At 65.5% G+C, this 230686-nt stretch carries 208 protein-coding genes, 4 tRNA genes and 2 pseudogenes (2 of these 214 only partly in view); 139 read left to right on the top strand and 75 right to left on the bottom strand.

The window, feature by feature from the left end; genetic code table 11:
• The 14 genes from ACN0TP_RS10585 to ACN0TP_RS10520 all read left to right on the top strand — a co-directional run.
• A protein-coding gene (locus ACN0TP_RS10585; RefSeq protein WP_417218802.1) for an L-threonylcarbamoyladenylate synthase crosses the window boundary here: on the top strand, positions 1-73 show its 3' portion. It extends 710 nt beyond the left edge of the window; only the last 73 of its 783 coding nucleotides appear in the window; its start codon lies off the left edge, out of view; the stop codon is at positions 71-73.
• A 115-nt stretch (positions 74-188) separates the two neighbouring features.
• A complete protein-coding gene (locus tag ACN0TP_RS10580; protein ID WP_417218801.1) occupies positions 189-2006 on the top strand; it encodes a polysaccharide biosynthesis protein in 1818 nt (605 codons plus the stop codon).
• The gene (locus ACN0TP_RS10575) at positions 2003-3028 is read left to right on the top strand and encodes an MraY family glycosyltransferase (RefSeq protein WP_417218800.1); all 1026 of its coding nucleotides are present in this window, start codon (positions 2003-2005) and stop codon (positions 3026-3028) included. The genes ACN0TP_RS10580 and ACN0TP_RS10575 overlap by 4 nt, the downstream gene beginning before the upstream one ends.
• A gap of 114 nt (positions 3029-3142) precedes the next feature.
• Positions 3143-3628, top strand: coding sequence for a hypothetical protein (locus ACN0TP_RS10570; protein ID WP_417218799.1), 486 nt, complete (start codon positions 3143-3145; stop codon positions 3626-3628).
• Positions 3625-3867 (top strand): hypothetical protein, encoded by a 243-nt coding sequence (locus ACN0TP_RS10565; protein ID WP_417218798.1) that lies wholly within the window; start codon positions 3625-3627, stop codon positions 3865-3867. Before ACN0TP_RS10570 ends, ACN0TP_RS10565 begins: the two co-directional genes overlap by 4 nt.
• 83 nt (positions 3868-3950) lie before the next feature.
• Positions 3951-4757: a F0F1 ATP synthase subunit A gene (gene atpB, locus ACN0TP_RS10560; RefSeq protein ID WP_417218797.1), complete on the top strand. Its 807-nt coding sequence runs from the start codon at positions 3951-3953 to the stop codon at positions 4755-4757.
• A 69-nt stretch (positions 4758-4826) separates the two neighbouring features.
• Positions 4827-5045: an ATP synthase F0 subunit C gene (gene atpE / locus ACN0TP_RS10555; RefSeq protein WP_343901976.1), complete on the top strand. Its 219-nt coding sequence runs from the start codon at positions 4827-4829 to the stop codon at positions 5043-5045.
• Between the two features lie 55 nt (positions 5046-5100).
• The gene (locus ACN0TP_RS10550) at positions 5101-5652 is read left to right on the top strand and encodes a F0F1 ATP synthase subunit B (RefSeq protein WP_417218796.1); all 552 of its coding nucleotides are present in this window, start codon (positions 5101-5103) and stop codon (positions 5650-5652) included.
• Complete coding sequence (locus ACN0TP_RS10545; RefSeq protein ID WP_417218795.1) at positions 5652-6467, top strand: F0F1 ATP synthase subunit delta; 816 nt, start codon at positions 5652-5654, stop codon at positions 6465-6467. The genes ACN0TP_RS10550 and ACN0TP_RS10545 overlap by 1 nt, the downstream gene beginning before the upstream one ends.
• A gap of 111 nt (positions 6468-6578) precedes the next feature.
• Positions 6579-8216 (top strand): F0F1 ATP synthase subunit alpha, encoded by a 1638-nt coding sequence (atpA, locus tag ACN0TP_RS10540; RefSeq protein WP_417218794.1) that lies wholly within the window; start codon positions 6579-6581, stop codon positions 8214-8216.
• Positions 8217-8286: 70 nt separating this feature from the next.
• Positions 8287-9177, top strand: coding sequence for a F0F1 ATP synthase subunit gamma (locus ACN0TP_RS10535; RefSeq protein ID WP_417218793.1), 891 nt, complete (start codon positions 8287-8289; stop codon positions 9175-9177).
• 57 nt (positions 9178-9234) lie between these two features.
• Positions 9235-10689 (top strand): F0F1 ATP synthase subunit beta, encoded by a 1455-nt coding sequence (gene atpD, locus ACN0TP_RS10530; RefSeq protein ID WP_417218792.1) that lies wholly within the window; start codon positions 9235-9237, stop codon positions 10687-10689.
• Positions 10690-10691: 2 nt separating this feature from the next.
• The gene (locus ACN0TP_RS10525; protein ID WP_417218791.1) at positions 10692-10976 is read left to right on the top strand and encodes a F0F1 ATP synthase subunit epsilon; all 285 of its coding nucleotides are present in this window, start codon (positions 10692-10694) and stop codon (positions 10974-10976) included.
• A gap of 7 nt (positions 10977-10983) precedes the next feature.
• A complete protein-coding gene (locus ACN0TP_RS10520; protein ID WP_417218790.1) occupies positions 10984-11415 on the top strand; it encodes a DUF2550 domain-containing protein in 432 nt (143 codons plus the stop codon).
• Positions 11416-11507: 92 nt separating this feature from the next.
• Here ACN0TP_RS10520 and ACN0TP_RS10515 read toward each other — a convergent pair whose 3' ends face one another.
• From ACN0TP_RS10515 to nucS, 3 genes are all read right to left on the bottom strand, one after another.
• A complete protein-coding gene (locus tag ACN0TP_RS10515; RefSeq protein ID WP_086998333.1) occupies positions 11508-11711 on the bottom strand; it encodes a cold-shock protein in 204 nt (67 codons plus the stop codon).
• A gap of 208 nt (positions 11712-11919) precedes the next feature.
• Entirely contained in the window at positions 11920-13155 is a 1236-nt protein-coding gene (locus ACN0TP_RS10510) for an N-acetylglucosamine-6-phosphate deacetylase (RefSeq protein WP_417218789.1), read from the bottom strand.
• A gap of 64 nt (positions 13156-13219) precedes the next feature.
• A complete protein-coding gene (gene nucS, locus ACN0TP_RS10505) occupies positions 13220-13915 on the bottom strand; it encodes an endonuclease NucS (RefSeq protein WP_417218788.1) in 696 nt (231 codons plus the stop codon).
• 73 nt (positions 13916-13988) lie between these two features.
• Between nucS and ACN0TP_RS10500 the strand changes: the two genes are divergently transcribed.
• Entirely contained in the window at positions 13989-14333 is a 345-nt protein-coding gene (locus ACN0TP_RS10500; RefSeq protein WP_417218787.1) for an ATP/GTP-binding protein, read from the top strand.
• On the opposite strand, the gene ACN0TP_RS10495 is transcribed toward ACN0TP_RS10500, so the two are convergent.
• Positions 14330-15703 carry an AI-2E family transporter gene (locus ACN0TP_RS10495; protein ID WP_417218786.1) on the bottom strand — a complete coding sequence of 458 codons (1374 nt, stop codon included), beginning with the start codon at positions 15701-15703 and terminating at the stop codon, positions 14330-14332. The genes ACN0TP_RS10500 and ACN0TP_RS10495 overlap by 4 nt on opposite strands.
• A 194-nt stretch (positions 15704-15897) precedes the next feature.
• Here ACN0TP_RS10495 and ACN0TP_RS10490 point away from each other — a divergent pair, with 194 nt between their 5' ends.
• The 7 genes from ACN0TP_RS10490 (at position 15898) to ACN0TP_RS10460 (ending at position 25122) form a co-directional block, all read left to right on the top strand.
• Positions 15898-17583 carry a hypothetical protein gene (locus tag ACN0TP_RS10490; protein ID WP_417218785.1) on the top strand — a complete coding sequence of 562 codons (1686 nt, stop codon included), beginning with the start codon at positions 15898-15900 and terminating at the stop codon, positions 17581-17583.
• 60 nt (positions 17584-17643) lie between these two features.
• On the top strand, positions 17644-18561 hold the full coding sequence (locus ACN0TP_RS10485; protein WP_417218784.1) for a co-chaperone YbbN: 918 nt from the start codon (positions 17644-17646) through the stop codon (positions 18559-18561).
• Between the two features lie 81 nt (positions 18562-18642).
• Positions 18643-19428 carry an ABC transporter ATP-binding protein gene (locus tag ACN0TP_RS10480; RefSeq protein WP_417218783.1) on the top strand — a complete coding sequence of 262 codons (786 nt, stop codon included), beginning with the start codon at positions 18643-18645 and terminating at the stop codon, positions 19426-19428.
• Positions 19410-20981, top strand: a complete 1572-nt coding sequence (locus ACN0TP_RS10475; RefSeq protein ID WP_417218782.1) for a transporter — start codon at positions 19410-19412, stop codon at positions 20979-20981. The genes ACN0TP_RS10480 and ACN0TP_RS10475 overlap by 19 nt, the downstream gene beginning before the upstream one ends.
• Before the next feature lie 29 nt (positions 20982-21010).
• Positions 21011-21316, top strand: a complete 306-nt coding sequence (locus ACN0TP_RS10470) for a DUF3039 domain-containing protein (protein WP_417218781.1) — start codon at positions 21011-21013, stop codon at positions 21314-21316.
• 213 nt (positions 21317-21529) lie between these two features.
• Positions 21530-23278: a DEAD/DEAH box helicase gene (locus ACN0TP_RS10465; RefSeq protein ID WP_417218865.1), complete on the top strand. Its 1749-nt coding sequence runs from the start codon at positions 21530-21532 to the stop codon at positions 23276-23278.
• A gap of 176 nt (positions 23279-23454) precedes the next feature.
• Positions 23455-25122, top strand: coding sequence for an APC family permease (locus ACN0TP_RS10460; RefSeq protein WP_417218780.1), 1668 nt, complete (start codon positions 23455-23457; stop codon positions 25120-25122).
• Between the two features lie 153 nt (positions 25123-25275).
• On the opposite strand, the gene ACN0TP_RS10455 is transcribed toward ACN0TP_RS10460, so the two are convergent.
• From ACN0TP_RS10455 to ACN0TP_RS10440, 4 genes are all read right to left on the bottom strand, one after another.
• Positions 25276-25854 (bottom strand): TIGR03086 family metal-binding protein, encoded by a 579-nt coding sequence (locus ACN0TP_RS10455; RefSeq protein WP_417218779.1) that lies wholly within the window; start codon positions 25852-25854, stop codon positions 25276-25278.
• A gap of 113 nt (positions 25855-25967) precedes the next feature.
• On the bottom strand, positions 25968-26420 hold the full coding sequence (locus ACN0TP_RS10450; RefSeq protein ID WP_417218778.1) for an SRPBCC family protein: 453 nt from the start codon (positions 26418-26420) through the stop codon (positions 25968-25970).
• 8 nt (positions 26421-26428) lie between these two features.
• Complete coding sequence (locus tag ACN0TP_RS10445; protein WP_417218777.1) at positions 26429-27067, bottom strand: isochorismatase family protein; 639 nt, start codon at positions 27065-27067, stop codon at positions 26429-26431.
• Positions 27068-27081: 14 nt separating this feature from the next.
• Positions 27082-28395, bottom strand: coding sequence for a nicotinate phosphoribosyltransferase (locus tag ACN0TP_RS10440; RefSeq protein ID WP_417218776.1), 1314 nt, complete (start codon positions 28393-28395; stop codon positions 27082-27084).
• Between the two features lie 110 nt (positions 28396-28505).
• Between ACN0TP_RS10440 and clpS the strand changes: the two genes are divergently transcribed.
• From clpS to ACN0TP_RS10420, 4 genes are all read left to right on the top strand, one after another.
• Positions 28506-28802 (top strand): ATP-dependent Clp protease adapter ClpS, encoded by a 297-nt coding sequence (clpS, locus tag ACN0TP_RS10435; protein ID WP_417218775.1) that lies wholly within the window; start codon positions 28506-28508, stop codon positions 28800-28802.
• Between the two features lie 5 nt (positions 28803-28807).
• Positions 28808-29392 carry a DUF2017 domain-containing protein gene (locus tag ACN0TP_RS10430; RefSeq protein WP_417218774.1) on the top strand — a complete coding sequence of 195 codons (585 nt, stop codon included), beginning with the start codon at positions 28808-28810 and terminating at the stop codon, positions 29390-29392.
• A 64-nt stretch (positions 29393-29456) separates the two neighbouring features.
• A complete protein-coding gene (murI, locus tag ACN0TP_RS10425; RefSeq protein ID WP_417218773.1) occupies positions 29457-30434 on the top strand; it encodes a glutamate racemase in 978 nt (325 codons plus the stop codon).
• A complete protein-coding gene (locus tag ACN0TP_RS10420; protein WP_417218772.1) occupies positions 30431-31291 on the top strand; it encodes an MBL fold metallo-hydrolase in 861 nt (286 codons plus the stop codon). The genes murI and ACN0TP_RS10420 overlap by 4 nt, the downstream gene beginning before the upstream one ends.
• A 30-nt stretch (positions 31292-31321) precedes the next feature.
• Here the strand turns inward: ACN0TP_RS10420 and ACN0TP_RS10415 are convergent, their stop codons facing one another.
• Positions 31322-31783: a group II truncated hemoglobin gene (locus ACN0TP_RS10415; RefSeq protein WP_417218771.1), complete on the bottom strand. Its 462-nt coding sequence runs from the start codon at positions 31781-31783 to the stop codon at positions 31322-31324.
• Positions 31784-31793: 10 nt separating this feature from the next.
• Complete coding sequence (locus tag ACN0TP_RS10410; protein WP_417218770.1) at positions 31794-32234, bottom strand: VOC family protein; 441 nt, start codon at positions 32232-32234, stop codon at positions 31794-31796.
• A 146-nt stretch (positions 32235-32380) separates the two neighbouring features.
• Between ACN0TP_RS10410 and rph the strand changes: the two genes are divergently transcribed.
• Together rph and rdgB are read left to right on the top strand one after the other, a co-directional pair.
• Positions 32381-33133, top strand: coding sequence for a ribonuclease PH (gene rph / locus ACN0TP_RS10405; protein WP_417218769.1), 753 nt, complete (start codon positions 32381-32383; stop codon positions 33131-33133).
• Positions 33130-33759: an RdgB/HAM1 family non-canonical purine NTP pyrophosphatase gene (rdgB, locus tag ACN0TP_RS10400; RefSeq protein WP_417218768.1), complete on the top strand. Its 630-nt coding sequence runs from the start codon at positions 33130-33132 to the stop codon at positions 33757-33759. The genes rph and rdgB overlap by 4 nt, the downstream gene beginning before the upstream one ends.
• A gap of 65 nt (positions 33760-33824) precedes the next feature.
• On the opposite strand, the gene ACN0TP_RS10395 is transcribed toward rdgB, so the two are convergent.
• The gene (locus tag ACN0TP_RS10395; RefSeq protein WP_417218864.1) at positions 33825-34520 is read right to left on the bottom strand and encodes a DedA family protein; all 696 of its coding nucleotides are present in this window, start codon (positions 34518-34520) and stop codon (positions 33825-33827) included.
• Positions 34521-34664: 144 nt separating this feature from the next.
• Between ACN0TP_RS10395 and ACN0TP_RS10390 the strand changes: the two genes are divergently transcribed.
• Entirely contained in the window at positions 34665-35672 is a 1008-nt protein-coding gene (locus tag ACN0TP_RS10390; RefSeq protein WP_417218767.1) for an exonuclease domain-containing protein, read from the top strand.
• A 58-nt stretch (positions 35673-35730) separates the two neighbouring features.
• On the opposite strand, the gene ACN0TP_RS10385 is transcribed toward ACN0TP_RS10390, so the two are convergent.
• Positions 35731-36654, bottom strand: a complete 924-nt coding sequence (locus ACN0TP_RS10385; RefSeq protein ID WP_417218766.1) for an ADP-ribosylglycohydrolase family protein — start codon at positions 36652-36654, stop codon at positions 35731-35733.
• Between the two features lie 230 nt (positions 36655-36884).
• Between ACN0TP_RS10385 and ACN0TP_RS10380 the strand changes: the two genes are divergently transcribed.
• The 5 genes from ACN0TP_RS10380 (at position 36885) to ACN0TP_RS10360 (ending at position 45775) form a co-directional block, all read left to right on the top strand.
• Positions 36885-38627, top strand: a complete 1743-nt coding sequence (locus ACN0TP_RS10380) for an amidohydrolase (protein ID WP_417218765.1) — start codon at positions 36885-36887, stop codon at positions 38625-38627.
• A gap of 12 nt (positions 38628-38639) precedes the next feature.
• A complete protein-coding gene (locus ACN0TP_RS10375) occupies positions 38640-39842 on the top strand; it encodes an MFS transporter (RefSeq protein ID WP_417218764.1) in 1203 nt (400 codons plus the stop codon).
• 323 nt (positions 39843-40165) lie between these two features.
• Positions 40166-41332 carry an exonuclease SbcCD subunit D gene (locus ACN0TP_RS10370; protein WP_417218763.1) on the top strand — a complete coding sequence of 389 codons (1167 nt, stop codon included), beginning with the start codon at positions 40166-40168 and terminating at the stop codon, positions 41330-41332.
• Complete coding sequence (locus tag ACN0TP_RS10365) at positions 41329-44415, top strand: AAA family ATPase (RefSeq protein WP_417218762.1); 3087 nt, start codon at positions 41329-41331, stop codon at positions 44413-44415. The genes ACN0TP_RS10370 and ACN0TP_RS10365 overlap by 4 nt, the downstream gene beginning before the upstream one ends.
• Before the next feature lie 64 nt (positions 44416-44479).
• Positions 44480-45775: an MFS transporter gene (locus ACN0TP_RS10360; protein ID WP_417218761.1), complete on the top strand. Its 1296-nt coding sequence runs from the start codon at positions 44480-44482 to the stop codon at positions 45773-45775.
• 16 nt (positions 45776-45791) lie between these two features.
• Here the strand turns inward: ACN0TP_RS10360 and ACN0TP_RS10355 are convergent, their stop codons facing one another.
• Entirely contained in the window at positions 45792-46511 is a 720-nt protein-coding gene (locus ACN0TP_RS10355) for an IclR family transcriptional regulator (protein WP_417218760.1), read from the bottom strand.
• A 296-nt stretch (positions 46512-46807) separates the two neighbouring features.
• On the opposite strand from ACN0TP_RS10355, the gene ACN0TP_RS10350 reads away from it, so the two are divergent.
• The gene (locus ACN0TP_RS10350; RefSeq protein ID WP_417218759.1) at positions 46808-48139 is read left to right on the top strand and encodes an MFS transporter; all 1332 of its coding nucleotides are present in this window, start codon (positions 46808-46810) and stop codon (positions 48137-48139) included.
• Positions 48140-48241: 102 nt separating this feature from the next.
• Positions 48242-48511, top strand: a complete 270-nt coding sequence (locus tag ACN0TP_RS10345; RefSeq protein ID WP_417218758.1) for a hypothetical protein — start codon at positions 48242-48244, stop codon at positions 48509-48511.
• Between the two features lie 45 nt (positions 48512-48556).
• Here the strand turns inward: ACN0TP_RS10345 and ACN0TP_RS10340 are convergent, their stop codons facing one another.
• Positions 48557-49225, bottom strand: coding sequence for a phosphoribosyltransferase (locus ACN0TP_RS10340; protein WP_417218757.1), 669 nt, complete (start codon positions 49223-49225; stop codon positions 48557-48559).
• Positions 49226-49283: 58 nt separating this feature from the next.
• Positions 49284-50111 (bottom strand): hypothetical protein, encoded by an 828-nt coding sequence (locus ACN0TP_RS10335; protein ID WP_417218756.1) that lies wholly within the window; start codon positions 50109-50111, stop codon positions 49284-49286.
• A gap of 212 nt (positions 50112-50323) precedes the next feature.
• Between ACN0TP_RS10335 and ACN0TP_RS10330 the strand changes: the two genes are divergently transcribed.
• The gene (locus ACN0TP_RS10330) at positions 50324-51784 is read left to right on the top strand and encodes an MFS transporter (RefSeq protein ID WP_417218863.1); all 1461 of its coding nucleotides are present in this window, start codon (positions 50324-50326) and stop codon (positions 51782-51784) included.
• A gap of 52 nt (positions 51785-51836) precedes the next feature.
• Here ACN0TP_RS10330 and hpaD read toward each other — a convergent pair whose 3' ends face one another.
• Genes hpaD through ACN0TP_RS10310 form a run of 4 tightly spaced genes read right to left on the bottom strand, consistent with a single transcriptional unit; the run spans position 51837 to position 56723 of the window.
• Positions 51837-52934, bottom strand: coding sequence for a 3,4-dihydroxyphenylacetate 2,3-dioxygenase (gene hpaD, locus ACN0TP_RS10325; RefSeq protein WP_417218755.1), 1098 nt, complete (start codon positions 52932-52934; stop codon positions 51837-51839).
• Positions 52935-52972: 38 nt separating this feature from the next.
• Entirely contained in the window at positions 52973-54475 is a 1503-nt protein-coding gene (hpaE, locus tag ACN0TP_RS10320; RefSeq protein WP_417218754.1) for a 5-carboxymethyl-2-hydroxymuconate semialdehyde dehydrogenase, read from the bottom strand.
• Positions 54476-54510: 35 nt separating this feature from the next.
• Positions 54511-55173 carry a GntR family transcriptional regulator gene (locus ACN0TP_RS10315; protein WP_417218753.1) on the bottom strand — a complete coding sequence of 221 codons (663 nt, stop codon included), beginning with the start codon at positions 55171-55173 and terminating at the stop codon, positions 54511-54513.
• Positions 55174-55181: 8 nt separating this feature from the next.
• Positions 55182-56723 (bottom strand): fumarylacetoacetate hydrolase family protein, encoded by a 1542-nt coding sequence (locus ACN0TP_RS10310; protein WP_417218752.1) that lies wholly within the window; start codon positions 56721-56723, stop codon positions 55182-55184.
• 475 nt (positions 56724-57198) lie between these two features.
• Between ACN0TP_RS10310 and ACN0TP_RS10305 the strand changes: the two genes are divergently transcribed.
• Positions 57199-57390, top strand: coding sequence for a hypothetical protein (locus ACN0TP_RS10305; RefSeq protein WP_417218751.1), 192 nt, complete (start codon positions 57199-57201; stop codon positions 57388-57390).
• Between the two features lie 152 nt (positions 57391-57542).
• On the opposite strand, the gene ACN0TP_RS10300 is transcribed toward ACN0TP_RS10305, so the two are convergent.
• The gene (locus ACN0TP_RS10300; protein ID WP_417218750.1) at positions 57543-59459 is read right to left on the bottom strand and encodes a M64 family metallopeptidase; all 1917 of its coding nucleotides are present in this window, start codon (positions 59457-59459) and stop codon (positions 57543-57545) included.
• Positions 59456-59923: a hypothetical protein gene (locus tag ACN0TP_RS10295; RefSeq protein WP_417218749.1), complete on the bottom strand. Its 468-nt coding sequence runs from the start codon at positions 59921-59923 to the stop codon at positions 59456-59458. Before ACN0TP_RS10295 ends, ACN0TP_RS10300 begins: the two co-directional genes overlap by 4 nt.
• Positions 59924-60141: 218 nt before the next feature.
• On the opposite strand from ACN0TP_RS10295, the gene ACN0TP_RS10290 reads away from it, so the two are divergent.
• The 3 genes from ACN0TP_RS10290 (at position 60142) to ACN0TP_RS10280 (ending at position 62700) form a co-directional block, all read left to right on the top strand.
• Entirely contained in the window at positions 60142-61407 is a 1266-nt protein-coding gene (locus tag ACN0TP_RS10290; protein ID WP_417218748.1) for an amidase family protein, read from the top strand.
• Positions 61408-61468: 61 nt separating this feature from the next.
• Positions 61469-62080, top strand: coding sequence for a hypothetical protein (locus ACN0TP_RS10285; protein WP_417218747.1), 612 nt, complete (start codon positions 61469-61471; stop codon positions 62078-62080).
• 44 nt (positions 62081-62124) lie between these two features.
• Complete coding sequence (locus ACN0TP_RS10280) at positions 62125-62700, top strand: RES family NAD+ phosphorylase (protein WP_417218746.1); 576 nt, start codon at positions 62125-62127, stop codon at positions 62698-62700.
• An 87-nt stretch (positions 62701-62787) separates the two neighbouring features.
• Here ACN0TP_RS10280 and ACN0TP_RS10275 read toward each other — a convergent pair whose 3' ends face one another.
• From ACN0TP_RS10275 to ACN0TP_RS10260, 4 genes are read right to left on the bottom strand one after another with little or no spacing between them, the layout of a single operon-like run.
• Positions 62788-63618, bottom strand: coding sequence for an alpha/beta fold hydrolase (locus ACN0TP_RS10275; protein WP_417218745.1), 831 nt, complete (start codon positions 63616-63618; stop codon positions 62788-62790).
• Between the two features lie 2 nt (positions 63619-63620).
• Entirely contained in the window at positions 63621-63950 is a 330-nt protein-coding gene (locus tag ACN0TP_RS10270) for a biotin/lipoyl-containing protein (protein ID WP_417218744.1), read from the bottom strand.
• Entirely contained in the window at positions 63943-64947 is a 1005-nt protein-coding gene (locus ACN0TP_RS10265) for an alpha-ketoacid dehydrogenase subunit beta (protein ID WP_417218862.1), read from the bottom strand. Before ACN0TP_RS10265 ends, ACN0TP_RS10270 begins: the two co-directional genes overlap by 8 nt.
• 55 nt (positions 64948-65002) lie before the next feature.
• Positions 65003-66058: a thiamine pyrophosphate-dependent enzyme gene (locus tag ACN0TP_RS10260; protein ID WP_417218743.1), complete on the bottom strand. Its 1056-nt coding sequence runs from the start codon at positions 66056-66058 to the stop codon at positions 65003-65005.
• A 155-nt stretch (positions 66059-66213) separates the two neighbouring features.
• Between ACN0TP_RS10260 and ACN0TP_RS10255 the strand changes: the two genes are divergently transcribed.
• A complete protein-coding gene (locus ACN0TP_RS10255) occupies positions 66214-66687 on the top strand; it encodes an Lrp/AsnC family transcriptional regulator (RefSeq protein WP_417218742.1) in 474 nt (157 codons plus the stop codon).
• Positions 66688-66850: 163 nt separating this feature from the next.
• On the opposite strand, the gene ACN0TP_RS10250 is transcribed toward ACN0TP_RS10255, so the two are convergent.
• The 4 genes from ACN0TP_RS10250 to ACN0TP_RS10235 all read right to left on the bottom strand — a co-directional run bounded on the left by ACN0TP_RS10250 (position 66851) and on the right by ACN0TP_RS10235 (position 71024).
• Complete coding sequence (locus ACN0TP_RS10250) at positions 66851-68803, bottom strand: DUF3732 domain-containing protein (RefSeq protein ID WP_417218741.1); 1953 nt, start codon at positions 68801-68803, stop codon at positions 66851-66853.
• Positions 68800-69288: a three component ABC system middle component gene (locus ACN0TP_RS10245; RefSeq protein WP_417218740.1), complete on the bottom strand. Its 489-nt coding sequence runs from the start codon at positions 69286-69288 to the stop codon at positions 68800-68802. The genes ACN0TP_RS10250 and ACN0TP_RS10245 overlap by 4 nt, the downstream gene beginning before the upstream one ends.
• On the bottom strand, positions 69285-70454 hold the full coding sequence (locus ACN0TP_RS10240) for an ABC-three component system protein (protein WP_417218739.1): 1170 nt from the start codon (positions 70452-70454) through the stop codon (positions 69285-69287). Before ACN0TP_RS10240 ends, ACN0TP_RS10245 begins: the two co-directional genes overlap by 4 nt.
• A gap of 165 nt (positions 70455-70619) precedes the next feature.
• Positions 70620-71024 carry a hypothetical protein gene (locus ACN0TP_RS10235; RefSeq protein ID WP_417218738.1) on the bottom strand — a complete coding sequence of 135 codons (405 nt, stop codon included), beginning with the start codon at positions 71022-71024 and terminating at the stop codon, positions 70620-70622.
• A gap of 586 nt (positions 71025-71610) precedes the next feature.
• Between ACN0TP_RS10235 and ACN0TP_RS10230 the strand changes: the two genes are divergently transcribed.
• Positions 71611-72108 carry a hypothetical protein gene (locus tag ACN0TP_RS10230; RefSeq protein ID WP_417218737.1) on the top strand — a complete coding sequence of 166 codons (498 nt, stop codon included), beginning with the start codon at positions 71611-71613 and terminating at the stop codon, positions 72106-72108.
• Positions 72109-72201: 93 nt separating this feature from the next.
• On the opposite strand, the gene ACN0TP_RS10225 is transcribed toward ACN0TP_RS10230, so the two are convergent.
• Positions 72202-72603: a VOC family protein gene (locus tag ACN0TP_RS10225; RefSeq protein WP_417218736.1), complete on the bottom strand. Its 402-nt coding sequence runs from the start codon at positions 72601-72603 to the stop codon at positions 72202-72204.
• Between the two features lie 113 nt (positions 72604-72716).
• Between ACN0TP_RS10225 and ACN0TP_RS10220 the strand changes: the two genes are divergently transcribed.
• On the top strand, positions 72717-74018 hold the full coding sequence (locus ACN0TP_RS10220) for an MFS transporter (protein ID WP_417218735.1): 1302 nt from the start codon (positions 72717-72719) through the stop codon (positions 74016-74018).
• A 54-nt stretch (positions 74019-74072) separates the two neighbouring features.
• Here the strand turns inward: ACN0TP_RS10220 and ACN0TP_RS10215 are convergent, their stop codons facing one another.
• Positions 74073-74228: a hypothetical protein gene (locus tag ACN0TP_RS10215; RefSeq protein WP_417218734.1), complete on the bottom strand. Its 156-nt coding sequence runs from the start codon at positions 74226-74228 to the stop codon at positions 74073-74075.
• A gap of 188 nt (positions 74229-74416) precedes the next feature.
• On the opposite strand from ACN0TP_RS10215, the gene ACN0TP_RS10210 reads away from it, so the two are divergent.
• The 5 genes from ACN0TP_RS10210 to ACN0TP_RS10190 all read left to right on the top strand — a co-directional run bounded on the left by ACN0TP_RS10210 (position 74417) and on the right by ACN0TP_RS10190 (position 80491).
• A complete protein-coding gene (locus ACN0TP_RS10210; protein ID WP_417218733.1) occupies positions 74417-75193 on the top strand; it encodes an NUDIX hydrolase in 777 nt (258 codons plus the stop codon).
• 63 nt (positions 75194-75256) lie between these two features.
• Entirely contained in the window at positions 75257-76552 is a 1296-nt protein-coding gene (gene nadA, locus ACN0TP_RS10205; RefSeq protein WP_417218732.1) for a quinolinate synthase NadA, read from the top strand.
• Entirely contained in the window at positions 76549-78303 is a 1755-nt protein-coding gene (locus ACN0TP_RS10200) for an L-aspartate oxidase (protein WP_417218731.1), read from the top strand. Before nadA ends, ACN0TP_RS10200 begins: the two co-directional genes overlap by 4 nt.
• A gap of 23 nt (positions 78304-78326) precedes the next feature.
• Entirely contained in the window at positions 78327-79280 is a 954-nt protein-coding gene (gene nadC, locus ACN0TP_RS10195; protein WP_417218861.1) for a carboxylating nicotinate-nucleotide diphosphorylase, read from the top strand.
• Positions 79277-80491 (top strand): cysteine desulfurase family protein, encoded by a 1215-nt coding sequence (locus ACN0TP_RS10190; RefSeq protein ID WP_417218730.1) that lies wholly within the window; start codon positions 79277-79279, stop codon positions 80489-80491. Before nadC ends, ACN0TP_RS10190 begins: the two co-directional genes overlap by 4 nt.
• Before the next feature lie 144 nt (positions 80492-80635).
• Here ACN0TP_RS10190 and ACN0TP_RS10185 read toward each other — a convergent pair whose 3' ends face one another.
• Positions 80636-81637 carry a helix-turn-helix domain-containing protein gene (locus ACN0TP_RS10185; protein WP_417218729.1) on the bottom strand — a complete coding sequence of 334 codons (1002 nt, stop codon included), beginning with the start codon at positions 81635-81637 and terminating at the stop codon, positions 80636-80638.
• 289 nt (positions 81638-81926) lie between these two features.
• Between ACN0TP_RS10185 and ACN0TP_RS10180 the strand changes: the two genes are divergently transcribed.
• The 9 genes from ACN0TP_RS10180 (at position 81927) to ACN0TP_RS10140 (ending at position 90301) form a co-directional block, all read left to right on the top strand.
• On the top strand, positions 81927-82358 hold the full coding sequence (locus ACN0TP_RS10180; RefSeq protein WP_417218728.1) for a carboxymuconolactone decarboxylase family protein: 432 nt from the start codon (positions 81927-81929) through the stop codon (positions 82356-82358).
• Positions 82359-82378: 20 nt separating this feature from the next.
• Positions 82379-83305 carry an NAD(P)-dependent oxidoreductase gene (locus ACN0TP_RS10175; protein ID WP_417218727.1) on the top strand — a complete coding sequence of 309 codons (927 nt, stop codon included), beginning with the start codon at positions 82379-82381 and terminating at the stop codon, positions 83303-83305.
• Positions 83306-83346: 41 nt separating this feature from the next.
• A complete protein-coding gene (locus tag ACN0TP_RS10170; RefSeq protein ID WP_417218726.1) occupies positions 83347-83892 on the top strand; it encodes a TRAP transporter small permease in 546 nt (181 codons plus the stop codon).
• Between the two features lie 19 nt (positions 83893-83911).
• Positions 83912-85327, top strand: a complete 1416-nt coding sequence (locus ACN0TP_RS10165) for a TRAP transporter large permease (protein WP_417218725.1) — start codon at positions 83912-83914, stop codon at positions 85325-85327.
• 60 nt (positions 85328-85387) lie between these two features.
• Positions 85388-86527, top strand: coding sequence for a TRAP transporter substrate-binding protein DctP (gene dctP / locus ACN0TP_RS10160; protein ID WP_417218724.1), 1140 nt, complete (start codon positions 85388-85390; stop codon positions 86525-86527).
• Between the two features lie 77 nt (positions 86528-86604).
• The gene (locus ACN0TP_RS10155) at positions 86605-86934 is read left to right on the top strand and encodes an EthD family reductase (protein WP_417218723.1); all 330 of its coding nucleotides are present in this window, start codon (positions 86605-86607) and stop codon (positions 86932-86934) included.
• A 174-nt stretch (positions 86935-87108) separates the two neighbouring features.
• Positions 87109-88530, top strand: coding sequence for an aldehyde dehydrogenase family protein (locus tag ACN0TP_RS10150; RefSeq protein ID WP_417218722.1), 1422 nt, complete (start codon positions 87109-87111; stop codon positions 88528-88530).
• 338 nt (positions 88531-88868) lie between these two features.
• Complete coding sequence (locus ACN0TP_RS10145; RefSeq protein WP_417218721.1) at positions 88869-89114, top strand: hypothetical protein; 246 nt, start codon at positions 88869-88871, stop codon at positions 89112-89114.
• 32 nt (positions 89115-89146) lie between these two features.
• Complete coding sequence (locus ACN0TP_RS10140) at positions 89147-90301, top strand: sensor histidine kinase (RefSeq protein WP_417218720.1); 1155 nt, start codon at positions 89147-89149, stop codon at positions 90299-90301.
• 80 nt (positions 90302-90381) lie between these two features.
• Here the strand turns inward: ACN0TP_RS10140 and ACN0TP_RS10135 are convergent, their stop codons facing one another.
• The gene (locus ACN0TP_RS10135) at positions 90382-91101 is read right to left on the bottom strand and encodes a response regulator (protein ID WP_417218719.1); all 720 of its coding nucleotides are present in this window, start codon (positions 91099-91101) and stop codon (positions 90382-90384) included.
• A 245-nt stretch (positions 91102-91346) separates the two neighbouring features.
• On the opposite strand from ACN0TP_RS10135, the gene ACN0TP_RS10130 reads away from it, so the two are divergent.
• The gene (locus tag ACN0TP_RS10130; RefSeq protein WP_417218718.1) at positions 91347-91703 is read left to right on the top strand and encodes an SPW repeat domain-containing protein; all 357 of its coding nucleotides are present in this window, start codon (positions 91347-91349) and stop codon (positions 91701-91703) included.
• 153 nt (positions 91704-91856) lie between these two features.
• Positions 91857-93131: a hypothetical protein gene (locus ACN0TP_RS10125; RefSeq protein ID WP_417218717.1), complete on the top strand. Its 1275-nt coding sequence runs from the start codon at positions 91857-91859 to the stop codon at positions 93129-93131.
• Positions 93132-93182: 51 nt separating this feature from the next.
• Here the strand turns inward: ACN0TP_RS10125 and abc-f are convergent, their stop codons facing one another.
• From abc-f to ACN0TP_RS10100, 5 genes are all read right to left on the bottom strand, one after another.
• Entirely contained in the window at positions 93183-94829 is a 1647-nt protein-coding gene (gene abc-f, locus ACN0TP_RS10120) for a ribosomal protection-like ABC-F family protein (RefSeq protein WP_417218716.1), read from the bottom strand.
• Between the two features lie 77 nt (positions 94830-94906).
• A complete protein-coding gene (locus ACN0TP_RS10115; RefSeq protein WP_417218715.1) occupies positions 94907-95362 on the bottom strand; it encodes a MarR family winged helix-turn-helix transcriptional regulator in 456 nt (151 codons plus the stop codon).
• On the bottom strand, positions 95355-96500 hold the full coding sequence (locus ACN0TP_RS10110) for an LLM class flavin-dependent oxidoreductase (protein ID WP_417218714.1): 1146 nt from the start codon (positions 96498-96500) through the stop codon (positions 95355-95357). The genes ACN0TP_RS10115 and ACN0TP_RS10110 overlap by 8 nt, the downstream gene beginning before the upstream one ends.
• Positions 96501-96636: 136 nt before the next feature.
• Positions 96637-97332 carry a response regulator gene (locus ACN0TP_RS10105; protein WP_417218713.1) on the bottom strand — a complete coding sequence of 232 codons (696 nt, stop codon included), beginning with the start codon at positions 97330-97332 and terminating at the stop codon, positions 96637-96639.
• Positions 97329-98789 carry a sensor histidine kinase gene (locus ACN0TP_RS10100; RefSeq protein ID WP_417218712.1) on the bottom strand — a complete coding sequence of 487 codons (1461 nt, stop codon included), beginning with the start codon at positions 98787-98789 and terminating at the stop codon, positions 97329-97331. Before ACN0TP_RS10100 ends, ACN0TP_RS10105 begins: the two co-directional genes overlap by 4 nt.
• 145 nt (positions 98790-98934) lie before the next feature.
• Between ACN0TP_RS10100 and ACN0TP_RS10095 the strand changes: the two genes are divergently transcribed.
• Both ACN0TP_RS10095 and ACN0TP_RS10090 read left to right on the top strand, forming a co-directional pair.
• Positions 98935-99894 (top strand): ABC transporter ATP-binding protein, encoded by a 960-nt coding sequence (locus ACN0TP_RS10095; protein ID WP_417218711.1) that lies wholly within the window; start codon positions 98935-98937, stop codon positions 99892-99894.
• Positions 99891-100685: an ABC transporter permease gene (locus ACN0TP_RS10090; RefSeq protein WP_417218710.1), complete on the top strand. Its 795-nt coding sequence runs from the start codon at positions 99891-99893 to the stop codon at positions 100683-100685. The genes ACN0TP_RS10095 and ACN0TP_RS10090 overlap by 4 nt, the downstream gene beginning before the upstream one ends.
• A gap of 92 nt (positions 100686-100777) precedes the next feature.
• On the opposite strand, the gene ACN0TP_RS10085 is transcribed toward ACN0TP_RS10090, so the two are convergent.
• The 5 genes from ACN0TP_RS10085 to ACN0TP_RS10065 all read right to left on the bottom strand — a co-directional run bounded on the left by ACN0TP_RS10085 (position 100778) and on the right by ACN0TP_RS10065 (position 105117).
• Positions 100778-102271 (bottom strand): malate:quinone oxidoreductase, encoded by a 1494-nt coding sequence (locus ACN0TP_RS10085; RefSeq protein ID WP_417218709.1) that lies wholly within the window; start codon positions 102269-102271, stop codon positions 100778-100780.
• A 78-nt stretch (positions 102272-102349) separates the two neighbouring features.
• Positions 102350-104221 (bottom strand): ABC transporter substrate-binding protein, encoded by a 1872-nt coding sequence (locus tag ACN0TP_RS10080; RefSeq protein WP_417218708.1) that lies wholly within the window; start codon positions 104219-104221, stop codon positions 102350-102352.
• Positions 104222-104327: 106 nt separating this feature from the next.
• Positions 104328-104412 (bottom strand) — tRNA-Leu (locus ACN0TP_RS10075).
• Positions 104413-104491: 79 nt separating this feature from the next.
• Positions 104492-104977, bottom strand: coding sequence for a thioredoxin-dependent thiol peroxidase (gene bcp / locus ACN0TP_RS10070; RefSeq protein WP_417218707.1), 486 nt, complete (start codon positions 104975-104977; stop codon positions 104492-104494).
• A 67-nt stretch (positions 104978-105044) separates the two neighbouring features.
• A tRNA-Lys gene (locus ACN0TP_RS10065) sits at positions 105045-105117 on the bottom strand.
• Positions 105118-105291: 174 nt separating this feature from the next.
• Here ACN0TP_RS10065 and ACN0TP_RS10060 point away from each other — a divergent pair.
• A complete protein-coding gene (locus tag ACN0TP_RS10060) occupies positions 105292-106242 on the top strand; it encodes a 2-hydroxyacid dehydrogenase (protein ID WP_417218706.1) in 951 nt (316 codons plus the stop codon).
• Positions 106243-106294: 52 nt separating this feature from the next.
• Here ACN0TP_RS10060 and ACN0TP_RS10055 read toward each other — a convergent pair whose 3' ends face one another.
• The 3 genes from ACN0TP_RS10055 to ACN0TP_RS10045 form a co-directional block, all read right to left on the bottom strand.
• Entirely contained in the window at positions 106295-107212 is a 918-nt protein-coding gene (locus ACN0TP_RS10055) for a PKD domain-containing protein (RefSeq protein WP_417218705.1), read from the bottom strand.
• Positions 107213-107281: 69 nt separating this feature from the next.
• Positions 107282-107950 (bottom strand): DUF6318 family protein, encoded by a 669-nt coding sequence (locus ACN0TP_RS10050; RefSeq protein WP_417218704.1) that lies wholly within the window; start codon positions 107948-107950, stop codon positions 107282-107284.
• Between the two features lie 115 nt (positions 107951-108065).
• Entirely contained in the window at positions 108066-108560 is a 495-nt protein-coding gene (locus tag ACN0TP_RS10045) for a hypothetical protein (RefSeq protein WP_417218703.1), read from the bottom strand.
• A gap of 101 nt (positions 108561-108661) precedes the next feature.
• On the opposite strand from ACN0TP_RS10045, the gene ilvD reads away from it, so the two are divergent.
• From ilvD to serA, 6 genes are all read left to right on the top strand, one after another.
• Complete coding sequence (gene ilvD / locus ACN0TP_RS10040; RefSeq protein ID WP_417218702.1) at positions 108662-110365, top strand: dihydroxy-acid dehydratase; 1704 nt, start codon at positions 108662-108664, stop codon at positions 110363-110365.
• Between the two features lie 271 nt (positions 110366-110636).
• Positions 110637-112520 carry an acetolactate synthase large subunit gene (locus ACN0TP_RS10035; protein ID WP_417218701.1) on the top strand — a complete coding sequence of 628 codons (1884 nt, stop codon included), beginning with the start codon at positions 110637-110639 and terminating at the stop codon, positions 112518-112520.
• A 4-nt stretch (positions 112521-112524) separates the two neighbouring features.
• Positions 112525-113043 carry an acetolactate synthase small subunit gene (ilvN, locus tag ACN0TP_RS10030; protein ID WP_417218700.1) on the top strand — a complete coding sequence of 173 codons (519 nt, stop codon included), beginning with the start codon at positions 112525-112527 and terminating at the stop codon, positions 113041-113043.
• Between the two features lie 51 nt (positions 113044-113094).
• Positions 113095-114120 (top strand): ketol-acid reductoisomerase, encoded by a 1026-nt coding sequence (gene ilvC / locus ACN0TP_RS10025; RefSeq protein ID WP_417218699.1) that lies wholly within the window; start codon positions 113095-113097, stop codon positions 114118-114120.
• A 195-nt stretch (positions 114121-114315) separates the two neighbouring features.
• A complete protein-coding gene (locus ACN0TP_RS10020; protein WP_417218698.1) occupies positions 114316-115695 on the top strand; it encodes a hypothetical protein in 1380 nt (459 codons plus the stop codon).
• Between the two features lie 184 nt (positions 115696-115879).
• The gene (gene serA / locus ACN0TP_RS10015) at positions 115880-117475 is read left to right on the top strand and encodes a phosphoglycerate dehydrogenase (protein ID WP_417218697.1); all 1596 of its coding nucleotides are present in this window, start codon (positions 115880-115882) and stop codon (positions 117473-117475) included.
• Between the two features lie 89 nt (positions 117476-117564).
• On the opposite strand, the gene ACN0TP_RS10010 is transcribed toward serA, so the two are convergent.
• Positions 117565-118290 carry a GNAT family N-acetyltransferase gene (locus ACN0TP_RS10010; protein ID WP_417218696.1) on the bottom strand — a complete coding sequence of 242 codons (726 nt, stop codon included), beginning with the start codon at positions 118288-118290 and terminating at the stop codon, positions 117565-117567.
• Positions 118291-118404: 114 nt separating this feature from the next.
• Between ACN0TP_RS10010 and metG the strand changes: the two genes are divergently transcribed.
• Both metG and ACN0TP_RS10000 read left to right on the top strand, forming a co-directional pair.
• On the top strand, positions 118405-119967 hold the full coding sequence (gene metG, locus ACN0TP_RS10005) for a methionine--tRNA ligase (protein WP_417218695.1): 1563 nt from the start codon (positions 118405-118407) through the stop codon (positions 119965-119967).
• Between the two features lie 341 nt (positions 119968-120308).
• On the top strand, positions 120309-122081 hold the full coding sequence (locus ACN0TP_RS10000) for a BCCT family transporter (protein ID WP_417218694.1): 1773 nt from the start codon (positions 120309-120311) through the stop codon (positions 122079-122081).
• Positions 122082-122151: 70 nt separating this feature from the next.
• Here ACN0TP_RS10000 and ACN0TP_RS09995 read toward each other — a convergent pair whose 3' ends face one another.
• Positions 122152-124767 carry an ABC transporter permease gene (locus ACN0TP_RS09995; RefSeq protein ID WP_417218693.1) on the bottom strand — a complete coding sequence of 872 codons (2616 nt, stop codon included), beginning with the start codon at positions 124765-124767 and terminating at the stop codon, positions 122152-122154.
• A gap of 1 nt (position 124768) precedes the next feature.
• Positions 124769-125518 carry an ABC transporter ATP-binding protein gene (locus ACN0TP_RS09990; protein WP_417218692.1) on the bottom strand — a complete coding sequence of 250 codons (750 nt, stop codon included), beginning with the start codon at positions 125516-125518 and terminating at the stop codon, positions 124769-124771.
• A gap of 159 nt (positions 125519-125677) precedes the next feature.
• Here ACN0TP_RS09990 and ACN0TP_RS09985 point away from each other — a divergent pair, with 159 nt between their 5' ends.
• Positions 125678-126835, top strand: a complete 1158-nt coding sequence (locus ACN0TP_RS09985; protein ID WP_417218691.1) for an LCP family protein — start codon at positions 125678-125680, stop codon at positions 126833-126835.
• A gap of 91 nt (positions 126836-126926) precedes the next feature.
• Positions 126927-128018: a hypothetical protein gene (locus tag ACN0TP_RS09980; RefSeq protein ID WP_417218690.1), complete on the top strand. Its 1092-nt coding sequence runs from the start codon at positions 126927-126929 to the stop codon at positions 128016-128018.
• 16 nt (positions 128019-128034) lie between these two features.
• Here the strand turns inward: ACN0TP_RS09980 and ACN0TP_RS09975 are convergent, their stop codons facing one another.
• Positions 128035-128724, bottom strand: coding sequence for a response regulator (locus ACN0TP_RS09975; protein WP_417218689.1), 690 nt, complete (start codon positions 128722-128724; stop codon positions 128035-128037).
• Positions 128725-129918 carry a sensor histidine kinase gene (locus ACN0TP_RS09970; RefSeq protein WP_417218688.1) on the bottom strand — a complete coding sequence of 398 codons (1194 nt, stop codon included), beginning with the start codon at positions 129916-129918 and terminating at the stop codon, positions 128725-128727.
• A 157-nt stretch (positions 129919-130075) separates the two neighbouring features.
• Here ACN0TP_RS09970 and ACN0TP_RS09965 point away from each other — a divergent pair, with 157 nt between their 5' ends.
• The 14 genes from ACN0TP_RS09965 to ACN0TP_RS09900 all read left to right on the top strand — a co-directional run bounded on the left by ACN0TP_RS09965 (position 130076) and on the right by ACN0TP_RS09900 (position 146039).
• Entirely contained in the window at positions 130076-132709 is a 2634-nt protein-coding gene (locus tag ACN0TP_RS09965; RefSeq protein WP_417218687.1) for a CDP-glycerol glycerophosphotransferase family protein, read from the top strand.
• A 137-nt stretch (positions 132710-132846) separates the two neighbouring features.
• Positions 132847-133905, top strand: coding sequence for a 3-isopropylmalate dehydrogenase (locus ACN0TP_RS09960; protein ID WP_417218686.1), 1059 nt, complete (start codon positions 132847-132849; stop codon positions 133903-133905).
• Between the two features lie 69 nt (positions 133906-133974).
• Positions 133975-135066, top strand: coding sequence for a branched-chain amino acid aminotransferase (locus ACN0TP_RS09955; RefSeq protein WP_417218685.1), 1092 nt, complete (start codon positions 133975-133977; stop codon positions 135064-135066).
• 109 nt (positions 135067-135175) lie between these two features.
• Complete coding sequence (galE, locus tag ACN0TP_RS09950; RefSeq protein ID WP_417218860.1) at positions 135176-136288, top strand: UDP-glucose 4-epimerase GalE; 1113 nt, start codon at positions 135176-135178, stop codon at positions 136286-136288.
• A 3-nt stretch (positions 136289-136291) separates the two neighbouring features.
• A complete protein-coding gene (locus ACN0TP_RS09945) occupies positions 136292-137053 on the top strand; it encodes a fumarylacetoacetate hydrolase family protein (RefSeq protein ID WP_417218684.1) in 762 nt (253 codons plus the stop codon).
• A 49-nt stretch (positions 137054-137102) separates the two neighbouring features.
• Positions 137103-137336: a hypothetical protein gene (locus ACN0TP_RS09940; RefSeq protein ID WP_417218683.1), complete on the top strand. Its 234-nt coding sequence runs from the start codon at positions 137103-137105 to the stop codon at positions 137334-137336.
• 40 nt (positions 137337-137376) lie between these two features.
• Positions 137377-138885: a glutamate--tRNA ligase gene (gene gltX, locus ACN0TP_RS09935; RefSeq protein WP_417218682.1), complete on the top strand. Its 1509-nt coding sequence runs from the start codon at positions 137377-137379 to the stop codon at positions 138883-138885.
• 122 nt (positions 138886-139007) lie between these two features.
• Positions 139008-139079: transfer RNA gene (locus ACN0TP_RS09930), tRNA-Gln, on the top strand.
• Between the two features lie 64 nt (positions 139080-139143).
• Positions 139144-139216: transfer RNA gene (locus ACN0TP_RS09925), tRNA-Glu, on the top strand.
• A 117-nt stretch (positions 139217-139333) separates the two neighbouring features.
• Positions 139334-141118, top strand: a complete 1785-nt coding sequence (locus ACN0TP_RS09920) for a dynamin family protein (protein ID WP_417218681.1) — start codon at positions 139334-139336, stop codon at positions 141116-141118.
• Positions 141115-142788, top strand: coding sequence for a GTPase (locus ACN0TP_RS09915; protein ID WP_417218680.1), 1674 nt, complete (start codon positions 141115-141117; stop codon positions 142786-142788). The genes ACN0TP_RS09920 and ACN0TP_RS09915 overlap by 4 nt, the downstream gene beginning before the upstream one ends.
• Positions 142789-142804: 16 nt before the next feature.
• Positions 142805-143863: a thiamine-phosphate kinase gene (gene thiL, locus ACN0TP_RS09910; RefSeq protein WP_417218859.1), complete on the top strand. Its 1059-nt coding sequence runs from the start codon at positions 142805-142807 to the stop codon at positions 143861-143863.
• 81 nt (positions 143864-143944) lie between these two features.
• Positions 143945-145405 (top strand): SH3 domain-containing protein, encoded by a 1461-nt coding sequence (locus tag ACN0TP_RS09905; protein ID WP_417218679.1) that lies wholly within the window; start codon positions 143945-143947, stop codon positions 145403-145405.
• A gap of 4 nt (positions 145406-145409) precedes the next feature.
• Positions 145410-146039 carry a hypothetical protein gene (locus tag ACN0TP_RS09900; protein ID WP_417218678.1) on the top strand — a complete coding sequence of 210 codons (630 nt, stop codon included), beginning with the start codon at positions 145410-145412 and terminating at the stop codon, positions 146037-146039.
• 21 nt (positions 146040-146060) lie between these two features.
• On the opposite strand, the gene ACN0TP_RS09895 is transcribed toward ACN0TP_RS09900, so the two are convergent.
• Entirely contained in the window at positions 146061-146780 is a 720-nt protein-coding gene (locus ACN0TP_RS09895) for an IclR family transcriptional regulator (RefSeq protein ID WP_417218677.1), read from the bottom strand.
• Between the two features lie 109 nt (positions 146781-146889).
• Between ACN0TP_RS09895 and leuC the strand changes: the two genes are divergently transcribed.
• From leuC to ACN0TP_RS09865, 6 genes are all read left to right on the top strand, one after another.
• Positions 146890-148365 (top strand): 3-isopropylmalate dehydratase large subunit, encoded by a 1476-nt coding sequence (gene leuC, locus ACN0TP_RS09890; protein ID WP_417218676.1) that lies wholly within the window; start codon positions 146890-146892, stop codon positions 148363-148365.
• Positions 148366-148377: 12 nt separating this feature from the next.
• A complete protein-coding gene (gene leuD, locus ACN0TP_RS09885) occupies positions 148378-148980 on the top strand; it encodes a 3-isopropylmalate dehydratase small subunit (protein ID WP_417218675.1) in 603 nt (200 codons plus the stop codon).
• 145 nt (positions 148981-149125) lie between these two features.
• Positions 149126-150460: a UDP-N-acetylglucosamine 1-carboxyvinyltransferase gene (gene murA / locus ACN0TP_RS09880; RefSeq protein WP_417218674.1), complete on the top strand. Its 1335-nt coding sequence runs from the start codon at positions 149126-149128 to the stop codon at positions 150458-150460.
• A gap of 6 nt (positions 150461-150466) precedes the next feature.
• Entirely contained in the window at positions 150467-151240 is a 774-nt protein-coding gene (locus ACN0TP_RS09875) for a lysophospholipid acyltransferase family protein (protein ID WP_417218673.1), read from the top strand.
• Positions 151237-152271, top strand: a complete 1035-nt coding sequence (locus ACN0TP_RS09870; RefSeq protein ID WP_417218672.1) for an NAD(P)H-dependent glycerol-3-phosphate dehydrogenase — start codon at positions 151237-151239, stop codon at positions 152269-152271. The genes ACN0TP_RS09875 and ACN0TP_RS09870 overlap by 4 nt, the downstream gene beginning before the upstream one ends.
• On the top strand, positions 152250-153392 hold the full coding sequence (locus ACN0TP_RS09865) for a D-alanine--D-alanine ligase family protein (protein ID WP_417218858.1): 1143 nt from the start codon (positions 152250-152252) through the stop codon (positions 153390-153392). The genes ACN0TP_RS09870 and ACN0TP_RS09865 overlap by 22 nt, the downstream gene beginning before the upstream one ends.
• Before the next feature lie 54 nt (positions 153393-153446).
• Here ACN0TP_RS09865 and ACN0TP_RS09860 read toward each other — a convergent pair whose 3' ends face one another.
• Entirely contained in the window at positions 153447-153839 is a 393-nt protein-coding gene (locus tag ACN0TP_RS09860; RefSeq protein ID WP_417218671.1) for a DUF3515 domain-containing protein, read from the bottom strand.
• A 168-nt stretch (positions 153840-154007) separates the two neighbouring features.
• Between ACN0TP_RS09860 and ACN0TP_RS09855 the strand changes: the two genes are divergently transcribed.
• The 4 genes from ACN0TP_RS09855 to rsmD are packed head-to-tail and all read left to right on the top strand — an operon-like array spanning position 154008 to position 158803.
• On the top strand, positions 154008-155039 hold the full coding sequence (locus ACN0TP_RS09855; protein WP_417218670.1) for an LCP family protein: 1032 nt from the start codon (positions 154008-154010) through the stop codon (positions 155037-155039).
• Positions 155040-155061: 22 nt separating this feature from the next.
• Complete coding sequence (locus ACN0TP_RS09850) at positions 155062-156024, top strand: DAK2 domain-containing protein (RefSeq protein ID WP_417218669.1); 963 nt, start codon at positions 155062-155064, stop codon at positions 156022-156024.
• On the top strand, positions 156017-158227 hold the full coding sequence (gene recG / locus ACN0TP_RS09845; RefSeq protein ID WP_417218668.1) for an ATP-dependent DNA helicase RecG: 2211 nt from the start codon (positions 156017-156019) through the stop codon (positions 158225-158227). Before ACN0TP_RS09850 ends, recG begins: the two co-directional genes overlap by 8 nt.
• A gap of 6 nt (positions 158228-158233) precedes the next feature.
• Positions 158234-158803 carry a 16S rRNA (guanine(966)-N(2))-methyltransferase RsmD gene (gene rsmD, locus ACN0TP_RS09840; RefSeq protein WP_417218667.1) on the top strand — a complete coding sequence of 190 codons (570 nt, stop codon included), beginning with the start codon at positions 158234-158236 and terminating at the stop codon, positions 158801-158803.
• On the opposite strand, the gene ACN0TP_RS09835 is transcribed toward rsmD, so the two are convergent.
• A complete protein-coding gene (locus tag ACN0TP_RS09835; RefSeq protein WP_417218666.1) occupies positions 158780-159526 on the bottom strand; it encodes a spermidine synthase in 747 nt (248 codons plus the stop codon). The genes rsmD and ACN0TP_RS09835 overlap by 24 nt on opposite strands.
• A 41-nt stretch (positions 159527-159567) precedes the next feature.
• Positions 159568-160776 (bottom strand): aminotransferase class I/II-fold pyridoxal phosphate-dependent enzyme, encoded by a 1209-nt coding sequence (locus tag ACN0TP_RS09830; RefSeq protein WP_417218665.1) that lies wholly within the window; start codon positions 160774-160776, stop codon positions 159568-159570.
• A 78-nt stretch (positions 160777-160854) separates the two neighbouring features.
• Between ACN0TP_RS09830 and coaD the strand changes: the two genes are divergently transcribed.
• The 10 genes from coaD (at position 160855) to ACN0TP_RS09780 (ending at position 170179) form a co-directional block, all read left to right on the top strand.
• Positions 160855-161328, top strand: coding sequence for a pantetheine-phosphate adenylyltransferase (coaD, locus tag ACN0TP_RS09825; protein ID WP_417218664.1), 474 nt, complete (start codon positions 160855-160857; stop codon positions 161326-161328).
• A gap of 44 nt (positions 161329-161372) precedes the next feature.
• Entirely contained in the window at positions 161373-162275 is a 903-nt protein-coding gene (galU, locus tag ACN0TP_RS09820; RefSeq protein ID WP_417218663.1) for a UTP--glucose-1-phosphate uridylyltransferase GalU, read from the top strand.
• Between the two features lie 175 nt (positions 162276-162450).
• Positions 162451-163461 carry an LCP family protein gene (locus tag ACN0TP_RS09815; RefSeq protein ID WP_417218662.1) on the top strand — a complete coding sequence of 337 codons (1011 nt, stop codon included), beginning with the start codon at positions 162451-162453 and terminating at the stop codon, positions 163459-163461.
• A gap of 13 nt (positions 163462-163474) precedes the next feature.
• Complete coding sequence (locus ACN0TP_RS09810) at positions 163475-164320, top strand: ABC transporter permease (protein WP_417218661.1); 846 nt, start codon at positions 163475-163477, stop codon at positions 164318-164320.
• Positions 164321-164549: 229 nt separating this feature from the next.
• A complete protein-coding gene (locus ACN0TP_RS09805; RefSeq protein WP_417218857.1) occupies positions 164550-165308 on the top strand; it encodes an ABC transporter ATP-binding protein in 759 nt (252 codons plus the stop codon).
• On the top strand, positions 165308-166375 hold the full coding sequence (locus ACN0TP_RS09800) for a glycosyltransferase family 2 protein (protein ID WP_417218660.1): 1068 nt from the start codon (positions 165308-165310) through the stop codon (positions 166373-166375). Before ACN0TP_RS09805 ends, ACN0TP_RS09800 begins: the two co-directional genes overlap by 1 nt.
• Positions 166372-167193, top strand: coding sequence for a CDP-alcohol phosphatidyltransferase family protein (locus ACN0TP_RS09795; RefSeq protein ID WP_417218659.1), 822 nt, complete (start codon positions 166372-166374; stop codon positions 167191-167193). Before ACN0TP_RS09800 ends, ACN0TP_RS09795 begins: the two co-directional genes overlap by 4 nt.
• Before the next feature lie 66 nt (positions 167194-167259).
• Positions 167260-168114: a glycosyltransferase family 2 protein gene (locus ACN0TP_RS09790; RefSeq protein WP_417218856.1), complete on the top strand. Its 855-nt coding sequence runs from the start codon at positions 167260-167262 to the stop codon at positions 168112-168114.
• Between the two features lie 98 nt (positions 168115-168212).
• Positions 168213-168674: a glycerol-3-phosphate cytidylyltransferase gene (gene tagD, locus ACN0TP_RS09785; protein WP_417218658.1), complete on the top strand. Its 462-nt coding sequence runs from the start codon at positions 168213-168215 to the stop codon at positions 168672-168674.
• Positions 168675-168751: 77 nt separating this feature from the next.
• Positions 168752-170179, top strand: coding sequence for an SDR family NAD(P)-dependent oxidoreductase (locus ACN0TP_RS09780; protein WP_417218657.1), 1428 nt, complete (start codon positions 168752-168754; stop codon positions 170177-170179).
• Positions 170180-170320: 141 nt separating this feature from the next.
• Here ACN0TP_RS09780 and ACN0TP_RS09775 read toward each other — a convergent pair whose 3' ends face one another.
• The 3 genes from ACN0TP_RS09775 to ACN0TP_RS09765 form a co-directional block, all read right to left on the bottom strand.
• Positions 170321-171853 (bottom strand): CDP-glycerol glycerophosphotransferase family protein, encoded by a 1533-nt coding sequence (locus tag ACN0TP_RS09775; RefSeq protein WP_417218656.1) that lies wholly within the window; start codon positions 171851-171853, stop codon positions 170321-170323.
• The gene (locus ACN0TP_RS09770; protein WP_417218655.1) at positions 171850-175440 is read right to left on the bottom strand and encodes a CDP-glycerol glycerophosphotransferase family protein; all 3591 of its coding nucleotides are present in this window, start codon (positions 175438-175440) and stop codon (positions 171850-171852) included. The genes ACN0TP_RS09775 and ACN0TP_RS09770 overlap by 4 nt, the downstream gene beginning before the upstream one ends.
• A 172-nt stretch (positions 175441-175612) precedes the next feature.
• Entirely contained in the window at positions 175613-176806 is a 1194-nt protein-coding gene (locus tag ACN0TP_RS09765) for a CDP-glycerol glycerophosphotransferase family protein (RefSeq protein WP_417218654.1), read from the bottom strand.
• A 286-nt stretch (positions 176807-177092) separates the two neighbouring features.
• Here ACN0TP_RS09765 and ACN0TP_RS09760 point away from each other — a divergent pair, with 286 nt between their 5' ends.
• The 4 genes from ACN0TP_RS09760 to mutM are packed head-to-tail and all read left to right on the top strand — an operon-like array spanning position 177093 to position 179476.
• Positions 177093-177611, top strand: a complete 519-nt coding sequence (locus tag ACN0TP_RS09760) for a YceD family protein (RefSeq protein ID WP_417218653.1) — start codon at positions 177093-177095, stop codon at positions 177609-177611.
• A 2-nt stretch (positions 177612-177613) separates the two neighbouring features.
• A complete protein-coding gene (rpmF, locus tag ACN0TP_RS09755) occupies positions 177614-177817 on the top strand; it encodes a 50S ribosomal protein L32 (protein WP_343900611.1) in 204 nt (67 codons plus the stop codon).
• Positions 177818-177826: 9 nt separating this feature from the next.
• Positions 177827-178543: a ribonuclease III gene (gene rnc / locus ACN0TP_RS09750; RefSeq protein ID WP_417218652.1), complete on the top strand. Its 717-nt coding sequence runs from the start codon at positions 177827-177829 to the stop codon at positions 178541-178543.
• 3 nt (positions 178544-178546) lie between these two features.
• Positions 178547-179476, top strand: a complete 930-nt coding sequence (gene mutM, locus ACN0TP_RS09745; protein ID WP_417218651.1) for a bifunctional DNA-formamidopyrimidine glycosylase/DNA-(apurinic or apyrimidinic site) lyase — start codon at positions 178547-178549, stop codon at positions 179474-179476.
• Here the strand turns inward: mutM and ACN0TP_RS09740 are convergent.
• Genes ACN0TP_RS09740 through ACN0TP_RS09725 form a run of 4 tightly spaced genes read right to left on the bottom strand, consistent with a single transcriptional unit; the run spans position 179473 to position 184989 of the window.
• Positions 179473-180288 carry a serine hydrolase domain-containing protein gene (locus ACN0TP_RS09740; protein ID WP_417218854.1) on the bottom strand — a complete coding sequence of 272 codons (816 nt, stop codon included), beginning with the start codon at positions 180286-180288 and terminating at the stop codon, positions 179473-179475. The two genes, mutM and ACN0TP_RS09740, sit on opposite strands and share 4 nt — an antisense overlap.
• Before the next feature lie 11 nt (positions 180289-180299).
• Positions 180300-181340: an NAD-dependent epimerase/dehydratase family protein gene (locus ACN0TP_RS09735; RefSeq protein WP_417218650.1), complete on the bottom strand. Its 1041-nt coding sequence runs from the start codon at positions 181338-181340 to the stop codon at positions 180300-180302.
• Positions 181337-183970 (bottom strand): alpha/beta fold hydrolase, encoded by a 2634-nt coding sequence (locus ACN0TP_RS09730; RefSeq protein WP_417218649.1) that lies wholly within the window; start codon positions 183968-183970, stop codon positions 181337-181339. The genes ACN0TP_RS09735 and ACN0TP_RS09730 overlap by 4 nt, the downstream gene beginning before the upstream one ends.
• A complete protein-coding gene (locus tag ACN0TP_RS09725; RefSeq protein WP_417218648.1) occupies positions 183964-184989 on the bottom strand; it encodes a 3-oxoacyl-ACP synthase III in 1026 nt (341 codons plus the stop codon). Before ACN0TP_RS09725 ends, ACN0TP_RS09730 begins: the two co-directional genes overlap by 7 nt.
• A 230-nt stretch (positions 184990-185219) precedes the next feature.
• Between ACN0TP_RS09725 and smc the strand changes: the two genes are divergently transcribed.
• The 3 genes from smc (at position 185220) to ACN0TP_RS09710 (ending at position 192007) form a co-directional block, all read left to right on the top strand.
• Complete coding sequence (gene smc, locus ACN0TP_RS09720) at positions 185220-188840, top strand: chromosome segregation protein SMC (RefSeq protein WP_417218647.1); 3621 nt, start codon at positions 185220-185222, stop codon at positions 188838-188840.
• A gap of 288 nt (positions 188841-189128) precedes the next feature.
• Positions 189129-190400: a polysaccharide pyruvyl transferase family protein gene (locus ACN0TP_RS09715; protein ID WP_417218646.1), complete on the top strand. Its 1272-nt coding sequence runs from the start codon at positions 189129-189131 to the stop codon at positions 190398-190400.
• Complete coding sequence (locus ACN0TP_RS09710; RefSeq protein WP_417218645.1) at positions 190397-192007, top strand: glycosyltransferase family 2 protein; 1611 nt, start codon at positions 190397-190399, stop codon at positions 192005-192007. The genes ACN0TP_RS09715 and ACN0TP_RS09710 overlap by 4 nt, the downstream gene beginning before the upstream one ends.
• A gap of 86 nt (positions 192008-192093) precedes the next feature.
• On the opposite strand, the gene ACN0TP_RS09705 is transcribed toward ACN0TP_RS09710, so the two are convergent.
• On the bottom strand, positions 192094-193293 hold the full coding sequence (locus tag ACN0TP_RS09705; protein ID WP_417218644.1) for an MFS transporter: 1200 nt from the start codon (positions 193291-193293) through the stop codon (positions 192094-192096).
• 35 nt (positions 193294-193328) lie between these two features.
• Between ACN0TP_RS09705 and ftsY the strand changes: the two genes are divergently transcribed.
• The 4 genes from ftsY (at position 193329) to ACN0TP_RS09685 (ending at position 197536) form a co-directional block, all read left to right on the top strand.
• Positions 193329-194534: a signal recognition particle-docking protein FtsY gene (ftsY, locus tag ACN0TP_RS09700; protein WP_417218643.1), complete on the top strand. Its 1206-nt coding sequence runs from the start codon at positions 193329-193331 to the stop codon at positions 194532-194534.
• A gap of 219 nt (positions 194535-194753) precedes the next feature.
• A complete protein-coding gene (locus tag ACN0TP_RS09695) occupies positions 194754-196061 on the top strand; it encodes an ammonium transporter (protein WP_417218642.1) in 1308 nt (435 codons plus the stop codon).
• Positions 196058-196396 carry a P-II family nitrogen regulator gene (locus tag ACN0TP_RS09690; RefSeq protein ID WP_417218641.1) on the top strand — a complete coding sequence of 113 codons (339 nt, stop codon included), beginning with the start codon at positions 196058-196060 and terminating at the stop codon, positions 196394-196396. The genes ACN0TP_RS09695 and ACN0TP_RS09690 overlap by 4 nt, the downstream gene beginning before the upstream one ends.
• Positions 196397-196501: 105 nt before the next feature.
• Positions 196502-197536: an acyltransferase family protein gene (locus tag ACN0TP_RS09685; protein WP_417218640.1), complete on the top strand. Its 1035-nt coding sequence runs from the start codon at positions 196502-196504 to the stop codon at positions 197534-197536.
• Here the strand turns inward: ACN0TP_RS09685 and ACN0TP_RS09680 are convergent.
• A complete protein-coding gene (locus ACN0TP_RS09680) occupies positions 197533-199011 on the bottom strand; it encodes a glucose-6-phosphate dehydrogenase (RefSeq protein WP_417218639.1) in 1479 nt (492 codons plus the stop codon). The genes ACN0TP_RS09685 and ACN0TP_RS09680 overlap by 4 nt on opposite strands.
• A 143-nt stretch (positions 199012-199154) precedes the next feature.
• On the opposite strand from ACN0TP_RS09680, the gene ffh reads away from it, so the two are divergent.
• The 7 genes from ffh (at position 199155) to ACN0TP_RS09645 (ending at position 209896) form a co-directional block, all read left to right on the top strand.
• Entirely contained in the window at positions 199155-200717 is a 1563-nt protein-coding gene (gene ffh, locus ACN0TP_RS09675; protein ID WP_417218638.1) for a signal recognition particle protein, read from the top strand.
• A 22-nt stretch (positions 200718-200739) separates the two neighbouring features.
• Positions 200740-201378, top strand: a complete 639-nt coding sequence (locus tag ACN0TP_RS09670) for a hypothetical protein (protein WP_417218637.1) — start codon at positions 200740-200742, stop codon at positions 201376-201378.
• Between the two features lie 86 nt (positions 201379-201464).
• Positions 201465-202253 carry a glycerophosphodiester phosphodiesterase gene (locus tag ACN0TP_RS09665; protein WP_417218636.1) on the top strand — a complete coding sequence of 263 codons (789 nt, stop codon included), beginning with the start codon at positions 201465-201467 and terminating at the stop codon, positions 202251-202253.
• Between the two features lie 504 nt (positions 202254-202757).
• Positions 202758-203633 carry a VOC family protein gene (locus tag ACN0TP_RS09660; protein ID WP_417218852.1) on the top strand — a complete coding sequence of 292 codons (876 nt, stop codon included), beginning with the start codon at positions 202758-202760 and terminating at the stop codon, positions 203631-203633.
• 1158 nt (positions 203634-204791) lie between these two features.
• Positions 204792-207302: a CDP-glycerol glycerophosphotransferase family protein gene (locus ACN0TP_RS09655; protein WP_417218635.1), complete on the top strand. Its 2511-nt coding sequence runs from the start codon at positions 204792-204794 to the stop codon at positions 207300-207302.
• A gap of 137 nt (positions 207303-207439) precedes the next feature.
• A complete protein-coding gene (locus ACN0TP_RS09650) occupies positions 207440-208375 on the top strand; it encodes a GT-D fold domain-containing glycosyltransferase (RefSeq protein ID WP_417218634.1) in 936 nt (311 codons plus the stop codon).
• 294 nt (positions 208376-208669) lie between these two features.
• Positions 208670-209896, top strand: coding sequence for a polysaccharide pyruvyl transferase family protein (locus ACN0TP_RS09645; protein ID WP_417218633.1), 1227 nt, complete (start codon positions 208670-208672; stop codon positions 209894-209896).
• On the opposite strand, the pseudogene ACN0TP_RS09640 reads toward ACN0TP_RS09645, so the two are convergent.
• Positions 209826-210163 (bottom strand): annotated as a pseudogene (locus ACN0TP_RS09640) (integrase core domain-containing protein); the annotation flags it as partial. The gene ACN0TP_RS09645 and the pseudogene ACN0TP_RS09640 sit on opposite strands and share 71 nt — an antisense overlap.
• On the opposite strand from ACN0TP_RS09640, the gene ACN0TP_RS09635 reads away from it, so the two are divergent.
• From ACN0TP_RS09635 to ACN0TP_RS09570, 14 genes and pseudogenes are all read left to right on the top strand, one after another.
• A complete protein-coding gene (locus tag ACN0TP_RS09635; RefSeq protein WP_417218850.1) occupies positions 210159-210488 on the top strand; it encodes an IS30 family transposase in 330 nt (109 codons plus the stop codon). The pseudogene ACN0TP_RS09640 and the gene ACN0TP_RS09635 overlap by 5 nt on opposite strands.
• Positions 210489-210661: 173 nt before the next feature.
• On the top strand, positions 210662-211090 hold the full coding sequence (gene rpsP, locus ACN0TP_RS09630) for a 30S ribosomal protein S16 (protein WP_417218632.1): 429 nt from the start codon (positions 210662-210664) through the stop codon (positions 211088-211090).
• Positions 211091-211092: 2 nt separating this feature from the next.
• Positions 211093-211335 carry an RNA-binding protein gene (locus ACN0TP_RS09625; RefSeq protein WP_417218631.1) on the top strand — a complete coding sequence of 81 codons (243 nt, stop codon included), beginning with the start codon at positions 211093-211095 and terminating at the stop codon, positions 211333-211335.
• Between the two features lie 131 nt (positions 211336-211466).
• Positions 211467-212012, top strand: coding sequence for a ribosome maturation factor RimM (gene rimM, locus ACN0TP_RS09620; RefSeq protein ID WP_417218630.1), 546 nt, complete (start codon positions 211467-211469; stop codon positions 212010-212012).
• A 4-nt stretch (positions 212013-212016) separates the two neighbouring features.
• Positions 212017-212814 carry a tRNA (guanosine(37)-N1)-methyltransferase TrmD gene (gene trmD, locus ACN0TP_RS09615; protein WP_417218629.1) on the top strand — a complete coding sequence of 266 codons (798 nt, stop codon included), beginning with the start codon at positions 212017-212019 and terminating at the stop codon, positions 212812-212814.
• Between the two features lie 254 nt (positions 212815-213068).
• Complete coding sequence (gene rplS / locus ACN0TP_RS09610) at positions 213069-213425, top strand: 50S ribosomal protein L19 (protein ID WP_417218848.1); 357 nt, start codon at positions 213069-213071, stop codon at positions 213423-213425.
• Positions 213426-213543: 118 nt separating this feature from the next.
• Positions 213544-214134: a signal peptidase I gene (gene lepB, locus ACN0TP_RS09605; protein ID WP_417218628.1), complete on the top strand. Its 591-nt coding sequence runs from the start codon at positions 213544-213546 to the stop codon at positions 214132-214134.
• Positions 214131-214841 carry a signal peptidase I gene (gene lepB, locus ACN0TP_RS09600; protein WP_417218627.1) on the top strand — a complete coding sequence of 237 codons (711 nt, stop codon included), beginning with the start codon at positions 214131-214133 and terminating at the stop codon, positions 214839-214841. Before lepB (ACN0TP_RS09605) ends, lepB (ACN0TP_RS09600) begins: the two co-directional genes overlap by 4 nt.
• Positions 214842-214843: 2 nt before the next feature.
• The gene (locus ACN0TP_RS09595) at positions 214844-215614 is read left to right on the top strand and encodes a ribonuclease HII (RefSeq protein ID WP_417218626.1); all 771 of its coding nucleotides are present in this window, start codon (positions 214844-214846) and stop codon (positions 215612-215614) included.
• Positions 215611-215937: a DUF2469 domain-containing protein gene (locus ACN0TP_RS09590; RefSeq protein ID WP_417218625.1), complete on the top strand. Its 327-nt coding sequence runs from the start codon at positions 215611-215613 to the stop codon at positions 215935-215937. Before ACN0TP_RS09595 ends, ACN0TP_RS09590 begins: the two co-directional genes overlap by 4 nt.
• 5 nt (positions 215938-215942) lie before the next feature.
• Complete coding sequence (locus tag ACN0TP_RS09585; protein WP_417218624.1) at positions 215943-217058, top strand: methyltransferase; 1116 nt, start codon at positions 215943-215945, stop codon at positions 217056-217058.
• Positions 217059-217203: 145 nt separating this feature from the next.
• Entirely contained in the window at positions 217204-217563 is a 360-nt protein-coding gene (locus ACN0TP_RS09580) for a YraN family protein (RefSeq protein WP_417218623.1), read from the top strand.
• A pseudogene (locus tag ACN0TP_RS09575) lies at positions 217560-218504 on the top strand (ATP-binding protein); the annotation flags it as partial. The gene ACN0TP_RS09580 and the pseudogene ACN0TP_RS09575, both read left to right, overlap by 4 nt.
• A gap of 42 nt (positions 218505-218546) precedes the next feature.
• On the top strand, positions 218547-220190 hold the full coding sequence (locus ACN0TP_RS09570; RefSeq protein ID WP_417218622.1) for a recombinase family protein: 1644 nt from the start codon (positions 218547-218549) through the stop codon (positions 220188-220190).
• Here ACN0TP_RS09570 and ACN0TP_RS09565 read toward each other — a convergent pair.
• From ACN0TP_RS09565 to ACN0TP_RS09520, 10 genes are all read right to left on the bottom strand, one after another.
• The gene (locus ACN0TP_RS09565) at positions 220174-220374 is read right to left on the bottom strand and encodes a hypothetical protein (protein WP_417218621.1); all 201 of its coding nucleotides are present in this window, start codon (positions 220372-220374) and stop codon (positions 220174-220176) included. The genes ACN0TP_RS09570 and ACN0TP_RS09565 overlap by 17 nt on opposite strands.
• Positions 220374-220970: a hypothetical protein gene (locus ACN0TP_RS09560; protein ID WP_417218620.1), complete on the bottom strand. Its 597-nt coding sequence runs from the start codon at positions 220968-220970 to the stop codon at positions 220374-220376. The genes ACN0TP_RS09565 and ACN0TP_RS09560 overlap by 1 nt, the downstream gene beginning before the upstream one ends.
• A gap of 9 nt (positions 220971-220979) precedes the next feature.
• Positions 220980-221444, bottom strand: a complete 465-nt coding sequence (locus ACN0TP_RS09555; RefSeq protein ID WP_417218619.1) for a single-stranded DNA-binding protein — start codon at positions 221442-221444, stop codon at positions 220980-220982.
• A gap of 44 nt (positions 221445-221488) precedes the next feature.
• Positions 221489-223306, bottom strand: a complete 1818-nt coding sequence (locus ACN0TP_RS09550; protein ID WP_417218618.1) for a type IV secretory system conjugative DNA transfer family protein — start codon at positions 223304-223306, stop codon at positions 221489-221491.
• Positions 223303-223878: a hypothetical protein gene (locus ACN0TP_RS09545; protein ID WP_417218617.1), complete on the bottom strand. Its 576-nt coding sequence runs from the start codon at positions 223876-223878 to the stop codon at positions 223303-223305. The genes ACN0TP_RS09550 and ACN0TP_RS09545 overlap by 4 nt, the downstream gene beginning before the upstream one ends.
• Positions 223879-224050: 172 nt before the next feature.
• Entirely contained in the window at positions 224051-227062 is a 3012-nt protein-coding gene (locus ACN0TP_RS09540) for a hypothetical protein (protein ID WP_417218616.1), read from the bottom strand.
• 72 nt (positions 227063-227134) lie between these two features.
• Positions 227135-228148, bottom strand: coding sequence for a DNA-processing protein DprA (gene dprA, locus ACN0TP_RS09535; protein WP_417218615.1), 1014 nt, complete (start codon positions 228146-228148; stop codon positions 227135-227137).
• Between the two features lie 182 nt (positions 228149-228330).
• Entirely contained in the window at positions 228331-229809 is a 1479-nt protein-coding gene (locus tag ACN0TP_RS09530) for an ATP-binding protein (RefSeq protein ID WP_417218614.1), read from the bottom strand.
• Positions 229806-230585, bottom strand: coding sequence for a hypothetical protein (locus ACN0TP_RS09525; RefSeq protein ID WP_417218613.1), 780 nt, complete (start codon positions 230583-230585; stop codon positions 229806-229808). The genes ACN0TP_RS09530 and ACN0TP_RS09525 overlap by 4 nt, the downstream gene beginning before the upstream one ends.
• A 9-nt stretch (positions 230586-230594) precedes the next feature.
• A protein-coding gene (locus ACN0TP_RS09520; RefSeq protein ID WP_417218612.1) for an SCO6880 family protein crosses the window boundary here: on the bottom strand, positions 230595-230686 show its 3' end. The gene runs 1378 nt beyond the window's last position; the window shows 92 of its 1470 coding nt (coding positions 1379-1470); the start codon falls outside the window, past its right edge — the gene reads right to left on this strand; its stop codon occupies positions 230595-230597.

Raw genomic sequence — 230686 nt, 5'->3', positions numbered from 1 at the left:
CAACGTTCAAGCACAACGAGAAGGTTCTGGTGTAGAACTGATGGAGGAAGCGGAGCACGATCCCACCGCCTGACCGGAGGATCCATCCCGCAGGAACCACCCACGATGTCCGGACGCCACAGCGTCCGGCGCCCCGGCCGGGAAACCGGCCCCTTCACGAGGAGCACAGACCTGAGCGTCGCCCATCCATGAGCAGCAGGCAAAGCCCCGACGTCACCAAAACCGCCAGCAGCGATCGCATCCTCTGGCTCGGTTCGCAATTCCTCCTCGATGCCCTGGCCTGGGTGGTCGCCATCGTGGTGGCCGTGGTCCTGCGCTACGAGATGACTTTCGACCCGGGCAAGATCGACGGCATCGCGATTGTCTGCGCGGTGGCGATCGTCAGCCAGTTCATCGTCGGCACCGCCCTCTCGCTCTACCGCGGCCGCTACAGCTTCGGCTCCTTCCACGAGGCCAAGCTGCTGGTCATCGTCACCGTCGCCGTCTCGGTGATCATCACCGCAGTGCTGCTCTTCGCCGGCATCCCGATGCAGATTGCCCGTGGCACCGGGCTCATCGCCTTCCCGTTCGCCTGCATCTTCATGGCAGCGATCCGCTACCTCAAGCGCATGCACGTCGAATCCAAGACCAAGCCCGGGGACCACGCCGAACTCACGCTGATCTACGGGGCGGGGTTCGTCGGGAAATCGATCGTCACCCGGATGAGCAACGACCGCCTCTCGCCCTGGCAGCCGGTCGGCCTGATCGACGACGATCCCGCCAAGAAGCACCTGCGCATCTCCTCGGTGCCCGTGCTGGGCCGGCGCGAGGACATCGCCGACGTCGTCAAGCGCACCCGGGCCACCGTCATCCTGCTGGCCATGGCCAACATCGACGCGGTCACCATCCGCGAAATCAGCGACGTGGGCCACGCCCTGGGCCTGAAGGTGCTCGTGGTCCCGCCACTGCGCGACATGCTCACCGGAAGCCACGAATTCTCCTTCCGCGAGGTGGCCATCGAGGACCTCATCGGCCGCCACCCCGTGGACATCCACGTCGACGAGATCGCCGGATACGTCACCGGCAAACGGGTGCTGGTCACCGGGGCCGGTGGTTCCATCGGATCCGAGCTGTGCCGTCAGATCAACGTCTACAAGCCCGCCGAACTGATCATGCTCGACCGCGACGAGACCGGCCTGCAGGCCACCCAGATCTCCCTGACCGGACGCGGGCTGCTGGACGGCCAGGACACCGTGCTGGCCGACATCCGCGACGCCGAGACGTTGACCGGGATCTTCATGGACCGCCGCCCCGAGGTCGTCTTCCACACCGCGGCGCTCAAGCATGTCTCCCTGCTGGAGCAGTACCCCGACGAGGCCTGGAAGACCAACGTCATCGGCAGCCTCAACGTCCTGAACGCCGCCCGGGCTGCGGACGTGGGAACCTACGTGAACATTTCCACCGACAAGGCGGCGAATCCCACCACGGCACTGGGACACTCCAAGCGGGTCGCCGAAAAGCTCACCGCCTGGATGGGGGAGCAGACAGGACGCAAGTACGTCTCGGTGCGCTTCGGCAATGTGCTCGGCAGCCGCGGCTCGGTCCTGCCGCTGTTCACCGAGCAGATCCTCAAGGGCGGGCCAGTCACGGTCACCGACCCGGAAGCCACCCGCTTCTTCATGACCATCCCGGAGGCCTGCCAGCTGGTCATCCAGGCCGGGGCCATCGGCCGCGGCGGCGAGGTGATGATCCTGGACATGGGCAACCCGGTGCGCATCATGGACGTGGCCGAACACATGATCCAGCTCAGCGGCAAGGACGTGGAGATCGAGATCACCGGGCTGCGCCCGGGGGAGAAGCTGCATGAGGATCTCATCGGCGAGGGCGAAGGCGACGAACGGCCGCTGCATCCGAAGATCTCGCACGCCCACATCGACGTCCTGGACCCGGCCGACATGGACCTGCGGGAGTGGAAGGAACGACAGGGGCACCTCGACGGCCCGGACGCCGAAAGCGCGGTGTCATGACCGCCATGGAGGCCATTGCCGTCGCGTCGGCATTCGTGGCCGGCGTGCTGCTGCCGTTCGCGCTCATCCCCATCCTGCGGCGCCTGGGCGTCCTGGACGTACCCAACGACCGGTCCTCGCATACGGTCACCGCGGTGCGTGGCGTCGGATTGACGATCACCCTCGCGGTGCTGATCGGCTTCGCCATCATCTGGTGGGGCGGCCCCCGCACGGACGGGCCGTTGCTGCCGGTGGTCGCCGCCATCGCGGTGGCCGCGGCCACGCTGGGATGGATCGAGGACTACCGCGGAGTCTCGGTCGGTTGGCGCTTCGGACTGCAACTGGCCATCGGAGCCCTGGGAACGACGGCGATGGTGGTCATCACCGACAGCTCCTGGTGGTGGGTCCTGGTCGGCGCGCTGGCGCTGACCGCATACATCAACGTCGCGAACTTCATGGACGGCATCAATGGCATCAGCGGCCTGCACGGGATGACAGTGGGGGTGTTTTTCGCCGGAACCGCGCTGCTCGATGACCAGCCATGGCTGGTCGCCCCCTCCCTCGTCGTCGCCGCCGCGTTCGCCTCCTTCCTGCCCTGGAACCTCGGGCGCGGACATGTGTTCCTGGGCGACGTCGGCAGCTATCTGTTGGGTGCCACCCTGGCAGCGCTCGGTGCCGCCGCCTTCCTCAACGGGATGGAGCCCGGCTACCTGCTCGGCCCGGTCGTCATCTACCTGGCGGACACGGGATACACCCTGCTGGTGCGCATCCGCACGGGGGAGCGCTGGTATGCGGCGCACCGCCAACATGTGTACCAGCGACTCACCGATGTCGGACTGGGCCACCTGGCCTCGGCGCTGACCGTCACCGTCGCCACCGCCTTGTGCGCCGGGGGTGCCACGCTCAGCGTTCTGGCTCCCAGCCCGGGACAGTATTTGTGGGGGGTGTTCATCGTGGCCGTCATCGTCGCGTACCTCTCCAGCCCCGTCTGGATCGGGCGGCTGACCGGGGCCCGTCGAGGCGTCGGGACGAGGGACAAGTAACATTTCTATCTCGTGTAGAATTGCTGAGGGTTCCCAGCGGGAACACCACCCAATTCGACCCCGTGAACCGGCGCACCGCGCCGGCCGGGAGCAATGACAACGAGGTGCAGGTACATGCCGGAGGCGGCACACCCCAACGGCACGGACGCCGTGAGGGAGTCGGGGGAAACTCCGTCTCCCTGGCTGTCGATCCTGCGGAAGTGCTCCACGGTCACGGCCATCACCACCGTGCTGGTCGCCTTCGTGGGCTGGCTGGTTTCGGGGCTGCCCGCGGCGGGCAGTGCCTTGGCCGCGGGCGTCGTCGTCATCATCTTCTTCGGCATCAGCCTGGGCATTGGACACCTCGTCGGACGGCGGAATCCCTCCGCCACCTTCGGTGCGTTCATGATCGGTTATGTCGTCAAGGTCGTCGTGCTCGGTGTGCTGGCCTTCGGGTTCGGCACGCCGGCCTGGCTCGACGGGACCTGGCTGCTGATCGGGGTCGTATCAGCGGTGGTCATCTGGCAGATCGTGGAGTTGCATGCCTTCTCCCGGTTGCGTCTCCAGCTCTACAACGACCCCATCACCACCACCCCTGCGGACGAGGGGAAGAACCGATGACCGATCCAGGCACCGGCGAATCCCCGAAGCCGGAAATCTCGCGCTTTCGTGAAAACTTCAACTACATCGTTGGCGGGATCATCGCGTGGGGTTTGATAGGGTGGTTGTTGGACTTCCTGTTGCATCAAAGCTGGATCCGGATCGTCGGCGCCCTTCTCGGTGCCGTTGCCGGTTACTATCTGGCCTTCCTCCATCGAAAAGAACGCGCTTCGCGGCGGGTTCACGGTGCGGACGAGTAGCAGCCAACAACTTCATCCGGTAGGGACAGGCACGATACCCCACCGAAACTGCCCAAAGACGGACACTGCAGAGAGGAACCGCGTTGATCGCGCTTGCGCTTCCGGCGGCCCCAGAAGAAGGCGGCTTCAAAGCCCCCGGCCTAGAGGACATGCACCTCCCCGAACTGCTCCCGTGGGGAGCCGACTACGGAAGTGGCTTTGGCAAGCAGATGCTGCTGGTCATCATTTCCGTCATTCTCATCTCCTGGTTCTTCATGGCCACGTCACGTCGCCGTCAGTTGGTCCCGGGCAAATTCCAGTTCCTGGGTGAGTACTCGTACAACTTCGTCCGCAACTCGGTCGGCAAGGACATCATCGGCGAAAAGGACTTCAAGCCCTTCGTCCCGCTGCTGATGTGCCTGTTCTTCTTCATCCTGGTGAACAACCTCTTCGGTGTCGTGCCGATCTTCCAGATGCCGACCACCTCCCATGTGGGCACGGCCTATGCACTGGCCGGCATCGTCTACGTCTACTGGATCTTCCTGGGGCTGAAGAAGCACGGCATTGCCTACCTGAAGCTGGCCGTCGTCCCCTCGGGCGTTCCGAAGGCGATCCTGCCCCTGATCATCGTCATCGAGATCATCTCCAACTTCTTCGTCCGCCCGTTGACGCACAGCCTCCGTCTGTTCGCCACCATGCTCTCCGGCCACCTCATCGTGATGCTCGCAGCGGCCGGAACCTCGTACATGATCGTCGAGGGCGGCGCCTTCCTGAAGGGCCTGGGCGTGCTGACGTTCGTCGGCGGCGTCGGGATGGGCCTCTTCGAGGTCCTCATCATGGCCCTTCAGGCCTATGTCTTCGTCCTGCTGACCGCCATCTACATCCAAGGCTCACTGGTCGAAGAGCACTAAAAGCTTTCCCCACCCGGGGAATACCCTGTATCCAAACACCCTGCCAATCGGCATTCTGAAAGGAACACAATGGAAATCTACGGTAGCCTCAACGCCATCGGTTACGGCCTCTCCGCAATCGGCGGTGCCATCGGCGTGGGTCTCGTCTTCGCCGCGTACATCAACGGCGTCGCTCGTCAGCCCGAGGCCCAGCGCGTGCTGCAGCCGATCGCCTTCCTCGGCCTGGCGCTGACCGAAGCTCTTGCCATCCTCGGCCTGGTCTTCGCCTTCATCTGGGGCCGCGTCTAAACTTCGATTCCTTTCAGGGAACCGAAGGTTAGAGTCTACGAAAGACGGGTGAATTATGATCTACGCAGCACTAAGCGCGGCTGAGGGCAAGGTAAACCCCCTCGTCCCCAATGTCTGGGAAATCGCACTGACGCTGGTGACCTTCCTCGTTCTGCTGTACATCGTCAGCAAGTTTGTCGTACCGGCATTCGAGAAGACGTATGAGGAACGCTCAGCGGCCATCGAAGGCGGGATTGCCAAGGCGGAAGCCGCGCAGGCCGAAGCCAACGCGGCCCTGGACGAGTACAAGCAGCAGCTGCTGGACGCCCGCACGGAAGCCAATCGCATCCGCGAGGAAGCCCGTGCCGAGGGGTCCAAGATCCTGGCGGACCTGAAGGAGAAGGCGGCGGCAGAGTCCGCGCGCATCACCGAACAGGCCCACGTCCAGATCGAGGCCGAGCGCCAGGCAGCCGTCGTCTCCCTGCGCGGGGAAGTCGGCACGTTGGCCACCCAGCTGGCCAGCCGCATCGTGGGCGAGTCCCTCGATGACGATGCACGGTCCGCACGCGTGGTCGACCGCTTCCTGAGCGACCTCGAAAACGAGCAGAGCGCAGGTGCATCGAACTAATGGCAGGTGTATCGAGCCAGTCGTTGGCCGCGGCGCAGTCCGACCTTGAGGCGAAACTGCCCACGGCCGGCCTGCCGCTGGCCACGGACCTCTTCAACGTCCTGGGCGTCTTGGATTCCAGTGCCGGCTTGCGCCGTGCGCTGACCGATCCGTCGCGCAGCACCGAGGAAAAGAGTGCCCTGACGTCGCGGCTACTGCAGGGAAAGGTCTCCGCAGAGGCCCAGTCCATCGTGGCCGGTCTCGCCGGTTCCCGGTGGGGCTCGGCACGTGACATCGGCGATGCACTCGAGACGCTGGCCGCAACAGTGGCCATCAGCGTGGCAGAGCGCCAGGCGGAAGGCCCCTCGGGTCTTGAAGCCCTGGAGGAGGACCTCTTCGGCTTCATCCAGGTTGTGGGGTCCAGTCATGATCTGCAGCGCGCACTCGACGACCCGCAGGCCTCGGCCGATGCCAAGCGCACGTTGGCGCTGAAGGTATCGCCGCAGGCCGGCGAGGTCGCCCGGGTCCTGATCACCCAGGCCGTGGAGTCCCCCCGGGGACTCAAGCCTGCTGCACTCGTGCAGAAGTTCGTGGAGTTGGTGGCCAAGCGCCAGCAGCGGTGGATTGCGCACGTCAGCGCCACCCGTCCGTTGACTGACGAACAGTTCAACCGACTGCAGGCCGGGCTCAACAAGCTCTACGGACGCGATCTGAAGATCAACGCCGCAGTGGATCCATCACTAGTTGGAGGCATCCGGGTGGTCGTGGGCGACGAGGTTGTTGACGCAACCGCCGCCACGCGCCTCGCGGAACTCCGCCGCCGGTTGGCCGGGTAGCCCTCCCTCGTGGAGGGCGGCCCGCCGCCGACATCACAGACTGAATCAAACCCCGGTTTCCACCAGGCAACTCAGGTCGGGAACCACAATCTAGGAGAGCAGGGACTGCAGATGGCCGAATTGACCATCAACGCCGATGACGTCCGCAACGCCTTGACCGACTTCGCCGCGTCCTATGAACCGGGCAACGCGCAGCGTGTCGAGGTGGGTCGCGTGAGCACGGCTAGTGACGGCATCGCAAAGGTGGAGGGTCTTCCCTCCGTCATGGCCAACGAGCTGCTTCGCTTCGAAGACGGCACGCTGGGACTGGCACAGAACCTCGACACGCGCGAAATCGGCGTCGTCGTCCTCGGCGACTTCGCCGGGATCGAAGAAGGCCAGGAAGTGCACCGCACGGGCGAGATCCTTTCCGTCCCCGTGGGCGACAACTTCCTCGGACGCGTCGTGGACCCGCTGGGCATGCCCATCGATGACCTCGGCGACATCGAGGCAGAGGGCCGCCGCCCGTTGGAGCTCCAGGCCCCGGGCGTGACCCAACGCCAGTCGGTCGGCGAGCCGATGCAAACCGGCATGAAGGCCATCGACGCCATGATTCCGGTCGGCCGCGGACAGCGACAGCTGATCATCGGCGACCGCCAGACGGGCAAGACCGCCCTGGCCGTGGACACCATCATCAACCAGAAGGCCAACTGGGCCTCCGGGGATGTCTCCAAGCAGGTGCGCTGCATCTACGTGGCCATCGGCCAGAAGGCCTCGACGATCGCCTCCGTCCGCCAGTCGCTCGAAGAGCACGGCGCCATGGAGTACACCACCATCGTCGCTTCCCCGGCCTCGGACCCTGCCGGCTTCAAGTACCTGGCACCCTACGCCGGTTCGGCCATCGGCCAGCACTGGATGTACGGCGGCAAGCACGTCCTCATCGTTTTCGATGACCTTTCCAAGCAGGCCGAGGCCTACCGTGCCGTGTCCCTGCTGCTGCGTCGTCCGCCGGGACGCGAGGCCTACCCGGGCGATGTGTTCTACCTGCACTCCCGTCTGCTGGAGCGTTGCGCGAAGCTCTCCGACGAGCTCGGCGCCGGTTCGATGACCGGCCTGCCGATCATCGAGACCAAGGCAAACGATGTCTCCGCCTACATCCCGACGAACGTCATCTCCATCACCGATGGGCAGATCTTCCTGCAGTCGGACCTCTTCAACGCCAACCAGCGTCCCGCGGTCGACGTGGGCATCTCGGTGTCCCGCGTGGGCGGTTCGGCGCAGATCAAGGCCATGAAGAAGGTCTCCGGCACGCTGAAGCTGGAACTGGCGCAGTACCGCGACATGCAGGCGTTCGCCATGTTTGCCTCGGACCTGGATGCCGCCACCAAGCAGCAGCTCACCCGTGGTGCGCGCCTGATGGAACTGCTCAAGCAGGGCCAGTACGCGCCGTACCCGGTCGAGGACCAGGTTGTTTCCGTCTGGGCCGGCACCAACGGCCACCTGGACACCGTTCCCGTCGAGGACGTGCGCCGGTTCGAGCAGGAGTTCATCGAGCACCTGCGCAACCGCACCGACGTGCTGACCACCATTGCCCAGACGGGCAAGCTGGAGGACTCGACCGTCGAGGCGCTGAAGTCCAACGTCGAGGACTTCAAGCAGGGCTTCTTCGGTCAGGGCGGGGACCAGCTGGTCAACGCCGGGCACGAGGAGCACGACGCCCTTGGCGAAGAGAACGTCGACCAGGAAAAGATCGTCAAGCAGAAGCGCTGACGCTCTCCGTGAGGTGGTGGCCGGACCCCCGGGTCCAGCCACCACCACCACGGACTAGGAAAGGATAAACATGGGAGCCCAGATTCGGGTCTACCGCCAGAAGATCGCCTCGACGTCGTCGATGGGCAAGATCTTCAAGGCGATGGAACTGATCGCCACTTCCCGCATTGGCAAGGCCCGGAGCCGGGTTTCGGCCTCGCTGCCGTACGCCCGTGCGATTACCCGTGCCGTTTCTGCCGTCGCATCCCAGTCCGAGGTCGATCACCCGCTGACCACCGAGCCGGAGCAGATCCGCCGCTCGGCAGTGCTGGTGATGACGTCCGACCGGGGCCTGGCCGGTGCCTATTCCGTCAGCGCCATCAAGCAGGCCGAGGCGCTGAACGAACTGCTGCGGGCAGAAGGCAAGGAAATCAAGACCTACCTGGTCGGACGCAAGGCCCAGGCCTACTACGACTTCCGCAACCGCGACTATGAGCGGCTGTGGACCGGGGATACGGACGCGCCGAAGTTCGAGACGGCCCGCGAAATCGGGGAGGCGCTGTTGGAGGCCTTCAACACGCCGTTCGAGGAAGGTGGCGTGGAGGAGATCCACGTTGTCTACACGCAGTTCAAGTCCATGGTCCTGCAGGAGCCAACCGTTGTGCGGTTGCTTCCGTTGGAGGTCGTGGAGGAGGAAGTGGCCCAGGAGAACGACCTGCTGCCGCTGTACGAGTACGAGCCGGAGCCCGAACAGGTCCTGGACGCACTCCTGCCGCGTTACATCGAGTCCCGCATCTTTGCAGCCCTGCTGCAGTCGGCTGCATCCGAACTGGCAGCACGCCAGCGCGCGATGAAGGCGGCCGGTGACAATGCCAACGAGCTGATCAAGAAGTACACGCGACTTCGGAACAACGCCCGTCAGGCAGAGATCACCCAGGAATTGTCGGAAATCGTGGCAGGCGCCGACGCGCTCAGCGCGTAGCAGCCGGCCGATCACCAATTACCCCCACGCTCTAGACATACAAGCGAAGTGAGAGAGATGACTGCCCAACTAAACGAGCAGGGAACCGCTGCCGCAGCCCCGGGTTCAACCGGGCGCATCGCACGCGTCATCGGTCCGGTCGTCGACGTCGAATTCCCGGCCGATGCCCTTCCCGCCATGTACAACGCCCTGACCGCCGACATCACGCTGAACGGCGAGACGCACACGGTCACCTTCGAGACCAGCCAGCACCTCGGCGACAACCTCGTGCGTGCCATCTCCCTGCAGGCCACCGACGGACTCGTCCGCGGTGCCGTCGTGCAGGACACCGGCACCTCGATTTCCGTCCCCGTTGGCGACGGCGTCAAGGGACACATCTTCAACGTCCTCGGCGAGCCGTTGGACGTGGATGCCTCGGAGCTGCAGATCAGCGAGCGCTGGCCGATCCACCGCAAGGCCCCGGCCTTCGCGAGCCTGGAATCCTCCACCGAGATCCTCGAGACCGGCATCAAGTCGATCGACCTTCTCACCCCGTACATCCAGGGTGGAAAGATCGGCCTGTTCGGCGGTGCAGGCGTCGGCAAGACCGTGCTCATCCAGGAAATGATCACCCGTGTCGCACGCAACTTCGGCGGCACCTCGGTGTTCGCCGGTGTGGGCGAGCGTACCCGTGAGGGCAACGACCTCTGGGTTGAAATGGAAGAGTCGGGCGTCCTGAAGGACACCGCCCTGGTGTTCGGCCAGATGGACGAGCCGCCGGGAACGCGCCTGCGCGTCGCCCTGTCCGCCCTGACCATGGCGGAGTACTTCCGCGATGTGCAGAACCAGGACGTGCTGTTGTTCATCGACAACATCTTCCGCTTCACGCAGGCCGGTTCCGAGGTGTCGACCCTGCTGGGCCGCATGCCTTCGGCCGTGGGCTACCAGCCCAACCTCGCCGACGAGATGGGTACCCTCCAGGAGCGCATCACCTCCACGAAGGGCCACTCCATCACCTCGATGCAGGCCATCTACGTCCCCGCGGATGACTACACGGACCCGGCTCCGGCCACCACGTTCGCGCACCTGGATGCAACGACCGAGCTCTCGCGCGAAATCGCTTCCCGTGGCCTGTACCCGGCCATCGACCCGCTGACGTCCACGTCGCGCATCCTGGACCCGCAGTACGTGGGACAGGCGCACTACGACACGGCAGTCCGCGTGAAGTCGATCCTGCAGAAGAACAAGGAACTGCAGGACATCATCGCGATCCTGGGTGTCGACGAGCTCTCGGAAGAAGACAAGATCGTCGTCTCCCGCGCACGCCGCATCCAGCAGTTCCTGTCGCAGAACACCTACACCGCCAAGCAGTTCACCGGCGTGGAGGGATCGACCGTCTCCATCAAGGACACGATCGAGGGCTTCAAGGCCATCTGCGACGGCGACCTCGACCACATCGCCGAGCAGGCCTTCTTCAACATTGGTGGCCTCGACGACGTCGAGCGCCAGTGGGCCGAAATCCAGGGCAAGTAGCCATGGCCGAACTCGAAGTCGAAATCGTCGCCGCGGACCACTTCGTGTGGTCCGGTGCGGCGACCCTGGTCAAGGCACGTACCAGCGATGGCGAGATCGGCGTCATGCCCGGGCACAGCCCGGTCCTGGCGATCCTCGCAGCCGGTGAGTTGGCGATCACGCCCACCAACGGCTCGCGGTTCACCATCCAGGCAGAGGGCGGTTTCTTCTCGGTCGACAAGGACCGGGTCGTCATCGTGGCTGACAACGCGCAGCTTGACGAGTCCGCCACGGCAGGAAACCGATAGTCCGCCGTTGAACTCCTTGGGCCTTCCCCTGATCATCCTGGCGGTAGCCCTGCTACTGCTGGTCATGATCTTGGGCGCCATGGGAGTCCGCCGCCAGCAGCTGCGGCGTGCACTGGGTACCTTCGACGCCTCCATCTCCACCTCCTCCGGGAAGTGGATGATGGGGGTTTGTCGTTATGCGGGGACCGAACTGGAATTCCTGCGCCTGCTCTCCGTGACTCCGGTTCCCCGGCATCGGTTCGCGCGCACGGCGCTGCAACTCACCGGATGGCGGGAAACCGACGCGACCGAACGGACCCGGGTGCAACCCGGTGCCGTCGTCGTGTCGCTGGTCGTCGACGGCGAGCCGGTCCTGCTGGCCATGGACTACGGCTCCTACACCGGCTTGCGCAGCTGGGTCGAGGCCGGTCCGGTGGCCGGCGTCGGCACCTGGCGCTAGTCCACCGGACCCGACAGCACAATGGCGCGCACCCGAGGGGTGCGCGCCATTGCTGGTTCCGTCATCGGCCGGCAAGCCGGATCGGGAACTGGTTAGATTCCGGTGACTCCCGTGGCCTGGGGACCTTTGGCCCCCTGGCCGATTTCGAACTCAACCCGCTGGTTTTCCTCCAGCGTGCGGAAGCCGTTGCTCTGGATTTCCGAGTAGTGGACAAAGACATCGCCGTCGGCCTCGTCCGGTGTGATGAAACCGAAGCCCTTTTCAGCGTTGAACCACTTCACGGTGCCCTGCGCCATGTATTTCTCCTCATAGATGTGAAACGTACCGCTCGGGCTCCTTGCCACGACCGGGTGGTATCCAAGTGGGAGAATGCCGGCCGGGGCCGGCGGACCTCCACACCCGCAACCTGCTTTGCGGGCATGAACATGACCAACACAAAGACTGAGTTGATCATCACACATCGATGTGAGGTATTCAACGACGAATTGATGATTTTCTGATGAACTACGCGCTGACAGGGTCCAACTCGCGTCCATCGCGGAAGACCTTCACGAGGCGGAGGTGGCGGTCCACGACGACGGCATCGGCACTGAAGCCCACCTTCAGGGCCCCGACCTCGTCGGCGAGACCGACCAGCTCCGCGGGAACCGCGGTGGCCGAATGCACCGCCTGCTCCAGGGGGACGCCGCCATCAACAGCCGACCTGAGCACATCGAGCATCGTCGCAGTGCCTCCCGCCAACGCCCCGCCGTCGGCCAGCCGCGCCGCGCCCGCTGCAACGACGACGTCCTGGGGGCCGAGGGTGTAGCGGCCATCGGCCAGCCCGGTGGCCGCCATCGAGTCGGTGACCAGCACGATCGCCTCGGCGCCCACCAGGGCGAAGACCATGCGGACGACGGCCGGGTCAAGGTGGACGCCGTCGGCGACCAGTTCGAGCACCGCCTTGCCGTTGGCCGCAGCCTCCAGGCAAGCGGCGACCGGACCGGGGCTGCGGTGGTGCATCGGGGGCATGGCATTGAACAGGTGGGTGACCGTGACGCGTTCGGTGTATCCGTCGAACCCGGCCGAGGAGAGCTCCTCCAGTGCCACGTCCAGTGAGGCGGTGACCGTCGCCGCATCGGCGTCGGTGTGCCCCAGGGACGGCAGCACGCCGTGGGAGACGAGCTGTTCGACCAGGGCATCGGACCCGGCCAGTTCGGGGGCATAGGTCATCGTGCGCAGCTGCCCATGCGCGCTGGCGACGAGCTCGTCGACGAAGGCCGGGTCGGGGACACGTAGGAAGGAGGGATCCTGTGCCCCGCAGCGGGCGGTGGACAGGAACGGTCCCTCGGCGTGCAGGCCGGCCAACAGCTCCTGCTCCGCCAGCGGCGCGAGTGCCTCGGCGGCGCGCAGCATGTCGTCACGGCCTGCGGTGACCAGGCTGGCCAGCAGTGTGGTGGTCCCGGCGGCATGGAGGAAGCGGATGGCCCGTTCGGCGGCTGCGGCGTCCCCGCTGGGGAAATCGGCGCCGGCGGCCCCGTGGCAGTGCACGTCGATGAGTCCGGGCAGGATCGTTGCCCCGGCCGGGAGGCGGACCTCGGTGTAGGCCGGGGCATCGGGCCATTGGTCGAATTCGTCCGGGCTGCCGGCGAAGGCGATGCGGTCCCCCTCGAAGGCCAGGACCGACGCCTCGGTGATGGTGCCGCCGGTGACGGTGCGTCCGCGTAGGAACTGCCGGGTGGTTTCCTCGGTGGAAGTCATGGTTCCAGCATAGTTTCTGTGTCCACGCCCACCTAGGCCCGTCAGGGGCGGTGCCCCGATGCCTTCAGAACAGGCGCGAGGCGCTGTCGTCGACCCCGCGCATGGCGTCGTAATCCAAGGTCACGCATTCGATGCCGCGATCGGTGGCCAGGGTTCGGGCCTGGGGCTTGATCTGCTGGGCAGCGAAGACGCCGCGGACCGGGGCCAGCAGCGGGTCGCGGTTCATCAATTCCAGATACCGGGTGAGCTGTTCGACGCCGTCGATGTCCCCCCGGCGCTTGAGCTCGATGGCCACCGTCGCACCCGCGGCATCGCGGGCCAGGATGTCCACCGGTCCGATCGCCGTCATGTACTCGCGGCGGACCAGGCGGAAGCCCTCGCCCAAGCGGTGGATCTGCTCGGCAAGGAGGCGCTGCAGGTCAGCCTCGACGCCGTCCTTGATCAGTCCTGGGTCGATGCCGAGCTCGTGGCTGGAATCGTGGATGAGCTCATGGATCCGGATGACCAGGTGGTCATCGGTCTTGGCATGCTGGACACGCCACGTCTCCTGCACGCCCTCGGCGAGGGCGTCCTCGTCCGCAGGGGTGATGTGCATGGTGGCCGGCGGGCTCATCCAGTTCAGCGGCTTGTAGGAACCGCCATCTGAATGGATGAGGACCGAACCGTCGGCCTTGACCATGAGCAGACGGGTGGCCAAGGGCAGATGGGCACGCAGACGGCCCAGGTAATCGACTGAGCAACGGGCTATCACTAAACGCACATCCAGCACTCTACCGTCCAGGCCGGTGCCGGGCATTCCCCCGTCCGGTCCCGAAGGCGATACGATCCGGAACATGCCCCGCTCGAACCGCCCCCGTCGCCCCGCCCGCCAGGCCCGCCCGGGCAAGCGCTCACCGGTGGACCGGGGGCGGGGGGAGGACGAGGGGGATTTCCGGGGGCCAGGCCTGTCCATTCCGTCACTGCAGAGCGCACCCGACGGACAATGGCACGTGCGCCGAATCTCGGCGGCCCGCGCCGGGAAGACCTACATCTGCCCCGGTTGCCATCGGAACATCGACCCGGGGATCGAACACATCGTCGCCTGGCGGGCCGACCATTGGAGTGGGGACGAGGCCTCGGCGGCGGGGCGGCGCCACTGGCACCTGAAGTGCTGGAGCGGTCGCAGCTTCCGTTACTAGAGCCGTTCCTGCCGGGCCATGAAGACCTCGCGGATCAACAGCATCGCCGAGGCGGCCAACGGAATGGCCATGAGCGCCCCCACGACCCCCATGAGGGAACCGCCGGCGATCACCGCGATCACCGCAACCGCCCCCGGGACCGCCACGGTGCGTTGCATCACGCGTGGGGAGATGAAGTAGGCCTCGAACTGCAGGTAGCCGAAGTAGAAGATCGCGTAGACCACCGCCGTCTCCCAGCCCACGGTCAGGGCGATCAGGGAGACCAGGATGCCGGCAATCACCGCGCCGACCAAGGGGATGAAGGCCAGGATGACCACGACCATGGACAGCAGCAGGGAATAGGGGACACCGACGATGGTCATGACGATGAATGCGTAGAGCGCGTTGAGCAGGGCCACCACTGCCTGGCCCATGACGTAGTTGCCGACGCTGTTGGTGATCTGCTCGGAGAGGACCTGGACGCGTTCGCGCTTCGAACGCGGCGCCAGCCGGTAGCACCACGCCTTGAGCCCGGGCAGCGAGGCCAGGATGTAGACCGCCAGGACCAAGACGATCAGCGTGCCGAACATCCCCTGGGCCACCACGGAGCCGACGCCGATCACGCCGCCGAAGACCCCGCCGACAGCGTCGGAGTTCTGGAAGAACTTGTCCACCTCCTGGGTGATGCGTTCCCTGATCTGGAACTGCTCGTCCACGGTGGTGAAGAACTCCGAGTTCAGGAAGCTGTCCACGAAGTCGGGGGCCTTCTCCACGAACGCCGTCGTCTGGCGCACGATCGTGGGGACCAGCGCCCCCACGACCCCGCCGAAAACGGCAGCCAGCATCAAGATGGCCGCCAGCACGCCCAACGGCCGGGGAACGCGGTGGCGCTCGAGGAACCTCACGATCGGGTCCAGTCCCAGGGCAATGAACAGGGCGATCGAGATCCAGACCAGCAACGATCCGACGTTGGTCAGGATGAAGTAGAGCAGCAGCGCCAGCCCGACGCCGACGGTGATCATGAACCCGGTGAAGATCGGATGGTGGATGCCCGGGATGGTGGCGATCGGTTCGTAGTCCTCCGATTCCGTTGGCGGAGGGGGCACCGGCCTGGCCCGTTTCAGTGCCTCGCGAACGCGGCCCAGGAACGACGCCGGCCGCTCTTCAGCGGGGGAGGGGGACTCGGAGTGGTTGCTGGTGGCGGAGCCGGCCATTGCCGGCTCGCCGGCGGAGACCGGCGGTGGTGCGTCAGGGGCCGTGGGGGCATGTTGCCCGGCGGCATGGGCCGGCCGGGCGGGCGTTGCATCGGCAGATCCCGCGGCCGGCACCGGGCCCGGTGATGCCGGCCCGTTGTCCCCGCCCTCGGCGGTGGCGTCGCTCTCCGTGTTCACGGGGTTGAGCCTACCGTCAGTGGCGGTCGATCCGCTGTCTCCCGGGCCGGTCGAACACCGCGCGGCGTGGCGCTTGACACAAGCAGGAACCGCTGTGGTACCGATTCGTTATCATTGGAGTGTGGCCGGGGTACTTCCGTGCCCTGCCACGACCGAGGCCGATCCATCGACCCCCATGTGTTAGGTGTAATTTAGTGCGAATCATCATTGCTGCAATCTCGATCCTGCTGGGCGCCGTTGCGCTCGTGGTGGGCATCGGGCAGCGGACGTTCTGGGCCCCGCCCGAGATTGCGACGGCCACGGTCCAGACCGAGCTGAAGGATGCCCCGGTGACCGTCATCGGCCCCGGGATCGCCGCCAACCAGGATCGGCCGGTCGATGTGACCATCGAGGCCGACGGGCAATTCACTGCAGCACTGGGACGGACTGCCGACGTGGACGCGTGGGTCGGCAAGGCCGCACACAATACGATTTCCGGGATCAACACCGAGGCGATGACCCTGGACGCCCAACACGACAACGGCGAGGCCAAGGTCCCGAACCCCAAGAACTCCGACCTCTGGGTCGCCTCGGAGTCGGCCGACTCCCATCTGGTGCACCGGTGGACCGAACCCGCAGAGGGCGACTGGTCCCTGCTGTTGGCCGCTGATGGCACCAAGGCCGCCCCCACCGAGATCACCGTCTCCTGGGAAAACGACGCCAGCACGCCGTTCTCCATCCCGTTGATCATCGTCGGCGCCCTGTTGGTCGTCTTCGGTGTGGCCAGCCTGCTGGTGGCCGGCCGTGGCCGCGGAAAGGGCCCCCGGAACCCGGCCACCACCGGACCGGAATCCGGCGCCGCCGGCGGTTCCGGTTCCGGAACGGGGTCCACCGCACTGCAGCGGACCGCGGCCGTCGTTGCTGCCGCGGCGCTGGTGCTGGTACCCGCCGTGCCGGCCTCCGCGGCACCGGCGACCACCCCGTCGGACGCGAGCAACGACCCGACCAACGCCGACCAGAGCGTCTACGCCGTCGTCCAGGAGAACCAGCTCAACCGCATCCTGGAATCCGTCTCCGACACGGTGGCCGCCGGGGACAAGGCCAAGGACGCCAAGAAGCTCGACTCCCGCGTCGCGGGAAAGGCGCTGTCCCTGCGCAAGACCAACTACACCCAGCGCGGTGACGGCGTGAAGACCGCGGCTCCAGGCGTGGTGGCCGCAGGTCCGGTGCGTTCTGCCGCAGTGACCACCACGACCACGTGGCCGCGCACCCTCATGGTGGTCACCCAGGCCAAGGACGCCAAGTTCCCGGAGGTCCTGGTCCTGAAGCAGGACAATCCCCGCGCGAACTACAAGCTCATCAATTCGGTGACCATGCTTCCCGGCTCCGAGTTCCCCGGCATCGGGGTCGGCGACACCTCGGTGCGCACGCTGGACGTCACCGACGATTCGGTGGCCGTTGCCCCGGAATCCGCGGCCAAGGACCTGGCCGACTACCTGGGCAACGCGAAGTCCAAGAAGAAGGGCGAATTCGCCGAGAGCCCCTTCATCTCCGCCACCCACGATGAGCAGGCGGCCGCCGTCAAGGACAACAAGAACGCGAAGATCAGCTACAAGCACCGGGCCGACCTGAAGTCGCTGAACGTGCTCTCCACCCCCAACGGCGGCGCATTGGTCAGCGGGTACCTGACCAGCACGATGAGTGCCACCCCAAAGGAAGAGGGCGGCACGATCAAGCTTGACTCGGTCAGCGCCAAGCTCGCCGGGGCCACGAGCACCAGGAAGGGCGTGGACATCACCTACGCCGAACCCGTCGTGTTCTACATCCCGGCCGATGACAGCAAGGACAAGATCCGCCTGATCGCGGGCGAGTCCATGCCGCTGTCGGCCAAGTTGAAGTAGTCCGCTCCCACGGGCCGTGCCCGTTGGGCAGGAGGCGGACGCAGACCATAAGGTAGGGGAATGAGCAATACCGAACCAGCAGCAGCATCCAGCCGCGGCGCCGTGGACCTCTCGGCCTTGGGCGCCCCCACCCCCGGACCGGCTCCGGCCGGGGCACCGGCCAGCGGTGGGGCGACCTGGGCAACGACGGTGAACCAGCAGGACTTCACCCAGCTGGTCCAGCTCTCCAGCACCGCCCCGGTCGTGGTCTCCCTGGGCACCGGCTCGTCGCCGGCTTCGGCCCAGCTCGATGCCACGCTCCGCGACCTCGTGGACGGCCACGCCGGCCGCCTGCTCCTCGCCCTGGTCGACACGGATCGGGAGCCCGCGATCGCCCAGGCCTTCCGGGTCCAGCAGGTCCCCTCCGTCGTCGCACTGCTCAACGGCCAGCCCGTTCCGCTGTTCCAGGGCAGCGCGGCGCCGGAGCAGATCGCCTCCCTGCTGCAGGAGCTGCTCCAGCTCGGTGTCCAGCACGGGGTCACCGGCACGGTGCCCGCCTTCGGCGGCGAACCCGCAGAACAGCCCGTCCCGCCACTGCACCAGGAGGCGATCGACGCGATCGACGCCGGCGACTACGACGCGGCCGCAACCGCCTACCGCAAGGCACTGGCCGAGAAGCCCAACGACGAGGACGCCCGGACCGGGCTCGAACACGTCGAACTGCTGCGACGCACCGCGGATGCCGACCTGCAGGCGGTCCGCCAGGCCGCTGCGGAGCATCCCGATGGCATCGGGGAACAACTCGCCGTCGCCGACCTCGACGTCCTCGGCGGACATGTCGAGGACGCCTTCGCCCGTCTGGTCTCCCTGGTCGGACGCACCGCGGGCGAGGACCGCGAACGCGTCCGCGCCCGGCTGGTGGCGTTGTACTCCGTGGTGGGGACGCAGGACGAACGGGTCGTCAAGTCCCGCCAGGCCCTGGCCCGCGTCCTGTTCTAGGAGCCTCCACCTGAGGGGTGAGGCCCCAATTCACCCGCAAGGATGATGCCCGCGCGCAGCGGCCGCTGTTAGGTTCGGAGCATGAACACCGAACTCGACCACGACCAGCAGGCGGGCACCGCCATCAGCCTGCGCGGCCTCGGCAAGCGCTACGGCCAGAAGATCGCTGTGAACGGCATCAGCCTGGATGTCCCCGCCGGATCGTTCTACGGGCTGGTGGGACCCAACGGCGCCGGCAAGACCACTGCACTGTCCATGGCCACCGGGATGCTCCGCCCCGATGTCGGGCAGGCCTACGTCCATGGGGTCGACGTCTGGGACAACACGCTGCGGGCCAAGAAGCTGCTCGGTGTCCTGGCGGACGGCGTGCGCCTGTTCGATCGGCTCAGCGGACGGCAGCTGGTGACGTATTCGGGGCTGCTGCGCGGCATGGACGCCACCACGGTGGCCGAGCGCACCGACGACCTGTTGCGCGTGCTGGACCTGGAGGATGCCGGCGGCAAACTCGTCGTGGACTATTCGGCGGGCATGACCAAGAAGATCGCCCTGGCGACCGCGCTCATCCATTCACCCCGCGTGCTCGTGCTCGATGAGCCCTTCGAAGCGGTTGACCCGGTCTCCGCGGCGAACATCCGCGACATCCTCGCCGACTATGTCCACCACGGCGGCACCGTCGTCGTGTCCAGCCATGTCATGGATCTGGTCCAGCGGATGTGCTCCCACGTCGCCATCATCTCCGACGGGAACCTGCTCGCCGCGGGAACGGTCGACGAGGTCCGCGGCGAGGGGAGCCTCGAGGACACCTTCGTCCAGATGGTCGGCGGGCGTGCCGAGGGGGGTGGGCTCTCGTGGTTGCACACCTCCTGAAGCTCAAGCTGGCCCTGCTGCGCAACGGTTTCCGGCGCAGCCCCTGGCAGCTGGTCGGCGTCATCATCGGCGGGCTCTACGGCTTGGGGATCGCCGTCCTGCTGTTCATCGGCATGTTCTTCCTGGGCGGCGAGGACACCGGCCTGGTCGCCACGGCACTGGTGCTGGCCGTTTCGCTGGTCACCCTCGGCTGGGCGGTCATCCCGGTCCTGCTCGCCGGCGTCGACCTGACCCTGGATCCTGCGCGGTTCACCAGCTTCACGATCCCGCCCAGGACGCTGGCCACGGGCCTGCTGCTCAGCGGCTTCATCGGGGTGCCGGGCCTGGTGACCCTGTTGCTGTTCGCCGGACAGGGGCTCGCCTGGCGCTCGAACCCCGGTCTGGTGGTGATCGGCGTGCTCTGCGGTGTCCTGGCTGCGGTCTTCGCCCTGGCGCTGTCCCGGCTCACCGTCACCGCCGCCACGGCGCTGACCTCCAACCGGCGTTTCCGCGAACTCGGGATGATCATCTTGTTCATTCCGCTGATCCTGCTCGGACCGATCATCCAGACCGCCATGAGCGGCATCGAAAACGGGCTTTCCTGGCTGCCCCAGGTCTCCGCGATCCTGGGCTGGACCCCGTTGGGTTCCTTCGCAGCCGTTCCCGCCGACGTCGCCGTCGGGGCATGGGGGACCGCGGCCCTGCGGCTGCTGCTCTCGCTGGCGTACCTGGCCGTTGTCGTTTGGGCCTGGCAGGTGGCGCTGATGCGCGCTCTCGAAACGCCGCCGCAGCAATCCGGCGGCACCCGAGACGTCGCCGGGCTGGGGACCTTCCGCCTCTTCCCCGCCACGCCCTGGGGAGCGGTCGCCGCCCGGTGCCTGACGTACTGGTTCAAGGACCCGCGGTATGCGATGAGCATCATCATGGTGCCCCTGATCCCGGTCTTCATCTGGGTCATGTTCGGCCGCGATGGCGACTTCACGCCGATGCTCTTCATCGCGCCGATCATCGCGGTGCTGATGGCCTTCAGCATCTCCGCCGACGTCTCCTACGACAACACGGCTTTCTCGCTTCATGTGCTCACGGGCCTGCGCGGCATCGACGACCGGATCGGGCGGGTGGCTGCTTGCGCCGTGTTCACCGTGCCTACCGTCCTGGTCGCCGCCATCCTGCCGGCGGTGCTCATGGACGAGCTGGCGATGCTCCCGTCGATCCTCGGCCTCTCGCTCGGTGCCCTGGGTGCCGGTTGGGCGGTTTCGAGCATCAGTTCGGCCCGCTACACCTATGCCGTCCCGCTGCCCGGGGACAACCCGATGAAGACCCCACCCGGCGCCGGGGCCCGCATGGCGGTGACCCAGCTGGCGACCTTCGGGACCACGGCGGCACTGGTGCTGCCGGAGATCGTGCTGCACATCGTCTACCTGGTGACCGGCCGGGAAGTGTTCGCGTGGCTGGTGCTGGCCACCGGCGTCGTCCTCGGTTCCGTGTTGCTCCTGCTTGGCCTGCGCATCGGCGGGCGATGGTTCGACTCGCGGGCCCCGGAGCTGTTGCAGGCGACGGTGGTGAACCGGTAGCACCGGCCCGGGTTGGTAGACTGGATGGCATGAGCATGCCCCCAGATCCGTTTGAGAACGACCCCCGCGACCCGGGCCAGGGTGGCGGCACCGCGACCATCGAGCGCGAGCAGCTGCGCGAGCACGCGGAACCCGGTGACAGCGAACGCTTCGCCCACTATGTGCGCAAGGAAAAGATCATGGAGTCCGCCCTGACCGGCGAACCGGTGATTGCCCTGTGCGGCAAGGTCTGGGTTCCCGGGCGCGACCCGAACAAGTTCCCGGTCTGCCCGGAGTGCAAGGCCGTCTATGACGGGATCAAGGCGCCCAAGGACGGCGGCGGCGAGGACAAATAGCGCCTCGCCCACGCCCGGGATGGCCCGCAACGGGCCGTGGGCACAACGGTATGGATGGCCGATCCGGCGTCCTGCCGTGTCGATGGAGGGTGCGTTGTCGTGCCCGCCGTAGGATGGTTTCTTCTTTCCGGTCGTGAGCGGCCGAATCCAGCTGCCACCAAGCAATCAAGGAGGTTGGCCGTGGGCGATGCCCTGTTCAGTCTGGGCGAGTCCATGCCACCGGCCTACCCGGAGCGTGCCGCGTGGGGCACCGCCCCGAAACTGCGCCAATGGCAGAGCGAGGCGCTGGATAAGTACTTCACTGAAAAGCCGCGCGACTTCCTCGCCGTCGCGACGCCGGGCGCCGGCAAGACGACCTTCGCGCTGCGCGTGGCCGCCATGCTGGTCGAGGCCGGGACGATCAACCGGATCACCGTGGTGGCCCCGACCGAGCACCTGAAGAGCCAGTGGGCCGACGCCGCGGCACGCATCGGGCTGGCGCTGGACCCGAACTTCAAGAATTCCGACGGACGCCACGGGGCCGACTTCATCGGCGTCGCCGTCACCTACGCCCAGGTGGCCAGCAAGCCGCTGCTGCACCGGGCCAAGACCGAGGCCGCCCGCACGCTGGTGATCCTCGACGAGATCCACCACGGCGGCGACGCGCTGAGCTGGGGCGATGGCATCCGCGAGGCCTTCGAACCGGCCACCCGGCGCCTCGCCCTGACCGGCACGCCCTTCCGCTCCGACACCGCGGCGATCCCGTTCGTCGACTACGTCGAGGACGCCGAGGGCATCCGCCGCTCCAAGGCCGACTACACCTACGGCTACGGCGATGCGCTGAAGGACCACGTGGTGCGCCCGGTGATCTTCATGGCCTACTCGGGGCAGATGCGTTGGCGCACCTCCGCCGGCGAGGAAATGGAAGCCCAGCTCGGTGAGGGCTTCACCAAGGACATCACAGCCCACGCCTGGCGTACCGCGCTGAACCCCGAGGGCGAATGGATCCCCTCCGTGCTGGCCGCCGCCGACCGGCGCCTGACCGAGGTGCGCCGCACGATTCCCGATGCCGGCGGGCTGGTCATCGCCACCGACCACTCCGACGCCAAGGCCTACGCCGCCCAGCTGAAGAAGATCACGGGGGAGAAGGTCACCACGATCCTCTCCGACGACGCCGGCGCCTCGAAGAAGATCGAGGACTTCTCCGAGGGCACCGACCGGTGGATGGTCGCCGTGCGCATGGTCTCCGAAGGGGTCGACGTGCCGCGTCTGGCCGTCGGGGTCTATGCCACCTCGACGTCAACCCCGCTGTTCTTCGCCCAGGCCGTGGGACGCTACGTCCGCTCGCGCAAGCGCGGGGAGGTCGCCTCGATCTTCCTGCCCTCGGTGCCGATCCTCATGGCGCTGGCCAACCAGATGGAGGTCGAACGCGACCACGCGCTGGACCGCCCGGAGAAGCACGTGGAGGATCCGGACTTCATCCCCGAGGAAGCCCTCATGGATGAGGCCAACCGCGAGGAGAAGGCCTCCGACGAGCTGGCCAAGCAGAAGTTCGAGGCACTGGACTCCCGGGCGTCGTTCGACCGCGTGCTCTACGACGGCGGCGAGTTCGGCACTGGCGCGATGCTCGGTTCCGAGGACGAGCAGGACTTCCTGGGGATCCCCGGGCTCCTCGACGCCGACCAGGTGGGCGTGCTGTTGCGCCAACGCCAGCAGGAACAGGTCACCCGGCGCAGCCGCAACTCCGGTGCCGCGGCGCCGGCCGAGGAGCCGTCGGTGACCGACCACCGGCAGCTGACCGAACTGCGCAGCAAGCTCTCCAAGAACGTCTCGGCGTGGGCGGCACGGACGGGGACCCCCCACGGCGTGGTGCACACCAAGTTGCGCGAAGTCTGCGGCGGGCCGGCCGTGGCCCAGGCCAACGCCGACCAGCTGAACAAACGGCTGAAAAAGCTGCAGGACTGGTTCGTCGGCAAACGCTGATCCACGTCGGCCACCGCCGGTCGCGGCGGCGTCCGGTGGGCGTAACCGCCATCTCAAGAGACGTCCGCGAGCCTTATTGACACTGACTTTGTGTGGGTAAATACTGCAAAAGTGACCCGCATCACCGGGGCACTGGCTAGCAAGCTATTCACCGTTGTCAACAGGAGAGGCCGCTGATGTCCTCACATTCCCCCCAGCCGACGAAGGTCAAGGTCGAATTCGACCGGGGCCTGAAGCGCGATATCGGAAAGGTCGGCCTCCTGTTCACCGGGGTGGGCTCGATCATTGGTTCCGGATGGTTGTTCGGTGCGTTTGAAGCGGCGTCCCTCGTGGGCCCCGCGGCCATCATCTCCTGGATGCTCGGCGCGGTGATGATCATCATCGTCGCGTTGAACTACGCAGAATTGGGCGTCATGTTCCCCGTGGCCGGCGGCGTCATCCGCTTCCCCCACTACGCGTTCGGATCCTTCGCCAGCTACACCAGCGGCTGGATCACCTGGCTCTCGGTGGTCGCCACCGTGCCCATCGAGGTGTTGGCCACGGTGCAGTATGCCTCCAGCTACCTGCCGTGGCTGATGCACACCGTCGATGACACGCTCGTGCTCACCGGGCCCGGGATCGCGGTGAGCGTGGTGCTCGTGGCGATCTTCTGTGTCATCAACCTGTTCGGCGTGAAGTTCTTCGCCAAGTTCAACAACGTCCTGGTGTGGTGGAAGCTGCTCGTGATCGTCCTGGTCATCGTCGTTCTCGGTGCCCTGGCCTTCCACCCCGGCCACTTCCATGAAGCGCAGTTCGGCGGGTTCATGCCCGAGGGGGCGGGCCCGATCTTCGCAGCACTTCCCGCCGCGGGCATCGTCTTCTCCTACCTGGGGTTCCGCCAGGGCGTCGAATTCGCCGGTGAAACCACCAACCCGCAGAAAAACGTCCCCTTCGCCCTGATCGGGTCGGTGGTGATCACCGGCATCATCTACGTCCTGCTGCAGATCGCCTTCATCGGTGCCGTGCCCGACAGCATGCTGGCGAACGGCTGGGGCGGGCTCTCGTTCACCAACGACGCCGGACCCTGGGCAGAAATCGCCATCGTCCTGGGCGCCATGTGGCTGGGGATCATCCTCTACGTCGACGCAGTGGTCTCGCCCGCCGACACGGGCCTGATCTACACCGCGCTGTCCCCGCGGCTGTCCTACTCGCAGGCCCGGGTGGGCAACGCGCCGTCGGGCCTGGCCAAGCTGAGCAAGCGGGGGGTTCCCTGGGTCGGTTTGATCGTGACCTTCGTGGTCGCCTGCTTCATGTTCCTTCCGTTCCCGTCGTGGGCACAGCTGGTCGGCTTCATCACCACCGGTACCGTGCTGTCCTTCGGCAGCGGTCCCGTCACCGTCGCGGCGCTGCGCCGGCAACTGCCCGAACAGGAACGCCCCTACCGGTTGCCCGGTGGCGACTTCTTCCCGCTGCTGGGGTTCCTGTGCGCGAACCTGATCGTGTACTGGACGGGCTGGGCCACGAACTGGAAGTTGTTCCTGGCGGTGGCCGTCGGCTACATCGTGCTGGTGCTCCACTACATGTTCAGCGACCGCAGCAAGATCCCTCCCTTCCAGCTGAAATCCGGCTGGTGGATGCTCCTGTGGCTCGGCGCCTTGGGCGTCTTGAGCTACCTGGGCCATTACGGCGAGGGCTCGCTGGACATCCTCACGTTCGGCTGGGGTGAACTGGGGGCCGCCGTGGTGACGGTCATCGTCTTCTACGTCGCCGTGTCCCAGCGGCTGAGGCCACAGGACGTGGTCGAGAACGTCGAGCGCACCCACATGGTCGACGTCGAGGACGAGGGGCTCGAAGCGCAGCCCTGATCCCCTGATCGGCGGGCCAACCCGATAGATAGGTTCCTCGGTGGCCACCAGCCCAACCTGCGGCTGGTGGCCACCTCCCGTGTGCCCGTGTCTGCGCTGGGCCGGAAGACCGCACTGCACGGCACCGGGCCGCGGGCGCCTCGAGCGTTCCCGTCAGGGCCGGGTGGGCCCCTCGAGCGGCCGGCCCAGGAAGGCGACGAGCCGGTCGATGGCCGGAGCATCGTCGTCCACGGGTTGGGGCTCCCGGAACCGGTGCGCGCGCGGCCCGTCACCGAGCTGGGTGCGGGCGAACTCCCATGACGCCTCGGCGACGTCGTCGGGAACCTCGAGGTGTTGGCCGGTCGCCTGGGCCAGGTCCCACCCATGGGCGAGAAGGTCATAGATCCTGATCTTCATGCGCTCGGCCCCGGTGGCATCTCCGAGCGGTCCGGTGAAGACCCGTTCCAGGGCACCGGGCTGCCCGAAGGCGGCCTCCAGGGCAGCCGCGGAATCCAGATAGGCGCCGATCGGGTCATCCCCCAGGGGATCCTGCCCGCGCGGAGGTGGGGCCTGTCCGGTGAGCAGGGCCACGAAAACCTGGTTCAACCCGGTCAGATGCCCAAGGATGTCCCGAACGCTCCACTCGGTGCACGGTGTGGGCAAGCCGAACTGCTCCGGGTGGATGCCGCGGACCACCGGTTCAACGGCCAAGTGCGCGCGGACGAGCGGTTCGATCGGTGGCTGTGCACTCATCGGATCTCCGGACTGCCAGGGGCGGGGGCACCTGCCCGGTGGCGTTGAAGTGGACCTGCTGGAACCATCTTCACCGCTGCCCGGCGCCGCGTCCAGCGCCGGGGCAACATCCGTCAGGCGCGTGTGGCGCCCACGAGGTGGCGGTTGCGGATCTCGATGAGCCGTAGGAGATACCGGGCCAGGACCAGCTTTTCAACGATCCTGCCCACCAGGCCACAGGGGGCGGTGAATTCCACGTGGTCCGTCATGGTGGTCACGCCGGCCGACGAGTCGAAGTCATGGACGTGGCGGAACGAGGCGAACGGCCCCTTGACCTGTTCATCGACGAAGCGGTGGGGTGCATCCATCTGCGTGATCCGGCTGGTCATGCGCAGCGGAACGCCAAAGTGCCAGGCCCGCCAGGTGACCTCCTGCCCGAGCTGGATGGGGCCGTGCGCCACCCCGGCAACGGCCCGCTCGCGGAAGTGGGCCAGCGATGCGGTGTGGACATCGATGTCGCGGGCCAGCTCGAAGAGTGCCTCGCGGGACAGGGTGCTGCAGGTGGTGCAGGTGAAGGAGACCGCCATGCGGCACCCTACGCGTCCTCGTCGATGGTGACTCCGGCACGGCGCAGCTCGCCGAGCACGGTGGGCACGGTGGCCGGGTGGACGGCGGCCGTCAGCCGGGGGAGGACCGTGGTGTCGAAGCGGGCGCGGACGGCATCCAGTGCGGTGGCCCGGACGCAGAAATCGGTGGCGATGCCGACGATGTCCACCGCGTGGATCCTGCGGGTGTTCAGCCATTCCGGCAGTGATTCGCCCTCGGCTCCGTCCAGCGCCTCCCCGGCATCCGCCGTCGTTCCGGGGACCTCTGCCTCAGGGTCGGCCAGGATCGCCTCGAACCCCGAATAGGCGGCCTCATAGCGTCCCTTGCGGAAGGTGGCCGTGAGGGCCCCTGCCTTCACCACGGGTGCCAGGCCCGGGTGCAGCTCGGCGCCGTCGGTCCCCGCCACGCAGTGCACCGGCCAGGAATCGAGGTAGTCCGGTTCGGGGGAGAAGTGCGCGCCGGGATCGATGTGCCAATCCTGGGTGACCAGCACTGCTGCGTACTTCCAGCCGTTGTCCCGCAGGTAGGCGGTGATCGCCGCGGCGGTGTCGGCACCACCGGAGACGCCCAGCGCGCCGCCCTCGCAGAAGTCGTTCTGCACATCGACGATGATCAGGGCGGTTTCCATTGGTGCGTGTCCTCCTAGACGTGGTCCACGAATTCCGTGGGGATCACCGGCTCGCCCCGCTGCAACCGCTTGGAGAGGCCCGGCATCTCCTTCACGCTATCGCGATGGCGCTGCACCGCACGCTCCAGCCCCGCGTGTCCGGTGAATCCGGGCAACACCTCGCCGCCTAAGACGAAATCGACCAGCAGCTCGCGGTCGTTGCCATCGGCGGCCGGCCGTTCGCCGATCCCCACGACCTCGGCGGTGGCGCGGCCGCGTTCGTTGAGCCGGCGCAGCGCGTATTTGCGTCCGCCGACACTGACCTTGTTCTTCGCCGCCTTCGCCACATCGCGGAAGGCGCCGTCGTCGTCCTCGCGGGAGACCAGCTTGTAGACCATCGAGGCGGTGGGCGCGCCGGAACCGGTGACCAGGGCGGTGCCCACACCATAGGAATCCACCGGGGCCGAGGCGAGCGCCGCGATGGCATGCTCGTCCAGGTCGGAGGTGACCATGATGCGGGTGTTGTGGTTGCCCAACTCGTCCAGCAGGCGCCTGACCCACCTGGCCTGGTCGATCAGGTCCCCGGAGTCCAGCCGGACGGCGCCCAGCTCGGGGCCCGCCACCTCCACTGCGGTGCGCACCCCCTGCTCCACGTCGTAGGTGTCCACCAGCAGGGTGGTCCCGGCCCCCATGGAGGCGACCTGCGCCTGGAAGGCGGCGCGTTCGGAATCGTGCAGCAGGGTGAAGGAGTGGGCTGCGGTGCCCACCGTCGGCACCCCGTAGTGCAGTCCGGCCTCGAGGTTGGAGGTGCTCTGGAACCCGGCGATCACCGCTGCCCGGGCGGCGGCCACCGCGGAGTGCTCCTGCGTGCGGCGCGAACCCATCTCGATGCACGGCCGGGTCCCCGCGGCGGCCGTCATGCGCGAGGCCGCGGAGGCGATCGCCGAATCGTGGTTGAGCACCGAGAGGATGTAGGTCTCCAGGATGCAGGCCTCGGCGAACGTGGACTCCACGGTGAGGAGGGGGGAGTTGGGGAAGTAGAGGTCGCCCTCGGCATAGCCGCGGATGTCACCGGAGAAGCGGTAGCCGGCGAGGTACTCCAGCGTGGTGTCGTCCACGACGCGCCGATCGGCCAGGAAGTCCAGCTGTTCGGTGCCGAAACGGAAATGCTCCAGCCCCTCCAGGATGCGCCCGGTGCCGGCGACCACACCGTAGCGGCGGCCGTCGGGCAGCCGGCGGGCGAAGGCCTCGAACACCGAGCGGCGGTGCGCGGCCCCCGAATGCAGGGACGCCTGGAGCATCGTCAGCTCGTAGTGGTCGGTGAAGAGCGAGGTCGGCTGCTGCCACATGGCTCGGGGGACTCCTCGGATCGGTGGGTCGCGGACCACCCGGCTGCGGCCCGCACCACACTCTATCCGTCGCGGGGTGCCATGCGCCGTAGAATGAAGGAATGCCTGTCATGACCACTGCCACCGACGTCCTGCCCCGCGGCGAGACCTCCGAACGGCTGGACCTGGACGTCCCGTACGTCCTGCTGGTCTGGAACGATCCCGTGAACCTGATGAGCTATGTCAGCTACGTCTTCCGCAGCCACTTCGGCTACAGCCAGGCCAAGGCCGACGCGCTGATGATGGAGGTCCACCAGCACGGCCACTCCGTCGTGTCCACCGGATCGCTGGAGCAGATCGAGGCCGACGTCGCCGCCATGCACACCTATGGGCTCTGGGCCACGTTCCAGCGCGCGGACCAGGGCTGAGCGCCGTGGCACGCGCCTTCAAGTCCACGCCCCGCGGCTTCACCGCCCGGCTGGATGCCACCGAACGCGATCTGCTGCGCGGCCTCTTCGAGGACGTCGCCCAGGTGTTGACGCCAGCGCAGGACGCCGGTGCCCCCTCCGGGGAGGTCGACCCCCTGTGGGCGCTGGTCGGCATGGACCCGCGCACCCACGCCACCGACTTCGCGGCCCCCACCGATGCCGCCGAACGCCGGCTGCTGCCCGATGCGGTGCACGATGACGCAGCGGCCTCCCTGGAGTACCGGAGGCTGACCGAAACCTCGCTGCGGGAGTCGAAGACCGGAAACCTCAAGGCGGCGGCACTGGCCATGGAGACCGGCAACCTGGTCTTCGACACGGCGGCCGCCAACCAGTTCGCGCAGGCGCTGAACGACGTGCGCCTGGTGCTCGCCGAACGGCTGGACCTGCGGGATGAGGCCGACGCCGCGCGCATCGCCGAGCTGGCCGACGCCCGCAACGTCGAGGACGTCGACGAGTACCTGGCCCTGGTCTACAACTTCGTCACCTGGCTCCAGGAAACCCTCATGCAGGCGCTGCTGGCGGATCTGTGACGTGGGGCATATCCGCGATTGGATGCCCCCACGGGGCCGCATCAGGCAGTATGGTCGGTAGATCATGAACAGCCACCCACCCGCGCTGCCCGGGGACGCCGCGTCGGCGGACCACCGGTTGGCCCGCGAACGCACCGCGCCGCTGGGGATCTTCGACTCCGGCGTCGGCGGCCTGACGGTCTCGCGTGCCATCATCGACCAGTTGCCGCATGAGTCCACGCTCTACGTCGGGGACACGGCGAACAGCCCCTACGGGCCCCTGCCGATCGCCCAGGTCCGCGCCAACGCCCTGTCGGTGATGGATGAACTGGTCGACGCCGGCGTGAAGCTGCTGGTCATCGCCTGCAACTCGGCCTCGGCAGCCGTGCTGCGCGACGCCCGTGAACGCTACACCGCCCGCTACGGGATCCCCGTCGTGGAGGTCATCCAGCCGGCAGTCCGCCGGGCCGTCGCCGCTACCCGCAACGGGAGGATCGGGGTCATCGGCACGGAGGCCACCATCGGCTCCCGCGCCTACGAGGACGCCTTCGCCGCCGCACCGCACCTGCAGATCACCGGGGCCGCCTGCCCGCGGTTCGTCGAATTCGTCGAGAACGGCATCACCACCGGCGCCGAACTGCTGCACACCGCCGAACGCTACCTGGCACCGCTGAAGGACGCCGGTGTGGACACCCTGGTGCTCGGGTGCACCCACTATCCGCTGCTCACCGGCGTCATCTCCTACGTCATGGGCGACGGCGTCACCCTGGTCTCCAGCGCCGAGGAGACGGCCAAGGACGTCTACGGTGCGCTGATGCGCCACGGCATCTCCAGCGACACCGGCCGCAGCGGCAGCCACGAGTTCATGTCCACCGGCGACGCCGGATCCTTCGAGGTCCTGGCCCGCCGCTTCCTGGGCCCGGAGGTCCAGGGCGTGCGGCATGTGGCCCACGGCGGGACCATCCACCCCACCGGGGAGATCCCGCGCGTTGAGGTCCCGCGCGGGGACACGCCGGGCGCCGGCGTCGTGCCCGGCCACCAGGATGCGGGGGCCCGGGCATGAAGATGACCATCATCGGCTGCTCGGGGTCCTTCCCCGGGCCCGGATCGCCCGCCTCCTGCTACCTGGTCACCGCGCACGACGGGGAGCGCACCTGGCGGATCCTGCTGGACTTGGGCAGCGGCTCGCTGGGCGTGCTGCAGCGCTACATGGACCTGGAGGACATCGACGCGATCTTCCTCTCCCATCTGCATCCGGACCACTGCATGGACATCTGCGGCCTCCACGTGGCGGTGCACTGGAACCCGAACGGCTGGAACCGCGACCGCATCACCGTCTGGGGCCCCGCGGCCACTGCCGACCGGATGGCCACCGCGTACGGGCTGGAACTGCAACCGGGCATGCACGAGGACTTCGACTTCAACCACTGGGTGCCGCGCGCCCCGGTGAAGCTGGGCCCGTTCACCGTCTCGGCGGTCCCGGTCCGCCACCCCGTCGAGGAGGCGTACGCCTTGCGCGTGGAGGCCACCGAGCCGTTGGCCGACGGGTCGGTGCGCACCTCGGTGCTGGCCTACTCCGGGGACACCGATTCCTGTGAGGGGCTCGTGGAGGCGGCGCGCGACGCCGACATGTTCCTCTGCGAGGCGGCCTTCGAGGAAGGGCGCGACGACGCGATCGAGGGCGTGCACCTGACCGGCAAGCGCGCCGGGGAGATGGCCACCGCTGCGGCGGCGAAGCGCCTGCTGCTCACCCACATCCCCGTCTGGACCGACATCAACACGGTCGTCGACGAGGCCAGGACCACGTACGACGGCGGATTGGCCATCGCGGTCTCGGGGGTCACCTACGGCGTGTGGTCAGGGGACCGGCTCGGTGAGCCCAAGGTCCGCCCCATCCCGAGGGACCCCACCCGCGCCTGAGCCCGTGCCGGCCGGGACGGCCTGGCCCGCTCACGGCGCGCCGGGCTCGATGAGGCCGTCCCACGACCACTGCGGCAGTGACAGGTCCTCCGGGACATCGGCGGCGGAGCCCGGGTAGCGGGACATCGTCGTCGTGGTGGCCCACGCGAAGTAGTCGTGCAGTGCCTGCCGGAGCTTCGGGTCATCGGCCATCCCAGCATCGGCCAGCGCCTGGTCGAAGCAGGCGATCGCCCGGCGGTCCATCTCGGAGTGTTCCCCGTTTCCGCTGTGCATCGCCACCACTGCACTTTCCGTGCCGAGGGATTGCGTGAAGGTGCGCGGACCTCCCAGCGCCTCGGCCCAGTAGGCGGCCAGACGACGACTGTGATCCGGGTGGTATCCGTGGCTGAAGGCGTGGGCGACGACCTCGTCGGCCAGGACGCGCTCATGCCATGCGGCCGCCAAGCGGAGGATGGCGGGGAATCCGCCGGCTGCGGCGTAGATGCTCTGCATGGTCCCTCCTTCAGCCAATGCGCTCGGCGAGGGCCACGATGATCCCCTCCGGCCCCCGCACGTAGGCCATGAGCCAGACACCCTCGTACTCGCCGATCGCTCCGACGAGCCCGTAGCCGTCGTCGGCCAGTCTCTGCACCATGGCGCGCAGGTCATCGACTTGGAACGCCACGTTGCGCAGCCCCACGTCATTGGCCATCGCCGTGGTCGAGCCGGGGATCACGTCCGGTGAGTGGAACGTCGACAGCTCCACACTGGCTCCGCCGCCGGGTGCCGAGAGCATCACGATCTCGGTGCGTGAACCGGGAATCCCCGTGACCGTATCGACGAACCCGCCATCGAGAGGAGCGCGTCCCTCGACCTCCAGCCCCAGTCCGGTGAAAAAGGCGACCGCAGCATCGAGATCGGCGACGGTGATCCCCACATGGTCCATCCGTTGTATTCCGGGCATGGCAGCAGTCTTCCAGGTCGGTCCGAGCGGCCCGCGGGGGCGTGCCGCGGGTCGAAACGCTACGCCTATCAGGCGGCGGGAACCAGAGGTTGGCGGCGGCGGTCCCGGTTCGCTGCCCGCCGGCTCCGGACCCTAGACTGGGACGCATGACTACAGGCCCGAATTCATCTTCCGTACAGCGCGCCGACGGGCGCGGCACCGCAGAACTGCGGCCCATTTCCATCACCCGCGGGTGGTCGCGCCAGGCCGAGGGATCGGCCCTGATCGAATTCGGCAACACCCGCGTGCTGTGCACCGCCTCCTTCACCGCAGGCGTCCCGCGCTGGCTCAAGGGCGAAGGCACCGGCTGGGTCACCGCCGAGTACGCCATGCTGCCCCGGGCCACCAACACCCGCAACAGCCGCGAATCCGTCAAGGGCAAGATCGGCGGACGCACCCACGAGATCTCCCGGTTGATCGGCCGCTCGCTGCGCTCGGTCATCGACACCAAGGCACTGGGCGAGAACACCATCGTGCTGGACTGCGACGTCCTGCAGGCCGACGGCGGCACCCGGACCGCAGCCATCACCGGCGCCTACGTGGCCCTCGCCGACGCGATCGCCTGGGCCCAGGGCGAAAAGCTCATCCCCGCCAAGGCGCAGGTGCTCACCGACAGCGTCTCGGCGATCTCCGTAGGCATCATCGACGGCACCCCGATGCTGGACCTGCCCTACGTGGAGGACGTGCGCGCCGAAACCGACATGAACGTCGTGGTCACCGGCAGCGGCGACTTCGTCGAGGTCCAGGGCACCGCCGAGGGCGCCCCGTTCAAGCGGGACGAACTCGATGCCCTGCTGGATCTGGCCCTGTCAGGGACCTCCGAACTGGCCGTCATCCAGCGCGAGACCCTGGGCCAGTGACCGCGGCCGAACCCCGCCTGGTCCTGGCCACCCACAACCAGGGCAAGCTGCGCGAACTGCGTGAACTGCTGCGCGGCCAGGTCCCCGGACTGGACGTGGACACCCAGGTCGTCGACGCCGGGGCCGTGGGAGCCCCGGATGTGCGAGAAACCGGGGTGACCTTCGAGGAAAACGCCCTGCTGAAGGCCCACGCCGTCGCCCGGGCCACCGGATTGCCGTCGATCGCCGACGATTCCGGGCTCGCCGTGGACGTCCTCGGCGGTGCCCCCGGCATCTTCTCCGCCCGCTGGGCCGGGCGCCACGGCGATGACCAGGCGAACCTGGACTTGCTGCTGGCCCAGCTCGGCGACATCGACGCCGGGCACCGCGGAGCATCCTTTGTCTGCGCCGCCGCGCTGGCGTTGCCCGACGGCACCGAGCAGGTGGAACTGGGTCGGTTGACCGGCACGTTGCTGGAGGCCCCGCGCGGCGAGGGCGGGTTCGGCTACGATCCGATCCTGCTGCCGACCGGCTCCGGGCTCAGCTGCGCCGAGCTGACCAGCGAGGCGAAGAACGCCATCAGCCACCGGGGCCAGGCCTTCCGGGCGCTGATGCCGCACCTCATCGAGGTCCTGCGGAAGGCCTGAACCGTTAACCGGCAACGCCCTCTGGTCCGCTCACGGACCAGAGGGCGTTGTGGTGCCCGGGGCTGCTACTGCTTGGCGGCCGGCTTGCGGCGGGCCTTGAGCAGCTCGATGCCGATGGGGATCACCGAGACCAGCACGATGACCACGAAGATGATGTCGATGTTGTTCCCGACCCATTCATACTGCCCGAGCCAGTGGCCCAGCAGGGTCACCCCGACGCCCCAGAGCAGTGCGCCGATCAGGTTGAAGCCGATAAACGTGGCGTAGTGCATCTTGGCGACGCCGGCGATGACGGGCACGAAGGTGCGCACGATCGGCACGAACCGGGCGAGGATGACGGCACGGCCGCCGAAACGCTCGAAGAACTCGTGCGCCTTGTCGACGTACTCCTGCTTGAAGAAGCGGGAGTCCGGTTTGTTGAACACCGCGGGGCCGGCCTTGCGGCCGATGAGGTATCCGGTCTGGTCGCCGATGAACGCCGCGACGAAGACGCACAGGGCGAACAGCCACAGGTTCACGTCGATGGCGCCGGTCGCCACCAGCAGACCTGCGGTGAACAGCATCGAATCCCCGGGCAGGAAGAACCCGATCAACAGCCCCGTCTCGGCGAACACGATCCCGCAGACCAGCAGGATGATCCAGGGGGCCAGCGCCGGGTCGCGCAGGAAGACGTCGGGGTTCAGGAAGTCCGGCAGCAGGCCGGCCATCTGGGGTTTCAGGGAGGTGGCGGCGTCCAGGGCCGGGCTCAGGGCGTCAAGTATCACCTGCCCAGCTTACCGGCGCGCACCCCGCGCCGGGCGTGTTCGCCGGGTGCGGGGCCAAAGTGTGGGCAGACTCCCAGCATCGTGCGCCGCCCAGTGCGCCGGCCAGTCCGCCGCCGGCGGCCGCGCCGGTAGGATGGTGGGGTGGCTTTGGACTTTACGGCGATCGACTTCGAGACGGCCAATGGATTCCGGGGGTCCGCCTGCTCGGTCGGGCTGAGCCGGGTCCGCAACGGGGTGATCGTCGAGGAAACCCAGTGGCTGATGCGCCCGCCCGCCGGCTTCGACCACTTCGATCCGCGCAACGTGCAGATCCACGGCATCACCGCAGACATGGTCGCCAGCGCCCCGCGCTTCGGGGAGCTCTTCGGTGCGATGGGGCAGTTCATCGGCTCCGACACCCTCGTAGCCCACAACGCGGCCTTCGACCTGGGCGTCATCCGCTCGGCCCTGGAGGTCTCCGAACTGGCCGGACCGGCCTACGACTTCGCCTGCACCGTCAAGCTGGCCCGCAAGACGTATTCGCTGGAGTCCTACTCGCTGCCGTTCGTCGCCGAGGCCGCCGGAGCGCCGATGACCAACCACCACGACGCCCTCGCCGACGCCCGCGCCTGTGCCTCGATCATGATCGACGTCGGCCGCCGGCACGCCGCCGGATCCGTGGCGGAGGCCGCCGCCGCCACCCGGGTGGCCATGGGCCGCGCCGAAGCCTATGCGCCCGGCGACGGGATGTCCAAGGCCACCGAGACCGCCCAGTCCCAGCGCGCCGCCGGCCAACTGGTCCCGGCCCAGCCGCAGTGGGCGGGCGGCTGGCCCACGGAGGGCGAGAACCCGATCCCCAACCCGGACGCCGATCCGTCCCACCCGTTGTGCGGGGAGACGGTGGTCTTCAGCGGCAACCTGGCCATCACCCGGCCCGATGCCAAGCAGCGCGCCGCCCAGGTCGGCGCGTTCTGCGCCAGCCGGGTCACCCGGGCCACCACGGTGCTGGTGGTCGGCGACGGCTTCACCCCGGCCAACCTGCATACCTCCCGGCAGACCTCCAAGGTGCGCCACGCACTGCGTCTGCGCGAGCAGGGGCGCGAGGTGGCACTTTTGACCGAGGGCGAATTCCTGCAACTGGTCGGCGGATACTGGCCCGCCAGCGCCTAGAAACGGCTCTGCAGCGGATCCGTACCGGTGCCGCACCAGCTCAGTCCCGGAGCCCGGGCTACGGGGCGGTGCCCAGCACGGCGGTGACCCAGCGGCGGTGCATCGCCTCGATCACCGCTCCCGTGGCGGACGGCTGGAGGCGGGCGTCCCGCTGATACCCGACGGCCGAGGCGACCAGGGCAGCGGCAAAGCCCGCGGTATCAGGATCGGCGTTCCGGCCCAGGCGCTGCACGACGGCGGTGGCCGGCTCCGTGCCCGCCTCGCCGCCGGTCTCGCCGGAGGCGAGCTGCTCCAGGGCGGCGGCAAGTGCCGTGCGCAGCGCGGACAGGGAAGCACCGTCGTCGTTCCCTGTCTCCTGCAGCAGCTCCGCCCAGCGCGCCGGTGCCTGCGACCCCAGGTCGAGCCCCGCACGCACCGCTCGGCCGGCCAGCCCGGCGGCCCGGTGCGCCGCGGGGGAGCCGTGCGTCAGCGCCGCGGCATCGGTGGACAGGCGGGCCGTCATGTCCTCGTCGACCCGGGGCAGCAGCGCCATCGCGGCGGCCCGGGGCAGGACACCGGGGCCGTCGGCGGTCGGGAAGGCGGGGCGGCCGGTGCTGGCCATCTCCGGCCGGGCCAACGCCACCAGGTTCTGCGGGTCGGCACCGGCCAGCGAACCGGCGGAATCCAGCTCGTGGTCGATCCAGCGGGGGAGCGGTTCGGGCGCTCCCGCCGGGAAGGAACCGGTGGCCACCTTGAACCAGCGCAGGCCGGCCAACCACATGCACGCCGCCTCGTCGGCCGCGACCCCCTCGTTGGCCCATTCCACTGCCTCAAGCAGCCCGTCGAGCAGGAACAGCTGCAGGGTTTCCGTCTCGCCGGCCCCCTCGGCGGCCCCGCCGTCAGTGCGCGTGGCCGCCGCACCATCGGCGGTGGCCTGCAGGATGGCGCGGACGCGATCGGCATATTCGGGGCGGGGCTCGAGGTCGTGCTGGGGTGAAGTCACCGGAACAGTCTAACGAGGCCCGGGTACGCGAGTTTCCGTGGGCACCCCGGGACGCGGACAGCCGCCGGCCCGACGAGGTGGCCTCGCCTGACAGCCGATGGGCCCATCGCGGCCCGCCCGTTTTTTCTCCTGCCGTAGAAGACAAGTCACGCGCGCTGATAGCCAAGCGAACCTTCCCCGACGCCACCTAGCGTGAACTACATCACGCCGAACAGGAAGAGGTGGGCTGGATGCCGCAGGACATGGCGGAGCTAATGGTGGTCAACGGGGTCATCGACACACTGGATGAAGCAAGGGGGCGGGTGGACGCCCTGGCCATCAGCGACGGGAGAATCGTCGCCGTCGGGACGGACGCCGAGCGCCTGCGTGGGCCGGAAACCCGCGTCCTGGACCTGAATGGCGCCTACGCCATGCCCGGGCTGCTCGACGTCCACAACCACCACATGATCGCCGGGCAGATGGACCTGTTCGAACTCGACGTCCCGCCCACGCTCGGCGTGGACGAGCTCCTGGATGCCATCGCCGCCTACGCCCAAGACCTTCCGGCCGATGCATGGGTCGTGGGCGGCAGCTGGGGGTCGGGACTGCTGAAGCAGATCAACACCGCCGGGTTGCTGGCACGCCTCGATGCCGCCACCGGAGGGCGGCCTGCCGTGTTCAAGGACGACTCGAAACACAACCGTTGGGCCAACTCACGGGCGCTGGAGCTGGCCGGGATCGACGACACGACGGCAGACCCGGACGGCGGGCAGATCCTGCGCGACGCGAAGGGCCGCGCCACGGGCGTCCTCATCGAGGCCGGCGGCATCATGGTCGAACAGGCCCTGGCCCGCCTCCAACCGACCAGCACCGATGACCTGGCCCGGGCCGCCGCCCGGGGCATCGAGATCCTCCACTCCCATGGCGTCACCGCCTTCCAGGACGCCGCCGCCTCCTTGCAACTCATGCAGGCGCTGAAGTCCCTCGACGACGCGGGGGGCCTGGAGGCCTGGGTCGTCTCCTCCATGCCGGCGAACGACTTCATCTTCGGCATGGCCCCCTTGGGGGAGGGGATCATCGCCCACCGCGAGGAAACCCGCAGCCCGCACCATCGGCCGGATTTCATCAAGATCTTCCTGGACGGGGTCCCCCCGGCCGGCACTGCGGCGTTCATCGAGCCCTATCTCGCCGACGTCGGCTTCGGTGACTGCCATTGCGGCGGAACCACCATGGACCCCTCCGACCTCGAGGGATGGCTGCGCCGGACGGCCGAACGGGGCATCTCGGCCAAGATCCACTGCACCGGGGACGCCTCGGTTCGGCTGGTGCTGGACACCGTCGAAGGGATTCGCGCGGCCGGCCACCGCGACGTGAAATACCACATCGCCCACGGCCAGTTCGTGCATCCCGACGACATCGCCCGCTTCGCGGAGCTCGACGTCACCGCCGACATTTCCCCATCGCTGTGGTTCCCCGGCGTCATTTCCGAGGCCATCGCCACCGTCCTGCCGCCCGAACGGGCCAGCAGGATGCAACCCAATCGCTCGCTGCTCGACGCCGGGGCCCGGCTGGCCGGTGGCTCCGACTGGCCGGTCTCCGTCTCGCCCAATGCCTGGGAGGGCATCTACGGTCTGGTCACGCGCCAGGATCCAACCGGGGAGTTCCCTGGCACGCTGTGGCCCGAACAGGCCATCACCTTGGACGAGGCGATCCGCACCTACACCACCTCCGCCGCCGAGGCCATGGGCGTCGACGACGTCACCGGATCGCTGGCCCCCGGCAAGTCGGCCGATTTCATCGTCCTCAGCGACGACCCCCACGCCATCGACATCGACCGGGTCCGCCACATCACGGCCCGCCAGACCTGGTTCGCCGGACGCAAGGTCTTCGACGCGGAAACCGGCTTGCCGGCGATCCCACCTTCGCCCGCCGCTGCCGCGGCCGGGCATCCCACCTTCGCCCGCCGCTGCCGCGGCCGGGCATCCCACCTTTGAAAGGACCACCCCATGACGAGCATCCCCACGACGCCAGCGGGCAGCGGCGTCTCCGACCGCGGCACCTACACCTACATCGCCGTCTACAGTGCGGTCCTCTACACCGTCCTGCTGATCGCCCCGGTCATCGGCGGAAAGCTCACCGAGCAGTTCGGCCTCTCCGCCGGCCAGCTGGGCATGCTCTTCTCCTGCGAGCTCGGTGCGTTCAGCCTGGCCACGGTGCCGGCCTACCTGTGGCTCAGGCGGATGAACCTGCGCACGGCCACCTACCTCTTCACCGCCGTCGTGATCCTGGGCAACCTGGCGTCCGGCTTCATCGACAGCTTCGAATGGCTGGTCGCCGCCCGCATCATCACCTCCCTGGCCGCCGGATCCATCACCGTCATCATCCTCTCCCTCGCGGGCAAGACATCGAACCCCAGCAGGGCCTTTGGGTTCTTCGTGGTCTTCCAGCTGGTCATGGGCGCCCTGATCCTGGCCATCTTCCCGAGCCTCTTCGCCGGGAGCGGGGTGGCCGCCATCTACTGGACGCTCTCCGGCCTGGCGGTGTTGTGCCTGTTCGTCGTGCGAAGCATCGACGGCGAGGCATTGCGGCGGCCCGCAGCCGAAGGAACCGTCGTCGTGGCACCCGTCAAGATTCCCGTCGTGCGGTTCGTGCTGGGGCTCGCCGCCGTCCTGCTGTTCTACGTCTCGCTCAGCGGTGTCTGGTCGTTCATGGCCCAGATCTCCACTGGAGCCGGCGTCGGCCTCTCGGCCACCTCGCTCGTCCTGGCCGGTGCCACCGTCGCGGGCATCGCCTCCGCGCTGATTGCCACGGTTCTCGGGGATACGCCTCGCCGGCGCGCCTTCCTCCTCATCGGCTACATCGGCATGGCCATCAGCATCGCCTTGCTGTTCGGCGCGCCGGGATTGCTGCGCTTCGCCGTGGCGGCGGTGATCTTCAAGTTCGCCTGGACCTTCATCCTGCCCTACCTGCTCTCCAGCCTCTCCGATCTCAGCTCCAACGGCCACGTCATGAACACCACCAATCTGATGATCGGTTCGGGCTTCGCGATCGGTCCGGTTGTCTGCGGCACCATGATCGAGTCCACCGGAAGCTTCGTCCCGATGCTCACCATGGCGGTGATCGGCGTCGTGGCATCCATGGTGTGCGTGCAGGCGATGCAGGGCCGAAGGAAGGCGGCACCGAGCCAGGCAGCGTCGGTCCCGGCCTAGTTCCATGCGCCGGCAACGCCGGCGGCGGAGGACCTGTTGCGTCGATACGCAGCGGTCTTCGGGCAGCGGGCCCCGCTCTTCCCCCGAAACCCGCTCATCCTCGACAGCGCCCGGGGTGGCACCATCGATCCGGAACCACTGCCGTGGAGGCAATCCACCTTGACGTTCCGACGAGGGCCAGTCGTGTCGGGTCAAGTGCTTGCCGTTCAGCGCCCGCCCCGGCGCGCCACGTGATTCCGGGCGGTTTCCCCAGGCGGGAGGCGGTCGTCCACAGCCCGGCTGGCCCGTCCCGAACCGTCGGCCACGCTCGATAAGCTGGGGCGATGCGAATCCTGCACACCTCCGACTGGCATCTGGGCCGCTCCTTCCACGGGGCCGGCCTGCTGGAGGCCCAACGCGGCTTCATCGACTCCCTGCTGGACACGGTCACCACCCAAGGCGTCGAGGTCGTGCTCATCGCCGGCGACGTCTATGACCGGGCACTGCCCTCCGTCGACGCAGTCGCCCTGTTCGACGACGCCGTCGTGAGGCTGCGCGAGGCAGGGGCCACCGTCATCGCCACCAGCGGCAACCACGATTCCGCGCTGCGGCTCGGCTTCGGCTCCCGGCTGCTGGAGCGGGCCGGCCTGCACCTGCGCACCCAGGTCGATGACCTGGACGCCCCCGTCCTGCTCGACGGCGGCGACTTCACCCTGGCCGTCTACGGGCTGCCGTACCTGGAACCGCGCATGGTCGCCGAGGGCCTCGGCGTCCAGGCACCCGGCCACCAGCCGGTGATCCGGGCGGCCATGGACCGGGTGGCGGCGGATCTGGCAGCCCGGCGCGCCTCCTCGACACGGCCGATCCGCTCGCTGGTCATGGCCCACGTCTTCGCCGCCCAGGGCCAGGGCAGCGACTCCGAACGCGAGTTGAGCATCGGCGGACTGGACATCGTCCCCCTCGATGAATTCGCCGACGTCGACTATGCGGCCCTGGGGCACCTGCACGGCCGTCAACGCCTCACCGAAACCATCAGGTACTCGGGCTCGCCCATCGCCTATTCCTTCTCCGAAGCCAACCACCGCAAGGGGGCCTGGCTGCTGGAGGCCACGGCCGACGGCATCGGCCCCATCGAGCCGGTCGACTGGCCGGCGGCCAAGAACCTGCGCGTGCTGCGCGGTCGGCTCGAGGACCTGCTGGCCGACGACTCCCTGGCCGACGCCGAGGAGGCCTGGTGCCAGATCACGCTCACCGACCGGGACCGCCCCGCCCAGGCCATGGAACGGCTGCGCACCCGCTTCCCCGACACCCTGGTGCTGCACTTCGAACCCGAGGGCCGGCCCGCCGAGGTCGAACGGACCTACCGTGACCGGCTCTCCGCCGCCGAGAACCCGCTGCAGGTCTGCACCGGGTTCATCGACCACGTCCGCCAACGCCCGCCCTCGGACGCCGAGGCCGAACTGCTCGCCCGCATCCTCACCGAGGCGACCAGCGCGCAGGTGGCCCGATGAGGATCCACCACCTGCAGGTCGCTGCGTTCGGCCCCTTCGCCCGGCGCCAGTCGATCGACTTCGACGAACTCTCGGCCGCCGGGCTGTTCCTGCTCAACGGGGAAACCGGTGCCGGGAAGACCAGCATCCTCGACGCCATCTGCTACGCGCTCTACGGGGGGCTGCCCGGCGCCCGAGAAGGCTCCAAATCGCTGCGCAGCGACCACGCTGCAGCCGCCGACGAACCCGAGGTCGTGCTGGAGTTCAGCACCGGAGGCCGCCGCTTCGAGGTCCGCCGCTCACCGCAATGGCAGCGCCCCTCCAAACGCGGTACCGGCAAGACCACCACGGCGCAGGCCCAGAGCCGGCTGCGCGAACTCGTGGACGGCACCTGGCAGGAACGCTCCACCCGCAACGACGAGGTCGCCACCGAACTGCGCGCCGTCATCGGACTGGGCAAGGACGAGTTCACCAAGGTCGCCATGCTGCCCCAGGGCGCCTTCGCCGCCTTCCTGCGCGCCAAGGACAAGGAACGCGAGGACCTGCTCAAGACCCTCTTCGACACCCGCCTGTTCGGCACCGTCGAGACGCTGCTCGCCGACGAACTCACCGCGGCCCGCACCGCCGCCGAAGACGCCGAACGCTCCCGCGCCACCGCCATCACCCAACTCGTCGAGGACGGCATCGCCTCCCTGTACGACGACGGTGCCCCCGTCCCCGCCGAGCTCACCACCGAGGGCGCCGGGACCGGGGAGCTGCTGGAACTGCTCGCCGCACGCCTGGGGGAGCGCAACACGGCGCTGGCCGCCGAACGGGCCGCGGCGGACACGGCAGCCGCCGACGCCCGGCAGGCAGCCACCGAGCTCGGCGACCGGGCCGAACGCCACCGCGCGCTGGCCGAACTCCAGCAACTGCGCAGCACCCACGCCGAGCGGGCCGGGCACATCGCCGACCTGAAGGAGCGGCTCGCCGCTGACTCGGTGGCCAGCTCGCTGGCGGGAACCGAAACGGCACGCACCCGCGCCGCCCGGGCCCGGGACGCTGCGGAATCCACGCTGGATGCTGCCCGGCGCGGCACCGCCGACGGACTCGCAGCGGACTACCTCTCCCGCGCGGCCGCCGACGAAGAACCAGATGCCACCGGGACGGACGATCCGGCGGTAGAGGCCCGGCTGGCCTCCACCGCTGCATCCCGGGCCACGGGCGACGCAGCGGTGCTGGCCGCCGCCCTGCCCGACGAACACGAGCTGGCCCAACAGACAGCCGACCTGCAGGCCGCCACCTCCGACCACGGACAACGCACCGAACGTCACACCGCCAGCGAAGCCGAGCAGGAAACGGTGGCCGCCTCCCTGCCCGGACTGCGCGAGCGCGCCGACGCCCTGGCGGCAACGGCCACGAGCCTGGCTTCCCTCACCGCCGCCCGGGACACCGCCGCCGAACGGGTCGCCGCCGTGGAAGCACACACCACAGCGGAGGCCGCGGCCACGGCAGCCCACGCAGCCTGGGCGGCGGCCAAGGACCGGCAACTGGCCGACCGTGCAAACCTGCTCGAGCTGGGGCGTACCCGGCTGGGCCAGGCGGCGGCCGCCCTGGCACGCGAACTCGTCGACGGCGAACCCTGCCTGGTCTGCGGTTCCGCCGATCATCCGGCACCGGCCACGGTGGAGGACGGGGAACTGGTGGAGGAGGCCGACGAGGAAGCCGCCCGGGACATCGCGGCGGCCAGCGAGGCAGCGGAAACCGAGGCCGCCACCCGGTTGCGCGACGCCCGGGCCGCCGCAGCCCTCGCCGCCGGCCAGGCGGGCGGGCTCACCCCCGGGGAGGCCGCCGCGGCACTCGCCGACGCTGAGCAGGCACTGGCCGACGCCACGGCCGGTGCCCGGGAGGCCGAACGCGCAGCCACCGCCCTGGCGGACGCCACGGCGGCCCACGAACGGCTGCGGACCGCCAACACCGAGGAGGCAGCGGCGTTGACGGTCCTCGCGGAACGCATCGGCCAATGGCGCACCTCAACGGCGGCCCTGCGGAAACGCCTGGCGGCTTTGCGCGGCGACGACGACTCGCTGCAGGGCCGGCACGAACGCATGATCGAGGCCCGGCAGCGGCTCGAAACCCTGGCCCAGGCCGCCCGCTCGCTCCAGGAGGCCCGCACTGCCGCGGCGGACGCCGCCCGGACGTGGGAGGAGGAACGTTCCGCCGCCGGCTTCGCCGACGACGGTCGCTGGGCGGGCGCGGTCATGGACGCCGCGGCACGCATCGCCGCCACGACGGAGGTCCAGGCCTTCGCAGCAGAGTCGGTCCGCATCGAGACGCTGGCGGGAACCCAGGCCGTCTCCACCGCCCACGCCGAAGCCGAACGCGGCATCGGCGCCCCGGACGGGGAACAACTGGCCGCCGCCACCGCGGCGGCCACCGAAGCCGCCGGCGCGCGCGATGCCGTCCTGCAGCGTGAAGCCGTCCTGCGGGCCTACTCCAGTCGGCTGGAGCGGGGCAGCGGGGAACTGCGCCGGCTCGATGACACCCAGGGCGCGGTGCTCGCGCGCTACCAGACGGTCAAGTCGATGGCCGACCTGGCCCGTGGTGGCGGGGAGAACCGCTTCAAGATGACCCTGTCCACCTACGTGCTGGCCGCACGGTTGGAGGCCGTTGCCGCGGCCGCCACCGAACGGCTGCTGGTCATGACCGGGGAACGTTACGCACTGGTCCACGACGACACCCCGAAGGGCAACGCCAAATCGGGGCTCGGGCTGCACGTGTTGGACGCCTGGACCGGGCAACGACGCGACACCCAGACCCTGTCGGGCGGCGAATCGTTCATGGCATCGCTGGCTCTGGCGCTCGGGCTGGCCGACGTCATCCAACAGCAGTCCGGGGGCATCGACATCGAGACGCTCTTCGTCGACGAGGGATTCGGCTCGCTCGATGAGGGCGCGCTGGAAATGGTGATGGACGCCCTCGACGGCCTGCGCCGGGGAGGCCGGGTCGTCGGGCTGGTCAGCCACGTTGCCGAGATGAAGCAACGCATCCCGGCCCAGCTGCGCGTGAGCAAGGAACGGGCCGGATCCACCGTCCGGGTGGTTCTGGCCGACCCGGTAGAATAAGGGGGTAAGGGTTGGGCGCTCCGGGTGGCTGGGACGGGCGCGCTAGGAAGGAACCCTGAAACCCATGAACTCCGCGACGTCCTCGTCCCCTTCGGGCGCGCCGGCCCAGAACGCAGCGGCCCCCACCGAGAGCGGCAATTTCCGCAGCCTGCTCGAGCTGGCAGGTCCTGCCTTCTTCCCGCTGGCCTTCTTCGCCCGCCTGCCGCTGGCCATGTTGACCATCGGCACCCTGACCCTGGTCAGTACAGCCACCGGCTCCTACGCCAGCGGCGGCGTCGCCGCCGGGGCTGTGGGCATCGGCTCGGCCATCGGCGCACCGCTGCTGGGCTATGCCGCGGACCGGTGGGGACAGCGCCTGGTCCTCGTCCCGGCCGCGCTGGCCCACGCAGTGCTCGTCGGTGCCCTGATCGTTTGCGGTGCGGGCATCCTCCCCGGCGTTCCGACGGTCCTGGTCATCGTCGTCGCCTTCCTGTCCGGGGCCACCTGTCCGCAGGTGGGGCCGCTGGCCCGGGTGCGGTGGATGGCGCTGACCGCCGGCCGCCGTCGTGGCCGCCGCGAACTCGAAACGGCGTTGAGCTACGAGAGCACCGTCGACGAACTGACCTTCGTGATGGGCCCGGCACTGGTCGGCGTCCTGGCCTCGGTTCTCGCCCCCTGGCTGCCGCTGGCCCTGGCGGCGGTGCTGACCGCTGCACTCGTTCCGGCCTTCGCGGTGCACCCCACGGGCCGGGCCATCCAACCCCACCAGCCATCGGCAGGGCCCGTCGCCGGAGCCGGCTGGGTGCGTGGACGTATCATCCGCGTGGGCCTGTGCGTGCTGGGCATGGTCGGCATGGGCACCTTGTTCGGCTCGGTCTCCGCGGGAGCCGTGTCCTTCGCCGGCGTCTTCGGCGACGCCAGCGCCGGCGGACTGCTTTACGCGGCCCTGGGCCTGACCTCGGCCATGGCGGCACTGTCGGTGTCCTCCTGGCCGCAGGGCTGGGCGCAGCCGGTCCGCTGGGCCGCCTGCGCGCTGCTGCTGATCCCGCTGGCCCTGCTGCTGCAGATCCCCTCGTCGATCGGTTCCATGGTGGTGTTCCTGCTGCTGATCGGACTACCCGTCGGACCGGTCATGGTCACCATCTTCACCGTCGGGGGAGACGTCGCCCCGCTCGGACGGATGGGCACCGTCATGACCATGCTCGCCAGCGGCATCGTCGTCGGCACGGCGATCGGCAACGGCCTGGCCGGTGTCATGGCCGATGCCGTCGGACCCCAGGGCGCGTTCCTGGTCGCCGCCGGTGCGGCGACACTGCTCTTCCTCTCGGGTGCCGGAACCCTGGCCCTGGGTCGCCTCCGACGCACGACGGCGGCTCGCTGAGACCCGCTACCCCCGGTCAGGAACCCAGGGTGCGCTCGACCGACACGGCAGCTGCGGAGACCTGGCGCCCCACCTCGTGGAGGTCGATGGTCCGCGTCGCTGTGGCAAAAACGATCGCCAACGCCGCGGGATCCTGCCCCGGGATCCGCAGCGGAGCCGCCAGGGACGTCACCCCGGGGATGACCTCGTCGACGCTGGTCGCATAGCCGAGTTCCGCAGCACGCACCGCCTCGGTGCGCCACGGATGCCCCGGGGCGATGAGCTCCCACTCGGCGGGCGTCATGGTGGACTGGATCGCGATGCCGGGTGCCCCCCGGGAGAGCGGATGGCGCGAGCCGGGGCGCTGGAGCACCGTGGCATGGCCCTGCCGCGGCTCCACGGTGACCAGTGTGACGCAATCATCGTGGTCCCACACGACGATGAAGGCGCTCATCTGCAGTTCGTTGGCCAGGACCGTCAGTTCCGGCAGGGCCGCTGACTGCAGGTCGCGCTGGACCCCGCGCGCCAGGGCCGCCAGTCCCGGGGCACCCTGCAACCGTCCGGATTCGTCCCGACGCACCAGCGCGTGGTCCTCCAGGGTCCGCAGGATCCGGTAGGCGATGGACCGGTGCACCCCGAGTTCATCGGCCAGCTCGGCGATCGTGGGGGCATCCTGCCGATCGGTGATGATCTCCAGGGCGCGCAGGCCCCGGGAGAGCGTCTGGGCCGGTGAGCTGCCCGGCGGGTGTTCGGTCATGGGCTGGTTGCCTCCGATGCTGCGCGGGAGGCATCCGCTGGGGGGAAGAGGGCCTCGGACTGATGGCGAAGTGTTCTGGCGGTGCAGTGTTCTGTTATGGAACTTTGAATTCGAATATAGAACAGGTTGGTGGCAGGTGGCAAGGAGGTTGCGGGCCGCGGTCACGTGAAGCCGTTGCGTGCGTTTGTTGACGAAATCTTGACTGCCGCCGGGTTATGATGAGCTCGATCACATTTACCGTCCGTTCGGTCGGTAACGCACCGCGCGCCCTCCGGCGCCCAATTTTGGAGTCCAGCATGTCCCAGTCAGCGGCAGCGCCAGCTGCCATCAACCGGCGCGAGGAACGCAAGGTCCTCGCCGGCACCCTCGTCGGGACCACGATCGAGTGGTACGACTTCTTCATCTACGCCCAGGCCGCCGGCCTGGTGCTCGGCCCGCTGTTCTTCGCCCCGCTGGGCGAGACCGGCGCCCAGTTGGCCTCGTGGGCCTCCATCGGCATCTCGTTCCTGTTCCGCCCGCTGGGCGCCATCGTCGCTGGACACCTGGGGGACAAGCTCGGGCGCAAGAAGATGCTGGTGTTCACCCTCATCATGATGGGCGTCTCGACCTCGCTCATCGGCGTCCTGCCCACCCACGCCCAGATCGGCGCCGGAGCCGCCATCCTGCTGATCGCGCTGCGCGTGCTGCAGGGCTTCTCCGCCGGCGGCGAGTGGGGCGGTGCCGCCCTCATGTCGGTCGAGCACGCACCGGACAACCGCCGCGGCTTCTTCGGGGCCTACCCGCAGATCGGCGTCCCCTGCGGCATGATCCTGGCGACCTTCACCATGTGGATCCTCACCACCATCATCGGCAACGACGCCTTCCTGACCTGGGGCTGGCGCGTGCCGTTCCTGTTCTCCATCGTGCTCATCGTCATCGGCTACCTCATCCGCCGCTCGGTCGAGGAGTCCCCGGTCTTCGCGGCCCTGCAGATACGCAAGAAGGAATCCTCGGCTCCGCTGGGGCAGCTCTTCAAGCACAACACCCGCGAGGTCATCCTCACGGCGCTGATCTTCATCGCCAACAACGCGGCCGGCTACCTGCTCATCGCGTTCTTCGCGACCTACGCGACCAAGACCCTCGGCATGGAGCGCGGGCCGGTTCTGCTGGCCACGACGCTGTCCTCCTTCGGCTGGCTGTTCTTCACCATGTACGGGGGCATCCTCTCCGACAAGCTCGGCCGCGTGCGCACCTTCCAGATCGGCTACGCCCTGGTGGCGATCTGGTCGATCCCGATGTGGTTCCTCATCGACACCGCCAACATCTACTGGTACTTCGTCGCCCTGTTCGGCCTGACGATCGGCCTGGGCCTGTCCTACGGTCCGCAGTCGGCACTGTATGCGGAGATGTTCCCGGCCCGGGTGCGCTACTCAGGCGTCTCGATCGGCTACGCCCTGGGCGCGATCCTCGGCGGCGCCTTCGCCCCGCTGATCGCCGCGGTGCTGCTCTCCAACACGGGGCACTCCTGGAGCATCGGCATCTACATCGTGGTCATCACGATCATCTCCTTCGTGGCGGTTTCCCTCGTCAAGGAGACCCGCGGCGTGGACCTGCACGTCGAGCACCACGTCAACCACGTGGAAAAGTAGCCCGGCTCCACACCGGCACCTCACCAGCACGACGACGGCCGCCGCACCCGGGGTTTCGGGGTGCGGCGGCCGTTCTGTGGCGCGGAGGGGCTCCATGAAAAGATGGACTGGACCGTTGACGACGAACAGGAGCTCGTGAAACCGATGCAGGGTGGACCTCACGATGGCGTAGGCCAGCCGGTATCCGGCGTGACCGGGGAGCCACGGCGGCTCCGGCTGGACCGTTTGATCTGGTGGGTTGCCGTGGTCATCGGCGTTCTCGTCGCCCTGGCCGGGCACCAGGGCCTGGGACTGGGCATCATGCTCGGCGGGGCCGTGCTGGGAGGGGTCCTCGAGCTGGTTCTCTGGAACCGGCGCCGCCCGCGACCGTGACCCTGCCGGTGGAACGACTCCACGTCGGGCAGCAGCTGCCGGCGTTCAGCCGCCCAGCAGCCGCAGCACATCCTCGTCGGTGAGCTGGTCGTATCCCGCGTAGAACGCCCCGACGGCCTCGAAGTCATCGGGCTGGCGGGGGCACACCACCTCGTCGGCGATGCCGGACAACTCGGCACAGACCTCGGCAGGTCCCACCGGTGCGGCGACGATGATCCGTTCCGGATGACTCTGGCGGACCACCTCCACGGCGGCCTGCATGGAGGCTCCGGTGGCGAGTCCGTCATCGCAGAGGATGACGGTTCGATCGGTCAGGTCAACGCCCCGACCCCTCAGGTAGGAGTCCTGGCGGCGCTTGAGTTCCCCGGACTCCCGGTCGCGGACCTCGGCGAGGGCCTCCGCCGTCCGGGACCCCGGCGGCAGGGACGCCAACACGTGGTCCATCCTGACCTCCGACCGGTCGGGCCCATGGGCGGCGAGGGCGCCGAAGGCCAGCTCGTCGTGCCCCGGGACCCCGAGTTTGCGGACGACCAGGGCGTCGAAGGGTGCGCCGATGGAGCGGGCGATTTCCGCGGCAATGGGTACGCCGCCCCGGGCCAGGCCCAGGACGACGACGTCTTGATTCCCCTGGTAGCCGGTGAACCGGGTGGCCAGTTCCTGTCCCGCGTAGTGCCGATCGGTGAAGGGCCGTGGTGCCCCGAATGAAGGTCCCATGCCTCCAGTGTGGACGCGATCGCCGCAAGTGGCCACCCTGGCTCCTCCCGCGGCGACGTCAGGTCCAGAGTCCGATGCGTTCGGTGAAGTCCGCGACGAGAGCCGGGAGAACGCCGTCGTCCTGCAGGCAGGCGAGCACATTGCCCGGGGTCGGTGCGACGGTCCCCTCGGACCAGGCGGCCAGTTCCGCCAAGGCCGGGGCCAGGTCGGGACGGACCATTCCCCAGCGTTCGGCGGCAGTCCGCCGATCGGTCGTCCAGGTGGCATCATGCATGCTGACCAGCCCGGCGACGGCCACCAGCGTCTTGCGGGCAATGCGGCGGCCCAGCGATGATGCCCCGCCGTCGGCGGCCAGCAGCCTCCAGCGATCCAGGCAGCGGCCGATGTCCCCGTTGAAGCCACGCGCCGCCGCACGGTCGCCCCGAAACGGTGCGATCCCCTCGGAGGGGTCCGGCCCGATGAGTGGCACGCAGTAATGGCGCAGGAAGACCCTGTTCCCATAGGCGGCATCACCGGGACCTACGAAGTCCACGGGCTGTGCCGCGCCGATCTCCACGGCCCGGCAGAGGCCGGCATGGCGGGCCGAAAGCCCGCGGGCCACGGGGGCCACGACGTCAGCGGGAAGCCCGATCGTGAGCAGGTCGACGTCCGATGCGTCGGCTATCGCCTGCCCGGTGGCCACCGACCCGTACAGGTACAGGCCCGGTGCCGGGCCGTGCCCGTCCTCGGTGCGGTCCCCGACGTGATCCCCAACGGTGGCGAAGGCAGGTGAGAGTTCGGAGCACGCCTGGGCCAGTAGGGGATCGTAGGCGGCCGGCACCCTCTCCCGCCGGGCGCCGGTGGTGATGAAACCGTGGGCGTCGAGCCCCTCGTGTGGATCGAGCACCGGCTACCTTTCGGGGGAAACGCGGACACGTGGTGGTGTGCCCATCGTAGGTGCGCGGCACCGCTGGACGGGCACCGGGTTCGTGCGCCAAGGCAACGAATCCCGTCCTGCGATGCTTGAATGGGCTGGTGACCTCCACTCCAGCTGCCCCCGATGCCGTGGCCGAGCCCGACCCGGGCCGCTGGCGGATCCTGGCCGTCCTGCTGACCACCATGTTCATGTCCTTGGTCGGCGTGAGCATCGTCAACGTCGTGCTGCCCTCCATCCAGACCGGATTGCACGCCGACGACACCGACATCCAGTGGGTGCTCTCCGGCTACGCGCTGACCTTCGGGGTGGTGCTGGTGGCCGCTGGCCGTGCCGGGGACATCGTGGGACGCGCCCCGATCTTCCTGGCCGGCGTCGTCATCTTCACGCTCTCCTCCGTCGGTGCCGGGCTGGCGCCGGACCCGCTGACGTTGAACATCGCCCGTTTCATCCAGGGGCTGGGCTCGGGGCTGCTGAACCCGCAGGTGGTGGGCATGATCCAGCACAACTTCCGGGGGCGTGAACGCGGACGCGCCTACGGGGCGCTGGGCAGCGTCGTCGGCGTTTCGGTGGCCATCGGCCCGCTGATCGGCGGGCTGATCATCCAGCTCTTCGGCGCGGAAACCGGATGGCGCTGGACCTTCCTGGTCAACGTGCCAGTCGGCGTTCTCGTCGTCATCCTGGCGTTGCTCTGGTTCCCCCGGCCGCTGTTCACCCGGGTCCCGGCGGCGCCGGCGCGACACCCGGAGGAACGGGCCGAAACCTCCCCACCGGTCGAGGCGGAGCTGGTCGTTGAACCCGACGTGGCCATCACCGGCAGGGCTCGGCGCCGCGGCACCCGCGACCGCGACCTGGACCCGGTCGGTGCCCTGCTGCTGGGCGTCGCCGTGTTGGCCCTGCTGCTGCCGTTCGTGCAGGGGAACCCGACGATCTGGACGTGGCTGCTGCTGCCGGCGGGCCTGGCGCTCATGGCGGCGTGGGTGGCGTGGGAGAAGGGCTACCGTGCCCGCGGCCGCAGCCCCATGGTGGATCTGGACCTCTTCCGGACCGGGAGCTTCACCTACGGGACGCTGATTGCCGGCCTGTATTTCCTGGGCGTGACCAGCGTCTGGGTGCTGGTGGCGCTGTATCTGCAGAACGGGCTGCACATGACGGCCCTGGATACCGGACTCATGGGACTCCCTGCCGCCCTGACCTCCGCGGTGGTCTCCAACTGGGCCGGAAAGCGGGTGATGGACTACGGCCGCAAGATCGTCATCGGCGGCATCGTGGCCTCGTTCGTGGGCCTGGGGTTGAGCGTGCTGGTCATCCAGCTCAACGCCCACACCGGCTTCCCCATCTGGTGGTTGGCGCTGGCGCTGCTGTTCATCGGGGTGGCCCAGGGGGCCGTCATTTCCCCGAACCAGACGCTGACGCTGACCGATGTCCCGCTGCGCTACTCCGGCAGCGCCGGCGGCGTGCTGCAGACCGGCCAGCGCATCGGCACCGCGGTGGGGCTGGCGTTGGTGACAGCGATCTTCTTCGCCACCCTGGCCGCCAGCGACTGGCAGGGTGCCTTCACCACCGGGTTTGCGGTGATTGCCGGCGTCGTGCTGATCACGCTGTTCGTCGCCCTGGCCGACGAGCGGCGGCGCCGCAGGATCTGACCTGTGGCGCCGCCGTCGTTCCCGGTGGACCCGGGTGGTGCGATGGGTGTTCCTACAGCTGGTGGCCCATCTTGAAGCCGATTTCCTCGCCGGGCTCGTCCTCGATGGCATCGCCCGGAGCGCGGGTGTAGGAGAAGCCGTCGGCTCCGACCGTGACCGCCATCTCCGACTTGTCCTCGCGGACCACGACGTCGCGCGAGTTGCCGTCCAGGTCCAGGACCAGGGAGGCCTCGGTGTACCAGGACGGGACCACCGGGTTGCCCCACCAGTCGCGGCGCTGGTTGTCGTGGACGTCCCAGGTGATCACGGGGTTGTCCGGGTCGCCGGTGTAGTAGTCCTGCGTGTAGATCTCGATGCGGTGGTCGTCCGGATCCAGGATGTACAGGTAGAACGCGTTGGAGACGCCGTGGCGTCCGGGGCCGCGCTCGATCCGGTCCGAAATGCGCAGGGCGCCCATCTTGTCGCAGATCTGGATGATGTTGTGCTTCTCGTGCGTGGCGAACGCGACGTGGTGCATGCGCGGGCCGTCGCCGCCGGTCAGGGCGGTGTCGTGCACCGTCTGCTTGCGGTGCATCCACGCGGCGTAGGTGACGCCGTCGGCGTCCTGGATGTCCTCGGAGACGCGGAAGCCCAGGCCCTCGAGGTATTCGCGGCCGCGCGGCACATCCGGGGTGACCTGGTTGAAATGGTCCAGCCGGACCAGTTCGCCGGCACCGTAGAGGTCGTAGCGCTGGTGCAGGCGTTCGACGTGCTCGACCTCGTAGAAGAACTCGTACGGGAAGCCCAGCGGGTCCTCGACGCGGACCGAGTCGCCGATGCCGCGCACGAAGCCTTCCTTACGGCGTTCGGTGCGGCAGCCCAGCGCCTGGAAGTAGGCCTCGGCGGCGTCGACCTCAGCGGGGGACTTGACCCGGTAGGCGAACGCCGCGACGGCGGCGACCGGGCCCTTGCGCAGCACCAGGTTGTGGTGGATGAACTCCTCGAAGGAGCGCAGGTAGATGGCCGTCTCGTCCTCGTAGGTCACGTGCAGGCCCAGCAGGTCCACGTAGAACTTCCGCGAGCGGGCCAGGTCGGTGACCACGATCTCCATGTAGGCGCAGCGGACGATGTCCGGCGCGGGGACGCTGGTGGTGGTGGTTTTGATGTCCATGATGTTTCCTTAGCGTGCGGTGGGGAGGGGGAGGGGGCTCAGGCCTTGCCGAAGACGGGGTTGTGGACCTCGCCGAGGTTGATGTGCACTGCCTGCTGGTCGGTGTAGAAGTCGATGGAGCGGTAGCCGCCCTCATGACCCAGACCCGAGGCCTTCACGCCGCCGAACGGGGTGCGCAGGTCGCGGACGTTGTTGGAGTTCAGCCACACCATGCCGGCCTCGACGTCCTGCGAGAAGTTGTGCGCCCGCTTCAGGTCGTTGGTCCAGATGTAGGCGGCCAGGCCGTACCTGGTGTTGTTGGCCAGTGCGAGCGCCTCCTCGTCGGAGTCGAACGGGGTGATCGCGACGACGGGGCCGAAGATCTCCTCCTGGAAGATCCGCGCCTCCGGGGCGACGTCGGCGAAGACGGTCGGCTGGATGAAGTTCCCCTCGGGGAACTGCTCCGGGCGGTCCCCACCGGCGACCAGGCGGGCCTCCGACTTGCCGATCTCCACGTAGGAGGCGACCTTCTCGTAGTGCTCCGGGTGGACCAGGGCGCCGACCTCGGTGTCCTTCTCGTGCGGCAGGCCGACCTTCACTCGCTGGGCCTGGGCGGCGTAGCGCTCGACGAATTCGTCGTAGATGCCGCGTTCGACCAGGATGCGCGAGCCGGCGGTGCAGCGTTCGCCGTTGAGCGAGAAGACGCCGAAGATGGTGGCGTCGATGGCGGCGTCCAGATCCGCATCGGCGAAGACGACGGCGGGGGACTTGCCGCCGAGCTCCATCGACAGGCCCTTCAGGTACGGTGCGGCGTTGGCGAAGATCAGCTGGCCGGTGCGCGATTCGCCGGTGAAGGAGATCAGCGGGACGTCGGGGTGCTTGACCAGCGAATCCCCGGCGAAGCCCTCCTCGCCGAAACCGTGCACGATGTTGAACACGCCGGCGGGCAGGCCGGCCTCCTCGAAGATGCCCGGCCACAGCGAGGCCGACAGCGGGGTGAATTCGGCGGGCTTGAGCACCACCGTGTTGCCGGTGGCCAGTGCCGGTCCCAGCTTCCAGGACTCGAGCATGAACGGGGTGTTCCAGGGGGTGATGAGCCCGGCGACGCCGATCGGCTTGCGGTTGACGTAGTTCGCCTGGCGGCCCGGGACCTTGAAGGCGTCGTCGTGCTGGGCGACGATCAGGTCGGCGAAGAACCTGAAGTTCTCCGCGGCGCGGCGGGCCTGGCCCAGTGCCTGGGTGATCGGCAGGCCGGTGTCGTAGCACTCCATCTCTGCAAGTTCCTGGCCGCGGGACTCGACGATGTCGGCGATCTTGTGCAGCACGCGGGAACGTTCGCGCGGCAGCATGGAGGGCCACGGGCCGTTCTCGAAGGCGGCCTTGGCGGCGGCGACGGCAGCATCGACGTCGGCCACCTTTCCGGAGGCGGCCTTGATGTAGGACTGGTTGGTGACGGGGTCCAGCACGTCGAAGGTGTCGCCGTCGATGGAGTCGACGAGCTGGCCCCCGATGTAGTGCTGCAGGTGGGTGGGCAGGTTCTCCGGCACGAAGTGCTTGCTCATGATGGTCCTTTCGTGGTGGATCGGGGAGGGGGGTTTCAGATGGCCGAGGGCGGTTGGCCCGCCGCGGCCAGGTAGGCGTTCAGGGTGTTGGTGCGGTGCCTGCGGGCGGCCTGTTCGATCTCCGCCGGCGGTGCGCCGGCGGCGAGCAGGTCCAGCAGGCCGTCGTGCTCGGTGACCGAGTGGTGGGCGCGGCCGGGCACGTGGTCGAAGGAGGAGGTGCGCATCGCCGCCAGCCGCGCCCAGCCGCGGTGGACCAGGTCCAGGATGTGCGGGTTCGGGCAGTTCTCATACAGCACCGTGTGGAACTGGTTGTTCAGCTCGGTGAAGCGACGTGGATCAAAGTCGGCCAGCGTGCGCCGCATCTGCTCGTTCAGCCCCCGGGCCCGGTCCAGGTCCGCCGGCGTGAGCAGCGGTGCGGCCAGGGCGGTGGCGGCCCCCTCGATCACCGAGAGCGTCTGCATGGTGTGCAGGTACAGCTCGGTGTCCACCGAGGCGACGGTGGCCCCGACGTTGCGTTCGAAACGCACCAGGCCCTCGGCCTCCAGCTTGCGGATCGCCTCGCGGACGGGGACGACGCTGCAGCCCAGTTCGGCGGCGATGGTCCCGAGCACCAGCCGGTACCCCGGGACCAGCGCCCCGGAGGCGATCCGATCGCTGAGCAGCGTGTAGGCCTGCTCGGATTTGCTGGTGGTGATCATCCCGGGTCCTAGTCGTCGACCGTGGAGTGCCCGGCGGCGAGCCAGTCCGCGTACTTGGCCTTCCACTCCGCGTTCATCGGGAACAGCCCGTCCACTGCGTGGCCCTGGCGGACCTGCTCGAAGACGTACTCGTCCATGCGCTCCTGTTCCAGCGCCTCGTCGGCGACCTGCTCGGCCATCGCCGGCGGGATGACCAGGATGCCGTCGTCGTCGGCGACGATGATGTCGCCCGGCTGCACGGTGGTCCCACCGCAGGCGATGGTGAGGTCGGTATCCCACGGCACGTGCTTGCGTCCGAGCACCGCGGGGTGCGATCCGCTGAAGTAGGCAGGGATGTCCAGTTCGGAGACCGCCGTCAGGTCGCGCACGCCGCCGTCGGTGATGATGGCGGCAGCGCCGCGGACCTGTGCGCGCAGGCCCAGGATGTCGCCCAGGGTGCCGGAGCCCTTCTCGCCGCGGGCCTCCATGACCAGGATCTCGCCCTCGTTGATCGAGTCGATCGCCTGCTTCTGGGCGTTGAACCCGCCGCCGTGGGACTTGAAGAGGTCCTCACGGTTGGGCACGAAGCGCAGCGTGCGGGCGGTGCCGATGACCTTGCGGCCGGTCTTGGTGCAGCGCAGCCCGTCAATGGAGACGTTGTTCAGCCCGTGCTTGCGCAGCGTCGCGGAGATGGTCGCGGTGGCCACGGCGTTCAGCTTCGCCCTGAGCTCGTCGGTGAGCACGACGGCGGGGCCCGGCTGCGCGGCATCGGCCGCCGCAGCGGGGGAGAGGGCGCCGGCGGCGGAGGCCGCCTCCTCGGAGCCGTACGCGTCGATGAGGTCGGCGTCGGTGAGGCGGGGCTGGTTCCCGAAGGAGGCCATCGCCGTCGTGCCCTGGGTGACGCCGGTGGACAGGCGCCCGGTGGACAGGCCGGAGGCGGGGTCGTCGACCTCGACCTCGACGGTGTCGCCGGGGACGATGACCGAGGAGCCGGCGGGGGTGCCGGTGAGGATGACGTCGCCGGGCTGCAGGGTCATCAGCTGGGAGAGGTCGGCGACGATGCGGGAGAAGTCGAAGATCAGCCCGGCGGTGGTGTCGTCCTGGACGAGTTCGCCGTTGACCCAGGTGCGCAGGCGCAGGCCCGACGGGTCCACCGCGGAGGCGGGCAGCAGGGCCGGACCCATCGGGGTGAAGCCGTCGCCCGACTTGGAGCGGATGTTCGAGCCCTTGTCCGCGTACTTCAGGTCGTAGACGCCCAGGTCGTTCGAGGCGGTGACCCAGCCGACGTGGCTCCAGGCGTCCTCGGGGGCGACGCGGCGGGCCGTGGTGCCGATGACCAGGGCGACCTCGCCCTCGAAGGCCAGGGCGCGGGTCTCGGCGGGGCGTTCGACGGCCGTGCCGGAGACCGAGAGCGAGGAGGCGGCCTTCATGAAGTAGGACGGGTGCTCCGGGGTGCGGCCGCGCTGGGCCGCCCGGGAGGCGTAGCTGAGGTGGACGGCCAGGACCTTTCCTGCGGCGTCCAGCACCGACTGGTCCACCGGTGTCGTGCTGGTTGCGTTGTTCGGCTCCATCGCCACGGTTCCTCCTGTGATGTACGAAATCGTATACGATTCATCATGCCGTGTGGAGCCGGTCACGTCAAGGGGGTCTGTCCACAGGTGCCGCGGGTTTGCTGTGCTCCATCGTGCAGCTGCGGATGATGGGGACATGGAGGATGACGGTTTGGATGAACCAGCGGAGGATATTGCGGATCCGCAGGCCCTTCTCGAGGCGAAACGCGACGACGACGGGGTGCGCTTCACCATCGATGAGCTGAGGGCCGAGCTCAGGCCATGATGATCTCCACCTCGCTCGGAAGCGCCGCGATTACGGTGGATGTTCCGGCTGACCTGGTCCAGTGGCTGCGGCTTAGTGCCGATCTGGCGCTGGAGAGTGTCTCGGGGCCGTCATCGACACGCAACGGCAACGTCTCATGGACGAGACCGTAGCCATGCGGGATAATGGCCACAGAGAGTAGCGACGGAGGACCGGATGGCTCGGAAGACGATGAGCAGCAAGTACGCCCTCAAGGCAGAGAAGCTGGCTAACGGGAAGTACCGCGTCTTCATGCCTTCGCGGAACGCCACGATTGATGTTGCCAATGTCTACCAAGCGGTGTCGCTGGAGAGCGCCGAGCGTGTACTGGCCGACCAAAACGAAGAACCGGTTCCTCCACGTCGTTCCAGGCAGGGCCTCTAACGACGTTCGCGCTGGTAGGACTGGCTAGCGCAGGTGCGCGCAACCGGGCGCGCCGGCGTGGCCCGGAGCATGGGGGCGAGTTGCGCCCATGTCGCCAATGTCTGGGCAAAGACATCGAGCCCGCCGGCAACACTATTTCGGGCCTGCACGGATCAGGTGATGCCGAGCCGGAACCACCCGGCCCAGCCTCCGGCGCCGTTCCACCAGGTGCTGTACACCTTGCCGTCGGACCCGACGACGAACACGTCGAGCTGCTCCATCACCCGGGAGAGCGCTGTGACGGTGCTCCCCGGAGCGGCCACTCCACCGGAAACGTTGAACCAGCCGGCCCATCCCGTGGTGTCATGCCACCACGTGCTGTAAATCCGGTTGTCGGTGCCCACGGTGAACAGGTCCAGGTGGTTGCTGTACCTGGCCACCGCGGTCACCTGCGACCCGGGCGAAGCCACCCCGCCGGACACCTGGAACCAACTACCCCAGCCGCCGGTCGCGTTCCACCACGTGCTGACGATCCTGCCGTCCTCCGCCGTGGTGAACAGATCCAACTGGTCCCGATGCCGGGCGACGACGTTGACCGCGGCATCCGGGCGGGCCTGCTGCCCGCCGATCTGGAACCAGGAAGACCAGCCACTTCGCTCATCCCACCAGCAGCTCCAGACCCGGTGGTCGGTGCCGACGGTGAAGAGGTCCAGGTGGAAGGGGTAGCGGGCGATCGCGGTGACCTGCGCCCCGTTGGCCGCGACGCCACCGGAGACATTGAACCACCCGGACCAGCCGCCAGAGGCATCCCACCAGCAGGAGACGACCTGGCCGTCCGAGCCGATGGTGAACACGTCCAGGTGGTCGGTGGTGCGCGAGACGACGTTGACGGTCGACCCGGCGCGGGCCACCAGGTTGCCCAACACGAACCAGCTGGACCAGCCGCCGTTGCGGTCCCACCAGGCGCTGTAGACGCGATTGTCGGTGCCGACGGTGAACACGTCCAGGTGGCCCGGGTAGCGCGAGACGCTGGTGACCGGTGACCCGGCGGCCCCGCGGCCGCCGGGGGAGGCGATGCCACCGGAGAGGTGGAACCATCCGGCCCAGCCGCTGGAGGCATCCCACCAGTCGGACATCGTGCGCCCCGAGGCGTCCACGGCGAAGACATCCAGGTGCTCGGGGTAGCGGGCGAGCACGCTGATGGGGGTCCTGGGCCGGGCCTGGAGGTCGGCCAGCGGGCCGATCCGGTTCCAGATCACCTGGCGGCAGATCCTGCAGAACGGCACGCCGAGGTTGCGCATCTTGCAGTCGTACTCGGGGCGGAACGCGCCGCAGTGGTAGTAGTGCGCGCCCTCGAACGCACCCACGGTGCCCGCCGGGACCGTGCTGGCCCGCGAATCCACCGCCGCGCAGTTCGGGTTGGACATGGTCGGCACTGCCGTGGCCGCGTTGACGGCCCACCCCCACTTCAGCGTGGTGCGGTCGGTGTTCACCGTGACGTTGGGTTCGCCCGGTTCTCCGGCCGGGTGGTGGTCGTGACCGGTCTCGGCGCCGCCGGCGTAGTACGGGTATTCGTCGGCCAGGCCGAACGCTGTGTGCCCGGATTCGTGGATCGCGATCTCCGAGGCACCGGCGGCCAGCGAGAACGTCCCGACCGATCCGCCGGAGCCGCCGTAGATCGTCGAGTTGACGACCACCAGGGCGAGCGTGAACTCCGGCACCTGGGCCGCCGCCGTGGTGAGCACTGTACCGGCATTGCAGACCAGCAGCCGGCGGATGCCATTGCCGCCGAAGCTGGAATCGAAATAGGTGCGGGCCGTCGCCCCGGTGCCGCCCCCGGCGACCGGGTCGTCGGCACCGGCATCGGTGGAGGTGACATTGGTCCGGAAGATGTTGATCGCCGGGGCCAGCTCGTCGAAGGGAGGCGTGGCCAGCAGTGCGGTCGCGAACGCCGTGCAGGCGGTGTCGAAGGCCGCCTGTTGGCCGGCTTGGAAACCGTCGCCGAGCAACACGATGTTGAAGGCCCGGTTCCGGGGCGCGGAACCGTTGATCTGGGTGGTCCCCGTGACGGAACCGTCGGCGGTGGTCATCTCCCCGCCTCCCCGGTCTCGAGGGGGAAGACCCCCAGGACGTTCTCCCGCGGTGCGGCCGGAGCCGGGGGAGCGCCGCGTTCCCCGGGAGGCGGTAGTGGTGGCACGTCCACGTCCAGCAGGGCCACCCGGCGGGCAGTAGCGGCGGCGGGGACGACGACGGTGAAGGCGCCACGGGGATGCTCGACCTCCACGCGCGTGATGGGGTCGGCCGGATTCTCCGGGAAGACCTCCCGGCTGGAGGCGTCGTGGCGGACGGCCACGCGGGCCAGGGGACGGTCGTCCACGTCGCGGACCTCGGCGAACCGTCCGGCCCGGAGATCGGGGGCTGCATCGAACCCGGTCACCAGGACGTCGACGGGCTGCTGGTGGATCAGGCGCACGTCGTCGCCTTCGTATTCGAAGATGAGCCGGACGGCTCCGGAGGGGTCGGAGGGCTGGTCGGTGTCGGGCATGGCGATCACGGATCCTCAGGGCGAGTGGAGGACCATCAGCGGCTGGATGTCACCGGTGGAATCCAGTAAGCGCGCAGGGCGGGGGCATGTCAAGGCCGCAACGGCATCGAATTGGCGCTGCGGATGACGGTTCGGCCACCACCGGATCCGGGCCACCGGACGGCCGGCTGCGGGCCGGTGCCATACTGGGGCCAGACCCGCCCCCAGAGACCCCAGGAGAAGCCCCGATGAACGAGATCAGCCCCCTCGAGGATCCGGAAGCCGGCGTCTGGGCCCAGGTCGCCGACGCGTCGGAGGTCAGGGCGCAGCCACGAAGCGGTGAGCCGTTCGCGCTCGCCGTCAAGGCCAACATCGCGGTGCGCGGTTTCCGCCGCTCGGCCGGGTGCCGTGGGCTGGACCTCGGTCCCCAGGAGGCCGATGCCCCCGTCGTGGCCGCGCTGCGTGAGGCCGGCGTCGTCGTCGTGGGCATCACGAACATGCACGAACTCGCCTTCGGGATCACGTCCAACAATGCGGCCTTTGGCCCAGTCCGCCATCCCGCCGATCCCACGCGGGCCGCGGGTGGCTCCTCCGGTGGCAGCGCTGCGGCCGTCGCCCGCGGCGACGTGCCGGTGGCGTTGGGCACCGACACCGGGGGATCGGTGACAATCCCGGCCAGCCTGTGCGGGGTGGTCGGTTTCCGGCCGAGTACAGGCCGCTGGCCCGGCGCCGGGCTGGTGGGCCTGTCGTGGACGCGCGACACCCCTGGTCTGTTCGCCCCTGCCGTGGCGGAGATCGACCGCCTCGACACCGCCATCACCGGCGGGCACGACGCCGGTGTCCCCGGCACCCGCCCTCGGCTCGGGATCCCCGCTGAGCTCGTCCAGGAGCTGGACCCGGCCACTGCTGCAGCGTTCTCCGTCAGCCTGGACCGGTGGGGCGACGCCGTCGAAACCGTCGACCTGGAGCTGGGTCGCGTCCTGGATCTGACCCGGGCCGCGGAGATGGCGATCGTGCTGTGGGAGTCGCACCGGTTGCTGGCCGACGTCGCCGCCCGGGCGCTCGGGCGGCCACTCCAGGAGGCGTTCGAACGCCTGGTCGAATCCGTCGCCAGTCCCGACGTGCGCGCCGTCCTCGAGGCCGAGCTGGCGCACCCCGTGACGGCTCAGGAGTACGCGAGGGCCCAGGGCGAGGTGGCCCGGGCGCGCACGCTGTACACGAACCTGCTGGCCGAGCACGGCCTGGATGGCCTGGCCTTCCCCGGGACCCCGGCCCCGGCCCCGCTGCTCGGCAAGGACGAGACCGTTGAGCATCTTGGCGGGCAGGTCTCCACCTTCGGCCTCTACACGCGCAACACCGGCCAGGGGACCATACTCGGCGCACCCATGCTCACGCTGCCGGCACCTGTCCCGGTCGGAGGATTGCCCGTGGGGATCACCGTGCAGGGGCCGCGCTTCGGCGACCGCACCCTGCTGGCCCTGGGACGCGCGCTCGAGGAGGTCCTGGTGCCATGAGATGGAATACCCCATCAATGATGCGTTGTGATGCGATAGGTTTGAACGTATCATGTGGTGTATGGAAGCCACTGGCATCGAAAAGGGCATGGAAGTCGTTCGCGAGCGCATCTCGCGGGCGCTAGCCCAGCGGCACTTCTCGATTTCCGCCGACGTCGTTCTCGACGTCCTGGACGAAGCAGTCGGTGTATCGGAGACGCTCACTGCCGGGGAGCAGGAGTTCCTGATGGAGCACGCTGGCGCCACGACGGAGGACTTCATGCCGGTGGCAGGACACCTCACCAGACTGGAGATCACGCAACGCCAGGCAGAGGCCGCGGAGCAGATGCGTGGCAGGGCGTTGACGACGTCGGAAGTAGCTCGTCTCCTGGGCCGGGCGCCATCGAATGTACGTCGTTCACTGTCGACCGGCCATCTCTGTAGCGTGGGATCCACGTCGACGAGCAGGGAGCGGTTGTTCCCGGCATGGCAGTTCACGCAGGACGGACGGATCATTCCTGGACTTCGGCAGGTCGTGGAGGCCCTTCCGGATGACTACCACCCGCTCGATGTCGAGGGCTTCATGGTGACTCCGCAAGAGTGCCTGCGGGGACGTTCCCCGGCTGCGTGGTTGTCCGGGAATGGTGATGTGGAGACGGTGGTCAGCCTCGCCGACGAGCAGGGCTGGGTGTGACGGCCAAGAATCCGCGTCGACCGGATCGGCCCTTGACGTTGGACATGGCAGATATCCACCGGTACACGGGACCACTGTGGCGGATTCACCGTTCGGTCGGGACCCACAGGATGGAGTGGAACGAACTGCGCGAGTTTGGACCGCTTCCGCAGTTTCGGTGGGAACCGCACCCCCTGCCGATGCAGAATCACCCGGGAGTGGGCGTTTCCTACACAGCCGCCGACTACGCCACGGCTTTCGCCGAGGTGTTTCAACAACGCCGCGCCATCACCCTGACCGGACAGCACGTGTTGACCGCCTGGTTGCCGTCGCGGACTCTGGAATTGCTCGATATCGGTGGGAACCATTGGGCGCTGCATCACGGTGCGTCCGCTTCATTGCCGGGGGCACCGAAAAGCACCTGTCGAAACTGGGCAGCAGCCATTTGTGCCGAATGGGGAAGCCGGATCGACGGACTGTACGTCCCCTCAACCGTGACTGGCGATCCGGTGATCGTGCTGTTCGCGCGGGCGGCCACCGCTTTTCCCACGGCTCCAGGCTTCTCGCGTCCATTGACGCATGTCTCCGTCGAGCATTTGGCGCTCAAGGCAGCGGACACCCTGAGATGGCCTCTTCGCTGAACCAGTGGCTCGGACCGGGGACAGCCTTGAACTGAAGACGAAGGCCACCCGGAAAACCGGGCGGCCCATCGACAGCGGTGGACAGCGTCAGCCGTTGATGAACTCCACAGCGGCCTGCTTGTAGGCGCGCGAGGTCACGGCGTTGGCATGCGTGCGGGCCGGCAGGATCAGTTCGCGCACGTGCGCGTCCGATCCCTGGTGTCCGCGCGCCAGCTCCAGCAGCGTCGGCAGGGAGGCTGCCAGTTCGTCGCGCTCGCCGGCCACCAGCAGTATCGGCATCGACGGCACGGCCTCCTCGGGGGAGAACGGTTCGGTCTTGATCGCCTCCACCATCGAGAGCAGCGAGAACATGTTGTTCGTCGGCACCAGCTGCGCCATGCGCACCAGTTCGGCGGTGGTCGGATCGGCAATCGGTTCGCCGCCGGCCAGCTGTCCGCGCGCTGCCTCGAGGTCGAACGTGGCCAGCGGGTCGCTGCTCGCCGGGCCGCCCAACACGACGCGGTGCACCAGCTGCGGTTGCGTGCCGGCGAATTCCCACGCCAGCCGGGCGCCCAGCGAGTAGCCGAGCACGTCCACCCCGGAGGACGCATCGCCCTCAACCAGCGGCCGCACGTGCGCATCCTGCAGGATCTGCAGCAGTTCGGCGCGGATCCGGCTCGGCGTGTACGCGTCCAGGTCCTCCGGCGCCGGGCTCAGCCCGTGACCGGGGAGGTCGACGGCAATGACCTTCCGGCCGGCGTCGTGCAGCGCGGTGATCCACCCGGTGGCCACCCAATTCAGCTCCGAGGAGGAGGCGAACCCGTGGATCAGCAGCACCGGGCGTGCACCGGCGTCGTCCTGGGGGGTGAAGATCCGCACGGCGAGCGAGTTGGCAGTGCCCTCGACGCGGTGCTCGGCCTCGTGGTGGGGGGTCGCCATGATCAGTCGTCGTCCAGGTTGGCGCTCAGGCGCACGCGGCGCTTCGGGGCGGTCTCCTGCGGCACGGTGCCGACGATGCCTGCGGAGTCGTCGGCGACCTCGAAGACAATCAGCTCATCGCCCACGTTGAGGGTCTCGCCCGGTTCGCCGTTGATGCGCAGCACCTTGCCGGCCTGCGGGGAGGGCAGCTCGAGTGAGCTCTTGGTGGTCTCGACCTCGACGATCGGCTGGTTGCGCTCGACCTGGTCGCCGACGGCGACGAGCCATTCGAGCACCGTCGCGTCGATGAGGCCCTCACCGAGATCGGGAAGGGGGAAGGACAGTTCAGCCACGGCGGTACTCCAATACTCGTTGAATCCCGAAGAGAATGCGGTCGATGTTCGGCAGGTACTCTGCCTCGAGGCTACCGGAGGGGAACGGCACATCGAAGCCCGTCACCCGCTCCACCGGGGCCTTCAGCGTGCCGAAGCACGCCTCGGTGATGGTTTGGGCCACCTCGGCGCCCAGGCCCGCGGCACGCGGTGCCTCGTGCACGACGACGGCGCGGCGCGTCTTGGACACCGACGCCGCCAACCCGGCGGCATCGATGGGCTTGAGCCAACGCAGGTCCAGCACCTCGACGTCGATCCCGTCCTCCGCGGCCAGTTCGGCCACCTGCAGGCAGCGGGCGACCATGCCGCCCCACGCCACCAGGGTCAGGTGCCTGCCGGGGCGCACGACGACGGAGCCCTCCAGGGTGCCCGGGGCATCGAAGCCGACGGTGTCCTTCTGCCAGTAGCGGGACTTCGGCTCCATGAAGACCACCGGGTCCGGCCGCGTCGCCGCGTGCCGCATCAGGTGGTACGCCTGGTGCGGGCTGGACGGGGAGACGACCTTCAGCCCGGCGACGTGGGCGAAGATGTACTCCAGCGATTCGGAGTGCAGCTCGGGGGACTGGATCCCGCCGAAGCTGGGGATGCGCAGGGTGATCGGCATCGGCAGGGCGCCGCGGGTGCGGAAGTTCATCCGGGCGATCTGGGTGACGATCTGGTTGATGGCCGGATACGTGAACCCGTCGAACTGCACCTCGGGGATCGGGTGGTAGCCGGCCATGGCCAGGCCTGTCGACATGCCCAGGATGCCGGATTCGGCCAGCGGGGTGTCGAAGACCCGGTCGGCACCGAAGCGCTGCTGCAGCCCGTCGGTGATGCGGAAGACGCCGCCGAGCTGGCCGACGTCCTCGCCGAGGACCAGGGCCTTCGGGTTCTCCGCCAGCACGTCGGCCAGTGCCGCATTGATGGCCTTGTTCATCGACAGCGTCTCGCTGCCGGTGCGCTGCACGGTGTCCATGGCGTCCTCGCTGGTCGGGGTTCCCTGCTGCGTGGGTTCGATGGTTGCGCTCAGGCTAGACATGCTCGGACTCCTCCCGCCACTGCGTGGCCTGCTGTTTCAGGGCCTCGGTCTGCTCCTGGTAGACGTACTCGAACATCTCGGCTCCCGGACGCGGACCCTGGGCCTGGACCGCCAGGCGGGTCGCCTCCTCGAATTCGGCGGCCTCGGCCTGGATGGCCGTGACGGCGTCGGCGTCCAGCGTGCCGTCGGCCAACAGCCGGTCACGCAGGGACTCGATCGGGTCGGCACCGGCGTCGCGGCGCTCGTCCTCGAGCGTGCGGTAACGTCCCGGGTCGTCCGACGTGGAGTGCGGTCCGCGGCGGTAGGTCATCGCCTCGACAATCGCCGGGCCCTTCCCGGAGCGGGCATGTTCGACGGCGGCCCGGGTCCCGCGGACCACTGCCTCGACGTCGTTGCCGTCCAGCTGGATGGAGGGGATGCCGTAGCCGGCGCCGCGGGCGGCGACGGAGCCGCCGGCCACCTGGGCTTCGGTCGGCACTGAGATGGCCCAGCCGTTGTTCTGCACGAAGAAGACGACGGGTGTCTTGAAGATCCCGGCGAAGTTCATGGCCTCGTGGATGTCGCCCTGGGAGGAGGCGCCGTCGCCGAGGAAGATCAGCGCGGTGGGCAGATCGGTCTCGGGGCGGCCCTCGCGGATGGCGTCCAGACGCTGGCCGTGGCCCCAGCCGACGGCATGGAGTGCCGAGCCGGCGATGACCGTCTGGATCGGGGTGACCCGGTACTTCGTGGCGTCATACAGGCCTCCGTTCCAGGTGGCCTTGTGGGTGGCCATGAATTCGGGCATGTCCACGCCGGCCGCCAGGGCGGCGCCCATTTCGCGGTAGGTCGGGAACACGAAGTCGCGGTCCATGTCCATGGCCTTCACGCTGCCGACCTGGGCTGCCTCCTGCCCTTGCATGGGGGCGTAACCGGGCAGGATGCCCTGGCGCTGCCACGCGATGGCGGAGGTGTCCAGGTGTCGGACCTTGGTCATGAGTCGGTACAGCTCGACCAACTCGTCGGCGGGTAGTGCCGTCGGGTGTGGTTCAAGCCGGGGTGCTTCGGTCATGGTCGCTCCCAGTTGGTTCGGATGGATGTTCTGGATGTGACGGTAATTACCTGTCGGAGCCTGCGCAATCTAACAGTGAATGATGCGGCAATCTGCACATTGTGCCTATGCTGAACGAAAGATGCCTATACAAAGTGCAAAGTAGTGAGGATGGCATGAAGATCGACGAGCTGGACGCCAAGATCCTGGACGAGTTCTCCTCGGACCCCCGGATGTCGGTGTTGGAGGCCTCCCGGGTGCTGGGCGTGGCCCGGGCGACCGTGCAGTCGCGGCTGGACAAGATGACCCGCGAGGGAGTGATCACTGGTTGGGGGCCGCATCTCTCGGCCGAAGGTCTTGGCTATCCGGTGCGGGCGTACTGTGCGCTGGTCATCGACCAGGATGCCGGGCACGACGGTGTCGCCGCCGCGCTGTCGGAGGTGCCGGAGGTACTCGAGCTGCATACGGTGTCGGGAGAGAGCGACCTGATGGCGTGTGTGGTGGCCAAGTCCAACGACGACCTGCAGCGCGTGCTGGACGCCATCATCGCCACCCGGACGGTGCTTCGGAGCTCGTCGTTGGTGGTGCTGAACTCACCGATCCCGCTGCGGATGTTGCCGCTGGCACGTGCCGCGGCAGGGCGCAGATAGTTGAGGAGGGACGCAGGCTTTGGTTGGAGACCCGTATGCGACTTGAGTAATCACGCCTATTGAAGCCTGTGTTTTGCACGCAACGCATGGCGTGCCCGGAGTAGGCAATGTCGATTATTGGGTAGGAGCGATCAGCTTATTCATCTCGCCGAATTCATTGAGATTAGGACAGGCCGCCAGCTTCGGGCCAGTCTTCCGGCACTAACGCTGGCGGCTTGGACCAAGGATGTTCAACTAATGCTTGTTGGAACCAATCTTCATGGAGGTTGGCATGTTCCGTGATAATAAGTTGGAAGCCAGGGTTCTCCTCGCTGGCGTAGTTTAGGAACAAAGCGAATAGGCGTCTGACGGCTTCCATGTCCGCATTGGCTGCGGTTCGCTCTATCGTTCCGTCAGTCGCTTTATATTCCTCTTCCGATGGAAAATATACTTGAGTAGGCTGATCAATTAGCAGGAACGATGGTATAGGGCAATCATTTCTGGATGAGTAGAGATGTATCGCCAGAAGCGCTGCTACGTGATACGCCAGATGGTTTTCGCCGCCACCGCTTAGGGCCATCGGCACTGGGCGTCCTGGTCGATCTACGACAACGGTCAGTTTCTTGAGGTCAAACCGAGCCGGGGTACCTGCGAATTCAGCGCCTAGTTCATCAATGTATCTAGTTACGTCTTTGGAAATGTTGTTCAACACCGAGGTGATCGCCTCATCCCGATCGTCGTCACCAACCTCCAGCGCGAGCCTTTCTACCTTCCCCTTCAGATGTCGAATTTCATCCTCTGCATCTATGACTTCTCGGTCAGGCGCTAGCGACTCTAAGAAGTGGCTTACTCGTCCCACGACGCGTGCCGCGGCGACGGCTCGATCGCGCATGTGCTTGAGTCGTTCGTCAGCCTCAATGGCAGACGATAGCTCGGCTTCAAGAGCATGGATCTCCTCAGTTATCGATCCTGCCTGACCCTCCAAATCAGCTAAATAGTCATCAACTATCGGCCTTTCCCCTGCCACTGCTTCCAGTTCTTTGTCGAGGGACTCGAGTTCCGACAACAGTACGGCCGCTACAGGGTCCTGCCATCCCAAATTCTCTTCGGCGAATGGCCATTGCCATTCACCAGTACTACGTTTTCGAGGGAATGAATAGATTGACGAGAGCCTGTCACGTTGCTCAATGACTTCCTCCTGGAAGCCTCCTGCCTGAACAGAATAGGCGCGAGCGGAGTCCAGATTGAATTGCACCGCTCTTCTGGCCTGCCGGAGCTCCCTTACCTTTCCCTCCAGCTCTGAAGTCTTAAAAGCCCCGTCCAGCAGCTGCTGGGAATCGTCTGGAGTCCAGGATTCGATTTCACGAAGCTGCTCAATGACATCATCACCTGGTCCCGTTGGACGTAAGAGGCCCACTGCCACTGCTTCTGTGCGCAATTTGAATGCGGTTGTCTGTGCACCGGCAATTGCTCTTTGCAGGGCCTCAAGCTTCTTCTCAGCCAGGCTTAGTTCACGCTTCGCAAGACGCAACTTTGCTTGGTACGTATATCGGTCCGGCGAGTCTATGCCCAGCAAGATGGGGAATGTGTCTTGAATACTCTGCGGAAGATACGGCTCGTTTTGACGATAGAATAGTTGGTCTTTATTGGCGATGAGCCCTTGCTTTTGGAACAGATAGAACAGAGTGTGATTAATCTGGGTCGCATAGCTGATTCGGCTTTGTTCCAATGGAACTTGAGTTCTGTTCTCGGGAATACCAAGTAACTTAGAAAGCAAAGCCCGTACCGCTGTGTCATCACTGTTTACTTCTAGGCCATCAAATGAAGGAATGGTCATATCCATTCCTCGACGGATCATCGCTGCGCCAGCGCTCTGCGCGCCACGGCTGGGGGCTGGCTTCGCAATCAAGACTTCTTCGCCTTCGAAGCGATAGACAACCGCGAACCATGAGACCTTGTCTCGAATCACCCCCTCTGGAACTTTGAAGTCTGAGACGCCCATGCAGTACTCGATAATCTCCGATAGGGCTGACTTTCCTGTTGAAGACCGTCCGGTTATCACATTTAGACCCGCTGAAAAGGAAAGGTCTCGTCTGCGGCCGTCATGGCTGTAGATATGGATCGATTTGATTCTCACGGACGCACTCCTAGCGTGGCATAGACGGTAGCTCGGTCTCCGATGCGAGCGAACTCTTTTCCGAGTCGTGCAGCAATCTTCTGGCATTCCTGCGATTCCGGGCTGCCATCGATTGCGGTTCGCATTCTTCTGGGGACGGAACGAATTCGCCCCTCTGTCGAAACTTCGATGCAGTGATTGCTCGCCAAAACACTGAAAGCTTCGTGGGCAAGAGGGAGCAAATCTCGGGCTCTTTCATCAAATCCCAATATTAGGAATTGCTGTTTCTCTAAGATTGTTAGCAATCTAGTCTTCGGATGCGCGTCCAACTTCTTTCGCGCTTGGCTGTGTAGGCTAAGTGGCAACACCAGAAGTGTTAGCGAATAGGGCATACCACTCGGGTCTACTTCTTCGTATCCCTTTATTGCCCGTTGGAGCAGGAGTCCGCAAAATGCTGGATTGAACAAATTTCGCACTTCGACAGGCCGCTCGGTCCAAGGCTTCATGACGTTTCTCCAAGCACCGCATCGAGCCTGCTTAGAAACGTTGGGTGCCAATAGACCCTGGGCCGTGGTCTCTCATTGGCAAGAATATGAAAGCCACCCCTTACAACGTAGGGTTCAGTGACTTTTTCTCGTATACGGAGAGAGTCGAGTTTGCCACTTTCAAAGTCTGCCCATTTGTAAAGTGCCCTTCCAGCCTCTACTAATCTTTCGTCCGCTTCGGTGACATCAAAATCCTCAAATATCACATCACGATAGCGGCTCCATTCATCGACGAGGCGGGCCTCGTACCGTTCCATTTCGCCGACCAATAGGACGTTTTCTCGAGCCCAGGCGGACCTCTGGGAAAAGGCCCGATAATAGTCAAGAATGGCACTGCGAATTCTGTTTGTTTGGACTCCAATTTCTCGGAGTTGCAGTACGAACTGGCGCTGGTCACCTTCTACGTCAATGTCTTCCTCCGGAGTGGCCTCGGAAAAGTGAATGGGAAGATTATTGGTTTTGTACTCGTCCGCAATATCGGAAAGCTTGTCCGAAAGCTCATATCCCGAGAGCGGCATCGTGCGTTCACCAGATAGCAGCAATATGGTTTGCTGGTTCCACCATCCCTGTAGTCGGTCAAAAATTGCCTGACGAAATTCTCGGGAAATGCTTCGCATGTGTCCGCCGATGATTTTTTCTGGGATCTCCGCAATACGCGGCGTCTTGTCAACAATGTTGATGCGGGAGAAAAAATCTTCACACTGCGCATTCGTCATTTTTTGGAGTTCTGAACCAATCGCTTCAGTTAGTTTGGTTGTGGAACTCTCCAGCGCCTTCTTCGCACTTTCAACCACATCGACTATAGCCAATCCCGAGTTGGCCGACGGATAAGTAAATGCCTGGAGGAATGACGTGCGGGAAACCTCGGACGTCGTAAAAAGCAAGAATTTCAGGTTTGATTCTTCTAAAGAGTCCCGATTGTAACGGGAGAGCCAAATACGTGCGGACTTCCAAAAGTCGACGGAAAGATCTGTTAGGCGGTCTCCGACACTCTTATGCTTCAAAGAACCTAATGATTTGGTGCCGTTGAGATCAATAAAATCGAGATCATCATCCATCTCAATATATAGCTCTGTCGATTCCGGTAATTCAAACAAGCGGAGGAGTGCAAACTGTGGCTGGTACATGTACCCAAGACCTTGCTCACTCGCGGAGTACTTGTCTTTCGGCGCCGAATTCATATGTGAACCCGTACCGGTGCTGAACCACTAGAGACGGGCGTTCCCCCGATCGATTTAGTTCGCATCCGGTTTCCTCGCATATAGAGCCATAGTCTCATTGCTAACAATGAGTCAAAGCCTATAGCCAACCGCATCTTTACGGACTTCTGTTGCGGCCATGCATGTGTTCAATTTTTGTCGCTTGGTCTGATGGACGTTTTGGTGAGAATGTAACCTGCTGGTGCAGCAGCCACTTTTCCCGTGTAAGTTCGGCTGTTCCGCATTCAGAGTGGCAGCATTCACAAATGCGTGTTGGGTACGGCAGCCGGAATCCGAATAGAGGCTGATCGAATCAGCTCGGATAGTACCGCGCTCCCATACTGCTCCGGTATTTTCTTCGGACTGGTTGCCGGCATCTGTGTGGACCTTTTCAGCCGCAAGACGGTGTTGGTCGTTGCCGACCTGGGTCGCGGCATCCTGCTGGCAGCGCTGTGCCTTGGCGGCGCGGCTAACCATCCCGGCGGTCGTCGGCATCATCTTTGGATTCGGTCTGCTGTCCGTACTCGGGGACGCCGCCTACCAGTTATTCGTCCCGCAGCTGGCTTCCCGGCCGATGTTGGTTCGGGCCAAGGCCCGGCTGCAGCAGAGCGATACTGTGGCGCAAAGCGTGTGAGCTGCTGTGGCCGGCGGGCTGGTGGCGCTGCTGACCGGCGCCGCCAGCATCTTCCTGTCGGTCGCCACCATAGCCAGCCTGCCCGCCGTCGTCCTCCGGAAAATGTTGGCGAGCGGCATAAGCTCTCGGCCCGCATTGGCGAGTCGCTGCGGAGGATCTACCAGCATAGGAATCTGGGGCCGCTGGCGTGGCGCAACCACATCTGGTTCATCGGCTCGGCTATGCTCGGAACCGTCCTGCCCGTGCTCGTCCTGCACGACGCCGATCTCGGGGCCATTGCGTTAGGCGTCGCCCTCTGCTGCGCCGGAGTGGGGGCGGTGGTTGGTACGCGCCTGCGCCGTCGCTGCCAAGTATCCCGGACGATACGTCCGAACTCGACCAGCGGCAGCCTCCTGGAAGAGTCGCCGCCGCTGAACTGGAGTTCCGACAGATCGTGAAGTTGGCGTCGTCGTGGAGGTCGACTTCCTTCGTTTCAGGTCCCATGGTGGCGCCGATCCAGACGAGGATGCCGGCGAGGCAGATCATGAGGGCCACTGCGACGCGGTCCGGCATGAAGTTGCCGAGTGCCTGGATGTAGAACGCGGGCAGGACGACGGCAAGGCTGTAGCCAACGCCGTAGACGCTGGCTCGGATGCTCGAGGGGAAGCGCTCGCACAGATATGCGCCGACGGGTGCGAAGACGCACAGGCTGGTGACCTGGACCAGTACCGCTATAAACCCGGTCAGGATGACGTTGTCTTTGCCCACGGTCATGGCAGCGATGTACAGCAGCGGCGCGACGACGATGACCAGGACCGCGTAGTACCGGTAGCAGCGGCGTCGACCGATGGCCTGGTCGAGGTTACAGGCATCCGGGTTGAGCCAGCCCCGTCAGGGCGGTGTCGCCAGGAGCAATGGCTCCTAAGTGTGAACATGTACCCCGCCTACACTCTCCGCGTCAGTGCGTAGCTGCTCGTCGTCTGCAGGCAGAAGTGGATATTTCCTGTCCAATCCGGGCCTGCTGCCCGAGTGCGTGGCCAGCGGGGAAGCTAGGCGCGGGCGTCAGGAAGCGGGTTCGTAACCGATCAGCCAGTGGAGCCCGAAGCGGTCGATGACCTGGCCGTCCGAGGCGCCCCAGGGTTTGGGTGCCAGTGGATCCTCCACCCGGCCGCCGTCGGCGAGTTGGTCGAACCACTCGTGGAGGTCCTTCGGCTCTGCGGTGCCCAGGAGCGAGAGCATGAGCCCCTCGAACCTGACGCTCTTCCCGCCCGGGGATGTGTCCGATCCGGCGATGGACACGACGCCCTGCAGCTCGCCGTGGGCAATTGCGTCCGGAGGTCCGTCGGTGTTGTTGAATTCCTTGTTCGTGAACAAGGAGAGCTTGCCGCCGAAGATCCCCTCGTAGAAGCCGAAGGCTTCGCGTGCCGTTCCGGGGAAGCTGACGTAGATCATCGGTGAGGCCATGAGCCAGAGCCTACAGAGCCGGGAGGCGGCTGGATAGCGTCTGCGTACGGACGGCTACAGTGGGCCGGGCGCGTCCAGGAGCGGCCGCTACCGTGTCGACTACGCTCGAAACCATGGGTGCCAAGCGCGGGGCGGGCGAACTGCGGCACAACGCGCCCTTCGTGCGGTTCTGGACGGCCTCCACCGTCTCGGACTTCGGCACCTATATCACCACCGTGGCGCTCGCCGTCCTGGTCCTCGTCACTCTGGGCGGCAGTGCGCAGGACCAGGGGTGGGTCAGCGCCGCCCGGTGGGCTCCCTACCTGCTTTTCGGGCTGGTCGCAGGGATCTGGGTCGACCACTTCAGCCGCACGACGGTGCTGGTGGCCGCCGATCTGGGACGGGGCGTCCTGCTGGCCCTGCTCTGCATCGGTGGTGTGGCCGGGTGGCTCAATGTGCCGCTGGTTGTGGTGGTGATCTTCGCCTTCGGGATGTTGTCCATGCTCGGCGATGCAGCCGACCGGTCGCTGCTCACGCAATTGGTGCCCCGGCCGCTGCTGGTGAAGGCGAATGCCCGTCTGCAGCAGAGCGACACCGTGGCCCAAACCGTCGGAGGTGCCGTGGCCGGCGGGCTCGTGGCCGCCCTGACGGCACCGTTCGCCCTGCTCCTGGACGCGGCCAGCTTCCTGTTCTCCGGGGCCATCATGGCCAGCCTGCCCCGCCGTCGTCCTCTGCGGAACACCGGGGTGGGGCCCACGCTGTCGGCCCGCATCGGCGAATCCCTGAGGTGGGCCTACGGCCACCGGTTCATCGGGCCCATGGCGTGGAGCACGCATGTGTGGTTCATCGGCTCGGCCATGCTGGGCACCGTGTTGCCGGTCCTGGTCCTGCACGACGCCGGACTCGGCGCGGTGGCGCTGGGCCTGGTGCTCAGCTGTGCGGGCGTCGGGGCCGTGATCGGCACTGGGATCTCCCTGCGTGCCGGGCAACGCTGGGGGACCGGGCCGGTCATGGTGGTGGCCCGCGGATTCGAGGCACTTTCGGTGGTGCTGCTGGCGATCGTCGCCGGTGCCGTGCCGGGGTGGCACGAGGCCGGGGTGCCGCCGGGCCCGGTGGTGGGGTGCATCGGTGCCGCCCAGCTGGTGTGGGGGATCGCGCTGGGAACGGGCAGCCCGTTGGAGATGGGGTTCCAGCAAGCGGTGACGCCGGATGCGATGATCGCACGGATGAGCTCGGTCATCCGGTCGGCGAACCGCGGCATGATCGTCATCGGCGCCCCGGTGGGCGGGCTGATCGCCACCGTGGCGGGAGTGGCCGTGGCGCTCTGGGTGGCCGCGGGGTTCATATGCCTCGGGCTGGTGCTGCTGGCGGCGTCCCCGTTCAGGACGGCGCGGATCGAGGACGAGATGCTCGACGACGAGGCAGCCGCTGGGTAGTCGCCGGGCAGGATCGTTGCCAGGCACCGCGCTGGAGTTGGGCGCGGTATTTCTTCACCCGCGGGGTGCCCGTTTTGCCGCCAAGATGGCTCGAACCTCGTCGGCCGTCGCCAAATCGTGGGGGCTGTCGATCAACGCGTCGTAGGCGGCCGCCACGTCCTCGCGCAGCCAGGTCTCGACGGCTTGGCTGAACTTGCGTGTGTTGCGCACGGCGGCCTCCAGGAGCGGATGGGATTCCAGCGTATTCGTGTGACGTGAATTCGTCGACGGGCGGGGAAGCGGAGCGGCGCAGCGAGCGGGGTCCGTCCGACACATGCTTGGAAACCTCCATCGCACGGGAGTATCATCAGTTCTTGTCGAAGTGACAATAACTAGTTTCTCGCCCGGGAGGAGTCGCCATGGAGTTCGCCAATGTTTCCGAACGCCAGGCGATGAGCCCCCAGCTGGCGGTCTCCACCGTGATCTTCTCGCTGCGCGACGAGCTGGCCGACGGGGAACCGACCGGGCGCAAATCCCTGTGGGTGCCGCTGGTCCGTAGGACCCGCCAGCCGTTCCGCGGCCAGTGGGCGCTGCCCGGCGGCCCGCTGGGCGCCCGCCAGACGTTGCAGGACGCCGCCGCCGCCAACCTGCAGGCCACCACCGGGCTTGCGCCCAGCCATCTGGAGCAGCTCTACGCCTTCGGCGGGCTGGACCGCTCGCCGTCCCAGCGCGTGGTGTCGATCGTGTATTGGGCGCTGGTTCGCGAGGAACACACCGAGGCCGCCGGGCTGATCGATGACCCGAACGTGGCCTGGTTCCCGGCCCGCGACGACGCGGTACTGGACGCGTTGGCGTTCGACCATGCCGAAATCGTCAGGTACGCGTTGTGGCGTCTGGGCAACAAGGTCGAATACGGCTCCATCGCCCACCGCTTCCTCGGCGAGCGCTTCACCCTGGCCCAGGTGCAGGAAGTGTACGAGGCCGTGTTGGACCGCCGGCTCGACGCTGCGAACTTCAGACGCCACCTGCGCGGCACCCCCGGCATCGAACCGACCGACGAATACCTGCTCGGCGGCAAGCACAGACCGCCGCGCCTCTACCGGTACACGGGGGACTCCGCCGTCGTCCCCGATCCGACTGGAACGATTCCGACCGGCACGATGCCAGCCGGAACGGTTCCCGCCAACAGCACGTAGCCGCACGCGAGCAGCAATCCCGCAGACCCCAACTCCCCGCACGGAAGATCAACGGACCACATCATGACCAGTGTCAGCAACACCATCGCCCGCCTCACCCTCACCCCGGTCGGGGAAGCACCTGCCGGCGGGTCCGCCGACGGGGTCTGCACCACCGACCTGGTGAAATCCCCGTGGGACCTGGACACCGGGCTGCCCTCCTATGGGCCGGGCTCCTCGATGGACGACGTCGCCCCGGCCACCACGCCGCGCCAGGGGGCCATCCCCGAGGAATACCGGCTCGCCTCCGACGAGGAGCTGGACGGGCGCATCCGCGCGGCGAAGGAGACGCTCGGCGAGCGCGTGGTGGTGCTCGGGCACTTCTACCAGCGCGACGAGGTGGTGCAGTACGCGGACTTCGTGGGGGACTCGTTCCAGCTGGCCAATGCGGCCCAGACCCGCACCGAAGCCGAATACATCGTGTTCTGCGGGGTGCACTTCATGGCCGAGACCGCCGACATCCTCTCGAAGCCCGAGCAGGCGGTGATCCTGCCCAACCTGGCTGCCGGTTGCTCGATGGCGGACATGGCCGATGAGTCTTCCGTCGAGGAGTGCTGGGAACAGCTGATGGACCTCTACGGCACCGAGGCCGACGCCGAGGGGCGCGTACCGGTCATCCCGGTGACCTACATGAACTCCTCCGCGGCGCTGAAGTCGTTCGTGGGGCGCAACGGCGGGATCGTGTGCACCTCGTCGAATGCCGCGACCGTGTTGGAGTGGGCGTTCGAGCGGGGGCAGCGGGTGCTGTTCTTCCCCGACCAGCACCTGGGACGCAACACGGCCAAGGCGATGGGCATTTCGCTGGAGCAGATGCCGATGTGGTCCCCCAACAAGCCGCTGGGCGGGAACACCGCCGAGGCGCTCGCCGACGCGAAGGTCATCCTGTGGCACGGGTTCTGCTCGGTGCACCGCAGGTTCACCACAGCCCAGATCGACAAGGCCCGCGCCGAGTACCCGGGCGTGGACGTGATCGTGCACCCCGAATGCCCGATGGAGGTCGTCGACGCCGCCGACTCCGCGGGCTCCACCGACTTCATCCAGAAGGCCATCGCCGCCGCCACCGAACCGTCCACGTTCGCCATCGGCACGGAGATCAACATGGTCAACCGGCTCGCCGCCCAGTATCCGCAGCACACCATCTTCTGCCTGGACCCGGTGATCTGCCCCTGCTCGACGATGTACCGCATCCACCCGGGCTACCTCGCCTGGGTGCTGGAGGAACTCGTCGCCGGACGGGTGGTCAACCAGATCTCGGTGCCCTCACGCGACTCGGCCTCCGCCAAGGTGGCGTTGGAGCGGATGCTGGCGGCCCGGCCGTGAGTGCCCCAGGCGCCGGCAGGGTCGACGGCGGGCGCACCGCCCGCGAGCTGGTCATCGTCGGCTCCGGGGTGGCGGGGCTCTATGCCGCCATCACCGCCGTCGAACATGGGCACCGGGTCACCCTGCTGACCAAGGACGCGCTGGCCGATTCGAACAGCTGGTACGCCCAGGGCGGGATCTGCGGGGTGGGCCCCGCAGGTGTCGCCGCCGGGGATTCGGTGGCCAGCCACATCGAGGACACGCTCATCGCCGGGGCCCGGCTGAACAACCCGGCCGCGGTGCGCGATGTCTGCTCCTCCGCGTGGGGGCATATCGAGGCGCTCGCCGAGCTGGGCACCGCGTTCGACCGGGACGCCACCGGGAACCTGGCCCTGGGGTTGGAGGCCGCCCACGCGCACGCGCGGATCGTCCACGCGGGGGGAGATGCCACCGGACGCGTCGTCGCCTCCGCGCTGATCGCCGTGGTCCGCCGGCTCGCCGCCGCCGGGTCCCTGACGGTGCACGAACATTGTTTCGCCACCGACCTGGTGGTGGAGTCCGGCGCGGTCACCGGGCTCGACTACCTCCCGGCGGGAGGTGGGCGGCCCGCCCGCCTGCGTGCCGACGTCGTGCTCCTGGCCACCGGGGGCATCGGCTCCCTGTATGCGTGGACCACCAACCCCGCGGGCGCCACCGGCGACGGGGCGGCGCTCGCCTGGCGGGCCGGGGTGCTGGTCGCCGACGCCGAGTTCGTCCAGTTCCACCCCACGCTGGTGCCCGCCGGACGCTTCATGATCTCCGAGGCGGTCCGCGGGGAGGGCGCAGTGCTCATCGACGGCTCCGGCCGGCGCTTCATGCCCGACGTGCACCCCGACGCCGAACTGGCACCGCGCGACGTGGTCGCCCGCGCCATCCACCGCGTCCGCGCCACCGGCTCCGAGGTGTACCTGGACGCACGGGGCGTGGAAGCACGCCGCGGCACAGGATTCCTCGCGGCGCGCTTCCCGGCGATCACCGGACACCTTGCAGCCGACGGACTGGACCTGGCCGCCGCACCCGTGCCCGTCGCCCCGGCCCAGCACTACTGGATGGGCGGGGTGTTCGCCGACGCGTGCGGGCGCACCACGGTCCCCGGGCTGCGCGTGGCGGGGGAGACCGCCTGCACCGGAACCCATGGGGCCAACCGGCTCGCGTCGAACTCGCTGCTTGAGGCACTGGTGCACGGCTTCCGTGCCGTCACCACCCTGCACGACGACGGTGCCCTCCTCGCGGGGGAATCTTCCGGACTAGAACATGTGTTCGAATTGCCGGAGGGTGGGGACGCCGCGCCGGAAACGATCATGCGGGAAACGACGACGGGGGAGGACTCCGGCAGATCCGCACGCGTGCCGCTGACCCTGGATGCCGTCCGCGACCTGTCCACCGCCTACCTGGGGGTGGAGCGGACCGGCGAGGGGCTCGCCCTGGCCGCCGCGGCGCTCGCCGGATCACTGGCCGCCGGTGAGGGCACCGCGCCCCGTACCCGGGCCGATGCCGAACTGCGCAACCTCACCACCGTGGGGCGCCTCATCGCGGAGGCCGCACTGGCCCGCACCGGGTCCATCGGCGCCCACTACCGGCTCGACACCCCGGCCAAAGCGGAGACTACTGCGCATGGCGCCGGTAGCGTGGGCGGTCGCGTCGGCTTCGTCCGCGCCGGCGTCCGAACGACCACCCACCCGTCCACCGCCCAGGTACCAGCCGACCGGCTCCTGATCGGGAGCACCCACTGATGAGGACCGAGATGACCACCAAGATGACCACCGACACCGTTATCCGCGAAGATGCCACCGCGCTCGCCGTGGATCCGCTGCCCGTCCCGTATCGGGTCATCCGCGACATCGTCGAGGCCGCCCTGGCGGAGGACAACCCCACCGGGGACCTGACCGGCAACGTCCTGATCCCCGCCGGGGCCACCGCCACAGCGGACGTCATCGCCCGCGAACCGGGGATCCTGTCCGGGCTCGCCGTCTTCGAGGCGGCCATGACCCTGACCGACCCGGCCACCACCGTGACCACTGCGCTCGCCGATGGCCAATCCTTTGCCGCCGGCGACGTGCTGGCCACGGTGACCGGTCCGGCCCGGGCCGTGCTGGCCGGGGAACGTGTCGGGCTGAACCTGCTCCAGCGCCTCTCCGGCATCGCCACACAAACGCGCGCCTTCGTCGACGCGGCGGCCGGCACCGGCACCCGCATCGCCGACACCCGCAAGACCACCCCGGGACTGCGCGCGCTGGAACGCTACGCGGTGCGCTGCGGCGGCGGGCACAACCACCGCGGCACGCTCTCCGAGGCGGTGATGGCGAAGGACAACCACCTGGCCCTGCTGGGGACCGGGGACGAGTTGACCCGTGCCCTGCGCGCGGCCCGGGCGCGGCTGGGACACACTGTGCACTTCGAGGTGGAGATCGACTCGCTCGACCAGCTCGATGCAGTGCTCGCCGCCGGGGTGGACACGATCATGCTGGACAACTTCTCCCTCGCCAATCTGGCCACTGGCGTCCGCCGCATTGCAGGTGCCGCCCTGGTGGAGGCCTCGGGCAACGTGCGGCTGGAGACCGTCGCCGACATCGCCGCCACCGGCGTGGACGTCATCTCCTCCGGAACCCTGACGCACTCCGTCCGCGCCCTGGACCTGGGGCTCGACGTGCGGATCACTGACGGCCGGGCCCGCGTGGGCGGGCGCACCGGGACGGGGGAACAGCGGTGATCTACCTCGACGCCGCCGCCACCACCCCGGTCAAGCAAGAGATCCTCGAGCTGGTCTGGCCGCTCATGGCCCGCGACTTCGGCAACCCCTCCAGCCACCACGGACCCGGGGAGACCGCGGCGCGCGCCCTGGACTACGCCCGCACCACCGCCGCCTCCACCCTGCGCGTGCGCACCGGCGACATCGTCTTCACCTCCGGCGGCACCGAGGCCAACAACCTCGCCCTCATCGGCCTGGCCCTGGCCAACCCCCGCGGCCGGCACCTGGTCCGTTCCGCCGTCGAGCATTCCTCCGTGCGGGAGGCCGGCGACTACCTGGCCCGCCACCACGGCTTCACCGTCGACGTCGTCCCCGTGGACCGCGGCGGCCGCGTCGATCCGGACGAGGCGGCAGCACTGCTCCGGCCGGACACCACGCTGGTGTCGGTGATGGCGGTGAACAACGAGGTCGGCACCATCCAGCCCATCGCCGGGATCGCGGCCGCGGCCCGCACCGTCGGCGCCCTGGTGCACACCGACGCCGTCCAGGCCGCCGGCTGGCTGGACGTGGCCGAGCTGGCCTCCCACGTCGACGCCCTGTCCATCTCCGGGCACAAGCTCGGCGGGATGAAGGGCGCCGGGCTGGCCATGATCCGCGGGCGCCTGGCTTTGGAACCGCTGCTGCACGGGGGCGGGCAGGAACGCGGACGCCGCTCGGGCACGGAGAACGTCGCCGGAGCCGTCTCCACCGCCACCGCCCTGCGCCTCGCTGCCGGTGGGGCCCTGCACTTCGACGACGCCCACCGCCGGTCGGATTACCTGATCGACACCGTCTTGTCTGGCCTGAACCCGTCCCCGGGAAACCCCGATCCGGGAAACCCTGCGGCAGGGCATCCCGCGGCAGGACAAGGCACGACGGCGGCACTGCTGACCGGTGATCCGGTGCACCGGGTGCCGGGCATCGTGTCCTTCGCCTTCCCGGGCACGCACGGGGAAACGGTGCTGCTCGAACTCGAACGCCGCGGGATCGTCTGCTCGTCGGGCTCGGCCTGCGCCGCCGGCTCCACGGACCCCTCGCCCGTGCTGCTCGCCATGGGGTACGAACCCGACGTCGCGCTCACCGCCGTTCGGTTGAGCTTCACCACCGAAGCCACAGAGGTCCAGCTGACGACGGCGGCACGGGCCGTGGTGGCTGCGGTCAGGGCACTGGTCGCCGGTACTAGGACGGTCTAGCGGCTGTCCTTCGTCTCCGATTCCCGAGCTGCCTCCGGCCCTGGGCAGCTCGGGAGCCGGCTTCCGCTCCGTTGTCCCACTTAGCCGCAGCGGAGCCATTCATACGGTTCGATGGGCACTCGCTTCGGGTCGAGACGATTTCGGCTATCCCTGTGACCGGGAGTGCATGTCGCGGTACATGCGCGGACTGAGACCAAAGGCCGTTTTGAACAGCTTGCTGAAATGGGCTCGGTCCACCAGTCCCCACCGCGCTGCGATCTGGAGGATGGAATGGGATTCGAAGGCAGGATCAAGCAGTTCCAGACGGCAGCGTTCCAGACGCCGTTCGCGGATATAACCGGTCACGGTCTGGTCCTGCTCGCGAAAAAGATACTGCAAATATCGGACTGACATGAAATGCGCCTTCGCGACGCTCACCGAGTTCAGATCGGGATCGGCAAGATGAGCCTCGATATACAGCCGAAGCTTTTCCGTAATCAATCGGCGCGAATCTTCGACCGGTGGACCGTTCTTGACCAATTCGGCGGATAGCAGTGCGGTAATGAGGTCGAGGGCGCTGCGCATGATGCGTATGCCATTGATTCCCTGCAGTTGCTCCAAATTCGCCGCCAGATGCTCCATGAAGGGGGAGATGACCCTGCCGATTCCCCGGTCACCGGGCATGGTTACGGCGGTGACGCAGCGGATGAGCTTGGCGGACATGCCCACCATGTGATGGGGGAAAACCATCACCAGCGTATGCACGTTGTCGTCAAATTCCATGGTGTAGGGACGACTGGTGTCATAGATGGCCAGGTCTCCTGGTGCCAGCACGGCGGTACGTCCGTCCTGGGCGACGATGCCGGTGCCTTCCAGAAGCAAAGTGAGTTTGAGGTGCTTCGCATCGCCTGGATCGATCTGCGACGCGAGACGTCGTACTTGGTGCGCACTGGCGGAGATCTCCGTGACGCATGTTTGGTCGACGTGCGTGCTGCGGAGCGATCCGCAGAACCGCGCCACATTCGTCGAGAGTGTCAGCCGGCCGAAACGGTTGCCGACCAGGGATTTCCAGGCGTCGAAACTCTCTACGCGAGATTCTGGCGCCAGTTCGGAAGGCAATTGGGGTCTTTCGGGGACCACTACCGATTCTTGGGGCATTGACGACATTCTCGATCCTCCTTGCCGGGAAATGGCTACGGTGCGGCACGTACCTGATGTGACCTGCAACATAGGAACGTTTACAGCATGTATACACCACGAGGTCGTCATCCGGAGGCCTCCGCCCGTAAAGGCCTTCGCAATTTGCCGTCCACAATGCGTCTGCTGACAACTCCGCGGATGCGCCCTACAGCAAACTGAAAAGTACATCGGCAACGGTTCGAGATCGGGCCACACCCGGTCGACGGAGCCTGGGGACGATTTTTCGAATCCCACCAGAACACGAAGAGGTATGAAAGTGATTCAAGACGAGTTGTACGACAAGGGGCTCGAACAGCGTCGGAAGATGTTTGGTCCACGAGGGGCCGAGGATCAGGTCGAGCACACGAACGACATCAACGACAAATTGCAGGACTTCGTGACCCGAATCTGTTTCGGCGACCTGTGGCAGCGGACCGGACTTTCCACGAAGGACCGCAGCAAGATCACCATCGCGATGTTGCTGGCCTCCGGGAAACCACATGAGACAAGGGTCCACATGCGCGGCGGCATCGCAAACGGGCTCTCCGTGCACGAAATCCGGGAAATCGTCCTCCACTCGATGCTCTATTGCGGTATCCCGTCCGCAGTCGAGGGGATGCGGGCACTCGATGAGATCCGCGAGGAACTGGGGCTGCCAAGCCAAGTGGACGATGAATCGAACAGTGCTGGAGTCACGGTCAAGCAGTAGGCAGCCGATAGGAACAGGAAATGGCAACACAACACATCGAAGGAACTCAAGAGGCAATGATTCTGAACCAACGCCAGACTTCAGTCGGCTTCGTCGGGCTCGGCACCATGGGCGACCCCATGGCCAGCAATGTGGCGGGGGGCGGATACGACGTCAGGCTCTACGATGTCGATATTGAACGGTCCCAGGCCCTAGCTGCGCGCATCGGGGCGACGGCCCTCCAGTCGTCGGAGGACTTGGCCGGCTGTGAAGCGGTGGTGTTCATGCTGCCGACCTCGGCCATTGTGCGCTCGGTGCTCCTCACCGATGCCGGCGTGCTCCGCGTCCCCTTCCGACCCGGGACCGTCCTCATCGACATGAGTTCCTCTGATCCCAATGAGACGCTCGAAACGGGCCGCCTTCTCGCCGCCCATGGGGTCCACCTCGTTGATGCTCCCGTGTCCGGTGCCCGGGCACGAGCCGAAAACGGAACCCTGGCCATCATGATGGGAGCCGATGACGAGGAGGCGGCGGATCGTGCCGAACCGATCATCCAGACCATGAGCGAACGGATCTTCCGTACCGGGGCTCTGGGCACTGGACACGCGATGAAGGCCCTGAACAACTTCGTGGCGGCTGCTGCATACACGGCCTCGACTGAAGCGCTGGTGGCGGGCGAGCGGTTTGGTTTGGACCCTCAGACCATGGTCGACATCTTCAATGCCTCCACGGGTCAGAGTTTTGTGACCACACACGTCCTCGAGGACCACATCGTGAAGCGGAATTATGCGACAGGGTTCGCCCTGCCGTTGATGACCAAAGACGTGCGCATAGCCCTGAATTTGCAGCAGTCCGTACACCACGCCGCACCCGTATGCGAGGCCGTGACGGGCGCATTGAGCGATGCCCTCGAGGCCCTCGGGAATGTCGACCATTCCAAGGCATTCGAATTCTGGCAACAGCGCTAGGCCGGCCCGGTCCAAATATGCACATTTCGAAAGGAGAGCCGATGGAACGGGTAACTGTAGCTGCCTCCCGCGTATTGGCAATACTGTCCGCACTGAGCATTGTCGTGCTCATGCTGGCCATCGCAGCCGACGTGACGGTGCGATTCATCTCAAGAGCCAGCCTGCCCGGAATGCTCGAGGCGGCTGAAACCAGTCTGGTCGTTGCCGTGTTCTTCGGCATTGCCTGGGCGGGGGTCCAAGGGGAACACGTCGCCGTGACGTTGGTGACCGATCGCTTGAGCGCACGAGCGAATGCGCTGATCAACGTCGGCGTGTGGGGCATGTCATCCCTGTTCCTGGGCTGGATGTTCTACGCCACGTCGACGAAGGCCCTGGATGCCACCGTCAACCTGGAAGAACGCTTTGGCCTCGTACGGTGGCCCCTTTACCCGGCCCGTTGGGTGATCGCGCTGGGAATCGCAGCGTTCTTGCTTGTTGCCGTACTGAATTTCGTACGAGCGCTCCGCGGACGGCCGGTGCTTGGCGAAGATTCCACGGCGTATGGGAACACCTCGAATGTCCTTGCCCAAGAGACTGGAGCGAAGTGAGATGACAGTTACAGGTGTAGTGCTCATTTCCCTCGCGGTGATGATCCTGCTATTGATGACGAAGACCCCGGTTTCGCTGGCGTTGGGCATCACCGGCGTCCTGGGACTCAGCTTGCTCAAGGGCTTCGGGCATGCAACGCACGTTTTGGGTTCAACACCCTTTTCGCAGGTTTCCAGCTATTCGCTGACCATCGTCCCGATGTTCATCCTGATGGGCATGTTTGCCGTGCGAGCGAAGATCGCCGAGCATGTGTTCGCGATCGCCAACCGCTTCGTCTCCAAGGCTCCTGGTGGGCTGGGCGTGGCCACCATCATGGCTTGTGCCGGTTTCTCGGCGGTATCCGGTTCGAGTATCGGTACTGCGGCGACGATGTCGAAACTTTCCGTGGCGGAAATGCGGGCCAATGGCTATCCCGCCAGTCTTGCCACAGCTCTTGTCGCCGTGGCCGGAACCCTCGGGGCAATGATTCCCCCCAGCACATTCTTGGTTCTCTACGCCATCATGGCCAACGTTTCCGTTTCGCAGATGCTGGCCGCCGGCATCCTTCCGGGACTCCTCTCCGCAGCTGCGTACATCGGCTACATCATGCTCGTGGGAAGCAAGAAGATCGGAAAATCGACCGACAAGGACGACCTCGAAGTAGCGGTAGGGCAGGCCTACCGCCAAGCAGTGGAGGCCGCTCGCGGTCCCCGTACCCCCGTTACGACGCTGGAGCGTGTGGAGGAAAGTGAAAGCCAGACCAACGACGACAACAAGCGAGCAGAGAATCTGCCGTGGCGAGGCCTAGTCCGAATTGGTCTTCTGTTCGCGATCGTCCTCGGCGGGATGTACTCCGGCGTTTTCACGTCCACGGAATCGGCGGCAATGGGCGCCCTCGTCGCCCTGGTCATGCTCATTCTCGAAAATCGTCACCAAGGGCTCAGAAGCATCCTGTGGCACTTCAAGGGGGCACTGCAGGACACGGGGTCAACCACGGCCATGGTGTTCTTGATCATCGTCGGGTCAGCACTACTCTCGGCCTTCTTCATCTCTGCCAAGGTGCCCGACGCGATCACCGCAAGTGTCTCGGCTATTGGGTTGCCACCCATGCTGACGATGGCGTTGTTGCTGGTATGTCTGATCCCGCTGGGCATGGTCCTGGAATCACTTTCGATTCTGGTGATCAGCGTGCCGATCCTCTTGCCCATTGCACTCGAATTTGGGCTGGATCCGATATGGCTCGGCATCATCATCGTGAAATTGATTGAGATCGGCATGGTGACGCCGCCGGTGGGCATCAACTGCTTCGTAGTCACCGGATCCACGGGAGTACGAACGGAAACCGTCTTCAAGGGCGTCCTGCCGTTCTTCACGGTCGACCTGCTGGTCACCGCACTGCTGTTCCTCGTTCCCAGCATCACGCTTTTCCTACCATCCCTGGTCAACAACGCTTAGGGCCGACTGGCCCGGAAGCAACTCCACATAGATCGTATTCACCCCGAAAGGATGAACACCATGTTCACCAGCACGAAAAAGACGCAACCGGGTCGCTCCGCCGCCGCGGTCACGACCATCGCAGCACTCACGTTGGCGCTCTCGGCCTGCGGCGGCGTCGTCAACGACGCCTCGGCGGGCGGGGAAACGACAACGCTGACGGTGGCCACGGCTGCGGCAATCGGAACTCCCAACGCCGCGGTCCAAGACTGGTATCTCGACAGGGTCGAGGAGAAGTCGGAAGGGACGATCAAGTTCGACAGGACCGCTCCCGAATCCCTGTGCAAGGCCGCCGAAGTCGTGGAATGCGTGCGCGATGGACGAGCCGACCTGGGCGTGACAGTCCCGGACTACACCCCCCAATACTTCGCAACTCTCAGTGTTTCAGGAATCCCCTTCGTGGGACAGAATTCACAGGCAATCACGCAGGCGCTCTACGACATCCACACCGAGTACGAGCCTGCGGTGACCGCCCTCGAAGGCCACGGGCTCCACTACGTTTCCGCCTGGCCCGTGGGAAGGTTCCTCTTCGGTTCAAAGCAGCCCATCGACAACGTCGAGGATATTGCCGGCCTGCAAACACGCGCTTCCGGTCCGGTGATCCAGGAAATGCTGACTAAGGCCGGCGCCAACATTGCCGCCATCACCGCCAGCGAAACGTACGAAGCAGCCGAGCGCGGCGTTGTGACAACCGTCGGTGGTGCCATGGACTTCGCCGTCAACTACAAGTTGATGGAATTGCTGCCCTACTGGTCCGACCCGGGAATCGGCCAATACTCCACCTTCGGCATGTGGTTCTCCAAAGAGGCCTACGACGGGTTGGACGACAAAGCGAAGGCCGTTGTCGATGAAGTGACGGAAGAACTGAACGCCGGCGCGGGCGTCCAAGCGTTCAATGAAGTTGCGGCCGGGCAATGCGAGCAGTTGGCCGCCGCCAGCACCGTCAAGACGGTCGAACAGTGGGACCCGAAGGCAACACAAGACTGGCAAGAGCGCATCGGCAACGACGCAGAAGCGGCATGGCTCAAGGTCGCGAATGGTTTCAATCTGGAGAACCCGGAAGCACTCCTGCAGGAATACAAGACCGGGCTGGAGAACCACGCCGATGCCCAATACGAGGACGCCACAGCCAACTGCGTTGCCAACTTCACCAAGAAGTAGCGGCGCAACCCGCCACGACGTCCCACCCGTGCCCCTCGCGATACTTCCGAACCACACCGACTTGAGGAGATGCCCCCATGCACAAACTATTGGTCCTGTACCCGCACCCCGCGGATCCGGAACACTTCGAAACCTACTACCGCGCGAAACACCTGCCACTCGCCAGCCGGATCCCAGGAGTAATGGCTGCCCGCTACAGCTTGCAAGTCACGTCAGAGACAGGCCAGAGTCCGTACTTCGCCGTATTCGAAGCCGATTTTGTTGATGCACAGTCCATGCAGGCGGCGATGGCTTCGGAATGGGGGCTCCGGGTCGTCGCTGATGTCCCCAACTACGCCAGCTCCGGGGCAGTCGTCCTCGATTTCGCGGTCGAGCCGCTGGCTCTGGAAGAGCAACCTGACGAATAGGCGCGCACCAAGTTGCCGTGGCACTGGCTGCGACGGCGACGACGTTCGAGACCGGTGACGCGGGAATCCCGGATACCACCGGATGAAGTGGAAGCCTCCCGACTGGATATCCGGCGCATCCGGATTCGAACGGAAAACCGCAGTCAAGAATGATCAAGGACCGAAGGAGAACCAATGAGTACCGAAGTCGCCCAGAACACGCTGTCCAGCCTGCTTGAGGCCGTACAACCGCCCAACGGCGGTCGCAACATCCATGACCCCGCGACTGGAGAACTCGTGGCGAGGGCTCCCGAGCATGGAACCGAGGAGCTCGACGCGGCGGTGGCCGCCGCGAGGGCCGCACAAGCGGCATGGGCAGCAAGAAGCCACGGGGAACGCAGCGAATTCTTGAACCGCGCTGCGGATGCGATCGAAGCATCGGCCGAAGCCCTGGCCGAACTGCTCTCGAGAGAGCAGGGAAAGCCGCTGAACGGACCCAACGCGCGCTTCGAAGTCGGTGCATGTGCATCGTGGCTGCGCGCAACTGCCGCCTTGGACCTGCAGCCCGAGGTTCTCGTCGACGACGCCACCTCGCACGCGGAGTTGCACTACCGACCTCTCGGTGTCATTGGTGCGATTGGGCCTTGGAACTGGCCCATGATGATCTCCGTCTGGCAACTCGCCCCCTCACTTCGCATGGGTAACACCGTGGTCATGAAGCCGTCGGAATACACACCCCTCAGCGTCCTCGCCCTTGCCGCCGTCATCAACACCGAACTCCCCGACGGTGTCCTCACGGTGGTCTCAGGTGGACGGGAGGTGGGCGAACGGCTCGCCGCGCACCCCGGCATCGACAAGGTCATGTTCACCGGTTCAACGGCCACCGGAAAAGCCATCATCCGTTCCTCGGCGGATACCGTGAAACGACTGACTCTGGAACTGGGCGGGAATGATGCCGGCATCGTCCTTGAGGACGCGGACCCCCGGGCCATCGCCGAGGACCTTTTTTGGGGCGCCTTCATCAACACCGGCCAGACCTGTGCCGCGCTCAAGCGGCTCTACGTTCCCGAAAGCATCTATGACGAAGTCTGCGATGCGCTTGTCGAAGTTGCACGGTTAATGCCCATGGGGAATGGGTTAGATGAGAACAACGTGCTTGGTCCACTGCAGAATAAGGCGCAATTCGACATAGTCGCCCGGCTTGTTGATGAGGCGAGAGCTGCTGGTGCCCGGGTACTGATCGGAGGCAATCCAGTTGATGACCAGCCAGGCTACTTCTACCCGACGACGCTCGTGGCCGATATCGCCAACGACAATTCCCTGGTTGTGGAGGAACAATTCGGTCCCGCACTTCCGATCATCCGCTATTCGACTCTGGATGATGCGATCGCCATGGCCAACGGGCTCGACGTCGGACTCGGCGCATCCGTCTGGTCTTCTGACCCGGCACGGGCACGGCAGGTAGCCGCCCGGATCCAAGCTGGCAGCGTGTGGATCAACAAGCATGGGGCCATAGACCCTCGGGTTCCCTTTGGTGGTACGAAACAGTCCGGATACGGCCTCGAATTCGGAGTTGATGGCCTCAAAGCCCTGGGGGCACCCCAGGTAATCAGCTGATGCGCACGCGGAGCGTCGTACGGCAGCCGTCGCACGCATAAGGGTTCTCCGCGGGGTCGAGGCCAACGATCGCAGGGGGCACGGCGTCTCTTGTTGCTGCCATCATTGCCGGACGCGGGCGCCGGAAGGTCCGCCGCATCGCGGCACTGAAACCAGGAGGATGACAACATGAGCGGCTGCTGGCAGCGGTGCTGGCAGTCAGTTGCCGCCGCCGCCCGCCCGGCGTAGGTTGAAAGAAGCGGCGGTTCCCCGGGGGAGGGACGGGGGTCCGCCGCGACCACGCACGACGGGACAGGCCCCCTATCGCCACCCGTCCCGCACGATCGATGGGAGCAGACATGGCACGCAGGACACTTACCTCCGAACGGCACGCACCACGGGAGCACAAGGACCACACCGGTGTCGGCTGGTTCACCCTCGGCATCGTCATCGCGGTGATCTACGCGCTGTTCGCCCTGCTCGGCCAGCACCCCACGCTGGGAGACACCCACAGCCCACTCTGGCTGGGCGTGATCGTCGGCCTGGTGATGGCGCTCTTCGGTTTCATCGGGATGACCAAGCGCCGCCACCCCGGCCACCTCTGAGCCCCATCCGGGCATGAACCGCGACGGCTGCCGTGGCCGGGGAGACTGACCTCGGCCGCTGGCTGCGCGCCTGCGCGGAGGTCGGCCGGCTGCTCGGGGACACCGAACCCGACGGCGAGGACTACGACAGCATCGCCAACCAGGCACTCGAGGCAGCCGGTGCGTCCCTCGCCCTGGTCCTGTTACCCGTGGGGGAGCAGCACCACCGCATCGCCGGGGCCTCCGGAAAAGCCGCCTCCCTGCTGCGCGGCCAGGTGTTCGCCACGCCGCCCACCCTCGGCGCCGACCCCGCCGGGACTGGTGAACCTGCACCGGTGGGCGTCCGCGCCGGCCACCACATCGCCGAGGCCCTGGAAGCGGCCGGGGAGACGGCCCTGACATCGCGTCCCGGGCTGGTGGACTGGCTGGCCCGGGCCCAGCTCCTGGTCGCCGGGCTCGGCCAGGATACCGGACGGGATCGCTTCCTGGTCCTGGCGCGCCCCCCGGACGCTGCGGGCTTCGCCGACGTTGACCTCCAACTTGCCGGACTGCTCGCAGCCCAGGTGGAACAGGCGATCGGCCGCGCCCACATCCGGCAGCTGCACGAACAGCTGGCCGTCTTCGCCGAACGCGACCGCATCGCCCGCGACCTGCACGACATCGTCATCCAGCGGCTCTTCGCCGCCGGACTGGGCGTGCGGGCCCTAGCAGGCCACCTCGAGGACGCGGCCAGCCGCGCCCGGGCCGAGGAGATCACCGGCGAACTCGACGCCACCATCGGCGAACTGCGCGACACGATCTACGCACTGCGCCACAGCGTGGGCGAACGTGAACAACTGGGCACCGCCATCGTCCGCGCGGTCCGGGCCGCCTGCGAGCCCCTGCCGTTCACCCCGCGACTGCGCCTGGGCGGACCGCTGGACGCCATCGAGGACGAACGCACGACCGCAAACCTGCTGGCCGTGATCACCGAGGCGCTGAGCAACGCGGTCCGCCACGCCCACGCCACCCGGATCAGCATCTCCGTCACCGTGGACGAGGACGAATTGCGCCTGCGGGTCAAGGACAACGGGCACGGATTCTCCGGGCCGACCCTGCGCAGCGGCCTGGCGAACATGGACCGGCGCGCCGCCGAACTGGGCGGCACCTGCCATGTGGGCAGCAACCGGCGCGGCACGCGCGTGCAGTGGACCGTCCCCGTCCGGTGACGGCCCCGCCATGGTGACGAACCTGCACCGGTAACAAAACGGCACTGGTGACAAACCGGCCCGGTGGGGAACAGCGGAACTCAGGTGCCGCCGTCGTTCTCGGTCCCGGGGCGGGAGATGTAGACCGCTGCTTGGGTGCGGCGTTCGAAGCCGAGCTTGGCCAGCACCGAGGAGACGTAGTTCTTCACGGTCTTCTCGGCGAGGTGCAGCCGCGTGCCGATCTGCCGGTTGCTCAGGCCCTCGCCGAGCAGTGCGAGCACGCGGCGTTCCTGCACCGTCAGCGCCGAGAGCCGCGGATCGGTGCGTTGCGGGTTTGCCAGGCCGTGCAGGATGCCGGCCTTCAGGCCCGGGGTGAACAGGGATTCGCCGCGGGCCGCCCGACGCAGCGCCTCGAGCAGTTCGGAGCCCTTGATCTGCTTGAGGACGTAGCCCAGCGCGCCGGCCAGGACCGCACCGCGCACGGCGGCCTCGTCGTCGTAGCTGGTGAGGATGAGGCAGTTCAGCGACGGGTCCACCTGGCGCACGTCGCGGCACACCTCGATCCCGGTCCCGTCGGGCAGGCGGGCATCGAGCACTGCGACGTCCGGGCGCAGCGCCGGGATCCGGCGGCGTGCCTCCCGGGCGGTGCCGGAGTCCCCGATGACGTCGAATCCCTCGCCCTCGAGCAGTTCGCGCAGCCCGCGCCGGACCAGTTCGTGGTCGTCGACGATGTACACGCTGATCGGCGCCTCCCGTGCGGCGTCCGCATCACCGGGCCCGGGCGTCGGGGCCTCCTGGGCCGGAGGTCCACTCGTGTTCATGCCCCCAGCATGGACCCGTTCCACCGGACCGGCAAGGGACCTTCGACCCGGTGTGGACGGCCATACAGAGGCCCCGCAGTTTAAGGGCCCGGCAGTCGGACCCGCCAATCCAGTGCCCCGGCAGACTGGCGGCCGCGGCGGTGGGACTTTCGGCCCTAGTGGCACCGCTGGCGCAGGTGCACCCTGAAGTCAGGGTGATCCGCGGAGACACCGTGGAAACCCCAGAAGACAAGAGGAGAAGTGCCATGAAGAAATGGACTCGCTGGCAGGACTGGGTGGCAGTGGTCGCCGGTCTGTATGTCGCGCTCTCCACGAGCTGGACCGAGCCCGCGGGAGCATCGATGTCGCTGATGATCGTGGGAGGCATCCTGCTGGTCGTCGTCGGCCTGGTCAACCTGTCGATGCCGGGCATGCCCGCCGCCGAATGGGTGCAGGCCCTGATCGCCCTGCTGGTGGTCGCAGCCCCCTGGATGGGCAGCTACTACGACACCATGGGCGTGGCCTGGAGCAGCTGGATCCCGGGCATCGTCGCCCTGGTGGTCACCGCGCTGGCCATCAAGCCGAGCACCGTGGAGCACCACCACCATCAAGTAGCGCACTGACCGGTTCCAACCGGTACGACGCCGGAGCACGCCACCTCTCGCGGGTGGCTGGCTTCGGCGTTTCGCCGCCCCGGAAGCGCAGGCAGCCGGCGAAGTGGGACACTGGCGTTCGACGCCCCACCGGGCGATGCCCACCCTTCCCAGGAGTCGACGTTGGATGCAGATGACCGAGATGACGGAGATGACCGCGATATCGAGCTGATCAGCGACGGTGATGGGCTGGCGGTCATCGGGGACCCTGCGGCCGTCGACCGGTTCCTGACCGCCGAAGGACTGGCCTCGAGGGACCTGGGGCTGCACCGCCTCAAACCCGCACTCCGCACCGGGACGGGCATCGCGCAGGCTGGCGTGGACGTGGCTTCGCAGTCCGGCCGCTGGGTGAAGCTGACCAGGAAGTCCGCCGAGCAGATGAAGGCCTACGGGCTGATGAAGGGCTCCAACTCCACGGTCAGCCGCGCCATCGTGACCGATCAGGGCAAGATCAAGGGGATCGTGGAATTTGCCCGGCGGCCGGGGTCCATGGTCGCCAATCCGGCGTTGCTGGCCGGCGCCGCGGGGATCATGGCACAACTGGCCATGCAACAGTCGATGGACGAGATCACCAACTATCTCGCAGCCATCGACGAGAAGGTCGACGACATCCTTCGGGCCCAGCAGGACGCCGTCCTGGCCGACATGATCGGGGTGGGAGCCGCCATCGAGGAGGCCCTGGTGGTGCGTGGCCAAGTGGGCGGCGTTTCGGAAGTCACCTGGTCCAAGGTGCAGGCAACGTCCACGACTATCCTGCGAACCCAGGCCTACGCCTTGCGGCAACTTGAGTCCCTGGCGGAGAAGGTGCAGCGCAAGACGTCGATGGGGGATCTGGCGAAGGCGACGCGGTTGGTTGAATCGCCTGTGCGGGAATGGCTGGCGGTTCTGGCCCGCTGCTTCCAGCTGCAGGACGCGCTGACGATTCTGGAACTGGACCGGGTGCTGGCAGTGGCCCCGGACGAAGTGGAGGAGCACCGCGTCGGGTTGCAAGCTGCACGTCGGAATCGGCTTGCCCTCATGTCACGCGGCACCGAAAGCTTGTTGGCACGGATGGAGAAAGCCATCGGCACGGCCAATGAGAAGGTGCTGCTGCATCCGAGGTCGTCACGAGCCGTGGTTGATTCCAGCAACCACGTGGTGGCGGATGTCGTTGAATTCCACGAGGGGCTAGGCATCGAGCGGGACCAAGGGGCCCTACCGGCGCGCGGATGGACGAACGCCCTGGCGGAGGTCAGGGACCGGGCGCTCGAAACGGGGGCGGATGGCATGGACGCGGCCCGGCAGATCGGGAGCGAGGCCCTAGGCCGTGCCAAATCGGTAACCAGCAAGGTGTCCACCAGGTGGGGTGCCGGATCGCTGCGTCACGGCAAGCCCGAGGAACCCGACGCCGACGACTGAACCGTGCCTGCGGGGCCTTCTGCCCAGCCGCAGGGCGTGGCCGGGACCCGGCTACCGCACCACGTCGACGGCGATCCGTCCGGCGTCCACGCTCCAGCGCTGGTCCAGCCGCACGTTTCCCAACAGCCGCCGGTCGTGCGTGACCAGCAGCAGGGCGCCCGTGTAGGACTCCAGCGCCTCCTCGAGCTGTTCGATCGCGGTGAGGTCCAGGTGGTTGGTCGGTTCGTCGAGGACCAGCAGGTTCACCCCGCGGGCCTGCAGCAACGCCAACGACGCCCGTGTGCGTTCACCGGGGGAGAGTTCCCCGACCCGGCTCGCCGTCTGGTCCGCCTTCAGCCCGAACTTCGCCAACAAGGTGCGCACCTCGCCGGAGGCCATCTCCGGGACCACCGCCTCGAACGCGTCACCCAGCGGCGCGTCGGCAGCCAGCTGGCCGCGGGCCTGGTCGATCTCGCCGATCGCCACGCTGGCACCGAGCGACGCCGAGCCTTCATCCGGGGCCGTCCGGCCCAGCAACAGCCGCAGCAGCGTGGACTTGCCCGCCCCGTTGGGCCCGGTGATCCCGATCCTGTCCCCGGCATTGACCTGCACCGACACCGGCCCCAGCGTGAAGGACCCCTGCCGCAGCACCGCCTCGTTCAGCGTCGCCACCACCGAGGAGGACCGCGGCGCCGAGCCGATGGAGAACTGCAGCACCCACTCCTTGCGCGGCTCCTCGACCTCATCCAGCCGGGCGATCCGCGACTCCATCTGCCGGACCTTCTGCGCCTGCTTCTCCGAGGATTCGGTGCTGGCCTTGCGCCGGATCTTGTCGTTGTCGGGGGCCTTCTTCATCGCATTGCGCACGCCCTGGGAGGACCATTCGCGCTGCGTTCTGGCGCGCGAGACCAGGTCGGCCTTCTGCTCGGCGAACTCGTCATAGGCTTCCCGGGCATGCCGCCGCGCCACCTCGCGCTCGGCCAAATAGGCGTCGTACCCGCCGTCGTACACCGCCACCTTCTTCTGCGGCAGGTCCAGCTCTACGATCCGCGTCACGCAGCGCGCCAGGAACTCCCGGTCATGGGACACCAGCACGACGCCGGTGCGCAGCCCCCGCACGAAGCTCTCCAAGCGCTCCAATCCGGCCAGGTCCAGGTCGTTCGTGGGTTCGTCGAGCAGCACCAGGTCGAATCGGCTCAGCAGCAGCGCGGCCAACGCCACCCGGGCCGCCTGCCCGCCGGAGAGCGCAGTCATCTCGGTGTCGGCGTCCAGCTGAAGCCCCAGTTCGGCCAGCACCCCTGGGGCCCGGTCCTCCAGGTCGGCGGCGCCGGAGGCCATCCAGTGCTCGAATGCGTCGGCGTAGGCATCATCGGCGCCCGGTGCCCCGGAGCCCAGTGCCTCCGCGGTGGACTCCATGGCGGCCGTTGCCGCGGCGCAGCCGGTGCGCCGGGCCAGGTAGCCAGTGATCGTCTCGCCCGGGATGCGCTCGTGCTCCTGCGGCAGCCACCCGATGAAGGCGCCCTGCGGCGAGGCGGAGACGGTTCCGGCCTGCGGGGTATCGATCCCGGCGAGCAGCCTGAGCAGCGTGGACTTCCCGGCCCCGTTGACGCCAACGACGCCGACCACGTCGCCCGGGGCGACGGTGAAACTCAGATGCGAAAACAAGGTGCGGTGGGCATGGCCTCCGGAGAGGTCCTTGGCCACGAGGTGGGCGCTCATCCCCCTATTCTAGGGACGCCAGCGGACCGCCCCGCACCGCGGGTGGATGGCACGGGGCGGTCGGGGGAACGCTGGCGTCAGTCCCGGGCCTGCACCGCGGCACCGAGCTTGCGGGTGAGCCGGGTGAGTTCGGCGAACTCCTCGGCGTCGAGCCCGGAGCCGAGCAGTTCGTGGATGTGGCGCACGTGCTCGCGGCCGATCTGGCGCTGGATCGACCGTCCCTCATCGGTCAGCGTCAGCAGCACCGCGCGCTGGTCCGCCGGGTCACCGCACCGGCTGACGAAGCCCTTGGCCTCCAACCGGTCCACCATGCGGCTCAGGCTCGGCTGGCTCAGCAGCACGTTCTCGTTCAGGGCGCCCAGGCGGATGCCCCCGATCGGGCATTTGCCCAGCGTGACCAGCACGTCGTATTCGCGCATGGTCAGCTTCTTGAACGCCGGATGGCGTTGCAGACGGCGCATGATCGTCACCTGGGCGTTGAACAGCGCCTCCCAGGCCTGCGTCGTCTCACGCAGCGAGGCGGGCTTAGGCATGGGACACCTCGTCGGCCTGCACGGGAACCGGAACCTCGTTGCGGGCGGTGGCCGGTTTGATGCCCGCCCGGCGGGCGGCGACCAGATTGGCGTGGGTTGGCGGTTCGGGGTGATCGGCCGGCTTGCGCTTGGCGTATTCGGCCCGCAGTTCGGGCAGGACCAGCTCGCCGAACATGTCCAGCTGGTTCAGCACGGTCTTCAGCGGCAGGCCCGCGTGGTCGACCAGGAACAGCTGGCGGTGGTAATCGCCGAAGAACTCCTGGAACGTGAGCGTCTTCTCGATCATCTCCTGCGGGCTGCCCACGGTCAGCGGGGTCTGTGAGGTGAAGTCCTCCATCGACGGACCATGGCCGTAGACGGGCGCGTTGTCGAAGTAGGGGCGGAACTCTTTGACCGCGTCCTGGGAGTTCTTGGCCAGGTAGAACTGGCCGCCGAGTCCGACGTACGCCTGGTCGGCGCGGCCGTGCCCGTAGTGCTCGAAGCGCTGGCGGTAGAGGTTGATCAGCTGCTGGTAGTGCTCCTTGGGCCAGAAGATGTTGTTGGCGAAGAACCCGTCACCGTAGTAGGCGGCGATCTCGGCCACCTGTGGGGTGCGGATGGAGCCGTGCCAGACGAACGGTGCCACGTCGTCGAGCGGGCGCGGGGTGGAGGTGAAGTTCTGCAGCGGCGTGCGGTGCTTGCCCTGCCAGTTCACGGTGTCCTCGTCCCAGAGGCGGCGCAGCAGGTTGTAGTTCTCGATGGTCAGTTCCACCGAGTCCTGCTGGTTCTTGCCGAACCAGGGGTAGACCGGAGCGGTGTTGCCGCGTCCGAGCACCAGGTCGGCGCGTCCGTCGGAGACGTGCTGGAGCATCGCGAAGTCCTCGGCGATCTTCACCGGGTCGTTCGTGGTGATCAACGTGGTCGCCGTCGAGAGGGTGATGCGCTCGGTCTGGGCGGCGATGTAGGCCAGCGTGGTCGTGGGGGAGGAGGAGAAGAAGGGCCGGTTGTGGTGCTCGCCGATGGCGAAGACGTCCATGCCGATCTCTTCGACCTTCTTCGCGATCGCGATTTCCGCCTTGATGCGCTCGTTCTCGCTGGGGGTATGCCCGGTGGTGGGGTCGGTGGTGATGTCACTGACCGAAAAGACGCCGATTTCCATGTGATGCTCCTTCGTTCTCCTGGCTCCCAGTATGCCAGAGTTTATATGCATTTGCATATAAGAGCGTTGCGGGGGGTGGTAATCATTCCCGGGCTACGGCGTGTGGTCCCTCACGTTCGCCGGGCGGGAAGCTGACCTACGTCACGATGCCCGCCTGGTAGGCGGTGATCGCCGCCTCCACGCGGTTCCGGGCCCCCAGCTTGGCGAGCACGGAACTGACATGGCCCTTGACCGTCCCCTCGGTCAGGTACAGTCGGGCGCCGATCTCAGCATTGGAACATCCCGCCCCGAGTAGTTCCAGCACATCCCGCTCACGGCCTGTCAGCCGCCCCACGGCGGTCGCCGCCTCGGTGGGGATGGTGGTCTGGCCCGCGCGCAAGCGGTTCACGACCCGACGGGCCACCGCCGGGGACAGGAAGGCCGCCCCGGAGGCCACGGCACGCACCCCGGAGATGAGCTCGTGCGGGTCGGAGGCCTTGAGCAGGAAGCCTCCGGCGCCGATCCCGAGCGCCTCGTCGATGTACCCGTCCTCGCCGAAGGTGGTCAGCATGATGATCTTGGTCTCCGGAGCCCGGCGCACCACTTCCCGGGCCGCACCCAAACCGTCGAGCAGTGGCATGCGGATGTCCAGCAGCACGACGGCGGGGCGGAACCGGGTGACCGCGTCGACGGCTTCCCGGCCGTTGGCTGCCTCCGCCACCACGTCGATCTCCGGATCTGCTCCCAGGATGGCCCGGACTCCGGCACGCACGAGGGGCTCGTCGTCCGCCAGCACCACGGAGATCCGTAGGGGATCGGTGTCGGTGCCCTGGGTGCCACCTGGCATGTTCATGATCCCTTCGTCGAGGTGAGCCGGTCCTTGGAGACGAGCACGTCGCCCCGGAAACAGAGACGGAACATGTCCGAGCCGAGATCGAAAACGTTGGCCCGCGCCGCGAAGTACTCACAGCGGGTTCCCGTGGGAGCGGCCGGCTCGCCGAGCATGGGCGAAGCCTGGTGGATGCTGCTGGGCGGCAGCATCGCTTCGAGCTGCCCGCGAGTCTGGCCCGGTTCGATTGCGGCATAGTCGGCGGGTGGGAGTGCGGTCATCCGGACCGTCACCAACTGGAGGACCAGCATGACCAGCGCCAACAACACGGCCAAGGCGATCGGGAGGGCGGCGCTGCGCCATTGGAGGGAACGCGCCGAACGCCGGGCTTCCTGCAGGTCCGCCACCGGTATCTCGGCATCGCGGTTCACGGAGCCAGGCGAGGGCCGGAGACCCGCGTGCGGTTGGGCCCCCGGAGACGCAACTGCATCGCCGACGGTGGCCGCACGGGGCAGGCGGGCTATAACGGCAAAGCCACCGGACTCCGGTCCTGCCTCGAAGGTCCCGCCGAGAACGGACAGCCGTTCGTCCAGACCGGTGAGGCCCTGGCCCGCCTGGCCGTCCCGACGCTGCCCGGCACCGGCGCTGGGCGACGCGGGGGCGTTGCGCACCGATACCGTGACCGGATCGGACGACTCGTCGTAGCGCACGTCCACGGCACTACCGGCGGCGTACTTGGCGGCATTGGTCAAGGCCTCCTGCACGACCCGGTAGGCCGCCTGCCGGGCCAGGGGGCTCGGCTCGGTGATCCCCGGTGGCGGTGGCGTCCGGTCCAGTCGGATGGTCGCCCCGGCACGCCGGGCCCGCTCGATGAGTTCCTCGACGGACTCGTCGGCCGGTTGCCGCGCCGCGGCGGTTCCTTCCTCGCGCAGGACCGACACGATGTCATGCAGCCGTTCGATCGCCGCCGCTGTCTGTTCGCGCACGGCTGCGGCCGTCTGCCGTTGCTGCTCCGTCGCCCCCTCCGCGACCTGCAGCGCCCCGCTGCCCAGTGCGATCAGGGCCAGGTCATGGCCGAGCTGGTCATGCATGTCCTCGGCGATGCGGGCACGCTCCCGCAGCCGGGCATGGTCGGCGATGAGCTGCCGCTCGTGGGCAGCCCGTTCGGCACGAAGCCTGCGGTATCGGCCCCACCACCACGGCAACACGCACACGAAGAAGACCAGGAGGACGGTCGTGAGCCACAGTGACAGTGCGTTGCCCGGGGCCATGAAGAACGACAGCAGCAGATCGAGTCCGGCACCGACGCCGAAGGCGATGAGCGCCAACGGCAGCGAAGCCATCCTGCGGCCGGCCAGGTGGGCGCCGATCACGGCCAGCACCCCCAGGACGAAGCCGGCCATCCCCTCGGCTACACCGGTGGCCACCGTCGCCACGACGAGGACGACGGCCCAGCTGAGGTCATTCCACCGGCGCTTCATGAATGTCCATGCTACCGAGCAGACGGCTGGCGGACACCTGACGAAAGTCAGGGGTGGTCCCGCGGGATCACCGACGATCGGCGGATGTGCGCGGCGCCCGGCCTCCGTAGCGTTGAAGACAACAACGGCAGAAGGAGCATCGACCATGATCGTCCTGGACGGACTCACCAAGCAATTCGGCGACAAACGTGCGGTCGACGGCCTCTCGGTCATGATCCGACCCGGTCTGGTCACCGGGTTCCTGGGGCCCAACGGAGCCGGGAAAACGAGCACCATGCGGATGGTGCTCGGGCTCGACCAACCCACCGCCGGCACGGCCCACATCGGCGGACAGCCCTACGCGGACCTGGCTATGCCCCTACGGACCGTGGGGGCCCTGCTCGATCCGCGCACCGGCATGCCGGGCCAGCGGGCCAGGAGCCACCTGCTCGGCATGGCCCGCAGCAACGGCATCGCCTCCCGCCGGGTGGACGAGGTCCTCGCGGAAGTGGGGTTGGCCGAGATGGGCGGTCGGCGCATCGGGACATTCTCGCTGGGTATGCGCCAGCGGCTGGGGATCGCCGCGGCCCTCCTGGGCGAGCCGGAGGTCCTGCTCTTCGACGAACCGGTCAACGGACTGGACCCCGATGGCGTGGCCTGGATCCGGAAGCTCATGCGTTCCCAGGCCGCCGAGGGGCGGACGGTCTTCGTTTCCAGCCACCTGATGAGCGAAATGCAGTCGACGGCGGACCACCTCATCGTCATCGGACGGGGGCAGCTGATCGCCGACGATTCCATCGACAACGTCATCTCGGGCAGTGCGCTGAACTCCATCACCGTTCGCAGCCCGCAGGCCGGCGCACTGCGCTCGGCCCTGGCGGCGGCCGGCCTGACGGTACATCCGACCGGGGACGGCGATCGAGCCGGCTACGGGCCGGATGCAACGCCATCCCTTGCGGTCACGGACGGAACGCTGGAACAGGTCGGGGCCATTGCCTTCGCCCACGGGCTGCAACTGAACGAGTTGTCCGTCAAGCGCGCATCGCTCGAGCAGGCCTACGAGGAACTGACAGGTTCCAGCGTCGAATACAGCTCGGCGACCCCTTCGAAAGGAAACCCCTCATGAGTGCCACCGCCACCAACCGCGCAGCACGTCGTTCCCCCGCCGTCGGATGGGGCCACGCAGTGGCCTTCGAATGGACCAAGCTCGCCAGTGTGCGCTCCACCTGGATCAGCCTGGCGCTGGCCGTGGTCGCCACCGTCGGCTTTTCGTGGCTCATCGGGGCGTCGGCCAAGGCGAGCGGCGACAACGGGTACGACACCTTCATGCCGGCCCCGGAGATCGCGTTCTCCTCCCTGCAGGTCTCCCAACTTCTCCTGGTCGTGGTGGCCGCGCTGTGCATCACCGCGGAGTATGCCTCGGGGACCATCACGACGTCGTTGCAGGCGGTTCCGGTGCGCGGTCGCCTGCTGGGGGCCAAGGCGATCGTCCTGGCGGGTCTTGGCGGCATCTCGGGTGTCGTCCTCGTCGCTTTAGGCACTGCGGTGGCCGGCCCCAGCGCAGCGGAGTTCGGGACATTCGCGGCCGGCGAAGTCGTTGCCGCTGCAGCGGGATCCGCCTACTATCTGGCCATTTTGATGGTGATGATGCTGGGCATTGGTACCCTGCTGCGCAGCTCCGCCGGCACCATCACGACGGCCTTCATTCTGCTCTTCGCGCTCCCGCAGGTCCTGCCACTGTTCAGCCTGGCGTGGCTCCAGGACGTCATCGACTACCTGCCGACGAACGCGGCACTCGTGCTGGCCAGTTCGGACTCCGGCCCCTACGGGCAGGGAGTCGCCGTGCTGGTGCTCGCTGCCTGGGCAGCCGGCTGCCTGGCTGCCGGATACGTGGCCCTGACCCGGCGGGACGCCTGAGCACGCAGACAAGGAGAGGGCGGTTTCCCGACCGGATCAGTCGGGGAACCACCCTCTCGTTGGCGTTCCGGGCCCCAGCGGGGGCGGATGGGTTACTTCAGGCCGAGCGCCTGGTTCGTCGCCTGCGTGACCTCGGCCAGCAGGTCGGGGTTCTCGTTGAGCTTGGTTCCGAAGCTCGGGACGATCTCTGTCAGCTTGGACTCCCACCCGGCGAAGTTCTGCGGGAAGCAGCGGCGCAGCACCTCGATCATGATCGGTGCGGCGGTCGAGGCGCCCGGGGAGGCTCCGAGCAGGCCGGAAATGGAACCGTCGGCGCTGGTGATGACCTCGGTGCCGAACTGCAGGACGCCGCCGCGCTTCTTGTCCTTCTTGATGACCTGGACACGCTGTCCGGCCGTGATGAGCTCGAAGTCGGCACCGTTGGCGTTCGGATAGTAGTCGCGCATCGCGGCGTTCTTGGCTTCGCGGGACTTCAACACCTCGGTGACCAGGTACTTGACCAGGCCCAGGTTGTCCTTCGCGACGGCGAGCATCGGGATGAGGTTGCCGGGGCGGACCGAGGCCACCAGGTCCAGGTAGGAACCGGACTTCAGGAACTTCGGGGAGAAGCCGCCGTACGGGCCGAACATCAGGGAGCGCTTGCCGTTGACGAAGCGGGTGTCCAGGTGCGGGACCGACATGGGCGGGGCGCCGACCGAGGCCTGGCCGTAGACCTTGGCATGGTGGCGGGCGATGACGTCCTCGTTGGTGCTGCGCAGGAACTGGCCGGAGACGGGAAAGCCGCCGAAGCCCTTGGCCTCGGGGATGCCTGCCGCCTGCAGCAGGTGCAGGGCGCCGCCGCCGGCGCCGACGAAGACGAACTTCGCGTTGACGGTGCGCTTGTCGCCGGTGGCGTTGTTCTTCACCGTGAGCGTCCAGCCGGTGCCGTTGCGATCCAGCCCGGTGACCTTGTGGCCGAAGTTCAACTCGACGCCGTCCTCGCCCAGGTTGCTGGTCAGCTGGCGGGTCAGGGAGCCGAAGTCGACGTCGGTTCCGCCGACTACGCGGGAAGCCGCCACGCGCTGGCCGGGGTTGCGGCCCTCGGCGACCAGCGGGGCCCACTCGGCGATGGTGTCCAGATCCTCGGTGTGCTCCATGGTCTCGAACAGCGGCTGGGCGCGCAGCGACTCGAAGCGGGTCTTGAGGTAGTTGGCGTGGTCGTCGCCGATGACGAAGCTCATGTGCGGCAGCGGGTTGATGAACGAGCTGGGGTTGGTGATGCGCTTCTGGTTGACCAGGTGCGAGTAGAACTGGCGGGAGACCTGCCACTGTTCGTTGATGCCCACTGCCTTGGCCGGATCGACCTTGCCGTCCTTGCCCAGCGGCGAGTAGTTCAGCTCGCAGAGCGCCGAGTGGCCGGTTCCTGCGTTGTTCCAGGGATCGGAGGACTCGGTGCCGGCCTGGTCGAGGTTCTCGAACAGGGCGAGGGACCAGCCGGGTTCCAGTTCCTTGATGAGCGTGCCCAGCGTTGCACTCATGACCCCACCGCCGATCAGTGCGACATCGACGTTCGTTGAGGGGGTTTGGCTCGGCACAGGATTCTCCATCCGACGACTCTGGTGGCTTATGCCAAGGTTAGCGCGGTGGGTTCACCCCGATGAAATCAGCGGGGCCTCCCACGGGGCTCACGTGGCGAGAGTCACGCGGTCGAAGGGCTCGTCCAGGGTGGGGCTGGTGGGATAACGCAACACCGTTTCATTCGCGGCGACCGCAGAAATCGGATAAGCCAGCGGGAGGGCCGGTATGTCCTGGGTGAGTTGTTCACCGATCTCCTGGTAGGCGGTGGCCCGCGGGTCCCCGTTGGGCATGGACCGGGCGGCGACGATCTTGGCACGCAGCCCGGGGGACCGGTAGTTGAACTCCGCAGACGTGGTGCCGAAGAGGGTGCCGATGAAGTTGTCGGGGTCCCGGTAGCCGCCGTTCCAGCCCAGCAGGTGGAATCCGGGGATGCGTCCGTTCGTGACGCTGTCCAGGTACCCGTCCTCCCAGTCGATGGGGTGCGGTTCGATGTTGAAGCCGACGGCGGTGAGCTGGGCGCTGAGCATCGCGTAGATCTGCTCGGGCAAGGGCAGGTAGGCGCGATTGACGTTCAGCGGGTAGGAGAAGGGGATCGATTCGCCGGCGTAGGTGGAGTCCTTCAACAGCTCGGTGGCCTTGGCCGGGTCGTACCCGTAATAGGTCGGGCCGTCGGGCACGCCCAGGCTCGGCGGGACGAAGCTCTTGGCTTCCTTGGTTCCGGCGATGAAGTAGCTGTCGATGAGTTTCTGCCGGTCGATGGCGTGCGCCATGGCCCGGCGGATCGAGGCCTCCTTCAGCAGCGGGTTCGCCCGGTTCACGCCCAGGTACAGGATGGAGAAGGGATCCCGTTGCAGGACCTGCTGGCCCTGGCGGACCAGGTCGCGTAGTTCGCCGACGGTGACCATGTCGTAGGCGGCGATCGTGCCCCGGCGCAGGGCCAGCAGGCGTGAGGCCGGGTCCCGCAGGACATGGAAGCTGGCCTTGCCGATCTGGGTGCGGTGGCGCCAGTGGTCCGTGTTGGCCGCCAATTCGGACGATTCGCCGTCCCCGCGCAGATACGTGAAGGGCCCGGTGCCCACGGGGTGCTGGCCGAAGCGGGTGACGATCTGCCCGGCGTCGTCGCCGATGGCCTCGTCGGCCTTGTATTTGCGCAGGGCCGAGGGGGACGCGATGCCGAATCCCGGCAGCGTCAGGGCCTCGATCAACCCGGTGATCGGCTTCTTCAGGGTCAGCACGAAGGTCCGCCGGTCAGCGGCCCGGCAGGTCTGGTAGTAGCTGGCGCTGACGGTCTTGACCTTCTTGACCTTTTTGGAGGGTCCGAGGTCATCGCCGGCATCCGCCGTCGTTCCCTGGTCCTTGGTGCCGGAATCCGCGGCTTCGGATGCGGTGGCCGACTTCGTGTCCGGGGCGGCGGCATCGTCGTCGGCGGGACGCACCTCGTGGTGGTGGAACACGGACTCGAAGGCCTGGCCCGGCTGCCCGCCCAGGCCGTCGGGCAGGTTCGCCCAGCGCTTGAAGTTGAAGACGACGGCCGCGGCGTTGAATTCCGTCCCGTCGTGGAAGGTGACGCCGTCGCGCAGGGTGAAGGTGTAGGTCAGCCCGTCGTCGCTGACGTTCCAGGCGGTGGCCAGGCCGGGGGCGGGGGCTCCGGTGTCGGGGTCCACGCCCACGAGCGATTCGAAGACCTGCCGGGTGATGCGGAAGGACTCGTTGTCCGCGGCCAGGGCCGGATCCAGTGTTGCCGGCGAGGCGGGGGTCCCGAAACGGAACTCGAGGTTCTTCACGATGGTCGCCGACGGTGCCGCGCTGGTGGGCATCTGATCGGGAGTCGTCGCCTTGGTGCAACCGGCCAGGCCGGCGACCGCCAGGGAACCGAGGCCCAGCACCGTCCGCCGCGAGGGCCGCCGGCCGCCGTCGGCACCGGGCCGGCTCGACGGCCCGCGCCCTGCCGGGTCCTGGGGGAAGTCGGTTGACTCCACGCTCGTTTGCTCCTTGCCTGCGGGGTTGCCGCGGGATCGTGCGGGTCGGAACGGTTTCATGCCATGCGCTGACCGGCGGGATCCGTCGTCTGAATACCCCATCACCTGGTGCGAGCGGGGGGACTTGAACCCCCACGTCCGAAGACACTGGAACCTAAATCCAGCGCGTCTACCAATTCCGCCACGCTCGCCTGCTCCTTCCGCTCGCGGAAGGCCTCAACCAGTGTAGCGGAACGGCTTGCACGGCCCGTGGAACAGGCCGCCAGGTTGCTACGCGGCGTCGAGGCCCAGATCGCGGCGCAGTTTCGCCACATGGCCGGTGGCGCGCACGTTGTACTGGGCCAGCTCCACGGTGCCGTCCTCGCCCACCACGATCGTGGAGCGGATCAGGCCCTCATAGGTGCGCCCGTAGTTCTTCTTTTCGCCCCACGCCCCGTAGGCGGCGGCCACCGCATGGTCCTCGTCGGCGAGCAGCGGGAACGTCAGCGCTTCCTTGTCGGTGAACTTGGCCAGCTTCGCCGGGGCGTCGGGGGAGAGGCCCAGCACCTGGTACCCGGCGGCCGTCAGGGAATCCAGCGAATCGCGGAAGTCGCAGGCCTGCTTGGTGCAGCCCGGGGTCATGGCGGCGGGGTAGAAGTAGACGACGACCTTGCGGCCGGCGTAATCGGAGAGCGAGACGCTGCTGCCGTCCGCGGCGGTGAGGGTGAAGGCGGGAGCGGTGTCGCCGACGGCGAGTCGCTGGGCAGTGGTGGTCATAGCTTCCTCCAGATGTGCAGGATATACAGAAGGAGGCCAGCCTCGCGGCCGGCCTCCTTCGCTGGTGTGCACCCCCCGGGACTTGAACCCGGAACCTACTGATTAAGAGTCAGTTGCTCTGCCAATTGAGCTAGAGGTGCATTGTTGTTTCCATTCGGTCCCTTGTCGAGACCGTGCTTTGCAACGACATGAAACATTACCAGCACTTTTCCGACCGCGCAAAACGAGATCGGGGAGTGCGGTTGACGTCACATTTCGGCTGTTTCACTGCCCGATTCGCCGGGTGTCCCGGACGGAATCCTAAGCTGGGGGCTATGGATCCCATCACCGCATTTACAGTTCCCGACCAGAGCCTTCTCGACGCCTGCTCGCCACTACCCGAGGGCGTGCGCTGCGGCATCTGGGACCTCGAAGGCGACCCGCAGGGGATCGACCTCGATCAGGTTGAAGCGGTGGTCCTGCCCTACGCCATGCACTCCCAGAGCCTGCTCCCCAACGTACGCCGGGCGCCGAACCTTCGGTTGGTGCACACCCAGTCAACGGGGTACGACGGCGTCCGCGAGCGGGTCGGCGACGACATCGCCATTGCCTCTGCCCACGGAGTACATGCCGCGGCCACCGCAGAACTCGCCGTCGGCCTCGCGCTCGGGGCCCTGCGTGGCATGGGCCAGGCCGCCCAGAACCAACTCACCGGCACCTGGGAGTCAAAGCGTTGGCCGGGGCTGGCCGATCGTCGTGTCGGATTGCTCGGTGTGGGCGGCATTGGCGAGGAAATCCGTCGCCGGTTGGATCCGTTCGAGATCGACCTGGTGCGCATCGGCACCCGCGCCCGTACCGATGAACACGGCGAGGTCCACGGCATGGACGAGCTGATGGATCTGGCACCGGGGCTCGAAGTGGTCATCGCCATCGTTCCGTTGAACGACTCGACGCGCCACATCATCGGCAAGGATTTCCTGGCGGCCCTTCCCGACGGCGCCGTCGTCGTCAACGTGGCCCGTGGCCCGGTCGTCGATACCGAGGCACTGACCGCCGAGGTCGAAACCGGCCGCCTGTACTGTGCACTGGACGTCACGGATCCGGAACCGTTGCCGAGTGACCACCCGCTGTGGAAGCTGCCCAATGCGCTCATCACCCCGCATGTCGGCGGAAACACCGAAGCCTTCCCACCCCGCATCGCCAAGCTCGTCCGCGAACAGTTCGCCACGATGGCCGCGGGGGAGAAGCCCAGGAACCTTGTCCATGAGGGAGAACGGCTGCTTTAGAGCAAGTTGCGCGGACGTTTTCCCGCAACGTCTTAGTTCGCGACGGCAATGGCTACTTCGAGTCCGCTCCGTCCTTGAGGAACGGCGAATCGCACGCAGGACCGTCGGGGTTCTCGGCGCAGTTCTGGTCGACCAGCAGTTTCTTGGTTCGCCACACGCTCATCGGCATCGGCTCGCTGGGGACATTCGCAGTTCCTGGGATGGGCGTCCAAGGACCTCCCTCGGTCGAATACTCGCCGCGGAACCTCGTTGTGAGACCGACGCTGAAATCACCAGTTTCTTTGTAAACATGGCTGGTTGGTGTCTCCTCCGAAAAGGAGTGTTCCGCAAGTGGGGCTCCCGGTTCTTTTAAGACGCGCGTGTTCCCGTCGCCATAGGACCACGCGTATGAAGTCGGAATTGCTCGTATTCGAACGCTTTGGTCATCCAAGGTGATATTGAAGTTTTGGTTCTTTGAGCTTGCATACATGTGGGCAAAACCATTGCGCAATGAAAAGCTGTGGGGTTGGCTCTCGATTTTTGAGGACAGTATTGGTAGTTGTCGGAATCGAGCTGGTGTCACCTTCGCTACATCGTCCTTGATCCCTGGGATAGCCATTTCAGGCTCTGAGTCGCAATATAGAACGGTGGATATGATCTGACCCTTTCTTGGGCCGTTCAACGCCAGCACAGTCCGGGACGTTGGGGCAAGGTCAGTCCCTGCGCATGGATCATCACTAAAAGCGATGCAATGGTTCAGACGCGCTTCCGCGGCAGAACATTGACGCTGGTAATCGACTTTGTATCGAAGTTTCGGGCCGAAACTTACGGTCTTGCTGCCCTTTTTTCCGTGAAATGAGACGTCCTCGTCAATCTTGTCTCCTTTTACGCAGCCGCTTTCACTGACAACAATCGAATCAGCCTCGGTTCCCATTTTGTGCGAGCAGAGTTCCTGCTTTTTTGCGGTTGCGCTTGGAGCAACTGAAGCCATGGCCATCAATATGACCGTGATGGAGAGGAGTAGGACGAAGGCACTCCGAAGTAGTCTGCACACTGGGCATCACGATTTCGAAATATTTAGTTCGGTGATCTTCCAGCCGTTTTCGTAGACAGCAGAGAAAGTTCCCCGTACGGGCTTGGTGGAAGCTTTTCCAACTCCGTACACGGATCCGTCGCTGTTGAAAAGCGTGACCTTGGCACGCTTGTAATTGAAGTTAGCGGTTCCCGACTTCTTGCCGACCATTTGGGCCATTGTGATCGTGGCATCATAATGCCCGCCCGCCGACCAAGTTCCGTCTCGCTGATTCAGAGTCGCTGCGTCAATAAATCCATCTACGCAAACGTCGCAATACTTCGACGTCACCTTCTTCATCGGGTCTGGGTCGCTTGTCACGACCGTGTAGCTCATGAGGGCGAAGTAGTGTTCGCTGAAGGCCTTCAAGCCCTTAGGCGTCTTCGCTTTAGCAGCCTCCGGCATTTTCGGGACGGGCCAGTTCTTGGCAGGACCTTTGGAGCTGGCGGGAACCGGCGTTGGCGTCGCGCTCTGTGTGGGGGAGGGTGTTGCACTGCCCTGGGCGACTGGCGAGGAGGAATCGGCGGACGGCGTACCGGAACCGGTCGAGCTGGGGTCATCTGACCCGGTGGAGGGGGAACAGGCACTCAGGGCCAGGGCAACAATTGCTGCGATGGCCAAACCATTGCGGGTCTTGCGAGTGATCGTGACCGGCATGAGGCCTCCGGAATCGACGGTGAAAAGTGGGCGTTGAAACACCCTAACCCGAAAATCAACCCGGTTGAATAGTTATCCACAACCCATCATCCACCATGACTTTGAGCGCGAATTTCTATTCGGAAGCCGTTTCTTCCATGTCGCCGAAGCCATCCAGCAGTGTCAGGAACTCGTCGAAGAAGTCCGAGAAATCCGCTGCGTCGTCGCGTTGTTGCAGGTGAATCCGTGTTTCCGGATGGCTCGTGGCCGAGGGCGGGGCATCGATGGTGGTCTCCGGGGCCACCTCGAACCTGAAGACCCGTCCGGTGGTGGTTCCGACCTCGTGTCCGCCGGCGCGGTCCTCTGCCAAATGGCTGAGATTGGTGAGGTTGATGGCGGTTGCCGGCTCGAGCGATGCCAACGTCCCGGCATGCAGCGGGGCAACAATGATCTCCATCGGCTGGCGTCTATAGCCAACGATGTACTTGCCGCCTTCTCCGGCGCGTCCGGTCGCATAGACCAGGTTGTAGCTGCCGAAATTGGGGATCTGGTGGTCAAAGGCGTGGTGCAGATGCGCCTTCAGCGTGGCGTCTTCTTCGGGCATGCTGGCGCCGTTGTCTGCTATCCCCATGGTTTTCAGTCTAGGGGGAGGGCTCCGATAGTTGGGCACAAATGTTTCACATGCAGGTCACGGGTTCGTTGCGGTTGGCCCGGAGTTCTAGACTCTGGACTATGAGCCAGGACAGCACCATTGACATCAAGCCACGCAGCCGCGCCGTCACCGACGGCATCCACGCTGCCCCGGCCCGCGGCATGTTCCGCGCGGTCGGCATGGGAGACGACGATTTCGCCAAGCCGCAGATCGGCGTCGCCAGCTCGTGGAACGAAATCACCCCCTGCAACCTTTCCCTGAACCGGTTGGCGCAGGCCTCCAAGGAGGGCGTCCACGCCGGCGGCGGGTTCCCGATGCAGTTCGGGACCATCTCCGTCTCCGACGGCATCTCCATGGGCCACGAGGGCATGCACTTCTCCCTCGTCTCCCGTGAAGTCATCGCCGACTCGGTCGAGACCGTCATGATGGCCGAGCGCATCGACGGCTCCGTCCTGCTGGCTGGTTGCGACAAGTCGCTGCCCGGCATGCTGATGGCAGCCGCCCGCCTGGATCTGGCCAGCGTCTTTGTCTACGCCGGCTCGATCATGCCCGGCACCGCGAAGCTGGAGGACGGCACCGAGAAGGAGGTCACCCTCATCGACGCCTTCGAGGCGGTCGGGGCCTGCGCCGCCGGCAAGATGAGCGAAAAGGACCTCGACACCATCGAACGGGCCATCTGCCCGGGCGAAGGCGCCTGCGGCGGCATGTACACCGCCAACACCATGGCCTGCATCGGCGAGGCGCTGGGCATGTCCCTGCCGGGCTCGGCAGCCCCGCCCTCGGCCGACCGCCGTCGTGACATGTTCGCCCGCAAGTCAGGCGAGGCCGTGGTGGAGATGCTGCGCAAGGGCATCACCGCCCGCGACATCATGACCCGCAAGGCCTTTGAGAACGCGATCGCCGTGACCATGGCCTTCGGCGGTTCCACCAACGCAGTGCTCCACCTGCTGGCCATCGCCCGCGAGGCCAACGTCGACCTCAAGCTCGAGGACTTCAACCGCATCGGGGACAAGATCCCGCACCTGGGCGACCTGAAGCCCTTCGGCGATTACGTCATGTACGACGTCGACAAGATCGGCGGGGTGCCGGTGGTCATGAAGGCGCTGCTCGACGCCGGCCTCATCCACGGCGACTGCCTCACCGTCACCGGCAAGACCGTGGCCGAGAACCTGGCAGACATCAACCCGCCGGCCCTGGACGGCAAGGTCGTCCGCCAGCTGGACAACCCCATCCACGCCACCGGCGGCATCACCGTGCTGAGCGGCTCGATGGCCCCCGAGGGTGCCGTCGTGAAGAGCGCCGGCTTCGACGCCGACGTCTTCGAGGGCACCGCCCGCGTCTTCGAGCGCGAGCAGGGTGCGCTGGACGCGCTGGACAACGGCGCCATCCACGCCGGCGACGTCGTCGTCATCCGCTATGAGGGACCCAAGGGTGGTCCGGGCATGCGCGAGATGCTTGCCATCACCGGCGCCATCAAGGGCGCGGGCCTGGGCAAGGATGTCCTGCTGCTCACCGACGGCCGCTTCTCCGGAGGCACCACCGGGCTGTGCATCGGCCACGTCGCCCCCGAGGCAGTCGACGGCGGTCCGATCGCCTTCGTCAAGGACGGGGACCGGATCCGCGTGGACATCGCCGCCCGTTCCTTCGACCTGTTGGTTGACGAGGCCGAGCTGGACTCACGTCGTGAAGGCTGGGAGCCGCTGCCGGCCAAGTTCACCACCGGTGTGCTGGGCAAGTACGCCAAGCTCGTCAATTCGGCCAGCACGGGAGCCTACTGTGGCTAGTTGATATGGCAGGACACGGCGTCCGGCCGGGCAGAAATGTCCAAAAGACGGACGCCGTGTCCACATGCTGAGACGGGCAGTGTGGTTCGTTGACAGTCCCCCCACCGCCGGGGAAACTGAAGACATGCAGATCCGAACCGAAGTCCTACTAGTTACCAAGCGCGGAGCCTAGCCCTCGTTTGTAGGACACGGTGACGCGCGAACCCCACTGAAGCCGCAAGGCCAGCGGGGTATTTTTATGCGCAGAACTAGAGAAGAGAAGGAATATCCGATGAGTAACGGAACACCCATCAGCCCGTCGCTGGTGGCCGCCAAGGCCGCCGGCCGTGCCAAGGATCAAGCTCCTGTCTCTTCCATCGTGGATGCCTCGAACCCCGTCCAGGGTCCGAACAACACCGTGGCACCCACTGAGATGACTGGCTCACAAGCCATCGTCCGCTCGCTGGAAGAACTGGGCGTCAAAGACGTCTTCGGGTTGCCTGGAGGGGCCATCCTGCCCCTCTACGACCCACTGATGGACTCGACCAAGATCAACCACATCCTGGTCCGCCACGAGCAGGGCTCAGGCCACGCCGCACAGGGCTACGCCATGGTCACCGGGGAAGTCGGGGTATGCATCGCCACCTCCGGCCCCGGAGCCACCAACCTGGTCACCGCGATCGCCGATGCCCACATGGACTCGGTACCGCTGGTCGCCATCACCGGGCAGGTCCATTCGGCCTTCATCGGCTCCGATGCCTTCCAGGAAGCGGACATCGTCGGCATCACGATGCCGATCACCAAGCACTCGTTCCTGGTCACCGACCCGAACGACATCCCGCGAGTGATGGCCGAGGCCTTCCACATCGCCGGCACCGGTCGGCCCGGGCCGGTGCTCGTGGACATCACCAAGGACACCCAGCAGCGCACCGGCACGTTCTCGTGGCCGCCGAAGATCGACCTGCCCGGCTACCGCACCGTCACCCGCGGCCACGCCAAGCAGGTCCGCGAGGCGGCCAAGCTCATCGCCACGGCCCAGCGCCCGGTGTTCTACGTCGGCGGCGGCGTCATCAAGGGCCACGCGTCTGCCGAGCTGATGGAACTGGCCGAACTCGTGGGGGCCCCCGTGGCCACCACGCTGCAGGCACGCGGCGCCTTCCCCGACTCGCACGAACAGCATGTGGGCATGCCCGGCATGCACGGTGCCGTCTCGGCGGTCACCGCACTGCAGCAGTCGGACCTGCTGATCACCCTGGGCGCCCGCTTCGATGACCGGGTCACCGGCGTGCTCTCCACGTTCGCCCCGAACGCGAAGGTCATCCACGCCGACATCGACCCGGCGGAAATCTCCAAGAACCGCACGGCCGATGTCCCCATCGTCGGTTCCGTCAAGGAGATCCTGCCCGAGCTCACCGAGGCCTGCCGGACCCGCTTCGCCGAGGACGGCCGCCCGGACCTGGCCCCGTGGTGGTCCACGCTGAACCGCCTGCGCGAGACCTACCCCATCGGCTACACCGAAACCGAGGACGGGCTCACCGCACCGCAACGCGTCATCGAACGCATCGGCGCCCTGACCGGGCCCGAGGGCGTCTACGTGGCCGGCGTCGGCCAGCACCAGATGTGGGCCGCCCAGTTCGTGAAGTACGAGCGCCCCCACCAGTGGCTGAACTCCGGCGGCCTGGGCACCATGGGCTACTCCGTCCCCGCCGCCATGGGCGCCAAGGTCGGCAACCCCGACCGCGTCGTCTGGGCCATCGACGGTGACGGCTGCTTCCAGATGACCAACCAGGAGCTCGCGACCTGCGTGATCAACAAGATCCCGATCAAGGTCGCAATCATCAACAACTCCTCGTTGGGCATGGTGCGTCAGTGGCAGACGCTCTTCTACGACTCCCGCTACTCCAACACCGACCTGAACACCGGGCACGGAACAGCGCGGGTCCCCGACTTCGTCAAGCTCGCCGACGCCTACGGCTGTGCCGGCCTGCGGTGCGAACGCGACGAGGACATCGACGCCACCATCCAGCAGGCGCTCGAAATCAACGACCGCCCGGTCGTGATCGACTTCGTCGTCAGCCGCGACGCGATGGTGTGGCCCATGGTCCCCTCCGGCGTGAGCAACGACGCCATCCAGATCGCCCGCGGCATGACCCCCGAATGGGAAGAGGAGGACTAGGACCATGGCACGCCATACCCTTTCCGTGCTCGTGGAGGACGTCCCCGGCGTCCTGACCCGCGTGGCCGGCCTGTTCGCCCGCAGGGCGTTCAACATCAATTCACTCGCCGTCGGCCCCACCGAGATTCCCGGGATGTCCCGGGTGACCGTGGTGGTCGACGCCGAAGGAGACCTGCTGGAACAGGTGACCAAGCAGCTCAACAAGCTGATCAACGTCATCAAGATCGTTGAACTGACCTCCGATTCCTCCGTGCAACGCGACCACATCCTGGTCAAGGTGCGCGCGGACGCCGCGACCCGGCTGCAGGTCACCCAGGCAGCCGATCTCTTCCGGGCCTCGGTGGTGGACGTCTCCACCGATTCACTGATCATCGAGGCCACCGGAACCGCCGAGAAGCTGGACGCGCTGCTGGCCGTCCTGGAACCCTTCGGCATCCGGGAAATCGTCCAGTCCGGAACCCTGGCCGTCGGCCGCGGCTCCAAATCGATGTCGGACCGCGCCCTGCGATCCGTCTCCGCCTGACCAGCCCCCAACCCAACAGACCTCACACACGAAAACCAAGGAGTTATCACCGTGACCGATATGTATTACGACGACGACGCAGACCTTTCGATCATCCAGGGCCGCAAGGTGGCCGTCATCGGCTACGGCTCCCAGGGCCACGCCCACGCCCTGAGCCTGCGCGACTCCGGCGTCGACGTCCGCATCGGCCTCAAGGAGGGCTCGAAGTCCCGCGCCAAGGCCGAGAACGAGGGCCTGCGCGTGGTTTCGGTGGCCGAGGCCGCCGAGGAAGCCGACGTCATCATGATCCTGACCCCGGACCAGGTCCAGGCCAAGGTCTACCAGGACGAGATCGCCTCCCACCTGAAGGCCGGCGACGCGCTGTTCTTCGGCCACGGCTTCAACATCCGCTTTGGCTACATCCAGCCGCCGGCCGACGTCGACGTCGCCATGGTCGCCCCCAAGGGCCCGGGCCACATCGTCCGCCGCGAATTCGAGGCAGGCCGCGGCGTTCCCGACCTGATCGCCGTGGAGCAGAACCCCTCCGGCACCGCCAAGGAGCTCGCGCTGTCCTACGCCAAGGGCATCGGCGGCACCCGCGCCGGCGTCATCGAGACCACCTTCACCGAAGAGACCGAAACCGACCTCTTCGGCGAGCAGGCAGTGCTCTGCGGCGGCGCCTCGCAGCTGGTGCAGTACGGCTTCGAGACCCTGACCGAGGCCGGCTACAAGCCGGAGATCGCCTACTTCGAGGTCCTGCACGAGCTCAAGCTCATCGTGGACCTGATGGTGGAGGGCGGCATCGCCAAGCAGCGCTGGTCCGTCTCCGACACCGCCGAGTACGGCGACTACGTCTCCGGTCCGCGCGTCATCACCCCGGAGGTGAAGGAGAACATGAAGGCCGTTCTCGCCGACATCCAGTCCGGTGCGTTCGCCAAGCGGTTCATGGACGACCAGGCCAACGGCGCCAAGGAATTCCTCGAGCTGCGCAAGAAGGGCGAGGACCACCCGATCGAGTCGACCGGCCGCGAACTGCGCAAGCTGTTCTCCTGGATCAAGAACGACGATGACTACACCGAGGGCGTCACCGCGCGCTAGCCCGCACCGGCACCTCCCGGGGGAGTCCCCGAGAACGACGACGATGGCCCGCACTGTTTCGACGGTGCGGGCCATCGCGGTGTCCGGCGATGGGCCAGGCGGCGGTGTAGGTCGTTTCGCGCCGATCTTCGCCATGGTCCGCTGCTGGTTCCGCTGCTACCCTCGGACAGATATCGGGGAACCGGAGGGGGAAGCGTGGAACAAGATCCGGAATCGGCGGCTGAACTCGAGGAATTCCTTGTCCTGTCGGACCCGTCCTCTATCGAGCTGTCACCGGAGCATGAGGGGACGAATGCCTCGCGCTTCGCGATCATGGCAACACTGGGTGCCGGCGCCCCACGGCTGGACGACGGTGAACCGGCGGTCGTGACGCCGTCCAACGTGGAACGATTCGGCATTGACCCGGAGCTGGCCTACCTCGTTGAAAGACGCCGGGGCTTTGACGCCTCCTTCGCCGAGGCGGTGTACCTGCTGGAGACCTTTGCCGGGATCTGGAGTCCGGAAGAGGTCCGCTACGGCGCGTTCCGGGCACTCAATGAAGACCACCAGATCGCAGCGCGCCTTCCATTGCTGGCAGCCGGATTGAGCAGCCCCCTGGAACGAGAATCGGCCACCGCAGCTTCGGCGCTCAGCAATTCCGTGGCTCCAATCCCGCAAGACGCGGCCGTTTCGGACCAATGGCGAGGCTGGCCGTACCGTTTCATGGACCGCAGGATCGATACGTACCGTCTGGGAGGGCCTGCCTTACTCCGATCGGTCGAAGACGAGGACGGGACACCCGATGCGCCCTTGCCGTGGGAAGGGGACGAGTGGCGGAACTACTGCACCTACTGGCTACGCGATGCCTTCACCGAGGGGGACCCATCGTCGGTTCTTGCGGCCCTTCACTTCCTCGCCGCCATTCGGATCGACCTGGCACTGCGATCAGCCGACCCCATCGTGCGCGAGTTGGGGCGTGCTGCCTCTTTCAGCGGGGCGGATGGCGGAGACGATGATCCCCAGGATGGAACAGCGGGACCCCGGGAGCGGTCTCGTGGACCTGTTTCGACCATGGTGCACGGGACATGGGGATGGAAGGGGAACTGGTGGTACCCCGGTGGTGACTTCCATGGGTACGTGCAGCAAGGCCACCGGCCGGATCTGTACGACGACGGCCAGGAGTTCTCCTGGTCGGGCGCCTATAGCAAAAGGCAGCGGCACCTCGGCGGGCAACGATTCGGACGTTGGGCCCGATCAGCTGGTGGTGCCGGCGGACTCGGGACAGTCTTTGGGCACAGCTACGGCGGTGAAATCGTCGCCCGAGCCGTGAACGCGGGCACGTTGATCGACGAGGTCGTGCTGCTCAGCGCACCCATCCATGGGCCTCATCGGCAGATGGTTGGCCAGGTACGCCGGGTCCTGGACGTCCGCCTCGACTTCGACATTGTCCTGACCGCAGCATGTGCGGGGCAGCGGTTGCCTCCGGCATCGAATGTCGTCGAGCACCGGATCGCCCGTTCGTTCTGGAGCCACGCTGCGACGCACAACCCCACTGTGTGGAGAAGTGAAGGCATCGCCATGGCCATTGGCTTGTAGGCAGTGGGATGGCGGCGTCATCTTCGCGTCATCTGTGAACCAGAACACACCATGTCGTGTACCGGCCCGTAATATCCGCACTCGGACAAGGGCAGACGGGCGGCGTGGCGATATTCTGGCGGCGGGGGCCGGAGAAACCCCGGCCCCGCAACCCGCATCCGTCGAACGCAAAGGTGCCATCTCCGTGTCAGAAACCAAGCCCGTCGTCCTCCTTGCCGAGGAACTTTCGCCAGCCACCGTCCAGGCGCTGGGTCCTGACTTCGAGGTCCGCAGCACCGATGGTTCCGACCGCTCCCAGCTGCTGGCGGCCATCGCCGACGTCGATGCCATCCTGGTCCGCTCGGCCACGAAGGTCGACGAAGAGGCCATCGCCGCGGCCAAGAACCTGAAGATCATTGCCCGCGCCGGTGTCGGCCTGGACAACGTCGACATCAAGGCAGCCACCCAGGCCGGCGTCATGGTCGTGAACGCCCCGACCTCCAACATCATCTCCGCCGCCGAACTGACCGTCGGGCACATTGTCTCCCTGGCCCGCCGCATCCCGGCGGCCAATGCCTCCCTGAAGGGCGGAGCCTGGAAGCGCTCGTCCTACACCGGCGTCGAGCTCTTCGAAAAGACCGCCGGCATCATCGGCCTGGGCCGCATCGGCGCGCTGGTCGCGGCCCGCCTGCAGGGCTTTGGCATGGACGTCGTCGCGTACGACCCGTACGTCACCAGCGCCCGCGCACAGCAGATGGGCGTGCGCCTGCTCGAACTCGACGAGCTGCTGGCCACCTCGGACTTCATCACGATCCACATGCCCAAGACTCCGGAGACCCTGGGCATGCTGGGCGCCGAGGCGTTCGAGAAGATGAAGGACAGCGCCTATGTCATCAACGTCGCCCGCGGCGGCCTGATCGACGAGGAAGCCCTCTACACGGCGCTGAAGGAGGAGAAGATTGCCGGCGCAGGCATCGACGTCTACGTCAACGAGCCGAGCACCGACCTGCCGTTCTTCGAATTCGAGAACGTCACCGTCACTCCGCACCTGGGGGCCTCCACCGACGAGGCACAGGAGAAGGCCGGTGTGTCGGTCGCCAAATCGGTGCGCCTGGCGTTGTCCGGCGAGCTGGTCCCCGACGCGGTGAACGTCGCCGGCGGTGTCATCGACGAGTCGGTCCGCCCGGGCATCCCGCTGATCGAGAAGCTCGGCCGCATCTTCACCGCCCTCACCGTCGACTCGCTGACCTCGTTGGATGTCGAGATCGCCGGGGAGATCGCCGAACTGGACGTGAAGGTCCTGGAACTCTCCGCGCTGAAGGGCGTCTTCCGCGACATCGTCTCCGACCAGGTGTCCTACGTGAATGCCCCGGTGCTCGCCGAACAGCGCGGCATCACCACCCGGCTGGTCACCACCGCCGAGTCGCCGGAGTACCGCAATGCGCTGACCCTGAAGGGGGCGCTGTCAGATGGCCAGCAGATCTCGGTCACCGGCACGCTGACCGGACCGAAGCAGATCGAGAAGCTGGTCGGCATCGGCGGCTATGAGCTCGAGATCCCGATCGCCGAGCACATGATCGTGCTGGTCTACCAGGACCGCGCCGGCGTCATCGGCACCCTGGGCAGCACGCTGGGCGAACACGACATCAACATCGCCGCCATGCAGGTGGCCCGCAAGGAGGAGGGCGGACCGGCCCTGGCCGTCCTCGCCGTCGACACCGCGCTGCCCGCCGGCGTCCTGGATGCCGTCCGCGACTCCATCGGTGCCACCACCGCACGTGAGGTCAACCTGGCCGAGTAGCCAGGATCCGCCAGGGGGCGGGTGGGGCAGCGCATCTGCGGCTGCCCCGCCCGCCCCCTGCTTTTCCCGGGTGGGGTGGCGAGGGGGACTCAGTCCCCGGAGGGGGTATCCACGACAAGCTCCCACTGCCCGAAGTACGTGAAACCCGCCGCCGCGGCCACCGCCCTGGACCCGGTGTTGGCCGGCTGGCACCGGTACTGCGGGCTGAGCCCCTGGGCCAGGGCGGTGCAGCCGATGGAGCGGACCACGTCCCGGGCCAGCCCGCGACCCCGGAACCCGGGCAGGGTCAACACCCCGATGTCGGCCAGCGCCGCGCCGCGCCAGGGATACGCACTGGCCACACAGGCCAACTCGTCGTCCACGAACCCACCGACCACCGACCAATGGTCGAGTTCCACATAGGCCTCCTCCAGGTCATCGGCCGGGGCGTTGGACTGGAACCGGGAGAAGAGGGCGGCATCCGCCGACGTCAACTGCCGCACGTGATCGGGTGTCGTTCCCCGGGACAGGACGGATGCCGCCTCATCGGTGACGTAGAAGAGGCAGTCGGGATCATGCAGCACCAGGCCGGCGCTGGACAGCCGTTCGCGGAAGGACACCGCGTCCAGGCTGGTTCCGGCGGAGATCCCGAGTGCCGCAGCAGCAGCGGGGGACACCGCTGCCGCGACGGTGCCGTCGGGATACGTCAACACCTCGACGGGACGGAGCGGATCACGATCCGGATGGATGGCCAGTGTGAAGCCTTCGGCGCCATCCCAGGTGTCACCGGTGGCAAACGTGGCGTCCCAGAAGGTGGTGATGGTCGGTGAAAACACTGGCGCTCCCCGCAGAGTGGATGGATCGGTGGTGGCTCGGCCCCGGACGCACGGCGGACGGCGCACGGGTACCCGGATGGGCGGCGGAAGCCCGGGGTACGGTAGATTTCTAGGGTGACTTCATCCCAGGACCAGACCCCGTTTTACATCACCACCGCCATCTCGTACCCGAACGGCCTGCCGCACATCGGGCATGCCTACGAGTTTATTGCCACCGACGCGATGGCCCGCTTCAAGCGCCTGGACGGTGGTGACGTCTTCTTCCTGACCGGCACGGATGAGCACGGCCAGAAGATGCTGCAGACCGCCGAGAAGGAAGGCATCACGCCCCGCCAGCTCGCGCAGCGCAACTCGGATGTCTTCCAGGAGGCCCAGGACGAACTGGGCATCAGCTACGACCGCTTCATCCGCACCACCGATGCCGACCACCATGATGCGGCGCAGGCGATCTGGAAGCGCATGGAGGCCAACGGTGACATCTACCTCGACAAGTACGCCGGGTGGTACTCCGTGCGCGACGAGGCCTTCTACGGCGAGGACGAGACGGAGGTCCGCGACGACGGTGTCCGCTACTCCACCGTCTCCGACACCGAGGTGACCTGGACCGAGGAGGAGTCCTACTTCTTCCGGCTCTCCGCCTACCAGGACAAGCTGCTGGAGCTCTACCGCGACCAGCCGGGATTCGGTGCACCGCAGTACCGCTTCAACGAGGTCATCCGCTTCGTCGAGGGCGGCCTGAACGACCTGTCGATCTCCCGGACGACCTTCGACTGGGGCATTCCGGTTCCGGGCAACCCGAAGCACGTCATGTATGTGTGGGTCGACGCGCTGACCAACTACCTGACCGGCGTCGGGTTCCCCGACACGAACTCGACCTCGTTCCGCAAGTACTGGCCGGCGGACGTACAGGTCATCGGCAAGGACATCTCGCGGTTCCACGCCATCTACTGGCCGGCCTTCCTCATGTCCGCAGGGCTCGAGTTGCCGCGTCGCATCATGATCCACGGGCACCTGCACAACAACGGTGTGAAGATGTCCAAATCGCTGGGCAACACCGTGGCCCCGGCCGACTGGGTGGAAAGCTACGGGCTGGACCAGACCCGGTACTTCCTGCTGCGCGAGGTTCCCTTCGGCGCCGACGGGAACTACAGCCACGACGCGATCGTCGGACGCATGAACTCCGACCTGGCCAACAACCTGGGCAACCTCGCCCAGCGGTCGCTGTCCATGGTGGCCAAGAACTGCGCCGGCAAGGTCCCCACGCCCGGCGACTTCACGGACACCGATCGTGAACTGCTCGACGCGGCAGCTGCCCTGCTGGATCGCTCCCGGGACGCGTACTCGCGCCAGGAGTTCAGCAAGGCGCTGGAGGCCGTGTGGCACGTCCTGGGCGACACCAACGCCTACTTCGCCGACCAGGCCCCGTGGGTGCTGCGCAAGACGGACACCGCCCGCATGGAGACCGTGTTGTACGTGGCCCTCGAGGTGCTGCGTCGGGTGGCGCTGCTGGTGCAGCCGGTCATGCCCACCTCGGCGAGCCGGCTGCTGGACGTGTTGGGCCAGGACGGGGGAGCGGCGCGGACCTTCGCCGCCTTCGATTCCCCCATCGAAACGGGCCACGAGCTGCCGGCACCCACACCGATCTTCCCGAAGTACGAGGAACCGCCGGTCGGCTGACCGCCGCCGACGGCGCCTTTCCGATCCGAGACGGGCAGCCGTCCTCCGGTACCGGAAGATAGCACAGTGGAAGACGGCACGCATGGCCCGCCGACGTGGGGTGGAGCACCAGCACGCGAGAGTTCTGTCACGCCACACCGGCTCCGACACACCCAGGGCCCGGCCGGTCCACAGCCCGGGCGCAGCCGCGAATGGCTGCGGCCCACGGCCTGTCAGGATGGTCTCCTTTTCCGGCGCCCTAGGCGGGAAACGGCGGTGGGCCCACGTTGACAGGGGGTGGCACATCCGTAAAGTGAAGCATCGGATCATTTGCCCCCGACCGTGTGATTAAGGAACCTTTCATGAGCACCCCACCGGAAACCAACGGTGAGCAGACCGCCCGCACTCCGCGGGCACCCGACCGGATGGCCCAGAAGCCGGTGATCCCGGCGCCGCGCGTGTTCTGGCCCGCGCTGGGCATCATCGTCGCCCTCGTGGTCATCGCGATGATCGAACCCGAGGGCACGTCGAAGGTCTTCACCGACCTGCAGACCGCCGTCGTCCGGGGCCTGGCCCCGTACTACATGCTGGTGGTCGGCGCGTTCGTCGTCTTCGCCATCTGGATGGGCGTGAGCCGCTACGGCAACATCACCCTCGGAGCCGACGACGAGAAGCCCGAGTTCTCCTTGCTGTCCTGGTTCGCCATGCTCTTCGCCGCTGGCATGGGCATCGGCCTTGTCTTCTGGGGCGCCGCCGAACCACTGACCTTCTTCGTGAACCCCAAGCCCGGGGTCACCGGGGACCAGGCACACATCGCGCAAGCGGCGATGGGTCAGACCTTCATGCACTGGGGCCTGCACGCCTGGGCGATCTACGCCGTCGTCGGCCTGTCCATGGCCTACGCCATCCACCGCCGCGGCCGCCCGATCTCCATCCGCTGGGCCCTGGAACCGTTGCTCGGTGACCGGGTCAAGGGCGGGCTGGGAGATACCATCGACGTCATCGCCGTCGTCGGCACCCTGTTCGGTGTGGCAACGTCGCTGGGATTGGGCGTCCAGCAGATCTCCGCCGGCCTGGCCCACATGCGCGTGGTGGGGGAAGTCAACAACACCCTGCTGGTGGTGCTGATCATCATCATCACCCTCATTGCACTGCTCTCCGCGGTCAGCGGCGTGGGCAAGGGCATCAAGTGGCTCTCGAACATCAACCTCGGCATGGCCGGGGTCTTCATGATCTCGATCCTGCTGCTGGGCCCCACGCTGTACATCTTCCGCGACCTGGTCTCCTCGCTGGGCTACTACCTGCAGAACATCCTGGGCATGACGCTGGACACCGCGACCTACACGGGGGCGGACGGCCTGAAGTGGCTGGGTAGCTGGACCATCTTCTACTGGGGCTGGTGGATGTCCTGGGCCCCGTTCGTCGGCGTGTTCATCGCGCGGATCTCCCGCGGTCGCACCGTACGCGAATTCGTCATGGGCGTCCTGGCCGTGCCCACGATTGTCAGCTTCATCTGGTTCTCGATCATGGGCGGCACTGCCATCCACCGGGCCTGGAGCGACATGAACGGCGGCCTCTTTGACGCCAAGGAAGGCATCGTCTCGCAGAACGTGCTGTTCAACATGTTGGCACAGCTTCCCCTGGGCGGCGTCCTGTCGGTCATCGCCGTGCTGCTGGTGACGATCTTCTTCGTCACCTCCTCGGACTCGGGTTCGCTGGTCATCGACATGCTGGCTTCCGGCGGGGACACCGATCCGCCCAAGTGGAGCCGCGTGCTGTGGGCTTCACTTGAGGGCCTGGTGGCCATCGCCCTGCTGCTGGCCGGCGGTCTGGGAACGTTGCAGACCGCCTCCATCCTGACCGCACTGCCCGTCAGCCTGGTCATTGTCGGCATGTGCATCGCCACGTACAAGGCCCTGCACGCCGAACACCAGGTGCTGCTGCGGGCCGAGCGGCGGCAACGGCGTGCCGAACTGGCGCTGGAAGTCGAAGAGGGCATCACCGGCCACCTCGCCGAGAACTTCGACCAGCACTTCGGCGAGCAGGTGGACGAGCGCATTGCCACAGCCCTGCCCGACGATGTGAAAACCTCTCCCCGGCCCTGGCTGCCACGGCCGAGGAAACGCAGGCCCTAAGGGGCCGACAACGCCAGCGCCCCCGGGCGGAACCGCGGTTCCGCCCGGGGGCGCTGGCGTTAAGCCGAGGCTATTCGTTCGCGAGCCCTTCCACCGGGGACAGGCGTGCCGCACGGCGGGCCGGGACGATCGAGGCGGCCAGCGCGGCCAGCACGCTGACCCCGAGGACCAGCAGCAGCTGGGCCCACGGCAGCGACAGGGTGATGGCGGCGAATGATCCGACCGCCGACTGCGCACCGAGCACCCCGTAGGTGGTCCCGAGCAGGATGCCCAGCAGCGCCGCGACCCCGGCGATCAGCACGGCCTCCAGCGCCAGCATCCCGCGCAGCTGCCCACGGGTCAGGCCCAGGGCCCGCAGCAGGGCCGATTCCCGGGTGCGTTCGAGCACCGAGAGGCTCAAGGTGTTCGCGACCCCGATGAGCGCGATGAACACGGCCACGGCCAGCAGGCCGGAGACGACGAGCAGCAGCGTGTCGATCACCTGGGTGAACAGGGCCTTCTCCAGGGCACCGCCGGCGACCTGGTAGTCGGAGACCCGCAGCTCGGCCGCGAGCGTCTTGCCGAGGTCCTGCAGCTGCCCGCTGTCCAGGCCAGGGGCCGCCTTGATCCACAGGACCGGGTAGGCGGCCATGCTGGTGGAACCATCTGCCGCAGTGTACTCCCGACTGCCCGCGCCCGGGCTGTATCCGTCGAGCTGTTCGGCCGTTTTCAGTGTCATGAGTGGGGCGGTGATGTCCGACTTCGAGTGCTTGGTCGTCAATGCCGTGGGCGACGCATCATCGGACGTGCGGACCTCCAGTGTCTTCTTCTCCACCAGCTGGCCGACGATGATTTCGCCATCAGCGGGCACCAGGCCAGGCTCGTTGAGCACCTTTTTCAGATCCGCGGGATCTGCAGCATAGGCAGTCTGGCCGTCCGAATCGACGCCCACCGGGGTCAAAAGGGCGACGTCTGAGACCCCGTCGACCGCTGCGGCCTGCCTGGCTTGCTTTTCGCCGAGCTGGGCCTTGGCGGGGGCCGCCGCGCCGGAGCCAGCCTCCCCGGAGGACTCCGGCAGCGGGGCCCCACCGAAGTTCTCCCCGTAGGCGGCGGGGGAGTCGACCGTGAAGTCCACCAGGTAGTTCCGGCCCAGTTCGGCGCCGAAGGACTGTTTGGTGGTCTGCGCGCCGACCATCATCATCGAGACCAGGGTGACGCCGATGAGCAGCGCGGTGGCGGTGGCCGTGGTGCGTCCGGGGTTGCGGACGGCGTTCAGGGAGGCCAGCTTCGCCGGCACGCCGGTGCCGCCGAACAGCCGGCCCACCCCACGCACGGCGCCGGGCAGGAACAGCGAGGCGAGCATGAGGATGCCGATGAAGGAGAGCAGGCCGCCGAAGAAGCCGACCAGCAGGTTGTGGGAGACGGCGCCGAAGGCAAGCAATGCGCCGCCGCCGAGCGCCAGCAGCACCCCGAACACCAGGCGCAGCTTGCCGATGCGGTTGTGCACCGAGGCGTCGTCGGCCGGGCGCAGTGCCGCCAACGGCGCCACCGACATCGCCCGGCGGGCCGGCGCCCAGGCGGCGATGAGCGTCATGAGGGTGCCGACCACCAGCCCGGCGATGACCGAGGCCGGTGAGACGGAGAGCACGGCGAACGATGCCTCCGGCAGCGTGGAGACGTAGCCGACCAGCGAGGCCATCACGCCGATGGCCAACAGCACGCCGAGCGCCGAGGACACGACGCCGACCACCAGCGCCTCGATGAGCACGGAACGGCGCAGCTGGACGCGCAGTGCCCCGAGGGTGCGCAGGAGGGCAAGTTCGCGGGTGCGCTGGGCGACGAGCACGGCGAACGTGTTCATCACCACCAGCCCGGTCACCACCAGGGCGATGAGCGCGAAGACCAGCAGGATGCCGGTGAACTGGTCCTGTCCGCCGGTGAAGGAGGCCAGGTCCTTGACGGTGCGTTCCTGCGCGGTCATGACCGAGGGGGAGGAGATCCCGTGGCCGCGCAGGGCGTCGGTGATGGCGCCGGTCGCGGCGGCCGGGTCCGTCCCGTCGTCGAGGCGGACCAGCAGGGACTCGTAGTACGGGTCGGCCCCGGCGAAGTCGGCATAGCGGTCGGGGGAGACGGCGACCTGCAGGTTCGAGCCCAGGAACGGGCTGTTCGAGGAGGTGGTGATCCCGGTGATCGTCGCCGGGTAGTCCAGGACGGTGCCGTCGGGGGTGGAAGCGGTAACGCCGACGGTGTCGCCGGTGTCCAGGCCGTACTGCGTGGCGTGCTTCTCATCCACGGTGACCTGCGAACCGCCGGTGGGGGCGTGCCCGGAGACCATCGCGGTGGTGCGCAGCTGCGCGTCGGCGGCGAAGGGCTGCACGACGGCGTTGTAGTCGCCGGTGCCGGTGGCAATGCGGACGCCGGTGCTGGTCTGGGGTTCGACGGCGGCGACCCCGGGGACGGCGGCCACCGCGGCCAGCTGCTTCGTGCCGAGCGCCTCGTCGTCGGTGGTGGGCTGGTCGGCGTCGATGCCGGCGACCAGGTCGGCGTGCTGGTAGGCCTCGCCGATGCTGCGTTCCAGCGAGGCGGTGGCGGAGGAGTTGACCATCAGGGTGGCCGAGAGGAACGCGGTCCCGATCATCACGGCCAGGGTGACGGCGATGAAGCGGCGGGAGTAGGTGCGGAGGTTGGCCAGGGCGAGTGACAGCACGTCAGGCCCCCAGGGAGGCCAGCGCCGCGGTGACGGCTTCCGGCGTCGGATCGGACAGGTTTCCCACGAGTTCGCCGTCGCGCATCAGCAGCACCTCGTCGGCATAGCCGGCGGCGACCGGGTCGTGGGTGACCATGATGATGGTCTGGCCCATTTCCTTCACCGAGGAGCGCAGCAGCGACAGGACTTCGGCGCCGGTGCGGGTGTCCAGGTTGCCGGTGGGCTCGTCCCCGAAGACGACGGCGGGGCGCGCCAGCAGGGCGCGGGCGACGGCGACGCGCTGCTGCTGTCCGCCGGAGAGCTCGTGCGGCTTGTGGCCCAGCCGGTCCCCGAGACCGAGGGTGGCGACCACCTGGGCCAGCCATCCGGCGTCGTGCTTGGTTCCGGCGAGCTGCAGGGGCAGCAGGATGTTCTGTTCGGCGGTGAGGGTGGGCACCAGGTTGAAGGACTGGAAGACGAAGCCGATCTTTTCGCGGCGCAGGCGGGTGAGCGCGTTGTCGTCCAGGGCGGTGAGGTCCTGCCCGGCGATCGTGATGGAGCCGGAGGTGGCCGAATCCAGTCCGGCCAAGCAGTGCATCAGGGTGGACTTGCCGGATCCGGAGGGGCCCATGATGGCGGTGAAGCGTCCGGCGGTGAAGGACACGTCGACGCCGGCGAGGGCGTGGACCGCCGTGGGGCCGGAGCCGTAGACCTTGGTCAGGGCCCGGGCGGAGACCGCCTGGGTGGTGGAGTGGGTGTCGGTGATCGTCATGGTCATCAATCTATGGTGTGGGGGCCCGCGAACGGATCAGCCCGGCGGAGGGTCTTGGCGTCGGCCGGGGTCATACCGGGGTATGACCTGGGGGTGCGGGTGGGGTGCCGGGGCGTGGCGTTCGCGGCCCGCGACGGCGGCGCACGTCACAATGGTTGCATGACCCTGCGCTCCACCACTGCCGCCGCCGTGCTCGCCCCCGTGTTGACCCTGGCCCTGCTCACCGGCTGCTCGAAGCCCGCCGAGCCCGCACCGAGCCCGGCACCGACCACCGCTGCATCGACGTCGGCGGCACCGAAGCCGGCCATCGCGTCGAAGGGCCTCTCGAAGGAACTGACCGCGTTCGCCACCAGGCTCTACACCGGGAAGACCGTGCCCACGTCCGGCCCGGCCACCGCGGCTCTGAAGAACGCCCAGGCGGCCCAGGGCACCCCACGGGTCACCGGCACCGCGGGGACCTGGAACCGGCAGCACTTCGCGGTGCTGACCAGCGGCAAGGACGTCACCCTGGCGGTGAAGAAAAAGGACACCTGGACGGCAGTCGGCGGCTGGTGGCCCTCGCTCGGCGTGAAGGACGCAGCCCTGGGCGGCAAACGACATGTGCTGCTGATGGGATCGGACGCCCGGGAGAAGAAGGGCGAGAAGATCACGGCCGAACGCGCCGACGCCCTGCAGGTGGTCGGCGTCGACGGCAAGGGCGGCGGCGGAGTCATGGGCATCCCGCGGGATTTGTGGGTCACCCAGCCCGGCGGCGGGAAGGCCAAGATCAACAACGCCATGACCCGCGGCGGCCCCGCGGCGGAGGCCAAGCTGGTCGCACAGGTGACCGACCTGGACATCGAGGGCTACGTGCTGACCGGTTTCACCGGCTTCCAGAAGATGATCGACGAGCTCGGCGGCATCACCATCAACGCCCCCATGAAGGTCAGGGCCGTGCCGAAGGGCAAGCACCACGTCGACGGGTACGACGCCTTCTGGTTCTCCCGCGAACGCAAGACGCTGCCCAAGGGCGACTTCGACCGCAGCTTCAACCAGGGCCTGACGCTGACGGGCATCGGCGCCTACGCCATCGCCAAGGGGCCCGAGGGCCTGGCCACGGTGCTGGACACGGCGAACAAGCACGTCGTGACCGATCTCACCGCCGAGCAGGCGCTGACGTTTGGTGCGTGGGCCTACCAGACGGACCTGAAGAAGGTCGGGCATCGTGTTCCCACTGCGGATTATGGGTGGAGCGCGGACCGCCAGTCGATCCTGAACATCACCTCCCAAACGGAGTCGGTCTTCAAGGATTTCCGGGACGGAAACCTCTCCAAATAGCACGACGGCGGTGCCCCGCCGATGCCGGATCGTGACTCTTTCGTTATGATGGAGGGAGTACCACCCGGCACCGGACATCCCAGGGAGGCAGATGCGCCCGGCGAAACAGCAGTCGTTGCAGCGCTCCTCCCTGCGCGCTGCCGGTTTGCTCGGCGCCGTGGTGCTGGTCGGCTCCCTCGGCGTCTCGGCAGCGAGCGCGGCGACCTCCACACCCGGCCCGGAGTCCGATCCGGTCCGCTCGGAACTGACGCTGAAGCCCCTGGGCGACGCCGTCGGTGCGGCGGCCACCGAACTGGTCCCGACCTCCGATCCGGCGCCCGGCAGCTCGGCTCCGGGCCCCAGCGCCGCCGTTCCCTCCGTGACGGATCCTGGCGCGGGCGACGATGCACCCGGCTCCCCGGGGGCCGGCACCCCGCCGACGGCCGACCCGTCGGAGACCGCTGAGCCGACGGATCCAAGCGATCCGGGCGATGGATCATCGGACCCGACCTCGCCGTCGACCGAGCCCACCCCACCGCCCACTGAAACGTCGAAGCCCACGCCGGCTCCGTCGACGTCGGCCGATCCGACGCGCCAGCCCACGCAGCCCTCCACGCCGCCGGCACCGTCACACCCCACCTCCAAGACCCCGTCGCAGGGTGGAGCGTCGTCCGACGCCCGCGAAAAGGGCGGTAACGGATGGTCCTCCTCCGCGGGCGGCCGGCAATACAGCAACAACGGTGCCGGTGCGGTCCAACAGGGAGGCCAGCGCGACGCACGCACCGGATTCCTCATCGATGCCGCCACCGGCTACCCCATCCACCCGCAGACCGGCCTGCTGATCGACCCGTCGACCGGCAGGATGTTGACCCGCGGCTCCCTGGAACCGTGCGACTTCGTGTATGACTTCTCCTCCGGCCAGATCCGATTGGCCACACCAGGGGGGACGGAGGGCGGTTCGGTCCCCGAACCCACGTCGTCGTCGAGCGCTGCCGGCGCCTCCAGCACCGACGCCACGACGGCTGCCGCCGGGAATGCCGGCGACGGCCCCGACGCCGGTCACCCGGGCACGGCGAGCACTGCAAGCATCGGGATGTCGCCGTCGACCATGACGGTCGTCCTGGGATCGCTGATCGTCTTCGGTGGCCTGTGGTACTTCTTCATTTTCGTGCGCACGCCCCGACCGAGGCCGCAGCACCACTGACGTCGAGCGGCGGTGGCTAGGGGCTGACGATCCCCGTTGCGTAGGCGATGACCACGGCCTGGACGCGGTCGCGGGCCTGTAGCTTGGCCAGGATGCGTCCCACGTGCGTCTTGACGGTTGCCTCGGACAGGAACAATCCAGCGGCGATCTCCGGGTTGGAGCGTCCCAAGGCAATCAGTTCAAAGACTTCCCGTTCGCGTGCCGTCAGTGAGGCTACTGCCTGTTCATGCCCGGAGGCCTCCGGTACCTGGCGACGCAGCATGGGAGCCACGTGGTCCAGAAGGCGCCGTGTCGTGGAGGGGGCGATCACCGCGTCGCCGCGGTGAACGGTGCGGATCGCCTCCAGCAGCTCCTCGGGCGGGGCGTCCTTGAGCAGGAAACCGCTGGCCCCGGCTTGGATGGCAGCCAGCGCGTATTCGTCAAGGTCGAACGTTGTCAGCACGATGATGCGTGGCCCGCCCTCGGCCTTGCCCTTCAGGAGTTTTCCGGTGGTCTCGATCCCGTCCATTTCCGGCATACGCACGTCCATGAGGACAACGTCGGCGTGGGCTAGGGCGGGGGACGCCAATGCCTCACGCCCGTTCGTCGCCTCGGCGACGACCTCGAGGTCGGACTGGGAGTTGATCAACATCCGGAATCCACTGCGGACGAGGAGCTGGTCGTCGACCAGGGCGACGGTGATCGGGGTGGGGCTCTCGGTGTCCACTTAGTCCTCGGTGTAGGGGATGAAGATGCTGGCGGAGAAGCCGCCATGGGGCCGGGGCCCGGTGCTGATACGTCCATCGTAGAGGGCGACCCGTTCTGCCATGCCCACCAGACCCTGCTGGGCCCCGACGTTGTCGTCGGTCGCGCCGGCCCCGCGACCATCGTCGATGACCTCAAGCTCCAACCCGGAACTGGTCCACCGCAAAAGGACGTCGGCCCTGGCGGCCGGGCCAGCATGCTTAATCGTGTTGGTGAGTGCCTCTTGGACCGCCCGGTAGCCTGTGAGTTCGGCGCCGGGCGGCAGCTCACGGCGCGGTGACCCCTGCACGTCATAGCCCACCTCGAGTCCTGCCGTCCGGGTGGCTTCGAGAAGCTCCGGGATGTCCTCCAACGTGGGCAAGGGGCGCGTGGAGGCCTGCTCGTCGCCACGCAACACGCCCAGGAGCCGGCGCATTTCCCGCAGTGACTTCCGCCCGGTCTCCGAGATGGTGGACAGCGTCTCGCGGGCGATCTCCGGCTCCTTTTCGCTGGCGTACCGGGCCCCGTCGGCTTGCGTGATGATGACGGAGAGTGAATGAGCCACGATGTCGTGCATCTCCCGGGCAATGCGTCCTCGTTCGTCCGAGGCCGCCAACTCCCGTTCCTGCTGTCTTTCCACTTCGAGACGTGTCGCCCGGTCCTCCAGCGCCCGGACGGCCAGTCGGCGGGTGCGGGCGAGGTCCCCGAATGTCCAGGAGACCAACACGATCAGGGCGAGGCCCACAAAGCTGGGGAGCAAGTGAAGCCCGATGGCCTGTCCGTTAACGGTGCCATAGCGCAGCGTCGCCAGCACCGCTCCGGCCATGCCCGCGCACAGCCCGGCGTAGGAGGCCCAGCGCTTGCCGAACTTGGCCAGTGTGTAGACCACGATGGGGACGGTCACCTGGGTGGGAAGGAAGGTGGGAACCAGGGCGACCTGGAGCAGGCATCCGAGCGTGACGACCGCGCTGCTGGCCAACAGATGGGAGCGTCGCCAGATCAGCGGTACGACCTGGAGGGATCCGATGACGAATTCCAGGAACCGGTGGGTTCCCGTCATGCCTCCGAGCACAACGGTGGACAGAGCGAGAAGGGCCCATAGCCCGATGGCCAATGTGGCATCGACCTGTGCCGGGTGGCTCCGGATCCAGGCATCTATGGTGCGGTGCGGAGTCATGGTTCCACTTTACTTTTCGGTGACAGGTCTCCACTTCATATTCTGGCCGCTCATAGGAACAAAGCGAAAATGGAAATCTGCCCAGGGCGCTCCAATACGAAAGTTTGTCCAGTAAACTTTCGTGGAATCATATTAATTCTTAGAGGACGATGCCACGTTGGCAGCAATCGGTTGGGGGACCAAAAATGAAATCTCTGGTGTTGGGTTTTTCTGCCTGATGGGCGTAAAGAACTTCAAATACAGCCTTGGCAACTTGATCAGGCACACGAAGAGGCTAGCCGTATCAGAGGCGAAAGGTAGATGGCACCGGGCTCCAATTGAAGAGTCGACCGTTCTGTATGAGTCCTACTCCGGAAATGGCATGACCTGTAGTCCTGAGGCGATTTTTCGCTTTCTGTTGGCCGACCCTGTCTATTCTCATCTCGAACACATCTGGGCGCTTAATGACTTCGAGAGATATGCGGGAGTGGTGTCTGAGTTCCGCGACCACCCGAATGTAAGTTTCGTTCGTTATGGTTCGCTGGAATATCACCGTGCACTTTCTACGTCCAAGTTTCTGATCAATAACGTCAGCTTTCCAGCTCCTTTCTGCAAACGTCCTGGTCAGATATACGTAAATACTTGGCACGGCATCCCGCTAAAGAAGATGGGCTACGACATTATCGGGCGGGCAGTTGATGCCAAGAACATCATTCGGAACTTTCTCGCCGCTGACTATTTGCTGTCTTCCTCGCCAGCAATGACTGAACGGTTGTATAGAAGAGCATTTAAAATCGTGAACATATATTCGGGGGCGATCCTTGAAGAAGGGTTGCCGCGAACGGATCGGCAGAGCGATGAAGCCGCGGCGCGGGTCGAGTTGGACGCCCTCTTTGGCGAATGTGGCCTGGCCGTCGATAAGCGTCGGATTATCCTCTATGCGCCAACTTGGAAGGGGGCGTCTTATTTTCGCCCTCAGCAGGATTCTGCCTATCTACTTCGTGTCGTTAGGCACCTTCAAGAACAAGTCGATTCGGCCAAATTTAGAATAATGGTTAAAGCCCATCAAGTCGTCGCAGATGCAGCCCAAATGGATCCGGAACTCGAGGGAGTTATGGTTCCAAATTCTGTGCCGACCAATGTCGTACTGGGGGCGGCAGCGGTGTTGATTACAGATTATTCGAGCATCTTTTATGATTTCCTGCCCAGTAAGCGGCCAGTACTCTTCTTCATTCCCGACCTAGATGAATACCGTACCTACCGGGATCTTTATTCGGTGCCCGAAGAATTCGTCGGGCCGGTTGCCACAACGCTAAATGGTCTAGGGCTCGAGGTTGCCTCCGTTGTGTCTTCCGATGAGTTCCTACCCTCATCTCGATATATGGAGGAACTCGAGCAGTTTCTCCCTCATGATGATGGGAATGTCTGTGCACGGGTCGTGGATGTTGTATTTGCCGGCAATCGTTCCAAAAGCCGAGCCGTGTCGAATGTCTCGGATGGTCGTAAACGTCTTCTAATTTACGTTGGTGGAATGCAGCCAAATGGGATCACCACGTCGGCACTTAATTTGCTTGACAGCCTAGATTACTCGCGCTACGACGTCACAGTTCTTTGCCCGTTTAGCGAGGATCCACACAAACAAGCCAACTTCGCCAGGATCAATCCACAAGCGCGTGTGATGTTTCGCTTTGGAAGCTTTGCTGGCGAAGTTATCCCGAACTACTTCCGATTAAAGGCTCTTCGGATCGGGGATGGGCATTGGGCTTCGAGGTCTCCCTCCGTTAAACGTATTTGGAGGCAGGAGTGGACTAGGTGTTTTGGCGACGCTGAGTTTGATCACATGATTGATTTCAGTGGATACTCCCCTTTCTGGGGGATGTTATTGCTCAGTGGACCGCAGGCGACGCGGTCCATTTGGCTACACAACGATCTCGCGGCGGATGCACTGCGTTCGATCGATGGTGATCAGCCGCTCAGGCAGGGCCTTCAAGCAACGTTCAGCAACTATAAACATTTCGACAATCTTGTGTCTGTCTCTGCTGGTCTCAGCGCCATTAATAGTTCGGCACTGTGGGAATGGGCACCATCGTCTCGATTCACTTTCGCGCCCAACACGATTAACGCCGAGAAAGTTCTGCAGATGTCTCGGATGGGCTTCCCTGCGGACCAGCATCACGGCGGATTCAATTCGGGGCTGGATCCGGAGGAGCGTGACATCGTTGAACGCCTTGTCCACGAGCTACTTGACCCCAGGAGCAGCTACTCGGCCGGTCAGTCCGGAGAGCTTCCCAACCAGGGGGCTGCTGAGCGCTATCAGACTTTCATTACTGTCGGTCGGCTGTCGCCGGAAAAGAATCATTCTCGGCTAATCAATGCCTTCAGTATTGTCCACAAGGCCGATGCATTGACTCGGCTCGTTATTGTCGGGGACGGGCCCTTGCGCTCCAAGCTGGATGCGCAAGTTCGCGCACTTGGGCTGGAGAATGCGATTAAGATGGTCGGGTTTACGCGCAATCCCTACGTTTTGATGAGGCACTCTGACGTATTTGTTCTCTCGAGTGACTACGAAGGGCAGCCGATGGTCCTTCTGGAAGCGCTCGTTCTAGGACTTCCAGTCATCACTACCTCGTTTGGATCCGTAGAGGGTGCGCTGCCGCGCGGTGCCGGAAATGTCGTTGCCCCGACCAGCGAAGCATTAGCGGATGCCATGATGGCGTCGATCGACTCGGAGAGATCAGCGTTTCAGTTTGACGCAGCAGAGTATAATCGACGCGCCGTCGCCGATTTTGAACGGGTTATGGGAACCGCATAGTCGAATGAAATGAGCGACAAGCACCATTCTCATATGCGAATCTACCTTGAGTCGCTTTGCTAGAAGGCGACATTCCTGGTGGTCCATATAATGAGACAGTTTGTCTGTTATTCGGACGCACTCCTAGTCTGGAAAGCATGAGCAAAGTGATCGATATGGCGGTAATCCCCGGCGACGGAATCGGCCCGGAAGTCATTGCGGAAGCCATCAAGGTGTTGAAGAAGGCCACCGAAATGGGCGAGCAGACGCTCCGCATCACCGACTACCAACTGGGCGCGCAGCACTGGTTGGCCACCGGCGAGACGCTCACCGAGGAGACGCTGGCAGCGCTGCGCCAGCATGACGTCATCCTCTTCGGCGCCGTGGGGGCTGCGCCCGGGGATACGCGCATCCCCTCGGGCCTGATCGAACGCGAGCTGCTGCTCAAACTGCGTTTCAGCCTCGATCACTACATCAACCTCCGCCCGGCCAAACTCTACGAAGGAGTTCCCAGTCCCCTGGCGGCACCCGGGGACATCGACTTCGTCGTCGTCCGGGAGGGGACCGAGGGCCCGTATGTCGGCAACGGGGGTGCTCTGCGCGTGGGCACCGAACACGAGATCGCCACCGAGGTCTCGGTGAACACGGCCTATGGGGTCGAGCGTGTGGTGCGTGAGGCCTTCCGCCGTGCCTCCGAGCGTCCGCGCCGTCACGTGACCCTGGTGCACAAGCACAACGTGCTCGTGCATGCCGGCCACCTGTGGCGCCGCACCGTGGAAACGGTGGCGGCCGACTTCCCCGACGTCACCCACGACTACATGCATGTGGACGCGGCCACGATCTACATGACCACTGATCCGGCCCGCTTTGACGTCATCGTGACCGACAACCTGTTTGGCGACATCCTGACCGACTTGGCCGGTGCGGTGACCGGAGGCATCGGACTCGCCGCCTCGGGAAACATCAACATGGCGGGCACCGGTCCGTCCATGTTCGAACCCGTCCACGGGTCGGCCCCGGACATCGCCGGGCAGCAGAAGGCCGATCCCACGGCGGCCATCCTCTCGGCGGCACTCCTGCTCGAACATGTGGGCTTGGTTGACGCCGCGCGTCGCGTCGAGGCCGCTGTGGAGAGGGACATCGATTCCCGCGCCGAACTCACTGATTCCCGCACTACGGCGGAGATCGGCGATGCGATCACGCTGGCCCTGTCATAAGCTGGGGCTGATAGATCGCCGCCCGTGACCCGCGGCACAAAAACTTTGCAGAGGAAGTGCGCAGGCACCATGGAATTCTCACAACAGCTCTCCACCACCCCCAAGAGCGCCGAAGAGCGCGCCAAGGTCCTGGCAGATCCCGGGTTTGGCGACTACTTCACCGACCACACCGCCATCGTCGACTGGACCCAGGACGCCTCGGGCAAGGGCATCTGGCACGACGCCCGCATCGAGCCGTATGGGCCGATCATGATGGACCCGGCTGCCGCGGTGCTGCACTACGGCCAGGAGATCTTCGAGGGGCTCAAGGCCTACCGCCACGCTGACGGCAGCGTCTGGACATTCCGCCCCGAGGCCAACGCCGCCCGGTTCAATGCCTCCGCCCGTCGGCTGGCCCTGCCCGAACTGCCGACCGACGTCTTCATCGACTCCCTCAAGAAGCTGGTGGCTGTCGATGAGGCATGGGTGCCCTCCGGCGACGGGGAAGCGCTCTACCTGCGCCCCTTCATGATCGCCACTGAGGCGTTCCTCGGTGTCCGCCCGTCGCACGAAGTGTCCTACCGGGTCATTGCCTCACCCGCAGGCAACTACTTCGGCGGCGAGCTCAAGCCGGTGTCCATCTGGCTGTCCACGAACTACGCACGTGCCGGTCACGGTGGCACGGGAGAAGCCAAGTGCGGTGGCAACTACGCAGCCTCCCTGGCAGCCCAAATCGAGGCCGAGGCCAATGACTGCAAGCAGGTTCTGTTCCTGGACCCGACCAATGACAATGCCGTCGACGAACTGGGCGGCATGAACGTCTTCTTCGTCTTCAAGGACGGAACGCTCGTCACCCCCGAACTCAACGGGAACATCCTGCGCGGCGTGACGCGCTCTTCCGTCCTCGAACTCGCCCGGGAGCGCGGACTGACCGTCCAGGAGCGGAAGATCACGATCGACGAGTGGCGCAAAGCGGCCCAGGACGGCTCCCTCTCCGAGGTCTTCGCCTGCGGAACAGCAGCGGTCATCACGCCCATCGGCGAACTGAAGACGGCAGAAGAATCGATCACCACTCCAGAGGCCCCCTCCGACTCGGTGGCGATGGGTATTCGTACGCAGTTGCTGGGCATCCAGACCGGTGCCGTCGAGGATACGCACGGCTGGCTGACGCGTCTGGTGTAAAAGCGACGAACTCACTGGCACTGGCCGGCTTGCCACTAGGGCGGGCCGGCCAGCGCCATCTCGGCCACCAGTTGCGGCATTTGGGTTGGGGCATCCTAAAGTTATGACCATGCGCATTCTTGTGACCGGCGGTGCCGGCTATATCGGATCCCATACCGTCCTCCTGCTCCTGGAGGAGGGACACGAAGTCCACGTCCTGGATAACTTCTCAAACTCCTCGCCCGAGTCGCTTCGCCGGGTGGCCGAACTGACTGGCCGTAAAGCACATGTACACGAGGCCGACCTTTTGGATCCCCTTTCGATTGCGGCCGTACTTAATTCGACGAAACCTGATGCGGTGATCCACTTCGCTGGCCTGAAAGCCGTCGGCGAGTCTGCGCAGCGCCCGCTGTGGTACTACCGAACAAACGTCACTGGAACTCTTAACGTCCTTGAGGGGATGGAGGAAGCAGGCGTCCGAACCATCGTATTCAGTTCGTCCGCAACGGTGTATGGAGAAGCTGGGGGAGTGGTCGAGTACACGGAGCAACTTCCGTTGGCGGCCATGAACCCCTATGGGCGGACGAAGATGCACATCGAACAGATGTTGGACGACCTCGCAGCGTCTGATTCGCGTTGGAAGGTCGCAAAACTTCGTTATTTCAATCCTGTCGGAGCCCACGAATCGGGCCGTATTGGTGAAGATCCCCAAGGTACTCCCAACAACCTCATGCCATTCGTCGCCCAGGTGGCGGTGGGGCGGCGTGAGAAGGTCAACGTCTTCGGAGACGACTACCCCACCGAAGACGGAACCGGTGTCAGGGACTACATTCATGTCGTCGACCTGGCAGCCGGGCACCTCACAGCGTTGGAGTATCTACTGGATCACGGCGGCTTACATGCGTGGAACCTGGGCAGCGGGACCGGCTCGTCCGTGCTGGAGGTCATCAACGCATTTGCCCGTGCCTCCGGCCGGGTTGTGCCGTACGAAGTAACTGACCGACGTCCGGGGGACTTGCCGGCCTATTGGGCCGATCCCACGCTGGCCCGCGAGGAACTAGGGTGGAAATCCGAGCGGGGACTCGAAGACATGGTCACGGATGTCTGGCGCTGGCAATCAGCCAATCCCGAAGGCTACCCGGACGAGAATCCCGAACCAGCCGGTCCGAGTAATGAGCCGGAACAGGTGAAACGCACATCGTCAGCGAAACAAGGTGAGCCCGAATCCTCCACTAAGCTGTAGCGCATGCGTATTGCTCGGTTTGTTCTAGACAGTGACCCCATGTACGGCGTCGTGGACGGCGAAGAAATCGCGGTCATCGCCGGCGATCCCTTCTTCCAGGGTATCCAGCCGACGGGGGCCCGCCACCGGCTCGAGGATGTCCGCCTGCTGGCGCCGATCATCCCGCGGTCCAAGGTCGTTTGCTTCGGCCGGACTTATGCGGCGCATGCCAAGGAGCTCGGCAATGAGGTGCCCGTCGCGCCGTTGATGTTCCTGAAGCCCAATACCTCAGTGGTAGGCCCCGGCGATCCGATTACCCTCCCGGCATTCTCCGACGAGATTTCCTATGAGGCCGAGCTGGCCGTAGTCATCGGACGAATCTGCAAGGACGTCCCGGCTGAGAAGACCGCTGACGTCATCTTTGGCTACACATGTGCCAATGACCTAACGGCGAGGGATGCGCAGAAGACAGACGGCCAGTGGGCCCGTGCCAAGGGTTGGGATGGCTCGTGTCCCATCGGTCCATGGATTGAAACCGATCTGGACGTCGAAGACGTGCGAATCCAAGGCCGTCTGGACGGCCAGACGGTCCAGGATGGCGACACGACGCTGATGGTTTGGAGCATATCCGAACTGGTGTCCTACGCATCGCAAGCGTTTACCTTGCTTCCCGGCGATATCCTGCTCACAGGAACGCCCGCCGGCGTTGGACTGCTTCGCGAAGGGCAGCGCTATGACGTCGAAATTGAAGGTATCGGGACCCTGACCAACACCTTCCGACGTTAGGTACGGCGTGTACGGCAAGCGCCGGGTAGGACGCGCGATGCGCGAGGCGATGACTGACGTACAACGCACCAGGGCCGCCAGGTCCCGATGGCAGAAGCGGTTGACCGCCCTGTGGGCGTCGGCCTGGGTGCTGGCCATCTGTTCGCGGATCTCCTACCGCATGCACTGGCCGGTTCCGGTAACTGCCACCTTGCTCGCGGTGGCCATCGTCCTGGCCGTCGCCTTGCTCATCCGTCGCCTCGTGGCGGCCATGCGGGGACAGCGGAAGGGCAACGCAGGCTGATCCCGACCGTAACGACGGGCGTATTAGGATGGGAGTCATCATGACTGAGCCATCCCAAATTCCCACTGTGACCGACGAAACCCCAGTCCGAGTCCGCTTTTGCCCATCTCCGACGGGTACGCCGCATGTTGGCCTCATCCGTACTGCGCTGTTCAATTGGGCGTATGCCCGGCACACCGGCGGAAAGATGGTCTTCCGGATTGAGGACACCGACGCCAAACGCGATTCCGAGGAGAGCTACGAGCAGCTGCTTGACGCACTCGACTGGCTGGGCATCACGTGGGACGAAGGCGTCGCCGTAGGCGGACCGCACGAGCCCTACCGCCAATCCGCGCGTGCCGATATCTATCAGGATGCGATCGCCAAGCTGCGGGATGCTGGTCATCTGTACGAGTCGTTCTCATCGCCCGAGGAAGTCGAAGCGCGCCATCGGGCGGCCGGCCAGAACCCCAAACTCGGGTACGACAATTATGATCGCCATCTAACCGACGAGCAGGTTGCGGCATTCCGTGCGGAGGGACGTGAACCGGTGCTTCGCCTCCGGATGCCGGACGAGGACCTGACCTTCACGGACCTGGTCCGCGGTGAAATCACGTTCAAGGCGGGAACCGTTCCGGACTTCGCTGTCGTCCGAGCCAACGGCAAACCCCTCTACACGCTGGTCAACCCGGTGGACGACGCCTTGATGGGTATCACCCATGTCCTGAGAGGCGAGGACCTGCTCTCCTCGACGCCGCGGCAAATCGCCCTCTACCGGGCCATGATTGACGTCGGCATTGCCCAGTACATGCCCTTGTTCGGGCACTTGCCGTATGTGATGGGTGCAGGCAACAAGAAACTCTCCAAGCGGGACCCGGAATCCAGCCTGTTCCTGCACCGTGACCGCGGGTTCATCCCCGAGGGGCTACTGAACTACCTGGCGTTGCTCGGGTGGAGCCTGTCGGCGGACGAGGACATCTTCAGCCGCGAGCAGCTGGTGGAGGCCTTCGACGTCCATGACGTGCTGGCCAACCCGGCGCGCTTCGACTTGAAGAAGGCAGAAGCCATCAACGGCACCCATGTGCGCATGCTTGAGGCGCAGGATTTCCGCGACCGGTTGATTCCCTATTTGAACCGTGCAGGATTGACCGGAGAGACACTGACCGACGACGAGGCGCGCATCCTTGACGAGGCTGCTCCTCTGGTCCAGGAACGCATCACCTTGCTAGGCGAAGCGCCCGACATGATCGAATTCCTCTTTCGCGGCGACGATGAAATCGTCATCCATCAGGATGCCCTGAAGGGCATGCCAGGTAACGCCGATGAAGTGCTGGACAACGCTGTTGGTGCTTTGGTTGAGCTGGATTCCTGGGATGCAGAGTCGATCCAGGGTGTACTCCGGTCGGCACTGATCGAGGGAATGGGCATCAAGCCGCGTTTGGCTTTCGGTCCATTGCGCACCGCGGTCTCGGGAAAGCGCGTATCCCCGCCACTGTTTGAGTCCATGGTGATCCTGGGAAAGGATTCCTCGCTCGCTCGGCTGAGGGCCTTCAGGGGAACGTTGGCCTGACGTCCGCCGCGACGACTGGATGGACGATTTTGGTTTTGCCGGGGCCCTCGGGTAAAGTTATTTCTCGTGCTGAGGCACCGGGAACAGCTCGAAAGGGCAGGGAACGGGCCGCGGCAAACCATTGGGATATGGTGTAATTGGCAACACATCGGTTTCTGGTACCGACATTCTAGGTTCGAGTCCTGGTATCCCAGCGCTACAGCCGGAGCAGACACTGCGCCGGCTGGCATTGTCCGGGGAGTATGACGGACAAGCTATGGCCCCATCGTATAGCGGCCTAGTACGCTGCCCTCTCACGGCGGTAACGCGGGTTCGAATCCCGCTGGGGTCACGTCTGGGAATTCGCGGTACACCTCGGTGTGTACCGCGTTTTTCGTTATCCAGGGCCGGTCTTGCTCCGTTGGCCGTGGCGGTACGCGCTCTGGTCCATGTTTGGCATGATGGACACGTGACTACGAACGAGGCGGACCGTGAAGCGGCAGGTGCCCAAGCTGCTGTCGGGCTCCTCCAAGAATGCAGGACGGCTCTCGAAGGCGTTCACCTGCCACTTGATCTCCCGGGCGCAGCAGACGCCCGCATTGGAGTAGCCCGAGCCATCGAACAACTCGACGACTACATCCTGCCCCGCTACCGCACCCTCGACGCCCCGCTGCTCGCGGTCGTCGGCGGATCCACGGGAGCAGGAAAATCCACCTTGGTCAATGCGATCGTAGGACACCCAGTGACTCGTGCCGGCGCCATCCGCCCCACGACCCGCCAGCCCATTCTCCTCCATCACCCCACCGAAGCCGCCTGGTTCCTCAGCGACCGCATCCTCCCCAACTTGGGCCGTATTACCGAAACGCCTGCCACCGATGGGCACCTGCCTGGTGCTGGTGGGCTGCCGGAGCACGGCACAGATGCCGACACCTCCCTGGTGGTACTTGAGCATGAAGCCATTCCCGCAGGCATCGCGCTCCTTGACGCACCCGATATCGACTCCGTGTCCGATGCCAACCGCCAACTCGCAGGCCAACTCCTTTCCGCCGCGGACCTGTGGCTCTTCGTCACGACGGCAAACCGCTACGCCGATGCCGTCCCCTGGAAGCTACTCGCTGATGCCGCAGCCCGCGACATCACGGTGGCGGTCATTCTCGACAGGGTTCCCGAGGGCGTCGAAGAGGAGATCTCCTCGGACCTGCGCAACATGCTCGCGCGGCAAGGCCTTGACGCTGCCGAACTCTTCGTGATTCCCGAAGCGGAACTGAACGGGAAGGGGATGCTCCCGGCCGCGATCGTCACGCCGATCCGACAGTGGCTGACCGCCATCGCCGAAGACGCGGCAGAGCGTGCCACCATCGCCCGCCGGACACTCGCCGGTGCCGTCAGCCGCCTCGGGGAACGTTCCGCCGGGCTCGCCTTCGCCGAACAACAGCAGCACGACGCCGGTGCCCGCTTGTCAGCGCATGTCGCCGCGGCCTATGACGCAGCCACTGCGCGCATCGGCGCGGCCACCCAGGATGGAACACTTCTGCGCGGCGAAGTCCTGGCGCGCTGGCAGGACTTCGTCGGCACCGGCGAATTCTTCCGCTCCCTCGAGTCGGGGATCGGGCGGCTCCGCGATCGTATCGGCGCATTCTTCAACGGACGTCCCCAGCCCGTCGAACAGGTGGAGGAGGCCATCGAAACCGGCCTCCACGCCGTGATCATCGACGAGGCCGCCAAGGCAGCCGAACAAACTGACGCCTTCTGGCGCGCCGATCCCGCCGCCCGTCGTTTGCTGGGCGGCGCCGACCTCGGTTCCGTCACGTCCGATTTTGGGGACCGAGTGGCCGCGGAGATCCGCGACTGGCAAGTCGACCTCATGGAGATCATCCGTTCCGAGGGGGCCGGCAAGCGTTTCACGGCCCGCATGGTGTCCTTCGGGATCAACGGGGTTGCCGTGACCCTGATGATCGTCGTTTTCGCCTCCACCGCAGGACTCACCGGCCTGGAGGTCGGCATCGCCGGCGGATCAGCCATCGTGGGCCAGAAACTCCTGGAGGCGATTTTCGGTGAGGACGCCGTACGGCGCCTGGCGAAACAGGCACGGGAGAAGTTGGACTCGCGGGTGCAACGGCTCTTGGCAGAGGAAAGCACCCGCTTCCTGGACCTGTTGACGGCCGTCCCGACTCCAGCGGGCATTGCGGAATTGACGTCGATAGCCCAACGGCTCGATGCCCTGACCGATGCCTCCCAGGGGAACACCCCATGAGCCGACGACGCAAGGACGGCGCGGCCTCACCACTCGTGCTGAGGCTGGAGGCTCTGCAACAGGCCACCGAGCTCGGTCAGGGACGAGTGACGGAAACAGGAATCGAAGAAGCACAATCCGTTGTGGAACGGGCTTCTGCGCGCCGGTCCTTCTCCGCAGAGCACACGGTCGTGGGCTTTTTCGGTGCCACGGGCAGCGGGAAATCATCCCTCTTCAACGCCGTGACCGGACACAACCTCGCCCGCGCGGCAGCCACGCGCCCCACGACCAGCGAGCCCCTCGCGGGCATCTGGGAAGCCGAAGGCGCTGCCGAACTTCTGGACTGGCTGCAGGTTGGCGAGCGCCACCAATTGGCCGAGCCTCTGGGCACGGTCAAGCCGGGTCTGATGCGCCGGAACCGTGAGTCGGCCAGCGGACTTATCCTGCTCGATCTTCCGGATGTCGACTCGACGACCGCGGCGAACCGCGAGACGTCGACCCGCCTGGCCGGCCAGGTGGATGTCCTGGTGTGGGTGCTCGACCCGCAGAAGTACGCAGATGCCGCTGTCCACCATGATTTCATCCGGCCGATGTCCTCCTACTCCGGTGTCACGCTCGTGGTGCTGAACCAGATCGACAGACTCGGGGCCGACAGCCGTGGACCCGTACTGAAATCACTCCGGTCCATCTTGGAGGCCGAAGGCCTGCGCCGTCCCCGAATCCTCGCCGTTTCCGCCACGAGTGGCGAGGGGATCGAGGGCCTCCGAGAGGCCATTGCCGCGGTCGCAGTCGAGCACTCGGCTTCAACCGACCGGCTGCTGCAGGACGTCGCAGCCGCAGCCGACGCATTGGCAGCTGGGGAGACCGCTGTTGACCCCGGTGCCAGCAGGGCATGGGAATCGGGGCTTGCCCTGCCGCAAGTGGCAGCAGAGCGGCGGCTGTCCGAGCAACTCGCCGAGGCTTCTGGCGTCGCAACGGTCGTTGAGGCAACTCGGAAGTCCTACCGGCTCAAGGCGCGCGCCCGCACCGGATGGCCGGTGACTCGCTGGCTGGGAAGGTTACGGCCGGATCCGCTACGCCGGCTGAACCTCAGCAGCACGGACGTGAATCCGGCCGTCAACCGGACATCCCTGCCCCCTCCTGGCCCTGCCCAGCGGGCCCAAGCCGACTCCGCAGTCCGCGCTTACGCCGAGCTTGCCGGCAGCGGAGCCCCGGAAGCATGGCGTGGATCCATTCGGCGCGCCGCACGTGCCAGTTCAGACACTCTGACGGACACGCTTGACCAGGCGATCGCACGCACGGACATCGGCGCGGGCCGGGGTTCCTGGTGGTGGCCAATTGTCGGCGTTCTCCAGTGGATCGCACTCGCCGTGGCGTTGGGCGGAGTCGGCTGGCTCGGCGTGTTGGCGCTCATGGGATACCTGCAGCTCGATGTTCCGTCCGCCCCTCGTGTCGAGGGCTTTCCCGTGCCAACCCTGATGCTCGTCGGTGGGGTCCTGCTGGGGATCGTGCTGGGCCTGGCAACAGGCCTCCTGGCCCGCATGGCGGCCTCCCGTCGTGCACGGGTGGCACGCAGGAGGTTGACCGCATCAATCTCCCGTGTCGCCCGTCGCGGGGTCGCCGAACCAGTGGCCGCGGAAGTCCAACGTTTCAACGACTTTGCCGATGCCGTGCGGAGGGCCCGTGGCTGACAGAGCATCCGATGACATGCAACTCACCGTCGCCGGGCTGGGGGAGTCCGGACTTCTGGAACGCATCCTTCCCCGGCTCCACGGTGCAGACATGCTGCTCGGGCCCGGCGACGACGCGGCGGTGATCGAGGCACCCGGCGGCCGTTTCGTTTTCACCGTCGACACCCTGGTCCAGGACCAGGACTTCCGGCTTCTATGGCGCAACGGCTACCGCAGTACCGGCTACGACGTCGGTTGGAAATCCGCGGCCCAAAACCTCTCGGACATCAACGCCATGGGGGCAGTGGCCACCGCAGCTGTCATCAGCCTCACGCTGCCGCCGGCCACCCCGGTGGTATGGGCCGAAGGCATCGCCGAGGGTTTCACTGCAGCCGTCCGTGAGTTGGGCGCTCAGCGCTGCGGTCTGGCCGGCGGCGACCTGAGCTCGGGCGGGGAGTTGTCGATCACGGCTGCCCTCACCGGGTCCCTGACAGGACCCGCCGTCCTGCGCAGCGGCGCGCGTCCAGGCGACGTCGTGGCTGTGTGCGGCGTCCTCGGGGCGGCCGCCGCTGGCCTGTCCCTGCTGGAATCTGAGTTGCCCCATGCGACGCTCGACGATGCCGCGCGGAACCTTGTCGCGCTGCACTGCCGCCCGCGTCCACCGCTGTGGGCGGGTCCTGCCGCGTCCGCGGCAGGAGCCAATGCCATGATGGACATCTCCGATGGACTGGTGAGGGACGGAGGACGCATTGCCCGCGCCAGCTCTGTCGCCATCAACCTGGAAGCGGCAGCGCTCCATCGCCTGCTCGCCGAGATGTCGTCTGGGGGAATCGACGTGACGGCTGCAGCAGAGCGGCTCGGCGGCGACGCCTTGGACTGGGTGCTGGCCGGGGGCGAAGACCATGGCCTGCTGGCTTGTTTCCCGAGAAGCACGACGCTTCCGGCAGGTTTCCACCCTGTTGGCTCGGTCGTAGAAGCTGGGCAGGTCACAGAACACTCAGGTACGGGCGCCCCGCCAGTGCTCTTGGATTCCCAGCCACTCCAGGAGGCGCGTGAAGCCCTCCGCGGACCAGGCTTTGACCACTTCGGCGGATAGAATTCTCATTCCCCCATTTGTGGGCTAATCTGCTTTTCAGGTTTGCTCGTACAGCTGGATAAATGGGGGAGAGGCGCTTTCATGGGGCCATGGGGGTACACGTTTTCGCGCGGTCGCGGAAACGACGGCACCGGGATCGACGAGATGGGGCGTCGCCTCAGACGAGGTGCCGGCGTCGTCCTGAGCCTGGTCCTCCTGGGTGCTCCCGTCATTCCGGCCCACGCTGTGGAAATGGCCGTGGTCGCGGCGCCGCAACAAGGAACCCTGACGTCGTCGGGGGTGCCCCAGATGTCCTCGGCCTCCCCGGTCGCCGCTGGGCTGAGTGTTGCTCGGGCCACCACGGCGAAAACTGTCCGCACGACGGCGAACGTCCACCTACGGACCGGGGCGGCCACCAAACACCGCAGCCTAGCCGTCCTGAAAAAGGGCACCGTCGTGGTCCCCACCGGCAAGAAATCGGGACAGTGGTGGCGGGTCAAGGCGGCCGGCAAGACCGGGTGGGCCAGCTCGAAGTACCTCAAGACCACCACGAAGACCACCGCACCGAAAACGGTCTACCGGTACATGACGAAATACACGATCCTGCAGAAGTCGGCATCCACATCCTCGACGGCGGTGACCGGGATCCAGCGCAGGACGCGTGTTCAGTATCTGGGCAGCTCGGGCGCGTGGCGTCAGGTCAAGGTCAACACCAAGACCGGCTACGTTCCAGCGGCCTCCTTGTCCGACAAGAACCCGGCACCCGTGTACCGCTGGGCGAAGTCCTCCATGGCGGGCTTTGCGACGATCCGAGCCGGCGCCAAGAAGACGGCGACCTTTTCCAAGGACACCAAGGTCGAATGGTTCCGATCCACATCCGGCTGGGACTACGTCAAGTCATCTTCCGGCGCAGGCTGGGTCAGCTCGGCTGGCTTGAAAAAAAAGCCCGTGAGCATCCTCAAACCCAAGGCCTACCGGTGGGCCACCAGCAAGGTCAATGTCCGGACCGGCGACGGCACCAAGCACCGTTCCCTGGGGACCATCAATGCCTGGAGCAAAGTCGAATACCTCGCGACCCGCTCCGGATGGTCCAACGTCAAGACGACCCGGGGAACCGGATGGATCAAGAACACGTACCTCTCCACCCATGACCGCTACGACGTCGCGGTCTACGGGACATTGCGCCACGGGCAGTCCGCCTACTTCCTGATCAAGGGCAAGACGTCCTCCGAGAAAAGGACCACCGTCGTCGGACACAACCTCTACCTGCGACGGGACAAGACCTGGTGGTCCTACATGGTCCCCGGCACCCAAACTGGGCAGGTAGTCGTCGAGCGCATGAAGTTCAAGCCGTCACTCCACACCGCCACGCTGAGGAACATGGACAGCTGGGAGCGGTTCGACCCGAAGAAGCCGTTGGACAACCAGAACTACAACCGCAAGCTGGTCACCGACGCCTCCGGGGCCAAGGTCTGGGCCTACGTGGCGTCGAAGAAGATGGCCACCTACATGAAAAAGTCGGGCATTCCCGTGGCGTCCGGCGATTACCTGAAGAGGTACTGAGACAATGAACATCAAGCGCACCCTCTGTGTTGCCGGTGGCGCCGTCGTCCTGGCGGGGTCGGTGGTTCTCGGAACCGTGGCTGCCCAATCGACGAAGGCACCCGAGCTCCAGCAGCAGGGCCCCGAAGCCCTGAGTGTGGACCCGTCCAGCGGTGCCGACGTCACCACGGACCGGTTGGACAACGTCGAAAAGGACGTCGGAGACGCTGCCGTCCTGGCAGCCGAAGACGGAAAGAAGCTCTTCTCCCTGGAAGTCAGCAAGATCACCGTGGCACGGGATTGTCCCGCCCGCGTCGGCAATTTCCGAATGACCCCGGAGAATGGCACCTTCCTCATCCTCGATGTCGAAGCCAGCCTGGACCGCGGCATCTCGAAGGAAGTCTCCGGCTCTGCGGATGAGCTGTTCATGCCGCTGGTGTCCCAAGCCTTCTCGGTCACTGACCCCCACGGGGTCATCGACCGGAAAGTGGCTTCCGAATCGGCCTGGGGCTGCCTGGGCGACGACGTATTGGCACCCGCGCTGGTCAACCCCGGACAAAAGGTCAGCGGCAAGATCGTGCTGGATGTCCCGTACGAGAGCGGAACGGTGGTCTACGACCCCAACAGCAATGGTGGGTGGAGCTGGCCATACTGAGCGTTGCGGCCAGACGGGCGGCTAGGAGGATGGCTTCCTCAACGCCTCGCTGAGCTGGGCGGCGATCCGGCAGACGATCTCCGAATGCGCCTTGCCCGGTTGGCGGGTCAGACGTTCGATGGGCCCGGAAATGGAGACCGCGGCGATGACCCTCCCGGACGGCCCGCGGACGGGGGCAGAAACCGAGGCGACGCCCTGTTCGCGTTCGCCGAGTGACTGGGCCCAACCCCGACGGCGGACCCCGGCCAGAATGGTGGGGGAGAAGCGGGCATGGTTGAGCCCATGGAGCAGGCGCTCGTGGTCCTCCCAGGCCAGGAGGACCTGGGCGGCAGATCCGGCCTTCATGGATAGCTGGGTTCCCACCGGGATGGTGTCGCGCAGGCCCACGGGGCGTTCCGCCGAAGCCACGCACACTCGGTGGTCGCCTTGGCGGCGGAATACCTGCGAACTCTCGCCGGTGGCATCGCGGAGCTGGATCAGCAGAGGACCTGCCGCGGCGATCAACCTGTCCTCGCCGGCTGCCGAGGCCAGCTCGACGAGTCGGCTGCCCAACATGAAGCGTCCGTGGATGTCCTTGGCCGCCAGCCGGTGATGCACCAGCGCCTGGGCCAGCCGGTGCACGGTCGGCCTTGAGAGGCCCGTCGCGGCCACCAGCTGCGCCAGGCTGATGGGTCCCGCCTCGAGCGAGTCGAGGACGAGGGCTGCCTTGTCGATGACTCCGACTCCACTGGGTGTGTCCATGATTTGATACTACCGTCTCAGCATTTGAGATGCACGGCGAAGTGCTGGCACTGCATCGTCGAGCGGTGGTTTCCTTGGAGGGAGGCAAGATTCCAGGAGGAAAACCGATATGTCGTCACCGCAGGTATCCGTCGGAGCGTCGCAGACGCTGGCCGAAAAGGTGTGGAATGCCCACGTTGTCCAGGAGGGCGGCGGTCAGGGCGACGCCAAACGGCCGGACCTCATCTACATCGACCTTCACCTGATTCACGAGGTCACCTCCCCTCAGGCCTTTGAGGGACTGCGTTTGGCCGGGCGTCCGCTGCGCCGGCCCGATCTGACCATCGCCACCGAGGACCACAACACGCCGACGCTGGAAATCGACAAGCCCATCGCCGATCTGACGTCGCGAACACAGATCGAGACGCTGCGCAGCAATTGCGCCGAATTCGGCGTCCGGCTGCACCCGCTGGGCGACAAGGAACAGGGGATCGTCCACGTGGTCGGACCCCAGCTCGGCCTGACCCAGCCCGGGGTCACCGTCGTCTGCGGTGACTCCCACACCTCCACCCACGGGGCCTTCGGGGCTTTGGCGTTCGGCATCGGAACGTCCGAGGTCGAGCACGTCATGGCCACCCAGACGCTTTCGCTCAAGCCGTTCAAGACCATGGCGATCAACGTCGAGGGAACGCTGCGCCCCGGCGTCACCTCCAAGGACATCATCCTGGCCGTCATCGCCAAGATCGGCACTGGCGGCGGTCAGGGCTACGTGCTGGAATACCGTGGCTCCGCCATCCGTGCGCTGTCCATGGAAGCCCGCATGACCATCTGCAACATGTCCATCGAGGCCGGCGCACGCGCGGGCATGGTTGCGCCGGACCAGACGACCTTCGACTACCTCCAGGGCCGCCCCCACGCACCCCAAGGGCAGGACTGGGACGCCGCCGTCGAGTACTGGACGACGTTGCGCACCGATGATGACGCCACCTTCGACGCCGAGGTCAACATCAACGCCGACGAGCTGGAGCCCTTCGTCACCTGGGGGACCAACCCCGGACAGGGCGTTTCACTTTCCCGGCCGGTTCCCGCGCCGGAGGACTTCGAGGACGAGAACGCCCGCGCCGCCTGCGAACGGGCGCTGGAATACATGGGACTGACCGCGGGAACCCCGATGAAGGACATCCGCGTGGACACCGTCTTTTTGGGGTCGTGCACCAACTCCCGCATGGAGGACCTGCGCACCGCAGCAGAGATCATCCGAGGACGGCAGAAGGACCCGGACATCCGCATGATCGTCGTCCCCGGGTCCGCCCGGGTGCGGCTGGAAGCCGAAGCCGAGGGGCTGGACCAGGTCTTCAAGGACTTCGGTGCCGAATGGCGGTTCGCCGGCTGCTCCATGTGTCTGGGGATGAACCCCGACCAGCTGGAAGAGGGGGAGCGCTGCGCCTCGACCTCCAACCGCAACTTCGAGGGCCGGCAGGGCAAGGGCGGGCGCACCCACCTGGTCTCGCCCCTGGTCGCCGCCGCCACCGCGGTCCGCGGCACGCTCAGCTCACCCTCCGACCTGGACCCGATCGACGGCGCAGCCGCCGCATCCGCCGCGTAAGGACACCCGAACATGGAAAAGATCACCACCCACACAGGTGTCGGCGTGCCGCTGCGCCAATCAGACGTCGACACCGACCAGATCATCCCCGCCGTCTACCTCAAACGCATCACGCGCACCGGCTTCGATGACGCGCTCTTCGCCCGCTGGCGCAAGGATCCCGAGTTCGTGCTCAACCAGGAGCCCTACTCCGACGGTTCGGTCCTCGTGGCGGGCCCCGACTTCGGCACCGGCTCCTCCCGCGAGCACGCGGTCTGGGCGCTGAAGGACTACGGATTCCGTGCCGTGCTGTCCTCCCGGTTCGGGGACATCTTCCGGGGGAACTCCGGCAAGCAGGGCTTGGTTGCCGCTCAGGTGGCCCAGGGTGACATCGAGCTCATTTGGAAGGAACTGGACAACCACCCGGGGACCACCGTCACGGTGGACCTCGAATCCCGCACGGTGAGCTGCGGATCGATCACCGCGCCCTTCCAGATCGACGACTACACCCGGTGGCGGCTGATGGAAGGACTGGACGACATTGGGCTGACGCTTCAGCAGGAACCGGACATCACCGCCTATGAGGCAACGCGGCCGACCTGGAAGCCGAAGACCCTTCCCGCCCGGCACTCCTGAGCCCGGTCGGCACGTCCTTCCGCTGGCAGCGAATCACCGCTCCGGAATGGCTCCGTGTTCCGGAGCTGGCGTGCCCCCGGGCTGTATGCTTACCGGGAACCTTCGGAGATTTCGAAGAACCCAGACAAGTGTGAGGTTTTGATACATGGGCAAGGTCCTGACTATCCACGGCGGAGTGCCGCTGAAGGGGAGAGTAAAGGTCAGGGGGGCCAAGAACCTGGTTCCGAAGGCCATGGTGGCCTCGTTGCTGGGCAATACGCCGTCGGTACTGCGCAATGTGCCGGAAATCAAGGACGTCGACGTCGTCACCAGCCTGCTGCAGATCCACGGGGTCAAGGTCAGCAAGGATCCGGGCACGGGTGACCTCACCCTGGACCCGCAGGGAGCCAAGACCGCCCCGTCGAACGAAATCGACGCGCACGCCGGCGACTCACGTATCCCCATCCTCTTCTGTGGTCCGCTGATCCACAGCATCGGTGAGGCGTTCATCCCCGACCTCGGTGGATGCCGGATCGGCGACCGGCCCATCGACTTCCACCTGGAGGTCCTGCGCAATTTCGGTGCCGTGGTGGACAAGCGCCCCAATGGCATCGCCATCAGCGCCCCGCATGGCCTCAAGGGTGCCAAGGTCGCGCTGCCCTACCCCAGCGTCGGCGCCACCGAGCAGGTCCTGCTCACCGCGGTCCGCGCCGAGGGCATCACCGAACTCAGCGGCGCCGCCGTCGAACCCGAGATCATGGACCTCATCGCCCTGCTGCAGAAGATGGGCGCCATCATCACGGTGCAGACCGATCGCGTCATCCGCATCGAGGGTGTACGGGAACTGCACGGCTACAACCACAAGGCCATCCCCGACCGCAACGAGGGCGCCTCTTGGGCTTCCGCTGCGCTGGTCACCCGCGGCGACATCTACGTCGAGGGCGCCGACCAGCAGGACCTCACCTCGTTCCTGAACACCTACCGCAAGGTCGGTGGCGATTTCGAAGTCCACGACGACGGCATCCGTTTCTTCCACCCCGGCGGCGAGCTCAAGCCCCTGGTGCTGGAAACCGACGTGCACCCCGGATTCATGACCGACTGGCAACAGCCGCTCGTGGTGGCCCTGACGCAGGCCCACGGCGTCTCGATCGTCCACGAGACCGTGTACGAGAACCGGTTCGGGTTCACCGATGCCCTGGTACGCATGGGAGCCACCATCCAATTGCACCGTGAGTGCCTCGGTGCAGTTCCCTGCCGCTTCGGCCAGCGGAACTTCCAGCACTCGGCGGTCATCACGGGGCCGGTGCAGCTCGTCGGCCGGGACATCGACATTCCCGACCTCCGCGGCGGATTCTCCCACCTCATCGCGGCCCTGGCGGCCGACGGGACGAGCCACGTGACCGGCATTGAACTGATCAGCCGCGGCTACGAGAAGTTCCTGGACAAGCTCCATGGCCTCGGAGCCCGCGTCGAAATCGGCGAAACCGCCGACGTCGCGTAAGCGGTCATGGACGGACAACAGGGGCAACGGCTCGTCTTTGGACTGATGGCCGGTATTGCCAGACCGCTCATGAACCTGCTCATGGCCAAGACCTGGATGGGCTTCGAGAAGTTGCCGGCGGGCGGGTTCATCGCCTGTCCGAACCACGTCACGGAGATCGACCCCGTGGTCGTCGGGCATGCCTTCTACAACCATGGGAGGCTACCGCGTTATCTGGCGAAGGAATCCCTGTTCAGGGTGCCGGTGATCGGCAAGGCGCTGCGTGCCTCGCGCCAGATTCCGGTGACGCGGTCCTCCAGCAGCGCAAACCGATCCCTGGCCGTCGCGCGGGAAGTCCTTGACGCCGGCGACGTGATCATCATCTATCCGGAGGGGACGCTGACGCGCGACCCGGATGAATGGCCGATGCGCGGACGCACGGGCGCTGCCCGGCTGGCCCTGCAAACAGGGGCGCCCGTCGTTCCGATTGCCCACTGGGGGGCGCAACAGGTGCTTCCGCGCTACGGGAAGTCGCTCAGGATATTTCCCCGCAAGCGCGTCCGCGTCCTGGTCGGGGCCCCAGTGGACCTTTCGGATCTCCGCGGCCAACCAATGACCCGGACTGCCCTCAACGAGGCAACGACCCGGATCATGGATGCCCTGACGGACGGTGTAGCCGAGCTGCGTGGCGAAACACCACCCACGACCCGGTGGGATCCGAACGAGCACGGACAGGCAGCCACCGGGCGCCTGTCCATTGACGAGAAACCCGCATCCGATGACCAGGAAGGCACACGATGAGGCCCGCCGCCCCCCGCAAGATCGCCGTCCTCGGCGCAGGCAGCTGGGGGACGACCTTCGCCAAGGTCCTCGCCGATTCCTGCGCCAACGACGGGACGGCCGTCCAGCTCTGGGCACGCCGAGCCGAGGTCGCCGAAGAAATCACCACCCGGCACACCAATGCCACCTATTTGAAGGAAACCAGGCTCCCGCACAACATCACGGCATCCGACGATGCCGCGGCGGTGCTGGACAGTGCCGAAATGGTGGTCCTGGCGGTACCCGCACAGCAGCTCCGCCAACAATTGCGGGAGGTCGGTCACCTCATTCCCGCAGGGTCAGTGATCGTCTCCCTGATGAAGGGGCTCGAACGGGAAACCGACGCCCGCATGACCGAGGTCATCGCCGAGGAACTGTCCTGGCCGCAAGACGCCATCGCCGTGGTCTCCGGGCCCAACCTGGCCATGGAAATCGCCCGGGAGGAACCAACCGCCTCGGTCGTGGCCTGCCCGGATGAGGACACCGCGGCGTGGATCGCCAACGCCTGTTCGCCCGAATATTTCCGGCCGTACACGAACACGGACCTCATCGGTGTCGAGATCGGTGGCATCGTGAAGAACGTCATTGCCCTCGCCGTGGGCATCTGCGATGGACGTGGCATGGGGGACAACACCAAGGCCTCAGTCATCACGCGCGGTCTCGCCGAGACCACCCGACTGGCGCTGGCTGTCGGCGGCCAGCTGGAGACGATGTCCGGGCTCGCCGGTCTCGGTGACCTGGTCGCCACGTGCTCATCACCGCTATCGCGGAACCGGACGGCCGGCCGACACCTCGGCAGCGGCCTCAGCCTCGATGACGTCAACGAGGTGATGACCCAGACGGCGGAAGGCATCAAGTCGGCACGCGCCGTACTGGACCGGGCTCACAGCGTCGACGTGGAAATGCCCATCACCGAAGCAGTGGTCATGGTCCTCGAGGGCCACCTCACGGTCTCCGACATGGCCGAACGCCTGTTGGGACGCGAACTCAAATCCGAAGGAGAAGCCTCATGAGCCAGGAGAACAACGCCAGGACACGGGTGGCCCTGCTCTTCGGTGGCCGCTCACCCGAACACGCCGTCAGCTGCGTCACGGCCGCGGGCATCCTGCGCGTGCTCGACCCCGCAAAATATGAGGTCGTTCCCATCGGCATCACGCGCCAGGGCCAATGGACAATCACCGAGGCCGACCCTGAATCCTGGTCGCTGAGTTCCGGAAGCACCCCGGAGGTCGAGCCCAGTGGGGAATCCCTGCAGTTGGCCCGGACCAACGGGGGCAGCGAGCTGATCGGGCACAGTTCAAAGGGTGCCTTCCGGAGTCTGGGATCGGTCGACGTCGTCTTCCCCGTACTGCATGGCTCCTTTGGCGAGGATGGGACAGTCCAGGGTCTACTCGAACTCGCGGACATCCCATACGTGGGTTCTGGCGTTGCCGCCAGCGCGATCGGCATGGACAAGCACTTCGCCAAGCTGGCCTTTGAAGCTGGCGGACTCGAAGTGGGTCCCTACGAGGTGATCACCGACAAGCAGTGGCAGCGGGATCGGGAGCGTTGCCTCCAGCGTGTGGCGCGTTTGGCCTACCCGCTCTTCGTCAAGCCCGCACGGGCCGGATCCTCCGTCGGGGTGAGCCGCGTCGCCGATGAGGCTGGTCTCGTTGAGGCCGTCGAGGCGGCCCGCGAACACGACCCGAAGGTCATCATCGAACAAGGAATCGGCGGCCGCGAGATCGAATGCGGCGTCCTCGAAGGGCGCGGTGCGGATCTGCCCCGCACATCGTTGCCCGGGGAAATCGTCGTCACAGCTGGAGCGGATACGTTCTACGACTTCAACGCCAAATACGTTGATGGGGGAGCCGCCGAACTCAGCTGCCCTGCCGACCTGCCCCCGGCGCAGGTCACTGCAATCCGCGAACAAGCCGCTATCGCCTTTGACGCCATTGGCGGGGAGGGGCTGGCCCGGGTCGATTTCTTCTACACCACCGATGGCCGGTGGGTGATCAATGAGATCAACACCATGCCCGGGTTCACCCCCATCAGCATGTACCCGCGCATCTGGGGCGAGACCGGGATTGCGTACGCCGAGCTGGTCGACGAGTTGATCTGGCTGGCCTTGAACCGGCCGACCGGTCTGCGCTAGCCGGACTCATCCCCGGGCACGAACATTCCGTGCACGGCGGCGCCCCAGGGTGCGTCAGGGAAGATCTTCAGATTTTTCGAGCGTGCTGCACTGACGGTCAGCCGGTATGCGTTCAGCGGCACTGGCCAGTTGGGCCAGCACGGAGCTGGACGGGACCTCGTCTGGATTGAACAGTACCTCGGTGGCAGGAGTCCTCCCGTAGGTCGTCAACGTCCACGCAGCCTCGCCCTCTTTGGCCACCCAATCGACCCCGTTGACGGACACACAGGGATCGGTGGTGGGGCCCGGCACATTCACGCCGCACCGGAGGATGATCTTCGACGGATCGCCCCAGACTGCGGTGGCCTGGCTGGTCGTGTCCCGCAACTTGTATCCGGCGACCTCATCCGGCATCGTCACCATCATGTCGGCACAGCGCGGATTCGACGCGTCACCTGCCGGTTCCACATTCGCCGGCGATGAACACCCGGCCAGGGCCAACCCCGAACCGAGAAGGAGCAAGGCAGGAACCGCGCGGTAGCGGACAAGGAGATCAACAGGCAGACGCACCCATCCACTGTATCGCGTCTGGTCACCGCTAGGATGGGACGGCAAGCATGGCTACGAAAGGCTGACATGTCCGAAGAGAACATGGATTACGACTACGGGCAACCGGAGCGCAAGAAGAATCATCCGGTCCGGGCGACGATCATCACGTTGTTGTCACTCGTCGTGATCGCTGCCATCGTTGCCGGGGGGTATCTGTTCTCGTTGGCCAAGAGCTTTGACAACAAGAGCGAGAAGATCGAATCGGCGTTCCCAGCCGAGACGCTGCGTCCAGAAAAGAAGGACACTTCCGCCAAGAACATACTTTTGCTCGGTAGCGATTCAGGTGGCGGTTCAGGCGAAAAAGAAAACCTGAATGGTGTACCAAACGCAGGACGCTCGGACACCATCATGCTGGTGCATGTACCTGCCGACCGCAAGGATGTCTTCGTCACGTCGATTATGCGCGATACCTGGGTTCCGATTCCAGGCAAGGGCACGCACAAGATCAACGCCGCTTTTTCCTACGGCGGGGTGCCATTGGCAGTGCAGACCATTGAGACCCTTCTTGACACGCGTATCGACCATGTCGCATCCATCGACATGGAAGGTTTTAAAGGCCTAACGGAGGCCATTGGGGGCGTCGACGTCAATGTCCCGACGAGCTTCACTTCCGGGTATGGCCACTACGACTTCACGGCTGGCAAAACGCATTTGGTCGGCGATAAGGCTCTGGCCTTCGTTCGCGAACGGAAATCGTTCAAAGATGGTGACTACCAGCGTGTGAAGAATCAACAGAGCTTTATTAAAGCAGTGGTTTCGAAGCTGATGACTCCCGAAACACTGGCCAACCCGGCCAAGCTTTCAGACGTAGTCAACGAAATTTCTCCCTACGTCGCTGTCGACGAAAGCTTCGGTGCAGTTGAAGTTGGCAAACTCGGAGTGTCACTGGCAGGTGTGCGCAGCAAGGACATGCACTTCTTCACGCTGCCGAACCTCGGCACGGGGCGCTCGGCGGACGGGCAGTCCATCGTGCTTCCCGACAATGACGCCATCGATGAATTGGCCACCGCCTTGTCACACGATAACGTCGACGAATTCGTGCGTTCGCACGGGCTCTAACCGTCCCGTAAGGGGAAAATACATGACCGGCAAGATCGCCACGGGAGTGCCTGCGGCTGCTGCGTGGCTGGAGTCCATGGTGGGCTCGCTGGCCAACCACAGCGACCGGCTGGATGCCATCAACATCTTCCCCGTGGCGGACGGCGACACAGGATCGAACCTCTACCTCACGGCCCGAACCGCCCACGACGCTGTCTCCGTTCTGGAATCCGATGACCTGGGAGACTTCCTGGCCACGGCCGGCCGGGCGGGGATGGAGTCCGCTCGCGGCAACTCGGGGACACTTTTGGCCGTCTACCTCGTGGGCTTCTCCGAGCCACTGCGGGGGCACCAACGATTGACTGGTCCACTTCTGGCAGCGGCACTAGAACGAGGTCGGGTCCGGGCCTGGTCGGCCCTGAGCGATCCGGTACCGGGGACCATGCTCTCCGTGGCCGAGGCCGCCGCCCGGGCGGCGACCGGCGCCCTGACCGCCTCCACGGCCGACCCATCCAGCCGGGCGCATCTGCGGGAAGTCCTGGACGCCGTGCAATCCGCCGTCCTGGCCTCCGTGGTCAGTACGGAGAGCCAGCTCGGGGCACTGTCGACGGCCCGGGTCGTTGATGCCGGAGCCGTGGGCATGATGCTGGTCATCGACACCTTGTACGCTGCAGTCACCGGCGACGGGCTCGACGAATCGCGGTATACGCCGCTGCACGGGTATGGGATCCAGGACCCGCACATCCACTCCGTCAGCGAGGCCGAGGAGGGCGTCGAAGTGATGTGCACCATCGCCCTGGACGCCTTGGAGGCGGCCACGTTGAGGGCGCGTTTGGACTCCATCGGGACGTCGGTGGTGATGAGCGCCGTCAGCGACGGAGCCGACGGCTACCGATGGCGTGTCCACGTCCACGCCCCACGGGCCGAGGAGGCCCTCGACGCCATGCGCCAGGCCGGTGAACCGGTCAACATCTCGGTTACCGACCTGTGCACCCACGATGACTGACTCGACCTCATTCGGCCCGGCCACGCCTCTGCGGAATGCCGTCGGCGAGAAGTCAGCGGAATCCGTCCGCAAGGCCTTCGGGTACGAAAGCTGCGGTGACTTGCTGCACCACTTCCCGCGCCGGTACCTCGACGTCGGGGAGCTGACCCGCATCGTGGAGTTGCCGCTAGGTGAACCAGTGACCATCGTGGCTCGGGTCGTCTCCTCGGAACAGCGCAGGATGCAGCGACGCAAGGGCATGATCCTGCAAGTCACCGTCGAGGACGAACTCGGACAGGCCCATGGTCGGCTGACCATGACCTTCTTCAATGGCTACAAGGCGGCCAAGGACCTGGCTCCCGGCACCGTGGCGATGTTCAGCGGCAAAGTCGGGGTGTACCGGCAAACGCTCCAGCTGGCCCAGCCCGAGTATGCCCTGCTGGAAGCAGCTGAAGAGGCCGAACCCCGGCCGATTCCCATCTACCCGGCCACCGCGGCGGTCCCCAGCCAGGCGTTGCGCGCCATGATGGCCGTAGTCTTGGCCGGGGTTAATGCGGATGCCTATCCGGACCCGGTGCCTGGATTCCTCCGGGCAAAACACCAACTGCCGGAATTGGCACGTGCCCTGCACGCCGTCCACGCCCCCGAGACCGTGGCGCAGGGCGAAGCCGCCAAGAACCGGTTCCGCTACGACGAGGCCCTCGTCCTGCAGCTGGCGTTGGCCGAACGGCGGGCCCATCGGTTCAGGCAACCGGCCACCGCGCGCGTCGGGGGCATCGATGGCATTCTGAACCGCTTCGAGGACTCGCTGCCCTTCACCCTCACCGCGGGACAGGTCACCGCCGGGCTGGAGATCTCCGCGGATCTCGCCCGGGACCGGCCCATGAACCGGCTCCTCCAGGGCGAGGTCGGTTCCGGCAAGACGATCGTTGCACTGCGTGCCATGTTGCAGGTCATTGACTCGGGAGGCCAGACCGCCCTGATGGCGCCGACTGAGGTCCTCGCCCAGCAGCACTTTGCCTCGATTTCCCGGATGCTCGGCCCCCTCGGCCGCGGAGGCCAACTTGACGGGGATCCGGATGGCACCCGCGTTGACCTGTTGACTGGTTCCATGCCCGCAGCCCGACGCAAGGAAGTCCTGTTGCGCGTCGCCTCTGGTGAAACCGGAATCGTGATCGGCACCCACGCCCTGCTCTCGGACAACGTGTTCTTTGCCGAACTCGGTCTCGTCGTCGTCGATGAACAACACCGCTTCGGTGTCGAACAACGCGATATCCTGCGCGCGAAGGGCAAGTTGCAGCCGCACATGCTGGTCATGACCGCGACCCCGATCCCACGCACGGTCGCCATCACCGCCTTCGGGGACCTGGAGATCAGCAGCCTGGCCGAGTTGCCCTCGGGCAGGGCACCGATCAGCACGTACCTGGCCAATCTCCAGGACGACCGGTACCGCGACCGGATGTTCTCCCTGATGCGCGAGGAAGTCGCGAAGGGCCACCAGGTCTACCTGGTCTGCCCACGCATCACGGAACAGGCGAGCGAAGAGGACATGGTCCCGGGAACCGAGGACGCGAAGGACGCTACCGGACCGTCGGACATGCCGATGCCGCCCAAGGCAACTGTCGAGGAGATGTTCGAACGCCTTAGCGCCATGGCACAGTTTGCCGACGTCCAGATCGGCATGCTGCACGGGCGCATGGCCACCGAGGAAAAGGCCGAAGCCATGTCCGGATTCGAATCGGGGGAGACCGACATACTGGTGTCCACAACGGTCATCGAGGTCGGCGTCGACGTCCATAATGCCACCGCCATGGTCATCCTGGATGCGGATTCCTTTGGTGTCTCGCAATTGCACCAGCTGCGCGGCAGGGTGGGTCGCGGTGGATTGCCGGGGACCTGCCTGCTGGCTACCTGGCTGCCACCGGGGCATCCCTCCCGTAGGAGGCTGGAAGCGGTGGCCGCGACCACCGATGGGTTCGAGCTGGCAGAAGCCGACCTGGCCGAACGCCGGGAGGGCGACGTCCTAGGCTCCCGGCAGTCCGGAGGCCAGAACACCTTGAAGGTCCTTCGCGTGGTGCGTGACCGCACGGTCATCGAGGCCGCCCGCGTCGACGCCGAGCAGATCGTGGCCAGCAGTGGTGGCATGGCAGCACATCCGGATTTGCGCGAGCTGGTCCATGGTTGGGTGGACGAGGACATGCAGGCATTTTTGGAACGAGGATAGGCGAACGTGGGACGAATCATTGCCGGGGCCGCCGGCGGGCTGGGACTCAAATCGGTGCCCGGTGATGCCACCCGGCCCACCACCGACCGGGTCAAGGAAGCGCTCTTCTCCCGGTTGGAGAGCCGTGACGAGCTGGAAGGCTCCCGCGTCCTGGACCTGTACGCGGGATCTGGGGCCCTCGGGGTGGAGGCCGCCAGCCGCGGTGCACGAGCCGTTGTCCTGGTCGAGCAGGCGCCCAAGGCGATTGGCATCTGCCAGGCCAACGCCGCCCTGGTGAACAAGCAACTGCGGTCCGATGCCGTGCTGGTGCGCCGCGGGGCCGTGAACTCCTTCCTGGCTGCCGAGGGGGAGTCGGGACGGGGCTGGGATCTGATCTTCATGGACCCTCCCTATCCGCTGACCGAGAGTGAGCTCGCCGCCACCCTGCAGGCGCTCGTCCCGGTGCTCGACGACGGGGCCCTGGTGGTGCTGGAACGCTCCAGTCGGTCGCCCGAACCCACCTGGCCCGACGGGCTGGAGGCGGTGGCGTCGAAAAAGTACGGCGAAACGATCCTATGGTTTGCGGAACCCATCTAGTTCGAGACCGGTCAAGATGCTGCCGGGATGGGGGCCGCTGGAGCGCAAGGCTTCCAGCTGCCCGGCATCCCACGGGGTATCGGTTCCCATGAGGATGAAGTTCCCCGGAAAACGCCCGCTGAACAGCTCCGTGGGTGCAGCCACCGTGGTCTGCCGGTAGGTGGCTTCCATGGCGCGCAGCTGCTGGCGCACGAACTCCAGCGGCGGATCATCGCCGACGTTGATCAGGGCGATGCCGCCCGGTGCGAGCATCCGCTGGATCTCGAGGTGGAAATCATCGGCACGCAAATGCCCCGGGGCATCCGCCCCCGCGAAGACATCCAAGACGACCGCATCGAATTGTTCGCCTGCCAGCTCATCGGCGAGGACGGCGCGGGCATCGGCGATGACCAGGCGTAGCCGGGACGCATCGGTGACGGGAAGGGTGTCCACGACGAATCCGAGCAGCTCACGTTCGGAATCGACAGCGACCTGTTCGCTGCCCGGACGGGTGGCCGAGAGGTAGCGGGCAAGGGTCAGTGCGCCGGCCCCCAGGTGCAGGACCCTCACGGGGGTGCCAGGGTCGGCGAGGAGGTCCAGGTGGTTGGCCAGACGGCGCAGGTACTCGTAGAAGATGCTGGCGGGCTCGGCGAGGTTGACGTGGGACTGCTCCGCGCCGCCGATCGAGAGGACCCAAGCACCTGGAACCCAGGCATCCGGGGCGATCTCGGCGTGCTGCCCCACTCCGGCGAGCCACCTCCGTCGCATATCCTGCGGTGGCGAGCTCACGCGAGCTGGGCTTGTGGCAGGCCGGCGAGGCGTCGGGTGGCCTCGGTGAGGACACCGGGCCGCTTGCAGAAGGCGAAGCGCATCAGCGTGCGTGTGGCCCGTGCACCCTCCTCGTGGCAGAACACCGAGAGCGGGATTCCCGCCACCCCGATGGCCTCGGGCATGCGGCGGGCCAGATCGGCCGCGTCGTCGAATCCCAGCGGGGCAACGTCAGCGACCACGAAGTACGTTCCCCGGGGCCGGTAGACGGTCATCCCTGCAGACTCGAGGCCATCGGCCAGCTGTCGTCCGCGGTCGCCCAGGGCGGCGGCAAAGTCGGCGAAATAGCTGTCCGGCAGTTGCAGGGCCCTGGCCACGGCCGGCTGGTAGGCGGGGCCAGAGCTGTAGGTCAGGAACTGCTTGACGGTGCGCACCGCGGCGATGAGCTCTGCCGGCCCTGAGGCCCAGCCGACTTTCCATCCGGTGTAGGAGAAGGTCTTGCCGGCCGAGGAGATACTGATGGTCCGGTCCCAGGCCCCGTCGATGGAGGCCACGGGGATATGGGGTGAACCGAAGGTCAGGTGCTCGTAGACCTCGTCGGAAACGATGATCGCGTCGTGGCGGATGGCGAGCTCGACGAGGTGTTCGAGGACGTCGCGGCCGAAAACAGTACCGGTGGGGTTGTGGGGGTTGTTCAGCAGGATCATCCGCGTATTGGCGGTGACGATTCGTTCCAGGTCTGCCGGATCCGGCTGGAAGTCTGGTGCCCGCAACGGTACTGTCCGATGGATGCCTCCTGCCAGGGCAATCGTTGCGCCGTAGGAGTCGTAGAACGGCTCGAAGGTCACGACCTCGTCACCCGGGTTGACCAGGGCGAGCACCGAGGCCGCGATGGCCTCGGTGGCGCCGGTGGACACCGCAACTTCAGTGTCCGGGGCGGGGGAGAGGCCATAGAAGCGCTCCTGGTGTGCGGCAATCGCCACGCGCAGTTCGGCAATGCCGGCTCCGGGGGCGTACTGGTTGTGATCGCCCATGATGTTCTCCGCTGCCGCGCGGGCCATGAACTCCGGGCCGTCGGTGTCCGGGAAGCCCTGTCCGAGGTTGATCGCGTCGTGCCGGCCGGCCAGGACGGTGATCTCCTCGAAGATCGTGGTAGCCAGGTGGCCGTCGGAGCCGAGAAGGTTCGCACCCTGTGCGGTGCGCTGCCAAGGAAAACTAGGGGACACGGGCACCAGTATGACAAGGACACGACCCAGGTGACGACTATTGCCGGTCATCGTCGTGGTGATTGGTAGATTGCAGGTATGCGCCGAGCCGTCTGCCCCGGATCCTTCGATCCCATCCACAAGGGACACGTGGAAATCATTGCCCGAGCCAGCAACCTCTTCGATGAGGTGGTCGTGGCCGTGTCGACGAACTATGCCAAGAAGTACCGCTTCGACCAGGAGGAGAGGATCGCGATGGCCAGCGAGACTGTCTCCGGTCTGGCCGGGATCACCGTGGTGCCGATGGGGGATGGGTTGTTGGCCGATTTCTGCCGAGAGGTGGGCGCCGACGCCATCGTGAAGGGCCTGCGCTCGGTGGTGGACTACCAATATGAAATCCCGATGGCCTCCATGAACCGGCACCTGACCGGAGTGGAGACCGTGTTCATTGCTGCGGACAACCGGTATGCGCACCTCTCATCGAGCCTGCTGAAGGAAGTCCAGGGTTTGGGTGGCGACGTCGACGAGTACCTTCCGCGGTCCGTGGTGAACCGGTTCCGCCATGGACACTGACGTTTTGTCCATTGGCTGTCACCTGATCTTGTAAAGTCGGTTCCATGACTGAGACCACGCGCATCACGAAAGCTGTGATCCCCGCCGCGGGCCTGGGGACCCGCTTCCTGCCCGCCACCAAGGCCATGCCGAAGGAAATGATTCCCGTCGTCGACAAGCCGGCCATCCAGTATGTGGTGGCCGAGGCGTCGAAGGCGGGCCTGAGTGACGTCCTGATGATCACCGGGCGCAGCAAGCGGGCCCTGGAGGACCATTTCGACCGGGTTCCCAGCCTCGAAGCCGTGCTCGCCGACAAGGGCGACACCAAGAAGCTGGAGCTGGTCCAAGAGGCCACGGCACTCGGCGACATCCACTACGTTCGACAGGGCGACCCCCAGGGGCTGGGCCACGCGGTGTTGTGTGCCAAGCTGCACGTCGGCGACGAACCCTTCGCCGTGCTGCTGGGGGATGACCTGATCGATGAACGCGACGAGCTGCTCAGCGAGATGATCCGCGTCCAGCAGGAAACCGGCGGTTCGGTCATCGCCGTCATGGAGGTCGAGCCATCGCAGATCGGTGCGTACGGCTGTGCTGACGTCACCGTTGTCGAGGGCAAGGACTACGTGCGGGTCAACGGGCTGGTGGAAAAGCCGGACCCCACCGAGGCCCCCTCCAACCTGGCGGTCATTGGACGTTATGTTCTCCACCCGTCCGTCTTCGAGGTCCTGGAACGGACGAAGCCGGGCCGCGGGAACGAGATCCAGTTGACGGATGCCTTGCAGGAACTGGCCGCCAGCGACGCTCCGGGCGGCGGTGTGTACGCCGTGGTCTTCCGCGGTCGGCGCTATGATACCGGCGACAAGTTGAGCTACATCAAGGCAGTCATCTCGTTGGCCGCAGAACGCGAGGACCTGGGCGGGGACCTGGTTCCCTGGCTCAAGGACTTCGTCGCGGGGCTGGACCGTTAGACTTCCCCTACCGCAGGTGCACAGCTTGTTCCCAGAAATGGGCCTTAAACTTGCTGTTTCACCACCGACTATTTGACATGGGTCGACCAACCGCTCCACATGGTGTCGCGGATGTGTCCCCACGGGAGAACACTTGAAGAGCTCAGGGCCTGAACCGGAGTATGTCGCGCGCCGCATGGCGCCACCGAAGAAGCACCGGGCTCGGACGGTTCTCATCGCCGTCGCCTCAGTTGTCGTCATTGCCGTCATGGTGGCCGGCGGGTACGTCCTGACGTTGGCCAACACCTTTGACGGCCAGACGGAGACGCTGGCCTCGGCGTTCCCCGACGAGGAAGGGCGCCCGGTCAAGGATCCCGGTGACTCGTCGATGAACATCCTGCTCATGGGAGCGGACTTCGGCGGTGCCAACCAGGTGACCGGCAACGTCCTTGAACACGGCGGGACCGGCCAGCGATCGGACACGATGATGCTGGTGCACGTCCCGGCCGACCGCAAGGGCGTCTACGTCATGTCCGTCATGCGCGACACCTGGTTGGAAATCCCCGGGCATGGGCAGAACAAGATCAACTCCGCCATGGCCTTCGGCGGTGTCCCGCTCGTCGTCCAGACATTCGAGGGCCTCTTCGACACGAAGATCGACCACGTGGCCGTGGTTGATTTCCAGGGATTCCGCGACCTGACGACTGCCTTGGGCGGCGTCAAGGTCAAGAACGACATCGCCTTCACGGCCAACGACACCGACTACTTCTACCCCGTGGGTGAATTGAACCTTGAAGGCGACCGCGCCCTGCGATTCGTTCGTGAACGAAAGTCCTTCATCGACGGCGACTACCAGCGGGTGAAGAACCAGCAGAAATTCCTCAACGCCGTCATCGACAAGATGCTGGCCGCGAAGACGCTCACCAATCCGGCAACGCTCTACCAGGTCATCGACAAGGTGTCCCCCTATCTGACCCTGGACCAGTCATTTGACGCGCAGACGATCGCAGGACTCGGGCTCCAGCTGAAGGACCTCCGATCCGATGACGTCCACTCCTTCACCCTCCCCACGGCCGGGACCTCCCGATCGGCTGATGGCCAGTCGATCGTCCTTGAAGACAAGCAGGCAGTCGAAAGTGTGGGGAAGGCATTGCGCTCGGATACGATGGATTCTTACTTCGGTAAGCTAGATACCCCAACAAAATGAGGAGCAAAAGCGCATGACGGTGGTCAGTTCCGTCAGCCCTGAGGGGCTCCATCGCGTCGGCGCACGTCCGAAACTCATCCCGTATATTCGGCAGGCATGGGGTAGGCGCGATTTTGCCTACGAATTGGCGCGAAGCCGGATAGAGGCGAGTAACGGTCGAAATAGGCTGGGGATGTTGTGGGTTGTCCTCAAACCAACCTTGAATGCCTTGATGTACGGAGCAATTTTCGGAGTTCTTCAAGGATCCAGTAAGCCACCTGGCTTTCCAATGTACGTCGTCATTGGCGTCTTTCTCTTTGAATTTTTCAGCCAGTCCATGAGCCAAGGTGCGAAGTCCATCACCGGCAATACTGCCTTGGTTCAATCGTTGTCGTTTCCCCGCATCACACTTCCACTGTCGACGGTTTTGCAGCAGCTGCTGACCTTGGTCCCCATGCTGGGTGTCATGTACGTCTATTGTCTGATTCTTGGTGCGCGGCCCAGTTGGAGCTGGTTCCTTGTCCTGCCGCTCGTCGCAATCTATACGCTCTTCAACACGGGTGTGGCGTTGGTCTGTGCACGCCTCACCGTCCATGTTCGCGATCTGACGCACCTACTTCCGCTGTTGACTCGCGTACTTTTTTACACATCTGGTGTGCTGTTCTCCGTGGACCGCATTCTCAAAATGTTCCCCGTGATGATCACACTTTTTGATTTCCACCCCATTTACCAGACGTTGCAAATCGCCAGAGGTTGCATCATGGGCACCGATTATCCGGTGGAATATTGGGCCTTTCTCTCGATCTGGTCCGTTCTCATGCTGGCCTTCGGGGTCATCTTCTTTTGGAAAGCCGAGGAACGCTATGGACGAGTCGACTAGTTTTGAAGAGCTGATTCGTCCGCGAGGGCCAAGATCGAGCGCGCAGCGGGGGGGCCTCGCAGGAATTGCCGCGGAGCAAAAGCAGGCCGAGGTCTCGGCAGGGCGTCCAACTGCAGGTCCACGCAAGGAACGGAATAGTGGGGCCGCACGAAGAGTCTCCCGGCGCCCAAAGAACGCGACGTCCGCGGCAAGCATTCGTAGTAAGTCAACGGAAGATCCGGATGGCCAAATTGTGGTGGTCGGCGCCGACGAGGGGCGAAAGCCGGTCGTCGTCGTAGAGGATCTTCACGTGCGCTACAAGGTGTACTCCAGTGGTAAATCGGCGGGACCTGCCGCTGGCCGACGTCTGCTGACGACTACTCGGGGGCTACGCGAAGTGCACGCGGTGAAGGGTGTCTCCTTCACGGCGTACGAAAACGAATCTATTGGCGTCATCGGTTCCAACGGTTCAGGAAAATCCACCTTGATGCGCAGTATCGTGGGTCTGACACCGCCGGCTTCTGGCGCGGTATACGCGTCCTCAAGGCCGAATATGCTGGGCGTTGGCGCCGCATTGATCCCGGATCTTTCCGGGGACAAGAACATTACTCTTGGTGGGCTGGCCCTCGGCTATAGCCGCAGGGAAATCGAGAAAATGCGGCACGATATCGTCGATTTTGCTGAGCTTGAGGAATTCATTGATCTGCCCATGCGCACATATTCATCGGGAATGTCTGCACGCCTGAAATTTGCGATCGCCGCTTCAAAGCAACATGAGATCCTCATCGTGGATGAAGCTTTGGCCGTCGGTGATGCACGTTTCCGGAAACGCAGTGAGGCTCGTATTCGGCAAATCAGAGAGGATGCCGGAACGGTTTTCCTCGTCTCCCACTCCATGAAGTCGATCCTCGATACGTGCAACCGGGTGCTTTGGATCAATAAGGGTGTCCTGGAGATGGACGGCGAGGCGAAGGAAGTCGTCAAGGCATACCAGGAATCAAAGAAGTAATGTCTGAGGAACCGAAGCCAGCGGTATCCTATGTGATGCCGGTGCTCAACGAATCCGAATACGTCCGTGATGCTGTGTTCGGGGTGCTGTCCCAGCAATATGAGGGCTCCAAGGAGATAGTTATTGCCCTCGGGCCGAGCACTGACGGGACCACTGAGATAGTGCAACAGATGGCCGCGGAAGATTCACGGATCAGGTGGGTCGACAACCCAGCGGGCCGGACCCCAACCGGGCTAAATCTAGCGATCAAGGCGGCGGCGTCTCCAATAATCATCAGAGTCGATGCCCATAGCGTTTTGGAAGTGGGATACACCCGACGAGGGGTTGAAACCCTCCTGCGGACCGGTGCAGCAGACGTTGGTGGGCGTATGGACGCAAAGGGTAAGGACCCGTTTCAGCGTGCGGTGGCCGCAGCTTATAATTCACCTTTCGGCCTGGGGGGTGCTGCTTATCATTCCGGAGCACCCGATGGCCCAGCCGAGTCAGCCTATTTGGGTATTTTTCGTCGGGATGTATTTGATCGGGTGGGTTTCTACGACGAGACTCTCTGGCGAGGTCAGGATTGGGAGATGTGTTTGCGCATTCGCAATTCTGGCGCTCAAGTTTGGTTTGATCCCCAGCTAACAGTTACCTACTACCCGCGCGACAGCTTCCGTCGGTTGGGTTCCCAGAGCTATGCAGCTGGCGTGTGGCGCGGGGAGTTGGCCCGGCGATATCCAGAGGGAAAGTCGTTGCGGCATTTCGCACCGCCGCTCATGGCAGGGGCCCTCGTGGCCGGCGTTGCTGCATGGTTGTTACCCTCGAAAAAAGTTTCAACAGCTGGCCGCTTTGCGCTACGAGTACTACGTTCCTCCTCGTTCCTTTATGCGGGGATCGTCGCGACTGTCGCAGTTCGTGCAGATCTCGAAACCACTAAGGAACGGATACTGCTAGCGGGAGTGCTTCCTTCCATTCATTTCCCTTGGGCGTGGGGATTCGTCAAGGGCCGGGTGCAAGGAGCTGGTCAGACTACAGATCAGAGCAGGCAGGCACATCCGGTGGCTGATCCGTCGATGGAGCGCGCATGAGCTTTGACCCGTCGCGGCCGCAGCGTCCCACGTTGGAGCAGCTCCGAGCCGTCTGCCAGCCTCCCGAGGTCCGCGCCCGGCGGAACGCGGAACACTGGACCGCTGAGCTCTACCTGCGGCATATCTCCATCTACCTCACCGCACTGCTGATACGCACCCCGATTTCCGCCAATGGCGTGACCGGGCTGATGATCCTCTCCGGATGGGCGATGTCTGCCGCGTTGTTCATTCCGGGCATCTGGGGCCCGCTCCTCGCCGTCGTGCTTTCGCAGTTGCAGCTGTACTTCGACTGCTGTGACGGCGAGGTCGCGCGTTGGCGCCAAACCCAGGGCCCCAAGGGCATCTTCATCGACATGGTCGGCCACCACACCACCGAGGCCCTCTTGCCCATTGCCCTGGCCTTCAGGATTGCCCTCGGACACGAGCACGATACGGCAGGACTGGACTACCGGATCCTGTTCATCGGCGCCCTGGTCGCCGTGCTCCTGGTCCTCAACCGGTCGTTGAGCCTCATGGTCCACGCGGCCCGTGGCATGGCGGGTCTGGGCAAGTTGCCCGACACCGGCGAGGCCCGGGCCATTCCTGCGGCTTCGGTATTGGGCAAGCTGCGCCGCGCCGCACGCTTCCTCCCCTTCCACCGGCTGCTCCACGCCGTCGAGCTCAGTTTGCTGGTCCTGGCCGCGGCTATCGTGTCTGCGGCCATTGGCCAGCCGGGAACCGCCGAGAGCTGGCTGCTGTGGCTGCTGCTTCCCGTCACCCTTTTCGTCAACCTCGGGCACTTCGTTGCCAGCATGGCCTCATCCCGTCTCAGCGCCTAGGAGGCAGCCTTGGCCCCCCGCGGCTCCATTACCACCCCACCGTCCATCGGCGTCGTCATCCTGACCATGGGGGACCGGCCGAGCGAGCTCCGGAGGGCGTTCGCTTCCCTGGAGTTCCAGCTGGGCGTCGACATCGACGTCGCCGTGGTGGGAAATGGGTGGGACCCCGTGACGATGCCCGGGGGGCTTCCCGAGGGCTTCACCGCCGTCTTCCTGGAAGAAAACCTGGGGATCCCTGCCGGTCGCAACGCCGGCGTACCCCACGTTCGTGGGGAGTTCATCCTCTTCCTGGACGACGATTCCTGGCTCCCGGACACCGACTTCCTGTCCGAGGCGGTGGCCCGTTTCCGCAAGTACCCGGACATGGGCATGCTCATGCCGCGTATCGCCGATCCCGACGACCTGGAATCTCCCCGCCGCTGGATCCCACGGCTGAACAAGCGGACCGCCCAGGACTCAAGCAACATCTTCCATGTGGGGGAGACCTGCCTGCTGTTGCCCCGGGAGGTCTTCAAGGCCACCCGCGGGTGGGCCGGCGGGTTCTGGTACGCCCACGAGGGCATTGAACTGGCCTGGCGGGTCTGGGACACAGGACACCGCGTCTGGTATGCCGGGGACCTGCGGGTCTGCCACCCGGTCGTCGATCCACGACGCCACGGGGAATTCTACCGGCTCAATGCCCGAAACCGCGTGTGGCTGGCCCGGCGGAACCTGCGTTGGCCCTTCAGCTGGGTCTATGTCGGGTCGTGGACGCTGATCAACATCTTCCGACTGCGACGTGACCGCAACGGCCTGCGCCAGCATCTTGCAGGGCTGGTCTCCGGATACCGGACGTCGCCCTGGTACCAGGAACCCCGTCCGAAGCTCAGCTGGCATACACACCTGCGGATGACCTTGGCCGGACGGCCCCCGATCATCTGACGCTACTCGGCGCGAACACGGGTTGAATGGTGGGTGAACGCTGGATGAGGGTCGTCTAGAGTGATGGTGGACATTTGGTACTCGACGTGAGGTAACCCATGAGCAAAACCGTATTGACCTACGGAACCTTCGATCTCTTCCACATCGGCCATCTCAACATCCTGAAGCGGTTGAAGGACAAAGGGGACCACCTCATCGTCGGCGTCTCCACCGACGACTTCAACGCCATCAAGGGCAAGAAGCCGATAGTACCCTTCGAGCAGCGCATCGAAATCGTCCAGTCGATCCGCTACGTCGACGAAGCCATTCCGGAAGAGAACTGGGAACAGAAGCGACTGGACATCGACAAGTACGACGTCGATGTCTTCGGCATTGGCGATGACTGGCGGGGGAAATTCGACGACCTGGAAGACCGGGTCGAAGTCGTCTACCTACCTCGGACCAGCGGCATTTCCACGACGGAGATGAAGCGTGTACTGAGTGCCTTCGACGAGCGGCACGTCGCCGAATTGAAGAAGACCCTGGACAGCATCAGCCAGATCGTCAAGGAACTGAGCTAGCCTCCAGCGACATCCGACGACGCGCGGACGGGGGCTCCCGGGCCGCGCAGACCAGCGATAAGGACACACAAGAGAACATGCGCAATGTAGGGGTAATACTGGCCGGCGGAGTCGGCGAACGGGTGGGACTGGGGATCCCGAAGCAGCTGATCAAGATCGCCGGACGGCCGATCATCGAGCACACCTTGGCCATCTTCGAGGACAACGCCTCGATCGACGAGATCATCGTCATGATGACGCCCGGCTACCTCGACAACGTGCGGTCCATCGTCAAGAAGAACTCCTTCGCCAAGGTCACGCAGGTCCTGGAGGGTTCGGGCACACGCAATGAGACCACGCAGGCTGCCCTCGCTGCCCTCGGACAGGAAGACTGCAACGTCATCCTCCATGACGCGGTGCGACCGCTGCTTTCCCAGCGTGTCCTGGACGGCGTCGTTGCTGCCCTCAGCGAATACGATGCTGTGGATGTTGCCATCCCCTCGGCCGATACCATCGTCGAAGTCGATCCCGGGATAGGCACCTTGCCGGTGATCCGGGACGTCCCCCCGCGCTCGGCCCTCCGCCGCGGGCAGACGCCCCAGGCCTTCAAGTTGAACACGTTGCGTCGGGCGTACGTCGGGGCCAACCAGGACCCCAACTTCGCCGCGACGGATGATTGCAGCGTAGTCCTGCGCTACTCGCCCGGTGTCGCCATCGGCGTCGTTCCCGGCGAGGAGCGCAACATGAAGGTAACCGAGCCCATCGACATCTACATTGCCGACAAGCTCTTCCAGCTTTACAACGATGACGGCCGCCGCCTGCTGGAGGACGACGCACTGCGGCAAGCTCTTGACGGAAAGGTCGCGGTGGTCTTCGGTGGATCATACGGGATCGGAGCCGACATCGCGCAAATGGCCGAGTCCTTCGGTTGCACCGTCAGGACCTTCTCCCGCTCCTCGACAAACACGCACGTCGACCGTCGGGAGGATATCGTGGCGGCGCGCGACCAAGTGCTCGCGGAGCTGGGCCGAGTCGACTTCGTCGTGAACACCGCCGGTGTCTTGCCCCGCGGCCTGCTGATGGAGGAAAGCGATGAGTCTGTCTACCAAGCGACCGAGATCAACTACCTCGGCCCAGTGTTCATTGCACAGGCGTTCCACGACGCGCTGCAGGACAGCAAGGGTTCCCTATTGTTGTTCACCTCCAGCTCCTACACGCGTGGCCGTGCGGGCTACAGTCTGTACAGCTCCGCGAAAGCCGCGACGGTCAACCTGACGCAAGCCCTGGCAGACGAATGGGCTCAGGAGCGCATACGGGTGAATTGCGTGAACCCCGAGCGCACGGCCACTCCCATGCGAACCAAGGCCTTCGGCGACGAGGACCCCAGCACACTGCTCGAGTCCAGAACCGTAGCCCGAACTTCGTTGGAAACGCTGGTTGGTAGCCGCACCGGACACGTCATCGATGTCCGGAGAGATGACCCGTTGTCAGCCCAGGCACTCTTGGGGGGAGCGGATGCCTTTTAGGCATCACACGTGGGCCGCTGATGGCCGTTCAGACGTGCAGAGCACCGGCAGAGTTCAGCACTGAGCTGGGTATGGGCCTTCCGTGTGCACCTTGCCTCAAGGGTTTTATTGTCGCCATGTCGATATTTCCTGCGACAGAGCCTACGAGGAGGGTCCAGCTGCAGAGCCTAAGGACTGAACAGCTTCCCGGAAGAGGCTTGAGGATGTACCGCCCAAGTAATACGCAGCGGCTCGTTCTCGGCTCTCCCGCTTGAAGTCGGAGGTTAGCATCTGCTTCCATGCATCCGCCGTCGGAGAATCTGCCAAGTAGGCATGCCGGATGGAGGGGTATCTCGACGCGGCCTCCGAGGCCATGGACGAATGCGGCTTAGGATTCTCTCCTGGCACCGAGCCGGTCGAAATCAGGACTGCGACTGGCTTTTCAGCGGCCAAGTAGTCGATCAACACACTTGAAACATCCGTCACCATGGCATCCGAGACATTGAACAGGTCGATTAGCGACATCGAACTGGTGACTTTCGACCCCATATGCGCGCCGCCATCCGCCGCCAGCTGAGCGTCGATGGCTGCTACGTGGACGGCGTCCGTGCTGCCGGCTTGGCTGAATGGGTGCGGACGGAAAAGCACTCGGATTCCTCGTGTGATTAGGTCAGCGATGAATGGTTGCGCAAAGGCCAACGAGCTCAGGGACGTGGCTTGGTTGTACCCGGACCAGGTTGGCGTATAGAGGACCGTTTTGGGCGAACTCGGCGGGTCAGTGACCCGCTCGATTCCTTCCAACTGAGGGCGTCCAATGATGCGGGCCTGCCCGTCATCAAGGTGCACCTTATGCATTGCATACCGGTCAATCGCAGCCTGCCCGGCAACGAAAATAGCGTCGTACATTCGATGGACAGGGTGCGCCGAGATCTCCTTATCGGAATCCCCATGTCCCAAATAGATGTGGTGGATACCTCGGTAACTGACCAGGTTGGCATTGCTTGTCACGGAATTCACGTAGAACGCCGCACGTACGCTGGGAATGACCACGTCGTCAAGATCCTGGTTTTCCTGGCAGCAGACAAGAGGCACGCCCTCTGGAAGGACGGGTGCCAATCGGTGGACGGCAGATTGGTGCCGCACAACAACGAGAACTCGGGGCGAAATTGCCAGCAGCTGAGGGAGCCATTGTTGTATTTGATAGGCGCCTCCCTCGGGCCGGCCGGTATAGAGGATGAACTCGGGACCAAATTCGCCGATCGCCCTCCGAAGAGCGGCACGCTGGCGCTTCATGCTGCCAAGGATGCGAACAAGGTGGAAAGTGGCTACAGAGGCGATTGCTATCGCAGAAATGATCAGCACCGCACGAATCCAGAGTTGGACATGCAGGGCTACGGCCAGCGCGCAGACGAGTACTAGCACACCCACCGCTGTGGCAGACAGCCTGGTACGACGTACAAGGTGGTCAGATTTTGAGAACCCGAGTCCCTCGCTGACGGGCCGGCCAGGGAAGGCGGAGAGAACCAAAAGTCCCGGCCAGGGAAGCACGGCCAACAACAGGCCAACTCCCAATGGGATTTCGGATCTGACGGAGCCACCAGATTGCAGCGCTGCGAGGGTAAACATCAGGGCAAGGGCAAGGCTTACCAAGGCATGAGTCCCCGAGGCGCGCAGGGCGGCCTTGAAGGTCCTCACTGGACTGTGTCCAGACGATCGGCCTGGATATGGCGCAAAGCAGCAGCCACGAACCCTTGGGCATAAGACTCCGAGGGAAAATCGCCTAGATAATATTCGCGAACCTTCTCACGTTTCCCTGCCAACGGATCCCGGATTAGAAGGTTGTCAAGTACAGAGTCAAGATTGTCCAGGTCACCGCGTAGCACGTACCCACTCTCAGTGGCCGGCATGTCGACGTGTAAATTTTGTTCCGTGGTGTTGGCGGCAACCACTGCAAATGGCTTGGTCGACTGCAAGAAGTCCGAGACCATGGCCGAGACGTCCGAAATCATGGCATCGGACGCATTGAAACACTCGACGAACCCCAGGTCCTTCTCGGCCGCCACCCCGAAAATATGGTCCCGCCCCGTCTCCATCGCGTCCTGGGCCAACAAGGCGCGAATGCTGCTCATCATGCTGCGGGCCTCGGGGTAACGATAGTTGAATGGATGGGCACGGAAGATAATGGTGCAGCCCCTGTCGAGAAGCGCCTGGACAATCTCCAACCCCACGGGCAGAGAGTATACGGCCGTGTCAGCGTACGGTCCCCGCCATGTGGGGGCATAGAGCACAGTCTGCGGATTCGCAGATCTTGCTCGGCCGGTGATTCCTTCAACCTGGGGGCGTCCGACAATCTCGAACTTCTCACGCGGAATGATGACACCGTGGCGCTCATATCGGTCGATTCCGGCCTGTCCGGATGCGAAGATCCTGTCGTAGATTCCATGGACCGGGTTAAAACAGGCAGCTTTTTCCGAATCGCCGTGGTTGAGCCAAATATGGGTGAGTTCCCGCCGTTCAATCAGGTGGGTGTTCTTCACCGCGTTGTTTACGTAGAACGCCGTGGTGAGCCCTGGAACCAGGACCTCTTCGAGTGAGGCTAACGTACGGCGGTAAATAACTGGGGCGTCCGTCACCTTGGACGCGGCGCGCATCATCCTAAGGTCGCGTGTCACGACGATGTATGGTTCTCCGATGCGGTCCAGATAGGGCACCCACATGCCCAGTTGGTAAGACACACCCACGTTGGAACCGAAGTAGACGCAGAACCTGGGTCCGACGGCATTGAGAAGCTCCGGAAGGCGGGCGTCCAACTCCAGATTTATGTACCTGCGGTAGACGCCGCAGACAAGTACATAGACGGTCATGGCGAATGACATGGCACCGAATAGCATCTGCAGGATTCCCGAGTCCGTTACGACGAATGCGGACAGTGACATGGCCATCAATGCCAGGGCTGAAGTCATGCCCGCCCAACCCCGGGCGAATGGGAGCGGGCGTGCTTTTTCAGTTCCGGGAAGATTGCGCGATTGGAGTCCGGCGGCGCGCCATGTAGCGACGGCCTGGCCTTCGAGGCAAATGGCCAGGAATGCAAGCCCCGGCCCGACAACGGACGCCCAACCGTGGCCAACTACGGCCATTCCGGCCAAAAGTGTCACCGCGATGAGAGCACGTGCGATCGGCATTGATCCCAACGCGCGGTTCATCTGGACCTGGCTTCGGAAACCCCTCCGATGCAAGTAGATGAAAATGGCCAAAGCGAGGAAAGCAGGCAGGAGGAATGCCAGTGAGGTCACACCGACTGTAGCTGTCGCGCCCAGCGCCAGGGCGGCGAGCACGTCCGGCAGGAAGTAGCGAGCCATGCGCAGGGCCTTATTGCGGACCCTACGGACACGTTTGCGTGCCTTGCGGCGGCTGGCCAGTCTAGCGAGCTCGGCAAGATCCTGGTTGGCCAGAGAAGCTATTTCGTCATCGACATTCGGTGCCTGCGCCTCTGCCGACAAGTTTTCCGCGTCGGCGTCCACGTCGGTGTTGTCAACTGACGCCGGTGCTTCGTCGAGCTGCTCCGCATGACGCTGCTCGATGGTCTCACGTGCAGCCTGTATGAACACGTCCGCATAGGAATCGGTCGGAAAATCGCCCAAGTAGTCGTCTCGCAGTTCGGCCCGGCGGGCGCGCAGCGGGTCCTCGCCCAGCAACTGATCGAGCATTGAATCGATGTTGGTGAGGTCTGAAGCCAGAAGATAGGCAGCACGGGCGATGGGATATTCGTCGCGGAATGACTCCAGGGAAGTATTGACCACCACCATCGCGAGCGGCTTGCAGGCGTACAAGTAGTCGGAGACGACACTGGAGACGTCGGAAATCATGGCGTCTGACGCGTTCATGCATCCGATGATGTCGAGGTCCTTTTCCGCGGCCGGGCCAAAAACGTGGTCCGTGCCTGTGCGACGGGAGTCATCCCGCAGGAGCTCCTGCACCTCGGCAATCAGCGCCGCATCCTCGGGGAAGTGGTAGCTGAACGGGTGCGGTCGAAAAATCACCCGAACATGGCGCTTGAGCAACGCGGCGACGATGGACGGAGCCCAAGGAATCGAATGGAGGAAGGTCTCTTCGACGTGGCCCCGCCAAGTGGGGGCGTAGAGAACCGTTGGCTGGACTGGTAAGACTGCCGGGGCGGGTTCGAGAATTTCCAGTTGCGGACGTCCGACGATCGTGAACTTTGCTGGGTCCATGAGTACGCCGTGGGCAGCATATCTGCGGGTTGCAGCGGGGCCGGCTGCGTAGATCTTGTCATACATTGCGTGCGTGGGATTGTATGACGGTGCCTTGTCCGAGTCGCCATGCCCAAGGTACACGTGTGTGAACTGAGGGTAACGGACCATGGCGCCGTTACCCGAGGAGGCATTTACGTAGAAAATGGTGCTCAACGTTGGAACAACGAGATCATCGAGATCGCCAAGGCGCTTCCGGAGGATTACCGGAGCATCGGTGATGGCGGCGAGCGCATGTGCTGGGGCCTCGGCTCGGGTGACGATTATGAACTTCTTGCCGGTGCGCTGAAGGTACGGCAGCCACATGGCGATTTGGTATGAAGCATCGTCCGGCCGTGCTGTGTAGATGGCGAACTCGGGCCCGTATTCGGCGATGAGCGAGCCGACGTTGCGTTCAACCTTGCCGTTGTATCTCCGACGTAGGAACACGCTGGTTGCACGCGCAAGCATGAGGCCCCCAATAAGAATCCCGAGAAGGAACCACCCGAGCGCCGAGAGATCCAATGCTGCGACGAGCACGCCGTACCCCAGGAAAACCAGCTGGAGGTAGACAATTGGTTGGGTCAGCGGGAAGGTGCGCGGCGGTTTCCCAGTGCCGGGAAGCTGGAGAACGGCGTGCCCGCCGCCGAGGCCGAACCGGCGGAGAACTCGTTCGCCGACGATCGTGCCCGCTCCGAGCACTACTGCCAAAGTGGTGAAGAGCGCCTCGAATGTATTTGCGGCGGTGGACGCTGCCAATAGGCCGGTTGACGCGAGCATCCCGGCTCTCACGGGCGTGTACTTTGCCAGTCCCGGTTTGAAGTTTCGGTTCGGGATGAACAGCAAAAGTACGACGACGGCGATCCAAGACAGGCCCAATACCCATCCCCATGAGCCCTTGTCGTCGTGCTCAATAGCCACGAGCAGGGTGGCAGCCATGACGACGACGACGATGAACAGCGCGAGGACGGTCCGGAGTCGAACACGGGTTTGGGCCCGAGCGGCAGAAATCAGGGGGGGCGTTTGCGTCAAGGGTGCCGGTTCCTATAAATCGGGGAGAGATGTGGACTCATTGTTTCACGGGGCATCAATTCCGCGTGTAGGTGCGCGGTGATTGATCGAGCAGATGGGGCCGATGGCCAGCTGATGCCCATGCCGATTGCTGGAGTGTGTTCAGGCGTCCGTGTGCGTCGCCAGGCAACATTCAGCGACCGGCGGACCGTAGTAGGTTGTGGGCCGCCTGAATGAACCTTTCGGTTCCGGTTCCGAGCTCGGGCGGTCCGAATACATGGTCACGGAATTTCTTTTGCTGTGCGCCTGGCCCGTTTCGTGCAGCTATCAGCACTTGATCTACGGCATCCCTGGGAAGAGTTGACCACGTGGTGACGTGGTCCTGAATCCGCGTTGTCAAACTTGCTGCCGGGATGGCTGAAGGTGCGAGGACCATCAACGGCTTGTTCAGCCCCACCGCGTCCATTGCCATGGCGGAGACGTCCGTGATGACGACGTCGGCCTGGGAGATATCAGAGATCGCGTCCAGAAATTTCGGTGGCTTCGGCTGCCTGGCCGGCCGGGGTGATGACTCCCGGATGAGGAGCCGAGCCTCCCGTAGTGCCCGGGCATACTTGGACGAGCAGGTCCCGGTCTTGGGGTGAGGACGGAAACGAAGATTGACGCGCGGATCCATCCGGAGGGTGCGGATCAGATCGATTCCCGTACCAGCCAGTGAACTGTAAGCCATGGCAGAACTGTCGCCTTCCCATGTGGGCGCATAGAGCACGACAGGTTCTAGATGAGGCTTTGAGAGCGGCGGCTGCGGGAAGTCCAATTGTGGGCGTCCAACTTCCACCAAATGTGATGGGTCAATGCGACGCACGTGGTGGAGGATTCGCTCTCGCGACGCAGGTCCGGCGATGAACGCAGCGTCATATGCCTTGAGTTGATTCGAGACCATGGAGGACTTTTCGCTCTCACCGTGGCTGAGGTGGACATGGAACGGGCCGTTGATGCGCAGCGTTGTGAAATTCGCCTGGTTGTTGTTGAGGTAGAAGATGACTCGGACACGGTGAGTGTCGACGAATGCCTCAGTGGCAGAAGAGGTGGTGCAGAGCTCGATAGGCAACGGGCAGTCGGATAGCAACCTGGCGGCCGAATCCGCGTTGGTCATCAAAAGCGAGACCGGCGTGCCGGAGGCTGCTAACCGTTCAAATACGGGAAGCCACTGGTCCACCTGGTAAACAGCATCGGGGCCGTCGGCAAAGTATACGGCGAAGGGGCTTTCGCCGGGTGGCGGGGGCAGGGCAGAGAGCCGTCGACGCACTCGCGGCTCCTTGATTGAGGGGCTGAGACGCGACTTGACGCGCCGGAGGCCTTTGGTGAAGGTCGTCATCAATGGCATGTCAACAGTTTAGGGGCTCCACTTCGGGGGGCGTGTCAGTCCGGGGAAGTATGGAACAAATTGCACCCCTTCCGTTCTAGCAAGGGCGCATTGCGAGTTCCAAAAGTGGGTAAACGATTTGTGGTTTGGGCTGTCAAGCCATGTCGGGCTATGATGTAATGTCGGTCTTTGTTCTACAGGAGTACTCATTAGCGATAAGCGTTCAGATCGTCCGTCGTCACACGGAATAGATCGCAGCTCGCCGCTGGTCTTTTCGGCCAAGGAATTCGGGGGTCCCCCCGGTTCCATGAAGACTCTTGAACGGACCGTGCCCGCTCCGCGCGAAATGGGGGCGGCACTGATCGGAATCGAAGAGGGATCATCTATAGATCTGGATCTTCGATTCGAGGTCGTACACGAGGGAATCTTGGTTTCCGGTACCGCATTCTCGGAAGTATCCGGGGAGTGTGGCCGGTGTCTGGAGCCCATCGCGTATGACCTCGAGTCCGACATACAGGAGCTGTTCTTTTTCGAAGGCAATGAGTTGCCCGAGGAGGAGGACATCGACCAGCACCAGATCGTCGATGATCAAATCGATCTGGAGCCGGTGCTTCGGAACACAGTGGTGACCGCACTGCCGTTCCAACCGGTGTGCCGGGAGGACTGCGAAGGCCTTTGCGTCGAATGCGGTATCCGCCTTGCGGACGAACCTGGACACCACCATGAGATCCTAGATCCCCGCTGGGCAGCCCTGAACGGACTGACCGGCACCGCCGCAAATGATGCGGCGTCGAGTACAGAATCAGTCGAGAGAGAAGAGAGTTAGCCGTGGCTGTTCCCAAGCGGAAGATGTCCCGCTCGAATACCCGTGCCCGTCGGTCCCAGTGGAAGGCCACTGCGCCCAACCTGGTCAAGACCGTTGAGAACGGCCGCGTGACCTACAGCCTGCCGCACCAGGCCAAGGTCGTGACCGACTCCGCCGGCACCGAGCTGTTCCTTGAATACAAGGGGCGCAAGGTAGCAGACGCCTAACCACGTCTGATGCCTTCAACAGAAGAGCTTCTGAAGCGTCTCGGGGTCACTATTGACCCCGAGACGCTTCGTCTTGCCCTCACGCATCGCTCTTACGCATACGAGCACGGCGGATTGCCCACCAACGAACGGCTCGAGTTCCTCGGCGATTCGGTATTGGGATATGCCGTCACCGACCACCTGTACCGCACCTACCCGGACCTTCCTGAAGGAGACCTGGCCAAACGGCGTTCTGCCGTGGTCAGTACCCGTGCGCTGGCCGGCATCGCACGAGGCCTCGAAGTTGGCCAGCACATTTTGCTGGGCCAAGGGGAGCGGCTCACGCATGGTGCGAATAAATCCTCCATCCTCGCCGACACGATGGAAGCCCTGATCGGTGCCACATTCCTCAGCGCTGGCCCTGACGCTGCCCAAGACCTTGTCATGCGGCTGGTCGGTCCCTTGCTGGTCGACGTAGAGAACCTCGGGGCGGGTACCGATTGGAAGACAGCGATCCAGGAGATCGCCGCTTCCCGCAAGCTCGGAACCATTGAATATGTGATCACCGGAACCGGCCCTGACCACGCACGTGTGTTCGACGCGACCCTGAACATCGGCAAGACCTCCTACGGCACTGGCACCGGGCCCTCGAAAAAGGAGGCCGAGCAGGAAGCCGCCGCGGTCTCGTATCGGCTTCTGGTCCCCAAAGCTGCTGCGGGTGGTCCCGAAACGCGCGTAGACCGCTAGCACATGCCCGAACTTCCCGAAGTCGAGGTGGTCCGCCGCGGACTCGATTCCTGGGTCGCTGGACGCCGCATCGAAGGTGCCAGCGTCCATGACGCACGGTCGGTCCGCCGCCACCCCGGAGGGCCGGGCGACTTCGCGGACACCCTTACCGGCACAACATTGACCGAAGCAGTGCGCCGGGGAAAGTTTCTCTGGATGCCACTCGAGGGTCTCCCCAGCAGCGTCGCGCTGGTTGCCCACCTGGGGATGAGTGGCCAGCTCCTTGTCGAGGATCGCAGTGCTACACCAGAAAAACACCTTAAGGTCACTTTGGAGCTGAGCGCCAGCCCCGGGAAGCCCGGTGAACTACGCTTCATCGACCAGAGGATCTTCGGTGGCCTTTGTCTTTCCCCTCTGATCCCCACCGCGGACGGGGCCCCGGGCGGGCTCGGCTCGACACGATCGAGCATCCCCCAAGCTGCCGCGCACATTGCCCGTGACGTGCTGGATCCAGCATTCGACGTCGAACTCTTCCATGGCCGATTGCGGGAACGCCGCACTAGTATCAAGCGGGCGATCCTCGATCAGAACCTGGTCTCGGGAGTCGGGAACATCTATGCTGACGAGGCATTATGGCAGGCGCGGATGCACTATGCGCGCCCTACGGACACCATGCGCCGACCCGATACGGTCCGCCTCGTGCAGGCCCTGCAGGCCATCATGGCTCGCGCACTGGAAGCTGGCGGCACGAGCTTTGATCAGCTCTATGTCAACGTCAACGGGGCGTCCGGCTATTTCTCGCGATCCCTCAACGCCTACGGCCGGAACGGGCTGCCGTGCCGCCGGTGCGGCGACGGGGGAATGGCCTCGCTGATCCGCCGCGACCCGTTCATGGGGCGGTCATCGTATACGTGCCCGACGTGCCAACGAGTTCCCCGCAACGCGCGATTCTAATTCCCGAATTCGGCCAATACCGCATCGCTGAACGGTGTCCATGCCTCCACGGCCCAAGGGCCGAAATCACGATCAGTCAGGGCTACGCAGGCTAGCTCCGCCGCGGGGTCGACCCAGAGGAACGTGCCGGCTTGCCCGAAGTGCCCAAAGGTCTGCGGCGAATTGCCGGTACCGGTCCAGTGCGGATCCTTGGTGCCGCGTAGTTCGAACCCCAGGCCCCAGTCGTTGGGCTTTTGGCGGCCGTACCCGGGGAGTACACCATCCAGACCGGGGAATTGGACGGTGGTGGCCCACGACATCGTGGCAGCAGAAACCAAGGTGGGACGCTGGAGTTCGGCGGCGAATCGACTGAGATCCGCCACCGTTGATGTTGCATCAGCGGCCGGTGAGCCACTCAAGCCGGTGGATTCCATGCCGAGCGGTTGCAAAACAGCTTCCGAGAGGTAGTCGGCAAAGGCAATGCCCGTCTCGTGCTGGAGTGTTTGGCCGAGCACCTCGAACCCGGTATTGGAATAGATCCGACGGGTACCCGGAGCTGCACGTACGACGTGACCTGAGAAGTCATAGCCGCCGGCGTGCGCCAGGAGATGCCGAACAGTGGAGCCATCCGGACCGGCCGGCAATTCCAGGTTCAGGGCCTCCTCCTCGAGGGCGACGAGCAGGGCGTAGGTCGAGAGCAGCTTGGTGACCGAGGCCAATGCGTAGACCCGTTGTGTATCGCCTCGAGTGGCTACCTCGGTCCCCGAGCAACCAAGGACCGCCACAGCGGCGTTTGGTACTGGCCACGAGTCGATCAGATCCAGGGAAGCCATCATCGGCCTTTCTACACTGTGTCGGGGGCGGGGCGGTTCGCGGTCGGGGACGAGCCCCCATAATGTGCGGCGAGCCGAGCGAGGCCTTCGTCGATGGATACCGCAGGCTCCCACTTGAGGACGTTCCGGGTAGTGCGCTGGTCGAACCAATGGGCCGTCGAGAGCTGTTCGGCCAAGAACTCCGTCATGGGGGGCTCGTCGCTGACCCACCCCCTGCGCAACGCCACCATCCAGGCTTTCTCGATGACCGAACCGGCGGCCCGAGCCGCCGAGCCCGGGACACTGAAGGTGGGGGCGGCGACGCCGCCGGCAGTGCAGATGCCGGCGATCAATTCGCCCACCGGGCGCGGTTCGCCGTTGGTGATGACCAGTGGCCGCCCGTGGGCGATATCGATGCGCTCCAGAGCCCGAACGATTGCCGCGGCGGCATTGTCCACGTAGGTGGTATCGATGAGGGCCGTCCCGCCGTCGAGCAGGGGAAGCCGACCAGACCGAGCCCGGTCAATGACACGCTCCACGAGCTGGGTATCACCCGGCCCCCACACCACGTGGGGGCGGACGACTGCGACACGGAACCCAGGTTTGTCGGCGGCAAGGGCCAACAGCTCCGCGGCTGCCTTGGACCGCGCATAGTTGCCCCGTGCCGCGTCGGGATCGGCAGGGCCGGCGCCCTCGCCCACAATGGACGAACCGAGGTGAGCCACCGACGGGGAGGAGACGAAGACGAAATCAGGGACGCTTGCCGCACGGGCCTCCGTGAGCAGGTTGCGGGTGCCGTCAATGTTGGTGGCGACGAACTCGTCCCATTCGCCAGTGAAGGAGACCTTCGCTGCCAGGTGGAGGACCGCGTCCACACCGTCCACCGCCCGGGACACGGCAACCGGGTCGGTAACGGAACCGCGGACGAGCTCGGTCCCGGCAGGAGTGGAGGCTCCCCGATGGAACGTCCTCACGCGGTAGCCCCTCGCGAGTAAATCGGAGGCCACTGCCCGCCCGAGCATGCCGCTGGCACCGGTGACGAGCACCAGCCGCCCCTCTGGTGTGGCGATCATGGCAGGGATCCCTTTTGGCCGGATAGGACGGAGCCGGCCCATTCGGAAAGCGCGCTGCGGTCGATCTTGGAGTTGTGTCGGATGTCGGTGGGCATGTCCGGAATGGAGAGGACAGCGGAGACCTTGATGCCAGTACGTTGTAGCACTGCACTACGCACGCTGTGGGTCGTCTCCTGGTCCAGCAGTCCTGGCCGCCGAGACCTCGGATCGGTTTCGACGATGACGACGACGGCCTGCGTGCCCGCAGGGCCCACACCGACCACCGCTGCGCGACGGATTGCATCAACTGACTCGGCAGCCAGTTCGGCGGCCACCGGCGTGCGGACGCCGTCGGGCGTGGTGATGATGTGGCCCAGTCTGCCTTGGACCCACAACCGCCCCTCGGCGTCGAGCTGTCCCACGTCGCCGGTGTGGTGCCAACCCGGATGCTGTGAACTGGCCTGTTCGGTGATCCACAATCGGTCGTAGCGATCCTTGACGTGCGGTGCCGCGACGACGATTTCGCCCAGTACACCCGGGGACTCGCTCAGGGCGTCCGTGACGGATCCGTCCGCAGCGAGGGGAGCGATCCTCACTTGGGCTCCGGCCACGGGAGTGCCGACGCACACCCCGTCGCCGACTCCGGCCTCGATGATTCCCGTGAGGCTGATGTCGGTCACGGGCAGGGCTTCGGTCATTCCGTAGGGGGTGTGGACTGCTGCCTGGGGCGCCAGCCGCTGGACCCGCTGCAGCAGACCGGCACCCAACGGTGCACCGGCGGAGAGCAGCAGGTTCACGCCTTCCAGCGCAGCCCGTTGCACGGAGTCCATGTCGTCGGCGGTGGCCAGGACATTGACCAGGGCCGCCGGCGACGCGAAGACGATCGTGGCGTCGATGGCGGCGGCCGCGTCGGCCAAGGCGGACGCCGTGAGCGTGCGAGGGGAGGTGACGTCCATGTCAGGAGTCACGGAAACGGCTCCCAACGCGGGGCCGAGCAACGCGAAGGGGGCGAACCCGGCCACGAGCGCATCTCCCGGTTTCAGGCCATAAGTCTCCTGCAATGTGTCGCGCATCGCGGCCAACTGACGGTGTGTGTAGACCACGCCCTTGGCTGGTCCGGTAGACCCCGAGGTGAAGAGAACCGCGGCGTCGGCATCCGGATCGTTGGTCTCAAAAGGTGAGGCGTTGTGGGCCAGGGCTCTGGTGCCGGCGCGCTCGAGGTCGGGGACGGTGGTGGTGACACCGAGCAGGTGATGCTTGGCGGGGGAGAGATCCCCAACGGCGATCCGTTGACCGGGCCAATTGAGGGCACGGGCACCGATGAGGGCGCGTTCGATGCCGATCAGGTAGCCAGGGCCGGCTCCCCGGATGGCCCGGCCGAGGCCGCGTGTCCCCAGGCCTGCGTCGGCGACGACGATGACCGCGCCCAGTCGCAGGCAGGCGTAGACGAGGGCGGTGAGCTCGGAACTCGGGGGGACCAACAGGTTGACCCGGTCTCCGCGCCGCACTCCGAGTTCGGCAAGCCCAGTGGCGATGGCATCAACCCGGCGTGCGAGCGAGGACCACGATACCGCTCGGGACAGACGCGTGGACCCGTCGGACGGGAGCATGTCGACCACGGCGTCGGTCTGGTCGTCGCGGCGGGCGTCCAGTTCGGAGAGCATGCTGCGGAAGGGCTGGGTCGCTTCGGCCGGAGGTGTGGTCGGCCTGTCGTTGTCCTCCGACGGGAGTGACGCAGTCAACCACGCCAGCAGTGGTGTCGCGATGTCGCGGTCTTCGGGCAGCAGGTGCCCGGCGAATTCGAACCGGTGCACTGAGGCCTGCGGCAGCCGGTCCATCAGATCGCGCAGGTATCGATCCGAGAAGATCGGATCGCGCGGTCCCCACATCATCAGGGTGGGGACCCGGAGGGAACGGATATCTGCCGAGATGGTTTCCAGGGCCGGCCAGCTGGGGTGCCCCGGTTCGGCCGGGATGTCGGCCACGAAGTTGGCAACGCCCGCGCGTTGGGCCGCCGTGAGGTAGGGCTCCATAAACGCAGCCTTCACAGGTGCCGACAGCGGTGGATGCGCCAACGAGTGGGTCACCTTCAGGAACGCGGGGGTGGTTTGCGTGCCCCACCGGTGTACGGCTGGGTTCAGCGCGAGGGACAGGGCCGGCGGAAGCTTGAAGCCGGCAGGGTGCACTGCGGTGTTGGTGAGCACCACACCGGCGAGCAGATCGCGATGCCGTGTGGCCCATCCAAGGGAGATGACACCGCCCCAGTCATGTCCCAACGTGACGATCGGCCCCGAGAGGCCGAGGGCGTCGGTGAGGTCGCCCAGATCGGTGACCCGGTCATCCAGTCGGCGAAAGGTTCCGGTGCGCTCGGAGAAGCCCATGTCGAGCTGGTCGACGGCGATGACGCGCCACGGGGTCTCGGCCACCGTCGCCGCCTCGACAACGCTGCGCCAGAGGTAGGACCAGGTCGGATTGCCATGGACGGCGAGGATCGTTCCGGCGGGGGAGGCGCCCTTGGATTCGAGAATCGGGCCGTTGTCCAGAACGTGCCACCGATGGGAGGTGTCCGGGAGGTCGCAGCCTGCCGTGGAGGGGACGGTGAGATATCGGGAGAATTCGGGGCGGACCCCGGGCCAGCTCCGTCCTACCACGCCAGCTCCAACATCGCGGTATTCAGGCCCGAACCAACGCCCATGCACAGCACCCGGTCGCCCGGATTCAGCGAATTGGCTTCCTGCGCCAGGGTCATCGGCAGCGATGCGGGGCCGACGTTTCCCCACTTGGGAAAGGTGATCGGAACCCGTTCCTTGACCAGGTTCACGGCCTTGATGATGGCATTGGTGTAGGAATTCGAGACCTGGTGCGTGACGTAGCGGTCCATCGAGCCCCAGCTCCAGCCGTCCTGATGCGCCTCGTCCCAGGCATCGACCACGAGCTTCAGGCCGTTGTCCAACAGGCCCTTGGTATCCGTGTACATGCCCTGCGGCCCGCCGACGCAGAGCTCATGGTGCTCGGTGCCTGCCCGCGAGACGCCTCCGAGGATGCGGTGGGATCCGGGGTGCTCGTCGGCACGCCCAATGACTGCCGCCGCGGCGCCGGACCCCAAGGTGAGCGTGGCGAACTCGCGCAGGTAGTCCTCGCGGGTGGAATCCTCGCGGTTCAAACGGTCAAAGGTCGGTTCCTGGGCAATCTGCGAATCCTCGCCGGCCACGATGAGTGCGTACTTGATCTGTCCCGAATCGATCATGTTCGCGGCCAGGGTCATTCCGTTCACGAATCCCAGGCAGGCATTGGCCAGATCGAAGTTCATCGCAGAAGACGGCAGCCCCAAGCCATTGTGGACCTTTACGGCCACCGACGGCTCGAGGTTCTTGCGGGTGACGGAGGTGTTGATGAGCAAGCCGATCTCATGCGGTTCGACGCCTGATTCGGCCAATGCCTTGGAGCCGGCGTCGACGGCGGCATCGTCGAATCCCGTTCCCTCGGGCCACCAGCGGCGTTCGCTCACGCCGGCGACCCGCTCGAGGAGCCGCTTGGACAGGCGCAGGCGCTTCAGGCTGGGTTCGAGGCGCTTGTCGAATTCACTGGACGTGACGACGACCGGAGCCTCCACACTGGTGACGGCGAGAATCGCCGAGTTGGTGTGTCGAAACGTTGCATTGCCGCTCAATATCCAGCCTTCGTCCAAATGGGGATCCACGTGCCGCCGACGCATCCGACCGATGCGAAGACTCTCCAACCGTTAACTATGCACGCTGCCCCGTGGTTCCCGCACATTCACCAGACGGCATGAACACCGCTTGTGACATTTCCCCCACTGTGTGGCAATCGCCGGTGGTCTCCGCGAACACAGTAGATTAGGGACATCGATTCGACAGTTCCGACAGCTGAAAGACCCCCGTGTACCTCAAGACCCTGACCGTTCGTGGATTCAAGTCGTTTGCCTCGGCGACGACCTTTGAATTCGAGCCCGGCGTGACTGCGGTCGTGGGACCCAACGGCTCGGGCAAGTCGAACGTCGTGGATGCACTGTCCTGGGTAATGGGGGAGCAAGGGGCGAAGACCCTGCGCGGCGGCAAGATGGAAGACGTCATTTTCGCCGGCACCTCCGGGCGCGCCGCGCTGGGCCGCGCCCAGGTGTCCTTGACCATCGACAACTCCGACGGCGCCCTGCCGATCGAGTACTCCGAAGTCACCATCACCCGGACCCTGTTCCGGGCTGGAGGTTCCGAATACGCGATCAACGGCCGCTCGTGCCGGCTGCTCGATATCCAGGAACTGCTCTCGGACACGGGCATGGGACGGGAGATGCACGTCATCGTCGGGCAGGGACAGCTGGACCGCATCCTGCACGCGACGTCCGATGAGCGCCGGGGATTCATCGAGGAAGCCGCGGGTGTGCTCAAACACCGCAGGCGCCGGGAAAAGACGGTCCGCAAGCTTGACTCAATGGCCGCCAACCTGTCGCGGCTGCAGGACCTGACCGGCGAGGTCCGGCGGCAACTCACTCCACTGGGTAAACAGGCGGAGGTTGCCCGTCGCGCACAGTCAGTCCAGTTCGAGGTACGTGATGCCCGTTCACGCCTGCTCGCGGATGAATTGGTCACCTTGCGCGAGGCGTTGACGCGGGATCTCGACGACGAGCGCCGCATCAGGGAACGCCGCAACGAAGTCGAGCAAGCCGTCCGGGAGATCACCGAACGGCAGTCCGGGCTCGAAGCCGCAGCCGAGCAGACGGTTCCCGCGCTGAACGCCGCGCGGGAGGCATGGCATGCATTGAACACCACCCAGGAACGACTCCGATCCCTGGGTGCGCTGGCCGCCGAGCGCCAACGCAATCTGGCGTCGCAGTCGAATGTGGTCCATGACGCGTCGCGTGATCCCGCCCGGACGGAAGCACAGGCGGAACGGTTGCGCTCCGATTGGGATGCCCTGCAGTCCGAGCGCGAGTCCCTGGCGCTCCAATTGGAGGAAGCCGTCGCCCGTCGGAGCGCCGCCGAGTCTGCTGCGGCCGAGGAATCCCGTCGACTGGCCTCTCTCATGCGAGCCGCCGCCGACCGACGGGAGGGCCTCGCGCAGCTGGCCGGCCAGGTGGGCTCGGCCAGGAGCCGGTTCGAATCCCTGGAAGGCGAAATCGGCAGGTTGCGCCACGTCGCGGAACAAGCCCGGGAACGCGGGGCGGCAGCCCAGCTGAAGTACACCGAATTGGAGCAACAAGCGGCCGGCGTTGAGGGCTCGGAAGAGAACCTGGACGCGGAACATGAGCGTGCCGAGGAGTCACTGGCGGCCCGCAGCCGCGAACTCGAGGAGCTGACGGAACGAGAGCAGGCTTCCGAGCGCACGCGCTCGACGCTGCAGGCACGACTTGAGGCGTTGCAGGCGGCGATGGGACGCCGCGACGCTTCGGAGGAGATCCTGCAGGAGGGCCTGGACGGCGTCCGCGGACGGATCAGCGCCGACATCCGCGTCGAACCCGGTTATGAGGCGGCAGTCGCGGCGGCCCTCGGCCCCTATGCAGAGGCCCTGAGCGCCCATAGCGGCGAACAGGCATTGCGGATCCTGGACAGCGTGCACGACGGCGAAGCCGGGCGCATTCATCTGGTCTTCCCACCGGCGCCACGGGAACCAGGCCAGAGCGCGGAGGCGTTCCCTGGCGTGGGACCAGGTTCCGGATCCGTGCCGCCGGAGGTGCGATGGGCCACCGAACTCGTCGGAGTGCGCGACGATGCACCAGCTGGCCTGCAAGCCGCTGTCCATTCGCTGCTGGCCGGCATAGCCATCGTCGACGACGGAAACCAAGCGGCCCGGCTCCTGGCCGACGAACCGCGGCTGACGGCCGTGACCGTGGATGGGGACGTGTTCACGGTGAACAGCATCGCTGGGGGTTCCGGATCAGGCTCTTCGCTGCTTGAACTCCAAGCCGCCATTGACTCCACCGAGAACGAACTCGCTGCCGCGACAGCGTCCTACGAACAACTCCGGTTCAAGCGCGGCGGATGTATTGAGCGCCACCGGGAGGCCACGTTGGCCGTCGACACGGCCCTGGAACGGCTCTATCAATCCGACGCCCGGATCACCGGGGTCGCCGAACAGCTGGCGACGTTGGGATCCACCCTTCGCCAGACCCGCGCAGAAACGGAACGGACCGAGCAGCAGATCCAGACAGCCACCGATTCCTTGGGATCCGCGCAAAATGCCGTCTCGGAACTCGAAGCCCGCCTCGCGGCTGCGCAACAGGAACCTTCAGAGGAAGAACCCGACGGCAGCATCGGCGAACGGCTCGATGCCGAGGCGGCCAGCGCACGGCAAAATGAGCTGGACACCCGCCTGGCACTACGGGCGAGCGAGGACCAGGCCAGCCACCTGAAAGGCCGGATCGACGCGCTCGTCCAGTCCGCGGCCCGGGAACGCGCACACCGCGAGCAGGCGGAAAGACGGGCTTCTTCCCGGCGCAGCCAGGCCGCACGGGCCGGTGCCGTGATGCGGGGAACGGAGATTGCCCTCCAACGGGTCACCACATCCCTCGCCCGGGCCGGTGAGCAACGTGACAGCCTGGAGGCGGAACGCCTCGAACTCGACACTGAACTGGGCTCCGTCCGTACCCGCGCCGGGGAACTGGCCACCGAACTGGCGGGACTGACCGACTCCGTCCATCGCGACGAACTGGCACGGGCAGAGCAGCGGATGCGCATTGAGGCACTCGAAACCCGTTCCCTGGACGAGCTGGGCATGACTCCCGAACACCTGGTGGATAATTTTGGGCCGCACCTGCCGGTTCCCCTGCCGGACGGTGAAACCGATAAATGGGCGGCTCTGCGCCAGGACGTCGACGAGGACGGCAACCCCATCGTGGAGGGCAAGCCATTCGACCGCGTCGAACAGCAGAAGCGGCTTCGCAAGGCCGAAAGGGATCTGGCCTCCTTGGGCAAGGTGAACCCGCTGGCGTTGGAGGAGTTTGCCGCGTTGGAAGAGAGGCAACATTTTCTGGCGGAACAGCTTGAGGACCTCAAGGCCAGCCGCAAGGACCTGCTGGATATCATCCGCGACGTGGATGAACGGGTCGAGCGCGTCTTCACCGATGCTTTTCACGACACGGCTGAGCAATTTGAACGCGTCTTCGCCACGTTGTTCCCCGGTGGGGAAGGGAAGCTGGTCCTGACGGAACCGGAGGACATGCTCAACACCGGCATCGAAGTCCAGGCCCGGCCAGCGGGCAAGAAGATCAAGCGGCTCTCGTTGCTCTCCGGCGGTGAGCGCTCACTGACGGCAGTGGCCCTTCTGGTCGCGATCTTCAAGGCCCGTCCCTCGCCCTTCTACGTCATGGACGAGGTCGAAGCAGCGCTGGATGACACCAACCTCGGACGACTGCTGACGATCTTCCGCGAGCTGCAGGAGGAAAGCCAACTGATCATCATCACCCACCAGAAACGCACCATGGAGATCGCCGACGCGCTGTATGGGGTTTCGATGCGTGGCGACGGCGTCACGAAGGTCATCAGCCAGCGGCTGACAACTACTTGATGACTTCTTCTGGGCTTGTCTATTCCCAGACGCCAATGCGAGGGGCTAATTGCGCCCCGTTGCCATTCAATTCGAAGGAATTGCACTTGAGCGTCGATGATGCTGCCCCGTTTAGTGACGTCAGTGCCTTGTAGTAGAGATCAAAATAGCCCATCGAGAGTTCTTCAGGATCCGAGCGGGTAACATGGGGACCAAATATTGGCCTCCCAACAGGAAGTCCTCGTGGGAGTGGCGACGGCCCCGAGCGAAGGGACAAAGCTCGTAGCGACCAGCACGAGCAATAAGCAGATGATTCGAACCAAACTCAGAAATGCCCGGGACCGTTGGCAGTCAAAGACACTTAAGAAGGACCTTGCAGCCGTCAGGCGTGGACTGGAATCCGCGGCCTTTCCGGAAGCAGCGAAGTGTTCCGTTCGAGGCTACCGGGCCTCAACTGTGGTTCTTGAATGTGTCCTTGAGGATTTGCGCATCGCCTTTGATGTCTCGGTCGATAAGGGGGTCGCTTCCCTCTCCGTTCTGGGGCGAAGCGAAGACGCCTCAAGAGTTTTGCGCAATGCCCTCATAGGGGTCGCCTTGAACGTTCGCCTAAACGGCGAGCGAAACATACTTAGAACGTGGCCAATGCGGCCGAAACGCCAAAGAGTCGTCGAAGAAGTTATTGCGGAAATTCATAGCGCCATGAATCGCATAAGTACTCTGCCCGGAGAACTGCACCCGAATCGCGAAGTCGGGCCAACCGACGCCCTGACATATTGGTGGGACACCAAGGCAAATTTTGGAGACACCATCGGGCCTTGGCTCGTTTCTCGCATTTCCGGACGCCGACCGGTGAATAGTCGATGGGTACAAGGGACCGGACCAGCCCTTTTCACTGTGGGATCTGTATTCGGACATCTGACTAAGCCCGGTGAACATGTTTGGGGGTCTGGATTGATCGGCCCGCCGGGAGCGGCGAAACTGGACCAACTCCGGGGTGCCCCTCCAAAACGGATTCACGCCGTGCGAGGCAAGAAGACCCGCGAAGTTCTCATTCGTGAACTGGGTTGGGACGTTCCCGAAGTCTATGGAGATCCGGCTCTATTGCTGCCACGGTACTACCAACCCAAACCGAGCAACCGACCCCGGAAAATAGGATTGGTCCCACACTACAAACACAAAAAACTTTTCAAACCTCTTGAGGGTGTGGGAGTGACTACCATCGACGTAGCAATGGGCCTTGAACCTGTTGTGGACCAAATCGCCTCTTGTTCTGCAGTCATTTCCACGTCACTTCATGGCATTATCGTGGCCCAGTCGTATGGGATTCCCTGGCTCTGGGTGCGTCTGGAAGACAGTCAACTAGGCGGTGGGGCATTCAAGTTTGAGGATTTCTTTTCCCTGTTGGCACGCGATGAAGTCGCTTCCCTTGATTCGTCAACGCGAGAGTTGGGTGATCTCCGTGTTGCCGACTTAGCGGGCCGGGCCACACTCCCGACCTCGTATTACGATTTGGATCTCTTGGAACACTCTTTTCCATCTCACTTGTTTTCAAACTCGCAGTTGGGATCCACAGCCTCATGAAGCCATCAGTCTCGGTGATTATTCCGACCTACAACAGTGTCGAACTTCTTGATGTAGCGCTGAACAGCGTGTGGCACCAGACGCTGGACCAGAGAGAAATTGAGGTCATTGTTATCGACGACGGATCGACTGACTCAACATGGAAATTCTTGAAGTCGTTGGCCGAAAAGCACTCCAACGTTTTGCCTTTGCACCAGGCGAACGCCGGGCGTCCTAGCGTGGGCCGAAACCGCGGAATGGACGAAGCCACTGGCGAATTTGTCTTCTTCTTGGACTCGGACGATTGGCTGGGCCCTAAAGCCCTTGAATTGCTGGTGGCCGCAGCAAGGGCCCACGGATCTGACGTGGTTTTGGGGAGACAACGCGGTGAGAATCGCACCGTTTCCACCTCGGCGTTTTTGGAGACCATTTACGATGCGGACCTGCTGGAAGATGGTCTCTGGGACGTCTTGTCGCCCTGCCGTCTCTTTCGCCGCTCCCTAATAGAAAGCGTTGGCGCTCGCTTTCCTGAGGACATGGTGCAGGGGGAAGATCAGGTATTTGTAGCTCTCTGCTGTTTTTCGGCGAAGAAAATCAGTGTCCTTGCCGACTATGACTATTACTTTGTGCGCGGCCGGACAGATGGGGAGAACCTCTCTCGACGAGTCCAGTCTTTTGAGAACAAGTTCATGACCACGACGCGGATGGCTGCACTGATCGTTCAAAACACGGAGCCTGGACGAATCCGTGAACGGTACTTTCACCGCGTGCTGTATCGCACACTCGCGCCGGGCTTGGGTATTCCATTCATGGCGGCGTCAGAAGCAGATCGCGACAAGTATCTCGTGGGCATCCAACAGCAAGTTCTGGCCCACATGGCCGGAGGAGATTTGGCCGACGCACGTGACGTTCCCCGACTACGGTTGGCGGTCGCTCAATTAGGAGATGCCAGAGACCTAGCAGCATTGAACGAAAGTGTTGCCACAGGACTCGTCTCGCAGTGGGACGAGGGGCAGCTGATGTTGGACTTGGGTCCTGAGCTAAACGGACTCGTCGGTCATGATCTCCGAATTCGTCGGAATGAGCTGCGCGCCATGCCTGCCGCTGTGAAGTTCGAACGGACTGAACGCCACCTCATGATCCGGGTATCGCACTCACATCGGACCTTGAATGGAAGCCCCTACCGGCCCGAATTGGTCATGAAAGCTCGTAACGCCAGCCAGCAAAAAACTTTCCAAGCCTCGAGTTGGAATGGGCCTACCGAGACCACGTTTGACGTTCCCCTCTCGGAGTTTGTGGCCCCAAACTCGTCCGGGAATGCCATATGGGATCCCCGATTGTCCTTGAGGGCAAGGAACCAGCTGCTCGACCTTGGACGGGTCGCCCTCTCTGATGATTTCACCGCTGACGACCTCAAGCGGGAATCGGTAGCGAATCAATTCACGCTATATCGCTCGCAGCAGGGAAATCTGAGCATAAGAATCCTCCAACAGTCCGCAAACCACTCCACGACAGAGACAGGTGCCGGTGCCACGTCCACACCAAGTACGGAAACTGGGACCTCTGTCACGATCGGTGGGCGTCTACGCCAGAAGGCAATGGCTGTTTTGACTCGTCTACGCCGCTAGGACTGCGTCATTCGTAGCACGCTCGTGTCGTTGCGGAAATTCCGGATTTTCCGCTTCACGTAGGGTAAGTGTCCCAGCTCACTTCGTCATCGTTGTTGCCGCTCTGCGACACGGACCCACGCAGCAGCGCCCGCAAGGCCTACGATGCCTGTGATGGCGAAAGCCCAGCCGAACCCCCAGTGGTCGGCGATGAGCCCGGCGACCACTGGTCCGAGTATGGCCCCGCCATCGGTGGCCATCTGGAAGCCTGCCATGACCTTGCCGCCGTTGTGCTCCCGTCCGATGGTGTCGGCCACGGCAGCCTGCTGGGCGGGATTCATGAATCCGATCCCGGCACCGGCAATGATCGACAGGGTAATGAACAGGACCTCGTGGTCGGTCAGCCCGATGCCGGCCATCGCCACGGAGCCGACGGTCAGCCCGACGAGGACGGGCATCCTTCGGCCATGACGATCCGTGACCCTGCCGGCGATGGTCAAGGCCACCGCATTGCCGATGGCAAACAGGCCGAGCGACAGGCCAGCCAGGGCGGCGCCGTCGTCGAATACCTGGGCTGCGAAGAGGGGCACCAGGGCCACGCGGACCCCGAAGTTGGACCAGCCATTGGCAAAGCCTGAGACGAGCGCGGCCCGGTAGACGGGGTCCTTCAGCGCGGTGGCGAAGCCCATGGCCGGGCGGGCGTCGCGCGGGCCGCGCTGGCCCGAGGTGCGCACCCGCAGCAGCGAGAGATAGACGATGGCGGCCGCGATGACGAGCGCTCCACCGTAGATGAAGAAGGGAAGCCGGTAGCCGAACACCGCGAGGAAGCCGCCGACGACCGGGCCGACGATGTTGCCGATCAGGAATGAGCCGGCATAGTATCCGGAGATCCTGCCACGGATCTCCGGCGGTGCCAGCCGGGCAATCAGCGACATGGCAGAAACCGTGAACATCGTGGAACCCAGTCCGCCTGCTGCCCGGAACACCAGCAGCTGGACGTAGTCCTGGGCGAAGCCGCACATGATGGTCGACACGGCCACGATGAGCACTCCGCCGACGTATACGGGGGGTTCGCTCAGCGCCGTGGTCAGCCGCCCACTGACCGGCGCGAATGCCAACCGCGTCAGGGCGAAGACGCTGACGATGAATCCGGCGGCGGCCACGCCCACATCGAAGCTCTTGGCGAACTGGGGAAGGATCGGGGCAATCAGGCCGAACCCGAGGGCGATGACGAAGGCGGCGGCGATCAGGACCTTGATCTCGCGGGGGATCGGTGGCGCGGCAGGTGAGGTGGGGAGTGTGGTCATGAGGGCACCAGCTTAGTCTGTGAGAAACTGTTGCCGTGCCTACAGAAACCCTGCTGATCATTGCCATCATCGTTGTCGTCGTCCTGGTCGTTGGGCTCGGAACCGCCTTCTTCCTGCGCGGTCGCAAGACGCCTCCCGGGACCTACACGACCACTCGAGACGCCAACGACCCGGCACCCGGCAGTGGCGGGGGTACCGACACACTCACCCGGCCCGGCGACACGCCCGCGCAGGATGCCGATGGCGGCGGATCGCTGGATACCACTCCCGCGCCCGAGGACACGCTGGGGCAACAGGATGTCGCCGTCGACGTCCCGGCACCGGTCCTTGGACGTCTCGCCCGGCTGCGTGCCCGGCTGGTCAAGTCCAACAACGCGCTTGGCAAGGGACTGCTCGCCCTGCTGTCCCGGGACGACATCGACGAGGACGTCTGGGACGAGATCGAGGAAACCCTGCTGCTGGCGGACCTGGGCAGCGAGCCCACCCAGGAACTGGTTGACGCACTGCGCGAGCGCGTCAAGGTCGAGGGGCACCGGGATCCGGCCCAGGTCCGCGCCATGTTGCGTACCGAATTGATCAAGCTGGTCGACCCGTCGATGGACCGTTCCCTGGCCGCCGATCGCCAGCCCACTGGGCCCTCGATCATCATGGTGGTCGGTGTCAATGGCGTCGGCAAGACCACCACCATCGGCAAGATCGCCCGCGTCCTGGTCGCCGAGGACAAGGACGTGGTCCTCGGTGCCGCCGACACGTTCCGTGCCGCCGCCGCCGAGCAGCTGGCGACCTGGGGCGCCCGGGTCGGCGTTCCCACGGTCCGCTCGGAACTGGACGGGGCCGACCCGGCATCGGTCGCCTTCGAAGCAGTGAAAACCGGCATCGACCAGGAAGTCGACGTCGTCATGATCGATACCGCCGGACGCCTGCAGAACAAGATCGGTCTCATGGACGAGCTCGGCAAGATCAAGCGCGTCGTGGAGAAGCAAGCCGCCGTCAACGAGGTCCTGCTCGTCCTCGACGCCACCACCGGGCAGAACGGGTTGAACCAGGCCAAGGTGTTCTCCGAGGTCGTCAACGTCACCGGTATCGTCCTGACCAAACTGGACGGCACTGCCAAGGGTGGCATCGTCGTGGCCATCCAACGCCAGCTCGGCGTCCCGGTGAAACTGGTCGGGCTCGGCGAGGGGCCGGATGACCTGGCACCCTTCGAAGCGGAGGACTTCGTCGACGCGCTGCTCGACTGAGAGCTCCATCCCGCAATCTGCGGTAGTTCCGGGCCCCGAACCATTGATCTGATTCGGGGCTCGAAACATTTCCGAAACGTGCACGGAACCAGCACCTTACGTGGACGGTGCATTCGTAACGCCGCCGAAACGCCCGCGCACCACGACGCGAAACACGGATCCGGAATTCTTGGGGCATAGGCGGGACGGACCCGCCGGGATCGCTTCGGGAGGACCGAGATGGAATTATCTGCCGGCAATGTCTGGATGATGGTCTGCGCAGCCCTCGTGCTGCTGATGACCCCTGGACTCGCCTTCTTCTACGGTGGCATGACGCGTGCCAAGGCCGTATTGAACATGATGATGATGAGCTTCGCCGCCGCGGGAGTGGTCGGCGTCGTCTGGGTGCTGTGGGGCTACTCGATGAGCGGAGGCGGTGAGGGCCTGGGTGGGCTGGTTGCCGATCCGTTCACCGCCTTCGGGCTCGGTTCCCTGGTGGGCACCAGCGACTTGATCAGTGTCGGGTATGGCGCAACGTTCGCGATCATCACCGTCGCCCTCATTTCCGGAGCCATCGCCGACCGCGCCAAGTTCAGTGCCTGGCTGACCTTCGCACCCATCTGGGTCACACTGGTCTACGTGCCGATCGCCTACTGGGTCTGGGGTGGCGGGTTGCTGGGGGCCGATGGAGCCATCGGCTCCTGGGCCGGGCACGCCATCGACTTCGCCGGCGGCACCGTGGTGCACATCAACGCGGGAGTCGCCGGGCTGATCCTCGCAGTGATCATCGGCAAGCGGCGCGGCTTCGGCAAGGACCCGAGCCAGCGCCCCCACAACATCCCCCTGGTCATGATCGGGGCTGCCCTGCTGTGGTTCGGTTGGTTCGGATTCAACGGCGGGGCGGCCTCAAGTGCCGAACAAGCCGGCCTGATCTGGATCAACACCTTGGCCGCGCCGGCGGCTGCAATGCTGGCCTGGATTGGAATCGAACGCCTTCGCGACGGACACCCCACCTCGCTGGGAGCGGCTTCCGGCGTCGTGGCCGGGCTGGTGGCCATCACCCCCGCCTGCGCCAATGTCTCCCCGGTGGGTGCCATCGTGCTCGGGTTCGTGGCCGGCGTGGCTGCAGCACTGGCGGTGGGTCTGAAATACCGCTGGGGCTATGACGACTCGCTCGACGTCGTCGGAGTTCACCTGGTCGCCGGCCTGGTCGGCACCCTGGCGTTGGGGTTCCTGGCATTGCCCGGCGAGGACACCGCCGGCGGGCTCTTCTACGGCGGTGGGCTGGCCCAACTCGGAACCCAGAGCGTCGCCGTCGTGGTCTGCATGGGGTACACGGCCATCATGACCGCGATCATCGGCCTGGCGATCCACAAGACCCTGGGGATGCGCATCAGCGAGGACGCCGAGGACACCGGCATCGACCTCACCGAGCACGCGGAAACCGGTTACGAATTCGGAGGCCTGGGCACCACCGGATCCTTCGTACCGCACCCGGCCACCTCGAGCCACCTGCCACAGCACACCATCGAAGGGGCACAGTCATGAAGCTGATCACCGCAATCATCCGGCCAGAGAAGATGGGCACCATCCGGGAGGCCCTGGAAAGCTACGGCGTGCGGGGCCTGACCGTCAGCCAGGCCAGCGGGTACGGCCGCCAGCGCGGACACACCGAGGTCTACCGCGGCGCCGAATACACCATCGATCTGCTGCCCAAGGTCCGCGTCGAAGTGCTGGTTGGCGATGACTGGGCAGATGACGTTGTCGACGTCCTGGTCGCCACCGCCAACACCGGACGCGCCGGCGACGGAAAGGTCTGGGTCACCGACGTCCGAGAGGCAGTGCGCGTGCGCACCGGCGAACGGGGTGACGCGGCGGTGTAGCCGCGGCGGCCGCGTTGAGCGGGCCACCGGGTCGGCCCACAGCCGAGCCGGTGGCCCACGTCACGGGATGTCGCACGGCAGCAGGAGGATTGCTATCGTGTGCCGATGTCTGAATCCGTGAGCAAGCAGCGCGACGGGCGACTCGATATGGCCAAGGGCGTCCTCATTGCCCTGGTGGTGGCGGGCCACTTCCTGGAGGGGATGAACGACTGGACCGCCGAGACCGTCAGGCTCCCGCTGACCATGATCTATTCGTTCCACATGCCGGCCTTCGTGTTCCTGACCGGCATCACCGCCAAACCGCATGGCATCCTGCGGCGGATCTGGCCGCTGGCCCTCCTCCTGGTGTTGTTCCAGACTGCCTTCCTGCTGGCCAGTCCGTGGCTGGATCCCGAAGCCACCTTCACCTGGAACACCCCGTATTGGATCCTCTGGTTCCTGCTGGCGCTGATCTGGTGGCTGCTGCTGACCCCTGCCATCCATCGCTTTCCCCGGGCATCCGTGGTGTTGTCGATCGCGGTGGCCGCGTCCGCCAGTGCCATGCCGTTTGCCGGCTACCCCTTCGCGTTGGGCCGGACCCTGACGTTCCTTCCCTTCTTTGTCATCGGCTACCTCCACGGCAAGGACATCCTGAATTGGTGCTCCTCGGCCCGTGGGGCCATCCGCGGCTGGGGCGTCGCGGCGGCCGTGGCCCTGCCCGTTGTGCTCTTCGTCCTGGACGTCGACAACGGATGGCTGTACGGCAGCATGAGTGCCAACGAGCTCAACGAAGGGGCGGGGCCCGGGATGCTGACCCGCACCGCGTTGATGCTGGTGGCCGCGATCATGACAGCAGGATTCCTCATGGTCATCCCGAAGATGCCCGGCACAGCGTGGTCCGTGCTGGGGCGGCGAAGCCTTGCGGTGTACCTTTTCCACGGGTTCATCGTGAAGGCGGCGGATCCCTACTTGCCGGCCGTGCTGGCCGGCAACAATGCACTGTCGCTGCTTCTCGTCGCCGTCCTGACCGTGGGAACACTGGCCCTGACCTCGTGGCGGCCCCTGGACGCCATGGTCCGAAGGATCGGACGGCCACGCGCCGCCACGGCACCTCCCCGGTCGGCGCCCGCCGGGGTCCGGGAACGCGAACCCGTCGGTTAGGCTCCGCCTGCCGTCTGCGCGTCGAGGCTGGTGCCGGGGACTTCACCGTCCTTGGGTGCCCGGTCCAGTTGGACCTCCTGGCTCGTCAACCAGTTCCCGGGTCCGTTGGAGCCGGCTGCGTATTCCTCCAGGGGGACCTCGTCGTTGGCCCAGGCAGCCAACACCGGTTCGACGATCCGCCAGCACTGTTCGGCCGTGTCATCACGCACCGACAGGGTGGGATCGCCGGCGAGCACGCCGGCCAGGACTTCGCCATAGGGGAGCAGGTCCGGGCTGTTCAATTGGGCCGAGAGCCCGATCCGGTCCAGCTCATACATGTCACCCGGGCCGTTGACGTCCAGCTCCAGCTCGAGGGTGTCCGGGCCGAAACCGATGCGCAACCGCGTGGGCGTGTCATTGCCGGTGAAGCCGTCGGGCAGGTGTGAGACGGGCTTGAAGGTGATGACCGCTTCCTTGCGCGGGCAGCCCAACGCCTTGCCCGAACGCAGCAGGAACGGGACCCCTGACCAGCGGGAGTTGTTGATCCGCAATTCGATTTCCGCGAGTGTCTCGGTTCCGTTCGCCGCATCCACCCCGTCTTCGTCCACGTAGTCCGGGACGTCGTGGCCCCGGCTGGTCCCTGCCGTGTAGCGCGCCCGCCGAGTGCTCTTGGCATAGTCGGTGGGCACCTTCGTGGCACGCAATACCGAACCGATGTGGTCACGCAGGTCGCGTTCGCCCAGGGTCGCCGGGGCATTGAGGGTCAGCAGGGCGAGGATCTGCAACAGGTGCGATTGGATCATGTCACGCAACGCGCCGGCGTGGTCGTAGTAGCCGGCGCGCGACTCGAGGGCAAGGTCCTCGTCGTAGAAGATCTCCATCTTCGCCACATGCTCGGCGCTGAAGAGCGGCTCCAGGAAACGGTTGGCGAAGCGCAGGCCCAGGATGTTGAAGACCGTGGCCTTGCCGCGGAAGTGGTCCACGCGCTGGATGTACTCCTCGGGCACCAGCCGCGTCAGGGTCCGGGTCAGGGCATGGGCGGACTCGGCACTGGAACCGAAGGGCTTTTCCATCACCAACGTGGTTCCGGCGGGGACCTCCGCCGGGGTGAGGACCTCGCAGGCCTTCTGGCTGATCTTCGGTGGCAGGGCGAAGTACAACGCCACCGGACCCTCCAGCGTGGAGACCAGCTGGCCGAGCTCGCCCGGGGCAGTCACATCAAGGGCCGAGTAGCTCGTGTGTGCGGCCATCCGGTCCAGATGGGCCGCGCCCTGTGCCGTCGCCTTCTTCTTGGCCTGGCCAAACACGTCGGCAACGCGCTGCTGCCAGTCCTCGGCACTGAAATCCGGCGAGCCCGCGCCGACCAGGACCAGGTCGGCCTCGCGGCCCGTGGCAATCAACTGGGCCAGTCCGGGCAACAGGAGCCGGCCGGTCAGGTCTCCCGAGGCTCCGAGGATGAGCAATGTCTTGACATGGGATTTCTTCGCTTCACTCACGAGCACTAGCTTGCCACCATCCCGGCTTCCCTGTCTGCTGGAGGCGATTCGATGCCGCCGGGCGCGTCGGACCTTGGTAGCCTTGGTAGTCGAGTCCAGCGGGGTTTTCCCGCAGCCATCCACACGAAAGTAGTCCAGCTCCCGTGTTCAATTCACTCTCCGACCGGCTGACAGCGACGTTCAAGAACCTCCGCGGCAAGGGCCGGCTCTCGGAGGCCGACGTCGATGGCACCGTCCGTGAGATCCGCCGGGCCCTGCTGGACGCCGACGTCGCCGTTCCCGTGGTGCGTGCCTTCGCCGCGCAGGTCAAGGAGCGCGCCCTCGGCGCCGAGGTCAGTGCCGCACTGAACCCGGGCCAGCAGATCGTGAAGATCGTCAACGAGGAACTCACGGGAATCCTCGGCGGGGAGACCCGCCGGCTGAACCTGGCCAAGGTGCCGCCGACGGTCATCATGCTCGCCGGCCTGCAGGGCGCCGGCAAGACCACCCTGGCCGGCAAGCTGGCCAAGTACCTCAAGGCCCAGGGCCACACCCCCCTGCTGGTGGCCTGTGACCTCCAGCGCCCCAACGCCGTGAAGCAGCTGCAGGTCAACGGCGAACGCGCCGGCGTGCCGGTCTACGCCCCGCACCCCGGCGTCTCCTCCGAGTTCGAGGAATCCACCGGCGACCCGGTCGTCGTCGCCCGCAACGGTGTCTCCGAGGGCCGGCAGAAGCAGCACGACATCGTCATCATCGATACCGCCGGCCGCCTCGGCGTCGACGCGGAGATGATGCAGCAGGCCGCCGACATCCGCGCCGCGGTGAACCCGCACGAGGTCCTGTTCGTCATCGACGCGATGATCGGCCAGGACGCGGTGAACACCGCCCAGGCGTTCAACGACGGCGTCGGAGTCACCGGCGTTGTGCTCTCCAAGCTCGACGGCGATGCCCGCGGCGGTGCCGCACTCTCCGTCGCCTCGGTGACCGGCAAGCCGATCATGTTCGCCTCCACCGGCGAGAACCTCTCCGATTTCGAGGTCTTCCACCCGGATCGCATGGCCAGCCGCATCCTGGACATGGGCGACATGATGACGCTCATCGAGCAGGCCGAGCAGAACTGGGACAAGGGCGAGGCCGAGAGGATGGCGAAGAAGTTCGCCGACCGCGAGGACTTCACGCTCGAGGACTTCCTGTCCCAGATGCAGCAGATCAAAAAAATGGGCTCCATGAAGAAGATGCTCGCGATGATGCCCGGGGCGGCCATCTCCAAGCAGCAGCTGGAGCAGTTCGACGAACGCCAGATCGACAGGATCGAGGCCATCGTCCGCTCGATGACCATGCACGAACGCGTGGCACCGAAGATCATCAACGGCTCCCGCCGCGCCCGCATCGCCAAGGGGTCGGGCACGTCGGTCTCCGAGGTGAACCAGATGCTGGAACGCTTCGGCGAGGCGCAGAAGATGATGAAGAAGATGGCAGCCGGCGGCGGGATGCCCGGCATGCCAGGTGGCCGCGGCGGCGCCAAGAAGTCCAAGGGCGGCAACAAGAAGAAGCAGAAGTTCGGCAACCCGGCCAAGGCCGCCCAGGCCGAACTGGAGGCCAGGAACCGCAAGTCGAACGCTCCAGCGGCACCCAGCGGCGCTTCCTTCGGCCAGCAGGGCAACCAGGACTTCGACCCCGCGAACCTGAACCTGCCCAAGGGGTTCGACAAGTTCCTGGGCAAGTAGGCGCGAGGGCAGGGAGGCGCTGATGGCTGTTGTGCAGGGACTGGACGGGTTCCTCAGCGCCCGGTGGAAACACCGGGCCTACGCCTCGATCCTGGTGCGGCGCTCCGATGGGGCGGTGCTCACGGTGAAGGATTCGGCGGGGATCAACGAGGCCAGCTATGGAGACGACTCCGAACCCGACTGGGTGCTGCCCACCGCCGCCGTGCGCTCCGGGGTCGGCCCCCGCGAAGCCGCAGCGTCCGTGTTGAGCCGATTGGCCCTGGAGCCGTCGATGGGCCGGATGCTGGTCCACGACTTCCGGCCGGCCCTGGGTGGTGCCCACGCCGCCGGTGGCAGCGACACCGGCGATGAGTTCCTGGTGTACGACGGCGGCACGTGGGTCACCGAGGTCGAGCGTTTCACCGCCGACGGCGGCCTGCTGCAGGTGCGCTTCTGCCCGCTGGAGCAGTTGGCGATCCTGCTGCCACCGGCCGATGCGGAACGCGCTGCGGCAGGCGTGCGGGCGCTGGAGCTCGGGGGAGTGGCCGAGCTGGAACACGGCCGCGACGTCACCCCACGCCATGTGCCTGGCAACCGGCAGCCCCCGCGAGAACTGATGCCTCAGCTTCCGCTGACGGCGCCGGTCCCCGGGTTGAGGAACCGGAACCTTGGTATCTCCTGAAGAATTTTCGCGCCACAAGGAGTGCTTATTGGCTGCGGATCATTGGCTGCAGGGCACGGCATAAACCACAAAGAGAAGAGATACCAATGGGGTGTTCGCGTCGAACGCTGCTCATCGCGGGATGTAGTGCCGTCGGTCTTGCCGTGACGGGGTGTTCCGATAGCCGCGAGAGCAGTGTCGAGGCTGAGGACCGGATTGCTGACTTGGCCTACCCCGCCATGGCTGCCCATCGTGGTGGTCTGTCCTTGTACCCTGAATCAACAATGAAGGCCTTTGAAGCCATCATCGGCGAGTACCCGAACGCAGTTCTCGAGATGGATGTGAGGACGCTGCGCGACGGAACCATGGTGATCTTTCACGACCCGACAGTTGGTCGCATCGCGACCAACTCGCGAGCGGCGGTCGCTGAAATGAGCCCGAAGGACTGGCATGCCTTGCGCATCAGGGATCCGAAGGGCGGTCGGGCGCAACCTGCAGTCTTTCTCGATGAGGTCCTGGAGCGTTTTGGCAGTACTAACAGCGTCCTCATGATTGAACGGAAGGGCGATACGGAAGTCCACGCCTTCATGGAAGCCATACGACCATTCAAATCACACGTGATTCTTCAAGACTTCAATGTCGATCATGTGAAAACGATGACGAATGCCGGCTTTGATGTCGTTCAGTTGACGGGAAAGAAAGCGCCGGAACTTGTACCGGGCGTTTACGCCTTGGGAATCGGCTCCAATGTGATCACGGAAAGAATCTGTAGCGAAGCGCAGGCGCAGGGCACTCATGTTTGGGCCTGGGGAGATGACGTCGTCTACAACGATCCTCGGCTCACTGCATTAGGAGTCGACGGCTTTATTGTGAACGATCCTTCCCGCCACGCGTAATGGCTCCGGTCCCCGGGCTGTATAGCCGGAACGCCTAGCCTCCCTGCCGGTTTCCGGCGAACGGCAGCACAACTCCCAGCCAGGGCTCGCCGTCATCGGTCTACCCGAGGCGTAGAGCCCATCTGCAGGATATGGACGTTGGCTCGTGCGGGGAAATCGGATCGATCAGCGTGGTCTTCGGCTGGTTGTGTGTGCTGATCTGGGTCGTCCGGATCGCCGGAGCAGTGTCCGTGCTGCTGCCGCGCCGCCGGGGCAGCTGGTGGCTGGTCATTCCGCTGCTGCTCGTCGTCGCCGTGCTCATCACGTGGGTGCACTACCGGTTGCTGGTCTACGCCTGGTTCGTGTGCTCTGAGGCGTTGTCGCTCACGGTCCTCGCTGCCGGCGCGCAATCCGTGAGGCAATACACGACGGCAACTCGTTTAGTTGAAGTATCAAGCAAAAAGTGCGACGATGGAGGCAGAAGCCAACCAGCCGATCCTCCAGAAGGAGCACCCCATGACCGCCATCGCACCGGCCGCCCGCACCACCGATCTCCTGCCCGCTGGCCTGGGCATGGGCACGCTGACCCTGAAGGTCGGCGACCTGGCCAAGATGACCGAGTACTACCGCGCCGCGCTGGGCCTGAGGGTCCTCGCAGACGATGCCACCGGCGTCTTGCTCGGCCGGATCAACGAACCGCTGCTCCGTCTGGAGGACCGCCACGGGCTGATCCTGCCCGGTCGTGGCGAAGCCGGCCTGTTCCACACCGCCCTGCTCTTCGAGGACCAGGCGTCATTGGCCGCCGTCGTCGCCTCCGCCGCCCAGCACCCCGAGAGCCGGTTCGCCGGCAGTGCCGACCACCTGGTTTCCGAGGCGTTCTACTTCACCGACCCCGAGGGCAACGGCATCGAGCTCTACTGGGACCGCCCCCGGGACCAGTGGACCTGGCACGGCACGACGGTGGAAATGGACTCCCTGGCCCTGAACCCGAACGACTACCTGCGCAAGCACCTCACCGAGCAGCGCACCGGGTCGCTGGATGCCACGGCAGCCGACATCGGCCACGTCCACCTGCAGGTCGGCGACACCGCAGTCGCCAGGAACTTCTACGTCGACACCCTCGGGTTCGCGGAGACCGCCAGCATGCACGGGCAGGCACTGTTCGTCTCCGCCGGTGGCTACCACCACCACATGGCCATGAACGTCTGGAACAGCCGCGGGGCCGGTCCCCGCAAGGACACCCTCGGCCTGGGCGAGGTCCTCATCCGGGTCCCCGGAGTCGATGACGTCAGCGCCGTCGCCGATCGCCTGCGCTTCGCCGGCATCGAGAACCACCACGACGGATCCGAGCTGCGCTTCGAGGACCCCTGGCTCAACCGGCTGCGCATCGCCGTCGGCTGAACGGAGACGGGTTGAACTCGGGTGAAGTAGATGCGAACGTTTGGTCCTCAACGTTGCGCGCCCAAGGCGTTCGGAGTTGCAGAGGGGTATGCCGCTACTTCCAACCTTCCTACAGCTCCCAATGATCTCGGCGTCTGCGTATCTGGTATCTACTCTGTATGACAAGTGCGCAAGCAACCGGGCACTGGCAGCGGTCGGGCAGGAAAATAGATGCGGTGAGTGTGTGTTTGGTCGGGCTAATTTCCTTGTTCCACTACCTTGTGAGTGCGGAACTCCATGCGGACTTTGTCATGGAGGCGATTGATCATACCAATTGAACAACTGTCGGCTAAGACGTAGAGCAACAAGGCGACCTCTCCGTACCGTGCAGGAGAGTCCTCAGGTGAATGACCACGATTCGGTACTGGGGTAGCGGTGCAAACGCCGTGCCGAGGAATGGTCTTCCCGAGCCCTGCGTCTCTGCGTTTGCTTGGCGACCGTCGTAGTCTGAACTACAGCCGGAAGGGGGGGGCAAAGTGATATTAGGTCTGAGTAATTTACCGTTGTTGGTGCACCTCTCCCGTGCGACTGAACGAACGCGCGCTCCAAGCGGCTGGCTGACGTCCCGATTCGCTCGTTAACCGCGCAGGCGGTTAGTTCGGCGTTGACAGATGAAGGTCCACTGCAAGTGCATTGGAATTGTCAAACGGCAAAGTACTCATTGTAAGCCTGGCGTAGAAAATGAATTATCATATTGGAGGGGCCTCGACGCCACCCGACATTCGGTCGCGGACATCACCAGTCGATCGATCGAGGCCACCGGGGAAAGACGTATGTCAACCGTGATGTGAGAATCCGTTTCGGTGTCGAAGTGCTGTCGTCGTCCCCATGGAATTTGGGGTACCTTTCCCGAGGTGCAATTGCGAAGCATAGAATTTGAAGGGGATTATGAAATCGAGTCGTTCTGCTTCTAACGGAAACCCGTCAGCAATTGGACGGACGCCGAACTTCGGCCGAGTTGGGCGTGCCGTCGCATGGCGGAAGCGCGCTTTTCGCCAAGACAGGTCGATTCGCAACATAATTCGTCCCGTTCCTCAATCTCAAGGAGTTCCTGCAGACCCACCGCGTTCGCTAGGGCAGAAGCGCTTCGCCTGGTCGGATTCGTTTTTCGAGGAGGCTGTGCGCGAAAACGTCATCTTCTACGAGTCCTTTTCGGGCCGGGGAGCTTTGTGTAACCCGGAGGCGCTTTTTACATATCTACTGGTCCAAGGGGACATGCAAAGCATGGAACACGTGTGGGCAATGCGGGACCCGCATGAAAAGTCGATATTTGATGCGAAGTACGGCCGTCTCCGGAACGTTCGATCCGTCATCTTGGAATCAGACGAGTATTGGCGCGAACTGTGTACTGCAAAGTACCTATTTAATAACGCAACCTTCCCGCCATCCTTCACGAAGCGTCCTGAACAGGTGTATACCAATACATGGCATGGCACCCCTCTGAAGACCATGGGTTACGACTCGAACGAGGGCCCTCACGGCGCAAGGAACATCCTTCGAAATTTCTGCCAGGCTGATTTTCTGGTTTCCCCAAATTCTTTTACAACGAACCAGATGTATCGTTCCGCGTACCGCCTCGAAGGGATTTATCGCGGTGCCATTATTGAGCAGGGATATCCACGGATCGATTACCAATTTGAAGGCGAGCGTGAAGTAGCGGAAACCAAGGAAGTACTCGAGGCATTCGGACTAGGACCGTTGGATGGGCAAGTTGTCGTGTATGCCCCCACGTGGAAGGGCCCCGACTTTCAGAATCCGGTGAATGAAGCTCATTTACTACTTGATCGAGCGCTTCAATTAGAAGAAGCAACGGGCCTGAGGGTACTGCTTAAGGTGCATCAGCAGGTCTACAAGATGGCTTTGGAAATACCTGAGATCAAATCCTATTTAATACCTCATTCGATTCCGGCAAATAAAGTCCTTTCAATTGCCGACGTACTTGTAACCGATTACTCAAGCATTTTTTTCGATTTCCTGGCTTCTGAGAAGCCGATGATCTTCTTCGCTCCCGATCAAACTCAGTACAATAGTACGCGGGGAGTGTATTTGGATGAGCTCCCAGGCCCGATTCTAGACTCCATAGAAGAGCTAATTGCGACCTTGAAGTGTCTTGGTACCGGCGGTGGATTGGATCCAATCACATCGCATGAGGAGGCCCGCAGTAGAGCCAAGGCTCTCTATTGCTCGAAGGAAACTGGAAACTCAACGAAGCGCGTCGTAGACATAGTAATGCGAGGCAATCCGGATCAGCTTCCTCTCGTCACGGATTTTTCCACGGCTAAGGAGGCCCTGCTTCTTTACATCGGTGGTATGCGGAACAACGGAATTACTACGGCGGCACTGAACCTCCTCCAGAATCTTGACTACGAACGTTTTGATGTCTCCATATTCGCGCCCCAAAAGTCGGGATCCCGCCCGGAGTACCTCTACGATCGTATTCCTTCGTCAGTACGCCAGTTTCTCCGTCAAGGTACACATCCCCTCTCAAGGGGTCGAAATGACAAGATGAAGGCATTCCTTGAAAGTACGGAAACTTCGCTGAGGGATATGGATCCTGAAGTCCAAGAAGTCTTCGATGCTGAGTGGCAGCGATGCTTCGGTGCAACCCAGTTCGACTACATTGTCGACTTCAGCGGATACGCCGGTTTCTGGTCTCATATCTTACTTGCCGGTCAAGCCCGTAAGTCCTATAGCGTGTGGCAGCATAACGATCTTCTGCGCGACAGAGATAAAACGGTGAATGGAAAGAAGCCAAACTTCACATCGTTGAACTCCCAATTCAATTCCTACAGATTCTTCGATAATGTCGTTTCCGTTTCGGAGGACTTGCGTAACGTAAACCGAAAGAATCTATCCGAATATGCCTATCCGACGGTTTTCGGATTCAGCAGAAATTCCCTGGATACAAATAAGATTCGGTCTGCTATGGAACTCGAGCCTAGTGCGGACACCCGAGGCGAAATCAAGGACCTGAACTTCAGAAATATCGAAGCCGTATTTGACGGCTTGTTGGAGAGGTATTCTCAACGTGAAATACAACGCGAGCTGTCCGATGCGTTGCTACGGCAAGCTCTTTTTTCGAGCCGTGGTACAACTCGCTTTGTCACTGCGGGGAGACTATCGCCGGAGAAGAATCAAGCCCGTCTTCTGAAGGCTTTCGCTGACGTTTTCTCAGAATTTCCGAACATTGAATTGATCATCTTGGGTGACGGGGCGCTTCGGGAGGAATTGCAGGCGCTAACTAAAGAACTGGGTATTGACGCGGCCGTTACCTTTACGGGCATGGTCGATAACCCACTCGATCTCATGAAGCGGTGTGACTGCTTTGTTCTATCCAGTGATTATGAGGGCCAGCCGATGGTACTTCTCGAGGCATCCTGCTTGCGTTTGCCGATTATAACGGTCAATTTTGGGAGCATAGGCCAATCCTTGCCCGAGGAACGAGGCGTAGTAGTCGAGCAGGACGTCAATGAGCTCAGCCAAGCGATGAGAAGCTTCGTGCTGTCCGACAACCGACTAGAGGTCCGATTTGACTTCCAGGCGTACAACCACGAAGTCGTCGATGAGTTTTACACAGCGATTGGCGCTGTGCAAACAGTCCGAAGTCAAGCTGAGAGGTTTCTAGCATGAAGGTGAACCGGTTCAAATACGGCAGAATCTTCCGTCCTCATTCGAGACGGCTTCGTTCATTGTCGGCCAAGTTTCAGGCGATAGTGGGCGACATAAGGCAATTGGGCCCCGTTGGGCGCCTGACGAATTCGCTCATCATGGCAGAGCATGAGGAGCTCCGGCGCTCTAATGCTGAGTCGGCAGAGAGCGTTGTCAAAGCGATTTCGGAGCAGAATGATCACCTGAAAGGTATCGCCAAACGGCTGGACAGCCTGATTGCCGTGCAGCGAGATGCTCGGACCAACACCGTTCATCAGCTGGAACGTCAGACCAAAAACCTTGAGAATATTAGACTTAACAGTTCAGCGGCGACTCTGAGGGATATCTGGAGCGTCGTCGGGAGTAAGCAGCTATCACTCATCGAAACTCTTGATGCCATTACGGAGGAGGGTCTCAGCTTCGCTCGTTTCGGAGATGGGGAACTCAAAATGTTGACCCGCATCGATTTTAAGGCTCGTTTTCAGCGAAACAGTCCTGAACTGCAGGCCGCCCTCCGGAGTGTACTTACGGATCCTCCCTCAAATCTGCTGATTGGGGCACCGCATGCATTCAGCGACGTTCATTGGACTCGAGCGTATGCGGAGTATTGGGACTCTTGCCGCCAGCTTTTTGGGGGCATACAGAGATTCGGGGACAGCCACGTCTCTCGACCGGTTGTATTCGAATCGCATGGCGCATTGGCGGCAGAACGTTGGTCTCGTGTATGGGCAGGGAAAAGAATTCTCATAATCACGGGCGAGGGCTCACGATTTGACCTAATTCCAGAACTGTTCAGTACGGCGCTTGGCCAAGAATTCCTTTATTCCAAACCGAGAGATGCGTTTGATGACTTGGATAGATTAGTAATTGAATGCAAGTCGAGATGCGCGGATATAGTCCTAATCTCTTTGGGGCCGGCGGGGACTATTTTGGCTGCGTTGCTGGCGTCCGAAGGCCTTCAGGCAATTGATCTTGGCCACTTGTCGAATAGTTATTTGCACGTATTCGCCGGGGGAGAGCTACCTGAACGGACCCCAATCGAGCGACGAGTATAGCTGATTTGCGTTATCGTCAATTAGATGAACTCTGAGCAGCAGTCCATCAACGCTTTTAGTCCATTGGAATAATCCGCTTTCCTGTTTTTTGTCTTTTGCACGACAAAATTTCGTCATTGCCGATGGGTTCCCGTGGACTGTGATAGAGGATTGATTTTGGCCGACGGGATAAGAGGGCGTTTTACCCGTCTGTGGGGCTGACATTCGAACTCTCAATAAACCTGATTCGTCGGGACTAAGAGATAGTCCGCCGGGGTTGCGCAGTTACCTTAGAAGGTAGGAGAACTAGGAAGCATGGAAACAGTCGAGCTTCAGGCGTTGTTGGATGCCCTTCAAAGCTCCCAACTCCAGGGGATCGCCAGAAAGATCTGGCTATATCGACGCAGTACTGTTGTTGTGGAATTCGGCGATGAAGGCTCCCCTTTGGCGATGGATGTGTCGTATTCCACTCAATTTGGCTGGTCAGTATCCGTGCTTGCACGGACGAAAGAAGGTCAGCGGCAGCTTCGCAACCTCTTGGTCGGCAGGGCGGAACTAGTTCAACAGAATGGCGAGAGGAACATTCTTGCAGCTTTAGGTCATGAACTCCGGACGGAGACGCTGGTCGGCCAAGTGCTCAAATGGACAACTTGGATTACACAGCAAGAGACGGATTGGAAAGTCTTCAGTTCGCCCGCGTCCGAACGCGGTGGCCCCTATCGCGGAGTTTTCTGGTGGGACAACCGGCCGAATTTCGGAGACGCAATTGGTCCTTGGCTGGTTCATCGAATCACAGGCAAAACCCCATATGTCGTCAGAGGTGCCGAGACCAGTGTGCCGCCTCTAATGAGCGTTGGATCCATACTGCAACTTATGGCGGCAAACGGCACACAAGTATGGGGCTCAGGCCTTATCGCTCCGCTGGAGGGCAAAGCGCTAAGCCGGCTGAGGTCGATGAGCGACGTACGTATTCATGCCGTTCGCGGGTGGAAAACTCGAAGCGAGTTGGTCTCCAAATTGGGTTGGGAAGTGCCCGCTGTGGTGGGGGACCCGGGTTTACTGCTGCCTCGATTTATTGCTCCGACGGGTAACGAAGCTTCGCGAGGCAAAATTGCTTTTATACCCCATTATGCCCATACCGACAAGTTGCAAGGAATGAATTCGACAAGAGTTCACGTGGTCGATGTTCGAAATGGTCTCGAACGAGTCGCACGTGAGATTGCATCGGCTGATTATTGTGTGTCGACGTCATTGCATGGATTGATCGTCGCCCAAGCCTACGGTGTTCCCTGGACTCGGCTTTCCATTGAAGACGCGCCTCTTACCGGTGGGGACTTCAAATTTACCGACTTCTATTCGACGCTGGAGAACGACGATGTTTCTCATGTGCGTGTTTCGTCTGAGGAATTGCCGAAAGTTAGGATTGAACGTCTTGCCGGGCAAGCTCGCCTGCCGCGTCTTCAGGTCTCACTTAACCGCTTAGAAAGTGCTTTCCCCGACAAGCTGAGTCCTGTAATTCGACGGCCAAGTGGTAGTTTCTAAGGTCGTTGTGAACGCGGCTGATGGGAGTTGCGCCGCCGATTCCGAAATGGGGTCGATGATAATTGCAGTAGTGCAGCCCCTTCGAATAGGCCTGCGCCCGTTCGGTTTCGCTGCTGTAGGACTGGGCGTAGGCCCGTTCCGTGGCAAGTGATCGGTTGAAGCGTTCGACCTTTCTTTGGTCTGCGGCCGGTAGGGGCGGGTGCACCTGTGCTTCACCTCCCCGAGTGGCTGGTTGAAGGCCTTGGATCGATAGCAGGAGCCACTGTCGGCACTAAGCCGGATTCGGCTTAGTGCCGACAGTGGCGGCGAGATTGCCTTGCATTACCGGCTGGCCGATGCACTGGCCGTGCGGACGTACTTCGCCGATCCCTACTCGGCTTGGCAGCGCGGGACGAACGAGCACTTCAACGGACGCATCCGCAAATACCTGCCCAAACGCACCAGCTTCGCCGACCTGAGCCAGGAGGAGCTCGATGAGTTCATCGCCGAGATCAACAACCGCCCCCGCAAGCGCCTCGGATGGCTCACCCCGGCCGAGGTCTTCCAAGAACTATCCTGGGACCAGGCCATGCCCTGTTGCTCTTCGGCTTAGAACTCGGCAGGTCGCGCCGGCCGGTCCCTTCTGGCATAATGGACAGGTACTCGATCGACGTGGCCCCTCTCTCCGCGTGTGCATCGTGTCCCCAGAAGCCACGCAGTATGGCCCGCCCCACGGGTGCAGAACCGCGGATTCGCCCAGTATCAGATACAGGAGTGACCACTACAGTGGCCGTTAAGATTCGACTCAAGCGCTTCGGCAAGACGCGCGCCCCGTACTACCGCATCGTCATCATGGACTCCCGCGCCAAGCGCGACGGCCGTGCCATCGAGGAGATCGGCAAGTACCACCCCACCGAGGAGCCCTCGTTCATCGAGGTCAAGTCCGAGCGTGCGCAGTACTGGCTGTCCGTTGGCGCCCAGCCGACCGAGCAGGTCGCAGCCCTGCTGAAGATCACGGGTGACTGGCAGAAGTACAAGGGCATCGAGGGCCAGGAAGGCACCTTGAAGACCAAGGCCGACAAGGAGGCCTACGTGGCCCCCGACCGCGGCTCGGTCATCCTGCCCGAGGCCATCACCAAGAAGGCCGACAAGGCTGAAGAGGCCCCCGCCGAGGAAGCCGACGCCGAGAAGGCAGAAGCCACCGAGGCCGAGTAGCCATGCTCGCTGAGGCTCTCGACCACCTGGTCCGCGGCATCGTCGACTCCCCGGAGGATGTTGCAGTGGACCGCAAGGCCACCCGCCGTGGCGACACGCTCGAGGTCCGGGTCCACCCGGATGACCTCGGACGTGTCATCGGCCGACAGGGCCGTACCGCCCGCGCCCTGCGCACCGTGGTGGCGGCACTGTCGGACGGCGAACCGGTCCGTGTCGACGTCGTCGACACCGACCGCCGTCGCTAGGCCAGGTCGCAGAGTCACCGCCACGCCGACAGGCCTGGCAGCCCCGGCCCCGCACCCTCACCGGTGCGGGGCCGAACGCGTTAAGCCCATCGTAGGATCGTTGTAGAACGCCCGAATCCCAAGGAGTATCCATGCGCCTCCAGGTCGCACGCATCGGCAAGCCCCACGGCATCCGCGGGGAGGTCACCGTCCAGTTGATGACCGATGACCCCGGCGCCCGCTTCGAGCCCGGCACCGTCTTCGACGTCGAGGCCGGCCCTCTGAAGGCACTCACCGTCGAAGGTGCGCGCTGGAACAAGGAGATCCTGCTGGTGGCCTTCGAGGAGGTCGCCGATCGCAATGCCGCCGAAACCGTGCGCGGCGCACGGCTCTTCATCGAGACCGAGGACCTCGAAGAGGACGACGACGACACCTGGTACGAACACGAGCTCACCGGCCTGGTGGTGCACGTCGGCGACACGGTCGTCGGCAAGGTCACCGGGCTGCGCACCAACGCCGCACAGGACCTGTTGATCGTCGAGGACACCGACGGCGAGGAGGTGCTCGTCCCCTTCGTGGAGGCCATCGTCCCCGAGGTCGACATCGCCGGCGGGCACATCCTGCTCACCCCGCCCGCCGGGCTCTTCACGCTCAACCGCCCCGATGCCGCGGACGGCGCCGGGAATGGCGGGTCTTGAGCCCATGCGCATCGATGTCGTCTCCATCTTCCCGGAGTACCTGCAGGCACTGGACATCTCGCTGATCGGCAAGGCCCGCCGCGAGGGCCTGCTGGACGTGCGCGTCCACGACCTGCGCGAACACACCCACGACCGCCACCGCACCGTCGACGACACCCCCTACGGCGGCGGCGCCGGCATGGTCATGAAACCCGAACCGTGGGCCGCGGCGCTGGGCTCGATTGCCGGCACCGGCGATCACCGGCCCCTGCTCCTGGTTCCGTCGCCGGCCGGAGACGTCTTCACCCAGGCCATGGCCGCCGAACTGTCCACCCGCGAGCACCTGGTCTTCGCGTGTGGCCGTTACGAGGGGATCGACGAGCGCGTCTACGACTTCGCCGCCGAACACTACGAGGTCCGCCCGGTCAGCCTGGGAGACTACGTCCTGAACGGGGGAGAGGTTGCGGTGCTCGCGATGGTCGAGGCCATCGGCCGTCTGGTCCCCGGCGTCGTGGGCAACCCCGAGTCGCTCATCGAGGAGTCCCACTCCGACGGGCTGCTCGAATACCCCGTCTACACCAAGCCCGCCAGTTGGGGTGGCCGCGAGGTCCCCGAGGTCCTGCTGAACGGCAACCACGGCAAGATCGCCCGCGCCCGCCGGCTCTGGCAGCTCGAGCGCACCGCGCAGCGCCGCCCGGATCTGATCCGCGCACTGGACCCCGCGACACTGAACCGGCACGACCGCGACGCCCTCTGGCACGCCGGGTTCATGATCGAGGACGGGCGCATCGTCGACAAACCGGTCGGGCCCACCGAGGAGTAGCCCGGCCCCGCCCACTGCCAGTACCCGCGATTACCCCCAGCAGGCGTCGATGTGGCAAAATGGGTTCTTGCGCCTACTGGGTGCGTCCCTGCCACAGGGGGAGCGCGCCAACAGTCAGGCAGCCGGACGGCGCAGACGCGTCCGACCGGTTCACCACACTCCGTTCCAGCGGTTCCCGCGGCCTGCGTGCCGTGGCCGCTGCGGACGTGTCGACGGCAGGTGACCTGTGGCAGCTGCCCAAGGAGAAGCACCTCATGCATATTCTCGATTCGGTCAACGCGGCCTCGCTGCGTAGCGACATCCCCGAGTTCCGTACCGGCGACACCCTCAAGGTGCACGTCAACATCGTTGAAGGCAAGAACTCCCGCGTCCAGGTCTTCCAGGGCTACGTCGTGGGCCGCCAGGGCCACGGTGTCGCCGAGACCTTCACCGTGCGCAAGGTGACCTTCGGCGTCGGCGTGGAGCGCACCTTCCCGGTGCACTCCCCGATCCTGGAAAAGATCGAGGTCGTCTCCCGCGGTGACGTGCGTCGCGCCAAGCTGTACTACATGCGCGATCGCCACGGCAAGGCAGCACGCATCAAGGAAAAGCGCGACTTCGGTTCCAAGTAGAGCCGGATTGCGTCGGGACAGCGTCCCGTCCACGATCGTGACGAACACCCCGGGCCCGCAGGCCACGCCGAGCGGCCCGGGAAGGCGCCGGTCCCGTTTTCGGGGCTGGCGCCTTGTCGTGGGCGCCCTGCTGCTGGCCGCCGTGGCAGCGATCATCGTGCGCGCGACCCTGGTGGACTTCTACTACATCGGCTCCGACTCCATGGAGCCCACGTTGAACCCCGGCGAGGGCCTGCTGGTCAACCGCACCGCCTACCGCGGACACGAGATCTCCCGCGGGGACGTCGTCGTCTTCGACGGCCGCGGCTCGCTGCTGCCCTACCAGTCGGCCAACCCCGTGGACACCCTGCTGCGTGCCCTGCGGATCAGCGGGGACGACACGGTCTTCGTCAAGCGTGCGGTGGGCATCGGCGGGGACACCATAAGCTGTTGTGATGCGCACGGACGACTGCTGGTCAACGGCACCCCGGTGCCCGAACCCTACCTCTACCCCGGGGACGCAGCGAGCGAGCAGGAATTCACCGCCGTCGTGCCGAAGGGCAGGATCTGGGTCATGGGCGACCACCGCTCGGTCTCGGCCGACTCCCGCTCCCTGCTCGGCGCCCCCGGCGGCGGCATGATCCCCGTGGACCGGGTCATCGGGCGGGTCGAACGCATCATCTGGCCCGCCGACGCGGCGCGCACCATCAACGGAAAGGCAACCGAGTGAGCGAGCACGCCCCCGAACACCAAGCAGGGGGGAGGGCACCCCGGAACCCCGTCTGGGGCTGGGTCCGCGAATTCCTCATCGTGGTCGGCATCGCCCTGGTGCTCTCCTTCGTCATCAAGACCTTCTTCTTCCGCGCCTTCTACATCCCCTCTGGCTCGATGGAGCAGACCCTGGAGATCAACGACAGGATCTTCGTGAACCTGCTGGTCCCGGGACCGTTCGACCTGCACCGCGGCGACGTCGTGGTGTTCGCCGATGACCTCGGCTGGCTCGGTGCCACCGCCCCGGCCCCCACCAACCCCGTCACCGAGGCCCTCACGTTCGTGGGCCTGGTCCCCGACACCGCCGACCAGCACCTGGTCAAGCGCCTGATCGGCCTGCCCGGGGACACCGTGGAATGCTGCGACGCCGACGGCCACCTGATGGTCAACGGCGTGTCCATCACCGAGCCCTACCTCTACCCGGGCGCCGCCCCCTCCGACGAGGCCTTCAAGGTCACCGTGCCCGAGGGCAAGATCTGGGTGATGGGCGACCACCGCAACGCCTCCGCCGACTCACGGTTCCACCAGGACATCCAGGGCGGATTCGTGGACCTGGATTCGGTCGAGGGCAAGGCGGTGTTGCGGGCCTGGCCGCTGGATCGCTTCGGCACCATTTCGGGGGACCACGAGGTCTTCGCCGACGTCCCCGCAGGCACCGGCAAATAACGATGGCCCGCACGCCGTCGGCCGCCCCGTCCGTAGCCCCGACGCTGGCCGCCGAGCTGGAACTGGCCGCCGCGGTGGCCGGATCCGGGGGAGGAGCCGGGGGTGGGGCCGGTCCGTGGCTGGTCGCCGGCTGCGACGAGGTCGGCCGCGGGGCCCTGGCCGGACCCGTCTCGGTGGGGATGGTCGTGATCGACCCCGCCGCCGCGCCCCTGCTGGACGGTGTGCGGGACTCCAAACTGCTCAAACCGGCGGTCCGCGAGGCGTTGGCCCCGGTGATCCGCGACTGGGCCGCCGGCTGGGGCGTGGGCCACGCCAGCGCCACGGAGATCGACGAGCACGGACTTCTCACCGCACTGCGGCTGGCAGGCAACCGGGCCTGGGAGGCAGCGGCCGCCACCGCCCGCCCGCATGCGGTGCTGCTGGATGGCAACCTGGACTGGCTCTCGGCCCCCACCCAGGTGGACCTGTTCGCGGACCCCGCACCGGCGTCGTACCCCTTCGACGCCTCGGGGGCCCGCGTCACCACCCGGATCAAGGGCGACCTGGCGTGCCTGTCGGTCGCCGCCGCCTCGGTGCTGGCCAAGGTGGAACGCGACGCGCTGATGGCCACCTATGATGAACAGGAACCGGCTTACGGCTGGGCGGTCAACAAGGGCTACGGCACGGCGGCCCACCGCCGGGCCATCACCGAACACGGTGCCACCGCCCACCACCGCCGCTCCTGGCGGCTGACCGGCACACCACCGGCCCCACGCGAAAGGCAGGAACCATGAGTGCCGACGATCTCGAGAATTACGAGACGGACATGGAGCTGCAGCTCTACCGCGAATACCGCGACGTCGTCTCGCTCTTCAGCTACGTCGTGGAGACGGAACGGCGCTTCTACCTCGCCAACGAGGTCGACCTGCAGGTCCGCTCGGCCGACGGCGAGGTCTACTTCGACGTCACCCTCAAGGACGCCTGGGTCTGGGACGTCTACCGCTCGGCCCGCTTCGTGAAGAACGTGCGCATCATCACCTTCAAGGACGTCAACGTCGAGGAACTGGCCAAGACCGACGAGCTCACCCTGCCCAAGGACGCCGGACTGGGGACGTAGCACCCATGGAGCCCGAGCGCCCGGCGGCGCAGGACACGGCGGGGTTCGGGCGCTGGGCCGGCTCCGGCAAACCCCCGGCCCGCATCGTCGCCGTCGATGACAGCCTGACCGCCCAGGACGCCTACCGCCACGCCACGTCGGGCACCGCCCTGCTCTGGCGCGGGGACTACCACAACGCCCGCCAGCTGCTCTCCGCCCTGGGCCGGCGCATCCCGGCCCCGGCGGCGACCGGCGCGGGGCCCGGGGCCGACGTGGCCGCCGAATTGTACCGCCACCGCCAGGCACGAGCCCACCGCTCGCGCATCCTGGCCTGCCTGCTGGTGCCCCTGGTCCCGGGGCCAGCTGTGGACCTGCGGCGCGCCCCCGACATCGCCACCGCCTGGAGGCACGCCCACGGCGACGTCAGCGAACCCTCGGTGGTGCCCCTGCAGGACCTCCTGGGCGTCCTGGGTGCCGAACAATGGAGGCAACGCGGCATCTTCGTTCCCGCCCTGGGGGCCACGATCCACCCGCACTACGGCACGTTCGCCCCGGTGCGCGCCGAATACCTGGACCTGGTCGCCGAGGCGCCGCTGCCGGAGACCGGCACCGCGTTCGACCTCGGCACCGGCACCGGGGTGCTGGCAGCGATCCTGGCCCGCCGCGGCATCACCCGGGTGGTGGCCACCGACCTGTCGGACCGCGCGATCGCCTGCGCGGCGGACAACCTTGGACGCCTGGGCCTGGACGGTGTGGTGGACCTGCAGGTTGCCGACCTGTTCCCCGCAGGGCGCGCCGGTGTGGTCATCTGCAATCCGCCGTGGCTGCCCGGCAGCGCCACCACACTGCTGGACCAGGCGGTCTACGACCCGAAGTCGCGCATGCTGCGGGGGTTCCTCACCGGCCTGGCCGACCACCTGGAACCGGGCGGCGAGGGCTGGCTGGTCATCTCCGATCTCGCCGAACACCTGGGCCTGCGCAGCCGGGCCGAACTGCTCGGCTGGATCGAGGCGGCCGGGCTGGTGGTGGTGGACCGACTGGATACCCGGCCCACGCATCGCCGCTCCGCCGACACCGATGATCCCTTCCACACGGCCCGCTCCGCCGAGGTCACCTCCCTGTGGCGGCTCGGCGCGGCGTAGCGGATGGCCCTCCTCGGCCGCTCTCCGGGCTCTCGTGCGCCGCCAGTCCTCCACAGCCACCCCGACGGTCTCCTTCGTCCACAGCCGGGCGTCCCCGCCTTCGTCTCGTCACGACTGCCATCGAAGCTGGGGGTGGAGGTGGCAGATGAACCACAATCAGGAATTGGGCCAACGTGGTGAGACGCTGGCGGTAGAGTACCTCGGGCGGCGGGGGATGCAGGTGCTGGCACGGAACTGGAGATGCCGGACCGGAGAAATCGACATCGTTGCCGACGACCGGGGCACCATCGTCGCCGTCGAGGTCAAGACGCGTTCCGGGCTCGGCTACGGCTATCCGGCCGATGCGGTGGATCCGCGCAAGCTGGTGCGCCTGCACCGTTTGGCCAGTGCCTGGTGCCGGGAAAACCAGGCGAACCACCGCACCCGCCGCGTCGACGTGGTCAGCATCCTCGCGGTCCCCGGACGGGAACCAGAGTTCGACTACTTCCCGGCGGTGGTCCCGTGAGCCTGGGACGCTCATCCGGGGTGTCCCTGGTGGGCCTGAACGGACACATGATCGAGGTCGAAGCAGACATCGGTGGCGGCCTGCCCTCGTTCCTGTTGCTCGGACTGCCCGATGCCTCGCTCATCGAAGCACGGGACCGCATCCGCTCGGCAACCCGCAATGCAGGAGTTCCGTTGAGTCCTCGACGCATCACCGTGAACCTGGTCCCGGCATCGCTGCCCAAACGCGGATCCTCCTTCGACCTGGCGATCGTTGTCGCCGCTGCAGCGGCTTCCGGGCTCATCACCAACCCCGCTGGCGTCGTCTACATCGCCGAACTGGGACTGGACGGCAGCCTGCGCCCGGTGCCCGGGGTGCTGCCAGCCGTGATGGCAGCGGTCCGGGCCGGTCGTCCCGACATTGTCGTGGCAGCAGGGAACGAAGCCGAGGCACGCCTGGTGCCCGGTGCCCGCATCACCTCCTACCGTCATCTGGCCGAGGTCATGGCAGCCTACGGCGCCGTCGAGGCCATCGTCCCGGTACACCGACCGGCCACCGCGCGCAGCCGAGCGGTTCCCGCGGGCGGCCAGGCGAAAGCACCGGTCGACGTCCCGGACCTGTCAGAGGTCGTTGGCCAGCCGCTGGCACGGTTCGCCGTCGAAGTCGCCGCTGCCGGTGGCCATCACCTGTTGCTCGTGGGGCCGCCCGGCGCGGGGAAGACCATGTTGGCCGAACGCCTGCCCGGGCTGCTGCCCGACCTGGACGACGCGGAGGCCATGGAGGCAACGGCCATCCACTCACTGCAGCGCGGGACCACCGGACTGGATCGACTGTTGCGTCGTCCTCCATACGAGAGTCCGCACCACAGCGCCAGCATGGTCGCCCTGATCGGCGGTGGAGCTGGTCTGCCACGCCCCGGGGCGGCGTCGCGTGCGCACCGTGGCGTGCTCTTCCTCGATGAGTTGGGAACTGGAAAGTACACCTCCTGATCAAGGAGGCAACTCATGAAGACTCTGGAGCGCCGTCCAGGCTTGAATGCTCGTCCGGGTCGTACCACTCGATCCGTGGTGTATCCCGCCTTTGCCCAAACCGGGCCGGAAGCGCCCCTTGCAGGGACGCGGCCGATCTACCTGTACCTGCGCCTATCGAAGTATCACAAGGACAAAGCAGACGCGATCGAGCGGCAGAGGATCGATCTGCTCCGGATGCTCGCCGCGGAGGGTGGTTGGACCGTGATGGGCGAGTACATCGACAATGACTCCGCGAGTTCATCGGCGGTCAAGACCCGGAAGGGTTGGCGGCAGCTCAACCTCGACATCAAGACTGAGAACGTGAAGGCGGTTGCGTTTTGGAAGCTCGATCGCACGAACCGCATTGCTGCGCATTGCATCGAATGGATCGGCGATTGCCAGCGTGCGGGTGTGGTGTTGCGATCGCATCAAGACTCGACCGACGAACTCAACACCGCGACTGCGGGTGCGAAACTGGTCACTGGCATCAAGGCACTGTTGGCCGAAGTCGAAACAGACTCGATGAGCGAAAGGCAACTGGCCGCGAAACGGCACTTGGCCGAGGCCGGTTTCCATCATGGTGGAACTCCGCCGTTCGGATGGAAGTCTGGGCCACGTGTGACAGACGAGCTGGGCCGTACGGGGATTCGGCTCGTTCCTCACCCTGTCGAGCATCAGGCGTTGAAGGACGCAGTTGACATGGTTCTTGCGGGCAAGAGCATGTCTCAGATCGGTCGCTACTGGAGGGAACGCTACGACATCACGACGGCCTCGGGTGCGTACGTGTACGAAGCAACCATTTACAGGTCGCTGGTATCCCCGCGGATGATCGGCTATCGGATGAGGCAAGTGCCAGAGCACCAGCGGGGTGTGAAGATTGATTTGCTCGACTACATCGCGCGGAACTCGGACGGCGAGCCTGTGATCTCTCAGGAACCCGTGTGCGACCGAGCTACCTGGTTGCGCGTGCGCCGCTTGTTGGAGCAAGCAAAGACGTCCAAGGCTCGGAAGCCCTGGGGATCTCACGAATGGCTTCTGTCGGGCATCCTCTTCTGTCAATGCGGTGGGCGCCTCTACGGGCACCAGAAGAGGCGGGAGCGATCTGGCGGCGATGTTGAGACCGAGTATGTGTATCGCTGTATGACGAACCGGCACCGCGGGCCGGGGAACTGTCCTGGCGGTTGCACGGTGAGTGCGACGAAGGCGGAAGCATACGTGCTGGGCTGGTTCTTCTCCCAGATCACTGACGAAGCGCTAGCAAGGGCCAGAGCCAGGAGGAAGCTCGCGCGGGCTGACAACGAGGTAGACGTTCTGCTCACCCAACTTGATGAAGCAACTGCAGAAAAGAACGCACTCCTGGCAAAGCAGGGCACCGGTTCTTACAAAGGAACGATGGTGACCGTGTTGCTCGGACTGATCGAAGATGCCCAACACCGGATCGACGCACTCCAACGCCGCATCGAGGCGGTCGAATCAGACGAGTTGATCGTGGCTGACGGCCCTGACGTGGTTCGTTCGTGGAGTAGCAAGGGAATCAAAGAACGACGGAACTACCTGCGCCGAATGATCCTCCAGATCGACGCGCTGCCGGGACGCGGGCCCATCGAGGAGCGGATAAGGATCACGCCGGCGGGCTGATTCTCTCCACCAGGGCTGCTGCTTCAAGAAGAAACGCAAGGTCTTCGAGTACCTCGATCGGTGCGGGGTTCGCGATGCAACGGGAAACCCCATCGCGCCACCCCGCGCCGAACTCGGCATATTCGCTGTCAGTGATGAGCGTCGCCACATCGGCAGCCGGCGGACAAGGAACCGGCTCGTTCATCAGAACTCGCCCGCCAGTCGGCTGTAGAAGGCATCCTCCTCAGCACGTCGTGCTTGCACGTCTGCGTGCATGTATTCCACGAAGTCTTCCTCGCGGTTCGGGATCAGCACGTCCTCGACTGGTTCGACGGGTTTCTCTCCGGGCCAGGTGATCTGGCGGGTGGTGCGGTCGGTGTTCAGGCGGGTGCCGCAGGCTGAGGTCCAGTCGCGGAGGCGTTCGCGGGCGTCGGCGAAGTCGCGGTGCCAGACGAGCATCGCGGAGCCTTTCGCTTCGGGGTGGATCGCGCACAACCAGTGAATGTGCAGGGCGGACAGTTCCCAGACGAGTTCTGGGTGGCGGTGCCAGAACGGCGGAACCACGGCGACGGGGAGGCCGTAGGTGTGGCGGAGCCAGTGCACCCATTCGTTAAGCGCGAGCCATTCCTCTTCCGCGGCATCGGCGGTGAGGAGGTTCCAGTTCACCGGTCCCGGAAGGCCCGCCGACTCCTCGTCCTCAGCGCCGGGGGTTTCAGTGTCGGGGTCGTAGCTCTCATCGAACTCGTCCTCCGCGATCTCGTCGGGATCAGCGTTACTCTGTTCGGGCAGTTCATCGGTCATGATGCGTGTTCACCTCCCGACTACAGCAGTGCCGGCGGATGTGCGGCGTTGGGTGTCGGGTGAGAGTGCGGCGTCCTCGAGCCCCGCATCCAGGGAATCGGCTTTAGGTGTGCGGCGGGGCCGGTCGACGGTGTAGCGGGTGCGGGCGAGGTCGTGACCGATCTTCTTCGCAACGAACTCCTCTGCCTTGACGGGCTGGCCGTTGTCGTCGGTGCGGTCGTACTGGTGCACGTACCCTTCGGCGATGAACTTGTCGCCCTTCGCGAACCTCTGGTGGGCGCGTTCGGCGGTTTTCCGGAACGCGACGAGGTCATGGAACGTGGTCTCGGTCTGCGTGAACGACCCATCAGGTTCCCGGCGGTAGTGCTCCTGCCCGATCTTCACGAACAGACGAGCGTCGCCCTTCTCGGTGAACGACAGGTGGGGTTCGGAGGCGATGAACCCGGACAGGGACTCTTGCGTATGGATAGCCATGGGACACTCCTGATTTGTGACGGCACCCCGGTCGGGGTGCTCTGTCACTCAGGTGCGCCCGCAACCCCCTGCCCACCCGTCGACGCCGGGACCCCGGCTTGCAGCAGCTCCTCGACACCGCGGCGCTGCGAATGCAGCTCGCTTGCTTCCTTGCGGCGGGTCCACGCACGCAGGCGCGCGATGATCGGTGGTGCGGCGCGCAGGAGGATGAGGCCGGTGCCGAATGGGAGGGTGCGGATCACGTCGGGTGGCATGATCGGCACCCTTCGGATGGAGCGTTGCGCGGTGCGGGACCCGTGGTCACCGATCGTGGTGGAGTCGGTGATCTCGTCACGCTCCCCGATGAGGGTCGTGAGGTCTTGAAGGTCGCGGGAGTTGGATGCGCCGCCGAGGATGATCTTCACAATCGAGGCGTCCCAGATCGCGCCGGCCGCGTTGTCCGACCACTTCTCCCGCGCCTGCGCGAGGGACTGCAACACCGGCATCGTCGTGATCCCCGTACCGCCGCCTTCCGCCATCAGCGTCGGCAAGGACGGCAACGGAGCAAGGTTCCCGATCTCATCGAGCGCAAGCAGCAGGGGTGGGTCGAGGCGGGCGGCGGGTGATCTGGCGGCGAGGCGTCGGGCGGCTTCGACGAGGTCTTCAACGAATGCCGACACCAGCGCGGCACTGTTGTTCGCCCCCGCACCCGTCGCCAGGAGGTAGACGGTGCCGCGCTTACGCAAGAACTCTTCGGGATCGAACCGCTCATCCGGGCCGGGGCTGACCGCGTCGAGCACTCTCGGGTCAGCGAGCGCCGCCAACGACAACGAGACGCCTTGCCAGATGGAGTCGCGAGTGCGAGGGTCTGCGTCGATCATCGCCTGTAACGAGTCCGCCCACCCGGTGGCGGCGTTCGGGTTCGCGGTGAGGATCGCGACCGCATCCGATGCTGCTGCTGGGTCGAGTGTCCACCGGAAGAGCTCGGCTGGGGTGCGGTGGTCCAACGCGGCGGCGTGAAGCAGGGCTTGGAGTGCGGTGCGGGTTTTCCCTTCCCAGAAGTCGCCTCCTTCGACACCGCCGGCGGACAGGCCGGTGCCGGCGGCGAGTCCGGTGGCGCGGATCATCGCGGTCAACGGGTCCTCGCACCCCCAGATCGGCGACCACCGGAGCCCTGCCGGGACGCCTTCTGCGAGGTGCTGCGGGTCGAACACAGCCACAGGGCGGTCGTCGGTGCTGCGGGCGGTGAGGGTGGCGGTGAGGTTGTCAGGGCGTGTGGAGGTGGTGACGACCGCGCCGGGGGCATCGAGGATCGCGTTGATCACCACATGCAGACCCTTGCCCGAGCGTGGTGGCCCGATCAGCAAGATCGAGTCCTCCACACTCGCCCACACATCCACACCCCGCGACGCACCAAGGAGATAGCCCACGTTTCCGACCGCCGGGTTCTGGATTGACGGGCGGAGCTGCCCCGCGCGACGCAGCAATGACTTCTCTGATGCAGCAGTTGTCACGTCGGTGCGGGTGGCGATCCCCGCGATCCGGAACGGGTCGACCTTCGTGCGCCGCGCCTGTTCCCGGAACGTCCGCCACACCCACCACCCCGCCGCCCCGACCGCCATGATCAAGGCGCCTGCGACGATCCAGTAGACGACCGCGTTGAGCCCTTCGGCGCCGAGCGCGGCACCCGGATCACCGGGGCGCAGGAGTACCCCGAGGCCGGCTTCGATCCCACCCGACGGCTGGTCGACCCCGGTGACCCAGGCGGTGATGCTGCCGGCGATACGGAGTATGACTGCGAGGGCGGCGGCAGTGATGAGAGCGATGATGCCGAGGTTCGCAAACTCGTCACCGAGCGCCCCGCTCTGTCTTGGGGCGCTCATTGGATTCTGCCAATGGTGAGGGTGCCGGAGACGCGACCGAGGAGGACCACTTCACCCGTCACCGCAACCGCCGCCTGCTCCGCAGTCAGCAGGGCACGAGCGCTACCGTCCTGAGCGGCGTCGCTGTGGGCGTGGATGATCGCGACCGCGACATCCTCGCCCGGCACGAACCCCGAGCCTATGACCTGGTGCAGCACCGGTGGCACCACGTGAATCGGTGGAGTCGGAGCTGACGGTGGTGCTTCCCTGGGGTTCGGGGCTGGTCGTTCGCGGGGTGGGGTGATGATGTCGGTGAACATCGATCCGTCTGCTTCCCGCACGTGCGCCCGCAGCGGCGTCCGGTAGCGGGCGGTGAGGGTGTCGAGGATCGTCGGGAACGACTCGCGCCGCCAGCCGGGTGCGAACGGCTCCGGCAGATACGGCACCCCATCCACCGTGACTGTCATCGACCCATCACTGTCGATGGTGAAATCCACGACCGGAACGGCCACCGGCCCGCCCGGCTCAGACTTCGGCGCTCTTGGCGGCTGGTGGTCGGGGTAGGTGCGGCGGTAGCGCGGCTTCGGCGTCACAGAGGGTCCTTCCAAACGGTGCAGGGGTGTCGCCATTCAGGTGCACCCGCGCCGCCCCAAGCGCCGCGAGAGGCCTGAGCGCGGAAAGGTGGGAGGGCACGAACCTGGGGGTGGTTCGTGCCCTCCTGTGCTGACCCGCCGTGTTGGGGGTGCCAGCGGATCAGCAGCTTCGTTAGTCCTCCTTTGCTCCCTCGAACTGGGCCTTGAACTCCTCGAACTCCATGTCCTCTTCACGGACATAGCCGTTGCGTTCGCGGGCGATCGCGAGGCGACGCCCGAACAGCAGCACCCCGCCCGTCGCGGCGGCGATCAGGCCACCTGCGAGGCCGAGCGGCCACCAGTCACCGCCGCCGGTGTGCGCGAGTTCGCCCGGTGTGCCTGGCGTGCCGGGCTCGTCTGGTGAGTCGGTGACGGTGGTGGTTTCGTCCGGTGCGCCGCAGATGCCGCGGTGCAGGATTGTGCCCTCGGCGTCGGTGACGGTCTCCACCCAGTAGTAGACGCCGGTCCGGTCGAAGGTCACCTCGTCGGAGCGGTACTCACCCGGCCCGTCCAAGTCGATCACCGTCGAGGTGAACACCAGTTCTTCCGGGGTGCAGGCGGCGGTGTCGCTGTCCTGCCGGTACGCCTCGAACATGAGGCGTGCGCCGTCGGGGACAGCGCCGGTGACAGTCGCGACATCATGCGCCGGCTCACCCAACGTGACGGTCGGAACTGCGTTCGTCTTCACGGACAGGTCCTCTGGCTGCTCCTTGACGACCGTTGTCTCACCGGGTGCCCCGCACCTACCCTCAGCGATGATCTCGCCATCGCTGTCGTAGAGCGTTTCGATCCAGTACACGTTCCCCGCCGCATCGACGCTGGTGGTGCCGGAGCGGTAGACACCGGCCTGGGTGACGGGAATCTCGTCGCTCTCGAAGAACGGCACCTCACACACCGGGCCGGTGTCTGCCGGGTGCGGCCCGTATGCGCGGAAGACCAAGTAGGCGCCGTCGGGAATCTTCGTGCCCTGCACGAGTGCCGTATCCGAGAACGGTTCACCGACGAGCGCTTCCGGGGTTGCCTGCGTGATCACCGACACGGGGATGTCGGTGCCGGTGGGTGGGACGTAGAAGCGTTCCAGCACATCCGCCGGCGACGACTGGTACGGCTGCACCCGGTCATCACCAGTGAACGTCGTCACGAGGACGTAGAAGCCGGGCTCGGTCGGCACGATCTGGTCTTCATCCGTGTACCCGAGCTTGTAAACCCCATTCCGCGCTGGCGTCGTCAGCTCCGCCAGCACTGGTGCGGTGGTGAGGTCGAGATCGTCAGTGAGTTCCGTGTCGGTGGTGAAGGGGCCGTAGACGGTGTGACGGAGCTCATCGACATCCGCACCCCAGTACCCGTCACCAGCGAAATCCCCGTGGTTCGCCGGGAACCCCGACACCGTCACGACATCGAAGGCACGCCCGCCGGGGTGCACGTTGTACTCCCGCATCAGCGACGTCACGGTGATCGGCCACCTGACCGAGGTCGTCTCCACGTTGATGCCGTAGTCGTCCTGCCAGTCGGCGGCGAGGTAGTCGCGCACCCATTCCGGTTGCGACGACTTCTTCACTTCCCACACCCAGGTCACGAACCCGCCTGAGGGCGCCACCAACAACGGCGACGTGTACACGCCAGGGCCATCGGCGGTCACGGTGACTGTGCCGAGCGGCACCGCCGCCGCATCAATCACCGTGTTCTGCGCGGGCGGGAGGGTGCCGGGGACTTGGTAGGCGGTGCCCTCGAACACCACCGGGATGAACGCGCCGTCCTTCTTCAACCAGGCACCGTTCGAGCTCGACACGGTGATCGTGTCCGTGAGCGCGTCGCCGGGGACGGCGAGACGCTGATCCGCTTCTGACACCGCGACCGGCTGGAACGGCACCACGCTGGTTTCTGTGACCTGCCCGTAGCGGTCGGTGAAGGAATCGGTGAGGTACTTCGCATTCGCACCGTGCGCGTCCTTATCGATCGCCCACACCCAGGTGTAGAACCCCGACTCCGGCGCGATGATCGTGCCAGGCGACGTGTACGAGCCGGCGCCGGTGAGCGTCACGGTCTCCGTACCTGCCACGGGTGCGCCGACGGGCGGGGTATCAGCTTCTGTGGGCTGCTCATCGAATGGCCCGTACAGGGTGCCGGTCGCGGTCACCTCGATAGGTTCTCCGTCCAGGTGAATCCAGGTGCCCTTCGACACCGAAACCGTGAGCCCGTCCACGAACGCGTCACCCTCGGCAACGAAGCGGGAGGCGACCTGGGTGGTGATCTCCGGCTGGAAATCCAACTCGATCACCGGCGACTCCGCCGACGCCGACAGCCCGGTGGAGGAACCTGCGACGGCGGCGATCAGACGCTGCTTCCCAGGTGTCGTGTAGAGATCGAGCGCTGCACCATATCCGGCCGCATCGATGTTCATCGACGCACCCACCTGGTACGACGGCACCCCGTCCGCAGGGGTACCCGTGATCGGGTGCGCGCCCGAACCGATCGTCCGCGCCGACGACCCGTCCGCGAACACGGCATCCGAGAGTGACGCGGTGCCCGTGAGGCCTGCGGGGTGGGTGGCGACAGTGAGGGTGCCGGCGTACTGATCCGCCATGTCCAGGCTCAACGTCAACGACGGGTCGGTCACCGCATACTGGGCGGCTTCCTGCCGCATCGTGGCAAGGTTCGCGAGAATCGAGCCCCGCTCCGACGCCGGAGCCCGGGCAACGTAGTAGTCGTCACCGGACATGCCGTGCGAGTTGTACCGGCCAGGGCTCGCCACTGACCACACATGCAGGGCGACAGCCGAGGTGATGTTCGGATCACCAGACTGCCCCCACCGGTCCATCACATAGTTCAACTCGGCAAGCTGCTGCCGCGACAGCGAATCCAACGCGGTGATCCGCTCCGGCCCCGACGTGTTCCCGTACGGCGGGTCAGCGTCGAGGTCCGCGCAGTACGCCTGCCGGCCGTCCACATCCGTGTTGTACGCGCCCAGGAACGCGCCACCGGACCAGTAGCCAACACCTTCACTGCCCGCGTGCGCGGGCTGGGTGCCGAGCGCAAAGGAACCCGCGATGACGAGGAGCGCGAGCAGTGCTGACAGCCAGCGTCGCACCCCCGCTCTGGGTGGCGCAGCCTCCGGCTGCAAGATATGGGCGAGTGATCCTGACACGAGAGGCCTCCTGACGTTTGCGAACAGCGACCCGGGAATCCGGTCGCCTTCACAGCAGGTGCACCACCACCCTCACAACCCCACACCGCGCCCCTCCCGCCGGGCACCGGGCGGGTCGGTGTCGAGTGGATCGTTCTCAAGCCCCGCCCGCTCACGCACCCGACGCTGCGCCCCGTCACGAAGCGTGTGCAGCAGTTCGCGGATGTCGTGGTACCCGGTGATCACCGTGGCGAGGCCGTCGCGGAGGAGACGGTGACAGCCCGCCGAAGTCGCACTCGTCACCGGCCCCGGCACCGCACCCACCGGCCGGCCGATCTCAACCGCGCGGGCGGCGGTATGCAGGGTGCCCGAACGGTAGCCCGCTTCGGCAACGATGACGGTGCCGGAGAGGGCGGCGAGGAGCCGGCCGCGTTGCAGGAACCGCCACTTCGTCGGCGCCGCCCCCGGCGGCAACTCCGACAACAACAATCCCTGCCCGCTGATGCGGGTGAGGAGGTTGGTGTGCCCGGCCGGGTAGAGCCGGTCAAGCCCGCCAGCCAGTACCGCGACCGTGGGGCCGTCGGCTGCGAGAGCGGCACGGTGCGCGGCACCGTCGATACCGTACGCACCACCGGAGAACACCCGATGCCCCTCTTCCACCGCGGACTGCACCAGCTCCGTCGTGACGTGCTCCCCGTACCCGGTAGAAGCGCGCGCCCCAGTGACCGTGAGCCGATCCCAGACAGGTTCCGTCAGCAGCTCGGTGTCGCCTCTCGCCCACAGTGCGAACGGTGCACGATCGCCGAGGGCGTCGATCCCGGACGGCCAATGCGCATCGCCAGGGATCAGCACCCGCATCCCGTGAAGCTCACCATCCGCGATCACCCGCCCGGTGTGTGCGGCGTCGATACGGGGTGCGAGACGCCGCTGCCAGGTGTCACCATCCGGCCCTACCGGGACCTCCGCTCCGATCGCTCGCGCGACGGTTGCGGATGCGCCGACGGTGCGGATCATCTGCCCGGTGACGGCGTCTCCTGGCTCGGAGGCGATGGCGAGGATGATCCTCGCGGTGCGCTCATCCGCCGCCAGCTCGTTGATTGGGTCCATTGGTTCTGCTCCCTCGGTCGTGGCGAATCAATCGAGGGATAGGTACGCGCCCGGAACGCCGTGACCGCGACCGCCGGTCAGCCGAGCAGCGCGGGAACATGCACCCTCAGAACGCCCAGGCAACCGGTCAGGAATGGCGGAAGCACGCGGAACATGGCGTCAGAAATCCTGAACCTGAGTGTTTAGCCCTTCATCCGGGCCGTAGTGTCGAACGCCGCCAGTTCGTCCGGGTGGAGTTGGTGCTGGACGACGAAGCTGCGTTCCTTGATCCGCCAGAGTCCTTGTCCGGTGCCGAGTCCTGGGAGGAGTTTCTGTTCGGTGCCGGTAAGGCCGAGGGCGGCGGCGGTGGCTCCGAGTTGGTCGGGTTCTTGCCGGTAGATGATCCGCGTCTCCGCATTCGCCAGCAGCGAGTTCGCGAGGGCGCGCATGGCGGAACCGGAGTCGCCGACGTTGTCGAGGTCGGTGAGTTTGTGGAAGATCAGCATGTTCGCAATCCCGTAATGCCTCGCGAGCCGCCACTGCGCATCCATCCGCCGCAACAGTGCCGGGTAGGCCATGAGCCGCCAGGCTTCGTCGTAGATCACCCACCGGTGCCCACCGTTCGGGTCCATCAGCGCCGACTCCATCCACGCCGACGAGCACGTCATCAGCACCGAGATCAACGTGGAGTTCTCCGCCACCCGTGACAGATCGAGACTGACCATCGGGAGGGATGGGTCGAACCGCACCGTCGACGGCCCGTCGAACAGTCCGGCGAGGTCGCCTGCGACGAGGCGTCGGAGGGCGTGGCCGACGAGTCGGCCGTCTTCCGCGAGCCGCCCATCGGTATCGGTTGCAGGTTCGGGGTTCAGGATGCGGTCGACGACCATCGGCAGGATCGGCACCTCACTGGATCGGACGGTGTCTCTCAGGGCGAGGTCGATCGCGGTGTGCTCCAACGGCGACAGCACCCGATCCAACACCGTCTCCGCCAACGCACCGATCAGCTCCCGACGACGGGAGGAGACCTGCGCGGCCCACTCCGCGTCGCTGACCCCGGAGGGGCGATGGCCATCATCGAGCGGATTGAGACGATTCCGGAGCCCGTGGCCGAGGACGATCGCCCGCCCACCGACGGCCTCCGCGACCGTGGTGTGTTCACCTTTCGGGTCACCGGGGACATAGACGCGGCGCCCGAACGGGATCGACCGCGTGTAGAGGGACTTTGCGAGGGAGGATTTGCCGGAGCCGACGATGCCAGCGAGGACGATGTTGGGGGCGGTGATGATGCCGCGGGCGTAGAGAGTCCAGGGGTCGTACACGAACGAGCCGCCGGAGTAGAGGTCCTGCCCGATGAACACTCCGTCGGCGCCGAGGCCGCCTTCGGCGAGGAACGGGTACGCACCCGCGAGCGTCGCGGACGTGTCCTGATGCCGCGGCAAGCGAAACCTCCCCGGCGTCCTGAGCGCCGCAACTCCGGGCTCGCCGGCGGCGGGCAGGTAGGTGGTGTTGCGACGCTCGGCACGCTCCGCCGCCAACCGCGCGCGTTCCTGGGCCTGATTCGCCTTACGGGCGGCCGCTTCGATGCTCGCGGCGGCTTGCTTGCGTGCCTTCCGGTGCTTGCGGCGTTCCCCGGCGGGTTCGACTAGCGCCGCCGTGTGAAGCTTCTGCCGATCGCTCACAGTGCTCGCCCCCGAGACAGCGACGACGCCTGCGATGGTGCGAAGTAGTCATCCTCTTCAACTGAGGGCACTATGCGGCGAGCCCTCGACTGCGGCAACGGCCGCGTCACCGCAGGCGGCGTATCGAGTTCCCGCGCTTCGGGGTGTGCGCGGAGCAGGGAGACGTGCCCGTGGTCGAGGTTGTACGTCAGCACGTAGCCGCCCTCCTCGACCAATCGATCGAGGGGGCCAGTCGGGGGTTCGTCGTAGACGTATCCGCTGACCAGCGCCGCCTGCGTGGTCTCCTCACCCATGTCGAACCCAGCCAGGTGCTCGATCGCCGCATCCGTGCCGTCCCGGTCGATAATCGCCAGCACCTCGTCGGCGTCCTGGCCTTGCAGGAACACAACGCTCACCCACCGTGGCGACTGGGATGCGGGTTCGGGTTCGGGGCGCCAGGCGATGCGCCCGGAAGCAGACATCGCCGCATCCACGCGGTCATGCACCCCATCCAGCAGCGCCGCAGCCTGCCGCAACTCCGCGGTCGCGGCGAGAGCGGAGGTCGCACCACTGCTCTTGTCGCCGGCATCGTCATACGCGCGCACGCGGTTCGTGACATCGGCGGTAGCGAGCTGGTCGAGCACCTGCCGGAGGGAGCGCACACCCGCGAGGAGGTCACCGAGCACCGCGCAGGTGTCGGCGGGGTCCTCGAACACACGGGTGGCGTGGGCAAGGCCGCGGAGCGCTTCGGACGCTTCCGCAGCGTCGGCAGTGGGGTTCTGGAAGGTCGGCATCATTCACTCCTGTCAGACGGTGCGGCACAGCGGCAGCGCTGCGACGGTGAAGGCTTGGGCTTGCTGACCGACAAGGCGGCGGGTCTCGCAGGAGGCTTGGATGG

Origin of the sequence: Arthrobacter sp., from assembly GCF_048266065.1 — a bacterium.
Taxonomy (GTDB): domain Bacteria; phylum Actinomycetota; class Actinomycetes; order Actinomycetales; family Micrococcaceae; genus Arthrobacter_H.
Note: the sequence above shows the minus strand (reverse complement) of the source record. Positions and strands in the feature narration are given on the sequence as shown.

Bases quoted from the DNA above. Each gene is read 5' to 3' on its own strand.
- ACN0TP_RS10580 (WP_417218801.1), top strand. From the start codon at position 189: ATGAGCAGCAGGCAAAGCCCCGACGTCACCAAAACCGCCAGCAGCGAT.
- ACN0TP_RS10575 (WP_417218800.1), top strand. From the start codon at position 2,003: ATGACCGCCATGGAGGCCATTGCCGTCGCGTCGGCATTCGTGGCCGGC.
- ACN0TP_RS10570 (WP_417218799.1), top strand. From the start codon at position 3,143: ATGCCGGAGGCGGCACACCCCAACGGCACGGACGCCGTGAGGGAGTCG.
- ACN0TP_RS10565 (WP_417218798.1), top strand. From the start codon at position 3,625: ATGACCGATCCAGGCACCGGCGAATCCCCGAAGCCGGAAATCTCGCGC.
- atpE (WP_343901976.1), top strand. From the start codon at position 4,827: ATGGAAATCTACGGTAGCCTCAACGCCATCGGTTACGGCCTCTCCGCA.
- ACN0TP_RS10550 (WP_417218796.1), top strand. From the start codon at position 5,101: ATGATCTACGCAGCACTAAGCGCGGCTGAGGGCAAGGTAAACCCCCTC.
- ACN0TP_RS10545 (WP_417218795.1), top strand. From the start codon at position 5,652: ATGGCAGGTGTATCGAGCCAGTCGTTGGCCGCGGCGCAGTCCGACCTT.
- atpA (WP_417218794.1), top strand. From the start codon at position 6,579: ATGGCCGAATTGACCATCAACGCCGATGACGTCCGCAACGCCTTGACC.
- ACN0TP_RS10535 (WP_417218793.1), top strand. From the start codon at position 8,287: ATGGGAGCCCAGATTCGGGTCTACCGCCAGAAGATCGCCTCGACGTCG.
- atpD (WP_417218792.1), top strand. From the start codon at position 9,235: ATGACTGCCCAACTAAACGAGCAGGGAACCGCTGCCGCAGCCCCGGGT.
- ACN0TP_RS10525 (WP_417218791.1), top strand. From the start codon at position 10,692: ATGGCCGAACTCGAAGTCGAAATCGTCGCCGCGGACCACTTCGTGTGG.
- ACN0TP_RS10515 (WP_086998333.1), bottom strand. From the start codon at position 11,711: ATGGCGCAGGGCACCGTGAAGTGGTTCAACGCTGAAAAGGGCTTCGGT.
- ACN0TP_RS10510 (WP_417218789.1), bottom strand. From the start codon at position 13,155: ATGACTTCCACCGAGGAAACCACCCGGCAGTTCCTACGCGGACGCACC.
- ACN0TP_RS10500 (WP_417218787.1), top strand. From the start codon at position 13,989: ATGCCCCGCTCGAACCGCCCCCGTCGCCCCGCCCGCCAGGCCCGCCCG.
- ACN0TP_RS10485 (WP_417218784.1), top strand. From the start codon at position 17,644: ATGAGCAATACCGAACCAGCAGCAGCATCCAGCCGCGGCGCCGTGGAC.
- ACN0TP_RS10480 (WP_417218783.1), top strand. From the start codon at position 18,643: ATGAACACCGAACTCGACCACGACCAGCAGGCGGGCACCGCCATCAGC.
- ACN0TP_RS10470 (WP_417218781.1), top strand. From the start codon at position 21,011: ATGAGCATGCCCCCAGATCCGTTTGAGAACGACCCCCGCGACCCGGGC.
- ACN0TP_RS10465 (WP_417218865.1), top strand. From the start codon at position 21,530: ATGCCACCGGCCTACCCGGAGCGTGCCGCGTGGGGCACCGCCCCGAAA.
- ACN0TP_RS10460 (WP_417218780.1), top strand. From the start codon at position 23,455: ATGTCCTCACATTCCCCCCAGCCGACGAAGGTCAAGGTCGAATTCGAC.
- ACN0TP_RS10455 (WP_417218779.1), bottom strand. From the start codon at position 25,854: ATGAGTGCACAGCCACCGATCGAACCGCTCGTCCGCGCGCACTTGGCC.
- ACN0TP_RS10450 (WP_417218778.1), bottom strand. From the start codon at position 26,420: ATGGCGGTCTCCTTCACCTGCACCACCTGCAGCACCCTGTCCCGCGAG.
- ACN0TP_RS10445 (WP_417218777.1), bottom strand. From the start codon at position 27,067: ATGGAAACCGCCCTGATCATCGTCGATGTGCAGAACGACTTCTGCGAG.
- ACN0TP_RS10440 (WP_417218776.1), bottom strand. From the start codon at position 28,395: ATGTGGCAGCAGCCGACCTCGCTCTTCACCGACCACTACGAGCTGACG.
- clpS (WP_417218775.1), top strand. From the start codon at position 28,506: ATGACCACTGCCACCGACGTCCTGCCCCGCGGCGAGACCTCCGAACGG.
- murI (WP_417218773.1), top strand. From the start codon at position 29,457: ATGAACAGCCACCCACCCGCGCTGCCCGGGGACGCCGCGTCGGCGGAC.
- ACN0TP_RS10420 (WP_417218772.1), top strand. From the start codon at position 30,431: ATGAAGATGACCATCATCGGCTGCTCGGGGTCCTTCCCCGGGCCCGGA.
- ACN0TP_RS10415 (WP_417218771.1), bottom strand. From the start codon at position 31,783: ATGCAGAGCATCTACGCCGCAGCCGGCGGATTCCCCGCCATCCTCCGC.
- ACN0TP_RS10410 (WP_417218770.1), bottom strand. From the start codon at position 32,234: ATGCCCGGAATACAACGGATGGACCATGTGGGGATCACCGTCGCCGAT.
- rph (WP_417218769.1), top strand. From the start codon at position 32,381: ATGACTACAGGCCCGAATTCATCTTCCGTACAGCGCGCCGACGGGCGC.
- ACN0TP_RS10380 (WP_417218765.1), top strand. From the start codon at position 36,885: ATGCCGCAGGACATGGCGGAGCTAATGGTGGTCAACGGGGTCATCGAC.
- ACN0TP_RS10375 (WP_417218764.1), top strand. From the start codon at position 38,640: ATGACGAGCATCCCCACGACGCCAGCGGGCAGCGGCGTCTCCGACCGC.
- ACN0TP_RS10370 (WP_417218763.1), top strand. From the start codon at position 40,166: ATGCGAATCCTGCACACCTCCGACTGGCATCTGGGCCGCTCCTTCCAC.
- ACN0TP_RS10365 (WP_417218762.1), top strand. From the start codon at position 41,329: ATGAGGATCCACCACCTGCAGGTCGCTGCGTTCGGCCCCTTCGCCCGG.
- ACN0TP_RS10360 (WP_417218761.1), top strand. From the start codon at position 44,480: ATGAACTCCGCGACGTCCTCGTCCCCTTCGGGCGCGCCGGCCCAGAAC.
- ACN0TP_RS10355 (WP_417218760.1), bottom strand. From the start codon at position 46,511: ATGACCGAACACCCGCCGGGCAGCTCACCGGCCCAGACGCTCTCCCGG.
- ACN0TP_RS10350 (WP_417218759.1), top strand. From the start codon at position 46,808: ATGTCCCAGTCAGCGGCAGCGCCAGCTGCCATCAACCGGCGCGAGGAA.
- ACN0TP_RS10345 (WP_417218758.1), top strand. From the start codon at position 48,242: ATGGACTGGACCGTTGACGACGAACAGGAGCTCGTGAAACCGATGCAG.
- ACN0TP_RS10340 (WP_417218757.1), bottom strand. From the start codon at position 49,225: ATGGGACCTTCATTCGGGGCACCACGGCCCTTCACCGATCGGCACTAC.
- ACN0TP_RS10330 (WP_417218863.1), top strand. From the start codon at position 50,324: ATGTTCATGTCCTTGGTCGGCGTGAGCATCGTCAACGTCGTGCTGCCC.
- hpaD (WP_417218755.1), bottom strand. From the start codon at position 52,934: ATGGACATCAAAACCACCACCACCAGCGTCCCCGCGCCGGACATCGTC.
- hpaE (WP_417218754.1), bottom strand. From the start codon at position 54,475: ATGAGCAAGCACTTCGTGCCGGAGAACCTGCCCACCCACCTGCAGCAC.
- ACN0TP_RS10315 (WP_417218753.1), bottom strand. From the start codon at position 55,173: ATGATCACCACCAGCAAATCCGAGCAGGCCTACACGCTGCTCAGCGAT.
- ACN0TP_RS10310 (WP_417218752.1), bottom strand. From the start codon at position 56,723: ATGGAGCCGAACAACGCAACCAGCACGACACCGGTGGACCAGTCGGTG.
- ACN0TP_RS10305 (WP_417218751.1), top strand. From the start codon at position 57,199: ATGAGCAGCAAGTACGCCCTCAAGGCAGAGAAGCTGGCTAACGGGAAG.
- ACN0TP_RS10300 (WP_417218750.1), bottom strand. From the start codon at position 59,459: ATGACCACCGCCGACGGTTCCGTCACGGGGACCACCCAGATCAACGGT.
- ACN0TP_RS10290 (WP_417218748.1), top strand. From the start codon at position 60,142: ATGAACGAGATCAGCCCCCTCGAGGATCCGGAAGCCGGCGTCTGGGCC.
- ACN0TP_RS10285 (WP_417218747.1), top strand. From the start codon at position 61,469: ATGGAAGCCACTGGCATCGAAAAGGGCATGGAAGTCGTTCGCGAGCGC.
- ACN0TP_RS10280 (WP_417218746.1), top strand. From the start codon at position 62,125: ATGGCAGATATCCACCGGTACACGGGACCACTGTGGCGGATTCACCGT.
- ACN0TP_RS10275 (WP_417218745.1), bottom strand. From the start codon at position 63,618: ATGGCGACCCCCCACCACGAGGCCGAGCACCGCGTCGAGGGCACTGCC.
- ACN0TP_RS10265 (WP_417218862.1), bottom strand. From the start codon at position 64,947: ATGGACACCGTGCAGCGCACCGGCAGCGAGACGCTGTCGATGAACAAG.
- ACN0TP_RS10260 (WP_417218743.1), bottom strand. From the start codon at position 66,058: ATGACCGAAGCACCCCGGCTTGAACCACACCCGACGGCACTACCCGCC.
- ACN0TP_RS10255 (WP_417218742.1), top strand. From the start codon at position 66,214: ATGAAGATCGACGAGCTGGACGCCAAGATCCTGGACGAGTTCTCCTCG.
- ACN0TP_RS10245 (WP_417218740.1), bottom strand. From the start codon at position 69,288: ATGAAGCCTTGGACCGAGCGGCCTGTCGAAGTGCGAAATTTGTTCAAT.
- ACN0TP_RS10240 (WP_417218739.1), bottom strand. From the start codon at position 70,454: ATGTACCAGCCACAGTTTGCACTCCTCCGCTTGTTTGAATTACCGGAA.
- ACN0TP_RS10235 (WP_417218738.1), bottom strand. From the start codon at position 71,024: ATGATGCCGACGACCGCCGGGATGGTTAGCCGCGCCGCCAAGGCACAG.
- ACN0TP_RS10225 (WP_417218736.1), bottom strand. From the start codon at position 72,603: ATGGCCTCACCGATGATCTACGTCAGCTTCCCCGGAACGGCACGCGAA.
- ACN0TP_RS10220 (WP_417218735.1), top strand. From the start codon at position 72,717: ATGGGTGCCAAGCGCGGGGCGGGCGAACTGCGGCACAACGCGCCCTTC.
- ACN0TP_RS10210 (WP_417218733.1), top strand. From the start codon at position 74,417: ATGGAGTTCGCCAATGTTTCCGAACGCCAGGCGATGAGCCCCCAGCTG.
- nadA (WP_417218732.1), top strand. From the start codon at position 75,257: ATGACCAGTGTCAGCAACACCATCGCCCGCCTCACCCTCACCCCGGTC.
- nadC (WP_417218861.1), top strand. From the start codon at position 78,327: ATGACCACCGACACCGTTATCCGCGAAGATGCCACCGCGCTCGCCGTG.
- ACN0TP_RS10185 (WP_417218729.1), bottom strand. From the start codon at position 81,637: ATGTCGTCAATGCCCCAAGAATCGGTAGTGGTCCCCGAAAGACCCCAA.
- ACN0TP_RS10175 (WP_417218727.1), top strand. From the start codon at position 82,379: ATGGCAACACAACACATCGAAGGAACTCAAGAGGCAATGATTCTGAAC.
- ACN0TP_RS10170 (WP_417218726.1), top strand. From the start codon at position 83,347: ATGGAACGGGTAACTGTAGCTGCCTCCCGCGTATTGGCAATACTGTCC.
- dctP (WP_417218724.1), top strand. From the start codon at position 85,388: ATGTTCACCAGCACGAAAAAGACGCAACCGGGTCGCTCCGCCGCCGCG.
- ACN0TP_RS10155 (WP_417218723.1), top strand. From the start codon at position 86,605: ATGCACAAACTATTGGTCCTGTACCCGCACCCCGCGGATCCGGAACAC.
- ACN0TP_RS10150 (WP_417218722.1), top strand. From the start codon at position 87,109: ATGAGTACCGAAGTCGCCCAGAACACGCTGTCCAGCCTGCTTGAGGCC.
- ACN0TP_RS10145 (WP_417218721.1), top strand. From the start codon at position 88,869: ATGGCACGCAGGACACTTACCTCCGAACGGCACGCACCACGGGAGCAC.
- ACN0TP_RS10135 (WP_417218719.1), bottom strand. From the start codon at position 91,101: ATGAACACGAGTGGACCTCCGGCCCAGGAGGCCCCGACGCCCGGGCCC.
- ACN0TP_RS10130 (WP_417218718.1), top strand. From the start codon at position 91,347: ATGAAGAAATGGACTCGCTGGCAGGACTGGGTGGCAGTGGTCGCCGGT.
- abc-f (WP_417218716.1), bottom strand. From the start codon at position 94,829: ATGAGCGCCCACCTCGTGGCCAAGGACCTCTCCGGAGGCCATGCCCAC.
- ACN0TP_RS10115 (WP_417218715.1), bottom strand. From the start codon at position 95,362: ATGCCTAAGCCCGCCTCGCTGCGTGAGACGACGCAGGCCTGGGAGGCG.
- ACN0TP_RS10110 (WP_417218714.1), bottom strand. From the start codon at position 96,500: ATGGAAATCGGCGTCTTTTCGGTCAGTGACATCACCACCGACCCCACC.
- ACN0TP_RS10105 (WP_417218713.1), bottom strand. From the start codon at position 97,332: ATGAACATGCCAGGTGGCACCCAGGGCACCGACACCGATCCCCTACGG.
- ACN0TP_RS10100 (WP_417218712.1), bottom strand. From the start codon at position 98,789: ATGAAGCGCCGGTGGAATGACCTCAGCTGGGCCGTCGTCCTCGTCGTG.
- ACN0TP_RS10095 (WP_417218711.1), top strand. From the start codon at position 98,935: ATGATCGTCCTGGACGGACTCACCAAGCAATTCGGCGACAAACGTGCG.
- ACN0TP_RS10090 (WP_417218710.1), top strand. From the start codon at position 99,891: ATGAGTGCCACCGCCACCAACCGCGCAGCACGTCGTTCCCCCGCCGTC.
- ACN0TP_RS10085 (WP_417218709.1), bottom strand. From the start codon at position 102,271: ATGGAGAATCCTGTGCCGAGCCAAACCCCCTCAACGAACGTCGATGTC.
- bcp (WP_417218707.1), bottom strand. From the start codon at position 104,977: ATGACCACCACTGCCCAGCGACTCGCCGTCGGCGACACCGCTCCCGCC.
- ACN0TP_RS10060 (WP_417218706.1), top strand. From the start codon at position 105,292: ATGGATCCCATCACCGCATTTACAGTTCCCGACCAGAGCCTTCTCGAC.
- ACN0TP_RS10055 (WP_417218705.1), bottom strand. From the start codon at position 107,212: ATGGCTTCAGTTGCTCCAAGCGCAACCGCAAAAAAGCAGGAACTCTGC.
- ACN0TP_RS10050 (WP_417218704.1), bottom strand. From the start codon at position 107,950: ATGCCGGTCACGATCACTCGCAAGACCCGCAATGGTTTGGCCATCGCA.
- ACN0TP_RS10045 (WP_417218703.1), bottom strand. From the start codon at position 108,560: ATGGGGATAGCAGACAACGGCGCCAGCATGCCCGAAGAAGACGCCACG.
- ilvD (WP_417218702.1), top strand. From the start codon at position 108,662: ATGAGCCAGGACAGCACCATTGACATCAAGCCACGCAGCCGCGCCGTC.
- ACN0TP_RS10035 (WP_417218701.1), top strand. From the start codon at position 110,637: ATGAGTAACGGAACACCCATCAGCCCGTCGCTGGTGGCCGCCAAGGCC.
- ilvN (WP_417218700.1), top strand. From the start codon at position 112,525: ATGGCACGCCATACCCTTTCCGTGCTCGTGGAGGACGTCCCCGGCGTC.
- ACN0TP_RS10000 (WP_417218694.1), top strand. From the start codon at position 120,309: ATGAGCACCCCACCGGAAACCAACGGTGAGCAGACCGCCCGCACTCCG.
- ACN0TP_RS09990 (WP_417218692.1), bottom strand. From the start codon at position 125,518: ATGACGATCACCGACACCCACTCCACCACCCAGGCGGTCTCCGCCCGG.
- ACN0TP_RS09985 (WP_417218691.1), top strand. From the start codon at position 125,678: ATGACCCTGCGCTCCACCACTGCCGCCGCCGTGCTCGCCCCCGTGTTG.
- ACN0TP_RS09980 (WP_417218690.1), top strand. From the start codon at position 126,927: ATGCGCCCGGCGAAACAGCAGTCGTTGCAGCGCTCCTCCCTGCGCGCT.
- ACN0TP_RS09970 (WP_417218688.1), bottom strand. From the start codon at position 129,918: ATGACTCCGCACCGCACCATAGATGCCTGGATCCGGAGCCACCCGGCA.
- ACN0TP_RS09960 (WP_417218686.1), top strand. From the start codon at position 132,847: ATGAGCAAAGTGATCGATATGGCGGTAATCCCCGGCGACGGAATCGGC.
- ACN0TP_RS09955 (WP_417218685.1), top strand. From the start codon at position 133,975: ATGGAATTCTCACAACAGCTCTCCACCACCCCCAAGAGCGCCGAAGAG.
- galE (WP_417218860.1), top strand. From the start codon at position 135,176: ATGCGCATTCTTGTGACCGGCGGTGCCGGCTATATCGGATCCCATACC.
- ACN0TP_RS09945 (WP_417218684.1), top strand. From the start codon at position 136,292: ATGCGTATTGCTCGGTTTGTTCTAGACAGTGACCCCATGTACGGCGTC.
- ACN0TP_RS09940 (WP_417218683.1), top strand. From the start codon at position 137,103: ATGACTGACGTACAACGCACCAGGGCCGCCAGGTCCCGATGGCAGAAG.
- gltX (WP_417218682.1), top strand. From the start codon at position 137,377: ATGACTGAGCCATCCCAAATTCCCACTGTGACCGACGAAACCCCAGTC.
- ACN0TP_RS09915 (WP_417218680.1), top strand. From the start codon at position 141,115: ATGAGCCGACGACGCAAGGACGGCGCGGCCTCACCACTCGTGCTGAGG.
- thiL (WP_417218859.1), top strand. From the start codon at position 142,805: ATGCAACTCACCGTCGCCGGGCTGGGGGAGTCCGGACTTCTGGAACGC.
- ACN0TP_RS09905 (WP_417218679.1), top strand. From the start codon at position 143,945: ATGGGGCCATGGGGGTACACGTTTTCGCGCGGTCGCGGAAACGACGGC.
- ACN0TP_RS09900 (WP_417218678.1), top strand. From the start codon at position 145,410: ATGAACATCAAGCGCACCCTCTGTGTTGCCGGTGGCGCCGTCGTCCTG.
- ACN0TP_RS09895 (WP_417218677.1), bottom strand. From the start codon at position 146,780: ATGGACACACCCAGTGGAGTCGGAGTCATCGACAAGGCAGCCCTCGTC.
- leuC (WP_417218676.1), top strand. From the start codon at position 146,890: ATGTCGTCACCGCAGGTATCCGTCGGAGCGTCGCAGACGCTGGCCGAA.
- leuD (WP_417218675.1), top strand. From the start codon at position 148,378: ATGGAAAAGATCACCACCCACACAGGTGTCGGCGTGCCGCTGCGCCAA.
- murA (WP_417218674.1), top strand. From the start codon at position 149,126: ATGGGCAAGGTCCTGACTATCCACGGCGGAGTGCCGCTGAAGGGGAGA.
- ACN0TP_RS09875 (WP_417218673.1), top strand. From the start codon at position 150,467: ATGGACGGACAACAGGGGCAACGGCTCGTCTTTGGACTGATGGCCGGT.
- ACN0TP_RS09870 (WP_417218672.1), top strand. From the start codon at position 151,237: ATGAGGCCCGCCGCCCCCCGCAAGATCGCCGTCCTCGGCGCAGGCAGC.
- ACN0TP_RS09855 (WP_417218670.1), top strand. From the start codon at position 154,008: ATGTCCGAAGAGAACATGGATTACGACTACGGGCAACCGGAGCGCAAG.
- ACN0TP_RS09850 (WP_417218669.1), top strand. From the start codon at position 155,062: ATGACCGGCAAGATCGCCACGGGAGTGCCTGCGGCTGCTGCGTGGCTG.
- recG (WP_417218668.1), top strand. From the start codon at position 156,017: ATGACTGACTCGACCTCATTCGGCCCGGCCACGCCTCTGCGGAATGCC.
- coaD (WP_417218664.1), top strand. From the start codon at position 160,855: ATGCGCCGAGCCGTCTGCCCCGGATCCTTCGATCCCATCCACAAGGGA.
- galU (WP_417218663.1), top strand. From the start codon at position 161,373: ATGACTGAGACCACGCGCATCACGAAAGCTGTGATCCCCGCCGCGGGC.
- ACN0TP_RS09815 (WP_417218662.1), top strand. From the start codon at position 162,451: ATGGCGCCACCGAAGAAGCACCGGGCTCGGACGGTTCTCATCGCCGTC.
- ACN0TP_RS09810 (WP_417218661.1), top strand. From the start codon at position 163,475: ATGACGGTGGTCAGTTCCGTCAGCCCTGAGGGGCTCCATCGCGTCGGC.
- ACN0TP_RS09800 (WP_417218660.1), top strand. From the start codon at position 165,308: ATGTCTGAGGAACCGAAGCCAGCGGTATCCTATGTGATGCCGGTGCTC.
- ACN0TP_RS09795 (WP_417218659.1), top strand. From the start codon at position 166,372: ATGAGCTTTGACCCGTCGCGGCCGCAGCGTCCCACGTTGGAGCAGCTC.
- ACN0TP_RS09790 (WP_417218856.1), top strand. From the start codon at position 167,260: ATGGGGGACCGGCCGAGCGAGCTCCGGAGGGCGTTCGCTTCCCTGGAG.
- tagD (WP_417218658.1), top strand. From the start codon at position 168,213: ATGAGCAAAACCGTATTGACCTACGGAACCTTCGATCTCTTCCACATC.
- ACN0TP_RS09780 (WP_417218657.1), top strand. From the start codon at position 168,752: ATGCGCAATGTAGGGGTAATACTGGCCGGCGGAGTCGGCGAACGGGTG.
- ACN0TP_RS09765 (WP_417218654.1), bottom strand. From the start codon at position 176,806: ATGCCATTGATGACGACCTTCACCAAAGGCCTCCGGCGCGTCAAGTCG.
- ACN0TP_RS09760 (WP_417218653.1), top strand. From the start codon at position 177,093: ATGAAGACTCTTGAACGGACCGTGCCCGCTCCGCGCGAAATGGGGGCG.
- rnc (WP_417218652.1), top strand. From the start codon at position 177,827: ATGCCTTCAACAGAAGAGCTTCTGAAGCGTCTCGGGGTCACTATTGAC.
- mutM (WP_417218651.1), top strand. From the start codon at position 178,547: ATGCCCGAACTTCCCGAAGTCGAGGTGGTCCGCCGCGGACTCGATTCC.
- ACN0TP_RS09740 (WP_417218854.1), bottom strand. From the start codon at position 180,288: ATGGCTTCCCTGGATCTGATCGACTCGTGGCCAGTACCAAACGCCGCT.
- ACN0TP_RS09735 (WP_417218650.1), bottom strand. From the start codon at position 181,340: ATGATCGCCACACCAGAGGGGCGGCTGGTGCTCGTCACCGGTGCCAGC.
- ACN0TP_RS09715 (WP_417218646.1), top strand. From the start codon at position 189,129: ATGATTCGAACCAAACTCAGAAATGCCCGGGACCGTTGGCAGTCAAAG.
- ACN0TP_RS09710 (WP_417218645.1), top strand. From the start codon at position 190,397: ATGAAGCCATCAGTCTCGGTGATTATTCCGACCTACAACAGTGTCGAA.
- ACN0TP_RS09705 (WP_417218644.1), bottom strand. From the start codon at position 193,293: ATGACCACACTCCCCACCTCACCTGCCGCGCCACCGATCCCCCGCGAG.
- ACN0TP_RS09695 (WP_417218642.1), top strand. From the start codon at position 194,754: ATGGAATTATCTGCCGGCAATGTCTGGATGATGGTCTGCGCAGCCCTC.
- ACN0TP_RS09690 (WP_417218641.1), top strand. From the start codon at position 196,058: ATGAAGCTGATCACCGCAATCATCCGGCCAGAGAAGATGGGCACCATC.
- ACN0TP_RS09685 (WP_417218640.1), top strand. From the start codon at position 196,502: ATGTCTGAATCCGTGAGCAAGCAGCGCGACGGGCGACTCGATATGGCC.
- ACN0TP_RS09670 (WP_417218637.1), top strand. From the start codon at position 200,740: ATGGCTGTTGTGCAGGGACTGGACGGGTTCCTCAGCGCCCGGTGGAAA.
- ACN0TP_RS09665 (WP_417218636.1), top strand. From the start codon at position 201,465: ATGGGGTGTTCGCGTCGAACGCTGCTCATCGCGGGATGTAGTGCCGTC.
- ACN0TP_RS09650 (WP_417218634.1), top strand. From the start codon at position 207,440: ATGGCAGAGCATGAGGAGCTCCGGCGCTCTAATGCTGAGTCGGCAGAG.
- ACN0TP_RS09645 (WP_417218633.1), top strand. From the start codon at position 208,670: ATGGAAACAGTCGAGCTTCAGGCGTTGTTGGATGCCCTTCAAAGCTCC.
- ACN0TP_RS09625 (WP_417218631.1), top strand. From the start codon at position 211,093: ATGCTCGCTGAGGCTCTCGACCACCTGGTCCGCGGCATCGTCGACTCC.
- rimM (WP_417218630.1), top strand. From the start codon at position 211,467: ATGCGCCTCCAGGTCGCACGCATCGGCAAGCCCCACGGCATCCGCGGG.
- trmD (WP_417218629.1), top strand. From the start codon at position 212,017: ATGCGCATCGATGTCGTCTCCATCTTCCCGGAGTACCTGCAGGCACTG.
- rplS (WP_417218848.1), top strand. From the start codon at position 213,069: ATGCATATTCTCGATTCGGTCAACGCGGCCTCGCTGCGTAGCGACATC.
- ACN0TP_RS09595 (WP_417218626.1), top strand. From the start codon at position 214,844: ATGGCCCGCACGCCGTCGGCCGCCCCGTCCGTAGCCCCGACGCTGGCC.
- ACN0TP_RS09590 (WP_417218625.1), top strand. From the start codon at position 215,611: ATGAGTGCCGACGATCTCGAGAATTACGAGACGGACATGGAGCTGCAG.
- ACN0TP_RS09585 (WP_417218624.1), top strand. From the start codon at position 215,943: ATGGAGCCCGAGCGCCCGGCGGCGCAGGACACGGCGGGGTTCGGGCGC.
- ACN0TP_RS09580 (WP_417218623.1), top strand. From the start codon at position 217,204: ATGAACCACAATCAGGAATTGGGCCAACGTGGTGAGACGCTGGCGGTA.
- ACN0TP_RS09570 (WP_417218622.1), top strand. From the start codon at position 218,547: ATGAAGACTCTGGAGCGCCGTCCAGGCTTGAATGCTCGTCCGGGTCGT.
- ACN0TP_RS09565 (WP_417218621.1), bottom strand. From the start codon at position 220,374: ATGAACGAGCCGGTTCCTTGTCCGCCGGCTGCCGATGTGGCGACGCTC.
- ACN0TP_RS09560 (WP_417218620.1), bottom strand. From the start codon at position 220,970: ATGACCGATGAACTGCCCGAACAGAGTAACGCTGATCCCGACGAGATC.
- ACN0TP_RS09555 (WP_417218619.1), bottom strand. From the start codon at position 221,444: ATGGCTATCCATACGCAAGAGTCCCTGTCCGGGTTCATCGCCTCCGAA.
- ACN0TP_RS09550 (WP_417218618.1), bottom strand. From the start codon at position 223,306: ATGAGCGCCCCAAGACAGAGCGGGGCGCTCGGTGACGAGTTTGCGAAC.
- dprA (WP_417218615.1), bottom strand. From the start codon at position 228,148: ATGGACCCAATCAACGAGCTGGCGGCGGATGAGCGCACCGCGAGGATC.
- ACN0TP_RS09525 (WP_417218613.1), bottom strand. From the start codon at position 230,585: ATGATGCCGACCTTCCAGAACCCCACTGCCGACGCTGCGGAAGCGTCC.